Genomic DNA, 226961 nt, shown 5'->3' on the forward strand with positions numbered 1-226961 from the left:
GTGGCGCTCAACTGGTCGAGCGAGGAGGCCTTGTCGAGGAAGTCGTCCGGGTTGGAGGAGAGGAAGAGCGCGAGCGAGGGGTCGATACCGCCGGAACGGTACTGCGCCGAGGCCAGCGAACCGAGGCCCTGGCGCAGGGTGTTGAGCTCCTGCTGGCCGCGGGCGACCTGGTCCTGGATCTGGGCGACCTGCTTTTCGAGCCGGCCCTGCTTCTCCTTGGCGCCGTTGGCCGCCTCGGTCGCCTGCTCGGCCTCGTCGTAGAGCTTGTCGACCTTGCTCTTGACCTCGTCCTTGGTGGGCTTCGGGTCCGCCTGGGCGGCCTGCGAGGTGAGGGCCACGACCGCGGCGGCGGTGGCGCTGAGCACGGTCACACGAGTGCGGCTCGCGGGCTTCGGACGACGATGGGACCCCACGAAGGCGAGCTCCTTCTTCCTCAACCGCCGAACACTGCACACTCGACGGGACCTTCACGGACACCCCGAACGAGTGATCAACCGCATGAAGGTACGAGGCCCGACCCTAGTGACCCTTCTGTGATCAGTTCAAATCCTGATGGCAAAAAAGTCGGTCACCGAGAGGATTCTTTACTGTCATCCCACGCGCAGTAGTGGACACTTGACGGAGTGCTCGTCCACGATCACCCGAATTCGGGCATTGAACACAGGAGTTGCAGAACGGACGCAATGCCTCAGACGCGTGAAAGCCGCTTGAGCAGCAGCAGCGAGGCGACCGGGCGGGCACCCGCCTTCGCGACGCCGTCCGCGACTTCCTTGTCCGTGGAGGCGACGACCACCGGACGCCCCGACGGCTCGGCCCGCACCAACTGGCGGATCAGCTCGTCCGCGGTGACGCCCGGCTTGGAGAACAGCACCCGTACGCCCCGGGGCGGGGCGAGCAGCACCGGGGCCGCCAGCTCCGCGCCGTCGAAGACACAGGTGACCTCGGCTCCGGTCTGCGCGGCCAGCACCGAGAGGCCGCCGAGCAGCCGGAGGCGCTGCTTCTCCAACGGCATCGTCGGATAGCCGGTCTTGGTGACGTTGTAGCCGTCCACGACCAGGTGCACCTGGGGCAGCGCGAGGAGTTGGTCGAGCAGCGCCGGGTCGGTCTCCGAGAGCGCGCGGGCCGCGATGTCCTTGGGCGTCATGTTGCCGGGCGCGACCGCGTCCACGGTGTCGGCCGGCCGCACCGAGGCGGGCGGCAGGGCGAGTTCGCGCCGCAGGCCCTGGGCGCCCTCCAGGACGGTGTCGAGCAGCAGCCGCAGCCGCATGTCCTCGACGGAGCGGCCCTCGCGCACCGCGCGCCGGCTCGCCTCCAGGCCGGCCTCCGCCTCGCCGAGCCGGGTCTTCAGGCGCCGCGCCTCGCTCTCGGCGGCGGCCACCTGGGCGGCCGCCTCGGACTTGATGCCGTCGATCTCGGAGGTGACCCGGCGCAGCGCCGCCTCGCCGCGCTTCACATCGCTCTGGGCGCTGCGCAGTTTGCGCTGGAGCGACTCGGTCTCCTTGCGGGCCGCGAGCAGTTCGGTACGGAGCGAGTCGTTCTCGGTCCTGATGCGGTCGCGCGCCTCGGCGAGTTCCTCGCGCAGCCGCTCCAGCTCGCGCCGGCCCTCCTCCTCCGCGCGCTCGGCGAAGGCCCGCTGGGCCTCCTCGCCGGCCGCGGCGACCAGCTTGACCCAGCCGGCGGGGCGCAGCACATAGGCGGCGGCCGCCACGTCCACGGGATCGGCCGCGCCGGGCGGCGATCCCGCCTCCACGGCCGCCGCGAGCTCGGGCTGCGCCTCCTTGAGGCGCTCGCCGACGCGCTGGCGGAACACGGGGTCGCTCTCCAGGGCCGCGGCCATCGCGTTGCCGGCGAACTTGGCGCGGCGGGTCGGGGTGAACCGGGCGTACTGTCTCAGCTGGCCGGGCAGTTCGCCGACGGTCAGACCGCCGAACGCCTCCGACACGAAGGCGACGACCCGGCGCCGGACCCCTTCGGGCAGCGGGCGGTCGAGCACCTCGGCGGGGCCGTCGCCGGCCGCAGCGGCCGGTTCAGCGCCGCTTGCATGCTCCACAATCCGTCACCCCAACTGTCATCCGTACCGCGTGGGCGGCAGCCTCTCAGGAGGCGGCCGCGGAATCGGTACCCGGCCGGTCCACTAGCTCGATCTGGTCCACCGCGTTGCACCACCGGCAGCGGACCGACTCGATGGTCTCACTGACCACCTCGCGTTCCTCCACCTTGGGCTCTCCCGCCAGGTCCAGATGGACGTACTCGACCACTTTGGACGAGCGGGTGACGTCGAAACGCGTGAGGTTACCGCAGAGCGTGCAGCGCCACCGGGTCTCGGCGGTCATCTGGGGAACGGTGGTCATGTGGTGCCGCCCTCTTTTCCACTTCCATGGTCCAGGATCTCGCGGTGCGCCGTCGAACTGCGGATGCCGGCCTGCGGGAGTACTGCCCGCAACCCTACGGCCTACCCGTCGGCCCCCGGCACGGCGAGGCGGTCTGTACCGAAAGCTCCCTTTGGGCCATTCTCTCCCCATGATCAAGTGGCGGGGAGCGGAGCTCCTCAGGGGCGCGGTACGGGGCCCGACCGTGACGTACGGGCTGATCGCCGCCTGCTGCCTGCTGTTCATGGTCAGCCCGGTGTCCGGCCTGAATCCGGTGTACGGCACCGGCGACGCGATCCTGAGCGCGCAGAGCGACTACTTCGCGCGCTGGGGGGTGATCCCGGCGGAGCTGATGACGGGCCGCCCGCACGCCCTGCTCACCCCGCTCACCGCGCTGTTCGTACACGGCGGCTGGCTGCATCTGCTCGGCAACATGCTGTTCCTGTACGTCTTCGGCGCGATGGCCGAGGAACGGCTCGGGCGCCTCGAATTCGCCCTGTTCTACCTGGTGGCCGGCTATGTGGCCCTGCTCGGCTACGCGGTCGCGCACGCGGGCTCCGACCAGACGCTCGTGGGGGCGTCCGGGGCGATCTCGGCGGTCCTGGGGGCTTTCCTCTACCTCTTCCCCCGGGCCCGGGTCACCAGCGTCTTCCCGTTCCTGCTCTTTTTGCCGCTGCGGTTCCCCGCCTGGATCGTGCTCGTCTTCTGGTTCGCCCTCCAGTGGCTGGCGATCCGGAGCGCGTCGAACGGGCCCGGGGTCGCCTACCTGGCCCATCTGGTCGGCTTCGGCGTCGGCTTCCTCTACGCGTGGGCCCGTTTCCGCGGGCCGGATAGAGTGAAACGCCGAAAGCCCGTGAAGACCGCGGGTCCGGCCGCCACCGAGGGAGAAAGCCAGCCGTGATCACCGCGATCGTGCTCATCAAGACCAGCGTGGACCGGATTCCCGAGATCGCGGAGTCCATCGCGGCGCTGGACAGCGTCAGCGAGGTGTACTCGGTGACCGGTACGTACGATCTGATCGCGCTGGTCAGGGTGGCCCGCCACGACGACCTGGCGGACATCATCCCCGGGAGCATCAGCAAGATTCCCGGGGTGGAGGGTACGGATACGCACGTGGCGTTCCGCACGTACTCCCAGCACGACCTCGAAGCGGCCTTCGCCATCGGCCTGGACTCGTAGCCCCCCTCACGCTCGGGGCTGCGCCCCGCACCCCTGCAACCCACTTCAGCCTGCGGGCCGCGGGGCGGAGCCCCGGGACCTCGCGTGCGGATGCGGGCCGCGATCGCTTCTCGCGCAGTTCCCCGCGCCCCCAAAAAGCCCCGATACGGGCAACCCCAGCCCGTCCGGCGCTTGAGGACAAGCGCCGTTCAGGCGCGAACGGGGTCCGGGGCGGAGCCCCGGGGGCCTCGGCGTAGCCATGCGGAAGACCTCCGGTACAGGCAACCCCAGCCCGTCCGGCGCTTGAGGACGAGCGCCCTCAAGGCGCGACACGGGGTCCGGGGCGGAGCCCCGGGAAGGCGGGGCACGGCGGCGCTAGACCGCCGGGACGCAGCGGCCGGCCTCCGTGCGGTACTGCCACTTCGCGCCGTCCGACACCAACTCCCGCACCGCCCGCACGAAGCGGTCGACGTGCTCGTCCGGCGTCCCCGCCCCGAAGCTGACCCGGATCGCGTTGAGCGAGCGCTCGCCCGGCTCCGCCTCGGGCGCCCCGCACTCGCCCGGGTCCTGCGGGTCCGTGCCGAGCAGGGTGCGCACCAGCGGGTGGGCGCAGAAGAGGCCGTCGCGCACCCCGATGCCGTACTCCGCCGACAGCGCCGCCGCGAAGTGCGAGCTGTTCCAGCCGTCGACGACGAAGGAGATGACGCCCACCCGGGGCGCGTCGTCGCCGAAGAGCGAGAGGACCCGCACCGCGGGAACCTCCGCCAGGCCCTCCCGGACCTTCGCGATCAGATGCCGCTCGCGCTCGACCAGCGCGTCGAAGCCCGCCTCGGTCAGTGCCTTGCAGGCGGAGGCGATGGAGTAGACGCCGATGACGTTGGGCGACCCGGCCTCGTGCCGCGCGGCCGTGGTGTGCCACTCGACGTCGACACCCCCGTCGGAGCGCCGGGCGACCTTCTTGGAGGCCCCGCCACCCGCGAGGTACGGCTCGGACTCCTGGAGCCAGTCCGCGCGGCCGGCCAGCACGCCCGAGCCGAACGGCGCGTACAGCTTGTGCCCGGAGAAGGCGATCCAGTCGACGTCCAACTCCCTTACGGAGACGGGGTGATGGGGCGCGAGCTGGGCGGCGTCCAGGACGATCCGGGCGCCGTGGGCGTGCGCGGCGGCGGCGAGTTCCCTGACCGGCCACAGCTCGCCGGTGACGTTGGACGCGCCGGTGACGCACACGAGGGCGGGCCCGTAGGGGTCGCGGTCGGCGAGCGCGCGCTCCAGCGTCTCGACGGCCTGCTGCGGGGTGCGCGGTGCGTTCAGGTAGGTCACGCGGGCGTCGCGCCACGGCAGCAGCGAGGCGTGGTGCTCGGTCTCGAAGACGAAGACCTGGCAGTCGGCCGGCAGCACCTGGGCGAGCAGGTTGAGCGAGTCCGTGGTGGAGCGGGTGAAGACGATCTGGTCGCCGGGGCGGCAGTCCAGGAACTCCGCCACCGTCGCCCGGCTGTTCTCGAACAGGTCGGTGGAGAGCTGCGAGAGGTAACCCGCCCCGCGGTGCACGCTGCCGTAGTAGGGCGCGTACGCGGCGACGTCGTCCCAGACCCGCTGGAGGGCGGGCGCGCTCGCCGCGTAGTCGAGGGCGGCATACGTCACCTCGCCGCCCGTGACCAGCGGCACGGTGACATCACGGCCGAGCACCGGAAGCGGCGCCGCACAGCAGGGGTCGGCGGACTCGGCGGCGGCGGATCCGACCACGGCGGACTCCACGGCGGCGGACTCGGCACCAGGGGACGGAACGGCACCAGGGGACGGAACGGCGGCAGTGGCGGTGGCGGCGGGGCGTGCGGACATGGCGGTATCTCCCGGCAGGACAAGGCGAGTTGACTTCGGACCCCGGGTACGGCGGCACGACCCTGCATCGAGCGAGAGGGTTCGACTGCCGTGCCGTATACGGGTGTTGACCTCGAACACGCAACCCGGAGAAGGGGGCGCGGAGGTGTGAAGAAGGGGCGCTACGCCCTATCGCATTCGCTTGCTCACGAGACTGCTCCCTTGAGGACCAGGACCCCAGGGCTGTGACATCCAACGATGTCCAGGGGTCCGCGCTTGCCGCAGGCCTTGCTGCCTACGACCTGGTCTTCACCCGGGGCACCCCGCCACGGACGGAGGGTTGCCGGACAGCGAGCCGGGGCCTAAATCGCTGTCACTCATGACCTTGAAGAGCATCCTGCCATACGTATCGACGTGCGCAAGGCGCGGTCCGCGATCTGGACTGCGCCCTGCGTCACACCGCCGTACCGGACGCCGCCGTACCGGACGTCCCCGTACGGACGGACGCCCCCGTACAAGCCGGGTCAGGCGTTGCTCGCCGCGACCCACCGGTCGAGCGCGGCCCGGGCCGCGCCGGAGTCGACCGACTCGGCCGTCCGTGCCATCGCGGCGCCGATCTGCTCGGCGAGCGGCCCCTGCCCCGGTTCGAGGGCCACCAGGGCGGCCGCCGAGTTCAGCAGCACCGCGTCCCGCACCGGCCCCCGCTCCCCCGCGAGCAGACGGCGGGCCACATCGGCGTTGTACGAGGCGTCCGCGCCGCGCAGCGCCTCGATGGGCACGATCTCGATGCCGACGTCCCTCGGGTCGAAGGCCTCCTCGCGGACCTGGCCGTCGCGCACCACCCACACCCGTGAGGTTCCGGTGGTGGTGAGCTCGTCGAGGCCGTCGTCGCCGCGGAAGACCAGCGCGGAGGAGCCCCGCTCGGCGAACACACCGGCCACGATCGGGGCCATCCGGGCGTCGGCGACCCCGGCGGCGGTGGCCCGCACCTTGGCCGGGTTGGTCAGCGGGCCCAGGACGTTGAAGGTGGTGCGGATGCCGAGTTCCCTGCGCGCGGCGGCCACGTACCGCAGCGCGGGGTGGAACTTCACGGCGAAGCAGAAGGTGATGCCGGCCTCCTCGACCACCTCCGCGACCCGCTTCGGCGTCAGTTCCAGGTTGACGCCGAGCTTCTCCAGGACGTCGGAGGAGCCGCTCGCCGAGGAGGCGGCCCGGTTGCCGTGCTTGACGACCTTGGTGCCGGTGCCGGCCACCACGATCGCGGCCATGGTGGAGATGTTGACGGTCTTGGCGCCGTCGCCGCCGGTGCCGACGATGTCGACGCTGGGCCCCGGCACCTCGATGAGGTTGGCGTGCGCGTACATGGCGCGTACCAGACCGGTGATCTCCTGGACGGTTTCGCCCTTGGCCCGCAGGGCCACCATGAAGCCGGCGATCTGGGCGTCGGTGGCCTCGCCACGCATGATCCGGTCCATCGCCCAGGCGGTCACGTCCGCGCTCTGGTCGGTGCCGCCGAGCAGCGCGTCCAGGACGCCCGGCCAGGAGTGGGCCGCCACGGTGTCGCCTCCGGTGGGGGTAACAGCGCTCATGCTCGCTCCTGGTGGTCAGGGTGGATATACCGCCCGTCAGCCTATCGACAGCGGGGGGCTCATCCGTACGCGTGCCCGTAGTACGGACGGGTCCGGACACCGCCGGGTACCCAAAAGGCTCCGGCCCGGCCCCCGTGGAGGGGCCGGGCCGGAGCCTCGGTTGTGGCGACCGACAGGTCAGGCGGGATCAGTGGTGGCCGTGGCCACTCGTGATCTCCTCGTACTCCTCGGCCGTCGGCTTGGGAATCTGGTTCCCCTCGCCGTAGTAGCCCTTGCTGAGCTTGGCGCGCAGCTTCTGGGTCCGCGAGACCTTGCGGGCGACACCGTTCTCGTCGACCTCAGGCCCGATCTCGGCCGGCTTGTACTGCTCGTGCGCGGTGAGCTTGTAGCGCGCACCGGCGTCGAGCGGCTCGTGGACCTCGATGAACTCGCCGTGCGGCAGCCGCTTGATGATGCCGGACTCGCGTCCGTGCAGCACCTTCTCGGCGTCGCGGCGTTGCAGACCCAGGCAGATCCGCTTGGTGGCGATGAACGCGAGGACCGGAGCGACGAAGAACGCGATCCGCACGAACCAGGTGATGACGTTGATCGAGAGGTGGAAGTGGGTCGCCCAGAGGTCGTTTCCACCACCGATGAGCAGCACCATGTACCAGGTGATCCACGCGACACCGAACGCGGTACGGGTCGGCGCGTTGCGCGGCCGGTCCGCGATGTGGTGCTCGCGCTTGTCCCCGGTGACCCAGGACTCGATGAACGGGTACACCGCGATCGTCGCGAGGACCAGCGGGAAGATCACCAGCGGGATGAACACGCCCAGGACGAGCGTGTGGCCCCACAGGTTGATCTCCCAGCCCGGCATCACACGGATGAGGCCTTCGGAGAAGCCCATGTACCAGTCGGGCTGCGCGCCGGTGGACACCTGGTCCGGCCGGTACGGGCCGATCGCCCAGATCGGGTTGATCGAGGCGATCGCCGCGATCACCGCGATGACACCGAAGACCAGGAAGAAGAAGCCGCCCGCCTTCGCCATGTACACCGGGAGCAGCGGCATGCCGACGACGTTCTTGTTCGTACGTCCCGGACCCGCGAACTGGGTGTGCTTGTGGTAGAAGACCAGGATCAGGTGGGCCACCATCAGGCCGAGCATGATGCCGGGCAGCAGCAGGATGTGGACCGAGTAGAACCGGGCCACGAAGTCGCCGCCGGGGAACTCGCCGCCGAACAGGAAGAACGAGAGGTACGTGCCGACGACCGGCACGGACAGGATCGCGCCCTCCATGAAGCGGACACCGGTGCCGGAGAGCAGGTCGTCCGGGAGCGAGTAACCGGTGAAGCCGGTGAACATGCCCAGGACGAACAGCAGGAAGCCGAACAGCCAGTTGACCTCGCGCGGCTTGCGGAAGGCACCCGTGAAGAACACGCGCATCATGTGCACGAACATGCCGGCGAGGAAGACCAGCGCCGCCCAGTGGTGGATCTGCCGGATCAGCAGACCACCGCGCACATCGAAGCTGATGTGCATGGTCGAGTTGAACGCCTCGGACATGTGCATGCCCTGGAGCGGCACGTACGAGCCGTCGTAGACGACCTCGTTCATGCTCGGGTGGAAGAACAGCGTCAGATACACACCCGTGAGGATGATGATGATGAAGCTGTACATGCAGATCTCGCCGAGCATGAAGGACCAGTGGTCCGGGAAGATCTTGCGCATGTTGGCCTTGGCCAGGGAGTAGATCCCGAGCCGGCCGTCCGCCCAGTCCGCGATCCGCTCACCGGCGGGCGCTTCGCGCCGTGCGTCTGTCGTAGTGCTCATCCGCGCTCCCAGAAGGCAGGACCGACGGGCTCGTCGAAGTCGCCGAGCGCTTCGAGGTAGCCCTCGTCATTCACGCCGATCCGCAGCTGCGGAAGGGCGTGACCGGCCGGGCCGAAGATGACGCGGGCGCCGTCGGAGAGGTCGAAGGTGGACTGGTGGCACGGGCAGAGCACGTGGTGCGTCTGCTGCTCGTACAGGGAGATCGGGCAACCGACGTGGGTGCAGATCTTCGAGTAGGCGACGATGCCCTGGTGCGACCATTCGAGCTCGCGCTTGTCCTTGATGTCCTCCGGCTTGATCCGGACGAGCATCAGGGCGGCCTTGGCGATCTGCGTCTGGAAGTCCTCCGCGTCCTCCTCCAGGCCCTCGGGCTTGGCGAAGGTGAGCGAACCGACCAGCAGGTCCTCGGGACGCAGCGGCTCGTTGGTGTTCATGTTGATCAGGGCCTTGCCCTTGGACCACATGGTGTGCCGCAGCTTCTTCTCGGGCAGCGTGCCCAGGTCGCGCAGCAGCACCACACCGGAGAGCGGCACCATGGCCAGCGCGCCGAACATGGTGTTGCGGATCAGCTTGCGCCGGCCGAAGCCGGACTCGGCCGCGCCCTGCTTGAAGTCGGCCAGGACCTGCGCCTTGACCTCCGGCGGGGCCGCGATCTCGTGCCGCTCGGCCGGCATCTCGACGTCCGACATCAGGGTGCGGGCCCAGTGGACCGCGCCCGCGCCGATGCAGAACAGCGCCACGCCCAGGGTCAGACCCAGAGCGAAGTTGAGGACGCTGACGTGCCCGAACGGGAAGATGAAGACGATCTTGTCGACCGGGAAGATCACGTACGAGGCGATGAAGCCGACCGTCGCGACCATGGACAGGAAGAACAGGAACGCGACCGCGCGCTCCGAGCGCTTGGCCGCCCGCTCGTCGATGTCCTGGATGCGCGGCTTGTGGGCCGGCAGTCCCGGGTCCGCGAACGGGTCGCCCGCGTGCTCTACCGCGCCGTGCGCGGGGGCCTGCGCTTCGGGCAGGCTCTCGGAATTCTCTTGGCTACTCATGACTTCTTGGCCTTAGCGGTGTGGGCCGCGACCCAGATGGCTACTGCGATGAGGGCACCCAGACCGAAGATCCAGCCGAACAGGCCCTCGCTGACCGGACCGAGCCCGCCGAGCTTGAGGCCACCGGGGCTGGCGGACTGGTCGCTGTTGACGGCGTGCAGGTACGCGATGATGTCCTGCTTCTGCTTCTGCGGCATCGTCGTGTCCGGGAAGGACGGCATGTTCTGCGGGCCGGTCTGCATGGCCTCGTAGATGTGCTTGGGGTCCACGTCCTCCAGGCTGGGGGCGAACTTGCCGTTCGTCAGGGCACCGCCCTCACCCGTGAAGTTGTGGCACTGGGCGCAGTTGGTGCGGAACAGCTCGCCGCCCTTGGCGATGTCGGCACCGCTCGGGTTGTACTGCGAGTCGGTCGGCACGCTCGGACCGGCGCCCAGCGACGCCACATAGGCCGCCAGCTGGTCGATCTGGGCCTGGGAGTAGATGGCCTTCTTCTTCGGGATCTGCGCGCCGGGCTGCTGCGCCGGCATGCGGCCGGTGCCGACCTGGAAGTCGACGGCGGCGGCGCCCACGCCGACCAGGGAGGGGCCGTCAGAGGTTCCCTGACCGCCGGTTCCGTGGCAGCTGGCGCAGCCGACGGAGTAGAGCTTCTTGCCCTCGTCGATGGCGAGGGACTGGGCGGTTTCGTCAGCCTGAGCCTTGCCCGCGGGCGCGAACGCGGCGTACAGCCCCCCGGTGGCCGCCAGCGCGAGGAGTAGGACGACGACCGCCGCCAGCGGATGGCGTCGTCGTGCGGAGAGCTTTTTCACGGATTACCCCGGTGTCAGGATCTTCTGCGTCGATGGCGGATGTGGTGCGGACCTACGGGCCCGGTTACTGGATCAGGTAGATCGTGGCGAAGAGGCCGATCCACACGACATCGACGAAGTGCCAGTAATAGGACACGACGATCGCCGCGGTCGCCTGCTCGTGGGTGAACCTCTTGGCCGCGTACGTCCTGCCCAGAACCAGCAGGAAGGCGATCAGGCCGCCCGTCACATGCAGTCCGTGGAAGCCCGTGGTCAGGTAGAACACCGAGCCGTACGGATCGGAGGACAGCGAGAGGCCGTCCTTCTTCACCAGCTCGGTGTACTCGAAGACCTGGCCGCCGATGAAGATCGCACCCATCACGAACGTGATGATGAACCAGGTGCGGAGCTTCTTCACATCGCCGCGCTCCGCGGCGAAGACGCCGAGCTGGCAGGTGAGGGAGGAAAGCACCAGGATCGTGGTGTTGGTCGCCGAGAACGGAAGGTTCAGGGACGAGGCCATTTCGGACCAGTGCGCGGCACCCGTTACCGATCGCAGAGTGAAGTACATCGCGAAGAGGGCCGCGAAGAACATCAGCTCGGAACTCAACCAGATGATGGTTCCGACGCTGGTGAGGTTCGGCCGATTGACCGACGGGTGCGCGTGCCCGGTTTCTACTGTCGTTGCTGTCGCCACGACCGACATTATGTCGGTCGCTTATCCCGCCCTCACTCCGGGGGGTGCCGTTCGGTGTGTCAGCGGCGTATGCAGGGCCCGAACGGCCCATCGAAGGGCTGGCCGAACCGGTGTTGACGGGCAGTCGGACGGAGTAGCATCCGCGCATCGGTTCATGAGCCAACGTCGGCGAAAGCGCCGGACCTTCGGAGGATCCATGCAGTCGAGCGCCACGGTTCTGGTCTACAGCGACGACGCGAACACCCGTGCCCAGGTGCGGCTCGCGGCCGGGCGCAGGCCCGCGTCCGACGTGCCCCCCGTGGAGTTCCTGGAGTGCGCGACGCTGCCCGCGGTCCTCAAGGAGCTGGACCGCGGCGGCATCGACGTCTGTGTGCTGGACGGGGAGGCCGTCCCGGCCGGCGGCATGGGGGTGTGCCGCCAGCTCAAGGACGAGGTCTTCCAGTGCCCGCCGGTGCTGCTCCTGATCGGCCGCCCGCAGGACGCCTGGCTGGCCACGTGGAGCCGGGCGGACGCCGCGGTGACCCTGCCGGTGGAACCGGTGGAGTTCGCGGACGCCCTGGCCTCCCTGCTGCGCAAGCGGCTTGCCGTGGGTGCCTGACCTCACACTCCCGGCCGCAGCCGGGCGGAGTTGACCTTGCTCTGCCCGGCCTTGAGGTCGGCTTGCAGGACGCTGCCCTCGCGCCACTCGTCCCACGACACGTTCCAGTCGCCGAACCCATTGTCGAAGGGCGTCATGTCCTCGCCGATGCTGTTGACGACCTTGACGATGTCGCCCTCGTTGATGTTCTCGAAGAACCAGGCGGCGTTGCCGGTGCTCATGCCCGTGCAGCCGTGGCTGACGTTCTCGGAGCCCTGCGAGCCCACCGACCAGGGCGCGGCGTGCACGTATTCACCACTCCAGGTGACACGCGTGGCATAGTAGACGGGCAGGTCGTAGCCGTCGGAGCTGCTGGACGAGATGCCGACGGTCTCGCCGCGCATACGTACGAAGTACTGCTTGCCCAGGACCACCTTGACGCCGTTGCGGGTGGAGAAGCCCGGCTTTCCGGTGGTGACCGGAATGGTGTTGATCACTTCTCCGTTGCGCTTGAACGTCATGTAGTGCCCGGCGGCGTCCGTGATGGCCTCGACGCGGTCGCCCGTGGTGATCTTCAGGGGCTTGCCGGGGCCGCCGTACAGCTTGTCGGCGATCTTCACGCCCTCCAGGTTGGACTGCGCCTCGATGGTGGCGTGGGCGGGCCAGTACTCCTTGGGGCGGTAGTGCAGGACCTTGTCGTTCACCCAGTACCAGGCGCCCTCCACCGAGGGCGTGGACCGGACCTTCAGGGCCCGCTCGACGACGGACCGGGCCGCCTTGTCCTTGACGGGCTTGCTGAGCTGGGCCGTGATGGGCTGTCCGACGCCGTACTTGCCCGCGTCCGGGCCGAATTCGACCTCCACGGCATCCTTGGCCGCCGCCGTGTCGAACGTCAGCGTGCGCAGGCCCGGAGAGCCGTCCTCGTTCTCGGTGGAGACCTTGACGGTGTAGTGCGCTCCGGCCACCAGAGGGGCCGTGGAGTGCCAGCGGCTGCCGTCGGCGGCCAGTTCGCCCGCCAGGTAGCGCCCGTTGCCGTCGACGGCCGTGACGTCCGTGAGACGGCCGTCCTTGCTCTTGGCGGTGATCTCCAGGGGCTTGTCGGGGTCGGCCTTCTGACTGCCCGCCGGGCCGTTGTACGCGACCTGCCCGGCCGCGTCATAGGGCTTCGCCGAAAGGGGGTTGCCGTCGGTCCCGCCGCACCCCGTGGCCCCCACACCGAGGGACAGGACAAGGAGGGTGCAGCTCACTACGGTGCGGATGCGCGGTGCGTGGCTCATGGTCACACGGTATGAAGACTCGTCAGATTCGGCGCGCGATGTGACTGCAAACGAGGGGCCCCCCGTCCCGGATCGAGACGAAGGGCCCCTCTTGGAGCAATGCGGCGGGCGGAACTACTGGTTCTGGTTCTCGCCGCGGTAGTACTCGAAGACCCAGCCGTAGAGACCGACCAGGATCAGCGGCGCCGAGAAGTACAGCAGCCACCAGCCCATCGCGATCGCGAGGAAGGCCAGCGCGCCACCGATGCCGAGCGCGAGCGGCTGCCAGGAGTGCGGCGAGAAGAAGCCGACCTCACCGGCGTCGTCCGCGACATCGGCCTCCTTGTTGTCCTGGGCGCCCACGTCGACCCGCCGGGCCGTGAAGGCCAGGTAGAAGCCGATCATGACGCTCAGGCCGAAGGCCATGAAGAGCGCGGTGGTGCCTGCCGCTTCCTTCGACCACACGCCGTAGACGACGGCCATCACGAGGATGAAGGCGGACAGCCACAGGAACATCTTGCCCTGGATCTTCACTTCCCGGCCTCCTTGCCACCGGCCAGCATGTGGTCACCGTGGACGTCGCCGTGGTTCTCCAGCTGGTCGAGAGCCGCGATCTCCGGGTGGTGGAGGTCGAAGGCCGGCGATTCGGAGCGGATGCGCGGCATGGTGACGAAGTTGTGCCGGGGCGGCGGGCAGGAAGTCGCCCACTCCAGCGAACGGCCGTAGCCCCACGGGTCGTCGACCTCGATCTTCTTGCCGTACTTGGCGGTCTTCCAGACGTTGTAGAAGAACGGCAGGATCGACAGACCGAGCAGGAACGAGGAGATCGTCGAGATCGTGTTGAGGGCGGTGAAGCCGTCGGCCGCCAGGTAGTCGGCGTAACGACGCGGCATGCCCTCGACACCCAGCCAGTGCTGCACCAGGAACGTGCCGTGGAAGCCCACGAACAGCGTCCAGAAGGTGATCTTGCCGAGCCGCTCGTCCAGCATCTTTCCGGTGAACTTCGGCCACCAGAAGTGGAATCCGGAGAACATCGCGAAGACCACGGTGCCGAAGATGACGTAGTGGAAGTGCGCGACGACGAAGTACGAGTCGGAGACGTGGAAGTCCATCGGCGGCGAGGCCAGGATGACGCCGGTCAGACCACCGAAGGTGAAGGTGATCAGGAAGCCGATGGCCCACAGCATGGGTGTCTCGAAGGACAGTGAGCCCTTCCACATGGTGCCGATCCAGTTGAAGAACTTCACGCCCGTCGGCACGGCGATGAGGAACGTCATGAAGGAGAAGAACGGCAGGAGCACGCCACCGGTGACGTACATGTGGTGCGCCCACACGGTCACGGACAGGCCCGCGATCGCGATGGTGGCGCCGATCAGTCCGCTGTAGCCGAACATCGGCTTGCGGCTGAACACCGGGATCACTTCGGAAATGATTCCGAAGAATGGCAACGCGATGATGTACACCTCTGGATGGCCGAAGAACCAGAAGAGGTGTTGCCAGAGCAATGCGCCGCCATTACTGGCGTCGAATACATGGGCACCGAACTTGCGGTCCGCCTCCAGGGCGAACAGCGCGGCCGCGAGGACCGGGAAGGCCAGCAGGACCAGCACACCGGTCAGCAGGACGTTCCAGACGAAGATCGGCATACGGAACATCGTCATGCCGGGCGCGCGCATGCAGATGATCGTGGTGATGAAGTTGACCGAGCCGAGGATCGTGCCGAAGCCGGAGAAGGCCAGACCCATGATCCACATGTCGGCGCCGACGCCCGGCGAGCGGACCGCGTCCGACAGCGGGGAGTAGGCGAACCAGCCGAAGTCGGCCGCACCCTGCGGGGTGAGGAAGCCACCGACCGCGATCGTCGAGCCGAAAAGGTAGAGCCAGTAGGCGAACATGTTCAGCCGCGGGAACGCCACGTCGGGCGCGCCGATCTGGAGCGGCATGATCCAGTTCGCGAATCCGGCGAACAGCGGCGTCGCGAACATCAGCAGCATGATCGTGCCGTGCATCGTGAACGCCTGGTTGAACTGCTCGTTCGACATGATCTGCGTGCCGGGACGGGCGAGTTCGGCGCGCATGAAGAGCGCCATGATGCCGCCGATGCAGAAGAACGCGAACGACGTGACCAGGTACATCGTGCCGATCGTCTTGTGATCAGTGGTGGTCAGCCACTTGATGACGACGTTTCCCGGCTGCTTGCGCCGGACCGGCAGCTCGTTCTCGTACGAGTCGTCTGCTGCCGCGGCACCCTGAGATTCATTGAGGATGCTCACAGTTTGTTCGTCTCCGCGTTCTTGGCGGGGTCGGTCTGGGCGATGCCCGCCGGCACGTAGCCGGACTGGCCGTTCGCCGCCAGCTCCTTGAGGTGCTGCTGATAGCGCTCCGGGGAGACGACCTTCACGTTGAAGAGCATGCGCGAGTGGTCGACGCCGCAGAGCTCGGCGCACTTGCCCAGGAAGGTGCCTTCCTGGTTCGGCGTGACCTCGAACGAGTTGGTGTGTCCCGGGACGACGTCCTGCTTCATCAGGAACGGCACGATCCAGAACGAGTGGATGACGTCGCGCGAGGTCAGCACGAAGCGGACCTTCTCGCCCTTCGGCAGCCACAGCGTCGGGCCCGGGTTTCCGGTCTGCGGGTTACGGGTGCCGGGGATGCCGACGTCGTAGACACCGCCCGCGTTCGCGGGGAAGTCCTTCTTGAACCGGTCCGGAATCGCTTCCAGGTTCTTGTCCGTCTTGGCGTCGCCCTTCACACCGGGCACGTCCTCGACGTAGTTGAAGCCCCAGCTCCACTGATAGCCGACCACGTTGACCGTGTGAGCGGGCTTCGGGGACAGAGCCAGGAGCTTCGATTCGTCGCGTGCCGTGAAGTAGAAGAGCACGGAGACGATGATCAGCGGGACCACGGTGTACAGCGCCTCAATGGGCATGTTGTACCGGGTCTGCGGGGGTACCTCGACCTTGGTGCGGCTGCGCCGGTGGAAGATGACGCTCCACAGGATCAGGCCCCAGACCAGCACGCCCGTGGCGAGCGCAGCCGCCCACGAGCCCTGCCAGAGGGACAGGATCCTGGGAGCCTCTTCCGTCACCGGAGTGGGCATACCAAGTCGAGGGAAGTCTTTCCAGTTGTACGAGCAACCGGATGCTGTCGCCAGGACCAGGCCCGCAGTCAGCACCTGCGGCAGCTTCCGCCGCATCGGGCGCCGCGACGAGCGGTCGGAGCCGTTGGGACTCACGTAGCGCCTTCCCGAGAGTCTCGCCCGCGGTGGTCGGCTACGGCCGTCTCGCTGGTCGGTCGCCGCCCTGGCACACGGGCAGGGGTTTGGATGTTTATGCGGACCAAACCCTACTGGACGCTATTTGGGGTCGCGCGGGGAGGGTGCCCAACGCGCCGTCCGAGTCCCCGAAGGGGTGGAGTCGCGGTGGAATCCCGGCCTCCGCGCGCCATCTGACGGCCCCTCGCCCCGTCCCTCGCCGCTCGCGCGCCCGACCGGGGTTAGCGTGGCCGCGTGCCCTACTTCGACGCCGCCTCCTCGGCCCCCCTGCACCCCGTCGCCCGCCAGGCGTTGCAAGCCTCCTTGGACGAGGGATGGGCCGATCCGGCCCGTCTCTACCGGGAGGGAAGGCGGGCCCGGCTGCTGCTCGACGCGGCGCGCGAGGCTGCCGCGGAGGCGGTCGGCTGCCGTCCGGACGAGCTCAGCTTCACCGGTTCGGGGACCCAGTCGGTGCACTCCGGAATTTACGGATCCTTGTCCGGGCGTCGGCGTGTCGGCCGGCACCTGGTGGTGTCCGCGGTCGAACACTCCTCGGTCCTCCATTCGGCCGCCTCGCACGAGGCGGCCGGCGGTTCGCTGACCGAGGTCGCGGTGGACCGTACGGGGCGGGTCTCCCCCGAGGCGTACGCGGCGGCCCTGCGGCCCGACACCGCCCTCGCCTGCCTCCAGTCCGCCAACCACGAGGTGGGCACGCTCCAGCCGGTGGCCGAGGTCGCCGAGGCGTGCCGGGCGGCGGAGGTGCCCCTGTTCGTGGACGCGGCCCAGTCGCTGGCGTGGGGGCCGGTCGAGGGGGCCTGGTCGGTCCTGGCGGCGAGTGCCCACAAATGGGGCGGTCCGGCAGGAGTCGGACTGCTCGCGGTGCGCAAGGGCGTCCGGTTCGCACCCCAAGGGCCACCGGACGAGCGGGAGTCGGGGCGGGCGCCCGGCTTCGAGAACATCCCGGCGATCGTGGCGGCGGCCGCCTCGCTGCGTGCGGTACGGGCCGAGGCGGAGGCGGAGGCCGCGCGGCTGCGGGATCTGGTGGACCTCATCCGGGCCCGGGTCGTGGAAGTCGTGCCGGACGTGGAGGTGGTCGGCGATCCGGTGCGGCGGCTGCCGCACCTGGTCACCTTCTCCTGTCTCTATGTCGACGGAGAGACCCTGCTGCACGAACTCGACCGGGCGGAATTCTCCGTTTCCTCCGGTTCGTCCTGCACGAGCAGCACCCTGACGCCCAGCCATGTGCTGCGCGCCATGGGGGTGCTGAGCGAGGGGAACGTCCGGGTGTCGCTGCCCTTCGGCACCCCGGCGGAGGATGTCGACCGGTTCCTCGACGTGCTGACGTGGCTCGTCACGGCCGTACGGACGAAGCTGGGCGCGCCGGTGGTGGCGCCCGGGCCGACCGGGGGCGGGACCGGGGCAGGGGCGGAGGCCGGGACGGAGGCCGAGGCAGGGGCGGAGGCCGGGGAGTTCACGGTCGACTCGCTCGGCCGGCTCTGCCCGGTCCCGGTCATCGAACTCGCCAAGGCGATGGGGGACGTGCCCGTCGGCGGGGTCGTGACGGTGCTCGCCGACGACGAGGCCGCCCGTCTCGACATTCCCGCGTGGTGCGAGATGCGGGACCAGGAGTACCTGGGCGAGCACCCGGTGGACGGCGGTACCGCCTACCGGGTGCGCCGCAGGAGCTGAGCGCCCCTTCCGGCGAGCAGCGCCTCAGGTGGGCGCTGCTCCCGCGGGCGCTCCTTCACGGGGCCCTACTTCAGGTGGGCCTGAACCTCGGCCGCCGCCTCGTCGCCGTACGCCTTGGTGAAGCGGTCCATGAAGTTGGCCCGCCGCAGGGTGTACTCCTGGGTACCCAGGGTCTCGATGACCAGGGTGGCCAGCATGCAGCCGAGCTGGGCCGCGCGCTCGTGGCCCACGCCCCAGGACAGGCCGGTCAGGAAGCCGGCCCGGAAGGCGTCGCCCACGCCCGTCGGGTCGACCTTGGCGTCCTCCTCGGGGCAGCCCACGACGATCGGCTCGGCGCCGACCTTGTCGATGCGCACGCCGCGCGAGCCGAGCGTGGTGACCCGGTAGTCGACCTTGGAGAGGATCTCCTCGTCGCTCCAGCCGGTCTTGCTCTCGATGAGCCCCTTCTCGTACTCGTTGGAGAAGAGGTAGGTCGCGCCGTCGAGCAGCGTGCGGATGTCGTCGCCGGACATCCGGGCGATCTGCTGCGAGAAGTCGGCGGCGAAGGGGATGCTCCGCGCCTTGCACTCCTCGGTGTGGCGCAGCATCGCCTCGGGGTCGTCGGCGCCGATCAGCACGAGATCGAGGCCGCCCACCCGGTCGGCCACCGACTTCAGCTCGATCTGGCGGGCCTCGCTCATCGCGCCCGTGTAGAAGGAGCCGATCTGGTTGTGGTCGGAGTCGGTGGTGCACACGAAACGGGCCGTGTGCAGGACCTCGGAGATCCGCACCGAGCCGGTGTCGACGCCGTGCCGGTCGAGCCAGGCGCGGTACTCGTCGAAGTCCGAGCCGGCCGCGCCGACCAGGATCGGGCGGCCGCCGAGCTGGCCCATCCCGAAGCAGATGTTGGGACCGACACCCCCGCGGCGTACGTCGAGGTTGTCGACCAGGAAGGAGAGGGAGACCGTGTGCAGCTGGTCCGCGACCAGCTGGTCGGCGAAGCGGCCGGGGAAGGTCATGAGGTGGTCGGTCGCGATGGAGCCGGTGACTGCGATACGCACGGCGAGGGCGCTCCTGGTGAGGGACGGCGTGGACAGTTCACGCTACCGGGTCGGTCCGGCCGGGCCGACCGGCGGAAACTACCCAATAGTAGGTCTTTCTGCGCACGCATCCCGATGCGTACGGTGCGAAGCATGGAAACCAAGCTGAACAGCGGGCACGGGGTGGCGGGTCAGGGCCTGGAGGAGCTGCGCGGTGACTGCGCGCGGATGGCACCGCACTGGGTCGCCCCCGCGACGAGCGCCCCGGCCCCGGTGCCGCCCTCCCGGATCCACGGTGTGACGATTCCGCCCGCATCGGTACGCCTGATCGCGGACATGTCCGATTACGGAGACTGAAACGGCCTGATCACGCGGGTGCGGCGCACGGGATGGAACCGTGCGCTCCCCCACTCCGTCCAACCGGCGTCCCTCGTCAAGGGGATGCGGGATACGACTGGACAGGAGCGATCTGGTGAGCAGCGAGCACACGCAGGACGAGCCCCGGCAGCGGCGTTCGCGTCGGACTCCCTTGATCCTCGCCGCGGCGACCCTGGCCGTACTGGCCGTGGGGGGCGGTGGGGCGTACTGGGCCACGACGGCGTCCTCGGGCGGTGACAACAAGCCCGGCGCGGACGGTGCGCCTCCGCCGCTCGCCCTCGACCGCGCACCCAGTACGCCCGGCGCCCCGAGCGGCGGCAGTGGCGGTGGCGGCAACGGGATCGCGCCGGGTGAGCCCGACCCCAACGGGGTGGTCTACCGGGCGTCGGTCAAGCTGCCCGAGGGCCCTGGCAAGGCGGCCGTCCATCAGCCGCGCGGCACGGTGGACGAGGCCGAGGTGAACCGGCTCGCGCGGGCGCTCGGCATCGACGGGGCGGCGCGCCTGGAGGGCGACAGCTGGAAGGTGGGTGCCGCCAAGGACGGCTCCGGTCCGACCCTGACGGTCACTCAGAAAGCGCCGGGCACCTGGACGTTCGCCCGCTACGGCAGCGGCGGCACGGACAACTGCCCCAAGGGCAAGATGTGTCCGATGCACACCACCGGAGCGGACACGGGCGCCGGCACCGGCTCGGGCGGCCCGATCGGCGAGCAGGCGGCGAAGGCGGCCGCGGCTCCGGTCCTCAAGGCGCTCGGCCAGGACGACGCCAAGCTGGACGCCTCGGAGATCCTCGCCTCGGCCCGGGTGGTGAACGCCGATCCGGTGATCGACGGACTTCCCACGTACGGCTGGACGACCGGCATCCAGGTCGGCTCGGACGGTCAAGTGGTGGGCGGCAGCGGCCAGTTGAAGACGCCGGACAAGGGTGACACCTATCCGGTGCTCAGCGCGGACAAGACGCTGGCCCAGCTCAACAGCCACCGCGAGCAGCCGAAGACCAAGGACTGCACCGGTCCGGTGCCGCTCGACGGGCAGCCCACCAAGGGGCGGCTGCCGAGCGATCCGCAGGGCAACATCCAGCCCTGCAAGCAGCCCACGCCCTCGACCGTGACGATCAGCGGGGCCACCTTCGGGCTCGCCGCGCAGTTCGTGGCGGGCACGCCGGCCCTGGTGCCGTCATGGCTGTTCCAGGTGAAGCCGGACGCGGGGCAGCCGTTCACCATCACCGCCCCGGCGCTGGCCCCCGAGTACATCGCCGGGCCGCCGAGCGGCGCCCCCGTGCCGGCCCCGTCGGGCTCGGCCACCGCGCCGGGCGCGCACGGCCAGTCGCTGGAGTCGTACGCCCTGGCGCCGGACGGGCGGACCCTGAACGTGACGTTCTGGGGCGGGGTGTGCAGCACGTACACGGCGACCGCCGACGAGAGCGGTGACGGCGTGCGGGTGCGGGTGACCGGTCAGGTCACCGACCCGAAGAAGATGTGCGTCGCGCTGGCCAAGCAGCAGACGGTCTCCGTGGAGCTGCACCAGGCGCTCGCGGCCCGCAAGGTGCTCGACGCGGACACCGGCAAGGAGCTGCCGAAGAAGTAGCGGTGCGGGCCCCTCGGGCGCCGGACACGACGAAGGCGGGCGCCCCCGGTCATCCGGGGGCGCCCGCCTTTCGGCTGCCGCGAGGCCCACCGGGCCGCTGCGACTAGCTGAACGAGTCGCCGCAGGCGCAGGAGCCCGTCGCGTTCGGGTTGTCGATCGTGAAGCCCTGCTTCTCGATGGTGTCGACGAAGTCGATCGAGGCGCCGCCCAGGTACGGGGCGCTCATGCGGTCGGTCACGACCTTGACACCGTCGAAGTCCTTGACGACATCGCCGTCGAGCGAGCGCTCGTCGAAGAACAGCTGGTAGCGCAGGCCGGAGCAGCCGCCGGGCTGAACGGCGACACGCAGCGCCAGGTCGTCCCGGCCTTCCTGCTCAAGGAGGCCCTTGACCTTGGCCGCGGCGGCGTCGGACAGGAGGATGCCGTCGCTCACGGTGGTGGTCTCGTCCGATACGGACATCTGCTTCTCTCCCGGGTTGTACGGAGACTGCTTGCCGACGGTTGCAACCGGCGGGGCCCCGGATTCATTCCGGGTCGGGTTCTTCTTCTTTCATGCTCGCACACACGGCGGCGGGCGGGAAAAGGCCTGGGGACAACTCGGCGCGGGACCGGGTGCGTCACATCGACGCTATCGCCATCGTCAAAGTGACGTGAAGCGGTTATGATAGATAACGTCATTTAGACGAAAACCCCCGCGTGCAAGCACCTGGGGCCACTGGAGCGGCTCCGCCGCACTGCTCAGGAAACAGAAAGGGTGCGTGACGTGACCACCGCCCAGCCCCGTCAGGACCTCGCCGGACGCGTCGAGCTCGACGTACAGCCGACGCCGCTCGCGCTGCTCCTGCTCGGCCGCGAGGCCGACCCCAGGAGCGAGCGCGGCGTGGAGTGCCCCGGCGACCTTCCTTCGCCCTCCGACCCGGACCTGGTGGCGCGGGCCCGTGCGGCCAAGGAGAAGCTCGGGGACAAGGTCTTCATCCTCGGGCACCACTACCAGCGCGACGAGGTCATCGAGTTCGCCGATGTGACGGGCGACTCGTTCAAGCTGGCCAAGGACGCGGCCGCCAAGCCCGAGGCCGAGTACATCGTGTTCTGCGGTGTGCACTTCATGGCCGAGTCCGCGGACATCCTGACCGGCGACGACCAGAAGGTCGTCCTTCCGGACCTCGCCGCGGGCTGCTCGATGGCCGACATGGCCACCGCCGAGCAGGTCGCCGAGTGCTGGGACGTGCTGACCGAGGCCGGGGTGGCCGAGCAGGTCGTCCCCGTCTCGTACATGAACTCCTCGGCCGACATCAAGGCGTTCACCGGCAAGCACGGCGGCACCATCTGCACCTCCTCCAATGCCGAGCGCGCCCTGAACTGGGCCTTCGAGCAGGGCGAGAAGGTCCTGTTCCTGCCGGACCAGCACCTGGGCCGCAACACCGCCGTGCGCGACCTCGGCATGTCCCTCGACGACTGCGTGCTCTACAACCCGCACAAGCCGAACGGCGGCCTCACCGTCGAGCAGCTGCGGAACGCGAAGATGATCCTGTGGCGCGGGCACTGCTCGGTGCACGGCCGCTTCTCGCTCGACTCGGTGAACGACGTGCGCGAGCGCATCCCGGGCGTGAACGTCCTGGTGCACCCCGAGTGCAAGCACGAGGTCGTGGCCGCGGCGGACTACGTCGGCTCGACGGAGTACATCATCAAGGCCCTGGAGGCGGCCCCGCGCGGCTCGAAGTGGGCGATCGGCACCGAGCTGAACCTGGTGCGCCGCCTGGCCAACCGGTTCGCCGCCGAGGACAAGGAGATCGTCTTCCTCGACAAGACGGTCTGCTTCTGCTCGACCATGAACCGCATCGACCTGCCGCACCTGGTGTGGACCCTGGAGTCGCTCGCCGAGGGCAAGCTGATCAACCAGATCCAGGTCGACCGCGAGACCGAGAGCTTCGCGAAGCTCGCCCTGGAGCGGATGCTGGCCCTGCCGTAACCCGGCCCCCGTAACCCGGACCCCGGGCCCCGGGCCCCGGGCCCCGGACACAGCGGACGCCCCCGCACACGACGGAAGGCCGCCCCTTTGCGAGGGGGCGGCCTTCGGCGCACCTGCGGGCCGGATCGGGCCCGTACGGCGAGGGTCAGGCGTTGGCCCGCTCCCGCTCGTCGGAGGCGTCCGACGCAGTGGGCTCGTCCACCGGCTCGCCGCGCTTGGCCGCCTTCTTCTCGGCCCTGCGCTCCTTGCGGAGCTCGACCATCGCGTAGAGGGTCGGGACCAGGAGCAGGGTGAGCAGCGTCGACGTCACCAGACCGCCGATCACCACGACCGCGAGCGGCTGGGCGATGAAGCCTCCCTCGCCCGTGACGCCGAGCGCCATCGGGAGCAGCGCGAAGATCGTCGCGAGGGCGGTCATCAGGATCGGGCGCAGACGGTGGCGGCCACCCTCGACGACCGCCTCGATCACTCCGAGGCCCTGCTTGCGGTACTGGTTGATCAGGTCGATCAGGACGATCGCGTTGGTCACCACGATGCCGATCAGCATCAGCATGCCGATCATCGCCGGGACGCCCATCGGGGTGTCCGTCGCCGCGAGCAGGCCGATCGCGCCGGTGGCGGCGAACGGGATGGAGACCAGCAGGATCAGCGGCTGGATGAGGGACTTGAAGGTCGCGACCAGGAGCATGAAGACGATCGCGATCGCGGCCAGCATCGCCAGGGCCAGGTTCTTGAACGCGTCCGACTGGTCCGAGGAGACGCCGCCGATGGTGGCGGTGGCGCCGGACGGCAGCTTCAGGGCGTCGATCCTGCTCTGGAGGTCGGTGCTGACCTTGCCGGTGTTGTCGCCGACCGGCTTGGCGGTGATGGTCGCCGAGCGGGCGCCGTCGATCCGGGTCATCGAGACCGGGCCGGGCACCAGCTTCACATCGGCGATGTCACCGAGCTTGACCGGGCCGAGCGGCAGGTTCCTGAGCTGGTCCAGGGTCGTGGCCGGGTCGGGCGAGGTGATGTACACGTCCCGCTCCGAGTCGCCCATGATCGCCTTGGTGACCTGGGTGCCGTGCACCTGCTGGGCGACGGCCATGCCGAGCGTGGCCTGGTTGAAGCCCGCCTCGGCCGCCTTGTCGTTGGGCTGCACCGAGACCCGGGGCACGCTCTGCGCCAGGTCGCTCTGGACGTCGCTGACGTCCTTGAGGCTCGCGACGGCCTGGCGCACCTGCTCGGAGGCCCGCTTCAGGACGTCACCGTCGGACGCCTTGACGACCACGCTGAGGTCCTGGCTGCCGAAGCCGCCGCCGGCCGTGATGGCCGGGTTGCCCGGCTGGCCCTTGAGGGCCTTCTCCAGGCGGTCGTGCGCCTTGTCGTAGTCGCTCGCGTTCTTCAGCGTCACCGTGTACGAGGCCTGGTTGGCACCGGTGCCGCCGCCGAAGGCCGCCATGAAGCCGGAGGAGCCGACGGTGACCTGGTAGCTCTTGACCGCCGGGTCGGCGGCCAGGATCGCCTCGATCCTCTTGGACGCGGCGTCCGCCGCGTCCAGGCTGGTGCCGGGCGCCAGCTCCTGCTTGATCGACAGGCTGTCCTGCTCGCCCTGGTCGAAGAAGTTGGTCTTCAGGAGGCCGGCCATGCCGAAGGTGCCGATCAGGACGACGACCGCGATCAGCACGCTGGTGAGGCGGCGACGGGTCGCGAAGCGCAGCACCGGGACGTAGAGGCGCTGGAGCCGGGACTTGTTCTCCTTCTCCTCGGCCCTGCGGCGCGCCTCGTCGGGGTCGATGCCCGCGATCGCCTTGGGCGCGCGCAGGAACCAGTACGACAGGACCGGCACGACGGTCAGGGAGACGAGCAGCGAGGCGAGCAGGGCCGCGGTGACGGTGAGGCTGAACGAGCCGAACAGCTCGCCCACCATGCCGTTCACGAAGGCGATCGGCAGGAACACCGCGACGGTGGTGAGCGTCGAGGCGGTGACCGCGCCGGCCACCTCCTTGACGGCCGCCAGGATCGCCGCCTGGCGCTCCTCGCCGTAGCCGAGGTGGCGCTTGATGTTCTCCAGGACCACGATCGAGTCGTCCACGACCCGGCCGATCGCGATCGTCAGCGCGCCCAGCGTGAGCATGTTGAGGGAGAGGTCCTGCGTCCACAGCACGATCAGCGCGAGGACCACGGACAGCGGGATGGAGACCGCGGTCACCAGCGTCGAGCGGATCGAGGCCAGGAAGAGCAGGATCACGATCACGGCGAAGAGCAGGCCGAGCGCGCCCTCCGTGGTCAGACCCGAGATGGCCTTGGAGACCTGCGGGCCCTGGTCCATGGCGACGGTGATCTCCGCGCCGGAACCGAGGTCCTTCTTCAGATCCGGCAGCTTGTCCTTGACGGCCTTCGAGATCGCGACGGCGCTGCCGTCGTGGTCCATGGTGGCCGTCACGGCGAGGCTGGGCTTGCCGTCGGTGCGGGTGATGGAGACGCGCTGCGCGGGCTGCTGCTTGACGGTGGCGATGTCACCGAGGCGGACCGGGGCACCCTGCTGCGGCTTGATCCGCAGGTCCTCGATCTGCTTCAGGGAGGTGTAGGGCGCGCCGACCTGGACCGTACGGCTCTTGCCGTCCTCGGAGAAGGAGCCGCCGGGGACCGTCGCGCCGCCCGCCTTGAGGGCGTCGCCGAGGGTCATCGTGGTGAGGCCGGCCGCGGCCAGCTTCTTCGCGTCGGGCGTCACGTTGACCTGGAGGTCCTGGACGCCGTCGACGCTGACGCGGCCGACGCCCTTGATGTCCTCCAGGGCCGGGACGACCGTGCGGTCCAGCTGGTCGGCGAGCGCCTGCTGGTCCTTGTCGGAGGTCACCGCGAGCACCACGGTCGGCATGTCGTCGGTGGAGCCGGCGACGACCTGCGGGTCGACCTCGGTGGGGATCTGGGTGCGGGACCGGTTGACGGCCTGCTGGATGTCGGCGACGAGCTGCTTCGTACCGGTGCCGAAGTCGAAGGTCGCCATGATCACGGCGTTGCCCTCGGAGGCCGTGGACGTGATGCCCTTGACCCCGCTGACGGCCTTGATGTTCTTTTCGAGCGGCTCGACGACCTGCTTCTCGACCACATCGGGGGACGCGCCCTGGTAGGGGGCGAGCACCGACACCATCGGCAGTTCGATGGTGGGCAGCAGTTGCTGCTTGAGCTGCGGAATGGCGATCGCCCCGAAGACGATCGCGACGATCGACATCAGGCCTATCAGGGCCCGTTGTGCGAGGCTGAATCTGGACAGCCAGGACATGGGTGGGGTCTCTCTTCTGTGGCGTGCGAGCGGCTGTACCCAGCAGGAGGGCAGGCGGACCGGCCCGTGACCACGCGGCGCATCATCCGGGAAGACCCGGCCCCCGCCCACAACCCTCCGCCATGGGGCGGGTTCGATTCCTCGCTCCCAGGTCCCTTTCCTTATCCCGCGCGTACCGCAGCCGCAGTACGCCGCACTCCACCCTTCAGTCCACCCGTGGACGGACAAGCCCCGATTCGTAGGCGATTACCACCAATTGGGCCCGGTCGCGGGCGCTCAGCTTGGCCATGGCCCGGTTGACATGGGTCTTGACCGTGAGCGGGCTGACGGCGAGGCGCTCGGCGATCTCGTCGTTGGAGTGGCCGCCCGCGACCTGGACCAGGACCTCGCGCTCGCGGACGGTCAGCGTGGCGAGCCGCTCGCCGTGCCGCCGCGGGTCCTCGCCGCCGCCGTCCCAACTACCGCCCTGCGCAAGGAAAGTGGTGATCAGGCCCTTGGTCGCGGCCGGTGAGAGAAGCGCCTCGCCGGCCGCGGCGAGGCGGATCGCGCCGAGCAGTTCCTCGGGTTCGGCGCCCTTGCCGAGGAAACCCGAGGCGCCCGCGCGCAGCGACTGCACCACGTACTCGTCGACCTCGAACGTCGTCAGCATCACCACGTGGACGGCGGCCAGGGCCGGATCGGCGGTGATGGCACGGGTGGCGGCGAGGCCGTCGGTGCCGGGCATCCGGATGTCCATCAGGACCACGTCCGGCCGGGTCGCGCGGACCACGTCGACGACCGCGGCCCCGTCGGCCGCCTCCCCGACGACCTCCATGTCCGGCTCGGAGTCCACCAGGACCCGGAAGGCCGAGCGCAGCAGCGCCTGGTCGTCGGCGAGTACCACCGTGATGGTCATGGCGTGCCTTCCCCCGGGGCCCCGGTCTCCGCGGCCTTGACCGGCAGTATCGCCTGTACGCGGAAGCCGCCGCCGTAGCGGGGTCCGGCGGTGCAGCTGCCGCCGAGCGCGGTGACCCGCTCGCGCATGCCGAGCAGGCCGTGGCCGCCGCCGTCACCGGCCGTGCTGCCGGTGCCCGCGCCGTTGTCGATGACGGTGATCTCGGTGTGGGGCCCGACCCGTACGACGCTCACCTCGGCCTTGGCGCCCGGCCCCGCGTGCTTGCGCACATTGGTGAGCGCCTCCTGGATGACCCGGTACGCGGCGAGGTCGACGGCGGCCGGCAGCGGGGTGTCGTCGGTGCGGGCGAGTTCCACGGGCAGGCCCGCGCGCCGGAAGCCGCCGAGCAGATCGTCCAGGACGGCGAGCCCGGGGGCGGGCTCGGTGGGGGCGGCCGGGTCGCCGGACTGGCGCAACAGGCCGACGGTGGAACGGAGTTCGTTCAAGGCCGAGCGGCTGGCCTCGCGCACATGGGCGAGCGCCTCCTTGGCCTGGTCGGGCCGCTTGTCCATGACGTGGGCCGCGACGCCGGCCTGCACATTGACCAGGGCGATGTGGTGGGCCACCACATCGTGCAGGTCGCGGGCGATGCGCAGCCGCTCCTCGGCGACCCGGCGCCTGGCCTCCTCCTCGCGGCCGTGCTCGGCCCGCTCGGCGCGCTCGCGGATCGCGTCGATGAAGGCGCGCCGGCTGCGCACGGCGTCCCCCGCGGCCGCGGCCATGCCGGTCCAGGCGAAGATTCCGAGGTGCTCCTGGGAGTACCAGGGCGGGGTGCCGAAGAGCATGGCCGTGCCGGTGAGCACGACGATGCTGAGCACGCCGACCCGGTAGGTGGTGGGGCGGTCGGTGTGGGCGGCGACGGTGTAGAGCGCGACGACGGCGCTCATCGCGACGGGCGCGGGCGGGTCGCCCAGGCTCAGCTCGACCATGGCAAGCAGGCCGGTGCAGCCGAGCACCTCCATGGGCCGACGCCGTCGCAGCACCAGCGCCCCGGCTCCGAGAACCATCAGGACGAGCGAACGCAGCCCCGGCGTCCGGGTGCCGAAGGTCGGCCCGTTCGGCCCGTGCGGGTCGGCGAAGGAGCCGAGGACCATGCAGATCAGGACGCCGAGCGCGAGGGCGGCGTCCAGGGCCAGCGGATGCGCCCTGAGCCAGGGGCGGGCACGGTCGACGGGGGTCACGGTCACCTACCGTAAGGGGGCCGGGACCCCGCCCCGTCAGCCCGGGATGAGGCCGTCGTCGCCGAGCATCTCCCTGACCTCGTCCAGACTGGCGTCCGGGCTCGGCAGGATCAGCTCGGACGGCTCCAGGGCGTCGTCGGGAAGCGGCTCGCCCAGGCGGCGCACCGCTTCCAGGAGCTCGCCCAGGGTGCGGCGGAAGCCGCCCTCGTCGCCCTCCTCCATCTGAGCGAGGAGCTCGTCGTCGAGCTTGTTGAGCTCGGTGAAGTGGCTGTCCGCCAGCTTCACCTGCCCCTCCCCCATGATCCGGACGATCATGAACGTCTCCTGCCGCTCGTCACTGCTTGTCGAAGCGCGGGCTCTGCTGCGGGGCCTTGTCCTGAGGAGCGGCGGCGCCGCCCTCGATGGCCTGCTTCCCGCCGGACTCGCCGCCCATCAGCTCGGCCTTCATCCGTTGCAGTTCCAGCTCCACATCCGTACCACCGGACAGCCGGTCCAGCTCGGTCTGGATGTCGTCCTTGGCGAGCCCCGACTGGTCGTCGAGGGCGCCCGAGGCGAGGAGTTCGTCGATCGCACCGGCCCGCGCCTGGAGCTGCGCGGTCTTGTCCTCGGCGCGCTGGATGGCCATGCCGACGTCGCTCATCTCCTCGGAGATGCCCGAGAAGGACTCGGCGATCCGGGTCTGCGCCTGGGCCGCCGTGTACGTCGCCTTGATCGTTTCCTTCTTGGTGCGGAAGGCGTCGACCTTGGCCTGGAGGCGCTGGGCCGCAAGGGTGAGCTTCTCCTCCTCGCCCTGCAACGTCTGGTGCTGCGTCTCCAGGTCGGTGACCTGCTGCTGCAACGAGGCGCGCCGGGACAGGGCCTCGCGGGCCAGGTCCTCACGGCCCAGCGAGAGGGCCTTGCGCCCCTGCTCCTCCAGCTTGGTGGACTGGATCTGCAGCTGGTTGAGCTGTAGCTCCAGACGCTTGCGGGAGGTCGCCACGTCGGCGACTCCCCTGCGCACCTTCTGAAGCAGCTCAAGCTGCTTCTGGTACGAGTAATCGAGGGTCTCGCGAGGGTCCTCGGCCCGGTCAAGGGCCTTGTTCGCCTTCGCGCGGAAGATCATCCCCATACGCTTCATGACACCGCTCATGGGCTTCGCGCGCCCCCTTCTGACGGACTCCAGCTCCAGCTGCTGCAACAGAACCCACAGTACGGGCCCTGCATCCATTACCGCACTGTTCGGGCGCCGATGCGCTCATCCCCAAGGACGACTGTGTCCGGCGTCGATCCGGCGCAGGGAGTAGGTGAACCTCGGGGAACGGTGCATCGGCCACCAGTGAGGACGCAAGGCGTTGTGGGATCGTTCCCCACCGGCCTGGGGTCCATGCCGGGCACCCCGTACCCTTGGGGATTGTGTTCCGTAGCCGTTCCAACGCAGAGAAGGCCCCCACCGACAAGGTGACGGCGGACCTCTCCAAAGCGCCCCGCGACCCCGAGGCCCCCAAGGGGCGCCCCACTCCCAAGCGGAGTGAGGCGCAGACCCAGCGGCGCCGTGCCTCGACCGTGCCGACCGACCGCAAGGAGGCCGCCAAGCGCCAGCGCGAGGCCCGCCGGGTCGACATGGCCAAGCAGCGCGAGGCCCTCGCCAATGGTGACCAGCGCTATCTGCCGGCCCGTGACAAGGGCCCGGTGCGCAAGTTCACCCGTGACTTCGTCGACTCCCGGTTCTCGGTCGCCGAGATGTTCCTGCCGCTCGCGGTGATCATCCTGGTGCTCTCGATGATCCGGATCGGCAGCCTGCAGAACCTTTCTCTGCTGCTGTGGCTCGTGGTGATCGTGCTCATCGTGCTCGACTCCATCGGCCTCGCCTTCCGGCTGAAGAGGGCGCTCGCCGCCCGCTTCCCGGACGAGCCGAAGAAGGGCGCCGTCGCGTACGGCCTCATGCGCACGCTCCAGATGCGCCGGCTGCGGCTGCCCAAGCCGCAGGTCAAGCGCGGAGAGCGGCCCTGAGCGGGAAGCCGTCCGGGTTCACCGGCGCCTCCGGCGCCTGGCTGAAGGGCCTCGGCGGGCTGCGCAATGTGGTCCGCCAGGAGCTCGTGGCCCGTCATCTCGACGAGCAGATAGCCGGGCGTTTCCCGGTGGGCCAGCGCCTGCGCGTCCTGGACGTCGGCATGGGCCAGGGCACCCAGGCCCTGCGCCTGGCCCGCGCCGGGCATTCGGTGACCGGGCTCGAATCCGACGCCGCGATGCTGAAGGTGGCCCGCGAGGCGCTGGCCACCGAGCCGGAGGGCATCCGTGAGCGGGTCCGCCTGATCGAGGGCGACGGCCGCGAGACCGGGGTGCACTTCCTGCCCGGCTCCTTCGACGTGGTGCTCTGCCACGGCGTCCTGATGTACGTCGAGGAGCCCGACGCCATGCTCGCGGGTCTGGCCCGGATGCTGGCCCCCGGCGGCCTCCTCTCGCTCCTGGTGCGGAACGCGGACGCGCTCGCCATGCGGCCCGGGCTGGCCGGTGACTGGGCGGGCGCCCTCACCGCCTTCGACTCCGACTCGTACACCAACCGGCTCGGCCTGCCGGTGCGCGCCGACCGGCTCGCCGCGCTGACCCGCACGCTCGACGGGATCGCGGCGCCACTGCACACCTGGTACGGGGTGCGGGTGTTCACCGACAACGTCTCCAACGCCACGGACCTTCCGGCCGCCGACGAACTGGATCGGCTGCTCGCCGCCGAGGACCGGGCCGGCCGCACCGACCCCTACCGCCACACCGCGGCGCTGCTGCACCTCTTCGGCGTACGGGGCTGAGGCCTCGGCCCCGCGGGGCCGAGGTCACCGGCTAACGGTCTTCGGCCGGGGTATCCGCCGAACGGGCCCCGGCCCCGGGACCCCGGTACCTGATCGGGCCCACCGACAGGCCGTCATTTCGGACCAAAGGGATACTCCTGCCATGGATGCATCTCTTCGCCCCGGCCGGGTGCGCCGCGTGGTGCTGCCGTTGACCGCCGCCGTCGCCGGCGTCGCCCTCCTGGGCGGCTGTTCGGGCGGCAGCACGGCCGCGGCGCCCAAGTCGGCCAGTCCGTCCGCCAGTTCCTCGCCCGCCCAGCGCAACGGCTCCGGCGTCACCGACAGCCTCCAGAGCGACTACCAGCGGGTCATCAAGAACGTGCTGCCGTCCGTCGTGCAGATCGACGCGTCCAACAGCCTCGGGTCCGGGATCGTCTACGACGACCAGGGGCACATCGTCACCAACGCGCACGTGGTCGGCAACGAGCGCACCTTCAAGGTGTCGACGTCCGGCAGCGGTACGGCGATCACCGCGCGGCTCGTGTCGTCGTACCCGGAACAGGACCTCGCCGTCATCAAGCTCGACTCGATGCCCAGCGGCCTCAAGGCGGCGCGGTTCGGCGACTCCGCCAAGGTCGAGATGGGCCAGATCGTGCTGGCGATGGGCTCCCCGCTCGGCCTGTCCTCCAGCGTCACCCAGGGCATCGTCTCGGCGACCGGGCGCACCGTCTCCGAGGGCAGCGCGGGCGGCGGCACGGGCGCCACCATCGCCAACATGGTGCAGACCTCGGCCGCGATCAACCCGGGCAACAGCGGTGGTGCCCTGGTGAACCTGGACAGCGAGGTCATCGGCATTCCGACGCTCGCCGCGACCGACCCGGACATGGGCGGCAGCGCGGCCCCCGGCATCGGCTTCGCCATTCCGGTCTCGATGGTCAAGACGGTCGCCGACCAGATCATCAAGAGCGGCAAGGTCACCGACTCGGGCCGGGCCGCGCTCGGCATCACCGGCCGCACCGTGGTGGACGCCGGCTACCAGCCCGCCGGGGTCGCGGTCGTACAGGCCCCGGCGAACGGGGCGGCCGCCAAGGCCGGTCTGCGGGCGGGCGACATCATCACCAAGCTCAACGACACCGAGATCTCGACCATCACCTCGCTGACGGAGGCGCTGGCCGCGGACAAGCCGGGCCAGAAGGTCACGGTGACGTACACGCGCGACGGCGCGAAGAAGACGGCCGAGGTCACCCTCGGCGAGATCTGAGCGGGCCGGGGGGCGCCGCGTGCGCCCCCGGCCCGCCCGTCAGACCTGCTCGGCGTGCAGGCTCATCGGGCCGTAGACCTTGGTGCCGTCCTCGAAGAGGAACACCTGGTCGGCCCCGCCTTCGAGCAGGTCCTTCCACACCTCACCGATCCAGGACTCCGCATCGCCCTGGGTCGTGAACTCCTCCGGCGCCACCGCCGGCTCGACCTCCGTACCGTCCGACTTCTCGAAACGCCACGTCCACGCCATGTCCGCCTCCTGGGTCACGTTGCTGCCCGCAGCGTAACCGGGCGCGCAAGAGGGCCACCGACGCGGGAGGATCGTGGGTGTGGAACTGACTCTCCTCGGCACCGGGGCCCCCGCCGGCCTGCCGCGCCCCGACTGCCCCTGCGCCGCGTGCGCCCTCGCCCGTGGCGCGGACGCCCGCGCCGCCACCGCCCTGCTCGTCGACGGCGCGCTGCTGCTCGACCTCACCCCGGGCGCGGCGCTCGCCGCGGCCCGCGCCGGGCACTCGCTGGCCGGGGTGCGCCAGGTGCTGCTCACCCATCCGCACGACGGTCCGGCCGTGGAGCTGCCCGCCGGGCTGCCCGCGGCGGGCCGGGTGCCGGACGGCCGCAGGCTGACGCTGATCAGCGGGCACCGGGTCCGCGCCGTGCCGCTGGACTCGCCGGGCACCGGTTACGAGGTGACGTCCCCCGAGGGCGAGCGGCTCCTCTACCTGCCGCCGGGCGGCGCCCCCGCGGGCCCCGCCGAGGTGCGGCCCTACGACATGGTGGCGGCCGATGTGTCCGGACGGCCGGACGCGCTCGCGCGGCTGCGGGCGGCCGGCGGCATCGGCCCCGCCACCGATGTGATCGCGGTGCACATCGACCACGACGTGCCACCCGGGCGGGAGTTGGAGCGCCGGCTCGCCGCGCTCGGCGCCCGCGCGGTGCCGGACGGCACCACCCTGATCGTCGGCGAGTACCACGCGGTGCCCGATCTGCCGCGCCGCACCCTCGTCCTGGGCGGCGCCCGCTCGGGCAAGTCGGTGGAGGCCGAGCGGCGCCTGGCCGGCTTCCCCGGCGTCGTCTACGTGGCGACGGGCGGCGGCCGGGACGGCGACGCAGAGTGGGCGGCGCGGGTCGGCCTGCACCGCGAACGGCGGCCCGCCTCCTGGCGCACCGAGGAGACCTGCGAACTCGCGCCGCTGCTCGACGAGCCGGGGCCGCCGCTCCTGATCGACTGTCTGGCGCTGTGGCTCACCGACGCGATGGACCGGGTCGGCGCCTGGGACGACGAGAAGTGGGCGGCGGGCGGCGAGCGCGCGCTGAGGGAGCGTACGGAGGAACTCGTCGCGATGGTGCGGTCCACCGCGCGGACGGTGGTGGCGGTGAGCAACGAGGTGGGCTCGGGCGTGGTCCCCGCGACGTCGTCGGGGAGGCGGTTCCGGGACGAACTCGGGCGCCTGAACGCGGCGTTCGCGGGCGAGTGCGAGCAGGTGCTGCTCGTCGTCGCGGGGCAGGCGCTCACATTGCGCGGCTGATGTCCATCCGCTGGCGGTACTGTTCGGCAAATGAGCAGGCTGAACCTGGACGACTTCTCCGATCTGATCGAACGCCCCGACAACGGTGTGCGGCGTGACGCCGAGGAACGCCGGGAGCGGCTGACCGTGCCGCCCGGCGCGCTCGGCCGGCTCGACGAGCTGGCCACCTGGCTGTCGGCGGCGCAGAACGCCAGCCCGGTCCGGGCCGTCGAGCGCCCCCGCGTGATCCTCTTCGCCGGGGACCACGGCGTGGCCGGGCTCGGCGTCTCGGGCCGCCCCGCCTCCTCCGCGCACACCCTCGTACGCTCCGTCCTGGACGGCGGGAGCCCCGTCGCGGTGCTCGCCCGCCGCCAGGGCGCCTCGGTCCGCGTCGTCGACGCCGGCCTGGACTGCGACCCCGCCCTGCTGCCCGAGGACGTCGTACGGCACCGGGTGCGGCGCGGCAGCGGCCGGATCGACATCGAGGACGCCCTGACCGTCGAGGAGGCGGAGGCGGCCGTCCGGCTCGGCATGAGGATCGCCGACGAGGAGGCCGACTCCGGCACCGATCTGGTGGTGCTGGGCGACCTCAGCGTGGGCGGCACCACCCCGGCGGCGGTGCTGATCGCGGCGCTGTGCGGCACGGACGCCTCGGTGGTCACCGGGCGCGGCGGCGCGGGGATCGACGACCTGGCGTGGATGCGCAAGTGCGCCGCGATCCGCGACGCGCTGCGCCGGGCCCGGCCGGTTCTCGGCGACCAGCTCGAACTTCTGGCGGCGGTGGGCGGCGCGGACCTTGCCGCCGCGACCGGTTTCCTGTTGCAGTGTGCGGTGCGCAGACTGCCGGTGATCCTGGACGGGGTCGTCTCGTCGGCCTGTGCGCTGGTGGCCCAGCGGGCGGCCTTCCGGGCTCCGGACTGGTGGCTGGCGGGCCAGGCGAGCGGCGAGCCGGGCCAGGCGAAGGCGCTGGACCGGATGGCGCTCAACCCTCTGCTCGATCATGGCGTCACAGTGGGCGAAGGAACCGGGGCATTGCTCGCTCTTCCCCTCGTACAAGCCGCGGCCGCCCTGGCCGCGGAGCTGCCCGAGCGCACTGACCAGCGCGCGGAGAGCGCCGGGGAGAACAGCGACGCGTGAGCCACGGCGGGGCCGGGGGGCTACCCCGGCCCCGCCCGAGGCCGCTGTGAAACGCTTTGCCGCCATATCATCGCGTTTCATGGGAGAAGTCCGCTTGAGCACCACTGAAGGAACGAACCGGAGCACCCCCCGCTCACGCACCGGGGCGGCGTTCGCCGTCTGGTACCTGCGCGTGGTCACGTTCATCAACTTCCTCAGTGCCGTGTGGGTGACCCTCGGCCAGGGGCTGCGGCGGCACAACACCGACGACTACTTCACGCCGTATCTGCTGGAAGCCGGGTTCACCTCCGGTCTCGTCACGCTCTTCCTCGCCGTCACCATGCGGCGCCGCAAGCGGGCCGCCTGGATCCTCAACATGGTGCTCGGCGGCCTCTTCCTGATGCTGTTCGTGTTCGCCATGACGTTCCCGGAGATCCACCGCTACGCCCAGAACTGGATCTCGCTCGCCCTGACCGCCGCGTTCGTGCTCGCCCTCCTGTTGGGCCGCCGCGAGTTCTACGCCAAGGGCGACCGCTCCAACCCGCTGGCCGCGATCGTCACCGCCGTCGGCGGCCTGCTCATCACCTCGCTCATCGCGGCGGTCCTGGTCAGCGCCACCAACACCTACGACGGCACCGACCAGTCGACGTTCCTGCGGCGCTGGCGCTACGGCGTGATGCGCCTGGTGTTCCTCGTCCCCGACGACCGGCACACCCAGGGCGTCACCACCCCCGGCTGGGTCAACGTCACCATCAACGTGCTGGCCACGCTGCTCCTGATCGCGGTCATCTACGCGGCCTTCCGCAACCGCAGGGCCGTCGACCCGCTCACCGTCGAGGACGAGGAGAAGCTGCGCGCGCTGCTGGACAAGCAGGGCGAGCGCGACTCTCTCGGCTACTTCGCGCTGCGCCGCGAGAAGGCCGTCATCTGGTCCCCGACCGGCAAGGCCGCCGTCACCTACCGGGTCATCAACAGCGTCTCGCTGGCCTCCGGCGACCCGATCGGCGACCCCGAGGCCTGGCCCGGCGCGATCGAGCCCTGGCTGGCCGAGGCCCGCGCGCACGGCTGGATCCCGGCCGTCACCGGCGCCAGCGAGGAGGCCGGGCAGATCTATGCCCGGCACGGCCTGGACGCCCTGGAGATGGGCGACGAGGCGATCGTGGAGACCGCCGAGTTCACCCTGGAGGGCCGCGCGATGCGGACCGTCCGCCAGGCGTACAACCGGGTGAAGAGGGCCGGGTACGAGGTGCGGATCCGCCGTCACGCGGACATTCCTGCCCAAGAGATGAACGAACTTCTGCGCAAGGCCGACGACTGGCGCGACGGCGCCACCGAACGCGGCTTCTCCATGGCGCTCGGCCGGCTCGGCGACCCTGCCGACGGCCAGTGCATGATGCTCGAATGCTTCGACGGCGAGGGCGAGTTGAGGGCGCTGCTCAGCTTCGTCCCCTGGGGCCCCCAGGGCCTCTCGCTCGACCTGATGCGGCGTGACCGCGACTCCGAGAACGGCCTGATCGAGTTCATGGTGATCGAACTCCTCCAGCGCGCCAAGGAGATCGAGATCACTCAGGTCTCACTGAACTTCGCGATGTTCCGTTCCGTCTTCGAGCGCGGCTCGAAGCTCGGGGCAGGACCCGTGCTGAGGCTGTGGCGTTCGCTCCTCAGCTTCTTCTCCCGCTGGTGGCAGATCGAGTCCCTCTACCGGTCCAACGCCAAGTACCGGCCGATCTGGGAGCCGCGGTTCACCTTGTTCGAGAAGAGCGCGGATCTGCCGCGCATCGCCATCGCGTCCGCGCGCGCCGAGGGATTCCTGGAGGCACCGGGCCTGCCCAAGTGGCTGCACCGCAGACATCTGGAGTCCCAGAGATGAGCACAGGGGTGCGGAGCACAGTGCTCCGGTTCGCCGAGCGCGAGTGGGGCCCCCTGTACAAGACCGTGAAGTACGCGCTGCGCACCCAGCGCTGGCGGGCCATCTGGCTGACGCTCTCGGCGGTCGTCCTCACCTCGGTCTTCCAGCTCATCCAGAACCAGTCCTGGGGCTTCAGACCGATCCAGATCATCGGGTCGGTCAAGGCCGACTACCCGCTGTGGATCTCGCTCCTGCGCACCCCGTTCTCGCTCTTCGTGCCGGCCCTCGACCTGCCGGTGTGGGGTGCGCTCGCGCAGGTGCTGCTCGTCTTCGGCATCGCGGAGATCTGCATCGGGCGGGGCCGGATGCTGCTCATCGCCTACGTCGCGACGCTGGCCGGCACCCTGTACGCCCGGGTCGGCATCCACATCGGCCCCGACAGCGTCTTCGGGCTGCCGGCCTCGGCCGCCGAGATGGTCGACACCGGCCCCTCGGCGGCCGTCGTCGCCCTCGCGGTGTACGTGTGCTGGCGCTACCGGGCGTACTGGACGGCCGGGGTGGTGGCGGGCTCGATGGTCGTCGAGGTGGTGCTCAAGAACAACCTCGCGGGCAAGGAGCACATCGCGGCCCTGATCGCGGTGGCGGTGATCTGCTGGATCACCTGGGTCCGCAGGAGACGGCGGCGCGACCGCCATGATCAGGGGCGGCGTACCGGGAGCTTGTCGGGTGCGCCGCCGATCCAGTCCTGAAGGCGCCGGCGCGGCATGGACCAGCGCCGGTCGTGGCGGTAGGCCCGAAGCCCCGCCCGCGCCCTGGCCCGCGGCCGTTTGCGGTAGAAGCGCTGGGCCCACGGGGAGCCGGGCCGGGCGAGCCTGATCGCGCCGAACAGCGCCACGAACGGCACGAAGATGCCGAGCACCGCCACCCGCACCTTGCCCTTGAACAGCGCGACCAGCACGAAACAGAAGTTGATCGCGATCGAGGTGATGAACGAGGCGCGGTCCTGGCGCTCCCCGGGGCTCACGTCATTGACGCCGAGCGGTGAGAAACCGGCGAGCACCAGCGTCATGAGGGCGGCGGTGAGCACCACGATCTCCACGCTCTTGCGCCCGTTCTCGCTCCAGTACACGTCGTCCAGGTGCAGGATCAGCGCGAACTCGTCGAGGACCAGGCCCGCGCCCGCCCCGAACAGGACGGCGAAGACGGCCGCCGCGATGCCGTGCCGGCCGCTGCCGACCGCACCGAAGCCGCCGACCACGGTGAGGATGACCCCGGGCACCACGTGGTGGATGTGCAGGCCGCCGGGCCTGATGTTCCGGAAGGGGCCGCGCCCGGCCCTGATCAGCCGGGTGATGGAACGCGTGATCAGGAACGTCAGGACGAACGCGGCCAGCGCGAGCAGCATGGGGAGCTTCCCCGGCTCGGTGATGTTGCGGTAGAACCAGTGACCCATCCCACCCGCTCCTGTTTGCTCCGATATGCGCAATTTACCGTCCGGGGCGCCCGGAGTGCTCGGGATAGCCTGCGCCGGGTGAACGCAAGCAAGGCCCTGCACGGCGTACGTTTCGCCTTCGGCACCCTCACCGTCTTCCCCGCCCGCATCACCCGGTGGGACCGCTCCGCCGCCCGCGCGGGCATGACGCTGGCCCCGCTGGCCGGGCTCGCCGTCGGCCTGTGCGCGGCCGCCGCGGGCGCGGGTCTCTGGGCGCTCGGGGCCGGGGCGCTGCTCGCGGGCGTGGTGAGCACCGCCGCGCCCGCTCTGCTCACCCGGGGCCTGCATCTGGACGGCCTCGCCGACGTCGCCGACGGGCTCGGCAGCGCCAAGCCCGCCGAGGACGCGCTGCGCATCATGAAGCAGAGCGACATCGGGCCCTTCGGCGTGATCACCCTGCTGTTCTGCCTGCTCGCCCAGATCGCGGCCCTGGCCCATCTGTACGAGCGGGACGGGTGGGCCCGGGGGGCCGTGGGCGCCGTCGTCGCGGCCGCGGTCGCCCGCACCGCGCTGACCCTGGCCTCCCGTCGGGGCGTCCCGGCGGCCCGCCCGGACGGGCTCGGCGCGGTCGTGGCGGGCACGGTGCCGGGCCGGCGCGCCCTGGTGACCGCCGCCCTGGTGACGGCGGCCTGCGCGGCGGCGGGGTGGCCGTTCGGACCCTGGTCCGCGCTGCACTTCGCGCTCGCCGCGGCGGCCGGGCTCGCCGCGGCCGAGGGGCTCCTCGGACGCTGCGTACGGCGGTTCGGCGGGGTGACGGGCGATGTGTTCGGGGCGGTCGCCGAGGCCTCGGCGACGGTGACCCTGGTCGCCCTCACGCTCGGCTGAGCCGGGCGCGGAGCCTCAGCAGGGGTCGCGCCACACCTGGAGGTCGTACTTCTTCGCCATCGAGCTGAGCCCCAGCTTCTTGGACTGGGCGCAGAAACGGGCCGGGGGCAGCTCGTACTCCACGTGGAACACGGCCTTGCCCGCCGTCACGAACGGGGTGAGCCGTTCGCACTCGCGGTACTGGGCGCACTGCTCGTTGACCGCGAAGTCGAAGTGGGCCAGGAGCTGCGGGATCTGGTCCAGATCGTTCTTGAGGCCCACGGCGAGACCCCGGTCGTGGGCCAGCCGGGCGATCAGCTCGTTGTAGCGGAGCTGGTCGGCGGCCTTCAGAGGGAAGCCGGTGTCGTTGTCGTAGCCGTCCATGTTGTCCGGCTCGACCGCGTCGAAGCCCTTGGCGCGGCACAGGTCGAAGCGCCGGGCGATCAGCGGTTCCAGGACGTCGGTGCGGCGGATGTCCAGCCACTTCTCCCCGTCCCAGCCGTTGCCCTTGCCGAGCACGCTCTTCGGGAAGCGCCCCGCGTCCGGCCGCCAGTTCTCCCAGGCACCGGTCGAGACGTAACAGATGACCTTGCGGCCCCTGCGGTGCAGATCGGCCACGGCCGCCGCGCTCTGGTCGAAGGCGTCGATGTCGTAGACCTGGGCGTCGACGGCCGGGTCGAGTCTGCCCTTGAGCTGCCACTGCCAGGTCAGGCCCGGCTTCGGCTGCCAGTGCGGGCCGGCGGGCGCCGGGGGCGCGGTGTCCCGGGCGTCCCCGTCCCCGCCGTCGGGGCCGTCCGGGGAGCCGGTGCAGGCCGCGAGCAGCACCAGCGGGAGGAGCGGCCGGAGCGCTCGCCTCATCGGACGGGCTCAAGGCGGTGCGGCAACGTACCCCAGGGGTGCGGGAGTTGGCCCGGAACCAGGCAGTGGACCGGCGCCTGGGCGACCGCGTCCGGCGGGGCCTCGTACACCAGGTGGCAGGTGTCGGGCCCGGCGGGACCGGCCGGGCGGTACGCCGACCAGGGACCCTCGTAGGTGACCTGGAGGTCGGCGATCCGGCCGTACCCGGGGTGCGGGACCGCGCCGTGGTTCAGGACCAGCGTGACGTACGTGTCGTAGGTCGCGGCGAGTGCGGTGCGCAGGTCGGCGTAGTACGGCAGCTGGCGGGCGGAGGTGGCCGCCTGGTCGAGGAAGAGCCCGTGCGCCCCGTACCAGTCGTGGTGGCGGGCCGCCTCGCGCACCACGTCCTGGGGCGGCCGGCCGCCGTAGGCGGTGTCCACGTAGCCGAGTACCCGCACCCCCGCCGAGCGCAGTCGGCCGGCCACCGCCGCGAAGGCCGCGTCGGGTGAACTCCCGGGCCCGTTGGCCGGGTTGAGGACGACCCCGTACAGCGAGGGTGCGGCGGCGATCAGCGCGTCCCAGGCGTCGGGGCGCTCGGCCGGGTGCTCGTAATAGGGCACCAACAGCTTGCTCATGTGCTTCCTCGCAGCATGCTCGGGGTACTCGGGATGCTCCGCGACGGTCTCATGGGCGGTGGGCGGTCGCCCTTCCCAGCAGGACACAGACCAGCGCGGCCAGCAACGCGGCCGCGGTCCCCGACACCACCAGGCCGGTCGTCGGCGGCGCGCCCAGGACGAGCGCCAGGGTCTGGGCGACGGCCGCGGCGCAGCACACCACGGCCGCGCCCGGCGCCGCCCCGAACGACTGGAGCAGCAGCCCGGTCCACAGCACCGCGCCGATCAGGAGCAGGGTGGCAAGGCGCGGCCCGCTCAGCGCCGGGGCGTCCTGCCACAGCCGGGTGCCCGCCTCGGCGAGCGCGGCGAGGAGGGCCAGATAGGCGCCGAGGCAGACGGCCACCGTGGTGACCACCGCGCCGCGGAAGCCCCGTGCGCTCTGGGTGAACCGCAGGCCGGTGGCGCTGCGGGCCCGGAAGCGGTGCAGCAGCCACTCGGCGGGGCCCATGCTGAGCGTGAGGGCGACCGCGGACGGCCCGGCGACCGTGCCCGTGGAGCCGTGCCGGAAGATGTCGCCGAGAGCGGCGTACAGCACGAGGATCCCGGTGCCGAGCCCGAACAGGCCGTAGGGGACGGACGCGGTGAGCCGGGGCGAGACGGCGCCGTGCGGCCCGGGCCCCGCCTCCTCGCGGCGCAGCGTGAGCACGGCGAGCGTGACCGCGGCGATCAGCGAGACGAGCAGCAGCAGCGGTCCCGCGGCGGCCGGGAGCCCCGGCACGGCCCCCAGGGTCAGCGGCAACAGGGCGCAGAACAAAGGGCGTTCGCGCCCGAGCACGAGCAGGGCGGTCGCCGCCGAGAGGTAGCAGCACTGGCCGGCGGCGAAGGCGGCGGCGGACAGTTCGCCGGGGCCGGTCACGGCGATGGCGGACAGGGCGCTGAGGGCGGCACCGAGCGGGGCTCCCAGGCGCAGGGCGCGGACGGCGGCCGGGCGGTCGGCGAGGCTGAGCCAGGAGTGCGCGCGGTGCGAGAGCGACTGGTTCCACACCCAGCCGGTGACCGTGCCCGCGAGCAGCGGAACGGTTCCCGCGGGCAGACCGAACGCGGCGCGGGGCCCGGCGAGCAGGGGTGCCCCCAGGACGTAGGCGAGTCCGGGCAGGGCGAAGACGAGGCCGCGCAGCAGGCACGAGCCGAGGCGGGTGTGCCAGGGCTCGGGGGGCGGGGCGGGGGGCGCCGGGTAGCGGCGCTCCACGCGGTCGTAGAGCTCCTCGGCGAGCGAGAAGGAGTCGGGGTGCCCGTAGCGGGCTCTTATCTGGGCGTCGGTCATGCCGTCGGACTCGATGATCGCGGCTATCTCGTCCGGATGCACGGCCACGGCTATCAACTCGTCCAAGCGCTCGGCGAGTTCGGACATCGGATCGCCGTCGGCGGGCCGGGCCGGGCGCTGGCGCGGGATGAAGGGCAGGGTGTCCCGCCCGCCGTTCCCGCCGGCCCGCGGGGAACCGCTCACCGGGCGGCCCCGCCGAGGGGGGCGGCCTGCACGTCCCGGGACAGCTCGCGGCACCAGGGGCCGACGAGTTGCAGGGTCCAGTCGTCCTCGGGCGCGAAGGCGGCCGGTACGGGCTCGCGTCGGAGGTCGCCGGCCAGTTCGCGGTAGATCCGCCGGAAGCCGTCCACCGAGCGGTGCAGGGTGAACTCGTCGATCACCCGCTGCCGGGCCTCGGCGCCGAGCCGGGCCCGGCGTTCGTGGTCGCGGAGCAGCCCGAGGGCGGCCTCGGCCATGACGGCGGGCTCGCGCGGCGGCACCACGATCCCCGCCTCGCCGGCCGCCTCGCGTACGCCTCCGACGTCCGTGGAGACGGTGGCGCGGCCGCAGGACATCGCCTCGATCAGCGAGAACGGGAAGCCCTCGCTGATGCTGGACAGCATCACCACACTGCCCGAGGCGTACGCGCTCGCCACATCGGTGACGCGGCCCTCGTAGGAGATGCCGTCGGTGACGCCGAGATCGGCGGCCAGCTTCTCCAGGCGGGTCCGGTACGCCTCGCCGCCGGCCGGCACTCCCCCGTACAACCGCAGCCGGGTGTCCGGGAGTTCGGCGCGCACGATGGCGTACGCGCGGATCAGGGTCTCCAGGTCCTTGATCGGGTCGATGCGTCCGCACCAGCTCAGGGTGGGGACGGCCGGGTCGGGTCCGGCGTGCGGGAACAGGTCGGGGTCCACGCCGTTGTAGACGGTGCGGATGCGCTCGGCGGGGGCGCCTCCGCGCTCCTCCCAGCGGCGGTTGTACTGGTTGCACGGCGTGATGAGGTCGGCCCTGCGGTAGCCGAGCGTGTTGAGCTCCCGGTAGAAGCTCAACAGGACCGCCTTGACGGGCCAGTTCTGCCCGCCCGCGCGGTATCCGAGGTAGCGCTCGCGCAGGTAGATGCCGTGTTCGGTGAGCAGGAACGGCACCCCGTCGAAGTACTGCGCGGCGAGTGCGGGCAGCGTGGCGAGGCCGCTGCTGACCGCGTGCGCCACGCTGTCCGCCGGAATGCGGGCGGACAGCGGGCGCAGTGCGTGTTCCAGGAGGTCGGTCACGGTCAGGGCGTCGTGCACGGTGGGTTTCGCCCGGGACAGTGCCAGGTGCGGCATGGTCCAGATCCACATCAGCGACTTGAGGGCCGCCTCGGAGCGGAGCGCCGCCGAGAGCCGCCCGTCCCGGGCCCGTTCCGCCAGGCCGTACAGGGCCGAGGCGAAGTCACAGCCGGACTCCGGGTCGAGCAGCGCGAGCAGGAAGCGCTCGTAGGTGTCGGTGAACCGGCGCCTTTCCTTGCCGAGGAGCGGCCGCCGCCCGCCGGGCCGCGGCCCCCACAGGGGGAAGGCCGTGTGCCGGCGGACATTGGCCGGGAGCTCCCAGGCGACCGGCTCGCGGCCGCTGCCGGTGAGGGCGACGACGGTGAAGTCGACCTCCGGCATGCCGCGTACGAGCTGGTCGCACCAGGTGCTCACACCCCCGTGCACATGCGGATACGTGCCTTCCGTGAGCATGGTGACATGACGGCCACTGCTCGGCATGAATGTCCCCCCAGGACAAGCGGTCGTGCGGTACTGACGATCAGCCGGCTGGTCAGGCCGGCAGCTTCAGCGTGATCGCCGACTGGAGCACCTCGGGAGAGGACCAGTCGGAGCGCTCACCCGCGTACGGCGTCCCGAACGCGGCGGTGCCGATGAACAGCTGCTTGAGCGTGCCCTGCGGCGCCGTGATCGGTGCGGCCACCCCCTTCGGAGCCTGCACGGTCACCGCGGTGCCGATCCGGTAGGCGGTCACCGAACCGGAAGCCAGCGCCTTGTCCCAGGCCGCGCGGCGGCTGAACTCGGTTCCCGCGTCCTTCTCGCGCAGGTTCACGATCGGGGCGTTGTCGGCGTACAGCGCCTTGTAGTCGGCGAGGACCTTGTCGAGGACCGGGTAGAGGATCCGCTCCTCGGCCAGGTTCGACTGGTGGACGTAGTGCGGCCGCGGGTCGTTCCACAGGACGTGGCTGAGCGCGGTCTTGGCCTCGCGGGGCACGATGTACGACTGGTAGCCGGTGGCCGTGTCCAGCGGCGCGGTCATGCAGGTGGAGGCCGGGTTGTTCTCGCAGATGCCGCTTCCGCCGTTGGCCTTCGAGGTGTACAGCCAGTTGTACTCGTCGGTCATCTCGGCGGCCTTGCCGACGTTGTAGTACACGTTCATCGGGTGCCGGGGCACGGTGAGGGCCGCGCCGACCGCGCGCTGGTCCGGCTCGCGCGAGGCATCGCTGCCCGCCCACTTGATCCCGTTGTCGGCGAAGGCGCCCGCCAGGTTCGGGTTGTCGTCGGGCTGCTGCGGCAGCACCTTCATGCCGGAGTGCTCACCGGTGACGATCTCGCTCTTGTCGACCGGGAGGCCCTTCTGGACGGCCCAGTTGTAGTTCTGCGAGATCTGGGACGAGATGTCGGCCCGGCTCATCCACTGGGTGGACCCGTCGGCGTTCTTCTTGCACACCCACGGCACCACGGTGTTGTCCTGCACACAGCCGAGGAACTCGTGCGTGTAGGTGTGGTTCATCCAGCGGAACTTGGCCTTGTCCGCGAGCAGTTGGGTCGCGAGGGCGTCGGTGCCGCCGTTCTCGGACTTCCACTCCTCGCCCGAGCCCGCGTTGAAGACCATGTCGAGCGTGAACCCGCTGGTGGCCTCCCACTGGGCCGCGTACTGGGCGTCGGCCGCGGTCATCCGGATGTCGGTGCTCGCGGTGCCGCCGTCGGGGCAGTCGAAGTCGCCCGGGGTGCAGTTGTTGACGCTGTCCCAGCGGGCGTCCGGCGCGAACACGTCGTCGACGTGCACCGAGAAGTAGTTGCGGCTCTGGCCCAGGTGCACCCCTTGGGTGACCCACTCCACCATGCCCTTGGCCAGCGCCTGGAACTGCTGCTGGTACTGGTTGTAGGCGAAGGTGACGACCAGTTCGCTGCGGCCGTCGTGGGTGTACTGGCCCAGCATGGAGCCGCCGCTCGGGGCGTCGAGGTAGCTGGTGAAGCCGGCCTCGGGGTGGGCCGCGTAGCCGTAGCTCTCGGGCACCGCCGGGTCGTTGTCCTCGAAGGTGAGCGGACCGTCGAGATAGCCGAAGGGCCCCGCCTTGCCGGCCGCGCTGACCTGGGTCTTCACGCCGTCCAGGGGGCCGGAGAAGCCGCCCGGCTGGTCGGTGTAGTCGAGCCCGACCTCGGGGTGGGCCCAGGTGTAGGCGTCGATCTGGCGGATCCCGAAGGTCTTCTCGTACGCGGCGAGCGCGGTCTGCTCGGGGGCCGCGGCGCTGCCGAACGGGATCTCGTTGGGCGCGACGACGCCCTGGAACTTGGCGTGCGGGCGGCCCGCGATGTTGTCGCTGAGGAACGCGGCGTTGATGGTCGGCCGCCCCGCGGCGCCCAACGCGACCGTCTGGTACGGCACTCCGGTGTTCTTCAGCTCGGCGACGATGGCACCGACGGCGCTTCCGCCGTCGTCGAGCACCAGCATCTTCAGATCGATCCGCGGCAGCACCGTGGCCGCGGCGTTGGCGGCCGGTATGGCCGTGGAGAGCAGGCCGGCGGCCATCAGCGCGGTGAGCGCGACCCGCGATCTGCCCATTTTCAAGGCCTTCGCCTTCATATGTCCCCCCTCGTAGGGTCCTCCACAAGCGGAGCGCGCATGGAGAACCTGTGGTGATGATGCAAAGGGGCGCGGCGCCCCCTGTCCTGATTGAGGCGAGTGTGACGGAGCTCTCACCGAGCGTGCGGGCCAAACGTGAAAGAGACACCACGGATGAGTGAATTAAGGCCACCGCGATCGAACGCCGTCACCGCGCGTAGGCTCGTGACCGGTGGTCGACCCGCCCGAAATACGATGTACCGGGTCCCGGCCGGCCCATCCGACGGTCGAACAAGCCACCAGGCTTCTCAAGGAAGAGAGATCTCACCACCGTGACTGCTCTGACTCTCAGCACTGCCGGCGCGGCGACGCTGCGCGCCGACGCCCTCGTCGTCGGCGTCGCCAAGGCCGCGGGCCCCAAGGGTGGGCTGGTCGTCGCGCCCGGCGCCGAGGCCGTGGACAAGGCGTTCGACGGGAAGCTCGCCGCCGTCCTGGAGACCCTCGGCGCCCGGGGTGCCGAGGGTGAGGTGACCAAGGCCGTGTCGCCCTCCGGCCTCAAGGCCCCGTTCGTGCTCGCCGTGGGCCTGGGCACCGTCCCCGCCGCCGACGAGGCGTACGACGCCGAAGTGCTGCGCACCGCCGCGGGCAACGCCGCCCGCGCCCTGCACGGCGTCAAGAAGGCCGCTTTCGCGCTGCCCATCGAGGCCGCCGAGGACATCGAGGCGATCGGCGAGGGTGCCCTGCTCGGCGCCTACGCCTTCACCGCCTACCAGGACCGCGGCCCGGACGCCAAGGAGCCGCTCGCCGAGGTGACGCTGCTCGGCGCCAAGCCCCGCGACAAGGCCCACAAGGCGGCCGTCGAGCGCTCCCTGGCGCTGGCCGAGGAGATGAACCGCGCCCGCGACCTCATCAACACCCCGCCGAACGACCTGACCCCCGAGGCGTTCGCCGCGGTGGTCTCGGCCGCCGGCAAGGAGCACGGCCTCAAGGTCCAGGTGCTGGACGAGAAGGCGCTGGAGAAGGGCGGCTTCGGCGGCATCCTCGGCGTCGGCGTCGGCTCCGAGAACCCGCCGCGCCTGGTGAAGATCACGTACACCCACGCCAAGAACGCCAAGCACCTCGCGCTCGTCGGCAAGGGCATCACCTACGACTCGGGCGGCATCTCGCTCAAGCCGGCCGGCCACAACGAGACGATGAAGTGCGACATGAGCGGCGCCGCCGCCGTGTTCGCCGCCGTCGTCGCGGCCGCGCGCCTGGGCCTTGAGGTCAACGTCACCGGCTGGCTCGCGCTCGCCGAGAACATGCCGTCGGGCTCCGCCACCCGTCCCGGCGACGTGCTGCGCATGTACAGCGGCAAGACCGTCGAGGTCCTCAACACCGACGCCGAGGGCCGGCTGGTCCTGGCCGACGCGCTGTGGAAGGCCTCCGAGGAGAAGCCGGACGCGATCGTCGACGTGGCGACGCTGACCGGCGCGATGGTGCTCGCCCTCGGCGACCACACCTTCGGCATCATGGCCAACGACGACGCCTTCCGCACCGCGATCCACGAGATCGCCGAGGAGTCCGGCGAGCAGTCCTGGCCGATGCCGCTGCCCGCGAACCTGCGCAAGACCATGGACTCCCCCACCGCCGACCTGGCCAACATGGGCGTGCGGATGGGCGGCGGCCTGGTGGCCGGCCTGTTCCTGAAGGAGTTCGTCGGCGAGGGCATCACCTGGGCCCACCTCGACATCGCGGGCCCCGCCTACAACGACGGCGCCCCGCACGGCTACACCCCCAAGGGCGGCACCGGTTCCTCGGTGCGCACCCTGCTCCGTCTGGCGGAGCGCACCGCCGCGGGCGACCTCGGCTGACAGCCCGTCCACAGCCGACGCACAGGGCGGCCCCGGGCACAAGCGCCGGGGCCGCCCGTGTTCACGCTCCGTACCGTCACGCTTCGGCCGGATTTCGCTGTAGATGAAATCCGTACGTCTTCGCGCGGCGGTGGAGTGACGTCTGAGCGGCGCTCAGCCCGACGATCAGCCGTCTCAGACCCCGGCCCCGCGTCCCGCCTTCCGTCAACAAGTGCGAAGATGGGTTCTCGGCAGGACAGGGCCCCCACCACAGGGCCGAAGACAAGCGGCCGAACACCAGCCGCCGCCGGTCATCGACGACCGCGCCCGGCGCACATGCATGGAGGACGTGACGTGGCGAACGACGCCAGCACCGTTTTCGACCTAGTGATCCTCGGCGGTGGCAGTGGCGGCTACGCCGCGGCCCTGCGCGGAGCGCAGCTGGGCCTGGACGTCGCACTGATCGAGAAGAACAAGCTCGGCGGCACCTGCCTGCACAACGGCTGCATCCCCACGAAGGCCCTGCTGCACGCCGGCGAGATCGCCGACCAGGCGCGCGAGGCCGGCCAGTTCGGCGTCAAGGCGACCTTCGAGGGCATCGACATCAACGCGGTCCACGCGTACAAGGACGAGGTCATCTCGGGCCTGTACAAGGGTCTGCAGGGTCTGGTCGCCTCCCGCAAGGTGACCTACATCGAGGGTGAGGGACGCCTGTCCTCCCCGACCTCGGTGGACGTCAACGGCCAGCGCGTCCAGGGCCGCCACGTCCTGCTCGCGACCGGCTCCGTGCCGAAGTCGCTGCCGGGCCTGGAGATCGACGGCAACCGGATCATCTCCTCCGACCACGCGCTGACCCTGGACCGCGTCCCGCAGTCCGCGATCATCCTGGGCGGCGGCGTCATCGGCGTCGAGTTCGCCTCGGCGTGGAAGTCCTTCGGCACCGACGTCACCGTCATCGAGGGCCTCAAGCACCTCGTGCCGGTCGAGGACGAGAACAGCTCCAAGATCCTGGAGCGCGCGTTCCGCAAGCGCGGGATCAAGTTCAACCTGGGCACCTTCTTCCAGAAGGCCGAGTACACCGCCAACGGTGTGAAGGTCACGCTGGCCGACGGCAAGGAGTTCGAGGCCGAGGTCCTCCTCGTCGCCATCGGCCGCGGCCCGGTCTCCCAGGGCCTCGGTTACGAGGAGCAGGGCGTCGCGATGGACCGCGGCTACGTCCTGGTCGACGAGTACATGCGCACCAACGTGCCCACCATCTCCGCCGTCGGCGACCTGGTCCCGACGCTCCAGCTCGCGCACGTCGGCTTCGCCGAGGGCATCCTGGTGGCGGAGCGTCTGGCCGGTCTCAAGACCGTCCCGATCGACTACGACGGCGTGCCCCGGGTGACGTACTGCCACCCCGAGGTCGCCTCCGTGGGCATCACCGAGGCCAAGGCCAAGGAGATCTACGGTGCGGACAAGGTCGTCGCTCTGAAGTACAACCTCGCGGGCAACGGCAAGAGCAAGATCCTCAAGACCGCGGGCGAGATCAAGCTCGTCCAGGTCAAGGACGGCGCCGTGGTCGGCGTCCACATGGTCGGTGACCGTATGGGCGAGCAGGTCGGCGAAGCCCAGCTGATCTACAACTGGGAGGCGCTGCCGGCCGAGGTCGCGCAGCTCATCCACGCGCACCCGACGCAGAACGAGGCGCTCGGCGAGGCCCACCTGGCGCTGGCCGGCAAGCCGCTGCACTCCCACGACTAACAGCCCCTCGGGCGCGACGACCACTTCCTTCCCCAAGCTCTCGACTGCGCTTGAGCAGGGGAGACCCCATTCTCGTAAGGAGCAACCGAAACCATGTCGGTTTCCGTAACCCTTCCGGCGCTCGGCGAGAGCGTCACCGAGGGCACCGTCACCCGCTGGCTGAAGGCCGAGGGCGAGCGCGTCGAGGCCGACGAGCCGCTGCTCGAAGTCTCGACCGACAAGGTCGACACCGAGATCCCCGCCCCCGCCTCCGGCATCCTGGCCTCCATCAAGGTGGCCGAGGACGAGACCGTCGAGGTCGGCGCCGAGCTCGCCGTCATCGACGACGGCACCGGGGCCCCCGCGGCCCAGGCCGCTCCGGCCGCCGAGGCCCCCGCCCAGGAGGCCCCGGCCCAGGAGGCGCCCGCGCCGCAGGCCGCGCCCTCCACCGAGGCCGAGGCCCCCGCCCCGGCCCCCACGGCCGAGGCCGCCTCCGGCGGTGGCTCCGCCGAGGGCACCGACGTCGTCCTCCCCGCGCTCGGCGAGAGCGTGACCGAGGGCACCGTCACCCGCTGGCTCAAGGAGGTCGGCGAGGAGGTGGCCGAGGACGAGCCGCTCCTTGAGGTCTCCACCGACAAGGTCGACACCGAGATCCCGGCTCCGGTCGCGGGCGTGCTGCTCGAAATCGTCGTCGGTGAGGACGAGACCGCCGAGGTCGGCGCCAAGCTCGCCGTCATCGGTGCCCCGGGCGCGGCTCCGGCCGCCGCTCCGGCTCCGGCCGCCCCGGCCCCCGCTGCCGCCCCGGCCCCCGCTGCTGCTCCGGCACCGGCCGCCGCTCCGGCTCCCGCCGCCCCGGCACCCGCCCCGGCCCCGGCCGCCGCTCCGGCACCGGCCCCCGCCGCTCCGGCCCCGGCGCCCGCCGCCCCGGCGCCCGCTCCGGCCGCCACCCCGGCTGCCGCCCCCGCGGCCACCTCCGGTGACGACGGCGCGTACGTCACGCCGCTGGTCCGCAAGCTCGCCTCCGAGTCCGGTGTGGACCTGGGCGCGGTCAAGGGCACCGGCGTCGGCGGTCGCATCCGCAAGCAGGACGTCATCGCCGCCGCCGAGGCCGCCAAGGCGCCGGCTCCGGCCGCTGCCGCCGCCGCTGCCCCCGCCGCGAAGGCCGCCCCCTCCCTGGAGGCGTCCCCGCTGCGCGGCCAGACGGTCAAGATGACGCGCATGCGCAAGGTCATCGGCGACAACATGATGAAGGCGCTGCACTCGCAGGCCCAGCTGACCACGGTCGTCGAGGTCGACATCACGAAGCTGATGAAGCTGCGCAACGCGGCGAAGGACGCCTTCGCCGCGCGTGAGGGCGTCAAGCTCTCCCCGATGCCGTTCTTCGTGAAGGCTGCGGCCCAGGCGCTGAAGGCCCACCCGGTCGTCAACGCCCGGATCAACGAGGACGAGGGCACCATCACGTACTTCGACTCGGAGAACATCGGCATCGCCGTGGACTCCGAGAAGGGTCTGATGACCCCGGTCATCAAGAACGCGGGCGGTCTCAACCTCGCCGGCATCTCGAAGGCGACCGCGGAGCTGGCCGGCAAGGTCCGCGCCAACAAGATCACCCCGGACGAGCTGTCCGGCGCGACCTTCACGATCAGCAACACCGGCTCGCGCGGCGCGCTGTTCGACACGGTCATCGTGCCGCCGAACCAGGTCGCCATCCTGGGCATCGGTGCCACGGTCAAGCGTCCGGCGGTCATCGAGACCGCCGAGGGCACCGTCATCGGCATCCGCGACATGACCTACCTCGCGCTCTCCTACGACCACCGTCTGGTGGACGGCGCCGACGCGGCTCGCTACCTGAGCGCCGTCAAGGCGATCCTGGAGGCCGGCGAGTTCGAGGTCGAGCTCGGCCTGTAAGGCTCTGAGAGGCACCGTGGGACGGCTGTAACACTCGTCTCACCAGCGGCCGCGTCCCCGTCCGGGCACTTCCGGACGGGGACGCGGCCGTATTGTTTGGACGTCGTCGCTCGTTTTAAGGAGCCCCCATGACCGTGCCCGTCGTCCACTCGCTGCGCGAGCAGATCCGCGAGCACATCGTGGAGGGGATCGTCAGCGGGCGCTGGAAGCCCGGTGAGCGGATCGTGGAGCGGCGCATCGCGGTGGAGCTCCAGGTCAGCCAGACGCCGGTGCGCGAGGCGCTGCGCGAACTGGAGAGCCTGCGCCTCATCGAGTCGGCGCCCAACAAGGGCGTACGGGTGCGCAGTCTGAGCGCGGCCGACCTGGAGGAGAGCTATCCCGTGCGGGCCGGTCTGGAGCAGATCGCGGCCGAGCTGGCGGCCGACCGGCTCGCCGAGGACTGCTCGGCCCTGGAGCCGCACGTGGCGGCCCTCTACGCGGCGGACCGGGCGGCCGACGGCACCGCGCAGGTGCGGCACACGGTCGGATTCCACCGGGAACTGGTGCGGGCCGCCGACAACGGTGTGCTGTTGCACACATGGGAAGGCCTCGGCATCGAGGTGTTCACGGCCCTCTCGATCCGCTGGCTCGGCACCGTGCAGAAGTCGTACGCCGAGGAGCACGAGGACCTCGTGGCGGCCTTCCGGCGGCGGGATCCGGCCATCGGCGCCCTGGTGAAGGCCCATGTCCTGGGGTGCGCGCCGCGTAGCGCCTGACCTGCGCGGCGGTCCACCGGGCACCTGGAAATCCAAGGCACCCGGTGCCCATTTTGGCGGCACCCTGTGCCGACTTTCCCGATTCGAAGAAGTTTTTGGCTCAACGCTTTGATCGATCATCGATCGTCGGCTTACAGTCAACGGCGGACTCACCGGTCCAAGGCCCCGTCCTGCCAGACAAAGGCCCCTATTTCTCCACCCCCCTCCTGTCCGGAAGGCGGCGATCGTGATCGACCCCGTAGCCAAGTTTCCGAGCGAGCTCGACCAGCTCCCGGACCGTGACACCGAGGAGACCGCCGAATGGGCGGCCTCCCTCGATGCCGTCGCCAAGGCCGCCGGCCCGCATAGGGCCGCGTATCTGATGCGCCGCACGCTCCAGCATGCCGAAGGCGCGGGCCTCGCCCTGCCGAAGCTGCTGGAGACGGACTACGTCAACACCATTCCCTCCTCCTCCGAGCCCGCCATCGACGGCGACGAGGAGATGGAGCGCCGGATCACCGCGTGGAACCGCTGGAACGCGGCGGCCATGGTGACCCGCGGCTCGAAGTACGGCGTCGGCGGCCACATCGCGACCTTCGCGTCCGCGGCCTGGCTGTACGAGACCGGCTTCAACCACTTCTTCCGCGGGAAGGAGGGCGACGGATCCGGCGACCAGCTCTACATCCAGGGCCACGCCTCGCCCGGCATCTACGCCCGCGCCTTCCTCGACGGCCGCCTCACCGAGGCGCACCTGGACAAGTTCCGCCAGGAGTCCGGCGGCGACGGCCTGCCGTCCTACCCGCACCCGCGCCGCCTGCCCTGGCTGTGGGAGTTCCCGACCGTGTCCATGGGACTCGGCCCGCTCTCCGCGATCTACCAGGCGCGCTTCAACCGGTACCTCACCAACCGGAACATCAAGGACGTCTCCCACTCCCACGTGTGGGCGTTCCTCGGTGACGGCGAGATGGACGAGCCCGAGTCGACGGCGGCCCTCGCGCTCGCCGCCCGCGAGGGCCTGGACAACCTGACCTTCGTCATCAACTGCAACCTCCAGCGCCTCGACGGCCCGGTCCGCGCCAACTTCAAGATCGTGCAGGAGCTGGAGGCCCAGTTCCGCGGCGCCGGCTGGAACGTCGTGAAGTCGCTGTGGGGCGGCGCCTGGGACGAGCTCTTCCAGCTCGACACCACCGGCGCGCTCGTCCGCCGCCTGCGCGAGGTCCCCGACGCCCAGGTGCAGACGTACCAGACGCGGGACGCGGCCTACATCCGCGAGGACTTCTTCGGCAAGGACCCGGCGCTCGTCGAGATGGCGAAGCTGCTCTCGGACGACAAGATCCTGGAGTGCTTCCACCTCTCGCGCGGTGGCCACGAGCCGCGCAAGGTGTACGCCGCCTACAAGGCCGCCCTGTCCCACAAGGGCGCGCCGACCGTCATCCTGGCGCAGACCGTCAAGGGCTTCACCCTCGGTGAGGGCTTCGCGTCCAAGAACGCGAACCACCAGATGAAGAAGCTCACCAACGACGAGTTCAAGAACATGCGTGACCTTCTTGAACTGCCCATCTCGGACGCCCAGTTCGTCGACGGCCAGGTCCCCTACGGCCACCCCGGCGCCGACTCCCCCGAGGTCCGCTACCTCCAGGAGCGCCGCGCGGCGCTCGGCGGCCCGGCCCCGGCCCGCCGCAGCCACGCGCTCGCCCCGCTGCCGGCCCCGGCCGACAAGTCGTTCGCGGCCTTCGACAAGGGCTCCGGCAGCCAGTCCATGGCCACCACCATGGCGTTCGTCCGGCTGATGAAGGACCTGATCCGCGACAAGACGACCGGCAAGCGCTGGGTCCCGATCGTCCCGGACGAGGCCCGCACCTTCGGCATGGAGTCGCTGTTCCCCTCGCTCGGCATCTACTCGCCGAAGGGCCAGACGTACGAGCCGGTCGACCGCGACCAGCTGATGTACTACCGCGAGGCCAAGGACGGCCAGATCCTCAACGAGGGCATCACCGAGGCCGGCTCGATGGCCGACTTCATCGCCGCGGCGTCCGCGTACGCCACGCACGGCGAGCCGATGATCCCGTTCTACATCTTCTACTCGATGTTCGGCTGGCAGCGCACGGCCGACCAGATGTGGCAGCTCGGCGACCAGCTCGGCCGCGGCTTCCTGGTGGGCGCCACCGCCGGCCGGACGACCCTGACCGGTGAGGGCCTCCAGCACGCGGACGGCCACTCCCCGGTGATCGCGGCGACCAACCCGGCGGCCCTGTCCTACGACCCGGCCTTCGCCTACGAGGTCGCGGCCATCGTCAAGGACGGTCTGCGCCGGATGTACGGCGAGGCCGCCCCGGACGAGGACCGGGACGTCTTCTACTACCTCACGGTCTACAACGAGCCGATGCCGCAGCCGGCGAAGCCCGCGGGCATCGACGAGGGCATCGTCAAGGGCCTGTACCGCTTCAACACGGCGGAATCCGCAGGCGTCACCGTCCCGGTCAACGCCTCGCGCATCCAGCTCCTGGGCTCCGGCACGGCGATCCACTGGACGCTCGAAGCGCAGAAGCTGCTCGCCGAGGAGTGGGGGGTGGCCGCCGACGTGTGGTCCGCCACCTCCTGGACCGAGCTGCGCCGCGACGCGCTTGAGGCGGACGCCGCCCTGCTGCGCGGCGAGGAGCGAATTCCCTTCATCCGCAAGGCACTTGAGGGCGTGGACTCCCCCGTCCTCGCGGTGTCCGACTACATGCGTCAGGTCCCGGACCAGATCGCGCAGTGGGTCGAGCAGGACTACTCCTCGCTGGGCGCGGACGGCTTCGGCCTCTCCGACACCCGCGAGGCCGCCCGCCGCCACTTCGGCGTCGACGCCCAGTCGATCGTCGTCGCGGCCCTGGCCCAGCTCGCCAAGCGCGGCGAGGTCCCGGTCACGGCCGTGAAGGAAGCGCGCGAGCGCTACGGCCTGTAGGCCGCGCGGTCCTGGGCCCCTCGGGGTTCCAGGCCCGGAGGCCACGCACGCGTGCCCCGTCCCGATTGCCGGGGCGGGGCACGCGTGCGTGAATGTCGACCGGGGGCGGCACGACTCCGGGAGCAGCGCATGAAGATCTCCAACCGCCCGTCCGCACCCGCCTGGGCCGACCTCTCCACCACCGACGTACCCGCCGCCAAGGCCTTCTACGGAGACCTCTTCGGCTGGCAGGGCGCGGACGTGCCGATGGAGGAGGCCGGCGGTTACGGGATGTTCCTGCTCGGCGACCGGTACGTCGGCGGGTACGGGCCCTGCACGGAGCAGCCCGTCGCGTGGCTCACCTACATCCAGGTCGAGTCGGCCGACGCGACGGCCGCGGCGGTGACCGGCAACGGCGGCTCGATCGTCGCGGGCCCCATGGACGTCTTCGACTCCGGCCGGCTCGCGGTCTTCAGCGATCCCGAGGGGGCGGTGTTCGGCGTCTGGCAGCCCAAGCGGCACGCGGGCTTCGGAGTGGTGGACGAGCCGGGCAGCATGTGCTGGTTCGAACTGCTCACCCGCGACAGCGATCGGGCGAAGACGTTCTACGCGACGGTCTTCGGCTGGACCACGGACGCGGCCGACCCGTACGGGTCGTCCTCCGAGTACACGGAGTGGAAGCTGGACGGGGAGAGCTTCAGCGGCATGATGCGGATGGGCTCGGACTTCCCGCCCGAGGTGCCGGCGCACTGGATGGTGTACGTCCAGGTCGAGGACTGCGACGCGGTCGCCGCGCGGGCGCGGGAGCTGGGCGGTGAGGTCCACGTACCCCCCACCACGATCCCGCCCGGCCGCTTCGCCCTGCTGCGGGACCCGCAGGGCGGGGTGTTCTCGGTCATCGCCCTCACCGAGGTCTAGCCCTCCGGACGCGGCCGGGGGCCGGGGCCTTTGGGGCCGCGGGCCCGGGGGGCCGATGGTCCAGGGCCGATGGTCCAGGCGCGGGCCGGGCCCGGGGTGTTGGGGGCACGGGGAACTGCGCGACCGGCCACGCACGACCCGCACCCGGAAGACGACCGCCTTCGGCCGCGGGCCGCGCGTGGACGGCCGCCCGGACACCGACACACAGGCCCGCCCCGCCGCCGGCAGCCGCGCAGACGCCGCGAACCCGCCCCGCCGGGGCAACCCCACAGACGGCCACAGCCGCGCGGCGAGCCCGCAGAATGGCCTCATGCGCGCTGCCCGCCTCATCAAGATGGTGCTGCTCCTCCAGGCGAGACCCGCCATGACCGCCGCCGAGCTCGCGCGAGAACTGGAGGTGTCCGAGCGCACCGTCACCCGGGACGCGCAGGCGCTCGCCGAGGCCGGGGTCCCGGTGTACGCGGACCGGGGGCGGGCCGGGGGCTACCGCCTCGTCGGCGGGTACCGCACCCGTCTCACGGGCCTGGCCCGCTCCGAGGCCGAGGTGCTCTTCCTGTCCGGCGTGCCGGGCGCGCTGCGGGAGATGGGCCTGGAGGACGCCGCCTCGGCCGCCCGCCTGAAGGTGTCCGCGGCCCTGCTCCCGTCCCTCAAGGACGCCCCCGCCACCGCCGCCCAGCGCTTCCACCTGGACGCCCCCGGCTGGTGGCAGGAGCCCGGGACTCCCGAGCTGCTGCCCGCCGTGGCCGAGGCGGTGTGGGACGACCGATGCGTACGGGTGGGCTACCGGCGCCCGGTCCGCCGCGGGGCCAGGCGTGACGTCGAGCACGAGGTGGAGCGCGAGATGGAGCACGAGGTCGAGCGCGAGGTCGGGCGCGAGGTCGAGCACGAGGTCGAGCGCGAGGTCGGGCGCGAGGTCGAGCGCGACCTGGAACCGTACGGCCTCGTCCTGAAGGCGGGCGTCTGGTACCTGTGCGCACGGGCCGCCGAGGAGGGCGGCGACTTCCGGGTGTACCGGCTCGACCGGTTCACGGCGGTCGCGGTCGGCGAGGACCGCTTCGTGCGCGACGAGGACTTCGACCTGCCGGGGTTCTGGGAGGCCCGGGCCGAGGAGTTCGCCCGTACGGTACTCAGGGAGACGGTGGTCGTACGGGTCTCATCGGCCGGAGCCGCCCTGCTGCCGTACACCACCGGCGACCGGCGTCTCGTGCGCGAGGCCCTGGAGCGGGCCGGGGAGCCGGACGAGGACGGCCGGCTGACCCTCACCCTGCCGGTCGAGTCGCAGGATGTGGCGTACAGCCAACTCATGGCAGTGGGACCGGAGTTGGAGGTACTGGAACCCACCGAACTCCGTACGCGGTTCACGGAGGCGGCGCGCCGACTGCGCCAACTCTACGAATAGCGCGGACCATTGGCGGATACGGGCAGTTTCCGGCAGACAACTCGCCGTCATTGGCAGGCCGTTGTAGGCTTGACGCGTGCCTGGAATCAGCGCTTCTACCGATGGACAGCGTCGTCCGCGGGATGTGGTCGCCGACGGTCTGCGCGCCCTCATCTCCTGCGGGGAGCTGCGGGTCGGTGAGCACCTCCCGACGCAGGCGCAGCTCAGCGAGCGTTTCTCGGTGCCGCGAGGCGCGGTCCGCGGCGCCGTGGAACTCCTGGAGCGCGAAGGCCTGATCAGGCGGGCCCAGCAGGGCACCCCGCCGACGGTGGCCCGGCCGAGTCCGGGCCGATCCGCCGAGGACCGACGCGAGGTGCCGGGGCCGCGCCGCCATTCACCCCGGCCCGCGGGCGTCTTCCTGGGCGAGCGGGTGGCGCAGTGCTTCCGCCAGGACGAGGTGACCATCGACGCGTACTGCCTCAATGGCGAGACGCTGGCGGCGGCGCTGGCGGGCCCGCTCGTCACCGTGCAGGCCGAGGGCGCGGGGCCGCGCCGCGTCGCGGTGCGCATCCTGCTGCCCGACGCCGAGGCACCCCTGGCGCTGCCCCAGGTGATCGGCGACCTGGGGAACACCCGGCCGCGCGAGCGGCTGCGGATCACCAGCGACCACATCTACGGCTCGCTGCGGCACTCGCTGCGCATGCTGAAGGTCCGGGACCTGGTCCCGGACGTGACGGTCGAGGCCCGCAAGGTGTCGATCACTCCGACGCAGAAGGTGTACATCCTCAACGGCCGCGAGGTCCTCGCCGGGCACTACCAGGTGACCGAACGCACGGTGGATCTCGACCGGAACCCGATCGAGATCTACGACATGCTCGGCGTGGAGGGCATGCTCTTCCGGCACACCGTGGTCGACGACGACCAGGTCACCCGCAGCTATGTGGAACAGACCCAGCAGTGGTTCGACTCCCTGTGGAACACCATCGCCCGCCCCATGGACCCGAACTGAGCCGGATCCGGAGCGGGCGCCGCTCGCCGTGAAGTCCCGTTCAGCGGGCGGCGATCAGCACGATCACCAGGAGCACGGCCGCCACGCACACCAGGTTGGTGCGCGGCCCGGCCGGCACCGCCGCCGGCCGTTCGCGGTCCGCGCCGCCGCCCTTCGCGAGCAGCACGCCCAGGGCGAGCACCAGCAGGCCCGAGGGGCCGAGCAGGGACACCGCACCCACGTTCGACAGCAGTTCGAGGACGATTCGCACGCGTGTCTCCAGTCCCATGGAACACCTCCTCCGGTTGTCGCCGCCGCGGACCGCGTGGAGTGACGCTCGGTACCCTCATTGGCAGGCGATTGTGTGCCCTCCTCCTACCCGGACTGAATGGCTGCCATCTATGGTCAACCGAATGCATATTGGGCAACACGACTATGCCATTGGGAAGTTGCCCGTCGATCTGTCCCAACCAAGCGGTCAACAGCGGCAGTTGACCGGTGCCCGCAGCCATCTGTCCTGTCCTGACCGCGAGTTGTAGCCTCTGTGGGTGACGACCCACATCAACGGGGCCGACCGGGACGAGGCCGGGGAGATCCCCCGCTACCGATTGGTCGCCGACGCGCTGCGCCAGGACATCCAGAACGGGGTGCCGGCGCCCGGCGAGGGGCTGCCCAAGCAGGAGCAGCTGATGCGCCGCTTCCGTTGCGGACGCGGCACCGTACAGAAGGCGCTCCAGCTGCTGCGCGACGAGCAGCTCCTGGAGGAGGGCGTGTCCGGGCGGGGCGCCCGGGTGGCCCGCCAGGCTGCCATCGGGCGGCCATTGGTCCACTACGTCTCCCGGGCGTTCGAGGCCCCGCACGTCTCCCTGGACGTCTGGTCGCTGCACACCGAGGAGCTGTCCCGCGCCGTCCAGCAGCAGGCCGAGCTGATCCGGCTCGGTGACCGCGCGGCCCCCCGTTCGGTCCGGGTACGGGTCCTGGTGCCGGACCTGGACACCCACCATCCCTACCCGCGCCACCTCGACGATCCGGACGACATGCGCCCGCTGCGGCGGCTGCGCCGGGTCATCCGGATGTACGCGGAGGCGCTGCACCACTCGCTCACCCAGCTGGCCGAGGAGGGCACGGTGGGCTCGGTGTCCGTGGAGATCCGGGGCCTTCCGACGGTGCCCGGCGAGAAGCGCTACCTCATCAACGGCACCCAGATGCTGACCGGCTACTACTTCCTGCGCAAGACCCGCATCCTGGTGGACGCCGCGTCCATAGAGGTACTGGAGCTGCACAGCGACACCCTGTTCCCGGCCACCCTGGAGGGCAACGGGGCGCGCCCCCTGGAGCGTGCGGAGTTCCAGCAGGTCCAGGCGTGGTTCGACTCGCGCTGGGAGACGGTGGCGACCCCGCTGCGCCCGCTCGACGAGTAGCCGGGCCGGGCGGAGGAGAGCCGTCGGTCAGCGGCAACCGGACGAATAACGCCGCTCCGCGTGCGCCGCCCTGCCCTACCCATGATGCTGGTTCCGTGATGGACGAGACGGAGTTCTGGGAGATCGTCGACCGTTCCCGCGAGGCCGCCGACGGCGACCCCGAGGAACAGGCCGACCTGCTCGTGGACCGGCTGCTCCAGTACGACCCCGACTCCGTGCTCGACTTCGCCCGGCACTTCGAGGCGCGCTACAACCGCGCCTACCGCTGGGACCTGTGGGGAGCCGCGGCCGTGCTGCTCGACGGCGCGAGCGACGACGCCTTCGACTACTTCCGCTGCTGGCTCATCGGCCAGGGCCGCGAGGTCTTCGAGGGCGCGCTGCACGACCCGGACGCGCTCGCCGACCTCCTCGGCGAGTTCGACGAGGAGGTCGACGGCGACGGCGAGGAGCTCGGCTACGCCGCGGACGAGGCGTACGAGCAGCTCACCGGCGTCGAGGCGCCGGACCTCGGCATTCCGTCCCAGGCCGAGGAGCCCGAGGGGACCCCGCTGGACTTCGAGGACGACTCGGCGCTCGCGGCCCGCTTCCCGCGCCTGTGGGAGCGCTTCGGCACCGGCTGAGCCCGCGGGGCGGGCCGCCGCGCCCCCGGCCGCGGTGGCCCACCGGCGGTCGGGAATCGGGCCGTCGGCCAGAGGTGCGCACCGACGGTCAGAAGTGCGTGCCGCCGTCGACGCGGACCTCGGTGCCGGTGATGAAGCGGCCGTCGTCGCTCGCCAGCATCGCGACCACCGAGGCCACCGTCTCCGGACCCGCGAAGCCCTGGCCGATGGCCGGGGCGAGCTTCACGAAGAGCGACATGTCGGCGTCGGCGGGCAGGCCGGGACCCACGCTGGAACGGGAGGCACCGGATCCGTCCGTCATGCCGGAGGAGATCGAACCGGGCTGCACGGCGGTGAAGCGGATGCCCTGCTTGGCGTACTCGGCGGCGAGCGCGTGCGTCATCGACTGGATGCCGCCCTTGCTGGCCGCGTACGCCGCCATGTAGGGGTGGGCGAACACCGCCGAGGTCGAGCTGAAGTTGACGACGGCCGCGCCGTTGCCTTCGAGCAGCGCCGGAATGGCCTCGCGGATCATCAGGAAGGTGCCGGTCAGGTTGACCGCGACGACCCGGTTGAAGTCGGCCAGGCTCGTCTCGTGGGTGTGCGAGGAGCGCAGGATGCCGGCCGCGTTGACCAGCACGTCCAGGCCCCCGAGCGCGGAGACCGCGGCGGCGACTCCCTCGGTGACCGACGCTTCGTCGGCTATGTCCACGACGAGGGTGGTCAGCCGGCCGATGCCCGCGCCCGCCTTGTCCGCGGTGTCCTTGAGGCCGGCCTCGCTGACGTCCGCGGCGACCACGTGGCCGCCCTCCGCGAGCATGCGCAGCACGGTGGCCTGCCCGATGCCGGAGCCACCCCCGGTGACCAGGGCGCGGCGGCCTTCGTAGCGGTCGGTGACGGTGTTCACGCTCATCGCGGGTCCAGCTTTCTCGATGTCTCCGGTGGCTGCCGGGGGCGGCAGCATCCTGGTCCGACCACCGGGGGGTGGCAGCTTCCGGCGTCCACCGTACGCCTGGATGGCACGTTTTGCCACGACGTCAATCCATGCACACCCACAGGTCGCGGGCGTACGCTGACGAAGTGACCCACCCCGTTCCGCAGCCCCCGTCCGCGCCCACCCCCGCGGCCGCCCCCTCGCTCACCGAGCGCCGCAAGGCCGCGACCCAGCTCGACATCGCCCGGGCCGCGGCCGCGCTCTTCGCCGAGCACGGGCCGGACGGCACCACGGCCGAGGCCATCGCCCGGCACGCCGGGGTCGCGCTGCGCACCTTCTACCGCTATTTCCGCTCCAAGCAGGACGCGGTCGGCCCACTGCTCTCGGGCGGCGCCGAACGCTGGCGGGCCCTGCTGGAGGCCGCCGAGCCCGGACCCCTCGCCGGGACCCTGGAGGCCGCCGTGCGGGGCGCCCTCTCGGCCCCCGACGCGGCCGCCGTGGAGCAGCTGCGATGGACCCGGGGCCTGCTGCGCGCGGCCGAGCACGACGCGGCACTGCGGGCGGTCTGGTACCGGGTGAACCAGGACTCCGAGGAGCGCCTGCTGCCCGTGCTGACCCGGCTCGCCGGGCCGCGGGCCGACGCCCTGGAGGTGCGCCTCGTGGCGGCGGCGGCCACCGGCGCGATCCGGGTGGCCCTGGAGGCCTGGGCGGCCACCGATGCCCCGGCCTCGGGCGCCGGCTCCCCCGCCGAGCTCGCGGTCCGCTGTCTGCGCGAACTCACCGGCGGCATGCGCCTGTTGGGCCGCTGAGCGGCCCGGCTACCGCGCGTCGAGCCAGGCGAGCGCGGCCGTGGTCAGGGCCGTGACACCGGTGGTCAAAGTGGGCTCGACGACCGGGGCGAAGAAGGGCGAGTGGTTGGACGGGATGTCCTGGTCGACGGTTCCCGCGGCGAACGCCGCCCCGTACACCTCGGGGTCCGCACCCCCGAACAGCCAGTAGCAGAGCGGGACTTGGGCCTCCGTGGCGAACAGGCCGACGTCCTCGCTGCCGGTCACGGGCCCCGGGTCGAGCACCTGGCCGTCGCCGATGACCGCGCCGACGGCGGCCATCGTGCGGGCCACCGCTTCGGCGTCGTTGACGAGCACCGGGAACGAGTCGATCCCGGTGATGTCGGGCTCGCGCTCGGCCCCCGCCACGGCGGCCTCGCCGCGCACGATCCGCTCGACCGCGGCGAGCACCCGCGTGCGCACCTCCTCCTTGTACGTACGGATGTTGAGCTTGAGCTCGGCCTCGTCCGGGATGATGTTGTCCTTGGTCCCGGCGTTGAGCGAGCCCACGGTGACGACGGCCGTCTCGCCGCCCGGGATCTCGCGCGAGACGATCGTCTGGAGCCGCATCACGGTCGACGCGGCCATCACCACCGGGTCGACGGAGGCCTCGGGCCGCGAACCGTGCGCCCCCTTGCCGTACATGACGACCTTGAGCGCGTCGGTGGCGGCGAAGGCGGGGCCCGCGTGCGCGCCGATCAGCCCGGCCGGGAACGGCCCCACGTGCTGGCCGAGCACCACGTCCGGAGTGCCGAACCGTTCGTAGAGACCGTCGTCGAGCATGGCCCGCGCGCCCTGCCCGACCTCCTCGGCGGGCTGGAAGACGGCGAGGACGGTGCCGCTCCACAGCGAACGGGCGTCCGCGAGCAGTCCGAGCGCGCCGAGCAGACAGCTGGCGTGCATGTCGTGGCCGCAGGCGTGCATGACTCCCTCGGCGGTCGAGGCGTAGCCGAGCCCGGTCCGCTCGGCGACCGGCAGGGCGTCGAAGTCGGCCCGCAGCAGCACGGTGGGCCCGGGCCCGTTGGCCAGCACGGCGACGACACCGGTGCGCCCGACCCCGGTGGTCACCTCGTACCCGAACTCCCTTGCCCTGCGCGCGACTTCGGCCGCGGTGCGGTGCTCGGCGAAGGACAGCTCGGGGTGGGCGTGCAGATCGCGGTAGAGGGCCGCGAGATCGTCCCGGATCGCGTCGAGCCCCCGCAGCGCGACGCGGGCGGTGTCGGCGACGGCTTTGGCAGAGGGGATCGAGGGAGTGGACGGGGAGGAGTCTGACACGGAGCTGCCCTGCTTTCGGGGGTCGGGGAATTCGGTGTCGATGGTCAGCGGTCGAGCAGCGTCCGGCCCATCAGGACGTCGTCCACACAGGCGCCGTCGAGCAGGAACTCCCCGGGCAGGACGCCCTCGACGGCGAAGCCCTCCGCCGCGTACAGGGCGCGGGCCGGTGCGTTGTGGCCGAGGACGCGCAGGGTGATGCGCGTGGCACCCTGCCCGCGCGACACGTCGTACGCGGCGTGCAGCAGGGCCCGCGCGACGCCCCGGCCGCGTGCGGCCTCGGCGACTTCGAGCCCCTGGATCTGGCGGACGTGGCTGTTGCACGGGAGCGAGGTGGCCGGCACCAGGCGGAGGAACCCCACGACCTCCCCGTCCGCCTCGGCGACGAGGTAGTCCGCGGGCTGGTGCCGCTCGTCGAAGAAGGGCTCGTACGGCGGGACCGGGCGGGGCTGCACGGAGTGCAGCGGGGACCAGGCGTCCCGGGTGAGCAGGCCCAGCGCCTCGCCGTCCGAGCGCCGGGCGGGCCGTATGCGCAAAGGAGCGGGACGACCGGGCTCGGTGGACGACTCAGGCATGCGGCCACTGTGCCATGCGGGCCGGGGCGCGCGAGGATGGACCTCATGAAGATCGCGGTGACGGGTTCGACAGGACTGATCGGTGCGGAGCTGGTGCGCTCGCTGCGGGCGGACGGACACCAGGTGCTGCGCCTGGTACGGCGTCGGCCGGACGCGCCCGACGAGGTGGAATGGGATCCGGTACGCCAGTACGTGGACGCGGCGGGCCTGGCCGGCTGCGAGGCGGCGGTGCATCTGGCCGGGGCGGGCGTGGCCGACCACCGGTGGACGGCCGCGTACAAGAAGGAGATCCGGGACAGCCGGGTGCTCGGCACGGCCGCGCTCACCGAGGCCTTGGCCTCCCTGGACACACCGCCGAAGGTGCTGGTCAGCGGGTCGGCGATCGGCTACTACGGCGACACGGGCGGGCGGCCGGTGGACGAGTCGGCGCCGCCGGGCGAGGGGTTCCTCTCGCGGGTGTGCGTGGAGTGGGAGGAGGCGGCGGCCCCCGCCGAGGAGGCGGGCATCCGCACGGTGTTCGCCCGCACGGGCCTGGTGGTGGCCCGCGAGGGCGGCGCGTGGGCGAAGCTCATCCCGCTGTTCCGGGCGGGGCTCGGCGGCCGGCTCGGCGGCGGTGGCCAGTACTGGTCGTTCATCTCGCTGCACGACGAGGTGGCGGCGCTGCGGTTCCTGCTGGACGCGGAGGATCTCTCCGGCCCGGTGAACCTGACGGCGCCCGAGCCGGTCACGAACGCCGAGGTGACGGCGGCGATGTCCCGGCTCCTGCACCGCCCCGCCCTCTTCCCGGTCCCGGCCCCCGCGATGCGCCTGGCCCTGGGCGAAGCGGCCGAGGACATCCTGTCCAGCCAACGCGTCCTGCCGTCCCGGCTGCTGTCGTCGGGCTTCGCGTTCGCGTTCCCGAGCGTGGACGACGCGATCGGCGCGGCGCTGGCCTGACCCCGGGGGCGGCGCCCCGGGGCTCCGCCCCGGCCCCGGTCCGGGTGGACACCGCCCACGCATGCGCCCGCGGACCGCGCCTGCCCGATCGCGCCTGCCCGATCGCAGGGTTCCCCGCGCCCGTGAGGGCCTCGGCGCCGGCCGGTGGAGGGATTTCAGCCCGTCCGGCGGTGGAGGACGAGCGCCCTTGAGGCGCGAACGGGGTTCTGGGGGCAGAGCCCCCGTGGCCCGGAACCGACCAACCCCGGGCCACGGGCGGGAGAGCGGCAAAGGCGCCCGGGGGCTGGGCGGAGCCCCCGGGAGGGGGGCCGTGCGCCCGCCGTGCGCCCACGCCCACCCGCACGCGCGCAGCGCGAAGCCGGAGAACCTACCTACTCTCTCCCCGAACTCCGGCATTCCGTGGGCCAGTTGGGGGCATGAGGCCTCCACCGACCGCGCCTACCTCGGGGAGGGCCACGTGCTCAGTACCGCACACCATGCGGACGTACTCATCGTGGGGGCCGGGCTCGCGGGCCTGTCAGCGGCTCATCAGCTGACCGGCGCGGGAGTCACGGTCAGCGTCCTGGAGGCGGCCCCCGATGTGGGCGGCCGCATGTCGACCGCCCACGTCGACGGCTTCCGCCTCGACCGCATCGGCCAGCTGCTGTCGACCTCGTACCCGGAACTGACCCGCACCCCGGGCCTGGAGGACCTGCCGCTGCGCCCCTTCGCACCCGGCGTCCTCGTGCACAGCGAGGGCCGCCACTACCGGGCGGGCACGACGGGGAGCGCACGGGGCGCACTGGCCGCCGCGCGCGCCCGGGCGAGCGCCCCGCGCGGCACGCCCACCCCGCTCGGCGGCGCGCTCGACCAGGCGCGGCTCGGCAAGGCACTGGCCAAGCTCGCCGCGACCCCGGTCGAGCGGCTCATCGCCCGTCCTGAACTCCCCACAGGACAGGCCCTGTTGAGCCGGGGCCTGCCCGCCCGCACGCTGGACGGATTCGTCCGCCCGCTGCTCTCCGCCCTGCTGTGCGACCCGGAGCTGACCACGTCGAGCCGCTGCGCCGACCTCGCGCTGCGCGGCTTCGCCCGGGGCCGGCTGTGCGTCCCGGCGGGCGGCGCGGCCACCCTGCCGGAGCTGCTCGCGGCCGGGCTGCCGCCCGGCACGGTGCGCACCGGTGTGAAGGTGACCTCCGTCGCCACCACCTCGGTCACCACCGCCGATCACGGCGTGCTCGGCTGCCGTTCGCTGCTCCTGGCCACCGACGCCCCCGCCGCCGCCGAACTGCTGCCCGGCCTGCGGGTCCCCGGCTTCCATCCGCTCACCGTGCTGCACCACACCGCGCCCCGCCCGCCGCTCGCCGACCCCGCGCTGCTCCTGGACGCGGACCGCAGCGGCCCGGTGGCGTACACCTCGGTGATGAGCGAGGTCGACCCGAGCCGCGCGCCGCACGGCCGGGCGCTGATCACCTCGACCGTGCTCGGCACCCCGCCGGCCGACCTGGAGGACGCCGTACGCCGCCAACTGGCGCGTCTGTACGCCACGTCCACGGACGACTGGGAGCTGCTCGCGGTGCACCACACCCCGCAGGCCGTGCCCTCGATGCCGGCCCCGCACGATCTGCGCCGCCAGGTCCGGCTGCTCGCCGGCCTGTACGTCTGCGGAGACCACCGCGACACCAGCACCGTCCAGGGCGCCCTGTACTCGGGCCGCCGGGCCGCCCGGGCGATCCTCGCCGACCTGGGCGTCCCGTCCTGGCGGGCGACGGCGGAGGTGATCCACAAGGCGGCCTGAGGCCGGGCGCGCCCGGCCGGAGACATCCCCTGGCCCAAGGAGCCCGGTCGTGGACGTCTCCGGCCGGAGACGTCCACGGCCAGGGGCGGTTCAGCCGAGGGCGGCCACCCGGTCCCGGTAGGTACGGACCGCCGCCGCGTCCCGGTACGGCTCCAGACGGCGCTCGAAGTCGCGCACGTACTCGACCGCGCGCGCCGACCGCATCTCGCTGGCCTGCTGCGCCGCCTCCGCGCCCAGGGCGCAGGCCTGATCGAGTTCGCCGAGCCCGAGCCGGGCGGTGGCGAGGACGACCCGGCAGAACAGCCGGGAGCGGGCATAGCCCGGCGCGCGCAGTTGCAGCGAGCGCTCCGCGTGCTGGGCGGCCGCGCGGTACTGCTGGAGATCGCGGTGGCAGTGGCCGAACTCGTCGGCCAGCTGCCCCTCGTCGAAGTGCCGGCCCCAGTGCGGCACGTCGTCGCCGGGCCGGGCGCTCTCCAGCGCCCGTTCGGCCCGCGCGAGCGAGGCCGTGCACGCACGGACCTCGCCCAGCACCCCGTGCCCCCGCGCCTCGACGGCGTTGAGCAGTGACTGCACGACCGGTGGCGCCGCCGACCCCACACCCTGCTGAGCGACCCGGGCCAGCTGCACCGCCTCGCGGCCGTGTCCCAGATAGACGGCCTGCCGGCTCATGGTGACCAGGACGTAGCTGCCGTACGCCCGGTCCCCCGCCGCCTGCGAGAGCCGCAGCGCCTGCACGAAGTAACGCTGCGCGAGCCCGTGCGCCGCGATGTCGTACGAGGTCCAGCCGGCCAGTCTCGTCAGGTCCGCGGCGGCCGCGAAGAGCCGGCGGCCCACGTTCTCGCCGTAGCTGCCGCGCAGCATCGGCTCGGCCTCGTGCTCCAGATAGCGCACCAGGGCCTGGCGCGCGTGGCCGCCGCCGTAGGCGTGGTCGAGCGTGCGGAACAGTTCGCCGACCGAACGGAGCGCCGCGATGTCCCCGCCGGTCACCCGCTGTCCGGGCCCCCGGTCGGTGGTGCGCTGGCGGGGCACCGTGGGCCGGCCCTGCACCGGGATGCGGGTCACGTTGCCCGGCGGGGCCGGCTCACCGCGCCCCACCCGGTCGTCGGCCCGCCCGATCAGCCAGTCCCGGCTCGGGACCACCAGGCCCGCCGGGGTGAACGCGATCTTGCGGAGCTCGGCGTGGCTGCCCGAGTCCTTGCGCCACAGGCCGCTGACGATGTCCACGGCCTCCTCGGGCGTCGCCGCGAACTCCAGGCCCGCGTACACCGGCGCACAGGCGTCAAGACCGAGGTCCTGTGCGGAGAGCCGGCGGCCGAGCCGCCGGGTGAACACCTCGGCGATCAGCGCGGGTGTGGTGCCGCGCGGCTGCTGGCCGCGCAGCCACCGGGTGACCGAGGTCTTGTCGTAGCGCAGGTCCAGTCCGTGCTCCAGACCGAGCTGGTCAACGCGACGGGCGAGCCCCGCGTTGGAGAACCCGGCTTCCGCGATGAGTGTGGCGAGCTGGCGGTTGGGGGTGCGCTGCGAGGGTCGTTCCGTCATCAGCTCTGCGTTCTCCTGCCTTCCGGGCCAACCTTGCAGCCCTCATGGAACGGCGAGAATTTAGCGGTCAATACGGCCGGTGCCGCCACCTTCGCCCCGCATTCATCCGATCGTGTGGTGACGTGCCGTTTCTGCCGGGCTCCGGGGGGCGTGCGGGGGTTGTCGAACACGGTCGTACAGTGATTGAGGGCGCGCATCGATGGCATCCGAGAAGTTCGACAGGGGAGCTGGAGTGAACGAGCTGCGATTTGTCCGGCTGGGTTTCGGCGAGGACGCGGTCGAGTACCAGGAGGCCTGGGACGAGCAGCGCCGGGTGCACGCGGCCCGTTTCGCGGACGAGGTCCCCGACACCTGCCTCCTGCTGGAGCACCCCCCGGTCTACACGGCGGGCCGGCGCACCGAGGACAGCGAGCGCCCCCTGGACGGCACCCCGGTGATCGATGTCGACCGCGGCGGCAAGATCACCTGGCACGGCCCGGGCCAGCTGGTCGGCTACCCGATCCAGAAGCTCCCGCGCCCCGTGGACGTCGTCGCGCACGTACGCCGTCTCGAAGAGGCCCTGATCCGCACCGCCGCCGACTTCGGTCTCGCGACCACCCGGGTCGAGGGCCGCAGCGGGGTGTGGGTGCTCGGCGACCCGGTCGAGCAGCGCCCGAAGCCCGGCGGCCTCTCCCTCGACTTCGACCCGCGTCTGAACGACGACGAGTTCGACCCCCGGCTCAACGGCCCCGAGTACGCGCCGTCCAACGCCGGCCAGCGCCGCGAGGACCGCAAGCTGGCGGCGATCGGCATCCGCGTCGCCAAGGGCGTCACCATGCACGGCTTCTCGTTCAACGTGAACCCGGACAACACCTGGTTCGACCGGATCGTGCCGTGCGGGATCCGCGACGCGGGTGTGACGTCGCTCTCGTACGAACTGGGCCGCGAGGTCACGATCGAGGAGGTGCTGCCCGTGGTGGAGCGCCACCTCAAGGACATCCTGGAGCACGCGGAACTGGCCCCCCGCGAGGTCGAGCGGGCCTCGGCCTGACCGGCCCGCGGCCGAGCCCCGGCCGGCCCGCGGCCGGTCCTCGGCCCGGCCGGCCCGCGGCGGGGGAATGCCCCAGCCCCTCCGGGGGTTGCCCCCACGGCAGTGGGCCGCACCCCGGCCGTTCAATCAACGGGCGTACCCTAGGGTTCGCCGAAGAATCGAAGTCACAGGGAGCCGGACGTGTCCGCAGTCGCACCCGACGGACGCAAGATGCTGCGCCTGGAGGTCCGGAACAGCCAGACCCCCATCGAGCGCAAGCCCGAGTGGATCAAGACCCGGGCGAAGATGGGCCCCGAGTACAACCAGCTCCAGAAGCTGGTGAAGAGCGAGGGTCTGCACACGGTCTGCCAGGAGGCGGGCTGTCCCAACATCTTCGAGTGCTGGGAGGACCGCGAGGCGACCTTCCTCATCGGCGGCGACCAGTGCACCCGGCGCTGCGACTTCTGCCAGATCGACACGGGCAAGCCCGAGGCGCTCGACCGTGACGAGCCCCGCCGCGTCGGCGAGTCGGTCGTCACGATGGACCTGAACTACGCCACCATCACCGGCGTCGCCCGCGACGACCTGGCGGACGGCGGCGCCTGGCTGTACGCGGAGACCGTGCGCCAGATCCACGCGCAGACCGAGGGGCGCGCCGAGGGCCGCACCAAGGTCGAGCTGCTCGCCCCCGACTTCAACGCGGTCCCCGAGCAGCTGGAAGAGGTCTTCTCCTCCCGCCCCGAGGTCTTCGCGCACAACGTCGAGACCGTGCCGCGGATCTTCAAGCGGATCCGCCCCGGATTCCGTTACGAGCGCTCGCTCGACGTGATCACCAAGGCCCGCGACTACGGTCTGATCACCAAGTCGAACCTGATCCTGGGCATGGGCGAGACCCGCGAGGAGATCAGCGAGGCGCTCCAGCACCTGCACGACGCGGGTTGCGAACTCATCACGATCACGCAGTACCTGCGCCCCTCCGTGCGCCACCACCCCGTCGAGCGCTGGGTGAAGCCGCAGGAGTTCGTGGAGCTGAAGGAGGAGGCCGACGAGATCGGCTTCTCCGGTGTGATGTCGGGCCCGCTGGTCCGCTCCTCCTACCGGGCCGGCCGCCTCTACCAGCAGGCGATGGAAGCCCGCAGCGCCGCCACCACCGCCTGATCGGGGCGCGGATCCGGACGTACCCGCGCGTGAATCCGCCCACAGGCGACCACTGACCGGTCACGGCCGCGCCGACGCGGCTCGTACCGTCCCCCGCAGGTCGGGGCGCGCGTACGGGCCGCGTCAACGTTTTCCGGGGCCGCGTCAATGTTTCATTGGCGTTTGACCGGTCGGACACGCCCTGGTAACACCAATCAGTGACTCTGGCTTTACGCACCGCGCATGCCCCCACACCACCGTCCGTTCCTGACTTCCCGTCCCGAGGGGGGACCTCGACGATGCAGGCCGCTACCGCTCCGCAGACCGTGCGGGCCACCACGCTTCCGTCCGTCACCGGCGCGCTGCGCGCCATGGAGTCGTTGATCATGAGCTCCGGCCAGCGGACCGCCCGGCGCAACGCCTGGACCGCGGTCCTGGAGGACCGTCGCCGGGCCAAGGACCGGGTCGAGGCCCAGCACGTACTGGAGGCCGTGGCCACCCGCCCCTCCTAGGCCACGTAAACTTCCTGGTATGGCGAGGAAGGCAACCGCAGAGAGCGCTGCGAACGATGCGAATGCGGGGCGACTGAAGCAGATCGCCCTGACCTACAAGATGACCCGCAAGGCCGACTCCAAAATCGGGCTTGTCATCGCTGGCGTGGGAATCGTCGTCCTCGGCGTCTTCCTCGCGATCGGGTTCCTGCTCGGGCACCCGGTCTATCTCGGCATCCTGGGTCTCCTGGTGGCCGTGCTCGCGATGGCGATCGTCTTCGGGCGGCGTGCCGAGCGGGCGGCGTTCGGTCAGATGGAGGGCCAGCCCGGCGCGGCGGCCGCCGTGCTCCAGAACATCGGGCGCGGCTGGACCACCACCCCGGCCGTGGCGATGAACCGCAGCCAGGACGTCGTCCACCGGGCCGTGGGCAGGGCCGGCGTCGTGCTCGTGGCCGAGGGCAACCCGAACCGGGTCAAGTCCCTGCTGGCCGCCGAGAAGAAGAAGATGGCCCGCATCGTGGTGGACGTCCCGGTGCACGACGTGATCGTCGGTGACGGCGAGGGCCAGGTGCCGCTGAAGAAGGTGCGCACGACGCTCCTGAAGTTCCCGCGCGTGCTCTCGGGCCCGCAGGTGACCGCGGCCAACGACCGGCTGCGCGCCATGGGCGACCTGATGAGCAACATGCCGCTGCCGAAGGGCCCGATGCCCAAGGGCACGCGGATGCCGCGCGGCGGAAAGATGCGCTGACCCCCACCGCGTAGGCACGACGAGGCCTCGAACGCATACGAAGGCGGCCCGGACCGACATGGTCCGGGCCGCCTTCCGACGTTGCCCGACACGGGTCGCCAAGTCCGCCGGCACGGGTCGTCGGGCCCCCAGGCCCACACGTGTACGGGCCCGCAGATGTACGGGCCGACAGGTCAGCGGGGCTAGATCCTGACCTGGACCGCGCGGGCGAGGCGGTCGTGCAGGCCGCGGCCGTCGCGGTCCCAGATCAGCGCCGGGATCGCCAGGCACAGCAGCAGGGTGCGGACGACGACCCGTACGATGCCGAGCCGGCCGCCCTCCTCGGCGACCACGCGCAGACCGAGCAGCCGCTTGCCGGGCGTGAACCCGACGGTCCCCACCGTGAGCACGCCGAGCACGAAGAACACCAGAAGTGCCCAGTTGCCCGCGCTGTGCTGGTCGCCGCGGGCGATCAGCTGGTACGCGATCAGGGCGCACAGGGCCCAGTCGATGAAGATGGCGGCGAACCGCCGCCCGAGCGGGGCCACCGAGCCGGGCCCGTCCTTGGGCAGACCGAGCCGCTGGCCCCGGTAGCCGAAGTCGACGCCCATGTCCTCGGCGGCCGCGCGGGGCCCCGAGAGCCACGATCCGATTGCTTGCCTGTTGTCCACGGATCCCACGGTACTGCGCCCGTTTTCGATCACTTCGGCCCGGGTCAGTCTTGGCACGCTTGTCACCAGGCCGGTTAACTTGGGTGAAACAAACGGGTCACGCTTGAGAAATCCCGCCTGCCTATGGTCGGGTCCAGCGTGTGCCACCGCACTGGCCGCACGACCGAGCTGCAACCCCGCCCCTCCCGGGTGGGAGTAGGAGGAGTTGGATGTTCCAGAACGGCGACGACGCGAAGAAGTTCATCGCGGACAACGACGTGAAGTTCGTCGACGTCCGGTTCTGCGACCTGCCGGGCGTGATGCAGCACTTCACGATTCCCGCGAAGGCGTTCGACGCGACGGAGGAACTGGCCTTCGACGGCTCGTCGATCCGCGGCTTCCAGGCCATCCACGAGTCCGACATGGCGCTGCGCCCGGACCTCTCGACGGCCCGCCTGGACCCCTTCCGCCGCGACAAGACGCTGAACATCAACTTCTTCATCCACGACCCGATCACGGGCGAGCAGTACAGCCGCGACCCGCGCAACATCGCCAAGAAGGCCGAGGCCTACCTCGCCTCCACCGGCTTCGCGGACACCGCCTACTTCGGCCCCGAGGCCGAGTTCTACGTCTTCGACTCGGTACGTTTCGAGACCTCCGCGAACCAGTCCTTCTACCACATCGACTCCGAGGCCGGCGCCTGGAACACCGGCTCCGAGGAGAACAACCGCGGCTACAAGGTCCGTTACAAGGGCGGCTACTTCCCGGCCCCGCCGGTCGACCACTTCGCCGACCTGCGTGCCGAGATCTCCCTGGAGCTGGAGAACTCCGGCCTCCAGGTCGAGCGCCAGCACCACGAGGTCGGCACGGCCGGCCAGGCCGAGATCAACTACAAGTTCAACACGCTGCTCGCCGCGGCCGACGACCTGATGCTCTTCAAGTACATCGTGAAGAACGTCGCCTGGCGCAACGGCAAGACCGCGACCTTCATGCCGAAGCCGATCTTCGGCGACAACGGCTCGGGCATGCACGTCCACCAGTCCCTGTGGTCCGGCGGCGACCCGCTGTTCTACGACGAGCAGGGCTACGCGGGCCTCTCGGACATGGCCCGCTACTACATCGGCGGCATCCTCAAGCACGCCCCGTCGCTGCTCGCCTTCACCAACCCGACGGTGAACTCCTACCACCGCCTGGTCCCGGGCTTCGAGGCGCCGGTCAACATGGTGTACTCGCAGCGCAACCGCTCCGCCGCGATGCGCATCCCGATCACGGGCTCCAACCCGAAGGCCAAGCGCGTCGAGTTCCGCGCCCCGGACCCGTCGTCCAACCCGTACCTGGCGTTCTCCGCGCTGCTGCTCGCGGGCCTCGACGGCATCAAGAACAAGATCGAGCCGGCCGAGCCGATCGACAAGGACCTCTACGAGCTGGCTCCCGAGGAGCACGCCAACGTCCAGCAGGTCCCGACCTCCCTCCCGGCCGTCCTGGACGCCCTGGAGGCGGACAACGAGTACCTCCAGGCCGGCGGTGTCTTCACCTCCGACCTGATCGAGACCTGGATCGACTACAAGCGCACGGCCGAAATCGCCCCGATCCAGCTGCGGCCGCACCCGCACGAGTTCGAGCTGTACTTCGACATCTAAAGATCAGGTCCGGGCGACCTGGGCGGACATCCTGAAAGCATGCGTCGGCCTGCGAACCCACTGCTCAGCAGTGACCGCTGTTCCCGCTTGCCCTCCGCCCCCGTGCACCATGTGTGCGCCGGCCGGCTGATCCTCTGACGTAGCGCCAGTAACAGTGAGGCCGCCACTCCCCACCGGGGTGGCGGCCTCACTCGTCTACGACATGCCTTCACCCGAGACCTACGCGTTACGAGGACGACCTGCAAGATCATGCCGGGTAGCGCCGTGCCAGCACGACGGGTCCTGCAGCCCAGGTCAGGAGCATGGCGCTGCTCAGGCCCGTACCGCGCAATCCAACGTGTGCCCCGTCCCCTCACACATCGCGTGGGCCGGGCCCGTGCTGCGGGCATCGCGTCCTAGACCGAATGTTGGCTTCTACGAGATCTGTCTCGTCAGCTTTTGGGATGACGGCGTTCCGTTCCGCTGGCCGACGATGGCAGGCGACGCCAACAAGACCTCACTCATCGCGCCCAGCGTAATTACCAGGACTTCGGCGCCTGCGACCGGCACGGCCGAGAAGGCCCGCACGGCGATCGGCCGACGATATCGAGCCGCAGCATAGATCCTTCTGCGTCTCGTTCTGTCACTTCGCAGAGCGGTTGACCGAAGACAACAACTCCACGCTCGGCCATGCCCGAACATGGTTGGGACCGCCAAGTCCGAGGTGCAGCCGTGGGGGATCACATGCGCGTTGAAATTCGTGTCGAGCCGGCGGATGACGAACTCCGCTCCCTGCTGACTTGGCTCCGTCGCGACCCTGACATCCGACGTACTGCCAGCGTGGAGATGTGCGAGCAAGCGCCGCGCGAGGGCGAAATGGGGGCAGTCTCTGACATCTTGCAGTTGGTCACGGAGAATGGGTGGAGTGCAGCGAACTTCGCCCTGGCGCTTGCTGCTTGGAAGCAGACACGGCCGCGTACCTCGCGGGTGACAGTCCGGCACCAAGACCTCGTTGAAGCCTTGACTGACTGCAGCGACCAGGAGATCGAGCGCATCACACGGCTACTCCAAGAGAGCCGGCGGAGCGACGAGGGGGGCACGGCAAGTTGAGCACGTTCCCGGATCCCGGCGCTTCGAGAGCGGTGCTGATCGGAACGAGTACCTACGACTATCTCGAAGATCTTCCAGCCGTTTCCAACAACCTCGGCTCCCTGGCAGAGATGCTCACCGGGCCCATGTCGTGGAGCCTCGGCAAGGACCACTGCGTTGTACTCTCCAACCCGCCCAGTGCGACAGCAGCGATGAACTCCCTGCGCGAAGCCAGCGCCGCAGCCAGGGACACGTTGCTCGTGTACTACGCGGGGCATGGCCTGGTCACGCCAGACGGCGAGCTCTACCTGGGATTGCCTCAATCCCAACAGCAGCGAGTCGAAACAGGGATTCCATACGGCTGGCTCCGTGGCGCTCTGCTGGAAGGGCGGGCGGAGCGGACAGTCGTCATTCTCGACTGCTGTTACGGCGGCCTGGCTCTGGGAACCATGGGGCCCTCTGAGTTGGCTGCCCAAGCTGATGTCGAAGGGACGTACCTACTCGCCGCGGCCTCAGAGACCCGCCAGGCACTCGCCCCAGCCGGGGAGCCCCACACTGCTTTCACCGGTGAACTGCTCGCCGTCCTCACCACCGGTATCCCGGGAGGGCCCGAGCGGCTGGATCTCGACAGCATCCTTCGCGAACTGCGGAGGTCACTCTCGGCAAAGGGCCGACCGGTCCCCCAAGGACGAGAGCGCAACAGCAATGGTCGGCTAGCGTTGGGCTGGAATCCGGCCTTCAGCCGATCCCCGATGTCTAGCAGACCTAGCGACAGACACGTCGATGACCGTGCGTGGCCGGCACCTACCTCCATCCGCACTGTCGAGGGGTTCTTCGATGCGTTGAGGCAAGTGCGGGTCACTAGCGCCCTCACGCACACAGCCATCAGTCACCGCTCAGGCAGACAAATCGCTCCAGGAACAGTCGGCAGCCTCCTCAACCGCAAGGAACTGCCCAGGACATGGCGGACGACAGGCGTCTACCTGATCGCCTGTGGAGTGCCGGACGAGCAGCTCAATGACTGGCAGTTGTGCTGGGAGCGGCTGCGCTCTGCGCCTTCGCCCAGAGACGCGCCTGAGCACGAGAGGCCCAGGAAACAGAGCCAAAGCACCCGGGTTTCGTCCTCCTGGAGACAGACCTTCCGGAAACTAGCGGGACGGCGATTCCGTGACTGACTGGGCTGTCCGCTGAGGTTCCGGAGTCGCCTTGCCCCCGTCGCTGCCAAAGAGGCTGTTCCAGGCAGCGATCAGCAGAAGTACGCCAACCACTACGACCCAGAGCGCCGGCTTCTTAACCTTGCTGGATACCGTCGTCGGCCTCACGTAGTGCGCCGCTCGGTAGTACCCCTTCCGCGCCTTTGCCATCGCGCCTATACCCCCGACTCTGTACCTTGCCACGTCAGTTGTGGAGTGTGTCAAAGCAGTTGCCCTGCCGACCGGCGGTTGGAGTACAGAGGCCAGATCTGGTCTGTACGTGGCGCTCCATCGCCCCTTGCCACCGTAGCGACGCCATGATCGTGCGGTTCCCCGACCCGACAGTCAGCAGAGGTGGTGGCAGCCGGGGAGGCGAAGGATCTTCCATTATCCGGCGTCGTATCGAGCAACGGTGATGGAATGAGCTATGTCTTCGCCTCCAGCTCAATGGCCGCCAACCGCTCAGCAGTTATGGCACGCGATACGCGCGGGCCGGGCTTTGGACCTCTCCTCCCCTTCGTCCGAGAGCACAACCAGACAGGGCCAAACAGTAGCTGCGGGAGTCATTGCCCAACTCCTGCTGCAGCCCCCACTTCCGGAGCCCGGCGCCGTGCCGCGACTGCATCTGATCGGCGCCACCATCACGGGAAACCTTCAGCTGTCGCACGCGACAGTCGAAATTCCCATGGCCTTCGTCGACTGTCATTTCGACAGCTCGGTCGACCTGAGCGACTCCTCGCTGCGCTCTGTTGACCTTACTGGCTCTTCCCTTCCAGCCTTGAATGCGGACAGGATAAGAGTGGAGGGCGACCTGAAGCTTGCCCGCATAGTCGGCGGAGCTGTATCCCTTTTCAGGTCTAATATCAGTGGTGACGTGTGGCTCAATCACGCCGAGTTGGTCAGCGAGGATCCCGGATACGCCTTGCGCGCACCCCAGCTGCACGTTGGCGGCGGGCTGTACGCACGGGCCATCCGCGCCTCGGGCGGGATCAACCTGTGGGGCGCTCAAGCTTTCACGCTTGAGCTTGTTAAAGGTCGCCTGAGCAGGGAAAGTTACGCAGCTCTCCGCTGCGACGGCCTCCGCGTCGTACAGGACCTTCACTGCACGGAGCTGTCCGTTGACGGGGGCGGAATCTCTCTATTCGGGGCGTCAATCGGCGGCCAGTTTTGGCTCAACCAGGCTGTGGTACATAGCTACACCGGCTGGGCTGTCAGTGCCCCTTCGCTCAGGGTCGGCGGAGGAATCTACGGCAACGCCGTGAGGGTACGAGGGGGCGTCAACCTCTTCGCTGCCAGCATCGGCGAATCAATTGAATTTTCAGGGTGCAGTCTCACAGCTCATAAAAATCACGCGCTGCACGCCCCAGGAGCGCACATTGAGGCCAATCTCAATTTGAGCAGCGGAACATCCGTCACGGGCGACGTCACCCTGCAACGCGCTGAGATCAAGGGCACGCTGCACCTGCCTACCTCCGCATCCGCCGATACATCTTCCGTCGATCTGCAGCACGCGACCGTGGGCGTTCTGGACATGAGGTCGACCAACACCCAGCCCTCCACATGCGACCTTCGCGGTGCAACCATCGAGCGTATCGACGATTCCCCTGACTCCTGGCCACCGCAGATCGAGCTGGACGGACTGACGTATCAAGAACTCCGCCCCTTGCTGCCGGCTCCCCAGCGACTGGCATGGCTCAATCGCAGCAGCGAATACAGCCCTCACGCGTACGAGCGCCTGGCCACCTACTACCGACAGCTCGGCCATGACGACGATGCACACACCGTGCAATTGGCCCGCCATCGAAGACGACGCGGCTCCGCACAGCTGCCTGCCCGACTCTGGGGGTACTTCGAAGACCTCACCGTCGGCTACGGCTACCGCCCAGGGCGTGCTCTCGGATGGCTCATCGCCCTCACGACACTTGTCGCCATCGTCTTCACAGCGGTACCGCCACAGCCCGTCCGCGCTAACGGTCCGGCCTTCCAGCCAGTCGCGTTCGCCCTCGACGTCATTCTGCCCATCCTGGACCTCGGCCAGGAGAAGGCGTTCACGCCCTCCGGCAACACTGCGTGGGTCGGCTGGGCAAGTGCGATAGCCGGTTGGCTCCTGGCTACCACCGTCATTGCTGGCCTCACCCGGCGCCTATCCCGCTCCGGGCGCTGAACCCCACATGTTGTGCACGGAGCCCAGCCGCTACGGCCAACCACAGTAGGTCAGGGGCTCCTTCGAGCTCTACTTCGACCTCTAAGCCCAGCGGCCCCCGCACCCCCGAGCCCCGCCACCCCTCACCGGGCGGCGGGGCTCGCCGCGTCGCGGCTCGCTCCCCCGTTGTGCTCCCTCCCAACGGGTGGAGGGTCGGGCGGAACGAGGCCCGGGGTGGGGATCTTGCGGGAAAGTGGGCGGATTCCTAGTTCAGGGGGCGGCATGGCCGAGGTGGTGGGGGAAGAGCGGGTTGATGAGCAACTGCGGTACCGGTCAAGCTCGTTGGAGGCGAGCCGGCGGCGGCCGGTGAGTACGCGGACCATGGCTCGGCGACTGCCGCAGCTGGTGCGCAAGGCGCTCGCGCTGGCCTGGCGGGTGGACCGGCGGGCGGTGGTCGTGCTGCTGTGCTGTCAGGCGCTCTCCGGGTTCTTCGAGGCGTTCGGGCTGCTCGCCACGACCCGTACGATCACCGCGCTGATCGCGAGCGGGGACATCGCGCACCGGCTGCGCGACGCACTGCCCTCCATCGCGGTGCTCGCCGGGGCGGCCGGGCTGCGCGCGCTGCTCGGGATCGTGGTGGTGAACATCTCCGGCCGGCTCTCGCCGCGGATCTCCCGCGAGGCCGAGATGCAGATGCTGGCGGCCGCCGTACAGGCCGAGCTCTCGGCGTACGACCAGCCGGGGTTCAACGACAAGCGGGAGGCGGCCGACCGGGGCGCCGAGGTCGCCCAGCAGCTCCTGACCGACTCCCAGGACCTGATGGCGTGCGTGGCCTCGCTCGTCGCGGCGGCCGGGGTGGTGACCGTGCTGCATCCGGCGCTGCTCCCGCTGCTGTTGCTCGCCGCGCTGCCGCAGGGCATCGCCGGGGTCCGGGCGGCGCGGGTGCACTACGAGGCGTCGCGGGCGATGAGCGCGGAGCGGCGCACCCTGAACCTGCTGCGCTGGTTCGTGATCGACAAGGACACCGCCGACCAGCTGCGGTCCTGCACGATGGACCGGTTCCTGCTCGACCGCTACCGGGCGATCGGGCAGCGGGTGGACGCGGCGACCGACAAGGCCGTGCACCAGGGCGCCCGTTACTCGGTGCTCGGCGCCCTGGCGGGCGGTCTCGCAGCCGGGACGGTGTGGGGCGCCCTCGCCTGGCTGCTCGGCTCGGGCCGGATGTCGGTGGCCTCGGCCGGCACCGCGGTGTTCGCGCTGCGTACGGTCTCCTCGTCGCTGCACGGGGTCGTCGGGTACGGGACGCGGCTCTTCCGTACCGGGCTCTATCTCGACGACTGGGCCGAGTTCATCGACGAGGCCGGCGGGCACCGGATGGCCCGGGGCACCCTGGTGCCGCCCGCGCCGGACGTCGTACGGGCCGAGTCGCTGACGTACCGCTATCCCGGCACCGAGCGGGCCGCCCTGGAGAAGGTGACCCTGGAGGTGCGCAGGGGCGAGGTCCTCGCGCTCGTCGGCGAGAACGGGTCCGGCAAGACCACCCTCAGCAAACTGCTCACCGGTCTGTACCTGCCCAGCGAAGGGGCGGTGACCTGGGACGGGGTGGAAGTGGAGCGGTGCGATCCATCGGCCCTGTGGCGCCAGACCGCCGTCGTGCCGCAGGACTTCGCGCACTGGCCGATGTCCGCGCGCGACAACATCACGCTGGGGCAGCCGCACGGCGGCGACGAGTCCGTGCACCGTGCCGCCGCCCACTCCGGCGCCGCGGAGGTCGTCGCCGGGCTGCGCAGTGGGCTCGACACGCTGCTCGCGCGGGAGTGGTTCGGCGGGGTGGAGCTGTCCGGCGGCCAGTGGCAGCGGATCGCGATCGCCCGGGCCTTCCACCGCCCGGCCGGGCTGCTCGTGATGGACGAGCCGACGAGCGCGCTCGACGCCCGTGCCGAGCACCGCATCTTCACCGGCCTGCGGACGGTCGCCCGCGACCGCGCGGTGGTCCTGGTGACCCACCGGCTCGCGAACGTGGCGGTCGCCGACCGCATCGTCGTGCTCGACCGGGGCCGGATCATCCAGGAGGGCACCTTCGCCGAACTCGTCGCGGTGGACGGCCTGTTCAGGGAGTTGTGGCTGCTACAGAACGACCGGTCCGGCGTGCCGCGCCCCGTCTAGGATCCCCGTGATCATTAGCAATGAAGGCAGTTCGTTAGCAGTGGATTAGCAAATCCGCGATCTCGTTGACAATGACTGCGTTCAGTAGCGATCTCCGCGCGGCCTGTTTCGATCTTCCCCGGGTGTGGTGCTCCTTGCTCCGTACCGTTTTCATCATAACGGTACGGAGCTCGGGCGGTGCCCGGCGTAGGCGCAAGATTCCTACGGTGTCGATCCGGTACGAGGACGCGGCTGTGCGTGAAGTACCGGTCAAGCAGCTGCGGTTGGCGGACTTCACGGAGTCGAAGCCGTGGCGTGAGGTCCGGTCGGTACACGGAATGCTCCACTACTCGGGGAAGTACTCGTCGGCGACGACGGGTGGGCACGTGGTCTACGAGAGCCGGCTGGAGCTGGCCCGGCTGCTGCTCGCGGACTTTGATCCAGCGGTGCGGGGAATCTTCGCTCAGCCGTGCCGATTGGCGGCTCGTGTCGGTGACCGGGTTCGACACCATGTCCCGGACTTCCTGCTGGCCATGGGCTCGGGGACGGTGCGGGTGGTCAACGTCAAACCAGCGGACCGGCTGCAGGACTCGCCCGCTCGCCTGCACGGACCGGGGCCAACTGTTCCTCGCAGAGGCCGAGGCGTTGCTGGCCCTGCTCGACAGCGGCTCACATGGCCAACGAGCATGACGACCTACGCGCGCCCGACGGCGGGAAACAGTGCGCTGAGGTTCGGGAACCGACGTGCTGCTTCATCAGCGCGGTTCACGTCCCACCGGTCACCAACAGGATGTCGCGGCTCCGGATCCTCTACGTCCTGGGCATCAAGAGCGTCATGAAAATCCTCGTGGGGCTTACCAGTCACGGCCTCGAATGCCGCCCCAGCGACATAATCCAGTTCCTCCCATTCCGGCCACTCATGATCTCCCCATGCACTCGGAGACCGGCCCACGAGGGCTCGGACCTGCGGAGTGCCCGCCAACAAGTCCGGGGCGAGGGCGACCTTCTCGAACTCCTCCCGCCCCAGCCCGACAAGCCAGAGCCGAAAGTAGAAGAAGCTGTCATCGGAGCACCACCCCAGGATCATGTCGGCAGCAGCCCACATGTCCCAGGTGAAGGTCGGAGTCAGCACTCGGTCCAGGCATATCTGGAACTGCGCGATCTCCGACTCCGGCATCTGCGAAAGCCGACCACGCAGCCAGGCCAAACGCTCGTCCGGATCCGGCGTCTCCCGCCGACAGTCCTCGATCAGGTTCCAGAAGGTCTCGTCGTCCACGAGCGGCACTATGACAGGAAGGACTGACACCCACCTACCGACAGTGAGCGATGCAACCGCAGACAGAGCCGGGATTGCTCACGATCAGCCCACGCGAAGAGTGCTAATCACGCTTGGATTCTGATGTCTCAGCAGGACCCAATGCTAGTGATCATGAGGACCCTAGACCCCGACGGCCCCGGGGTGCCGGGACCGCGCGAGGGTGCGTAGGCCCCGGGGGCATGTCCCTACTCGCTCCCCCGCACCACGCGGCCCAGCCTCAGAGACCCCGCGCCCTCATCCCTCGCTTCCCGCCCACCTCTGCTCGACCTTCCCGAGCCGCCAGTACGCGAGCGCCGCCGCCCACACCACCACGAACAGGCCGACGATCACGAAGCCGACGTTGTCCATGTTCAGCTCGGCGATCCAGCCGCTGACCGGGTCGGTGAGGTCGAGCTTCTCGTGCAGGACGCCGACGAGTTCGATGGTGCCGATGAAGAAGGCCACCGCGATGGACAGGCCCGTGATGGTGAGGTTGTAGTAGACCTTGCGGACCGGGTTCGAGAACGCCCACTGGTAGGCGAAGTTCATGAACGTGCCGTCCAGCGTGTCGAACAGGCTCATCCCCGCCGCGAACAGCAGCGGCAGGCACAGGATGGCGTACCAGGGCAGTCCGGCGGCGGCGCCGGTGCCGGCCATCACCATCAGGGTGACCTCGGTCGCGGTGTCGAAGCCGAGGCCGAAGAGGAAGCCCAGCGGGTACATCTGGCCGGGCCGGGATATGGACTTGGTGAAGCGGCCCAGAACCCGGTTCATGAAGCCCCGCGAGTCCAGGTGCGCTTCGAGTTCCTTCTCGTCGTACGCGCCCGCCCGCATCGCCCGGAACACCTTCAGGATGCCGAACAGGGCCACCAGGTTGAGGGCGGCGATGAGGTAGAGGAAGGAGCCGGAGGCGGTGGTTCCGACCACCCCGAGCACCTGGTGGGCGCGGGAGTCCTCGTTCATCAGGGTGCCCGCGAGCTGGGCGCCGCCCGCCACCAGGGCCGCCATGATCACGACCACGCTGGAGTGGCCGAGCGCGAACCAGAAGCCCACGGACACCGGCCGCTTGCCGTCGGCCATCAGCTTGCGGGTGGTGTTGTCGATGGCCGCGATGTGGTCGGCGTCGAAGGCGTGCCGCATGCCGAGGGTGTACGCGGTGATGCCGAGCCCGATGCCGTACGTCTTGGTGCCGACGGCGTAGTGCGCGGGGGCCACGAGCAGGAACAGGACGCCGAAGGCGAGGATGTGCAGGGCGGCTATCACCGTGAGGAGGACGGCGGTTCGGACGGTGTCCTCGCGCCGCCAGTGGAAGGAGGGCACCGCGCTGGTGCCCCTCTCGGGGGACGTGCGAACAGGCAGGGTCATGCGGGTCACGCTCCAGCACCTCGTGGATCACTTCGTGAGATGCCGCGGCCGGTCTCCTGGCTGACGGGCTGATGCCTTGGTCCCGGCCTTCCCGGTCAGGTGGGTCCTGGCCAGTGGCGTCACGAGGGGACGGCGGCTCCCCGGAACCCGGGGAAACCCGATCACAGTGGCGAGGGCCGCTCCGGTTTCGCACCGGTCTTCCCGAACACCACGGCCGGGCCACCCTAGATCATCGGCCGGCTCGGGCCGTCATCCGTGTCCCGGAACCGGGCCGCGCCCCGGCTTCCCGGAGGCGTGACCCGGCCCCTCAGCCCCTCAACCCCTCAGTCACGCAGTCACGCAGTCACGCAGTCACGCGCGGATGCGTCCGCACACCCTTCCTGCGTCAGCACCCGCCGTGGACCAGCGCCAGTCCTGGATCAGCGCGCGTACCGGCTCAGCGCCCGTCCTGGATCAGCGCGCGCACCATCCGGCAGGTCGTCTCCGACGGCTGGTGGACGCCGATGAGCGCGGCCACGGTGCGTATCGCGCGGTCGGGTGCCTGCTCGGGCCGGTAGACCCCCGTGTCGAGCAGGGCGATCGCCAGGCGCATGGCCTTCAGGCGGCGGTTGTGGGACTCGTACCAGACGCGCGGACGCCCGGCGGGCAGCGGGACCTTGTGCAGGGGCTGGAGGGACAGCTGTTTCGGGGCGTGCGAGGTGAGTGCGGCAGCGGTCATGGGCATCCTCCTGGGCGGTCGGGAACCCTTACTTACTCCTTCGATTTTACTGGGCACCACTGACAATCGCCCCTGACCAGCCGGGCTTTGACGGTGCATCGCGGGTAGCCTGGCGGCATGGAGATCTGGATCAACCCGGCCTGTTCGAAGTGCCGTAGCGCGGTGGACCTGCTGGACGCGGAGGGCGCCGACTACACGGTGCGCCGCTACCTCGAAGACGTGCCGTCGCCCGACGAGATCCGGGCGGTGATCGACCGGCTCGGCCTGGAGCCGTGGGACATCACGCGCACGCAGGAGGCCGTCGCCAAGGAGCTCGGCCTGAAGGACTGGCCGCGCGACGCGGCCGCCCGCGAGCGCTGGGTGACCGCGCTCGCCGAGCACCCCGAACTGATCCAGCGCCCCCTCATCACGGCGGACGACGGCACGGCCGTGGTGGGCCGCACCGACGAGGCCGTACGCGACGCCCTCTCGCGCAAGTAGCCCTTCGGCGGGCAGCCCCTCGCCGGGCGGTGCTGCGCCGGGCAGCCCCCCGGCAGGCGGCCGGCCGTTCGTCAGGACCGGCCCGGGGCCCGCCCCAACTGGGCCTCGGCGTTCGCGAGGAGCTCGGTGATCCGCGCCCCGAACCGGGCGTCGCAGGGATGCGGCACCCCGGTGCGGGCCGCGTCGAGCAGGGCGTCGATCGCGGCGCCGAACGCGTCGAGCGCGCCGCCCCAGCCCGGCATCACCGCGGCGCCGGCCTCGCCGAGCAGCGACACCTCGACGCCCGCGGCGGCCGGCGGCGCGGTGAAACTCAGGTCGGCCGTGCTGGAGGCGCCCGAGGCGTGCCGCAGGACCAGGTGCGCGGTGTCGCCGGGACCCGCCGCCGCGGTCAGGCCGGTCACCTCGCCGAGCACCCCGGCGAGCACGGCAAGCGCGTGCGGGCCGACGTCCCAGAGCGCGCCCTTCTCGCCCCGCCAGGGTGAGGCCGCGTACGGGCTGCGCTCGGCGCCCGGCGTGAACAGCGAGCCGTACCAGCGTGCGTGGCCGGTGAACCACCCTTGCGCGGCTGCCTGTTGGGCCACCCAGGCCGCCGTCTCCGGTGCGAAGCGCAGCGTGAAGAACACGACGGAGGCGACCCGGGCACGCTCGGCCGCCTCGGCCAGTTCGCGGGCGGCGGCCACGTCCGTGGCGACCGGCTTGTCCAGGAGCAGATGGCAGCCCGCCGCCGCGGCCCGCACGGCGAGCGGCGCCTGTACGTCCGGCGGCAGCGCGAAGGCTACGGCGTCGCAGTCAGCGAACAGCGCGTCGGCGTCCTCGTACACCGCGACGCCGTGCTCCCGCGCCGGCTCCCGCGCCGCCTCGGGCCGCCTCCCCCACACCCCGACGAAGTCGACGCCGGGATGCGCGGCCAGCGCGGGCGCGTGGGTGGCGACGGCCCAGGGGCCGGTGCCGAGGAGTCCGATGCGGGGAGTGCGGGCGGTGTCGTTCATGGGACCAGTCTGCCCGGCGCCGAATTCCGGTGGCGGGGCGAGGGGGGTGGAATGTTACGTTTCCGGGGCCGGCCGCGGGACTCCGGCGCGACTTCCGGGACTTGCCTCTACCGCAAAAATTTCGCTGTTCGCGCCCCCACTCCCCGGTCGGCCTCCACTTCACGCACGGGGGACCTCCATGGCTCAGGAGAGCTACGCCGACCTCATGGCGGCGGAGGACGTGCTGCTCTTCGTCAACGCCGCCGTCACCGCTACCGGACAGCGCGAGTTCCGCTCGGTCGCGGGCGAGCAGCGCCTCTCGCTCGCCTTCCTCCACGAGTACGTACGGGTCAACTACCGCCGGGTCTACGCCGCCGTGCTCGCCCTGGACATCAACGACCACAACGCCGCGCTCGTCATCCGGCACCTGCTGGTGAGCGCGGGTGAGGCGGGGGCCGAGGAGAAGCGCGCCGAGGGACGGCTGATCGCGGCCCGGCTCGCGGTGATGGCGCCGCAGCGCGTGTACCGGCTGCTGCGCGCACTGCGGGCGGCGAAGGTCAACAACCGGCGCACCCGTGCGATCTTCCGCGACTGGCTGGCCGCCCGCCCGGACCCGGCGTTCGACGCGGTGAAGTACCGCGCCGGCCTCAAGTCGGCCACCCGGCACGCCCATCTCCCGCCCGCCGAGGCCGAGTTGGGGGACTTCCTGTTCCGGCCCGGACGTCGCGCCCGGTACGCGCACCCGCTGCTCGACGCCCACCGCCGGGCCCACTACGAGCAGGCCGCGGTCTTCGAGCTGCCGTTCACCGTCGCCGAGGGATTCGCGGCCCGGCACGGGATACCGCGCGCGGTGTTCCTGGAGAGGATCACTGCGCGCACCACCCGTCTGGAGCGGCTGCGCACCCAGTCGCGGGCCGGGGCCGCGCCGGCCGACCTGGCCACGATGCCGCTGACCCGGCTCGCCCTGTACGTCCTGTCGCTGGACCTGGACGAGCGGGCGCGACGCCGGGGCGAGCTGACCGGAGCGCTGCGCTCCGCCGCCCTGCGCGCCGCCGGGCCGCACGCGGGGACGTGGGGCCGGGTCTCGGCGGTGCTCGACGACAGCTACTCCTCGTCCGGCTCCGGCCAGAAACGGCGCCGCCCGCTCGCGGTGGCGCTGGCCTGCCACTTCCTCCTGGAGGCGCTGGCCTGCGGCGGCGCCTACCGCGGCCGGTGGACCTCGGGCGGCGGCGACCCGCTGCTCGCCCGGCCGGTCGGCGCGACCCCGCTCGGCATGCGCGTCCTGGACGCGCTGGACGACCGCCCCGAGCGGCTCGTGATCGTCTCCGACGGCTGGGACAACGCACCACCGGGGCTCGCGGGCGAGGTGCTGCGCGTGTGGCGCGGCCGGCTCGATCCGGAGCGTCGCACCCGCGTCGTCCATCTGAACCCCGTATACGACGCGGAGGGCTTCGACGTGCGCCGCCTCGCCCCCTCGGTGCCCACGGCCGGCATCCGCGACGCGGAGGACCTGCCCGCCCTGGTGGAGATCGCCCAGTTCGCCGAAGGCCGCACGAGTCTCGCCGAGCTGTACACGTATCTCGACCGCCGCGTCGCCGACTTCACGGGAAGCAGCCGATGACCTCGCTCGACCTGACCGGCCTGGCGGCCGGCCCCGCCCAGGTGTGGGGCGGCATCCGCCTCGTACCGCTGCTGCGAACGGAACCGGTGGCGGGGCTGCGCCTGACGCGCGAGGCGTACGGCTGCCCGGAGGGCGCCGAGGTGCGCCTGGCCGGCCGCGCCCGTTACACCTCGTACATCCCGCACGGCTTCGTGGCCGACTGGTCGGGCGAGGGTCCCGGCGCGGCGTACGGCACGGCGCTGGGCGACGGGGTGCCGAACCGGATGCCGCTGCACCGGATGGCCAAGCGCCGGCCCGGCGACCGGCTGCGGTTCCTGCCGCTGCACCTGGCCCTGGAGGGCTATCTGGCGCTGCACTTCGGCGGCCCGTCCGTGGCGTGGGAGGAGTGGTCCCGCACGGCGCTGCGCGACGGCCTCTCACCCCGGGCCGAGAGCGCCTACCTCGGCGCCGCCGTCCCCCAACTCGCCGACGCGCTGCGGGTGTTCGAGATCCTCCCGGGCCAGTGCGGTGTGCTCGTGTACGCGGCGGACGCGCTCGGCGCCGCCTTCGCGGTACCGCACCCGGACGACTACCGGGCCCTGCACACCACCCTGCTCCAGGACCTGTTCGGCGAGCTGATCCACCAGTACGCGCTGTACGGGCGCCCCGTCCCGGAGTTCACCGCCCGTCTCGACGACCGGCACATCCGCACCCTCGGCGATCTGCGGGCGGCGGCGCGGGGCCAGGAGCGGGCCTGGCGCGAGGCGCACGACGCGGTGCTGGCCGCGGAGCTCCACGCGACCCCGTACACCTTCAGCCGGGTGCACCGGATGGGCGGCTTCGTGCTGTGGCGCTTCCTGCCGCCGTTCCAGCGGGGCGGCGCGGGCCAGCACATCGGGGAGACCATCACCGACCACAAGGGCAGGGTGGCGTATCTGAAGACGTTCCGGCTCTCCGAGAACCAGGTGCGGCGCGGCCATCTGCTGCGGAACCTGGCCGCCCACGACTGGCACTTGGGACGATGCGCCGAAGCCCTCGGCACCACGCCGGAGGAACTGACGAGGCGGATCCACCACGCGGGCTTCTCGGGGCTCCTGAGGAACTCCAGGTAACACCGGGTTCACAAACGGGCAACGGGCGGGAAATTTCGGGGTGTGAGGCTGCGGGGCATACAGCAGCGCCGCAGCGTGGCAGCGCGCAGGCACCCCGCAGCTCCCACAGAGGATGGCTTCCGTGACGTACAAGGCCGAGTACATCTGGATCGACGGCACCGAGCCGACCGCCAAGCTCCGCTCGAAGACCAAGATCATGGCCGGTACGCCCGGGGCCGTCGCCGAGCTGCCCGTCTGGGGCTTCGACGGGTCCAGCACCAACCAGGCCGAGGGCCACGCGTCGGACCGCGTCCTGAAGCCGGTGTTCTCCTGCCCGGACCCGATCCGCGGCGGCGACAACGTCCTGGTCCTGTGCGAGGTCTTCGACATCGACGGGACGCCGCACGCCTCCAACACCCGTGCCCAGCTGCGCCCGCTCGCCGAGCGGTTCGCGGCGCAGGAGCCGGTCTTCGGCATCGAGCAGGAGTACACCTTCTTCGACGGCGACCGTCCGCTCGGCTTCCCCGTGGGCGGTTTCCCGGCCGCGCAGGGCGGCTACTACTGCGGCGTCGGCGCGGACGAGATCTTCGGCCGCGAGATCGTCGAGAAGCACCTGGACCACTGCCTCGCCGCGGGCCTGAGCATCTCCGGCATCAACGCCGAGGTCATGCCCGGCCAGTGGGAGTTCCAGGTCGGCCCGGTCGGCCCCCTGGAGGTCTCCGACCAGCTGTGGATCGCGCGCTGGCTGCTCTACCGCACCGCCGAGGACTTCAACGTGTCGGCCACCCTCGACCCCAAGCCGGTCAAGGGCGACTGGAACGGCGCGGGCGCGCACACCAACTTCTCCACCCGGGCCATGCGCGAGGGCTACGAGGCGATCATCACCGCGTGCGAGGCGCTCGGCGAGGGCTCCAAGCCCATGGACCACGTCAAGAACTACGGCGCCGGCATCGACGACCGGCTCACCGGTCTGCACGAGACGGCCCCGTGGGACCAGTACAAGTACGGCGTCTCGGACCGCGGCGCCTCGGTCCGCATCCCGTGGCAGGTCGAGGTGGACCAGAAGGGCTACATCGAGGACCGCCGCCCGAACGCCAACGTCGACCCGTACGTGGTGACCCGCCTCATCGTGGACACCTGCTGCGCCGGCCTGGAGAAGGCCGGGCAGGTCTGAGCCGGACCCCCGGGTTCCGCAGGCCGGACACCCCAGTTCCGCGGGGGCGCCCACCGCTGGTGCGGTGGGCGCCCCCGCGCGTTCGGGCCGGCCCGCGCGGCGGCCGGTCACGGTCACGCTGTGCCAAGGATCCGTATCAGTCTGTGGGAGGGGGCTGCTGCACCGGGCGGATCGTCTGGTTGAATGGGGACATGACCAGCATCCAGAGCGCCTCGACAGGTCGCACCGACCTCGAACCGTTCTGGCCGTCCCGTCAGGACCACGACTTCGACCGGGTGTGTTGCCGCGCGATGAACGCGCCGGCCCTCTAACGCCTCGATCCACTCCAGGCCTTCGGCCCGCGCGCAACGACGTACGTCTCCCGCTGACGACTTCCTCGCGCGAAAAGAGCTGACCCCTCATGGCGAACACCCGTACCCTCCCGTCCTCCGAGGCCCACACCCCCCTCCCCCTGGGCCGGCACCGACTGCGAGCCGTGGACCGTGACGAGGTGGCCCGGCCGGCCGCCGGCCAAGTCGCCGACTTCCTCCCGCCGGGCGCCACTTGGCTGCCCGCCCCGCAGCACACGCTGCCCGCGCTGCCGGGCCGCCCGGCGATGGTCGGCTACCTGGTCCTCGTCCCCGCCGACCAGCAGCCCCCGCTGCTCGCCGCGGCACCCGAGCCCCTGACGCCGGTGCCGGTCGAGCCCGGCGCGACCACCGGCGACGCCCTCGTACGGATCGACACCGTGCGCCGCACCGCCGAGGTCGACGGGGTCCAACTCGACCTCACCTACCTGGAGTTCGAGCTGCTCGCCCATCTGGTGGCGCACCCGCACCGGGTGCACACCCGCGATCAGCTGGTCACCACGGTGTGGGGCTACGGCCACGTCGGCGACGGCCGCACCGTGGACGTCCATGTGGCCCGGCTGCGCCGCAAGCTCGGCACCCAGCACCGCGCCGCGATCCAGACCGTGCGCCGGGTGGGCTACAAGTACGCTCCCTGACGGGCGAGTTGAGGAGGGCGGGGCGCCGGGGGGCGCCCCGCCCTTCCGCATGTGTGCACGGCCCTCGACGGCCCGGCCGACATGCGAGGTCAGGGAGGTGTTGCCAGCAACACCCCCGGGCCGGGGGCGGGGCCCAGTGACCGCGCGTGCGGTGCCCGGCGACACTGGAGACCGGTCCACCGGCGGCGAGGAAACGGGGAAAGATGAAGGCGACCAAGGCGCGCGAAGCGCTCCTGGCGGGGGTGCGGGGATTCGCCCTGGCGCTGGTGTCGATGACCGGCTCGATCCTGCTGTTCACGCTGACCGTCGTCGCGATCGCCCTCATACCCGTCGGCGTCGGCGTCTTCGCCGCCCCGCCGCTCATCGAGCGGGTGCGCGCCCACGCCGACTTCCGGCGGGCGCTGGCCCTGCGCTGGAGCGGGGTGCGGATCCCGTCGGCGTACCGGCCGGTGCCCCGGCGCCCGGGGGTGGCCGGCTGGGGCGAGCGGTTCCTCACGCTCCTGCGCGACCCCGCGACCTGGCACGACCTGCGCTGGATGCTCGTGGACATGACGGCCGGGTTCCTCATCGCGATCCTGCCTCCCGTCCTGCTCGCGTACGTGGCGTACGGCTGGGTCATCGCGCTCGGCGTGTGGCGGCCGATCGCGGACGCGGGCGGCGACTGGTTCCTGTTCATCCACGTCACCAGCCAGCAGAGCGGCTACGCGGCGGCCGCGCTCGGCACCGCCCTGTTCGTGCTCGGTCTGTTCGTCAACCCGGCCCTGCTGCGCGGCCACTTCCAGCTCGCCCGGGCACTGCTCGCCCCCTCCCGCGAGGCCGAACTGGCGCAGCGCGTCGACCGCCTCACCGAGACCCGGCACGACGCCGTGGACACCTCGGCGGCCGAACTGCGGCGCATCGAGCGGGACTTGCACGACGGGGCGCAGGCCCGCCTGGTCGCCATGGGCATGAACCTGGGCACCATCGAGGCCCTCGTCGAGAAGGACCCGGCACAGGCCAAGCGGCTGCTCGCGGCGGCCCGCGCCTCCTCCGCCGAGGCCCTGACCGAGCTGCGCGACCTGGTGCGCGGCATCCACCCGCCGGTCCTCGCCGAGCGCGGACTCGCCGACGCGGTGCGGGCGTTGGCGCTGCGCCTGCCGGTGGCGACCGAGGTGTCGGTGGACCTGCCGGACCGGGCGCGCGCCGAGGCGCCGGTCGAGTCGGCGGCGTACTTCGCGGTCAGTGAGCTGCTCACCAACGCGGTCAAGCACGCGGCGGCGGACAGCGTCTGGGTCGACCTGTCGTACCAGGCGGGCGCGCTGCGGGTCTCCGTCGGCGACAACGGCAGGGGCGGCGCGAAGGCCGGGGCGGGCGGTGGCCTGAGCGGGGTCGAACGGCGCCTGGGTACATTCGACGGCGTCCTGGCCGTCAGCAGCCCGGTGGGCGGCCCCACCCTGGTCACCCTGGAGATCCCTTGCGCGTTGTCCTAGCCGAAGACCTGTTCCTGCTCCGCGACGGCCTGGTCAGGATGCTGGAGGCGTTCGACTTCGAGATCCTCGCGGCCGTCGAGACCGGTCCCGAGCTGACCCGGGCCCTCGCCGAGCTGGAGCCGGACGTCGCGATCGTCGACGTCCGGCTTCCGCCGTCGCACACCGACGAAGGCCTCCAGTGCGCGCTCGCCGCCCGCCGCGCCCGGCCCGGCCTGCCGGTCCTGGTCCTGTCCCAGCACGTGGAGCAGCTGTACGCGCGTGAGCTCCTGGCGGACGGCGACGGCGGGGTCGGCTACCTCCTCAAGGACCGGGTGTTCGACGCGGCCCAGTTCATCGACGCGGTACGCCGGGTCGCGGGCGGCGGCACCGCGATGGACCCCCAGGTCATCCAGCAGCTCCTCTCCCGCAAGGCGCGGGACGAGCCGCTCGGCGGGCTCACCCCGCGCGAGCTGGAGGTGATGGAGCTGATGGCGCAGGGCCGCTCCAACGCCGCGATAGCCGAGCGCCTGGTCGTGACCGAGCGGGCCATCGCCAAGCACACCTCCAACATCTTCGCGAAGCTCGGCCTGCCGGTCTCCGACGACGACAACCGCCGGGTCCTCGCGGTCCTCGCCTACCTCGACCGGGGCTGAGCCCGGGCGGACGCGGGCCCCGGCCGCCGCGGGCCCGGAGCCGAGCCCGGGCGGATCCCGGCCCCGGCCGCCGCGGCGGGGCACGACCGCCGTTTCGGGTTAGCCTGGCAAGCAATGAACCGCATGATCACGCCCTGGGGCGAGCACGACCTGACCCGATTCCCCGAAGACCCCCGCGACCCGCTGCGGGCCTGGGACGCCGCCGACGACTATCTGCTGCGGCACCTCGCCGAGATCGGGAACCTGGACCTCTCGGGGACCGTCGTCGTGACCGGCGACCGCTGGGGTGCGCTCGCGACGGCGCTCGCCGAGCACCACCCCGTACAGATCAGCGACTCGTTCCTGGCCCAGGAGGCGACCCGGGCCAATCTGGCGCGGGCCGGCTCCGCGCCCGATGCCGTACGTCTCCTGTCGACCCGGGACGAGGTGCCCGAGCGCGTGGACGTGCTGCTCGTACGGGTGCCCAAGAGCCTCGGGCTCCTGGAGGACCAGCTCCAGCGGATCGCGCCTTCGCTGCACGCGGGCACGGTCGTGGTCGGCGCCGGCATGGTCAAGGAGATCCACACCTCGACGCTGAACCTGTTCGAGCGGATCGTCGGCCCGACGAAGACCTCGCTGGCCGAGAAGAAGGCCCGGCTGATCTTCACCACCCCGGACCCCGGGCTCAGGCGGCCCCGCAACCCGTGGCCGCTGACGTACTCCCTGGAGCTGGGCATCGGTCCCGCCTCCGGCCTCGCGGTCACCAACCACGCCGGGGTGTTCTGCGCCGACCGCCTCGACATCGGCACCCGCTTCCTGCTCCAGCACCTGCCCGAGCGCACCGGACCCGACCTCGTGGTGGACCTGGGCTGCGGCAACGGCATCGTGGGCACGGCCGCGGCGCTCGCCAACCCGGAGGCGCGGATCACCTTCGCCGACGAGTCGCACCCGGCGATGGCCTCGGCCGAGGCCACCTTCCGGATGTGTGCCGGGCCCGCGCGCGAGGCCGAGTTCCGGCTCGGGGACGGTCTGGCGGACTTTCCGCCCGGGACCGCGGACCTGGTCCTCAACAACCCGCCGTTCCACACCCACCAGGCGACGACGGACCGCACCTCCTCGCGCATGTTCGCAGACGCCCGGGCCGCCCTGCGCGAGGGCGGCGAACTGTGGGTGGTCGGCAACCGGCACCTCGGCTACCACGACAAGCTGCGCCGGATGTTCGGCAACTGCGAACTCATGGCCTCGGACCCGAAGTTCGTGGTGCTGCGCGCGGTGAAGCAGGCCCGCTGACCGAGCGGGATTCTCCCAACTCCCCCGAATCTCCTGAGCCGTTGAACGCCCCACCGTTCCCATCCGTATGGAACTGCGCGCTTCAAGCGAAGGAGTTCCATGGGACGCATCGCACGCTCACCCCGAAAACGGCCGACCCTCCCCCGTCGGATGACGCTGGCCGCGGCCGCGCTCATCCTGGGCGGAGGCGGGCTCGCCGCGGTCAATTTCTACGCCTCCGCCAGTGAGGGCGGTGCGGGCGGCCACGGGTCGCCCGGGCAGGACATGGCGCAGATGCGCACGTTGTCGACCATCGACTGTCCGGACGTAGGCAATTCCCTTTCCACCGTGCCCGATGCGGCGAAGCCGCGCGTCGACCGGCAGCTCGCCGATCTCGATACGCAAATCACCGACGCGTACAGCAAGTTCGCCGACAACAAGGACCGGATCGAGCGCGACCCCGCCCTCGCGGACAGCATGGTGCTCGCCCCGCTGAAGGCGAAGCGGACCGATTCGATCGGGCGGATCGCGGACGCCACCGGGCAGCCGGACCTCAACAGCAGCAATCTGGCCGCCTGTTCGATGCGGGCCGCCGACGCCCCGGCACCGGGCGACCAGGCCGGTGATCCGGGCAGCGGCCGGAGCGGCGACCGGGCCGGCCAGAACGCCGGCCGGGGCAACGCTCCCGGCAACGGCCGGGGCGACGGCCAGGCCCTCACGGCCACGGCCGCTTCCGCCTCCGGGCTGTCCCGCCGCGACTTCGTCGACATCCGCTCCGTACGGCCGAACGCCGCCGCCCCCGCCCCCCGGCGCGGCGCCTCCACCGGCAGCTTCACCAGCGACTGCGGCCGCAACCAGAACGGCAAGCGCAACCCCGACAACGTCATCGTGGCGCCGGGCGTGAGCAATGGCGCCCACCACATGCACGACTACGTCGGCAACCAGGCGACGGACGCCTTCTCCAGCGACGACGATCTCGCCAGGGGCGGCACCAGCTGCCGGAACCAGGGCGACAAGTCCACCTATTACTGGCCCGTCGTCCGGGTTCTCGACCAGGGCGACGACGTGGACGCGAACGCCGACGGCGGTGGCAGGGACAAGAACCTCGGAAAGATCCAGACTCCGGTGCAGGCGACGATCCGATTCGTCGGCAGCCCGGTGAGCAAGGTGACCGCGATGCCCGCATTCCTGCGGATCATCACCGGCGACGCGAAGGCGTTCACCAACGGCAACGCGAATGCCAATGCCTCCTGGAGCTGCACCGGATTCGAGAACCGCCAGCTCAAGGACAAATACCCGCTCTGCCCCCAGGGCAGCAACGTGGTCCGTACCTTCAAGTTCCAGAGCTGCTGGGACGGGAAGAACACCGACAGCGCCAATCACCGCACCCATGTCGCCTTCGCCGACAAAAGGGGTGCCTGCCCGGCCGGATTCAAGGCGATTCCCCAATTGGTGCAGCGCATCGTCTACGACGTGCCCGCCAAGGCCGGCGCCTTCGCGGTGGACTCGTTCCCCGAGCAGCTCCACAAGCCGGTCACCGATCACGGTGACTTCATCGACGTCTTCAGCGATCAGCTGATGGGGAAGGCGGTGAACTGCATCAATTCGGGGCGCTCCTGCGCCTGACCCCCCCGCGCCCTGGCGCGAGGAGGCATCTGCCGCTGCGCGGCCGACCCGGTCAGTGTCCGGAATGCATGGTCCCGGTCTCGACACTGCCACCGAGCCGGCCGTGCAGTGCCGTGACCACGGGCTGTTCGCCGACCGCCACCCACTTGCGGCCGACCAGGTAGACACCGCCGTAGTCCTTCGCCTCGTTGATCCACTCGCGCTGGCCCCGGTCGGTGGCGAAGGTGGCGAGCACGTAACGGCCGTCCTTCGTCGTGCAGTTGGCCTGCCGCAGCTCGGCCGAGTCCGTCGAGACGACCGGGGTGCAGTCGGCCCGCGCGGCCAGCTGTTCCAGGGTGCCGCTCGCGGTGGGGGCCGGGTGCGGGGACGAGGAGCCGCAGCCGGTCACGACGGCAGCCGCCACCAGCACCCCGAGAACCACTCGCGCATCGTTTCGCATCACCCCATCGTGCCCTCAACTCCCTTGTAAATAAAGCGACTTGGCGATACCCGACGAGCCGACGGGCGGTCCCCTCGCACGATGGCGGATCATGGACGCATGCGTGTACCCACCCTCGCTCCCGCCTACGTCGGCGGCGTCCAGCTCATCGCGTACGCGAGCGGGCGCCTGCTCGGCGCCACGGCCCGCCGGGACCTGCTGCGCTCGTGCTCCACCAACGTCGACAACCTGACCGCCGGCCGCCGCTCCACGCTCGTCACCAGCGCGCTGCTCGTCGAGGAGCCCATGGAGCTGCCCTACGCGCTGCTCCTGCTCGCCGTCCTCGGCTACGCGGAGTACGCGCACGGCGCCTGGTGGACGGCCGGGGTGTTCCTGTTCGGACACACGGGGGCGACGCTCCTGGTGTACGGGGGCCTGCGGGCGGGGCACCCCTCACCCGCCACCCGCGCCGCCCTGGACGTGGGCACCAGCTACGGCTTCTACGCGGTCCTCGGCGCCCTCACCTCGGCCCTGCCGCGCGGCGCGCTGCGCGGCGGCGCCCGCGTCGCCCTGCTCGCGCTCGCCGCGAAGCCCCTCCTGAACCGGGGGCGCACCTTCACGGACGCGGGACACCTCGCGGCGCTGGGGCTCGGTCTCGGGGTGGCGGGAGTCGTGGACCACCGTGCGGAGGCCGTGGACTACCGTTCGGTTCTGAACCGGTAGATTTCGCCCGCTCAGGAGCCGCCCACCCATGATCGCGATCCCCGCCACCACCGTCGCCAACCTCCGCGACCTCGGCTCCACCCCGCTGTCCGGCGGCCGTACGGTCCGCCCGGGCCTGGTCTTCCGGGCCGGCCAGCTCGACCGCATGGACCCGGCCCGCGACCCGGCGGTGGCCGGGCTCGGGCTGCGGACGATCCTGGACCTCCGCACCGACGCCGAGCGCGCCGACCACCCCGACCGGGTGCCGGACGGGGCCCGGCTCCTGATCGCCGACGCGCTCGCCGACACGATGTCGGCGGTCGACGCACCCGCCGCCGCCCAGCTCAAGCACATCCTGGCCGACCCGGCCGTGGCGGAGGAGCACCTCGGCGGCGGCAAGGTGCAGGCCCTGTTCGCGGACACCTACCGCTCCCTCGTCTCCTCCGGTTCGGCCCGCGCCGCCTACCGCACCCTGCTGACCGAACTCGCCGCCGAGGACGCGGGCCCGCTGCTCTTCCACTGCACGGCGGGCAAGGACCGCACCGGCTGGGGCGCGACGGTGATCCTGGCGCTGCTCGGCGCCGACGGGGCGACCGTCGAGCGCGAGTACCTGTCGGTCAACCCTGCGGTGCGCCAGGCCTTCGCCCCGCTCATCGAGGGCTTCGTCGCCCAGGGCGGCGACCCGGAGATCGCGCTCGCCGTCATCGGCGTGGTGCCCGAGTACCTGGCGGCGGCGCTCGACGAGGTCGACTCGACGTACGGCTCGATGGAGAAGTACGCCCGCGAAGGCCTCGGGGTGCCGGACGACGCGGTGGCCCGGCTGCGCGAACGGCTCATCGCGTGATCACTTCGCGGCGCCGTCAACTCGCCTGAGGACCGGGCCGGTTGGGTGCGGGGTGACCATCTCCACATTCGCTCGTTTTGCTGAACGTGGCCCCAGAGCAGGACATCCTCAACCCACCCGCCCCCACCGTCGGCGTCGAGCAGGCCGAAGCCGCGCTAGTCGAGCACTATCCGCGACTGGTGCGGCTCGCCTACCTCGTACTGCCGCCCTCCCTCGGACGCAACCGCCGGGTGCTCACCGCCCACGCGATCGTGCAGCGCTCGCTGCCGCGCGGCCGCGGCGGCGCCGGCGACAGCGCCGACGAGGGCCTGATCCCCGGGGCCCGGCGGCCCGGGTCCGGTGTCGACCCGGGGTATGTGTACGTGCGGCGCCAGGTGGTGCGCCAGGCACTCGAAGCGGGGCTTCCGCTGCGCCGCCGGGCGTGGCCCAAGCGCGCCCAGTTCCCGCCGCTGCTGCCCCAGGTCTGGGGCCTGCGCCTGTTCCCGCGCTCGGGCGGCGCCGACGAACTCGCCCTGGACCAGCGCCTTTCCGCGCTGTCCGGGCCCGCGCGGGCGGCCTACGTCCTGCGCGGTCTTGAGCGGCTCGGCGACGACGCGGTGTGCGCCGAGCTGACCGCGGCGGGGGTCACCGAGGCGCGCCAGGCGCTCGTGGCGGCGGGCGGCCCGGAGTCCCGCGCGGACCTGCTGGAGTCCGCCGAGTTCGACCCCTGCTCGCTCCAGGCCCGGCCCACCGATCTGATGCGGCGGCGCCAGCACGGCCGGGCCGCGCTCGCCGCCGTCGCCGCCCTCGTGGTGTGCGGGGCCCTGATCGGGCTGCCGGGCGACGGCTGGGGTCCCGACGGCGCGGCCGCGCCCTCCTACGCGCAGAACCCGGCGGCCCAGGCCGCGCTCGACCCCGGCCATCTGCTGCGGGTCGAGCCCACGGCGTGGACGACCGCGACGCGCAGCGACTTCTCGGTCTGGCCGGCCCGGGGCAATCTGCTCGGGGACTCGGGCCTGCTGCGGCGCGCGCTGGCCGTGTGGGCACGGCCGGGCCCCTCGGTGCAGGTCTCGGCGACGCCGGGCACGCCGGCGGGTCCGCCGATGGGCGCGCCCCAACTCCTGTTCGCGGGCGATGTGGACCGGGCCAGGGTGGTCCTGCTCTACGACGGTCTGCGGGTCGCCCGCTATGCCGAGCCGCACGAGGGCACGGCCGGTGCCGCGCTCGACTTCGCGCGGGTGGACGCCGCCGACCTCGCGTCCGCGGGCGCCCTCGTGGTGGGCCGCACCGACGGCAACGTGCGCTATCTGACGGCGCCCTGGGTGCGCGAGGCCTCCGTACGCGATCTGCTGACGCCGGGCGCGGCGGCGCGGCCGCTGCACCGGGACACCTACGGGGTGACCGACCCGGTCGTGTCGCCCACCTCGGCCCGCCAGTGCACCTCCTGGGAGGCGCTCGAATTCCACGACGACAGCGGGGTGCGGCTCGTCACCGACCTCGGCGAGCTGGCTCCGGCCCGGCTCACCTGGGGGCCGCCGTCGGACCCCCGCGACGTAGGGGACCGTGCCGCGCGCGAGGGCTGGGCGCGCACCGCGTGCCTGCTGCCCACCGTCCGCTCGCACGGGGTGCGCTCGGTCAACGACTGGCAGTTCGCGCAGCAGGCGCTGCCCGAGAGCAACGGCACCGCCGACTGGATCTGCACCCGGGCCGAGACCTGGCGGGGCGCGGGCAGCCGGGTGTTCGCCCAGTTCCAGGCGCCCTCCGAGCGGCTCGCGCCGGGTGCGATCGCGGCCCGCGCCGAGAACTCCGCGTCCTGCGGGGCGCGCGAGGCACGGGTGCTCGCCGGGGTGCTGTGGAAGTCGCGGGGCGGCAACTGGTTCGTGCTCGCGGCGGGCAGCCCGCAGGTGTCCTCGGTGACCCTGTCCGGCGGCATGTCCGGCACCGAGAAGGGCAACCTGCTCGCCGTACGGGCCAAGGAGGGGGCGCGCGCGGAGCTCAACGGGCGGCTCGCGGACGGGAGTCCGGTCAGCACCCTGCGCTGAGGCCCGGCCCCCGGTTCAGGGGGCCGGCCCCGAACAATCCGGCGCGGACCCCTGTCGCTGCGGCGTACCCGTCAGTACATTGACGCCATGTCTAATACGCCGCAGCCCGCTCCGGTCGCGGAGGAGCGCATCGAGCTCAAGGCCCGGAACGTCTCGTTCGCGTGGGAGAACACCCCGCTGCACTGGATACCCGGCGACCCGTTCACCGGTCACACCATCAATGTGCTGCATCTGTTGCTGCCGGCCGGTGAGCGCTGGTTCGTGCACGTGTACAAGCAGGTCCTGCCGTACATCACGGACGACCGGCTGCGCGAGGACGTCATCGGCTTCATCGGCCAGGAGGCGATGCACTCCGCCGCGCACGACGACGTACTCCCCCATCTGAAGAAGCTCGGCCTCGACCCGACGCCGTACACCGCGCAGGTGGACTGGCTGTTCGAGAAGCTGCTCGGGGACCGTACGCTGCCGCCGGGCCGGGCCCGTGAGTGGTGGCTGATGGAGCGGGTCGCCACGATCGCGGCGATCGAGCACTACACCGCGTTCCTCGGCAACTGGATCCTCAACGCCGAGACCCTGGACCGGCGGGGCGCCGATCCGACGATGCTGGACCTGCTGCGCTGGCACGGCGCCGAGGAGGTCGAGCACCGCTCGGTGGCCTTCGAACTGTTCATGCACGTCGACGGCGGCTACCGGCGCCGGGTGCGCACCTGGGCGACCGCGTTCACCGCGCTCGCCTTCCTGTGGCAGCGCGGGGCCCGCTTCTTCATGGACAACGACCCCTCTCCGGCGGTCGGCAGGGCGAGCCTCGGCGCGTTCTACCGCGCGGGCCGGAAGGGGATGCTGCCCTCCACCCCGTCCATGCTCAAGTCGATCCCGCGCTATCTGAGCCGCACCTACCACCCCTCGCAGGAGGGCAGCACGGCCCAGGCCGTGGCCTATCTCGCCTCCTCGCCCGGCGCCAACGGGGGCCACTGACATGCGCCGCGCCACCACCGCCGCCCTGGCCGCCGGCGCCGCGCTGCTGGCCCGCCGGGCCCTGCGCCGCCGCATCGGGGCGTCCCCGCTGTGGCCGCTGCCCGCCCTGGAGGAACCCGTCTCGGGGCACGGCACCCGGCGTTCGACCGTGCTGCACAGGCTGACCGTCACCGAGCGCGCCGAGGCCGCCGACGGCGTCGTACGCCTGCGACTCGAAGCCCTCGACGGGGCCGAGCTGCCCGCGTGGCAGCCCGGTGCGCACCTCGATCTGGTGCTGCCCTCCGGTCTCGTGCGGCAGTACTCGCTCTGCGGCGACCCGGCCGACCGCGCCGCGTACACGGTGGCCACCCGGCTCATCGAGGACGGCCGGGGCGGTTCGCGCGAGGTGCACGAGCAGCTCCACGAGGCGGTGGAGCTGTCGGTGCGCGGGCCGCGCAACCGCTTCCCGCTGGTGCCGAGCGCGTCGTACGTGTTCATCGCGGGCGGCATCGGGATCACACCGATTCTGCCCATGCTCCGGGCAGTTGAGGCCTCGGGCGCCTCCTGGCGGCTGCTGTACGGCGGACGTTCGCGGGCCACCATGCCCTTCCTCGACGAGATCGAGGAGCTCGGCGGGAGCGTCACCGTCGTTCCCGAGGACGAGTCGGGGATGGCGGACCTCGGGGCGTTCCTCGCCGAAGCCCCCGCGGACGCGGCCGTGTACTGCTGCGGGCCCGAGCCGCTGATGGACGCGGTCGCCGCCGCGCTCGGCCCGGACCGCACTCCGCACTTGGAGCGCTTCGCTCCCGGCGCGGCCACGCGTGGTTCCGGGTTCGAGGTCGAGCTGCGGCGCTCGGGCCGGACGCTGGCCGTTCCGGCGGACCGTTCGCTGCTCTCGGTGCTGCGCGCGGAGGTTCCCGGCGTCTCCTACTCGTGCGAGCAGGGCTTCTGCGGAACGTGCCAACAGCGCGTCCTGGAAGGGGAGGCAGACCACCGCGACGAGCTCCTCACGGACGCGGAGCGCGACGGCTCGATGCTGGTCTGTGTATCGAGGTGCCTCGGAAAGAGGCTGGTGCTCGACCTGTAGGGGGTGATCGTCCACCCCCTAGGTAGTCTGTTCGCATGACGACCGGGGTACGGCGACGGATGGGCGTCGACGAGCGCAGGCAGCAGCTGATCGGGGTCGCCCTCGAACTGTTCAGCCACCGTTCGCCCGACGATGTGTCCATCGACGAGATAGCGGCGGCCGCGGGGATCTCACGGCCGCTCGTGTACCACTACTTCCCCGGCAAGCAGAGCCTGTACGAGGCCGCGCTGCGCCGGGCCGCGGACGAGCTGGCCGGGCGTTTCCTGGAGCCGCACGAGGGCCCGTTGGGGGCCCGGCTGCTGCGGGTCATGGGCCGCTTCTTCGACTTCGTCGACGAGCACGGGCCCGGCTTCTCGGCGCTGATGCGGGGCGGCCCGGCGGTCGGCTCGTCCACCGCCAACGCCATGATCGACGAGGTGCGCAACGCCGCCCACCTCCAGATCCTCTCGCACCTGGACGTCCAACAGCCGCCCGCACGGCTTGAGTTGGTCGTCCGGTCCTGGGTGTCGCTCGCCGAGTCGACCGCCCTGCTCTGGCTGGACGGACGGCGGATCCCGCGCGGCGAGCTGGAGTTGCAGCTGGTGCACGACTTCGCCGCGCTCGCCGCGGTGAGCGCGGCCTACGACGAGGAGATGGCGGCGATCGTGCTGCGCATGCTCGCGGACGAGCCGGCCGACGGTCCGTTCGGCGAGCTGGTGGACCGCCTCGCCGCGCTGCTCCCCCTGGTGCCCGCGCCGCGCGTGGGCTGAGTACGGCCCGGCGGCCCGGCGCCCCGGGCACCTGCACCCCGGTCATATCGACACGGCGGCGCTCCGGTCGTCCGCGCCGAGGCGCAGGGCGAGCAGGGCCACGTCGTCCTCCGGGTCGTCGCCGAACCGTTCGAGCAGCGTGTCGCAGAGCGCCTCGGTGGCGGAAGGTGCCTCGGCCGCCGCGCGCCTGAGGTGTTCCAGGGAGACCTCCAGATCGGTGCCACGGCGTTCGATGAGCCCGTCCGTCACCATCAACAGGCCGTCCGACGGCTGGAGTTGGATCCGGGTCGAGGGCGGATGGCGCAGGCCGAGGCCGAGCAGCGGGCCCCGGGTCTCGATGTACGAGGCCCCGCCGCTCCCCGGGAGGAGCAGCGGCGGCAGGTGCCCGGCGTTGGCGATGCGGGCCGCGCCCGTCGCCGGGTCGATCAGGGCCAGGCAGAGCGTCGCGGTGGCCTCGGGGTGGTACAGCTGAAGCATCCGGTCCAGGAGGCGGACCAGGGCCGCCGGTTCGTGCTGGTCGGTGGCGTACGCCCGTAAGGCGTGGCGGAGTTCGACCATGACGGTGGCCGCGTCCAGGGAGTGCCCGACCACATCGCCGACGCCGACCAGGAGGCCGGCGGGGGTGCTCAGCGCGGTGTAGAAGTCGCCGCCGATCTCGGCGCGGCTGGAGGCCGGGACATAGCGCAGGGCGATGTCGGCGCCGGGGAGCCGGGGCGCGCGCTGCGGCAGGAAGCTGTGTTGCAGGGTCAGCGCGATGTGCCGCTCCTCCGCGTGTGTTCGCAGGGACTCGGCGGCGACGGCGAGAGACTGGGCGAGCCGCGAGAGCAGGGCCTCGGTCTCCTGCCCGTACGGCAGCCGGGCGGGGACGGCCAGGCATACGGGCGGCTGGTCGGCGTGGCTGCGGGCGAGCACCAGGCGGGCCCCCTCCGGACCGAAGAGCTGCGGCGGCCACAGCGGGGCCGGGGCGAGGACCGAGCGGACCCCGCCGCGGCCGGCCATGGCGCGGCGCAGCAGCACGGCGAGCGCCGGGGTCTCGGCGGTCTGCTCGGGGCGGGCCGCGCCGCCCGCGTGGAGGAAGGCGTCGGCGCCGAACACGAAGCCGGTGACGGGACCGGAGGTGAGCAGCATGGCCGCGGCCGCGGCCGAGTCCGCGAGTTCCTGCGGGCAGCGCGCCTCGTACAGGGAGGCGGTGGCCTCCGCGAGGCGGCTGAGCCGGCCGGCGCGGGCCGCGTACTCGTGGCGCAGCCGGGCGCCGCGCAGCGCGGCCCGGACGACGGCCTGGATCTCCTCGGGCTCGACCGGCACGGTGAGATAGGCCTCGGCGCCCGCGTCCAGGCCCCGGCTGCGGTCGTGCGGGGTGATGGCGGCGGCCGAGAAGTGCACGACGGGCATGGGCGCGATGCCGGGGTGGGCCTTGAGGCGGCGGCACAGCTCGAAGCCGTCCATGTCGGGCAGGCCCACGTCGACGACCGCGGCGTCGGGCAGGGCGCCCGCGCGCAGCCGGGCGTCGAGTTCGATGAGCGCGGCCGAGGCGCTGGCCACCGGGACGACCCGGTGTCCGGCCCGGCTCAGGACGGCGCCCATCGCACAGCGGTTGGCGTCCACATCGTCGACCACCAGGACGGTCGTGTCCCAGGACCTGAACATCCGCCAGCTCACCGCCCTTCGGCTCGGGAAGCCCGTCAAGAGGGAGGTGACTCCCCGCTGTTGACCCGTCGCCCACCGTAGCGTCGTCGGACCGCCCGAAACGGGTACATCCCGGATTCGTCAACCACCGTCCGCGAAACCACCCTTGAGGGCCAGCGCGAGCCCCTCGTCCAGGCCGGTGGCCACGCCCCGGCCGAAGGCCGAGTCGTACGCGCCGTCGCCGAGCGCCGCACGCGCCCGGTGCTCGCACCGCTCGCGCACGGCGGTCAGCGCGGGCGCGCCCATCTGGGCCTTGCCGACCGTGCGCCAGCACTCCTGGCCGACACCGAGGAGCAGCGCGCCGTCCTCGCCGTCCCCCTGGAAGGCGACCGCGCAGGCCAGCAGGTCGAGGCCGATGGCGATGCCGAAGCTGTCGTGCAGCAGGCGCTTGCCGCTGAGCATGGCGCGCGCGTGCGCGGCGGCCTCGGCGGGCCGGCCGAGGGCGAGCGCACTGACGGCCAGCATGTAGTCGGCGTACGCCCGCATCCAGCGTTCGCCGAGCGCCGCGCACGCGTCGCGCAGCAGGACCGCCTCGGCGGACGCCTCGTGGTGGCGGCCCCGGTTGTTCAGCGCGTAGACCCGGGCGAGCGCGCACAGGGCGCGGCCCGGGGTGAAGCCGGTGTCCTGGGCGAGCGCCGGGTCGAGGATGTCGAGCGCACCTTGCGGGTCGCCCGGCATGAGCACGCTGCCGCCGTGGAGATAGGCCGCGCGCAGCCGCTGCTCGGGGTCGGTGGCGGCACGGGCGCACTCCTCGCCGAGCCGGTGCGCGATGACGAAGTCGCCCTGGAGGAAGGCGCACATGCCGAGCGCCCACACGGCGGCGGCCCGGTGGGGCCCGGGGCCCGGGCAGCCGTCCAGGGCGCGCTGGAGGTAGCCGCGGCCCTCGCGCAGCCGGCCGCAGCAGAACCAGACGAACCAGAGCGAGCCCGCCATGTCCAGGGCGGCCTCCGGGTCGGTGGCCAGGAGGTGTTCGAGGGCGGTGCGCAGATCGGCGTGCTCGGCCTCAAGGCGTACGTACCAGTCGAGTTGAGCGGGGCCGAGCCAGGCGGCGTCGGCCTCGTGGGCGATGCGCCGGAGGCGGCGGGCGTGCCGGTCGGCCACCTCGGGGCCCTCGCCGAGTTCGTCGAGCCAGCGCAGCCCGTACTCGCGGATGGTGTCCAGCATGCGGTGGCCGAGCCGGCCGGAGGGGGCGAGCCGGGTGCGTACCACCGACTTGTCGACGAGGCCCGCCAGGACCTGTTCCACCGCGCAGGCGGGCAGCGGGCCGCCCGCGCCGATGTCCTGCGCGGCGGCCAGGTCGAAGTCGCCCGCGAACACCGAGAGGCGGGCCCAGAGCAGCCGCTCCAGGGGTTCGCACAGCTCGTGGCTCCAGCCGATCGCGGTGCGCATGGTCCGGTGGCGCGGCAGGGCCGCGACGCGGGTGTCGGCGAGCACCTCGAAGCGGGAGCCGAGCCGGCTGGCGAGCTGCTCGACCGACCACAACTTGAGCCGTGCGCCGGCGAGTTCGAGTGCCAGCGGAATGCCGTCGAGCCGCCGGCAGACGTCGGCGGCGGCCGCCGCCCGGCCGGGGTCGTCGAAGTCGAGGTGGGGCACGGCCTCGATGGCGCGCTCCTTGAACAGGGTGAGCGCCTCGTGGGCGACGGGCAGCGGCTCCAGGGGGAAGACGTGTTCCCGCGGTCGCCCCAGGGGTTGGCGACTGGTGGCGAGGACCGTGAGGCCCGGCGAGGTCGTGAGCAGTTCGCCGATCAGATGGCCGCAGGCGCTGATCAGGTGTTCACAGGTGTCGAGCACCAGGAGCAGCCGTTTGTCGGAGAGCCAGGCGCAGAGTGCCTCGCAGGCGGTGCGCAGGCTCTGGTCGGTGACGTCGAAGGCGTCGGCGACGGTCGCCGCGAGTAAGTTCCGGTCCCGCAGCGGGGACAGCTCCACCCACCAGACGCCGTCGGGACAGCGGTCCTGGAACTGCCGGGCGGCGCGCAGCGCGAGCCGGGACTTTCCGACGCCGCCGGGTCCGGTGACCGTGACGAGCCGATGCTGTTCGAGGAGCCCGTCCAGGGCGGTCAGTTCGACGGACCGGCCGATGAAACTCGTGCTCTCCGCAGGAAGATTCCCCACCACGGGCACAGTCTGGACCACGGAGCGGTCCGTGACGGAACCCGGGGCGGGGAACATCCGAAATCACTCGCCGAGCGACCTGGAATGATCGCTTCAGCGTCGCTTGAAGACCGCAACGGTACGGGCCGGGACTGTGAAGTTCCCCGAACTCTGATCGTATGTGGCCGTCTTGACCACGGGATCGGCTCCGGCCGCCTGCCGCGGATGCAGGGCGTATGCGGTTCCCGCGAGGTCACCGACGCGCTGGGTCCGCGTCGTCGGGGTCGCGTTGAACACCACGACCAGCTCGCCGAGGCGCATGGTGATCACGCCCGGGGTCTCCGCGCTCCCCGACAGCGGGAACGAGAGCGCCGACTGGACCTGTCCCGCGGTGGCGAGCTTGAACGCGCCCTCCTGACCGCGGATCGCGAGCAGGTCCTGGTAGGCGGCCGAGGTTCCGTTGATCTGCGCGCAGGTCGGGGTGAGTGCCGGGTTGGTCAACAGAGGCTTCGCGTAGGGCCACTTGGGCCGGTTGTCGGCGGCCGGCGGAAGACCGCGCCCGAAGCCGTTGCCCGCCGCGCAGTTCCAGTGCAGGGCGTTGAACCAGTCACCGCTGTCGAAGGAGTTGCGGTCCAGCGACTTGGAGCGCAGCAGGTCGCTCCCGGCCTGGGACAGCGCCGGGCCCTGCGAGAGGGCGGCGGTGGCGAGCGCCAGCACCTGCATGCGGGAGCGGTCGGCGGCCGAGGTGCCCGCGGGCAGCTTGTAGGCGAGCGCGTCGTAGAGCGACTCGTTGTCGTGGGCGTCCGCGTAGGCGAGCGCGTCGCCCGGGGCCGCCGCGTAGCCCGCCGGGGCGCCGTTGTAGTCGACGTCGGAGCCCTTGACCGTGCGGCCCGCGCTGTCGGTGAAGGTGTACGCGGCGAGGTTGCCGCTCAGGCCCACCTTGAGCAGGTCCTGGTAGTGCAGGAGCCGGGCCTTCTGCTCGGCCGGAGTGCCGTTCTCGGTCGAGGAGTTGGGGTCGGTGTAGAGGCCGGAGGCAAAGCCCTGGACGCCCGGGTCGGCGTCGAAGGGGCCCCCGCCGCGCACCGCGTCGCGGGCCCGGTCGGAGAACGTGGCGATGCCGGTGCCCGCCATGTTCTTCTGGGTGGCCTGAACGAACCGTGCGTCGTCGGCGACCTCGCCGAAGTTCCAGCCCTCCCCGTACAGAATGATCTTCTTGCCGTCGACGCCGTCCCTGGCCGGGGTCAGCGCGTCGAGGGCGGCCCGCACGGCGAGGATGTTGGCCTTGGGGTGGTGGCCCATGAGGTCGAAGCGGAATCCGTCGACCTTGTACTGCCTGGCCCAGGTCACCACCGAGTCCACGACGAGTTTGCCCATCATCGTGTTCTCGGGCGCGGTGTTGGCGCAGCAGGTGGAGTCGGCGACGCTGCCGTCCGCGAGGAGGCGCTGGTAGTAGCCGGGCACGATCTTGTCGAGGACCGAGTTGTCGGCCTGGCCGCTCGCCGCGGTGTGGTTGTAGACGACGTCCATGACCGTGCGCAGGCCCGCGTCGTTCAGCCCCCGCACCATCTGCCGGAACTCGACCGTGCGCCGCGTCCCCTCGGGGTCACTGGCGTAGGAACCCTCGGGCACGGTGTAGTGCAGCGGGTCGTAGCCCCAGTTGTACGCGTCCTTCGCGGCCGACCGGGCGATACAGGCCTGCTGCTCCTCGGAGTCCGGGGCGTACACCTTCAAGTCGCAGGCGGGGACGGCCTGTTCGGACTTCCTCTCGGGGATGCCCGCGATGTCGAAGGCGGGCAGCAGATGGACGTAGGAGGTGCCGGACTTCGCCAGCCGGGCCAGGTGCCTCATCCCGTCGGAGGCGGAGTCGGTGAACGCCAGGTACTGGCCGGGGTGGTGCGAGGTGGGGTCCGCGATCGAGAAGTCGCGGATGTGCAGCTCCTGGATCCGGGCCTCGCGCAGCGGCACGGCGGGCGGCTTCCTCAGCGTGGCCCAGCCCTTGGGGGCCAGCTTCGGATCGGCGAGGTCCACCACGAGGCTGCGCGTGGAGTCGGTGGTCAGGGCGGTCGAGTACGGGTCGGTGACCAAGTTGGTGACCACCCGCTGGACGCTCGGCGCCCATACCGTCACGGCATACCGGTAGGGCTTTCCCGACCACGACGCCGGCCCGGTCACCGACCAGACGCCGGTGGCGTCGTCGCGCCGCATCGCGACCGTGCGCCCGTCGAGTTCGAGGGAGACCGCCCGGGCGGTGGGCGCCCACAGGGAGAGGGTCGGCCGGCCATGGGCGAAGACCGGGCCCAGTGCGGTCTTGGCGGCGTTGGCTCCGTACAGGTCGTCGAGGACGCCCTGGGTCTGGACGCCGGTCGCGGCGAGCAGCGCCCCGTTCGCGGCCCGCTGGGTGGCGATGAGCTGCCCGCGCAGGGACGCACGGACGCGGGAGCGGTCGCGGGCGTCCACGGTGAACGCCGGGTAGTCCTTGAGCTGGGGGAACCTGGCCTTCTGGGCGTCGCTCAGGGCGACGGGCGCGAGCCGCAGCCACTGGCCCTCGTCGGACAGGGCGCCGTCCTTGACGGTGATGCCGCCGCCGGGCGCGTACACCAGCTGTTCGCTGGTCGCGTCGGTCGCCTTGACCTTCCACACCACGGTGCCGGCGTCGATCCACTGCGCCTCGGACGTGCCGAGGTCGAGCGAGACGCCTGAACTACCTTGCGGCAGGAGGTACTTGGCCGTTCCGGAGAGCAGCCACGCCTCGTGGCCGTAGGTGGCGAGGTCGAGGGACTGGTCGTCGGGCAGGTCCTTCTGGTCGCCCTTGTGCAGGATGTAGCCGAGTGAGGTCGCGCCGGGGGCGAGCGGCACCTCGAAGGTCACCCCGAACGCGTCGCGGCCGGTCGGCGCGAGCGGCTTGGACCAGTCGGTGGGCGCGGCGGCCCCGGTCCAGGTGTGCAGGCCCCAGCCGTCGTAGTCGCCGTCGGGCCGCGCGTAGTGCAGGACCACCTTGGAGGTGTCCTGCGGCGGGTACGCGCCGGGCGGCGCCTGCTCCGACTGCCCGTCCTTGCCCTGCTCCACCCACACCTCACCGGTGCGGCCGAGGTCGATGGTCCGCCCGGGCCCGTCGGCGCCGCCGCCCTGGGTGACGGTGTACGTGAGCGAGGCTGCGCCCTGCGGGACCTTGACCCAGGCGAAGGCGCCGTAGGCGTCACGGCCGGTGAAGGCCGCACTCCGGTCGCCGGACGTCAGCTGCCAGCCGTCGTAGTCACCGGCCGGGCGCCGGTAGTGCACGACGGCGTAGTCCCGCTCGACGGCCGTGGGTTTTCCGGGCGCGGGCGTCTGCCCCGCCGTGGTGGCGGCGAGGGCGCTCGCGGTCCGGCCCCGGCTGTCGACCACAACGGCCTTGTACCGCACGGGAGTTCCGCCGCGAAGGTCCAGGTACTGGGTGACCTTGTAGGGGGCGTGATCGGCGGAGCCGAGCGTCTGCCACGGCCCGTTGCCGCTCTGCGCGGCGAAGACGACCCGGTCCAGCTGTCCCCCGCTGACGCCGGCGGACACCTCGACCGTGCCGGTGGCCCCGGCGGCCGGGGCCTTCAGGGTGATCGACGGCCCGGCGGCGGGGCCGGGCAGCGGGGCCGCCGCCTTCAGGACGAGGGAGGACAGGGCGGGCACGGTCACCTGGACGGCGGCGTCCGAGCCGCTGCGCACCGAGCCCGAACCGCCGTACAGGACACCGAACGTGCGGTTCTCCGCACCGGTGGGCAGGGACACCGTCGTCGGCTCGGTGGCGTTGTTCACGGCCACGACGTACTCGGTGCGCGTCTTGGTGTCGGTGCGCGAGAAGGCGTAGACGGAGTCCTTGGCGTAGCGCTCGGTCTGGACGCCGTCGCGCAGCGCGGGGTTGGCCTTGGTGAGGCGGGAGAGGTCGGCGATGGTGCGGTAGAGCGGGTGGGCGGGGTCGTAGGCGTCGGAGGCGTGGGTGCGGTCGGTGCCGAGCTCGTCGTCGTCCAGGTAGTCGGGGACCTTCGAGGCGAACATGGTCTGGCGGGCGTCCTTGTCGCCGCCCGCGCCGGTGAAGCCCTGCTCGTCGCCGTAGTAGACCACCGGGTTGCCCCGGCTGAAGAACATCAACTCGTTGGCCAGGCGGTCGCGTTGGAGCAGTTCGGCGTCGCTCGCCCGCGGATGGTCCTGCTGGAGGAAGGTCCCGATGCGGCCCATGTCGTGGTTGCCGAGGAAGGTGACCTGCTCGTAGGCGTTGGCCTTGTCCGTGGTGTAGCGGTAGTCGTCGGCGAACAGGGCGGCGAGCTTGGCCGCCGGGGCGCCCTGCGAGGCGTACTGGCGGGCCGCGTCCTGGAAGGGGAAGTCGAGGGTGGCGTCGAGGCGGCCCCGGGTGACATACGGGGAGGTGACGGCGGGGTCGGCGGAGTAGGTCTCGCCGAACATGAAGAAGTCCGGCCGGCCCCGCGTCTTCGCGTATGCGTCGAGGGCGGTCGCCCACTGGGTCCAGAAGCCCAGGTCCACGTTCTTGACCGTGTCGATGCGGAAGCCGTCCACGTCGAAGTCGCGGACCCACTTCTCATAGATCCGCTCCATCCCGGAGACGACCTCGGGCCGCTCGGTCCACAGGTCGTCGAGTCCGGAGAAGTCGCCGTACTCGCCGCTCTCGCCCGCGAACGTCGAATCGCCCCGGTTGTGGTACATCGCGGGGTCGTTGAGCCAGGCCGGGACCTTGCGCTGCTGCCCGACGGGCACAACGGGCGTGTAGGGGAAGGAGTTCGCGTCGGCTTTCTTCATCCCGGCGCGGTCGTCGAAGGGGCGTCCGGTGGTGTCGAGGTAGGGGTAGGCGCCCTTGGGCCGGTAGCTGTACTGCTTCTCGGCGTAGTCGACGGTGTCGGCGGTGTGGTTGGTGATGACGTCGAAGAAGACCTTCATGCCCTTGGCGTGGGCTCCCGCTATCAGCCGGGTGAGGTCGGCGTTGGTGCCGAAGTGCGGGTCGACCTGGGTGAAGTCGGTGATCCAGTACCCGTGGTAACCGGCCGACGCGTCCTTGCCGGTGCCCTGCACTGGCTTGTTCTTGAAGATCGGCGCGAGCCAGATCGCGGTGGTGCCGAGGCCCTTGATGTAGTCGAGCCGCTGTGTGAGGCCCTTGAGGTCGCCGCCCTGGTAGAAGCCCTTGTCCGTCGGGTCGTAGCCGGTCTCCACACGCGAACCGGTCAGCCCGCCACGGTCGTTGGCCCGGTCGCCGTTGGCGAACCGGTCCGGGAGCACGAAGTAGAACTGCTCCCGCGTCGCCTCGTGCCGGGCGGGCTCGGCGGCGAGCCGGGCGTCGCTGGGCGGCGCCGGCGGCTTGGCGGCGGTGGCCGTGGCGGGCGGCGCGGGGACGAATGCGGCGCACAGGGCGGCCGCGAGTGCGACCGCCGTTCTTCGCAGGGGGATCACCGGGTGCTCCTCGGTCATACGTACCGGCGCGGCTGAATGTTCTTGCTGCAAGATTGCAAGTACTTCTGAGCAGGTGACCGTAGGAGGAGGGACGGCCCGGGTCAACGGTTCGGGCAGAATCCGCGGCACGGATGCGTCCATCCGCAAGGAATTGCGCGGGCGTTGGGCCGGGTCAGGACACCGGTCGAGCCGGTGCGTAGCCGCGGGCGCGGACGAGGTCCTGGGTGAGCCGGGTGAACTCCCGGGCGGCGGCGCTGCGGTACGCACTCTCGCGCCGCAGCAGCGCGACCGTACGGGCGGGCAGGGGCGGATCGAGGGCGACGGGCGCGAGGTCCGGGTGCTCATGGGTGACGGCGTCGGGCAGCACCGTGGCCAGCGGGGTGCGGCGGACGATCTCGGTCAGCGCCTGGAGCGAGTTCGCCTCCACGGCGATGCGCGGGGTGACGCGGTGCTGCCCGAGGTAGGCGTCGATATGCCCCCGGGTCGCGAAGTCGCCGCTCAGCAGGGCGAGTTGCCGCTCCCCGAGGTCTCGCACGCCAAGCGCCCCGGTCCGTGCGGCCGGGGCGCCGACGACGAGGCCGAGGGTCTCGGTGTACAGGGCCGTAGCCAGGATTCCGGGCAGATGCGGGCCGGCGAAGGCGATGCCGAGGTCCAGCTCGTCGGCGAGCAGCCCCGCCTCGATGCGGTCCTGCGCAAACTCCCGCACGTCCAGCGCGATATGGGGATGGCGGGTGTGCAACTCGCCGACGAGGGGGCCGACGAGGTACGCGGTGAAGGTCGGGGTCACCGCCAGGCGCAGGCTGCCGCGCGAGAGGTCGGCGACATCCAGGACGGCGCGCTCGGCCGCGGCCAGGTCACGCAGGGCACGCCGGGCGTAGTGGGCGTACGTCTCCCCCGCGTCGGTGAGCCGCACCGCGCGGCCACTCCGGTCCAGGAGCTGGACGCCCACGGCCCGCTCCAGCTGCTTGACCTGCTGGGACAGCGTGGGCTGGGAGATGCGCAGCTCCTCCGCGGCGCGGGTGAAGTTGCCGTGCTCGGCGACGGCGAGCAGATAGCGCAGATGACGCAGTTCCGGAGCCATGAGAACAACTATAGATGAGCGCTATAGGAGATATGGAAAACAGGTCTTGGACGCTATAGGGCCAGCTCATGCAGGGTGGATCCCGTCGGGCCCCACGGGCCCGGCAGCCACCGAAGGGAGTGCCCATGCAAGACCTCGCCGAGGGCGTCGCGCGTTTTCAGCGCGGTGTCTTCCCCGCCAAGGCGGAGCTCTTCGCCCACCTCGCCGCCACCCATCGCCCCGGCACGCTGTTCATCGGCTGCTCGGACGCGCGGGTGGTGCCCGAGCTGCTCACCCAGAGCGAACCGGGCGAGCTGTTCGTCATCCGCACCGCCGGAAACCTGGTGCCCGCGTACGCCCCGGGAGCGGACGGCATCGCGGCGAGCGTCGAGTACGCGGTCGGCGTGCTCGGCGTGCGTGACATCGTGGTCTGCGGCCACTCCGCCTGTGGGGCGATGACCGCGCTCGCCGAGGGCCACGACCTCGCCGCGCTGCCCGCGGTCGCCGACTGGCTGCGGCACGCGGACGCGGCCCCGGCCCACGCGCACTCCACGGACCTCGCGGCCCTGATACGCGGCAACGTACGCGCCCAGCTCGCGAACCTGGCGACGCACCCCTCGGTGGCCCGCGCCCTGTCCGGGCACCGGCTCACGCTGCATGGCTGGGTCTACGACATCCCCACGGGCACGGTCGAGGAACTCGACACCACTACCGCCGCCAACTGAACCATTTCCAAAAGGAGTTACCCATGATCCAGTCCCAGTTCGACACCACCGCCCGCCAGGACCTGGCCACCGCCGCCGTCGAGGCGAAGCTGCGCAAGGACCTGTCGTGGCAGCAGATCGCGGACGCGGCCGGCTTCTCCGTCGCATTCGTCACGGCCGCCGTGCTCGGCCAGCACGCACTGCCCGCCGAGTCCGCGCGGGCCGTCGCCGAGCTGCTCGGCCTCGACGACGACGCGGCCCTGCTCCTGACCACCGTCCCGAGCCGCGGCTCGATCACGGGCGGCATCCCCACCGACCCGACGATCTACCGCTTCTACGAGATGCTCCAGGTGTACGGAACCACGCTGAAGGCCCTGGTGCACGAGGAGTTCGGGGACGGCATCATCAGCGCGATCAACTTCAAGCTGGACGTGAGGAAGGTCGCCGACCCCGAGGGCGGCGAGCGTGCCGTGATCACCCTGGACGGCAAGTACCTGCCGACCAGGCCGTTCTGACGGTCAGTCTTCTTTGCCGCCTGCCGGGCGGCGCTGGGACTCCCGAGCGGCACCTGTCCGCCCTCGGGTCTCGGCGTCGCCCGTCCGCGCGGTGGCCGCCGCGTCGAGCAGCGGCCAGCCGTCCACCTCCACCGGGCGCCGCTCCCCGGGCCGCCAGCCACGGGCCAGCGCTGCATCGAGCAGGGCCCGGACGGCACCCGGCTCGTGCAGATTCAGGCCCGGCCCCCGTACGAAGCCGACGTCCCCGGAACCCAGGAAGGCCCCGCCCGGGACGTACCGGCCGGGCCCGGCGGTGAAGACCATCCGCAGGGCACCGCCGGCGCCTCTCGGCTGCGGGAACAGGGTGAGGCTCTGGCGGCAGTCGACAGCCCGGCCGTCGGAGTCCTTGCGGTGGCTGTGGTGCGTCGACCACAGGTACACGCGCCCGTCGGCCACCAGCCGACGGGCCTTCGTCGCACGGCGAGGCATGCGACGAAGATACGTGACCCGGCACCGGCCGAAAGCCCGCGGGTGCGCCGGAGGCCACGCCGGGCGCCCCCGGACTCATCCCCGCGCCCGCGCCGTGGATCCCCGTACCACCAGCTCCGGCTGGAAGACGAACTCCGTTCGCTGGACGGGGGTTCCGGCGATCTCCTCCAGGAGGGCGGACACCGCGGCCGCCGCCATCGCCCGCACGGGCTGGCGGACCGTGGTCAGGGGCGGGTCGGTGAAGGCGATGAGCCGGGAGTCGTCGAAGCCCACCACCGAGACGTCCGCCGGCACGTCGAGCCCGCGTTCGCGGGCGGCGCGCACCACGCCGAGCGCCATCATGTCGCTGCCGCAGACGATCCCCGTACAGCCCCGGTCGAGCAGCGCGCCCGCGGCGACCTGGCCGCCCTCCACGCTGTACAGGGTGGGCATGACGAGGGCCGCCGCCTCGTGTTCGGGCAGGCCGAGCCGCTCCCCCAGCGCCGCCGTGAACCCCTCGGTCTTGCGGCGCGAGGGGACGTACCGCAGGGGTCCGACCGCGAGGCCGATCCGGGTGTGTCCGAGGTCGGCCAGGTGGCCCACCGCCATCCGCATCGCCGCGTGGTCGTCGGGCGAGACGAACGGCCCCCGCAGCGCCTCGTTGTAGCCGTTCACCAGGACGTACGGGACGCCCCGTTCGGCGAGCGCGAGGTAGCGGGCCGGGTCGGTGGAGGTGTCCGCGTGCAGCCCGGACAGGAACACGATGCCGTTGACGCCGCGCTCCTCCAACTGCTCGACCAGCTCGTCCTCCGTTGCCCCGCCCGGCAGTTGGGTGCACAGGACGGGCGTGTAGCCGTGGCCCGCGAGCATCTGCTCCACCGCCTGGGCGAAGGCGGGGAAGATCGGGTTGGTCAGCTCCGGGGTGACCAGGCCGATCAGCCCCTCGCTGCGGCGGCGCAGCCGGGCCGGGCGCTCCCAGCCGAGCACGTCCAGGGCCGCGAGCACCCGCTGCCGGGTGGGGTCGGCGACGCCGGGCCTGCCGTTGAGCACCCTGCTGACGGTGGCCTCGCTGACCGCGGCCTGCGCCGCTATGTCCGCGAGGCGCGGCCCGGCCGGCTGCGCGGCCTGGCTCACACCGTCCACCACACCGTGGTGTCGCCCGGCAGCTCGAAGCGGTCGCCGTCCACCGCGAAGGGTGCGCTGGACAGGACCGCGCGCCCGGGCAGCGGCAGCGACACCAGGCGGCCGGTGAGGTTCACCGTGCACACGAAGCCCTCGCGGGCGAAGACGAGCACGCCCTCGGGGGCCTCCAGCCAGCGCAGGTCGTCCCCGGCGCCAAGGCCCGGGTGGGCGCGGCGGGCCGCGATGGCCCTGCGGTACAGCTCCAGGGTGGAGTCCGCGTCACCGGTCTGCGCCTCGACGCTGAGCCCGGCCCACGAGGCGGGCTGCGGAAGCCAGCTGCCGCCGCTGCCGAACCCGTACGAGCTGCCCTCGACGGTCCACGGGATCGGGACGCGGCAGCCGTCACGGAAGCCGTCCTGGCCCGCGGCGCGGAAGAACGAGGGGTCCTGGCGCACTTCGTCGGGCAGGTCGGTGACGTCGGGCAGGCCGAGCTCCTCGCCTTGGTAGACGTAGGCCGAGCCGGGCAGGGCCAGCATCAGGAGGGTGGCCGCGCGGGCCCGGCGCAGGCCGAGTTCGCGGTCGCCCGGGGTGCGCAGCTGGGTGCCGAGGCCGGGCGGGTTGGCGAAGCGGGTGGCGTGCCGGGTGACGTCGTGGTTGGACAGGACCCAGGTGGCGGGGGCGCCGACCGGGCGCATCGCGGCGAGCGAGGTGTCGATGACCTCGCGCAGCGCCGCGGCCTCCCAAGGGGCGCCCAGATACTGGAAGTTGAAGGCCTGGTGCAGTTCGTCGGGGCGTACGTACAGGGCGGTCCGCTCGACCGTGGGGGTCCACGCCTCGGCGACGGCGATGCGCTCGCCGTCGTACTCGTCGAGGATGGTCCGCCAGGAGCGGTAGATCTCGTGCACGCCGTCCTGGTCGAAGAACGGCATGACGTCGTTGCCGAGCAGCTTGAGCTGGTCGTGGCCGCCGATGTCGGGCAGGCCCGGCGCCTTGACGAGGCCGTGGGCGACGTCGACGCGGAAGCCGTCGACGCCCATGTCGAGCCAGAAGCGCAGGATGGAGCGGAACTCGTCGGCGACGGCCGGGTGGTCCCAGTTCAGGTCGGGCTGCTCGGGTGCGAACAGGTGCAGGTACCAGTCGCCGTCCTCGGTACGGGTCCAGGCGGGGCCGCCGAAGATGGACTCCCAGTCGTTGGGCGGGAGTTCACCGTGCTCGCCCTTGCCGGGGCGGAAGTGGTAGCGGGCCCGCAGCGGTGAGCCGGGGCCCTCCGCGAGGGCGCGCTTGAACCACTCGTGCTGGTCCGAGGAGTGGTTGGGCACCAGGTCGGTGATGATGCGCAGGCCCAGCTCGTGGGCGTCGCGGATCAGTGCGTCGGCGTCGAGCAGGGTGCCGAACATCGGGTCGATGGCCCGGTAGTCGGCGACGTCGTAGCCGGCGTCGGCCTGCGGGGACGCGTAGAAGGGCGAGAGCCAGACGGCGTCGACGCCGAGGTCGCGCAGATAGGGCAGCCGGGCGCGTACGCCTTCGAGGTCGCCCATGCCGTCACCGTTCCCGTCGGCGAAGCTGCGCGGATAGACCTGGTAGATCACGGCGTCCCGCCACCACTGCGTACCGGTCTTCCCGGTGAGGCGGTCGGGGGCGGTGAAGTGCTGGGTCATGTCGTCCTTAGAAGGGGGGCCCGGGGGTGGTCGACCCCCGGGAACCGGTGGGATGGGCGGCCGGGGCGGAGCCCGCGTCAGCCCTTGGTCGCGCCCGCGGTCATGCCGGTGACCAGGTGCTTCTGCACCAGGTAGAAGATGGCGGAGACCGGGATGGCGATGAGCACGGCGGTGGCGGCCATGTAGTTCCACTGGGAGTCGTGCTCGCTGACGAAGCTGGAAAGGCCCACGGCGAGCGTGTACTTGCCGTCGTCGAGCATGAAGGTGGAGGCGAACGCCACCTCGCCCCAGGCGGTGAGGCAGGTGTAGAACGCGGCGACCGCGAGGCCGGGCCGGGCGAGCGGCAGGATGAGGCGGAAGAAGGTGCCGAACGGGCTGAGCCCGTCGACCCGGCCCGCCTCGTCGATCTCGACCGGGATGGTGTCGAAGTAGCCCTTGAGCATCCACGCGCAGTACGGCACCGCGGTGGAGCAGTACACCAGGATCAGGCCGCCGTAGGTGTCGATGAGGCCGAGGTCGCCGAGGATCTGGTACATCGGCACGATCAGCACGGCGATCGGGAACATCTGGGTGACGAGCAGCACCCACATCAGCTTCTTGTAGCCGGGGAAGCGCATCCGGGAGACCGCGTAGCCGGTGGTCGCCGCGAACATCACGCCGATGACGCAGGTCATGACGGCGATCAACGCGGTGTTGCCGAGCCAGGTGAAGAACTTGGTGTGCTCGGTGACGAACGCGTAGTTGGAGAGGGACAGCTTGGACCAGATGCGGCCCGGGTGCAGGTAGTCGTCCTTGTCGGGGCCGAGCGAGACGAAGAGCAGCCACACGATCGGGAAGAGCGCGACGAGACTGGCGAGGCTCAGCGCGAGGTGCGACAGGACCGCGGTGCGGCGCCGGGTGTGGTCCCGGGAGACGGCCTTGGTGGTCATGGGGGCATCAGACCTGTTCATTGCGGGCCAGCCAGCGTCGGTAGAAGGAGGAGAAGACGATCAGGATGGAGAGCAGCAGCACGCCGTAGGTGGCGGACTGCGCGAAGTCGCGGGGCTGCTGTCCGAAGCCGAGCCGGTAGGCCCAGGTGACGAGGATCTGGGCGTCGGGGGCACCGCCGTTGCCGAACAGCAGGAAGATGATCACGAACTGGTTGAACGTCCAGATGATGCCGAGCAGCACGACGGTGGCGCTGACCGGGCGCAGGCCGGGCAGGGTGACGTGGCGGAAGCGCTGCCAGGGGCTCGCGCCGTCCATCTCGGCTGCCTCGTACAGCTCCGCGGGGATGGTCTGGAGCCCGCCGAGCAGCGAGACCATCATGAACGGGACGCCGACCCAGGTGTTGACGAGGATCGCGGCGAGCTGCTGGAAGTGCGGCTGCTCAAGCCACTCGGGCTGCGGCAGGTGGAGGGTGCCGAGCACGGTGTTGACGATGCCGGAGTCGCTGAGCATCAGGCGCCAGGAGAAGACGGTGACGAAGGTGGGCACCGCCCAGGGCAGGATCAGCATCATCCGGTAGAAGGTGCGGCCGCGCAGCTTCTGGTTGAGCAGCAGGGCGAGCGAGAGCCCGATGACGTAGTGCAGGGTCACACAGGCGACGGTCCACACCACGGTCCACAGGAAGTGCGACCAGAACCGGTCCCAGGCGGTCGGGCCCCACAGGATGTCCGCGTAGTTGTGCAGTCCGACGAACTCGTAGGTCGCGGCGATGTGGTTGGCACCGATGGTGCGTGCCGAGTTGAGGCTGTTGGCGTCGGTGAGCGTGTAGTAGACGCCCTGGACGAGCGGATAGAGCACCAGGACGCCGAGCACGACGACGATCGGCGCGACCATCGCGTACGCGTACCAGTGCTTCTGCCAGGAGCGCCGGACGCGCTCCAGCGGCCCCCGGCGCGCCGGGGACGCGCTCTTGGGGGCCGCGCCATCGACGGCAACGGTCATCTCGACACCTTTTCCGGGGGAGGTCGACAAACGTGCGGGCCGCCGGGCCGCTCCCTCGCGGGAACGGCCCGGCGGCGGGGCTCACTTGGTGAAGTCGGGAACCAGCTTGGCCATGTCCTGCTGAAGGCTCTTGGTGGCGTCGGCGACGGATTCCTTGCCGTCCGCGACCTTCGGCAGTTCGGTGTCCATCGGGGTCCACAGCGAGCTGTACTCGGGCAGCTCCGGGCGCGGCTGGGCGGCGGCGAGCACGCCCTGGAAGCCGGCGATGCCCGGGTCGGCCTTGACCTGCGCGGTGTAGGCGTCCTCGCGGGTCGGCAGTGTGGAGTTCTTCAGCGCGATGCTCTCCTGGCTCTTGGCCGAGGTCATGAAGGTGACGAACTTCATCGCGGCGGCCGCGTGCGCCTTGTCGGAGCCCGCGTACACGGACAGGTTGTGACCGCCGGTCGGGGCGCCCGCCTTGCCGGCGGATCCGGCCGGGACGGTGGCGATGCCGAGGTTGGCCTTGTCCTTGAAGGCGGCGCCCTTGTAGAAGTTGGTGATCTCCCACGGGCCCTGGACGATCGCCGCGACCTTGCCGTTCACGAAGGCGTCCTGGATGTGGGCGTACGCGTCGGCGGTGACGTCCGCCTTGTGCAGGCCGGGCCCGTCGAACAGGCCCTTCCAGGTCTCAAGTCCCTTGACGGCGGGGGCACTTGCGATGGTCACCTTCTTGCCGACGGCGTCGACCGTGTCGGTGCCCTCGCCGTACAGGAACGGCTGGGCGTAGTACCCGGCGGTGGAGCCCCAGTAGCCGTCGACGCCTGCCTTCTCCTTGACGAGGGCGGCGTCCGCCTTCAGCTCGTCCCAGGTGGCGGGGGCCTTGGTGATGCCGGCCTGGGCGAACAGGGCCTTGTTGTAGACGAGGGCGAGGGTGTCGGTGACCAGCGGGACGCCGTAGGTCTTGCCCTGGAACTGCGCCTGCTTGATCAGGTTGGGCCGGAACTCGGCCTGGTCGGTGAGGGCCTCGGTGCCGTCGAGCGGCAGGAAGTAGCCCTTCTTGGCGAACGCGGGCGTCCAGCCGACCTCGGCGCGCAGCACGTCCGGGGCGCCCTTGGCGCCGGCGGCGGTGTCGAACTTGTTCTGCGCCTGGTCGAAGGGGACGTTGACGTACTTCACCTTGATCGTGGGGTTCGCCTTCTCGAACTCCGTGACCAGCGCCTGGTACGTGGGTGCCTCGTTCGTGGCGTTCGAGGTGTCCCACCAGGTGATGGTGACCGGTCCGTCCGCCTTGCCGCCGCTGTCGCTGCCACCGCAGGCCGTCGCCGCGAGCGCCAGGGTCGCCGCGATCGCGGTGGCCGCTATGCCACGTCGCATGAGAACTCCTTCACTGGGTGCCGCTCCATCACGGCGCCGGATCGCCAGGAACGTAACAAGGATGAAAGGCGACCGAAAGACCTTGCGAAGAATTTCTGCAAGAGCGGTCGATCGTTACGTCAGCGTGTCCGCACGGTTGCCACTGTGCGCCTTGTCAAAGCCGGTATCACTGGTCCAGCCGCGCCCGCGGAGGACCTGCAAGGGTTCCGCAAGACCTTGCAAGGCTGTTACTTTCGAGGCCCATCGGCGTTGATCCCGTGAACGCAGGATTTTCGAGAGGGCACCCCATGACGCAGGAGCTGACGACGGCCACCGTCGCCCAGGAGCCCACCGGGCCCCGGACCGGCTGGTGGCGCGACGCGGTGATCTACCAGGTGTATGTGCGCTCCTTCGGGGACAGCGACGGCGACGGCATCGGCGATCTGCCCGGCGTCACCGCCCGGCTCCCCCATGTGAAGGAGCTCGGCGCGGACGCGGTCTGGCTCACCCCCTTCTACGCCTCCCCCCAGGCCGACGGCGGCTACGACGTCGCGGACTACCGCACGGTCGACCCGCTCTTCGGCTCCCTGTCCGACGCCGACGCCCTGGTGCGCGAGGCCCACCGCCTCGGCCTGCGCGTCATCGTCGACATCGTCCCGAACCACACCTCGGACCAGCACGCCTGGTTCCGGGCGGCACTGGCCGGCGGCCCCGAGCGCGAGCGTTACCACTTCCGCCCCGGCAAGGGCGAGCGCGGTCAACTCCCGCCCAACGACTGGGAGTCGGTCTTCGGCGGCCCGGCCTGGACCCGTACCACCGACGGCGACTGGTACCTGCACCTGTTCGCCCCCGAGCAGCCCGACCTGAACTGGGACCACCCGGCGGTGCGCGCCGAGTTCGACTCCGTGCTCCGCTTCTGGCTGGACCTCGGCGTGGACGGTTTCCGCATCGACGTGGCCCACGGCATGGTCAAGGCGCCGGGCCTGCCGGACATCGGCGCGCGCGAGCAGGCCAAGCTCATCGGCAGCCAGGTGCTCCCCTTCTTCGACCAGGACGGTGTCCACGAGATCCACCGCGCCTGGCGGACCCTGCTCGACTCCTACCCGGGCGAGCGCATCGCGGTCGCCGAGGCCTGGGCCCCCTCCTCCGAACGCCTGGCCCTGTACGTACGCCCCGACGAGCTGCACCAGGCGTTCAACTTCCAGTTCCTGACGTGTGGTTGGGACGCGGAGCGGATGCGCGCGACCGTCGACGCCTCGCTGGCCGCGACCGGCGCGGTCGGCGCCCCCACCACCTGGGTGCTCTCCAACCACGACGTCGTACGCCATGTCACCCGCTACGGCGGCGGGGAGCAGGGGCTTCGCCGGGCCCGCGCCGCGACCCTGTTCACGCTGGCGCTGCCCGGCTCCGCCTATCTCTACCAGGGCGAGGAGCTCGGCCTGCCCGAGGTCACCGAACTGCCCGACGAGCTGCGGCAGGACCCGGCCTTCCTCCGCGCGGCGGGCCAGGACGGCTTCCGCGACGGCTGCCGCGTCCCGATCCCGTGGACGGCCGAGGGCCCGAGCTTCGGCTTCGGGGACGCGGCGCCCTGGCTGCCGCAGCCCGACGCCTGGCGCGGGCTCGGCGTCGCCTCCCAGTCGGGCGACCCGCACTCCACCCTGGAGCTCTACCGCGCGGCCCTCGCCCTGCGCCGCGAACTGCCGGGGCTCGGGGACGGCACGATGAGCTGGCTGCCCGCGCCCCAGGGGGTGCTCGCCTTCGCCCGGCCGGGCTTCGTGTGCACCCTGAACACCCTGGACCGCGAGGTCCAACTCCCGCTCCCCGGGCGGCCGGTGCTCACCAGCGCGGCGGTCGGGTTCGACCCGGAAAACGCCCTGCTCCCGGCCGAATCCGCCGTCTGGTGGGCAATCTGACGTGCGACCGGTACAGTCCCATCCCGTGACCGCACGGCTCGCCGACATCGCAGCCCAGGCGGGGGTCAGCGAAGCCACAGTCAGCCGCGTGCTCAACGGCAAGCCCGGTGTGGCCGCGGGCACCCGCGAATCCGTCCTGGCCGCACTCGACGTGCTGGGTTACGAGCGTCCCGTACGACTGCGCCGGCGCAGCGCGGGGCTCGTCGGCCTGATAACGCCGGAGCTGGAGAACCCGATCTTCCCCGCCCTCGCCCAGGTCATCGGCCAGTCGCTGACCCGGCAGGGATACACGCCGGTGCTCGCGACGCAGACTCCGGGCGGTTCCACCGAGGACGAGCTCACCGAGATGCTGGTGGACCGGGGCGTCTCCGGGATCATCTTCGTCTCCGGGCTGCACGCGGACACCACCGCGGACATGGAGCGCTACGAGCAGCTGCGCGCCCAGGGCGTCCCGTACGTCCTGGTGGACGGCTTCTCGCCGAAGGTGCAGGCGCCCTTCATCTCGCCCGACGACCGGGCCGCGATGCGGCTCGCGGTCACCCACCTCGCGGCGCTCGGCCACACCAGGATCGGCCTCGCGGTGGGCCCGAAGCGCTTCGTGCCGGTGCTGCGCAAGATCGAGGGCTTCACGGCCGGGATGCAGGACCGGCTCGGCCTGACGACGGCCGAGGCGGAGTCACTGATCCAGCACTCCCTGTACACGCTCGAAGGCGGGCAGGCCGCGGCCAACGCGCTCATCGCGCAGGGCTGCACCGCGATCGTGTGCGCCAGCGACATGATGGCGCTCGGCGCGATCAGGGCCGCGCGCCAGGCGGGCCTGGACGTGCCCCGTGATGTCTCTGTGGTGGGCTTCGACGACTCTCCGCTGATAGCGTTCACCGACCCACCGCTGACCACCATCCGCAAGCCGGTGACGGCGATGGGGCAGGCCGCGGTCCGCGCCCTGCTCGAAGAGGTCGGGGGCACCCCGGCGCCGCACAGCGAGTTCGTGTTCATGCCCGAGCTGGTCGTACGCGGTTCGACCTCGGGTGCGCGACCCCGAAGCCGACCCTGACGTACGCCGGGAAACCTCGTCCTTTGGGAGTAGCAGGTGCGCAGCGAACCCGACCGGAGGATGATCGGCGGGGGGTATGTGCATCTGGCAGACTCTCTTCCTATGGGTGAAATGACCGTGAAGACTCTGGAAGGCCGGACGGCCGCTCCACCACATGAGCCGTCGGCCACACCCTCGAACAACGAACCGGGCCGCAGCGGACTTTCCGCCCGGCTGCGGAGCGTGCGCCGGCCGCGCCGCCCGCGGATCTGGTTCGAAGTGCTTCTGATCGCGGTGAGTTACTGGGTGTACTCGCTGATCCGCAACGCGGTCCCCGAGCAGAAGGCGAAGGCGCTCAGGAACGCGGACTGGATCTGGAGTGCGGAGCACGACCTCGGCATCGCGGTGGAACAGTCGGTCAACCATGCCGTGAATTCGGTGACATGGCTCATCGTCGGCATGAACTACTACTACGCGACACTGCACTTCATCATCACCATCGGTGTCCTCGTGTGGCTGTTCCGTTACCACCCCGGCCGCTACGCGGCGTCACGCCTCGTGCTCTTCGCGACCACCGGCGTGGCCCTGCTCGGCTACTACTTCTTCCCGCTCGCCCCGCCCCGCCTGATGAACGGCGGGCACTTCGTCGACACGGTCCTGGTGCACCACACCTGGGGCTCGATGGCGTCGGGCGACCTGAAGAACATGTCGAACCAGTACGCGGCGATGCCGTCCATGCACATCGGGTGGTCGACCTGGTGCGGCCTGACGATCTTCGCGCTCGCCTCCGCGCCCTGGGCGAAGATCCTGGGCCTGCTCTACCCCACGGCCACCCTGATCGTGATCGTCTCCACGGCGAACCACTTCTGGCTGGACGCGGTGGGCGGCCTGCTCTGCCTGGCCTTCGGCTTCCTGGCCTCCCGCGCCTGGTACGGCAGCTTCCCCCACCAGCTCCCGAAGCTGGTCCCCGCCTCCACCGCGAGGCCCCGGCGAGCCCGTTCGGCCCGTCCGGCGCTTGAGGACGAACGCGCCTGAGGCAGCGAACGCGAGGGGAGCTCGACGAGGACGAGCGCCCTTCAGGCGCGACCCGGGGTATGGGGGCAGAGCCCCAGAAGGGCCCCGGAAGGGCCCCAGAAGGGCCCCGGGGGCACAGCCCCCGGCATGACAACCCCGCCGCACGCTAGAGGTGCGCCCCGTAGAACAGCTCCTCCACGATCCCCCGCGCCCTGCGCGTAAGCCGCCGGTAGTCCTCCAGCATGTCGCCGACATGCCCCGGCTCGTACCCCAGGTAACGCCCCACCGCCGCAAGCTCCCGCCCGTCGGACGGAAACGTGTCCCCGGCTCGGCCCCGCACCAGCATGACCCCGTTGCGCACCCGCGTGGCCAGCACCCACGCCTCGTCCAGTATCGAGGCCTCCTCCGTGCCCACGAGCCCCGCCGCGTGCGCGGCGGCCAGCGCCTGACGGGTCCGCGTGGTGCGCAGGCCCGGCAGCTCCCAGCCGTGCCGCATCTGCATCAGCTGGACCGTCCACTCGACGTCGGAGAGCCCGCCCCGGCCCAGCTTGGCGTGCAGGGTGGGGTCGGCGCCGCGCGGCATCCGCTCGGACTCCATCCGCGCCTTGAGACGACGGATCTCACGGACCGCCTCGTCTCCGAGGCCCTCCACCGGGTAGCGCAGCGGGTCGATCAGCTCGATGAAGCGCGCCCCGAGGTCGCGGTCGCCCGCCATCACCTCGGCGCGCAGCAGCGCCTGGCTCTCCCAGACGAGCGACCAGCGCCGGTAGTACGCCTCGTAGGACTTCAGGGTGCGCACCATCGGACCCGACTTGCCCTCCGGCCGCAGATCCGCGTCGATGAGCAACGGCGGGTCCGCGGTGGGCAGTTGGAGCAGCCGGCGCATCTCGGCGACGACCCGGTTGGCGGCCCGCGCGGCCTCCTGCTCGTCCACGCCCTCGCGGGGTTCGTGCACGAACAGGACGTCCGCGTCCGAGCCGTAGCCCAGCTCGTGGCCGCCGAAGCGGCCCATGCCGATGACCGCGAAACGGGTGGGCAGGGTCTCGCCCCACTCGGCCCGTACGGCGGCGCGCAGGGCGCCCGCGATGGTGGCCGCATTGAGGTCGGTGACCGCGTTGCCGACCCGGTCGACGAGCGCGCCCGGGTCCTCCTCGGCGGGGCTGTCCTCGGTGCCGTAGGAGCCGATGAGGTCGCCCGCGGTGGTCCGGAACAGTTCGCGCCTGCGCACCCCGCGGGCCGCGGCGACCGCGCCCTCGGCGGTCTCGGCACGGCCGACCGCGGCGAGCACCTCCTGCTCCAGGTGGTCCTGGCCGCGCGGCACGAGCCCGTCCGGGTCGCCGAGGATGGCGACCGCCTCGGGGGCGCGGAGCAGCAGGTCGGGGGCGAGCCGGCCGGCCGAGAGGACCCGGGCCAGGTTCTCGGCGGCGGCGCCCTCGTCGCGCAGCAGCCGCAGGTACCAGGGGGTCTTGCCGAGCGCGTCGGACACCTTGCGGAAGCCCAGCAGGCCCGCGTCCGGGTCGGCGGAGTCCGCGAACCAGCCGAGCAGGACGGGCAGCAGGGTGCGCTGGATGGCGGCCTTGCGGCTCACCCCCGAGGACAGTGCCTCCAGGTGGCGCAGGGCGGCCGCCGGGTCGGCGTAGCCGAGCGCTTCCAGGCGGTGGGCGGCGGCGCGGGCGCTGAGCCGGGTCTCGCCGGGCGCGAGCTGGGCGACCGCGTCCAGGAGCGGCCGGTAGAAGAGCTTCTCGTGCAGCCTGCGGACGACCGAGGCGTGCCGCTTCCACTCCTTGTTGAGGCTGACGACGGGCTCGGTACGAAGACCGAGCGAGCGGCCGAGCCGGCGCAGATCGGCCTCGTCCTCCGGCACGAGGTGGGTGCGGCGCAGCCGGTAGAGCTGTATGCGGTGTTCCATCGCCCGCAGGAAGCGGTACGCCTCGTCCATCTGGGCCGCGTCCGCCCGGCCGACGTACCCTCCGGCGGCGAGCGCCGCGAGTGCGTCCAGGGTGGAGCCGCTGTGCAGGGTGGCGTCGCTGCGCCCGTGCACCAACTGGAGGAGCTGGACGGCGAATTCGACGTCCCGCAGGCCGCCGGGACCCAGCTTCAGCTCGCGCTCGACCTGGGCGGCGGGGATGTTGTCGACGACCCTGCGCCGCATCTTCTGCACGTCGGCGACGAAGTTGTCCCGCTCGGCGGCCTGCCACACCAGGGGTGAGACGGCCTCGACGTAGTCCCGGCCGAGCTGGGGGTCGCCCGCCACCGGGCGGGCCTTGAGCAGCGCCTGGAACTCCCAGGTCTTGGCCCAGCGCTGGTAGTAGGCGAGGTGGCTGGAGAGGGTGCGGACGAGCGGGCCGTTGCGGCCCTCGGGGCGCAGATTGGCGTCGACGGGCCAGATCACGCCCTCGACGGTGGTCTCCGAGCAGATCCGCATCAGATGGGCGGCGAGCCGGCCCGCGGCCTGCATGGCCTTGCCCTCGTCGAAGCCGTCGGCGGGCTCGGCCACGAAGATCACGTCGACGTCGGACACGTAGTTGAGCTCGTGGCCGCCGCACTTGCCCATCGCGATCACCGCGAGCCGGCACTGCGCGGCGTCGGCCGGGGCCGCGGTGCTCGCGATGGCGAGGGCGGCGCGCAGGGTGGCGGTCGCCAGGTCGGCGAGCTCGGCGGCGGTCTCGGCCACGTCGGTCGTGCCGCACACGTCGCGGGCCGCTATGGCGAGGAGGCAGCGCCGGTAGGCGACCCGCAGGGACACCGGGTCGGTGGCCCCGGCCAGGCCCCGCTCGAACTCGGCGACCCCGGGGTGCAGGTCGGCCGCCTCGTAGGTGACCAGGGCGTGCCAGTCGTGCGGATGGCGGGCGAGGTGGTCGCCGAGCGCCTCGGAGGCGCCGAGCACCCCGAGCAGCCGGTCGCGCAGCGGCTTGGCGCTGACCAGGGTGTCCAGGAGGGCACGGCGCTCGTCGTCCTCCTGCGCCTCCACGAGGCGGACGAGCCCGAGCAGCGCGAGATCGGGGTCGGCGGTGGCGCCGAGCGCGTCCAGGAGCACCGGGTCGGACCGTACGGGCGCGAGCTCGGGGCTCTCCAGGAGCCGCTCGGCGGCCGAGGGGTCGGTGAAGCCATGCCGCAGCAGCCGTGTGAAGGTACTGCTCCTGCGCCCCGGCACCGTCATCTGGCCGCCTCCCACGTGTACGTCCACCCGCGTGCCCGGCCGGGGGTACCCGGAACCGGCCCACCCGATCAAGACCCGGATTCCGAGCCTAGCGGCAGTGGCGCCGCCGAGCCCCGGCGAGGGCCGCGGAGCGGGCCCGGCCGCGGCGCCGGGCGGGGGTCACCGCGTTCCGGGCCGAGGGCCCCCGGGGCGGGGCCGGAGGACACCCGGGGCGGGGCCAAGGGCCACCCGGGACGGAGCTGGAGGGCACCCGCGTCCGGGCCGGACGGCCCGGACGTTTGACCCGAAAGACACCCCGCACCGGCTCCCTCAGCGTGACGCCTCCCTCACCCGAGGCGGCTTCGGGGACATTTCACCCTGAACTCCCGCTCCCCCGTGCGCAGTTAATTACCCATTCGCCGGACTTGTGCCGATATAAGGCCAATTCGAGGTGATCAAGGACACATCACTTTCGGAGTCGTCCAAATGAACCCGATTCTTGGACCTTTCGTCTTCCTGGTCGATCAGGTTCTGACCAACTCTGATCGAGCACTCATGACCGGGCTCGGCGAGGAAGTGCTCACGCACTGACCGGCCGCCCAGGCCGCCCGTACCGAAAGACCACACCCATGATGCCCAGGCTGCCGCTGCGCTCCGCGCTGCTCTCCCGCCGCGGCGCCGTCGCCGGCTCCGCGCTCGCCGCCGTCCTCGTAGCGGGCGGCGCCTTCGCCGAACTCGCCATGTCCGACACCGAGGGCACCACGCCTCCCGGCGGCCACGCCGCGGCCGTCCCCGCGTCCGTGTCCTCGGGCCCGGTGCGGCCCGCGAGCGGCTCGGTGATGCAGATCATGGCGCACCCGGACGACGACCTGTTCTTCATGAACCCGGACACCGGCCAGTCGCTGCGCTCCGGCCGCCCCATCACCAGCGTGTACGTCACGGCGGGCGAATCGGACGGCGTGAACTCGCCGTCGACCAGGAAGGGCGCCCCCAGGCCCCCGTCCGACCGGGCCAAGTACTCCGAGGCCCGCCAGAACGGCATCCGCGGGGCCTACGCCCAGATGGCGACCGGCGACCGCGGCGCCAAGTGGACCCGCGCCGCCCTGCCCACCGCCGGGGGCGGCACCGCCGAGCTGGACACCCTCGACGGCCACCCCGAGATCCACCTGGTGTGGGTGCAGCTGCGGGAGGCCGAGACGATATCCGGCAACCAGCCGCACAGCCTGCGCGGCCTGTGGAACGGCCAGGTCGGCACGCTGACCTCGCAGCTGGCCTCGGGGACCCCGGTGCGCCCCTTCGCCTACACCAAGGAGCAGGTCGTCGAGACGCTGGCCGGGCTGATGGAGAAGTTCCGTCCGACGCATGTGCGCACCCTCGACCCGACCCCGGCCAGGGAAGGCAAGTTCCACAAGATCATCGACCACCAGGACCACACCTACAGCGCCCGCTTCGCGCAGGCCGCGCTGGCGCTGTACGCGAAGTCCGCGAACCACCCGCACTTCAGCGTGCAGAACTACGTCGGCTACAACACCGGCTTCCTGCCCCACACCTTCGCCAAGCCGGCCATCGATGCCAAGGCCGACATCGTCAAGACTTACGCCTGGATGAACCCGAAGGACAACTACTGCGCCAGCGCGGCCGGTTGTGGCGACCGCAAGGTGTCGAGCAACCCGCACGGCACCAACTGGGCCGAGTCGATCCGCTACAGCCGCACCAACTCCACCTCCTGGTTGCAGCAGGGCAAGGACGACAGCCTGTGGGCGTTCGGGGTGCTCGACCAGCGTCTCGCGGTGTGGCACAAGGCGCCCGGCGCGGACGCCGCGTGGAGCGGGCCCGAGCTGCTGCCCGGCGACGGCATGGACTCCGGGGTGAGCGCCACGCGTCTGCCGGACGGCCGGCTCGCGGTGTTCGGCACCCGCACCCTGTTCGGTGCGCAGCTCACCGACTACCGCCGCGAGGTGGTCGCGGCGGTGCAGACGACTCCCGGCGGCCCCTTCGGCGCCTGGCGCTCGCTCGGCTCACCCGACCGCAGCGGCGTCGACGGCGTCTTCGACCTGTCCACTCCGACCGCGGCGGTGGACGGATCCGGAACGCTCTCCGTCTTCCTGCGCGGCGGTGACCTCCAGTTGCACGCCGCGACCCTCGGCACGAAGGGCGACTGGACGCCGTGGACCGCCCTCGGCGGCTCGAACCTGGTCGGGGACCCGGTCGCCACCACCGATGCCACGGGCCGCGTCCACCTCTTCTCCAGCACCCCCAGGACGATGCTGACCTGGGCCCAGCCGGCACCGGGCGCCCCGCTGCCCGCGCGCGCCTCCGACACCGGGCTGCCGCCCAACACCACGGGCCTCTCCGCCCGCCCGGACGGCGACGGCGTGCGGGTGTACTACCGCCAGGCGAACTCGGGCAACGTCCAGAGCGTGCTGTTCTCCGGCACCGCGCCCTCGGCGGCCACCGACCTCGGCGACACCTCCGGCTACGGCATGGTGGGCGCGGCGGGCCCGCTCGTCACCGGCCGCACCGCCTCCGGCGCGCTGGCCACGCTGGAGCCGGGCGCCCCCGCCCCGGCCTGGAAGTCGGACGGCGGCATCCTGTTCACCGGGGCTCCCGCCGCGGTGCAGGACGGCAACGACGCCGTGGCGACCGCGATCGGCCTGGACGGGCGGCTGTACTGGACGCGGACCGCGGGCGGCCCGGCCGCCCCCTGGCGGGCCGCCGCGCGCTGACCCGTCACGGCCGGCCCCGTGCCCGTTCACCCCGCGAGCGTCTTCTCCCGTTCGGCGCCGGCCGTCGGCGCCGGCGAGGGCGTGGGCAGCGCCTCGGTCCGGGGCACGAGCCACTGCGGCAGGCGCGGCTCCACCAGGGGCCGCATCACCGCGCGCACCGGCGGCGTCGAGAGCAGCACGACCACGCCCACCGCGGTGGCGCTGAGCACCAGCACACCCGGAACCCCCGCCTCGCGCACCACCCGGAAGGCGCCGTAGTACTCGGCGACGCGGAGCAGGATGCCGTGCAGCAGATAGGGGTAGAGGGTGACGGCGCCGAGCCCGGTCAGCCACATCCGGCGGCCCGGCACGAGCGCCAGGAACGACGCCACGAGCAGCGCGGTCACCGCGAACAGGGCCAGCCTGATGAGCAGGTACTGCGTGAGCGACACGTTCAGGACCGTGTTGTCGGCGTCGCTGGAGAGCCAGTCGTCGCTCGGATACGGGGACAGCCAGTAGGCGAGCGCGAAGACCCCGGCGAAGACCGGCACGGCGATCAGACGGGCCGTGCGGGTGCGCAGCCTGGCGAAGTGCTCGGGGCGCAGGCGCAGCCCGAGAACGAACCACGGCAGGAACATCAGGACCCGCGGGAGCGCCAGGTCACCGCTGATCAGGGTCGTGCCCGCGACGAGCGAGACGACGATCGAGATGGGCAGCGGGTAGCGCACCGCCTTCCAGATCGGCGTGGTCAGCCGCCACAGGAACAGCGCGATGAGGAACCAGCACAGATACGTGGGCGAGGTCGGCGTGATCGCGAGCTCGGTGCCGCGCAGCCAGTGGTACACGAAGCTGTAGATGGTCTCGAAGATCAGGTAGGGCAGCAACACCCCGGTGAGCAGCCGCCGGATCTGGTCGGGGCGTCCGGTGAAGCTGCGGGAGAAATAGCCGCAGAGCAGAATGAAAGCCGGCATGTGAAAGCCGTAGACCAGGTTGTGCACGGCTCTGAGGACCGGCGTGTGCGGGGTGATGACCTGTTCCCAGCTGTGGCCGAGCGCGACCAGTGCGATCAGCAGGAACTTGGCGTTGTCGAAGAACGGACTGCGATCGAGGTTTCGGGGGCTTCCGGGACCGGAGTGGAGGGTGGCGCTGGTCATTCGCCCCAACCTAGGGGATGGTCACCCTTTCCCACAGGCACCACCGCTTCGGGCACGGTACGTTCCCCGGGTCTTCACCCACTTTCACCTTCCCGGTTGACATGGACACCCCTACTCTCTGGGTGCACCGCCGCCCGTGGGTGCACCCCCATCGGCGGGTCCCCCGGCCCGCCCTCCCCCTCATTCCGGAGGTAGCCGTGTCCGGCGAGCCCAAACCGCGCCGCACCCGCACCGCCCTCTTGTCCGCCCTGGGCCTCGCGGCCGCGTCCGCCGGCCTGTGGGCCGGCCTCGGCGGTACGTCCTCGGCGCAGGCCGCGGCGAGCGTCCCCACGCCCGATCACGTGGTGGTCGTGGTCTTCGAGAACCACGCCTACGACCAGGTCATTGGCAGCTCCGGCGCCCCGTACATCAACTCGCTCAAGTCCGGTGGCGCCAGCCTGCCCGCCTCGTACGCCGAGACACACCCGAGCCAGCCGAACTACTACGCCATGTTCTCCGGCTCGACGCAGGGCGTCACCGACGACAGCTGTGTGACCCCCGGCTTCTCCTCCGCGCCCAACCTCGCCTCCGAGCTGATCGCGGCCGGCAAGACCTGGGCGAGCTACAACGAGACGCTCCCGAGCCAGGGCTCCACCAAGTGCACCAGCGGCAAGTACGCACAGAAGCACAACCCGTGGTTCGGCTTCTCCAACGTGCCCACCTCCTCGGCGTACACCTTCGCCCAGTTCCCCACCGACTACACGAAGCTGCCCCAGGTCTCGTACGTGGTGCCGAACCTGTGCAGCGACATGCACGACTGCTCGGTCTCCACGGGTGACACCTGGCTGAAGAACAACCTGGGCGCGTACGCGACCTGGGCCAAGACCCACAACAGCCTGCTCGTCATCACCTTCGACGAGGACAACCGGCTCGCCGGCAACCGGATCCCGACGGTCCTGTACGGCCAGCAGGTGACCCCGGGCTCCTCGTCCTCGGCCACCTACAACCACTACAACCTGCTGCGCACCATCGAGGACATGTACGGCACCGGCCACGCCGGACAGGCCGCCAACTCCGCCGACATCACGGGGATCTGGGCCAACTGACGTGTACGTAGCGGACAGCCGCGGCGCCCCAGCCGCCGCTGCCGACGCCGCCCGGGCCGGTTCCGGGCGGCGTTCGGCGATCGCCCCCACCGTGTTCGCGCTCGGCACGGTCAGCCTCATCACGGACGTCTCGTCGGAGATGGTCACCGCCGTCCTGCCGCTGTACCTGGTGACCGGACTCGGTCTGTCCCCGCTCGGCTTCGGGCTGCTCGACGGCGTCTACAACGGCTTCAGCGCCCTGGTCCGGCTCGTCGGCGGCCATCTGGCCGACCGGGGCGGCCGGCACAAGGCCGTCGCGGTGTTCGGCTACGGCCTGTCCGCCCTGTGCAAACCCCTTCTCCTGGTGGCGGGTTCCCTGCCGCTGATCGGAGCGGTGCTCGCCGCGGACCGCACCGGCAAGGGCCTGCGCACCGCCCCGCGCGACGCTCTGATCTCCCTCGCCTCCGCTCCGGAGTCACGCGGCCGGGCCTTCGGGGTGCACCGGGCGATGGACACGGCGGGCGCCATGCTCGGCCCGCTGACCGCCTTCCTGATCCTGCGCCAGGCGGCCGACGGCTACGACGCGGTGTTCACGGTGAGCTTCTGCGTGGCCGCCCTCGGCGTGCTCGTGCTGCTCCTCTTCGTCCCCTCGCGCACCCCTCAGGCCACCCGCACGGCCACTTCCACGGGCACTCCCACGGGCACTCCGACGACCACTACGGCGGCCATTTCGGTGGAGGGAGCGCCGCGCGTCTCCCTGAGGGCGGCCCTGGCCCTGCTGCGCATCCGCCCGGTCCGTCAACTCACCCTGGTGGCCTTGCTGTTGGGGCTTGCGACGGTCAGTGACTCCTTCGTCTACCTCCTGCTCCAGCACCGGCTCGGCGTGCCCGACCGCTGGTTCGCACTGCTCCCCCTCGGCACCGCCGCCGCGTTCCTGCTCCTGGCGGTACCCCTGGGGCGGCTCGCCGACAAGGTGGGCCGCCGGCAGGTGTTCCTCGGCGGCCACGTGGCCCTGCTCCTCGTGTACGTCCTGCTCCTGACCGGCTGGCAGAGCCCCGCGCTTCCGTTCCTCACGCTGGCCCTGCACGGCGGGTTCTACGCGGCGACCGACGGTGTCCTGATGGCCGCGGCGGCGGGCTCGGTCCCGGCCGAACTGCGGTCCTCGGGACTCGCGTTGATCCAGACCGGCCAGGCACTGGCCCGCTTCGCCTGCTCGATCGCCTTCGGCGCGGCCTGGACGGCGTGGGGCGACCGGACGGCACTCGGCACGGCGGCGGCCGTACTGAGCGCGTGCGCGGTGGGCGCGTTCCTGCTGCGGCCCTCCAACTCCCCCGAGGAAGAACGGCCTTGACCCTCCGCAACAAGATCCTGATCCTCGTGGCGGTCCTGGCCGTCCTGGCGGGCGTCGCCGCCGCGTCCCTGCTGCACGCGGCGGACCGCGCGGACAAGAAGAACCAGGTCCAGGCCGACGGGCCCCAAGTGAGCGCGGGAAAGGTGTCGTTGGCGGCTCAGTCCGACCAGCGGATCGTCTTCCGCAACATGGCGTGGGGCCCGCACCGCGACGAGCTGGCCACGGTCGCGGCCACCGACCCGGCGGGCCCGCGCACCGCCTCCGGCGTGAAGTGCCTGCGCTTCTACGCGGCGGCCGGCACCGGCATCTGCCTCCAGGCCGAGCACGGGACGGTGACGGACTCCTACCGCGCGGTGGTCCTGGACGCCGGGCTCAAGGAGCGGGCCCACTACGGACTGCCCGGCATCCCGACCCGGGCACGGGTCTCGCCCAGCGGGCGCTGGGTGGCCTGGACGGTGTTCGTGGGCGGCGACTCCTACGCGGGCACCGACTTCTCCACCCGCACGGCGGTCCTGGACACCCGGACCGGCCACCTCACGCCCTCCCTTGAGGACTTCACGGCCATGCTGGACGGCAAGGAGCACCATGCGGCCGACACCAACTTCTGGGGCGTGACCTTCGCCGCCGACGACCGGCACTTCTACGCCACGATGGCGACGGGCGGCCACACCTACCTCGTCCGGGGCGATCTGGCGGCGCGTACGGTGACCTCCTTGCACACCAACGTCGAGTGCCCCTCGCTCTCCCCCGACGGCACCCGGATCGTCTACAAGAAGCGGGTGCCGGGCCTGCCGGCCGACGCCCCGTGGCGCCTGTACGCCCTGGACCTGTCGACGATGCGCGAGACCGCGCTCGCCGAGCCGCGCAGCGTCGACGACCAGGTGGTCTGGCAGGACGCCGGCACGGTCGCGTACGCCCTGGCCGGGGACTACGGCACCGACCTGTACACCGTCCCCGCCGACGGCACGGGAAAGCCCCGCCGCCTCCTGACGGCGGGGCTCGCCCCGGCCTACCTGAACTGACCGACGGGGGCGCCTCCCGCTCGCCCGGGGCGAGCGGCGGGGGTCACTCCTTGAGTGCCCGGTAGAAGTCCCGCTCCATCTCGCGGGTCTCGACCATGACGTGCAGACGTCGCCCGGCGACCCCGCTCACATGCTTGCGGGCGATCTCCAGGACCGTCTCGCTCAGCACCTCGATCGCCTTCGGGGTGCGCCCGGAGAGGATGGCGACCTGGATGAAGACGGCGTCGATGTCGTCCTCGTCCGCGCCGAAGTACGACTCCTCGATCACCCGGAACCGGGTCTTGAAGGCCTCGGTGGAGGCGTTGATCCCCGTGGGCGCGACCTCGTGGACCTCACGGGCGAAGGCCCGCCGGTCGAAGGTGTCGGCGAGCCGCTCGGAGTATTCGACGGTGACGAATGGCATGAGCAATTCCCTTGCGTAGTGCGCTGGTTGGCTAGTCGGAGGCCTTGCGGGAGGCGTAGTGGCGGGCGGCCCGCACCCGGTTGCCGCACTTGGTGGTGCACCAGCGGCGGGCCGCGTGGGAGCGCAGGAACCAGCGGGTGCAGCCCTGGGCGCCGCAGGGCGCGAGCCGGCCGGCGGCGGCCCCGGTGAGCAGGTCGGCCCCGTCCTCGGCGAGCGAGCCGAGGGCGGCGCCCACCGGGTTCGCGGTGTCGGGTTCGTCGGCGCGGTGCGGCTCGCGGCCGGTCCAGACGAGGCGGGGCGTGGGGGGCGCGGCGGCGAGTGCGGCGTTGAGCGCGTCCAGACTCGGCGCGGGCGGCACGACCCCCTGCGTCCGTGCGGCACACAGCTCCCGCAGCGCCTCGCGCAGTGCCCGCAGGCGTCCGGCCTGACGCCCCGTCAACACCACTCGGTCCGGCAGCAGTTCATGGCGTACCAGCCAGAGCCGCGCGGCATCGGTGTCCTCCAGGAGGTCCACCGGCCCGTGACTGAGCACGAACCGGGTGTTCACCAGGGCCAGGGAGAGGAAGCGCTCCTCGCCGGGGACCGGTGGCTGATGGAGGTAGTGGGGCGCGTCATGATCCACGATCCTCATGTTAATGCTTGCCGTTCTCCGTGAGAAGCCCTACCGTCGCCTAACGGTGAATGAACGTGCCAGGCGTGAGACAGGGGACACTGGAGCATGAGCACGACGACGGACGGCCGTACGGCGGGCATCGATGTGGAACGGGTCAGGGAGGACTTCCCGATCCTGGCCCGGACGCTGGACAGCGGGGCGCGCCTCGTCTACCTGGACTCGGGCGCCACCACCCAGAAGCCGCTCCAAGTCCTGGACGCGGAACGGGACTTCTCCCTGCACCACAACGCGGCCGTGCACCGCGGCGCCCATCAGCTCTCGATCGAGGCGACCGACGCGTACGAGGGCGCGCGCCGCACGATCGCCGCCTTCGTCGGCGCGGCCGAGGACGAGATCGTCTTCACCAAGAACACCACCGAGGGCATCAACCTGGTGGCGTACGCCCTGGGCAACGCGGGCCGGATCGGGCCCGGCGACAAGATCGTGGTGACCGAGATGGAGCACCACGCCAACCTGGTGCCCTGGCAGCAGCTCGCCGAGCGGACCGGGGCCACGCTCGCGTGGTTCGCCCTGACCGACGACGGCCGGCTCGACCTGGACGGCCTCGACGATCTGGTCGACCACTCGACGAAGATCGTCGCCCTCACCCACCAGTCGAATGTGCTCGGCACCCTGAACCCGGTCCGCGCAATCGCCGACCGGGCGCACGCGGTGGGTGCGTGGGTGGTGGTGGACGGCGCCCAGTCGGTGCCCCACCGACCGGTCGACGTAAGGGAGTTGGGCGCGGACTTCCTGGCCTTCTCGGGCCACAAGATGCTCGGCCCGAGCGGGGTCGGCGTCCTGTGGGGCCGCGCCGCCCTGCTTGACTCGCTGCCCCCGTTCCTGACGGGCGGCTCGATGATCGAGATCGTGGAGATGGAACGCTCGACGTTCCTGCCGCCGCCCCAGCGCTTCGAGGCGGGCGTCCCGATGACGGCCCAGGCGGTGGGCCTGGCGGCGGCGGTGGCTATCTGGAGGCGCTCGGCATGCGGGAGGTGGCGGCCCACGAGGAGGAGCTGACGGCCCTGGCCCTGGACCTCCTGGGCGAGATCCCAGGAGTCCGCGTCATCGGCCCCGAGGGCCTCACCGACCGGGGCGCGACGGTGTCCTTCGTCGTCGACGGCATCCACCCCCACGACGTGGGCCAGATCCTGGACGACCGAGGAATAGCCGTCCGCACCGGCCACCACTGCGCCCGCCCCCTGTCCCGCCGCTACGGCCTGGCGGCGACGACGAGGGCGAGCTTCTACGTCTACAACACCCCGGCGGAGGTGAGGGCGTTGGCGGAGGGGGTGCGGGCGGCCCGGAAATACTTCGCTTGAGCGCGATGGCCTGCGGATATGATGCGCCGACGCGTAACGGGGATCAGCGGGGGGACGAATGTACGGGAACAGGGACGATCAGCCGGCGGCGGTTACGGCGCCGGAGCTGCATCTCTCCTACCAATTGACGGTCCAGGACTTCAAAGAGGCCCTCCGCGCCCGCATGAAGGGCTCGGCCTCGGCCCGTCGTCAGCGCGCCGTCGCGCTCGTGTGCGGCGTGGTGGCCCTGGCGCTCCTCTCCCTGGTCGTGGCGACCGGAGGCGGCCTCCCCGTTCCGGAGCTGGTGAGCCTGGCCACCTTCGCCTTCCTCATGTTCGGACTGCCCCAGCTCCAGGCCCGGCAGTTCCACAAGCTCAGCGAGCGCAACGGGGAGACCCGGTCGACGGTCTCGGCCGCAGGCGTCACCGTCGCCCATCGGCAGGCGGCCACCACACTGACCTGGCTCGCGAAGACCCGGTACGTCGAGACCTCCCACCTCTTCGTCCTGCTCGGCCCGGACAAGAACGCCTCCAGCGTCACGATCCTGCCCAAGCGGGGCGCCACGGACGTCGACGCCCTGCGCGCCGCGCTCGACCGGTACACGACCCGGCTCTGACGGGGCCCTGCCACCCACCAAGGGGCCGACGGTCAACGACCGTCGGCCCCTTGGTTTGCGATGTCGCGACAGCCGCCCCGCACCTACAGCACCGGCAGGTTCTTCCGCAGCTCGAAGGCAGTGACCTCGCTGCGGTACTCCTCCCACTCCTGCTTCTTGTTGCGCAGGAAGAAGTCGAAGACGTGCTCGCCCAGCGTCTCCGCCACCAGTTCGCTGCGTTCCATCAGGGTGATCGCCTCGCCCAGGTTCTGCGGGAGGGGTTCGATGCCCATCGCTCGGCGTTCGGCGTCGGTGAGGGCCCAGACGTCGTCGTCGGCGCCCGGCGGGAGTTCGTAGCCCTCCTCGATGCCCTTGAGGCCGGCGGCCAGCAGGAGGGCGTAGGCGAGGTAGGGGTTGCAGCCCGAGTCCAGGGAGCGGACCTCGATGCGGGACGAACCGGTCTTGCCGGGCTTGTACATGGGGACGCGGATGAGGGCCGAGCGGTTGTTGTGGCCCCAGCAGATGTACGAGGGGGCCTCGCCGCCCGCGCCCGCCGTGCGCTCCGAGCCGCCCCAGATGCGCTTGTAGGAGTTGACCCACTGGTTGGTGACCGCGGCGATCTCGGCGGCGTGCGTGAGCAGGCCCGCGATGAAGGAGCGGCCCACCTTGGAGAGCTGGTACTCGGCGCCGGACTCGTAGAACGCGTTGCGGTCGCCCTCGAAGAGGGAGAGGTGGGTGTGCATGCCGGAGCCCGGGTACTCCGAGAACGGCTTCGGCATGAACGTGGCCTGTACGCCCTGCTCCAGGGCGACCTGCTTCATGACCAGACGGAACGTCATGATGTTGTCGGCGGTGGACAGCGCGTCCGCGTACCGCAGGTCGATCTCCTGCTGGCCCGGCGCGCCCTCGTGGTGGCTGAACTCGACCGAGATGCCCATGGATTCGAGCATCGTGATCGCCTGGCGGCGGAAGTCCATGCCCACGTTCTGCGGGGTGTGGTCGAAGTAGCCCGAGTTGTCGGCCGGGACCGGGCGAGTGCCGTCCAGCGGCTTGTCCTTGAGGAGGAAGAACTCGATCTCGGGGTGGGTGTAGAAGGTGAACCCGAGGTCGGAGGTCTTGGCCAGGATGCGCTTGAGGACGAAGCGGGGGTCCGCGAAGGACGGGGAGCCGTCGGGCATCCGGATGTCGCAGAACATCCGCGCGGTGCCGGGGGCCTCCGCACGCCAGGGCAGGATCTGGAAGGTGGACGGGTCCGGACGGGCGATCATGTCGGACTCGTAGACCCGGGCGAAGCCCTCGATGGCCGAGCCGTCGAAGCCGATGCCCTCGTCGAAGGCCTGTTCCAGCTCGGCGGGGGCGACCGCCACCGACTTCAGGAAGCCCAGCACGTCGGTGAACCACAGGCGCACGAACCGGATGTCGCGCTCCTCCAGAGTCCTGAGCACGAACTCCTGCTGCTTGTCCATAGCCACATCCTTGCAGTTCAGACGGCCTGTGCACCGCTCCCCCGGCGGAGCCGGGGACGGCGGGGGAATCCTCAGTATCGAGGCGCGGGATTACCTCCACATTACGCACCCGGTATGACCTGCGGCACGTCCCCTCCTGATGGGTGCCCCTGGGGGCTCCCGGCATGACGATGTGATGGATACTCGCTCCTCGTTGCCCGCCGAACGGCCGATCGGCCCGCTCGGCGCACCCTCGGCAGAACACTCAGGAGAACGTCGCATGACCGGCACCCAGGTGGATCCCCCGGATACCGCCGTCGTACCGCAGGCCCGGCGCCGCTGGCGCGGCTGGCTGCTGGACGGGCTGAGCGAGCGCTCGGCCCGTCACCCCGGACCGCACGGCACCCCGCCGGCCGAGCACAAGGGCCATCGCTGGTGGCGGGTGATGTGCCTGACCGGCGTGGACTACTTCTCCACCCTCGGCTATCAGCCCGGCATCGCCGCGCTCGCCGCCGGGCTGCTCTCACCGCTGGCGACCCTGGTGCTCATCGCCCTGACGCTCGGCGGGGCGCTGCCGGTGTACCGCCGGGTCGCCAAGGAGTCGCCGAACGGCGAGGGCTCGATCGCGATGCTGGAGCGGCTGCTGCCCTGGTGGGCGGGGAAGATCTTCGTCCTCGTGCTGCTGGGCTTCGCCGCCACCGACTTCATGATCACGATCACCCTTTCGGCGGCGGACGCCTCCGCGCACGTCGTGGAGAACCCGTTCGCGCCCTCCTTCCTGCACGGCTCCAACCTCTGGATCACGCTCGCGCTCGTCGCCCTGCTCGGCGCGGTGTTCCTCAAGGGGTTCAAGGAGGCGATCGGGATCGCGGTGGCCCTCGTCGGCGTCTATCTCGCGCTGAACCTCGTGGTGCTCGCGACGGCCGTCTGGAAGATAGCCACCGAGCCGGTCGTCATCGGCAACTGGTGGGACGCGATGACCGCCGCGCACTCCTCGCCGCTCGCGATGATCGGCGTCTCGCTCCTCGTCTTCCCCAAGCTCGCGCTCGGCATGTCCGGGTTCGAGACGGGCGTGGCGGTCATGCCGCAGATCCAGGGCGACGCCTCGGACACGTACGACAAGCCGGCCGGCCGCATCCGTGACACCCGCAAGCTGCTGACCACGGCCGCGCTCATCATGAGCGGGTTCCTGCTGGTCTCCAGCCTGGCGACGACGATCCTGATCCCGGAGTCCGAGTTCAAGCCCGGCGGCGGCGCCAACGGCCGTGCCCTCGCCTACCTCGCCCACCAGCATCTGGGCGAGGGCTTCGGGACGGTGTACGACATCTCGACCATCGCCATCCTCTGGTTCGCCGGGGCCTCGGCGACCGCGGGCCTGCTCAACCTCGTGCCGCGCTATCTGCCGCGTTACGGCATGGCACCCGAGTGGACGCGTGCGGTGCGGCCGCTGGTGCTGATCTTCATGGCGATCGCCTTCTTCATCACCTGGTGGTTCGACGCGAACGTGGACGCCCAGAGCGGTGCCTACGCCACCGGTGTGCTGGTCCTGATGCTGTCGGCGTCGTTCGCCTCGACGGTCGCGGTGCACCGGCGCGGGCGGCGGGCCGCCGCGGCCGGCTTCGGGGTGGTCACCGCCGTCTTCGCGTACACGCTGGTCACCAATGTGATCGAGCGGCCGGACGGCATCAAGATCGCGCTGCTCTTCATCGTGGGCATCGTGGTGTCGTCGTTCGCCTCGCGGGTGCACCGCGCCTTCGAACTGCGGGCGACGGCCGTCACGTTCGACGCCTGCGCCGCCCGATTCGTGGACGAGGCCGCGCGCAGCGGGCCCTTGCGGATCATCGCCAACGAGCCGCAGGAGCACTCGCGGCGGGAGTACCGCGCCAAGGAGTACAGCCAGCGCGAGGAGACCCACATCCCGGACGGGCGGCCGGTGCTGTTCCTGGAGGTCTTCATCCAGAACTCCTCGGACTTCACCACCGAACTCACCGTCCACGGCGACGAGAAGCACGGGGTGCGCAGGCTGCGCGTCGAGGGCGCGGTCGTGCCCAACACCATCGCGGCCGTGATGATGGAGCTGCGCGACCGGACGGGCGAGGTGCCGCACGCCTACTTCAACTGGACCGAGGGCCACCCGCTGAGCCATCTGCTGCGCTTCCTGGTGTTCGGCGACGGCGAGGTCGCGCCCGTCACCCGCGAGGTGCTGCGCCGCGCAGAGCCCGACCTCGCCCGCCGGCCCCGGGTGCACGTGGGCTGAGCCCGCCGGCCCCGGGTGCACGTGGGCCGGGCCGCCGGCCCGGGGGCCACGCGGGCTGAGCCCGGCCACCCCCGGGCCCACCCGGGCCGCGCCCGCTGTTTTCGGCCGGTACCCGACCCGGCCTGCCGCGAGCCGCACTCCCTCGCTTACCATCTGCGCCCATGGGGGGAGTGCGGCTCACGCGCATCACGCGTCCCGTGGCGCTGCTCGGCGCCATGGCGACGCTGCTCGCCGCGCTCTTCATCTGCCTGGCGACCGGCGGCGAGCACCGGGCCCGCCACCACAACCCGCCCGCGAGCGGCGCCGCCGCGTACGTCTGCCCCTACGAGCAGGGCGACTGCGGCCTGTTCCCGCGCGATGTCCCCGCCGTGCTCACGGCGCCCCCGCTGGACGCCCCGGCCCCGGCGGCGGTCCAGGACGTACACGCCGCCGCGCACCACGCCGGAACCGCGGCCTCATGGCCCGGGGCCCGGCCGCGCGCGCCGGATCTGCACGTCCTTCAGGTGCTGCGGACCTAGGGGGACCCGCGGCCGAAGCCCGGCCGCCGCCTCCCCCAACTCCCCCTCAGCAGAAGGACGTTACGTACCCATGACTGTCAACGACGACCCCAGCACCGCCCGCAGGGCCCGCATGGAGGAGCTGCGCCGCGCCGAGCAGGCCCGGCAGCGGCGCGGCCGGCTCGTGGTGATCTCCTCGGTCACGGCCGGCGTGCTCGCGGTCGCGGGCCTGGTCGGCTTCGGCGTGTACGAGTTCGGCAAGAAGGACGGCGGCGGTTCGTCCGACGCCAAGGCGCAGGGCAGCAGCGACCCCAACGCGTCGATCGCGGGCGAGAAGGACTGGGACGCCAAGAAGCTGACCCGCAACCACGTGACGACGAAGGTGAACTACCCGATGAAGCCGCCGGTGGGCGGCGACCACGACCAGGTGTGGATGAACTGCGGCGGCGACGTCTATCCGAAGCAGGTCCCGGACATGAACGCCGTGCACTCCCTTGAGCACGGCGCGGTGTGGGTGACGTACACCGACAAGGCGTCCGCCGCCGATGTGAAGAAGCTCGCCGACAAGGTGTCGAAGACGCCGTACTCCCTGATGAGCCCGTACAAGGACCAGGCCGGGGCCATCATGCTGAGCGCCTGGGGCAAGCAGGTCACGGTGGACGGCGCGGACGACCCCCGGGTGAACCAGTTCTTCACCAAGTACGTCCAGGGCCCGCAGACGCCCGAGCCGGGTGCCGCGTGCACCGGCGGGCTGGACGAACGGTGATCCGCAGGTACTGGGGGGTGGCCGCCGCCCTCGCGCTCCTGATGGTGTTCGCCGCGGCCGCGGTGCTCGTCTCCTCGGGCGGCGACGGATCCGCGGCCGAGGCCGAGTCCCGTACGCCGTCCGCCACTTCGGCGGACGCCGGGTTCGCGCGCGACATGTCGACGCACCACCAGCAGGCGGTGGAGATGTCGTTCATCGTGCGCGACCGCACCTCGGACGACGAGGTGCGCCGCCTCGCGTACGACATCGCCAACACCCAGGCCAACCAGCGGGGCATGATGCTCGGCTGGCTCGATCTGTGGGGGCTGCCGAAGAACGAGGCGTCCCAGCTGCCGATGGCCTGGATGGGCATGGGCATGCAGCCGGGCGCCGACGGCGCGCTGATGCCGGGCATGGCCACCAACACCGAGCTGGACCGGCTGCGGGGGCTCAGCGGCAGGGCCGCGGAGGTGCTCTACCTCCAGCTGATGACCGAGCACCACAAGGGCGGCATCCACATGGCCGAAGGCTGTGTGCAGCGTTGCACGGTGGGCCCGGAGAAGCAGTTGGCGCAGGGCATGGTCGACTCCCAGCAGTCCGAAATCGACCTGATGGCGCAAATGCTGAGGAAAAGGGGCGCCGCACCCCGGTCCAACTGAGCGCGGATAAACGCTCTTTGGCGTTTCTTGGTGATCACATGCCCCCCGCATGAACCGTTCCTGACAAGAGTGACGCATTACATGCACGCATCAGACAGTGCATGTAGAGCAGGCGAAGACCTCACGCAGGGGGTTACATGAGAACCAGCCGCGCCAGGCGGCGCGCCGGTGTGAGCATGGCAGCGACACTGCCACTGCTCGCCGGCGCGCTCGCCCTCGGCATACCGTCCGCCCAGGCGGCCGACCCGGTCCCGAGCGGACGGGCGGCCCTCGCGGGCACCCAGCCCGTCTGGGCCACCGGCTCCGCCGACCAGGGCGCCACGGCCGCATCCACCAAGGTCAACGCCCGGGTGTACCTCGCCGGGCGGGACGCGAAGGGCCTCGACGCCTACGCCGCGGCCGTGTCCGACCCGCAGTCGGCCTCGTACGGCAAGTACCTCAGCGCCGCTCAGGCGCAGCAGCGCTTCGGCGCGACCCAGGAGCAGATCGACGCGGTCACCCAGTGGCTGAAGTCGTCCGGACTGACCATCACGGGCTCCAACCAGCACTACATCGCGGTTTCGGGTGACGCGGCGGCGGCGCAGAAGGCTTTCGCCACGCAGCTGCACAACTACCGCAAGTCGGGGCGGACTTACCACGCCCCGTCCAAGAACGCCTCCGCTCCGAACGCGCTCCAGGGCGCCGTTCTGACGGTGACGGGCCTGGACAACGCCCCGCACCAGTCGACGCACCAGGACACCCTTCCGGGTCCGGGCGCCGGCTTCCGCAACGCGGGTCCGTTCTCCACGTACTACGGCTCGAACATCGCCAAGACGCTGCCGGACGCGTACGGCACGAAGATCCCGTACGCCGTGCACGGTTACACCGGCCAGCAGCTGCGGGCGGCGTACGGCGCGGGCAAGTACACCGGCAAGGGCGTCACGGTGGCGATCACCGACGCGTACGCCTCGCCGACCATGGCGTCGGACGCCGCGAAGTACGCCAAGCGCAACGGTGACAAGCCCTACAAGACGGGCCAGTACACCGAGGTGCTGCCGGCGGACTACAACAGCACGGAGGCGTGTGGCGCGTCCGGCTGGTACGGCGAGGAGTCCCTCGACGTCGAGGCCGTGCACGCGGTCGCTCCGGACGCGAACATCGTGTACGTGGGCGGCGCGTCCTGCAACGACCCGGATCTGCTCGACGCCCTCAACAAGGTCGTCGACCGGCACCTGGCCGACATCGTCTCCAACTCGTGGGGCGACATCGAGGCCAACGAGACCCCGGACGCCGCGGCCGCGTACGACCAGACGTTCAAGCTGGGCGCGATCGAGGGCATCGGCTTCTACTTCTCCTCGGGCGACGACGGCGACCAGGCCGCCGCCTCCGGCAAGAAGCAGGTCGACACCCCGGCCAACTCGGCGTGGGTGACGGCGGTCGGCGGTACCTCGCTGGCGGTCGGCAAGCACGACAAGTACCAGTTCGAGACCGGCTGGGGCACCGAGAAGGCGTCCCTGTCCGCCGACGGCAAGAGCTGGGTGAACTTCCCGGGCGCCTTCACCAGCGGCGCGGGCGGCGGCACCAGCTCCACCGTGAAGCAGCCGTTCTACCAGCGCGGCGTCGTGCCGGACTCGCTGGCGAAGGCGAACGGCGCGACCCGGATGCGTACGGTTCCGGACATCGCGGCCGTGGCCGACCCCAACACCGGGTTCCTGGTGGGCCAGACGCAGACCTGGCCCGACAAGTCGGTGAGCTACGACGAGTACCGCATCGGCGGCACCTCGCTGGCAGCCCCGGTCACCGCGGGCATCCAGGCGCTGGCCCAGCAGGCCAAGCGCTCCCCGATCGGCTTCGCGAACCCGTCGATCTACGAGCGCTTCGACTCGAAGCTCTACCACGACGTGACGGACCACCCGCTGGGTGCCTCCCGTGACCTCGCGGTCGCCCGGGTCGACTTCGCGAACAGCGTGGACGCGTCCGGGGGGCTTCTCACCTCGGTGCGGACGCTCGGCAAGGACAGCTCGCTCGCCGCGACGCGCGGCTACGACGACGTGACGGGCGTGGGTTCGCCCGCCCCCGGCTACGTCGCCTCGTACGCCAACCCGTTCCGCCGCTAGTCCCTTCCGGGGATTCGCCCCGCCCTTCGGCCACGCGCTGGCCGGGGGGCGGGGCTTCACTCTTTCCCACCCCTGGCGCTGAAGAAGCCGACGGCGGCCCGCATGGAGTCCTTTGGGGGCGCGGGGAGCTGCGCGAAGGGCCGCTGCGGTCCGCAGACGCAGAGCTCCCCCCGGAGGGTCTAGGGAAGGGGCGGGGTGGGGGAGATCGCCCCCGCCACCGCCCCCGGCGCATCCAGCATCACCAAGTGCCCCGCACCATCGGCCAGTTGGAACGTCGCGCCGAGCGCGGACGCCAGGGCCCGCTGACGCGACACCCAGACGGGGCCGCCCGCCCCACCCGCCAGCACCGTCGCCGGGACGCCAGGAAGCCCCAACCCGCGCCGCAGGCCGAGGAGTTCGGCAGCGACCGAGCCGTACGCGGCGTTCTCCAGCACCGTCCCCCGAAGCACCCGGGACGTGCGGTAGCACGACCGCACCAGATCCCGCGGAGCCGGATCCCCGCCCCCCGTGCGGGACGCGCGGACGGTCGCCCGGCGCAGCGCGGGGCCGAGCGCGGCCGGTACGCCCGCGCGGCAGAGCAGGCCCGCGGCCGCCCGCGCGAGGGCGAGCCGAAGGGCCGGGGCGGCCGGGGGCCGGGCGCGCTCCTCGACGCTGGAGTCGACCAGGACGAGCCCCGCCGTGCGGGCGGGGTACAGCCGCGCGAAGGCCTCCGCGTGGAACCCCGCGATGGAGTGGCCGACCACCGTGGCCGGGCCGGCCAGGCCCAGCGCGTCGAGGAGCCCCGCGATCCGGCCGGCCTCCCCCGCGGCGCTCGGCGGCACCGGAGCGGGCCCGGACCGGCCGTGCCCGGGCCGGTCGAAGCGTACGACCGTGCGGTGCGCGGACAGGAGCGGTACCACCGGGTCCCAGTCGAACCAGCTCATGCCCAGGCCCGCGCTGAGCACCACCACCGGGCCCGCCCCCTCCACCACCACGTGGTGCGCCACCCCGCCCAGCTTCACGAACTTCCCCGTCACACCCGCTCCTCCCGTGCCACGCTCCACGCGAGCACCCCGAGCCAGACCGCCACGAGCAGCACCTGGAGGCGCTGGCCCGCGCCCAGGGCCCAGGTGCCCCGGCCCGCCTGGAAGGCGGCGACCGATGTCAACGTCCATACCGTGGCGGCCAGTTCGAGGGCCAGGAGGGCCGGTCCGAGCCGGGCCGCGAGCAGCGGCCACCAGCCGTAGCGGCGGGCCGCGACGGTCAGGGCGACGACGCCGACGAGTGCCCCCACCATCGCGAGGCTGCTGCTCACCGCGTGCGCGGTGTGGGTCGCCGGGACCAGGCCCGCCGTCTCGCGGGCCGCGCACGCCGGGTCGGCGGTGGGGGCGCAGCTCAGCGGGAGCCGGGAGTCGAGGGCGGTGGCGGCGCCGAACAGCGCGAGCCCGGACCAGCCGGCGAGCGACCAGCGCCGGCGGTCACAGCGCACCAGCGCGCGGACCGCGGCCGCGAGGACGAGGAGTCCCGCCGTCAGGTCGGTCGCGCGGAAGAGGCCGCCGAGCGGCTGGTCGGCGGCGGCGAGTTCGCTCACGTACGCCTGGATCGGGTCGAGCCCGGTCTTCAGGAGGACCTCCAGGACCCATGCCGTGTAGGCCAGCGCGCCGAGCGCGAGCAGGGCTGCCACCGGCCGGGTTCGCACACCACTGTGGGACATAGTGGGACCAATGCTACGGGGGTGGCAGGGGTCGCTCGTGGTCCGGATGCACCCAGCCGGGCTTGCGGAACTTCAGGAAGGCGAGCGGGGCGAGCAGTCCGAGCACGAGCAGTCCGCCGCCCACGACGAGCAGATACCGCCAGAGCGGCTGGTTGCCGAACTGGTCCGGCGGCACGAACCCGATGCACAGCGCGGCCACCGACGCCACGAACCCGATGCCCGCGACCCAGGCGACGGCGGGCACCCGGAAACCGCGCTCCACCTCCGGCCGGGTCCTGCGCAGCCGGACCACCGCGACGAACATCAGCAGATACGCGATCAGATAGATCTGCACGGTGATGACGGAGAACATCCAGTACGCGCTCGACACATCGCCGCTGAACGCGTAGAGGACGCCGATCAGCGTGGTGATGACGCCCTGCGCGACCATGATGTTCTGCGGGGTGCCGTACTTGTTCAGCCGCTGGAGGAACGGCGGCAGATAGCCTTCCTGGCGCGACAGCAGCACCAGGCCCTTGGCCGGTCCGGCGAGCCAGGTCAGCATGCCGCCGAGCGCCGCCGCCACCAGCATCACGCCGACCACCTTGGTCATCCAGCCGATGTGGAAGTGGTCGAAGAACGCCTGGAAGGCCTGCATCAGACCGGCCGTGAGGCTCAGTTCCCTGGACGGCATCACCCAGGAGATGGCCAGGGCCGGAAGGATGAAGATCAGCAGGACCAGTCCGGTCGCCAGGAACATCGACCGGGGGTACTCGCGCTTGGGGTGGCGCAGCGAGGACACGTGGACGCCGTTCATCTCCATGCCGGCGTACGACAGGAAGTTGTTGACGATCAGGACCAGGCTGGCGAGTCCGGTCCACGGCGGCAGCCAGTGCGAGGCGCTCATGGGCGCGGCCGAGGGGTTGCCCTGGCCGAGGAAGACGAAGCCGAGGACGACCAGGACCACGCCGGGGACGAGCGTGCCGATGACGAGCCCGAGGGAGCTGAGCCCGGCGACCGTCTTCGTGCCGCGGGATGAGATCCACACGCCGGTCCAGTAGATGACGACGATGACGATGGCGACGTAGAGCCCGTTCTCGGCCAGGCTCGGGTTGATGACGTACGCGAAGGTCGAGGCGACGTAGGCGAGCAGGCTCGGGTAGTACGCGATCGTCATGGCGAACTGGCACCACACGGCGAGGAAGCCGAGCGGCTTGCCGAGCGCCTCGCTCACCCAGCGGTAGATGCCGCCGGTCCAGCCGGAGGCGAGCTCCGCGCCGACCAGGGCGGTCGGGAGCAGGAAGACGACGGCCGGCAGGAGGTAGAGGAAGACCGCGGCCAGGCCGTAGATGGCCATGGAGGGCGAGGGCCGCAGGCTCGCGACGGATGCGGTCGTCATCAGGCCGAGGGTCACCCAGGAGACGAACTGGCGGCTGCTCCCCCCTTCGTCGGCGACGAGCTCTTCATCGGAGGCGTCCGTGGTCGTCATGCGCCCATGATCGGTTCGACGGCCGGCTCCCGCATGTCGGGCGGCCCCGCGAACGCAAGGAACGCGCCACCTCGTGACCCGGTGCGAAGCGGGCGGCGGCCGAGTCGGCCGGAGCCCCGCCGCGCCCCCACCACCGCGCGCCGCGCCTCCCGTTCCACCCCCCATCGCGTCGCATTGACGATTAAAGTGGCCGCGTGCCTCAACTACGTCTCGCCCTGAATCAGATCGACTCGACCGTCGGGGACATTCCCGGCAACACCGAGGCGATCGTGCACTGGACACGGCACTGCGCCGAGCAGGGGGCGCACCTCGTCGCGTTCCCCGAGATGATGCTGACCGGCTACCCCGTGGAGGACCTCGCCCTCAGATCGTCCTTCGTCGAGGCGTCCCGCCGGGCGCTCACCGCCCTCGCCGGGCGTCTGGCGGCGGAGGGGTTCGGGGAGATCCCCGTGGTCGTCGGGTATCTGGACCGCTCCCCCGTCGCGGTCCCCCGGCTCGGCCAGCCGGCGGGCGCCCCGCAGAACGCGGCGGCGGTGCTGCACGGCGGCGAGGTCGTGCTGGCCTTCGCCAAGCACCACCTCCCCAACTACGGCGTCTTCGACGAGTTCCGCTACTTCGTGCCCGGCGACACCCTGCCGGTACTGCGGGTGCACGGCATCGACGTGGCCCTCGCCATCTGCGAGGACCTGTGGCAGGACGGCGGCCGGGTGCCGGCCACCCGGTCGGCCGGGGCCGGACTGCTCATCTCGGTCAACGCCTCGCCGTACGAGCAGAACAAGGACGACTCCCGGCTCGACCTGGTCCGCAGGCGGGCCCGGGAGGCGGGCTGCACGCTGGCCTACGTCGCGACCATCGGCGGCCAGGACGAGCTGGTCTTCGACGGCGACTCGATCGTCGTGGACGCGGACGGTGAAGTCGTGGCGCGGGCACCGCAGTTCAGCGAGGGCAGCGTGATCCTCGACCTCGAACTCCCGGCCGCGGGGCCGGTCCCCTCCGGCGTGGTGGACGACGGCCTGCGCATCGACCACGTCGTCGTCTCCGGGGAGCCGCTCGCGGCGTACGAGCCGGAGCTGGCCGGCGGTTACGCCGAGCGCCTCGACGACGACGAGGAGGTCTACTCGGCCCTCGTCGTGGGCCTGCGCGCGTACGTCGCGAAGAACGGCTTCCGTTCGGTCCTGGTCGGCCTGTCCGGCGGCATCGACTCGGCGCTGGTCGCCGCGATCGCCTGCGACGCACTGGGCGCGGCCGACGTCCACTGCGTGTCCATGCCGTCGAAGTACTCCTCGGACCACTCCCGCAGCGACGCGGCCGAGCTCGCCCGGCGCACCGGGCTGAACTTCCGCACCGTGTCCATCGAGCCGATGTTCGACGCGTACCTGGGCTCGCTGGCCCTGACCGGGCTCGCCGAGGAGAACCTCCAGTCGCGGCTGCGCGGCACCCTGCTGATGGCGCTGTCCAACCAGGAGGGCCACCTCGTGCTCGCCCCGGGCAACAAGTCCGAGCTGGCGGTGGGCTATTCGACCCTGTACGGCGACTCGGTGGGCGCGTACGGGCCGATCAAGGACGTGTACAAGACGGCGGTGTTCCGGCTCGCCAAGTGGCGCAACCGTGCCGCGGCCGAGCGCGGCCAGACCCCGCCGATCCCGGAGAACTCCATCTCCAAGCCCCCGAGCGCCGAACTCAGCCCCGGCCAGGTCGACACGGACTCGCTGCCCGACTACCCGGTCCTGGACGCGATCCTGTCGATGTACGTCGACCGCGACCAGGGCGCCGACGCGATCGTGGCCGCGGGCTACGACCCGGAGTTGGTGGCGAAGACGCTACGGATGGTGGACACCGCCGAGTACAAGCGGCGCCAGTACCCGCCGGGCACGAAGATCTCCGCGAAGGGGTTCGGCAAGGACCGCCGGCTGCCGATCACCAACCACTGGCGCGAGTCGCTCTGACGCCGGGCGCGGGGCGTCCCGGGCGGGCGCCCCGGCTCACACCTGGAGCCGCGCCGCGATCGGCAGGTGGTCGCTCTCGGTCTTCGGCAGCGTCCACGACGACTTGGGCTCGATGCCCTTGACCATGATCTGGTCGATGCGGGCCATCGGGAACGAGGCCGGCCAGCTGAAGCCGAAGCCGCTGCCCGCCGCGCCCTGCGTCGAGCGCATCTGGGCGGTGATGTTGTTCAGGGAGCGGTCGTTCATCGTGCCGTTGAGGTCGCCGAGCAGCACCACCTTCCTGTTCGGCTCGGCGGAGATCGCCTCACCCAGCAAGTAGGCGCTGTTGTCCCGCTGGTTGGCGGTGAACCCGGCGTTCAGCTTGACCCGCACCGAGGGCATGTGGGCGACGTACACCGCGATGTCGCCGGTCGGCGTCTTCACCGTGGAGCGCATCGCGCGGGTCCAGCCCATGTTGATGTCGACGGGCCGGCTGTCGCTGAGCGGGTACTTGGACCACAGGCCCACCGTGCCCTGCACCGAGTGGTACGGGTAGATGTCGGCGAGCGCCCGCTTGTACGTGTCGACCTCGTCGCTCGGGATCTCCTCCAGGGCGAGCACCTGCGCCCCGGAGGAGGCGACCTGGCGGGCGGTGCCGTTCGGGTCGGGGTTCTGGGCGTTGACGTTGTGGGTGGCCACCACCAGGTTGCCGCCCGAGCCCTGCTTGTCGGTGAGCAGCCCGCCGAACACGTTGAGCCAGACGATCACCGGCAGCAGCAGCGCGATCAGCGCGCTCGCCGAGCGGCGCCACAGCGCGAGGCCGAGCAGCACCGGCAGGAACACACCGAGCCACGGCAGGAAGGTCTCGGAGAGCGAGCCGAGGTTGCCGACCGAGTTGGGGATCCGGGCGTGCACCAGCATCACCAGGGCGATCAGTACGGAGAGCCCCGCGAGCACCAGGCCGCGGCGCCAGATGCCGCGGTCGCTCCGCCAGCGGTCGAGCCGGCGCCGGAACCGGGACCCGGTGCGCTCGCCCTCCGCGCTGCCGTCGCCCGTCTCCGTCATGTACGCCCGCGCCATACCGCTGTCCTCACTGCTGTTTCCGCACATCGTGTCCGCCTGTTCGACCCTAGGCGAAAACGAGTGCGTTTCCCTGCCGCCGTACCTCTCGTACGACATTCCCTACGGCCAGCAGGACGACCGGGCGCGGTGACGGGTTCCAGCGCGGGGGTCTTGTGGGGGGCCTGTAACGAAATGCGCATATTCAGCGGGCCGGGCGCAGCCCTTCGAGGACGGCGTCCACGATGCGTTCGGCGAACTCGGGGCCGGGCAGTTCGGTGTCGGGCCGCATCATCGTGCGCACCAGCATGGGGGCGACGAAGAGGTCGCCCGCCATGTCGAGGTCGAGCCCGGCGCGGAGTTCACCGGTGGCGATCCCCCGCCGCAGCACCTCGTCGAAGAGCTCGCGGCGGGGGTCGATGACCGTGCTGTGGTACTTGCACCAGAGCTTGGGATAACTCTGCATCTGCGCGAAGACGTTGTGCAGCAGCGCGGAGGACCGCTTGGCGGCGCCGCGCTGGCGCACGTTCTCCACCATGGCGATCAGATCGCCCCGCAGGGAGTGGCCGGGCAGCGGCGGGGTGGGCGACTCCATGGACTGGACGACCTCGACGAAGAGCTCCTCCTTGCCGGCCCAGCGCCGGTAGATGGTGGCCTTGCCGACGCCGGCGGTGCGGGCGACGCGTTCGATGGAGAGGTCGGCGAGCGATACGCCTTCCTCCAGCAGCTTGATCACGGCTTCCAGGATCTGCCGCTCCACGGCCTCGGAGCGGGGCCGCCCGCGCCGTGGTTCACCGTTGGTCTGCCGTTGGTCCATCAAGGTCACGCCCGCTCCGTTTCTGTCGACCGACCCGCTGATTGTCCCGAAGGGCCGCGGCCTACTTGCGGGCGGCCTCCGTGGGCCGGCCCTGGGCCGTGGGGGCCTGGTCCCCGGGCGGCTTCCCGGGCAGGAACAGGGCGACGACGAGCGCGCCGAGCAGCGCCACGCCGGACGAGGCGAGCGCGGTGACGTGCATGGCGTGGATGAAGGCGTCGTCGGCCGGGCCGATCAGGGCCTTGCCCGCCGGGCCCATCCGCTCGGCGATGCCCAGGGTCGCCTCGATGGATTCGCCGGCCGCCTTGCGCGCCCCTTCGGGGACCGCGCCGAGGTGACCCTCGATGTCGCCGCGGTAGACGGTGGAGAGCAGCGAGCCGAGCACGGCGACGCCGAGCGCGCCGCCGACCTGCCGGAAGGTGTTGTTGACCGCCGAGCCCGAACCGGCCTTCTCACGCGGCAGGGACTGCATGATCGAGACGGTGACGGGCGGCATGATGTGGGCCATTCCGGTGCCCTGGACGAAGAAGACGACCTCCATGACCCAGATCGGGGTGTTCGCGTCGAACAGGCCGAAGGCGGCGAGGCCGACGGCCACCAGGATCAGGCCCGCGGTGCAGACGGCCCGCGCGCCGAACCGTTCGACGACGAGCCGGGCCCGCGGCGCGAAGATCATCTGGGCGGCGGCGAGCGGCAGGATGAGCAGCCCGGACTGGAGGGCGCTGTAGCCGCGCACGCTCTGCATGTAGAAGACGGAGAAGAAGGTCACGCCCATCAGCGCGAAGAAGGTGAGCGCGATGGCGACGACGGCCGCCGAGAACGCGGGCTTCCTGAAGTAGCCGATGTCGATGGCGGGGTGGTCGCAGCGCTTCTCGTACACGACGAAGAGCACCAGGACCGCGACGCCGCCGAGGATGGTCACGAGCACGGTGGTGTCCGTGAAGTCCGCCAGCTCGCCGCCGTGGATGATGCCGTACACGAGCAGCACCAGACCCACCACGGAGAGCAGCACGCCGACCGGGTCGAGCTTGCCGGGGTTGGGGTCCTTGGAGTCCGGTACGAGGACGACCATGGCGATCAGGGCGATGATCACCACCGGCACGTTGACCAGGAAGACCGAGCCCCACCAGAAGTGCTGGAGCAGGACGCCGCCGGTGATCGGGCCGATCGCGATGGCGAGGCCCACGCCGCCGGCCCAGATGCCGATCGCCTTGGGCTGCTCGTCGCGCTCGAAGACGTTCATGAGGACGGCGAGGGTGGCCGGCATCACGAACGCGCCGCCCAGGCCCATCAGGGCGCGGAAGGCGATGAGCTGGTCCGGGGAGTTGGAGAAGGCGGCGAGCACCGAGCCGAGGCCGAAGACGGTGATGCCGAAGAGCAGGATCCTCTTGCGGCCGAGCCGGTCGCCGAGCAGGCCTGAGGTGAAGAGGAGCCCGGCGAAGACGAGCGTGTAGGCGTTGATCGCCCACTCCAGCTCGCTCTGGGTGGCGCCGAGTCCGGTGGGGGCGGGGCTCGCGATCGTCTTGACGGCGACGTTCAGGATCGAGTTGTCCAGGACGACGATCAGGAGGCTGAGCATCAGGACGGCGAGGATCGCCCAGCGCCGACGGTGGACGGCTTCGGGTATCCGAGGCGCGGCCGGGGCACCGGACGCGACAGGCGTGGTTGACATGGGGACCAGCCTAGACGCATTTCGATACGAGACCGTCTCGTATAGATGGCTCTTTGCTTTTCGGACACCGGTTCGTTTCGTGGCCGATTTGCCTTCCCGGCACACCCACTTCCCCGGGGAGGGCACGGGATGCCACCATGGATGTGGTCCGGAGACGCCGTGAGGGCGCTTCGAGATGACGAACAGGAGCCGTTGCGATGACGCAACAACTTCCGGCTGCCCAGAAGCAGAAGACCCCCGACAGCAGCGATCCCAAGGCGCTGTACGGAGGCAAGGGCACCCGCCGCATCACCGTCCACGACATCGCCCGCGCCAAGGAGCGCGGCGAGAAGTGGCCCATGCTCACCGCCTATGACGCGATGACCGCCTCCGTCTTCGACGAGGCCGGGATCCCGGTCCTGCTCGTGGGCGACTCGATGGGGAACTGCCACCTCGGTTACGAGACCACCGTCCCGGTCACCCTGGACGAGATCACCATGCTGTCCGCGGCCGTCGTCCGGGGCACCTCGCGCGCCCTGATCGTCGGCGACCTGCCGTTCGGCTCCTACCAGGAGGGTCCGGTGCAGGCCCTGCGCACCGCGATGCGCCTGGTCAAGGACGCGGGCGTGGGGGCGGTGAAGCTGGAGGGCGGCGAGCGCAGCCACGAGCAGATCCGGCTGCTCGTCGACTCCGGCATCCCGGTCATGGGACACATCGGCCTCACCCCGCAGTCCGTGAACACCCTGGGGTACCGGGTGCAGGGCCGCGGCGACGAGGCGGCGCACCAGTTGCTGCGCGACGCCAAGGCGGTGCAGGACGCGGGCGCCTTCGCCATCGTCCTGGAGCTGGTCCCGGCCGAGCTCGCGGCCGAGGTCACGCGCAGCCTGCACATCCCGACGGTCGGCATCGGCGCGGGCGTCGAGTGCGACGCCCAGGTGCTGGTCTACACCGACATGGTGGGCCTGACACCCGGGAAGACCCCCCGTTTCACCAAGCAGTACATGAACCTGCGCGAGTCCCTCGGGGACGCGGCGAAGGCGTTCGCGGGCGAGGTCGTCGGCGGGTCCTTCCCCGCCGAGGAGCACACCTTCCACTGATTCCTCCGCCGCATCGTCGATCACCGTTGCCCCCATAAAGCCACTGCGGTCACGACGACAGTCCGCCGACTTCCCCCATCGGCGGGCTGTCCGTCGTTGGGGCGGGCGCCGCCCCGGCACCCGGACGCGGGGCGCGCGTGAGCGGCCGCCGGTGGCTGTGCACCGGCTGTCGGCGTCCTGTCGGTGGCTTGTCGGTGGGGGCTGACACCTTGGGGGCATGACGCGAATCGACAAGAAGCCCATGAACAGCGGGGAAGGCGCGGCCGGCGTCGCCGTCTCCGTGCGGGGGCTGGTGAAGCACTTCGGCGACACCAAGGCGCTGGACGGCGTCGACCTGGACGTCCGCGAGGGCACCGTGCTCGGTGTCCTCGGACCGAACGGCGCCGGCAAGACCACGCTCGTACGCTGCCTGTCCACCCTGCTCGTGCCGGACGCCGGCACCGCCGTCGTCGCCGGGTACGACGTGGTGCGCCAGCCCCGCCAGCTGCGCCGCACCATCGGCCTGACCGGGCAGTACGCCTCGGTCGACGAGAAGCTGTCCGGCCGCGAGAACCTGTACATGATCGGCCGGCTGCTCGACCTGTCCCGCAAGGACGCCCGCTCCCGCGCCGACGAGCTCCTGGAGCGCTTCTCGCTCACGGACGCCGGCAAGCGGCTCGCGGCGACCTACTCCGGCGGCATGCGGCGCCGGCTCGACCTGGCGGCCTCCATGATCGGCCACCCGGCCGTGCTGTACCTGGACGAGCCGACCACGGGCCTGGACCCGCGCACCCGCAGCGAGGTGTGGGACGAGGTGCGCCGGATGGTCGCCGAGGGCGCCACGGTGCTCCTGACCACGCAGTACATGGAAGAGGCCGAGCAGCTGGCGAGCGAGCTCACGGTCATCGACCGCGGCAAGGTCATCGCGAACGGCGAGGTCGACGAGCTGAAGGCACGCGTCGGCGGCCGCACCCTGCAGATCCGGCCCACCGACCCGGAGCAGCTGGGCGCGATGGCGCGGGCCGTCACCGAGGCGGGCCTGGACGGCGTCGCGGGCACCCAGGTCGTGCCGGACGAGGGCGTGCTCAACGTGCCGATCCTCAGCGACGAGCAACTGACCGCCGTGGTGGGCCTGTTGGGGTCGCACGGCTTCGGCATCGCCCACATAGGCACCCACCTTCCCAGCCTGGACGAGGTGTTCCTGGCCATCACCGGCCAGAAGACCGCCGACTCCCAGGACGCCACCCGTGAGACCGAGGAGGTCGCGGCATGAGCGCCACCACCACCGTCAACGCGCCTGCCCAGCAGGCCCCTTCGCCCCCGCGGTCGGCCGTCGGATCCGACGACGCCCGGATCGGGCTGCGCGCGAACCTGCGCCACATCGGCGCCCTGGCGCGCCGCAACATGCTCCAGATCAAGGCCGATCCGGAGTCGATGTTCGACGCCGTGCTCATGCCGATCATCTTCGTGCTGCTCTTCGTGTACGTCTTCGGCGGTGCGATGTTCGGCGCCGGCAACCGCGGTGAGTACGTCAACTACCTGGTGCCCGGCCTGATGGCGACGATGGGCCTCAACATCGCCATGGCGGTCGGCACCGGCGTCAACGACGACTTCAAGAAGGGGGTGATGGACCGCTTCCGGACGATGCCCATCGCCCGGTCGTCCGTCCTCATCGCCAAGATGGTCGTCGAGGTCGGCCGCATGCTGGTGGCCACCATGATCCTGCTGATCATGGGCTTCATCCTGGGACTGAGCGTCAGCACCTCGGTGTTCGGCCTGCTCGGCGCCATCGGCCTGTCCCTGGTGTTCGGCGCGTCCCTCATGTGGATCTTCATCCTGCTCGGACTCACCATGAAGACGGTCCAGGCCGTCCAGGGAGTGGCCATGCTCGTGCTCATGCCCCTCCAGTTCGGCTCGTCCATCTTCGCCAAGCCGACGACCATGCCGGGCTGGTTGCAGTCCTTCACCGACTACAACCCGCTGTCCAACCTGGCCGACGCGGGCCGCGGTCTGATCACCGGCGGCCCGGTCGCCCACTCCGCGCTGATGACCCTGGCCTGGTCGGCGGGCATCACGCTGGTGACGGCCCCGCTGGCGGTCGCCAAGTTCCGCAAGCGCACCTGAGACTGACGGTACGTCAGCCCCGTCCGTCCGGGTGGGCGCGCCGCACCAGGGCGGTGGCCTCCTCCGCGGGAAGCCCACCGCCCTCGGCGTACGCGGCCTCGTAGGCGGCGTCGTCGAGCAGGGCGCGCGCGGTGCGCTCGGCCACGGCCCGCTGCTCCACTTCCACGGGCGAGGAGAAGTGGCCGACCGGGAGCAGGGCGTCGCCGGCACCGATCAGGCGTGCCGCGTCCAGGCCGTTGTCCGTACCCCCGAGCCCGGCGACGGCCCAGGCCGCGGTGATCAGGTGCACCGGGATCATCTCCGGCGCCACCATCCGCGAGAGCGGCTCCTGCGCCCTGTCCAGCGCGACGCGCGCCCCGGACAGGGCTTCGGCGTACCGCCCCTCCTCGTTGTCCAGCCACGCCCGCACGCCGAGCACGAAGCCCTCGAACAGCATCAGGTTGGCGGAGCGGAACTCCCGCAGCATGATGTCGATCTGCTCGCGCGCCTCGTCGAACCGGCGGGTGCGGCCCAGCCACATGGTGAGGAAGAGCCGGGCCGCGGGCCGCGCCTCGACGCCCGCGCGGTGCCCCTCGGCCAGGATCTCGCGCAGCAGCGTCTCGCCGCGCTCCGCCTCCCCCGTCTCCAGGAGCGCGGCGGCGAGCCGCGCCTTGAGCAGGGACGTCTGGGCCTCGGCCCCGAGCCACTCGGCGTGGTCGAGCGCGGCCGCGAAGTCCTCGGCGGCCAGACCGTACTGGCCCCGCTTCTCCCGCGCCTCGCCGCGGGCCCCGAGCGCCTCGGCCGCGCCCCAGGCGTCCCCCAGGCGCTGGAACATCAGGAGGCTGCGGTCGGCGTCGGCGGCCGCGTCGCCCGGCCATTCGGCCCGGTTGGCCCGGACGTTGGCGCGCATCTGGAGGGCCGCGGCCAGCTCCCACTCGTAGCCGTACTCCTCGCAGGCCGCCACGGTCGCGTCCAGCACCTCCCGCAGGAGCTCCTGGTCGCCGGTGAGCACGACCGGGAAGAACCAGAGCGAGGCCGGCATACGGCAGGTCTGCGGAAGCCCCGGCCGGTAGGCGGACACGATCGCGCGCAGCCGCTCCAGGGCTTCGGGTGTGGTCCACACGTCCAGGTCGTGGTCCATGGCGGCGAGCTGGAGCAGATGCACCCCGCGCCGCGCCTCCTGGAGCACCTCGTCGCCGAACGGGGGCGGGACGTCCGTGCAGCGGGTGTGGACGGGCGGCGCGGGCGTCACGGGCGGCTCGAAGGGGTCGGGGCCGAGCGCGGCGACCTCCCGCCCCCAGTGCCGTGAATCGCCCCTGAGATCGCGCATCTGCCAGTACCAGAGCAGGGCGTGCACCAGGCACAGCGCCTCGTGCTCGTCGCGCAGCGCGACCGAGCGGCGCAGCGCGGTCCGCAGGTTCTCGTACTCGCGCTCGAAGGTGCGGATCGCGGCCCGCTGCCCCGGGCCGCGCAGCTCGGCGTCGGCGCGGCGGGCGAGCTCGCGGTAGTGCGTGAGGTGGCGCCGCTCGGCGGCTGCCCGGTCGCCGGCTTCCGCGAGCCGCTCGGCGGCGTACTCGGCGACGGTTTCGAGCAGCCGGTAGCGCATCCCGCCGGACCCGTCGGGGGCGGCCACGACGAGGGACTTGTCGACGAGCGAGCCGAGCACGGAGGCCACGTCGGGGCCCGCGGACGCGCCGCCCCCGGCACAGACCGCCTCCGCCGCCGCCAGGTCGCAGCCGCCCGCGAAGACGGCGAGCCGGCCGAGCACCGCGCGCTCGGCGGACTCCAGGAGGTCCCAGGACCAGTCGACGACCGCCCGCAGGGTCTGCTGCCGGGGCAGCACGGTGCGGCTGCCGCTGGTGAGCAGCCGGAAGCGGTCGTCGAGCCGGTCCGCGATCTGACGGGGTGTCAGCATACGGAGGCGGGCCGCGGCCAGTTCGATGGCGAGCGGGAGCCCGTCCAGGCGGCGACAGATCTCGGCGGCGGCCTCCGGGTCGTCCTCGACGCGGAAGCCGGGCCGGGCCGCGGCCCCCCGCTCGGCGAACAGGCGCAGCGCGAAGGGCGCGGGCAGCGGTTCCACCGGCCGCACCAACTCGCCCGGTACGCCCAGGGGTTCACGGCTGGTCGCGAGGACGACCAGCTGCGGGCAGCGGGCCAGGAGGTACTCGGCGAGCTCGGCGGCGGCGCCGATCACATGCTCGCAGTTGTCCAGGAGCAGCAGCATCCGGCGCGGCCCGCAGTGCTCGGCGAGCCGGACCACGGGGTCGTCCGCGTGCGGGTCGGCGGCCCTGAACTCATCGGCGCCGACCGAGTGCAGCACCGTTTTGCGGGCGCCGACGGCCGTGAGCACGGCGGCCGGCACCCCGGACGGGTCGTCCACGGGGGCGAGTTCGGCCAGCCACACCCCGTCCGGCCAGCAGGCCGCGAGGCCGTCGGCGGCCTCCTGCGAGAGCCGGGTCTTGCCGGCCCCGCCGGGCCCGAGCAGGGTGACGAGCCGGGCGCTCTCCAGGTCGCCCCGGATGTCCGCGAGGTCGGCCTCCCGCCCGACGAAGGACGTGAGGCGGGCCCGCAGATTGCCGTGCGCCGACGCGACCGGGGGTGAAGGCTCGACGGCCGGGTTGAGCAACTCGGCGTGAATGGACCGCAGTTCGGGCCCGGGGTCGGCGCCCAGCTCCTCGGCCAGGGTGGCGCGCACGTTCTCGTACGCGGCGAGCGCCTCGGCCGGGCGGCCCGCGGCACGCAGTGCCTTGATGTGCAGCGCGTGCAGCGGCTCGTCCAGCGGATGGCCTTCGCACAGCCCGGCGAGTTCGGCGAGCGTCTCGTCGGCGCGGCCGAGCGCGAGGGTGGCGGCGAGCCGCAGCCGCCGGACGTCCAGCCTGCGCGCCTCGGCGCGGGCGGCGAGCGGGCCGGGGTCGGGCAGGTCGGCGAGCGCGGGCCCGGCCCACAGGGCGAGCGCGTCGTCGAGCAGGGTCGTCGCCTTCGCCGCGTCGCCCTCCTCCAAGGCGCGGGCACCGTCGGCGGCGAGCCGCTCGAAGCGGTGCAGGTCGATGTCGTCGGCCTCGGCGGCGAGCCCGTATCCGCCGCTCTCGGCGGAGAACACCGCCTCGTGGCCGAGCGCCCGGCGCAGCCGCCCGACCAGCGCCTGGAGCGCGGCCGGAGCATCGGCGGGCGGGCGGTCCCCCCACACCTCGTCGACGAGGAGGCCCACCGGGGCGGCCCGGCCCGGCCGCAGCGCGAGGACCGTCAGGAGGGCGCGCAGCCGCGCACCACCGAGGGCGACGGGGCTGCCGTCGGGGTGATGGACCTGGGTGTTGCCGAGAATCCGGTAGCGCACGCCCCCATTGTCTGCGACGCCGCCGCGCCCCGGTTCCCCAAGGCGGAACTACCGACGGTACCCGGGACGTTCGAGGTTCGGGTCCGGTGCCCGGACCGGCCCGGTCCGGGCGGGGGCAGGACACGGGCGCGTACCCCCTGTACGGTCGGGCGCGTTCTTCCCGACCGTCCCACCAGCACAGGAGCCGACCGCATGGCCACCGCAACCTCCCGCCACCACGACCGGCGGATCAGCCCGGTCTTCCTCGGGATCGTCGCCGTCATGGCGGTCTCCGGGTGGGCGGTGTGGACGAGTTACGCCGCCTCGCGCGGCCTCGCCGTGTTCCTGTTCGTGACGTCGGCGTGGGTGGTGTCGCTGTGCCTGCACGAGTACGCGCACGCCCGCACCGCGCTGCACGGCGGTGACATCACGGTCGGCGCCAAGGGCTACCTCACCCTCAACCCGCTGAAGTACACGCACGCGCTCCTGTCGATCGTGCTGCCGGTCGTCTTCGTGATCATGGGCGGCATCGGCCTGCCCGGCGGCGCGGTCTTCATCGAGCGCGGCCGCATCCGGGGCCGCTGGCGGCACAGCCTGATCTCGGCGGCCGGCCCGCTCACCAACGTGCTGTTCGCCGTGGTGTGCACGGCCCCGTTCTGGCTGCACGCGCTCGACGGGGTGCCCGACGACTTCCGCTACGCGCTGGCGTTCCTGGCGCTGCTCCAGGTGTCGGCGGCGGTGCTCAACTTCCTGCCGGTGCCGGGTCTCGACGGGTACGGGATCATCGAGCCGTGGCTCTCGCACGCGGCGCGGCGCCAGGTCGAGCCGTTCGCCCCGTTCGGGCTGCTCGCGGTGTTCGGGCTGCTGTGGATCCCCGAGGTCAACCAGGAGTTCTTCCGGCTGATCTACGCGATCCTGAGCGGGCTCGGGGTGCCGGACTGGGCCGCGGCGACCGGCCGCGGCCTCTACCAGTTCTGGCCGGACCTCGGCAGCCTCTCGCTCACTCCGCAGGGCTAGCGGGTCGTCCTCACTCCGCGGGGCTGGGGCTCGTCCGCCCGGCGCGGGCCCGGCGCAGGTAGTACCAGCACATGTTGGACGAGAGCCCGACGAGGAGCACCCAGACGATTCCGAGCCAGCTGCCCTGGACGAAGGAGACCACGGCCGCGACGACGGCGAGGACACAGACGGCGAGGGCGTACAGAGCGAGGCGGGGCATGGAGGTCGGCTCCTGTCGGGTACGGCTGCTTTGCGGCACTGCGGTCGAGCGGGACGAAAGGGACGGGCGGGTGCGCTCGGCACCCGCCCGTCCAGTGTCCCCCATGCCCGTCGGCGCCCCGCACCTCGGGCACGGGTGCCCGTGCCCCGGCACGGGTGCACGCACCTGCGGCACGCGGCCGGCGGGCGGGCTCAGACGTCGGTGACGCGCAGCCCCGCGTGCGCCTTGTAGCGGCGGTTGACCGAGATCAGATTGGCGACGAGCGACTCCACCTGGTGGGCGTTGCGAAGCCGCCCGGCGAAGACGCCGCGCATGCCGGGGATGCGTCCGGCGAGCGCCTGCACGAGGTCGGTGTCGGCCCGGGCCTCGCCGAGCACCATGACGTCGGTGTCGATCTCCTCGACCGAGGCGTCCTGGAGCAGCACCGCCGACAAGTGGTGGAAGGCCGCCGTCACCCGGGAGTCGGGCAGCAGGGCGGCGGCCTGCTGGGCGGCGCTGCCCTCCTCGGGCTTGAGCGCGTACGCGCCCTGCTTGTCGAAGCCGAGCGGGTTGACGCAGTCGACGACGAGCTTGCCCGCCAGCTCCTCCCGCAGCGATGCGAGCGTCTTGGCGTGGCCGTCCCACGGCACCGCCACGATCACGATGTCGCTGCGCCGGGCGCACTCGGCGTTGTCGGCGCCCTCGACACCGAGCCCGAGCTCCTCGGCCGCGGTCCGGGCGCGCTCGGCGGCCCGGGAGCCGATGATCACCTTCTGGCCGGCCCGGGCGAACCGGTAGGCGAGACCGCGGCCCTGGTCGCCGGTGCCGCCGAGCACGCCGACGACGAGACCGGAGACGTCCGGAAGCTCCCAGGGGTCCTTCGCGGCGGGCTTCGCGGCGTTCGCGGCGTTGTCAGTGGAAGTCATGAGGGCGACCTTACTCGTCCGTAGCCGAGGGCTTCGTTCGGATGAGGAAGACGCGTTCCGGCCCGCGGGCGGCCCGGATGCGGCAGTCTTCCGGCATGGATGCCGTACGGGTCGCGCTGCTGCGGGAAGTGCTCGCCGGGACGGAGTGGCTGCGGGCCACCCGCCGCTTCGCGGGCGTCCTGCGCTCCTCGGTCGTACCGCACGGCGGCGGGCTCCTCCTGGTCGGCACCGAGTCCTACGAGCCCTGGCACCTGGCGGCCCATCTCAGCGACGAGGCCGCCTGGTCGGGGCTTCCCGAGCTGAGCCCCACCCTGGTGCGCCACCGCACCGAGCCGGGCGGCCCGCCGCACCTGTCGGTCGGGCTCGGCCGCCTGGAGGCGGCACGGCGCGGTGAGACGCTGCTCGTGGTGGCGCCCGAGCGGCCCGCCGAGGGGCTCCTCGAACGCGTCCACGACGCGCGCCGGGCGGGCGCCACCGTGCTCGCCCTGGACGGCGGCGACCGTGAAGTGCGGGGCCTCGTCCACGAGTCGCTGACCGTGACCCCGGACGCGGAGCTCGACTTCGACACCGTGCAGCACCTGGTCAGCGCGGCCGCGGGCGAGAACGTCCTGCCTCCGCAGCGCGGCCCCCGCCGCTTCCGCGACCGTCTCGGCCGCCTGGCCGACCAGCTGACGGCCCCGCCGCCGGGACGCTGGTGACGGGTCATCGGCGCGCTGCCCGGGGTCCGCGCCACGGGACGGGAGCCCTCCAGCGGGTCACGCACCGTACGTAATTCGCTTGCGCCCGGCGCCCCGGGCCCGGAGCATGGCCGCTCGTGCCCGAAGAACCCCCCGCGTCCCGACTCCGCTCGATCCTGCCCGACCTCGCCCCCTGGCGGGCCTCGGCCGACTTCCGGCTGCTGTGGGTGCAGGGCCTGATCACCAACTTCGGCAGCTTCATGGCGATGGTCGCGCTGCCGTTGCAGATCAAGGAACTGACCGACTCGCCGCTCGCGGTGGGCGCGATGGGCGCGGTGGAACTGGTCCCGCTGGTCGTGTTCGGCCTGTACGGCGGCGCCCTCGCGGACGCGGTGGACCGCCGCAAGGTCATCCTCGCCACCGAGGCGGGACTCGGCCTCCTCGCACTGGTCCTGCTGGTCAACGCGCTACTCCCGAACCCCCTGCTCTGGCCGCTGTACGTCGTGGCCGCCGGCGTCTCGGCGCTCGCCGGGCTCCAGCGCCCGGCGCTGGACTCCCTGATGGCCCGGATCGTCCCGCACGACCAGCTGACCGCGGCCGCCGCGCTCAACGCCCTGCGCTGGCAGCTCGGCGCGATCGCGGGACCGTCGCTGGCCGGCCTGGTCGTGGCGTACGCGGGTACGGCCACGGCGTACGCCACGACCATCGGCACGTTCACGGTGTCGGTGGTGATGTGCGCCCGGCTGACCCCGGCCCCGCCCGCCCATGACGCCCGGAGGCCCTCGCTGCGCGGCATCGCGGAGGGCGCGCGGTACGCCTGGTCGCGGCCGGTGCTGCTCGGGACCTACGCCGTCGACCTGGCCGCGATGTTCTTCGCCTTCCCGAACGCGATCTTCCCGTTCCTGGCCGAGAGCCTGCACGCCGACTGGTCGCTCGGCCTGATGTACGCGGCGGGCTCGGCCGGTTCGGTGCTGCTCAGCCTGACCAGCGGCTGGACCTCGCGGGTGCGGCGGCACGGCCTGTTCGTGGTGGTCGGCGCGATCGTGTGGGGCGCGGCCATGGCCGGGGCGGGACTGCTCGGCAACGTGTGGCTGGTGCTCGGCTGCCTCGCGGTGGCGGGCGCGGGCGACATGCTGAGCGGGCTCGGCCGTTCGACGATCTGGAACCAGACGATCCCGGAGGAGCTGCGCGGCCGCCTGGCCGGCATAGAGGTGCTCTCGTACAGCGTCGGCCCGCAGCTCGGGCAGGTCCGGGCCGGCGCGATGGCCGGCTGGACCGGGACGAGGGCGGCGGTGTGGTCGGGCGGGGTGGCCTGCGTGGCCGCGGTGGGGCTGCTCGCCGCGGCGCTGCCCAAGCTGATCACCTACGACTCGGCGACCGACGAGGACGCGGCCCGCCGCAGGGCGGCCAAGCAGCCCACCACCACGGGGGCGTAGCCGGCGCCGTCCGCGCGCTCCGGCCGTCCGTCCTGCTGCCCCGGCTGGTGCCGGCCTGGTCCGCAGTGCCCCGGTCGGTGCCGCCCTGATCCGTAGTGCCCCGGTCGGTACCGCCCTAGTCGGTGCCGTCCGTGGGAGCGGACTTGTCGTGCCACTTCGGGTCGTTCTCCCACTCCAGGTTCCGCTCCTGCGCGTTCTGCATCGCGTGTTCGGCCTCCTCGCGCGAGGTGTAGGGGCCGAAGCGGTCCTTGGCCGGGCAGTCGGGGCCCTCCTCGACCTTGTGGTGGACCAGGCAGTAGTACCACTCGCCGGGCTTGCCGACGGTGCGCTTCTTGAACAGAGCCATGGGTGCCTCTTCCCTGGGACGGTGGTCTGGGGCCTCAAGCCCATGCTGCCCCACACCCGCTCGATAGACTCGCCGGCATGTCTGGCCAGCCGAAGTCGCAGTCCCTGCTCGTGCCCGGGGAGATCTCTCCGGCCCGTCCCGTCCCGGGCCGCATCCGGCGTCCCGAGTACGTCGGGAAGCCCCTGCCCACGCCGTACACCGGCCCCGAAGTGCAGACCCCCGAAACCATCGAGCTGATGCGGACCGCCGGGCGGATCGCGGCGCGGGCGATGGAGGAGGCGGCCAAGCACATCGCGCCGGGGGTGACGACGGACGAGCTCGACCGGGTCGCGCACGAGTACATGTGCGACCACGGCGCCTACCCGTCGACGCTCGGCTACCGCGGCTTCCCCAAGTCGCTGTGCTCCTCGGTCAACGAGGTCATCTGCCACGGCATCCCGGACTCGACCGTCCTGAAGGACGGCGACATCGTGAACCTGGACGTCACCGCGTACATCGGCGGGGTGCACGGCGACAACAACGCCACGTACTTCTGCGGGGACGTGGACGACGAGTCGAAGCTGCTCGTCGAGCGGACCCGAGAGTCCCTCGACCGCGCGATCAAGGCGGTCCGCCCGGGCCGCCAGATCAACATCATCGGCCGTGTGATCGAGTCGTACGCCAAGCGCTTCGGCTACGGCGTCGTACGGGACTTCACGGGCCACGGCATCAGCACGGCCTTCCACTCCGGACTGATCGTGCCGCACTACGACGCCCCGCACGCCACGACGGTGATCAAGCCGGGCATGACGTTCACGATCGAGCCGATGCTGACTCTGGGCACCCACGAGTACGACATGTGGGAGGACGGCTGGACGGTCGTCACCAAGGACCGCAGGCGGACGGCCCAGTTCGAGCACACCCTGGTGGTCACGGAGACCGGCGCGGAGATCCTCACCCTGCCGTAGCGGGGCCGCCGGACATTTTTCGATCGGGTGTCCCGTCCCACGACAGCGGGTACATTTTTACCGACAGGACGTCGGTAACTCATTGACTTAGGTAAGCCTAACCTGAGATGATCCGACCGGTTCCCGCACCCCTCGGTCCCCGGAGGCCCGCCTTGACCACCAGCGCGACGACGCCGTTCTCCACGCTGATCCGCACCGCCTCGCACGAGCAGCACACGGAGGCCGAGACCTCGACGTTCATGGGGGACCTGCTCGGCGGCCGGCTCGGCGTCGACGCCTACGCCCGCTACACCGAGCAGCTCTGGTTCGTGTACCGGGCCCTGGAGGAGGGCGCCGCGGCACTCGCCGCCGACCCGGTCGCGGGACCGTTCATCCAGCCGGAGCTGATGCGCACGGCCGAGCTGGAGCGGGACCTCGCGCATCTGCGCGGCGACGACTGGCGGCGCACCGCTTCGCCGCTGCCCTCGACGGCCGCCTACGCGGAGCGCGTCGCGCAGTGCGCCCGGACCTGGCCCGCGGGCTATGTGGCCCACCACTACACGCGCTACCTCGGCGACCTGTCGGGCGGCCAGATCATCCGCGACAAGGCGGAACGCACGTGGGGCTTCGCGCGCAAGGGCGACGGGGTCCGGTTCTACGTCTTCGACGGGATCGGCAACCCGGCGGCGTTCAAAAGGAGTTATCGCGAGCGGCTGGACGGGCTGGGTGTCGACGACCTGGAGAAGCAGCGGGTCGTCGACGAGTGCAAGCGCGCTTTTGCCTTGAACACGGCTGTGTTCAAGGAGCTGGGCTCGGAGTTCCCGCTGAGCGCCTAGCGCCCACTGGGTGGCCGGCTTCTGGTGCGGGTCCGCCGCGGTTTTGCGCAGTTCCCCGCGCCCCTGAATCCGCTCGCGGCTGCGGACCGCGGTCGCCTCTCGCGCAGTTCCCCGCGCCCCGGTAGGTGGACCGGAGCCCGTAGCTCGCGCCGCCGCCTCAGCGGGATCGAGGGGCGGCCGGTTCCAGCGACACCCGGCCGCCCAGTTCGATCTCGCCGTCGGGGCCCGGGGCCGTCAGGAGTTGGGAGCCGGCGCCCTGGGTGATGTTCAGGGCTCGGCCGAGGCGGTGGGTGAGGAGCAGGGCCGCCGCGCCCGTCGCCTCGTCCTCCTCGATGCCGTCGCCACGGCCGGGGAACGCCCGCGCGCGGACGCGGCCGGCCGCCTCGTCCTCCCACGCCCAGGCGTACACCCACTCCCCCGGCTCCGGCACGGCGAGCGCGTCGACCTCCGCGGCCGAGGCGTACTGGCGCAGGGTGCGCGGCGGCACCCACGCGGAGCGGGCCGCGATCCAGGTGAACTCGCCGTCCTGGCGGGCCAGTACGTCGCCCACCGGCAGTTCGAGCACCTCCAGGTCGAGCAGCCAGGCCGTACCGACCAGGGGGTGCCCGGCGAACGGGAGGCGTACCCCCGGGGTGTAGATCTCGACGGTGCCGCGCTCCGGATCGTCGACGAACACCGTCTCGCTGAAGCCGAGTTGACGCGCCAGCTCCTGCCGGGCCGCCTCGCACGGCACCTGCGCGCCCTCGCGCACCACCCCGAGCGCGTTGCCGTGCCTGCCGTCGGGGCCGCAGAAGACCCTGAGCACGTCGATCAGTACGTTCTGCTCCCTCACGTACACGTTCACGTACGCATTGAAGCAGCAGCGAGGGCCGCACCCCCGGTTCGGGGGTGCGGCCCGGTGGCGTACGGGGTCAGGCCCTGCGGCGGCGGACGGCGAACAGCATCGCGGCGCCCGCGGCCGCGACCGCGCCCGCCGCGGCGAGCAGCGCCCCGGCCGGAGTGGCGGAGCCGGTGGCGGCCAGCGCTGCGGCGCCGCCCACGGACGAGCCGACCGTGCCGGACGGGGCGGTGTCGGACACCGGGACGCCTCCCGTGCCGGTACCGGAACCCTGGGGCAGCGCGACGCCGTCCCGCACCGTGAAGGCGAGGTCGAGCGGGTCGATCGCCTCGCCCGCCTTGTACATCGAGCCCGTGGTGTCGTTGGCGAACGCGGCCGCGCCCTCGGCCGTGAAGGCGGCCGGCACGGCGGCGAGCCGCACCACGCCGTCCTTCGCCGTGTAGTCGGCCCTTGAGAGGTCGAGCGTCGCGAAGGCGATGTCGTCCTTCTTCCCCTTGGGGGTGGTCACGTCGAGCACGAGCGTGCCCTTGCCCCCGGTGGCCTTGACCTTGAGGTCGCTGAACGTCATGTCCAACTGGTGTGCCGGGTAACCGAAGTTGACGCTGCCCTTGAAGGCCGCGTCCAGCGTCCGGGCCTTGGCGTCGAGGTCGGCCCTGCCGAGGGAGAAGTCGAAGAGGTCGCCGTTCTTCTTCGCCCCGTCGGCCGCCTTGATGCCTCCACCCCTGTTGATGTAGCGACGGAAGGACTCCTTCAGGCCCCAGGTGAGCCGCCCGTCGGAGACCTTGGCCTGTCCGGCGGGCGCGGGGGCGGGCGTGCTCGGCGACACCCGCCTGCCGGACGGCTTGGGGGCGTCGGACGGCCTGGTGTCACCGGACGGCTCGGGCTTGCCCGACGGCTTCGGGGGGTCCGACGGCTTCGGCTTCTCGGAGGGCTTGGGCCTGTCCGGCGCGGTTGCGGGGGTGACCGTCAGGGTCGCCGGGTCCAGCGGGTCGCCCTCCTTGTACTGGCCGTTGAAGGCCGCGGCCCCGGCCTTGGTGAGGGCGGCCGGTATGTCCTTGAAGACCATCGCGCCGCCCGCGCCGGAGCCCGGCCGCACCTTTGAGAGATCGAGGTCGGCGAGCGCCACGTCGTCCTCGACCTGGTCCTTGCCCGCCCGGTCCTTGGTGGTGATGTCGGCGGTGATCGCCCCCTTGGCGCCGGTGGTGGCCACCTTCAGGTCGGACAGCTTGATGTCCAGGACACCGCCGTGCGCCTCGAAACGGACGCTGCCCTTGAAGGCGTTGCCGGTCGCGTGCGTCGCCGTGTCGTAGGTGCCCGTGCCGCCGGTGAAGGTGAACGCACCGCCTGCGGCCGCCTGCTTCGCCCCGTCCGCGACCGTGATGCGGCCGGCCGCCGCGATGTACTTGCGGAAGCTCTCCCGGAAGCCCCAGTCGAGGGTGCCGTCCTTCAACTCCAGCTGGGGCGGGGCGCCTTCGGGCGCGGGCGCCGCGGCAGCCGGAACGGCCGCGCCCAGCGCGGCGGCCGTGGCGACAGCCGCCGCGAGCGCCAAGGAACGCCGCCGGCGGAGGGCAGGGCGGGAAGTGAGGAGAGGTGCGGGCATGGGCCGGGCTCCTTGGGGGTCTTCGGGAGGGGAGGGGTGGAGAGGGGAGGGGAAAAGGGGGCGGTCGGACTTCAGTGGGGGGCTTGCTCACGAGCCTTCCGCGGGGCGCTCACCGGGTTCCGCGAGAGGCGTCGCCGACGCCGTCCGGCGCCTGCGCAGCAGGGCGAACGTGGTGCCCGCGGCGACCACCACAACCGCGCCGATCGCCGCGTACACGAGCACACCCGGACCCGGGCCGTCCGTGGCCCTGGCCGTCGGCTCGGTGGCGGGCCGCGCCGAGGAGCCGGGCGCGGCCGCCGCCGACGGCGCGGTGTTCGCGCCGGTACCGAGGTCGGGCAGCGCGGGCAGGTGCACCTCCGGGCCGACGGCGACGGCGAGCGACACCGGGTCCATGGAGGTGCCCGCCGGGTAGATCCCGCCGAACAGCGCGGCGCCCTCGGCAGTCAGCTTGGCGGGTGACTCGGCGATGCTCACCAGGCCGTTCTTCACGGCCAGTTGGGCCGGGAAGGTGACGACGGGGCGGTCTCCGACCGAGAGCGTGCCGGTGTTGCCGGCCACCTTCACCGCGATCCGGTCGAGGGTGAGGTCGAGCCCCTTTCCGGTGAACCGGACGGCCCCGGCGAACGTCGCGTCCAGGGTGGCCGCGCGCTCGTCGTACGTGCCCCTGCCGCCCGGGAAGCGGAACAGCGCCCCACCGTCCCGGGCTCCGGCCGACACCGTCCACCTGCCCTGCGCGACGGGCCCGCCGACGTACTCGCGGAAGGTGCGGCGCACCCCCCAGTCGACGGCCGCGTCGGCGAAACCGGCGGACGGGCCGTTCGACGGCTCGACCGATGGGGCCGAACCGCCGCTCGGGGAGGCCGAGTTCGCGGAGCGCAGTGCCTCCGTGTCCACCGAGAGGCTCACGGGGTCGAGCGGCGTGCCCGCCGCGTAGTACCCGGCGAAGGCCTCGGCGCCCTGGGAGGTCAGCGTCGCCGGGACGTTCTGGAGGGCGATGGGGGTGGAACCGCCCTTCAGAACGATCCCGGCGAGCGCCAGCGAGGCGAGCGGCACCTGGGACCTGGTGGTGACCTGCCCGCTGCCCTTCGCCTTGCTGGTCATGTCGGCATAGAGGGTGCCCCGGCCGTTCTCGATCCGGACCGAGGGGCGCGCCACGGTGAGGTCGAGTTCATGGGTGCCGTCCGGTTTCGGATGGCCCGTGAAGTGGACGCCGCCGGAGAACGCCGCCCGGAAGTCACCGCTGTCCGGGGCGTACGAACCGGTCGCCGAGTGGAAGCGGAACTGGCTGCCGCCCACGGTGGCCGCGCCCCCCGTCAGGCTCCAACTGCCGTGCGCCACCGGCCCGGTGACGTAGCTCTGGAAGGACGACTTGATGCCCCAGTCGAGCCGGCCGCCCCGCACCGCGCGGTCCGCGGAGTCCGTGGCGTACGCGGACGAAACCGGCAGCAGCGCCCCCAACACCACCCCCAGCGCCACCGCGAGCGGCGCGAGGAAGGGCGTCCGGGCGGGTCTGGACGACGGCATGGGGATTCCTCCGGTAGCGGGCGCGACACCGGGCCCTGAACGAGCCCGGGGCAGACGGACGGCAGCCCCGAGGCGGGCCGTACGGACGGCTCAAGGCCTCACCCTGGCTGCTTAGGTAAGGCTAACCTAAGCTATGACCTGGCCGTGCCGGAAGCCCCGCGCACCGCCTCCCCCTACCGAGCGAAGGACGGTGCACCCGGTGCGCAGACCAGGACTTCTCGCGGGTGCGCTGCTCTGCGCGCTCACCCTCACCCTCACCGGCTGCGGGACGAGCACGGACAAGGCCACCGTGCACAGCGGTACGGCCCCCGCCGCGGACCGGATCGAGCCGATCACCCCAACTCCCGCACCCCACCTGCCCGTCACTGTCCGGTCCGCGGACGGCAAGCAGGTCGAGGTGCGGTCCGGCGCCCGGGTCGTGCCGCTCACCGGCTCCCTCAGCGAGATCGTGTTCACGCTCGGACTCGGCCGGCAGGTGGTGGCCCGTGACATCACGGCCACCTTCGAGCAGGCCGCGAAGCTCCCGGTGGTGACCCGGGCCCATGACGTCTCCGCCGAGAGCGTGCTCTCGCTGAAGCCGACGCTCGTGCTCGCCGACACCACGACGGGGCCGGCCGAGGCGGTCGACCAGATCCGGGCCGCCGGGATACCCCTGGTCGTGGTCGAGCCGGCGAAGAGCCTCGCCGACGTGGACCGCAGGATCGAGACGGTGGCCGCCGCCCTGGGTGTGCCCGATGCCGGTGCCGAGCTCAAGTCCCGTACGGATCAGCGCATTTCGGCAGCGCGCGCCACACCGAGGAAGAGCGGCGCCAAGCCCCGGGTCGCCTTCCTCTACCTGCGCGGCTCGGCCTCCGTCTATCTGCTCGGCGGGGCCGGCTCCGGCGCCTCCTCCCTCATCGAGGCGGCGGGTGGCGTGGACGCGGGCAAGGAGTCGGGCCTGACCAAGGACTTCACCGCCATCACCAGCGAGGCCCTCGCGAAGGCCGCCCCGGACGCCATCCTGGTGATGAGCAAGGGGCTCGCGTCCGTGGGCGGCATCGAGGGCCTGTTGAAGGTGCCGGGCGTCGCCGAGACCCCGGCCGGCCTGGACCGCAGGGTCGTGTCCATCGACGACGGCGTACTGCTCAACTACGGCCCGCGCACCGACGAGGTCCTCACGTCCCTCGTGGACCAGCTGTACGCAAAGGCGAAGAAGTGACCACGACGACCGAGGCCCCCGAGCTGTCGGCCCCGCCCGAGCCGGCGCAGCCGGCGAGGCGGTACTCGACCCCCTTCCTCCTCACGGCCGTTCTGCTCGCCGCCCTCCTTCTCCTGGCCCTGCTGTCCGCGGGGCTCGGTGCCTACCACATTCCGCTCGGCGATGTGGTCGGCTCGGTGCGCCATCGCGCGGGACTCGGCGGCCGGGCGCTCGACCGGGTCGGCGAGAGCGTGCTGTGGAACGTACGGCTCCCCCGGGTCGTGCTCGCGCTGCTCGTCGGCGCGTCCCTCGGCTGCGCGGGCGCGCTCATGCAGGGCGTGTTCGGCAATCCGCTCGCCGAGCCCGGCGTGATCGGGATCTCGGCGGGCGCCGCGGCCGGCGCGGTCGGCTCCATCGCCCTCGGGCTGAGCTTCTTCGGCAACTGGACCATCACGTTCTGCGCGTTCACCGCGGGCCTGGTCACCGTCCTGCTCGTGTACGCCATGTCCCGGTCGGGCGGCCGCACCGAGGTCGTCACCCTCATCCTCACCGGCATCGCGGTGAACGCCTTCGCGGGCGCCCTGATCGGCCTGTTCATCTTCTTCGCGGACAACGCGCAGATCTCCCAGATCACCTTCTGGCAGCTGGGCTCGCTCGCCCAGGCCACCTGGCCCAAGGTGCTCGCCGTACTGCCGTGCGCCGTGGCGGGTCTGATCGTCGCCCCGCTGTACGCGCGCCGGCTCGACCTCCTCGCGCTCGGCGAACGGCCCGCCCGGCACCTGGGCGTCGACGTCGAGCGGCTGCGCGTCGTGCTCGTGCTCGTCGTCGCCCTGCTCACCGCGGCCGCCGTGGCGGTGGCCGGGATCATCACCTTCGTCGGGCTCCTGGTGCCGCATCTGCTGCGCATGGCGGCCGGCCCCGGACACCGCTTCCTCGTCCCGGGCAGCGCGCTCGGCGGCGCCGTCGTCCTGATGGCGGGCGATCTCGCGGCCCGTACCGTGGCCGCCCCGGCCGAACTGCCGCTGGGCGTCCTGACCGCCCTGTTCGGCAGCCCGTTCTTCTTCTGGCTCCTGCGCAGGACCCGGCGCAAGCAAGGCGGTTGGGTATGAACGCCCTCAAGTCCCTCTTCTCCGTACGCGGCCCCCTTGAGCTCCCCGTACCGCTCAGGGCTGGTGAAGTGGCCCTGGAATCACGCGAGTTGGTGGTGGAACTCGGCGGCCGTGCCGTTCTCGACGGGGTCGGGCTCCGGGTACGTGCCGGTGAGGTCGTGGCGCTCGTCGGGCCCAACGGGGCGGGCAAGTCCACGCTGCTCGCCGCGCTCGCGGGCGATGCGGCCGCCGCCTCGGGGACGGTACGGATCGACGGGCGGGCGCTCGCCGACTGGCCCGCGCCCGCACTCGCGCTGCGCCGTGCCGTTCTGCCGCAGCAGGCCGCGCTCTCCTTCCCCTTCCCGGTCGAGGAGGTCGTACGGATGGGCCGGGCTCCGTGGGCCGGGACCGTGCGCGAGGACGAGGACGACGCGGTGGTCGCGGAGGCGATGGCGGCGGCCGAGGTGACCGGCTTCGCCGGGCGGCCCTTCGACGCGCTGTCCGGCGGCGAGCGGGCCCGGGTCGCCCTGGCCCGGGTGCTCGCCCAGCGCGCCCCGGTGCTGCTGCTCGACGAGCCGACGGCCGCGCTCGATCTGCGCCACCAGGAACTGGTCCTGCGGATCTGCCGCGAGCGCGCCCGCGCCGGGGACGCCGTCGTGGTGGTCCTGCACGACCTGGGCCTCGCGGCCGCGTACGCGGACCGGGTCGCCGTGCTGCACGAGGGGCGGCTCGCGGCCGAAGGGCCGCCCCGCGAGGTGCTCACCGAGGAGCTGATCGGCCGGGTCTACCGGCAGCCCGTGGACGTCCTCGCGCACCCCCGGACGGGCGCGCCGCTGGTGGTGCCGCGGCGCGATCCTTGACCCGGCCTTGACCACGGGACGTGATCCTTGACCCGGCTGTGACCGGCGCGGCGCGATCCGTGATCCCGCCGTGACCGGTGAGAGCTGAATCACGCGCCCAGTGGGTATCGGTCAGGTAAGGCTCGGTTAAGTTAGGTCCGCCTCAGTCGACCTGTCGACCCTGACCCAGCGTGGAGCCCGCATGCGACCCGTCCGTACTTCCGTCGTCACCGCCGCCGCGGCCGTCGCGGCCCTGGCCGCCGTCACGGGCTGCGCCAACAAGAGCGATGCCAAGGCCGGCGGCGCCGACGGTTCGGTCCAGGTGACGGCCACCGACGACTCCTGCAAGCTGTCGAAGACCGACTTCCCGGCCGGACACGTCAAGTTCGACATCGAGAACAAGGGCTCCAAGGTCACCGAGGTCTACCTGCTCTTCCCGGACGACCGCATCGTCGCCGAGCGCGAGAACATAGGCCCCGGCCTCAAGCAGCAGCTCACCGCCGAGGTCAAGGCCGGCTCGTACGAGGTCGCCTGCAAGCCCGGCATGAAGGGCGACGGCATCCGCCAGAAGGTCACCGTCACCGGCGGCACCGCCGCCAAGCGCAACCCGCAGCTGGACACGGCCGTGGCCGAGTACCGCAAGTACGCGCAGGAGCAGGCCGACGAGACGCTGCCCAAGGTGAAGGTCTTCACCGACGCGGTGCGGGCCGGCGACGTGGAGGCCGCCAAGAAGGCGTTCGCGCCCTCGCGCCTCGGCTGGGAGCGCACCGAGCCGGTCGCGGAGTCCTTCGGCGACATCGACCCGAAGACCGACACCCGCGAGGACGGTCTGGAGAAGGGCCAGAAGTGGACCGGCTGGCACCGTCTGGAGAAGTCCCTCTGGGTCGACGGCAAGATCGGTGACGACGAGAAGAACCTCGCCACCGAGCTGGACAAGGACCTGACCGACTGGCAGAAGCGGGTCGGCACCGCCGAGATCACCCCGACCTCGATGGCCAACGGCGCCAAGGAGCTCCTCGACGAGGTCGCCACCGGGAAGATCACCGGCGAGGAGGACCGTTACAGCCACACCGACCTGTCCGACTTCAAGGGCAACGTCGAGGGCGCGCAGAAGGCGTACGAGCTGCTCAAGCCGGTCGCCGCGAAGAACGACGCGGCGCTCACCACCGAACTGGACAAGCAGTTCGCCGCCCTGAACACGCTGCTCGACAAGTACCGCACGGACAAGACCTCCTACGACTTCACCTCGTACGACAAGGTCGGCGAGGGTGACCGCAAGCAGCTCTCCGACACCGTGAACGCGCTCGCCGAGCCGCTGTCGAAGCTCGCCGCAGCCGTCGCGAAGTAACACCAGGAGCAGGAGGAGATCCGCCATGACTGACGAGACGACCGAGGCCACCGGCACCGGCAGGTCCCCCTCCCGCCGGGCGCTGCTCGGCTGGGGCGGGGCGGGCCTCGCGCTCGGCGCCGCCGCGGCCGGCGGCACGGTCGCCGTCGTCAAGGGCGGCGGGAGCGACGCGGTGCCGGCCGCCGACACGGGGGCCGCGGTGCCGTTCCACGGCGCCCACCAGGCCGGCATAGCCACGGCGGTCCAGGACCGCCTCCACTTCGCCTCGTTCGACGTGACGACGAAGGACCGCGCCGAACTCGTCCAGCTGCTCAAGGACTGGACGGCGGCCGCGGCCGCGATGACCGAGGGCAAGACGGTCGGCGAGGGCGCCTACGGCGGGCTCGCCGAGGCGCCGCCGGACGACACCGGCGAGGCGCTCGGCCTCAAGCCGTGCCGGCTGACCCTGACCTTCGGCGTCGGCCCCTCGCTCTTCGCCAAGGACCGCTTCGGCCTGGAGGGCAAGCGCCCCGAGGCGCTGGTCGACATCGAGCAGTTCCCCGGCGACAACCTCGAACCGGCGCGCAGCGGCGGCGACTTGTGCGTCCAGGCCTGCGCGGACGACCCGCAGGTGGCGGTGCACGCGATCCGCAACCTGGCCCGCATCGGCATGGGCAAGGTCGCCATCCGCTGGTCGCAGCTCGGCTTCGGCAAGACGTCCTCGACGACGCCGGACGCGCAGACCCCGCGCAACATGATGGGCTTCAAGGACGGCACCCGGAACGTCTCGGGCACCGACACCAAGGCGCTCGACGACCATGTGTGGGTCGGCGCCAAGGACGGCTCCGACTGGATGACCGGCGGCTCCTACCTAGTGGCCCGCCGCATCCGGATGCACATCGAGACCTGGGACCGCACCTCGCTCCAGGAGCAGGAGGACGTCTTCGGCCGCGACAAGGGCGAGGGCGCCCCGGTCGGCAAGGCCAAGGAGCGCGACGAGCCGTTCCTGAAGGCGATGAAGCCGACCGCGCACGTCCGCCTCGCGCACCCCGACTCCAACGACGGCGCCCGGATCCTGCGCCGCGGCTACTCCTTCACGGACGGCACGGACGGCCTCGGGCGCCTGGACGCGGGCCTGTTCTTCCTGGCGTACCAGCGTGACGTACGCAAGGGCTTCCTGCCCGTCCAGCGGGCCCTGGCCCGCCATGACGCGCTCAACGAATACATCCAGCACGTGGGTTCGGCGATTTTCGCGGTCCCGCCGGGCGTCCGCGACAAGGACGACTGGTGGGGCCGGGGACTCTTCGGCTGAGAGGGAGACATGTTCGCCAACTATCTGATCGGCCTGCGCGAGGGTCTCGAAGCGAGCCTGGTCGTGTGCATCCTGGTCGCCTACCTGGTGAAGACCGGGCGGCGCGACGCGCTCAAGCCGGTGTGGATCGGCGTCGGGGTGGCCGTGTTCGTCGCGTTCGCGTTCGGCGCGGGCCTCGAATTCGGCTCGCAGGAGATGACCTTCAAGGCACAGGAGGCGCTCGGCGGTTCGCTGTCGATCGTCGCCGTCGGCCTGGTCACCTGGATGGTGTTCTGGATGCGGCGCACCGCGCGGCACCTGAAGACCGAACTCCAGGGCAAGCTCGACTCGGCCCTGCTGATGGGCACCGGCGCGCTGGTGGCGACCGCCTTCCTCGCGGTCGGCCGCGAGGGCCTGGAGACCGCCCTGTTCGTGTGGACGTCGGTGCACGCGGCCGGCTCCGACAACGGCACCTTCCAGCCGATGATCGGCGCCCTGCTGGGCCTCGCCACCGCGGTGTTCCTCGGCTGGCTGTTCTACCGCGGCGCCCTGAAGATCAACCTGGCGAAGTTCTTCACCTGGACCGGCGGCATGCTGGTGGTCGTCGCCGCGGGCGTCCTCGCGTACGGCGTGCACGACCTCCAGGAGGCCGACTTCCTGCCGGGCATCAACTCCCTTGCCTTCGACATCAGTTCGACGATCGCGCCGGACAGCTGGTACGGCACCCTCCTCAAGGGCGTCTTCAACTTCCAGCCCGACCCGACCGTCGTCCAGGTCGTCGTCTGGGCCCTGTACCTGATCCCCACGCTCGCGTTGTTCTTCGCCCCGGTAGGGTTCCGGAAGTCCGAGGGGACGACGAGGGTCGAGGGGCAGAAGGCGGTCCATGAGCAGGGTGAGTCGGCTGACGGCGGGGCTCGCGACGGTGACCGTACTGACGGTGACCGCGAGCGGCTGCGTGACGGTGCACGGGGAGCGGGAAGTCGTACCGTCGGCGACGAAGGCTGAGGCCGCGAAGGCGCTCACCGACTTCCTCGACGCCTACAACAGGGCCGACAAGGCCTACGACCCGGCCCTCGACGCGGGCCGGGTCACCGGTTCCTTCGGCGCCACGACCCAGGCGGGCTTCACCGTCCGCCACACGACGAGCCCGGGCGGCAACCCGCAGCACTCGCCGCTGGCCCTGAGCGACACCACGTACACGATTCCCCGACAGTCCGGCTGGCCGCGCTGGTTCGTCGCCGACGCGGACTCCAACCGCGACCAGGACGACAAGGGCCCGAACGACACCCGCTGGCTGCTGCTCTTCCTGCGCACCGGCCCCGAACAGGTGTGGAAACTGGCCTACTTGTCGATCCTGGGCGCCAAGGACGTACCCGCCTTCAAGACCGACAACGACGGGTGGGCGGAGCCCGTACGCCCCGACGACCCCTCGCTCGCGGTCGCCCCGAAGGACCTGAGCGCGGACTACGCCTCGTACCTCCAGAACGGCAAGCCACCGGTCTTCGCACCCGGGGACCACACCAGCGCCTGGCGCGAGGCGCGCCAGAAGAACGCGGTGCGCTCGGGGCGCGTCAGCCAGTTCATCGACCAGCCCCTGAACGACGGCGACTTCGCCCCGCAGGGCCTGCGCACCGCCGACGGCCGCGCCCTGGTCTTCTTCTCCGCCCGCCACTTCGAGCGCCAGACCGCCGCGAAGGGCGTCCGCCTGGACATCTCCCCCGACGAGAAGGCCCTGCTGACCGGCCGGATCAACACCTCCCTGACCCGGGAGTGGATATCCAACGAACTGGCCCTGGTGCCGGCCAAGGGCCCGGTCGTGGTGACCAACCGGATCCAGGGCCTGGTGGGAACGAAGGGCGAGTAGGGCCCCCTGACCCCTGGCCCTCAGGGCCTTGCGGGCCTTGCGGGCCTTGCGGGCCTTGCGGGCCTTGCGGGCCTTGCGGGCCTTGCGGGCCTTGCGGGCCGAGGACGAACGAGTGCCCCGGAAGGCGCGAACGGGGTCTGGGGCGCAGCCCCGCCGCGAACGGGTCCGGGGCACAGCCCCGAGCAGGGGCGCAGGGGACGCAGTCCCCGCGGGGGTCCGAGGGGCGCAGCCCCTCAGGGGGTCTGGGGCGCAGCCCCAGGAACAACCCTTACCCACCCCCACACCCCCGGAGGGTCTCGGGAAGGGGCGGGGTGGGGAAACCTACCGGCCGAGAGGCCAGGCAACCGCCGACGCCCCCGCCTCCCCCGCATACCGCGCACACGCATCGGTCAACGCCTCAAGCAACGTCAGTGGATCCGGAAGCGCAAGCTCCGGCCCCCGCACCCACCCCACCGCAAGCTCCCCCGGCAACCGCGCGGGCGGCACCAGCACATAGCTCCCCCGGCAGTGCCACCGCAGCCCCGGATGCTCGTCCATCGTCTCGGGATGGCAGTCCAACTCGCAGGGCCACCACTCGTCCTCGTCCTCGGGCGTTCCCCGCGTCGCGGTGAAGAACAGCATCCGCCCGTGATCACCGTCACCGGCCGCCTCGGCGACCGGCCCGACGTCGATCCCCTCGGAGAGCAGCCGGGCCAGTGCCTCGCGCCCCGCTTCGAGCGGTACGTCGAGGACGTCGTGGACCATCCCGGTCGCGGTGATGAAGTTGGCCTCCGGCTGCCCGAGCGCCCAGCGCTCGATCTGCGCGGGGTCGGTGGTCGACTGGGTCTGCCAGGCGAAGGAGACGGGGTGACGGGCGGGCGTGGGACAGCCCACGCGCTCACAGGAACATCGGTAGCCGACGGGGTACGCGGCGGGAGCCATGGGCAGACCGGCGGCGGCCACGGCCAGAAGCAGCGAGAGCCGGCCCTGGTCCGCACCCGGAGCGTCCTTGGGCCGCCTGCGCAGCCAGCGGGACAGTTTGCTCTCCTCGCCGCGGGAACGACCGAACTCAGCGCCCATATATCCCCTCACCTCACCGTCGACCCCAGGGACTCACATCCGGGAGAACCCTGGAGAACATCGTCCCACCATCCTGCTCCTCGGGTGACCGCACCGGACATCCGGGGTGTGTGACATGACCCGCCCGTGACCATTGGCCGACGCCCACGCGATCAGCGCGGGACGATTCCGCGCAGCGCGTAGTCGACGAGGCTGTCCGCGTAGGCGTGCGTGAGCGGGAGCGTGCGCAGCAGCCAGCGGTGGGTGAGCGGGCCGACGAGGAGTTCGACCGCGATGCGCGGGTCGACGCCGGGCGCGACCTGCCCCGCGTCCCGCGCCGCACCGAGGCGGTCGACGTAGAGCTGGAGCCCGGGTTCGAGCAGCCGCGTCACGAACCGGGCGCCGAGCTCGGCGTCGATGACGCCCTCGGCCGCGAGCGCGCGGTAGGGCGCCTCGAAACCGGGGTCGGTGAGTTCGTCGACGGTGGCGCGCAGCACCTGCTTGAGGTCGGCTTCGAGGTCGCCGGTGTCGGGCAGGACGGCCTCCCCCGCGGCGGCCCGCTCCCCGCGGTCGAGGAAGGCCTCAAGGAGAACCTCGGCCTTGGACGGCCACCAGCGGTAGATCGTCTGCTTGCCGACCCCGGCCCGCGCCGCGATGCCCTCGATGGTCGTCCTGCCGTACCCCGCCTCGCCCACGAGCGTGAGGGCGGCTTCGTAGATCGCCCGGCGCGACCGCTCGCTGCGGCGGGAGGCATCGGGTGCCTTGGCTCCCGGCTTCGCCCCCGCCCTGCCCGCCGCATCACCCACGGCGGCGCTGCCACTCGCCGCCCCGCTCACTGCCTTGCCTTCCGTCTTGCCTTCCGCCTTGCTTGCCGCCTTGCTCGCTGTCCTTCTCTCTGCCATGGACCGATCCTAGCCCCATTACGAGGCGAGACGTATCGTCTCTTGACAAGACGCAGCGTCTCGTTCAGACTCGAATCACGAAGCGAGACGGACCGTCTCGTTGATGGGTGATCCCGTTGAGGAGAGAAGGAGCTGTGCCATGACCCGAGGTGGAGCAGGAAACATGCTGGGCGTCGGCGGCACCCGGATCCGCCTGTCGCGCAAGGCGATGCGGGGAGCAGCCGGCGGCGCCCATGGGCCGGGCGGCGGGGTGGACCCGCTGGCCCAGAAGCGCGAACTGCTGCGGAAGTTGAAGGAGGGACGCACCGCACCGGAAGAGCCGTGAACGCGCGGACGAACCGGGTGGGCCAGATGAAAAACACCCGGACGGTGCACTGCGCGGACGCCCCGCACGGCGGACCATGGGCTGCACGCGGCTGCGCGCCCGTGCAGCCCAAGTCACCCGTGAGGAGCCCTCATTGCCTCGTGACGCCCGTGACCTCCGCACCCAGAGAACCGCCCGACCCCGGCGCTATCTGATGTGCCCACCGGCACACTTCAAGGTCACGTATTCCATCAACCCCTGGATGGACCCCGAGAAGCCGGTCGACCTGCCCCTGGCCCTGGCCCAGTGGGAGGACCTGCGCGACCGGTACCGCTCGCTCGGCCACACCGTCGAGTTGCTCGACCCCCGCCCCGACCTGCCCGACATGGTCTTCGCCGCCAACGGAGCCACCGTGATCGACAGCCGGGTGCTCGGCGCCCGCTTCGCGTATCCGGAACGCGCGGCGGAAGCCGAGGTCCACCTGGACTGGTTCCGTGCGCACGGCTTCACCCCCGTCCACGAGCCGGCCCACATCAACGAGGGCGAGGGCGACTTCGCCGTCACGGCCTCCTATCTGCTCGCCGGGCGCGGCTTCCGTTCCAGCCCGCTCTCGCACGACGAGGCCCAGGAGTTCTTCGGCCGCCCGGTCATCGGCCTCGACCTGGTCGACCCGCGCTATTACCACCTGGACACGGCCCTGTGCGTCCTGGACGACGACGCCGACGACGTCATGTACTACCCGCCGGCGTTCTCACCCGGCAGCCGGGCCGTGCTGTCCAGGCTGTTCCCCGACGCCCTGATCGCCGAGGAGCCGGACGCGGCCGCCCTCGGGCTCAACGCGGTGAGCGACGGCCGTCACGTGCTGCTCCCCCAGGGTGCCGTCGGCCTCTTCGACCCGCTGCGCGCGCGGGGCTACGAGCCGATCGGCATGGACCTGGGCGAGCTGCTCAAGGGAGGCGGCAGCGTGAAGTGCTGCACGCAGGAACTGCGTTCCTGACCGGACGCGGGAACCGGTGCGGGCCCCGGTGCGGGAACCGGTGCGGGCCCCGGTGCGGAAAGCCGTGCGGGAACCGGTGCGGGAGCAGGCACTCCGGCCGGCCCTAGGAGGCCGGCTCTGCGGGGTGGGACGGCCAGGGGTCGCCCCACTCGGCGTTCCGGGCGGCACGGTACAGCGCGCCGTGCCGCTTGCTGACCGTCTCACGGCGCAACTGCTCCTGCGCCGTGCAGAGTTCGAGCAGCACCTGGCCCTTGCGGATCTGGGGCCGCCGGGTGACCCGCGCCGGGGCGGGGTCGGGGGCGAACCGGGTGGCGGCGAGATAGCTGAACTTCTCGTCCTCGTAGGCCAGCGAGCCGCCCTTGACCTGGCGGTGCAGCGAGGAGCGGCTGACCCGGGCCGAGAAGTGGCACCAGTCGGTGCCGGGCTCGATGGGGCAGGCGGCGCTGTGCGGGCAGGGCGCGGCGATGTGCAGGCCGGCCGCGATGAGCCGGTCCCGCGCCTCGATGACGCGGGCATAGCCGTCGGGAGTACCGGGCTCCACGATCACGACGGCACCGGTCGCGGCGGCGGCCACCGCGTCCACCAGGGAACCGCGGTCGAGGGGGGTGAGTTCGTTCAGGACGTACGAGACGGTGACCAGGTCGGCGCTCTCCAGGGCGAGGGCCGAGCCGATGCGGGCGCGCTCCCAGCGGGCGGTGCGCAGACCCGGCAGACCGGAGGCCTCGGCGAGTTCGCGGCCGACGGCGAGCGCGGGCTCCGCCCAGTCCAGGACGGTCGTGGCCACCGGGGTCCGCGCGTCCTCCCAGGCTTCGGCGACCGCCCAGCTCGCCGCTCCGGTGCCGCCGCCGATGTCGGTGTGCGTGGCCGGGGTCCAGGGCCCGGCCGCGTCCCGGAGCGCGCCGAGCGCTGAGCGCACCGCCTCGAAAGTGGCGGGCATCCGGTACGCGGCGTAGGCGGCGACATCGGAGCGGTCCCGCAGCACCGGGGCGTTGGTCGGGACGACACCGCGGTAGTGACTGATCAGCCGGTCGACGGCTCCTGCGGCCTGGGAGGGCGGCAGCCCGTCGAGCAGTCCGGCCAGGGCCGAGCGCAGGACGTCCGGGGCGGGGAGGGAGTGGTTCACCGGCAGAAGTCTACTTTTGCGGCGCCGCGTCCCGGGCCGTCGCGGTGAGCGCCTGCTGCCCGCGCTGCCAGGGACGGCAGAGCAGCAGGAAGCAGAGCAGGGCGGCGACGGCCGACGCGAGCTGGACGACCGCCATCGGCACGGCGGTCGCCTCCCCCGCGATGCCGACCAGCGGGGAGGCGACCGCGCCGACCAGGAAGGAGGAGGTGCCGAGCAGAGCGGAGGCGGAGCCGGCGGCGTTCGGGGTGCGCATCAGGGCCTGGGCGTTGGTGTTCGGCATGGCGAGGCCCATCGCCGACATCAGCACGAAGAGCCCGGCGGCGATCGGCGCCAGGCCCACCTCGCCGAACACTCCGGAGGTCATGAGGAGCAGGGCCGTCGCCGCCAGGGTGATCACGGCCAGGCCGAAGCCGAGCACCTTGTCCAGGCTGACCCGTCCGATGAGGAGCTTGCCGTTGATCTGGCCGACGACGACCAGGCCCACGGAGTTGAGACCGAACAGCAGGGAGAAGGTCTGCGGGGAGGCGCCGTAGATCTCCTGCACCACGAAGGGGGAGGCCGATATGTAGGCGAACAGCGCGGCGAAGGCGAGGCCGCCGGCGAGCATGTAGCCGGTGAAGACCCGGTCCTTGAGGAGGCCGCCCATGGTGCGCAGGGCCTCTCCGACGCCGCCGGAGTGCCGCCGTTCCACCGGAAGCGTCTCGTGCAGCCACTTGAACACCACGGCGGTGAGCAGCACGCCGATCACGGTCAGCACGACGAAGACGCCGCGCCAGTCGGTCAGCCGCAGCACCTGGCCGCCGATCAGCGGGGCGACCACGGGGGCGACACCGGAGATCAGCATCAGCGTGGAGAAGAAGCGGGCCATCTCCACTCCGTCGTAGAGATCGCGCACCACGGCCCGGGCGATCACGATGCCCGCGGCACCGGCCAGACCCTGCAACAGGCGGAAGGAGATGAGGAGTTCGACGTTGGGCGCGAAGGCGCAGACGGCCGTGGCCAGGACGTAGACGACCATGCCGATGAGGAGGGGGCGGCGCCGTCCCCACTTGTCGCTCATCGGCCCGACGACGAGCTGCCCGAGCGCCATGCCGGCGAGGCACGCGGTGAGGGTGAGCTGGACGGTCGCGGCCGGCGAGCGCAACGCGTCGGTGACCTCGGGCAGCGCCGGCAGATACATGTCCATGGAGAGCGGCGGGAGCGCGGTGAGGCCGCCGAGGACGAGCGTGACCAGAAGGCTGGTGCGGCGCAGGGCGGCGGTGGCGGTGACCGCCTTCGGGGGCTCGGAAGCCTCGACGGGCTCGGCGTCGGCCGTGGTCGGTATGGGGCCCTGGGTGTCCTGGCCGCCGCGCTCCGGCATCGGTTTCTCTCCTGAAGGTTGAATCGAATAACCATGCTCTCAGCCGGTTCCGGCGCGAGGCACCACTCGGGACGCACGGGAAAGGAGGAACGGGTCACATCGGGGCCCATCCGCTCCCCCATCCCCCTCCCGGGGAGCCCGGGTCGCACCGGCGCGGGGCTCTCACATGGCGGACACGGGGTCTCACCAGGCGGCCACTCACGTACGCTCCGGGCTCATGGAGATCACCTCGCAGAAGTCTGCCGTCGTGACCGGAGCCGGGTCCGGCATCGGCCGTTCCGTGGCGCTGGCGCTGGCCGGCGCGGGCTGGTCGGTGGCGCTCGCCGGGCGCCGCCCCGAGGCCCTGGCGGAGACCGCGGCGCTCGCCGGGCCGGAGGCCGAGGTGCTGTGCGTCCCCACGGACGTGACCTCCCCGGACGAGGTGGCCGCGCTGTTCGCCGCGGCGCAGGGCGCGTACGGCACGGTGGACCTGCTGTTCAACAATGCGGGGACGTTCGGGCCGGGCGGTGTGCCGGTGGAGGACCTGTCGTACGAGGCGTGGCGGTCGGTGGTCGAGGTCAATCTGAACGGCGCGTTCCTCTGTGCCCAGGCCGCGTTCCGGGTGATGAAGGGGCAGACGCCCCAGGGTGGCCGGATCATCAACAACGGGTCGATCTCGGCGCACGCCCCGCGGCCGAATTCCGTGGCGTACACGGCGACGAAGCACGCGATGACCGGGCTCACCAAGTCGCTGTCCCTGGACGGGCGGCCGTACCGGATCGCGGTCGGGCAGATCGACATCGGCAACGCGGCCACCGAGATGACCCAGCGCATGCAGACCGGCATCCCGCAGGCCAACGGGGAGCTGGCGGTAGAGCCGGTGATGGACGCGCAGGACGTGGCGCGCACGGTGCTGCACATGGCGGAGCTGCCGCTGGAGGCGAACATCCAGTTCGTCACGGTGCTCGCGACCGCCATGCCCTACATCGGCCGGGGCTGAGCCCGCCCGGGGCGGGGTCCGCGTCCGCCGGGCCAGGGACCGCGTCGGCCGGGGGCGGGGGTCCAGGCATCCGCCCGGGCCAAGGTCCGCACCGGCGGGGCCGGGGTCCACATCCGCCCGGGCCGGGGCCCACGCATCCGCCGGTCCCCCTCCTTCACCGGCGGCCACGCATCCGCCGCCCTCCCTCCTTCACCGGGGGCCCCGCATCCGCCGCCCTCCCTCCTCCACCGGGGGCCCCGCATGCACCCAGGCCCCGGCATCCATCGGGCTCCGGGCATCCGCCGGCGCGCGGTGGTGGCGGGTGGCCGGGACCGGAATAGGGCCGCTGGTGCGGGAGTTGGGGTGATCATGACGAGCGAAGACCGGCCCGAGATCCTCCGCTACACCGCCTTCTCCAGTGACCCCGCCGGGGGCAATCCCGCCGGAGTCGTCCTGGACGCCTCAGCGCTCGACGACGCGGCGATGCTGGCCGTCGCCGCCGAGCTGGGCTACAGCGAGTCGGCGTTCCTGACCGCCCCGCCGGAGGGGCTCGGCGAGCCGGGGCGCGCGTTCACGCTGCGGTACTTCAGCCCGAAGGCCGAGGTGCCGTTCTGCGGGCACGCCACCGTGGCGACCGCGATCGCGCTGGGCGAGCGGCTCGGCACCGGGGACCTGACGTTCGCGACGGCGGCCGGTACGGTCCCGGTGACCGTCGCCACGGACCCGACGAGCGGCGGCCTGCGCGCGACGCTGACCAGCGTGGAGCCGCACTCCGAGCCCGTCGGGGAGAAGGACCTCGCCGAGGCACTGGCCGCTCTGAACTGGCCGGCCGAGGACCTGGACGGCGCGATCCCGCCCCGGATCGCCTACGCCGGCGCCCGCCACCTCGTGCTGGGCGCGGCCACCCGGGAACGCCTCGGTGAGCTCGCCTACGACTTCGACCGGCTCACCGCGCTGATGCACCGGCTCGACCTCACCACCGTCCAACTGGTGTGGCGCGCCTCGGAGTCGGTGTTCCATGTGCGCGATCCGTTCCCGGTCGGCGGGGTCGTCGAGGACCCGGCGACGGGTGCGGCGGCCGCCGCGTTCGGGGCGTACGCCCGCGAACTGGGCCTGGTGGCGGCGGAATCGGAGCTGACGCTCCATCAGGGCGAGGACCTCGGCCGCCCCGGAGTGCTCACCGTGACACTGCACGCGGGTGACGCACGGGTGCGGGTGAGCGGCGCCGGCGCCCGTATCCCGATCCCGGCGTGACGTCCCGCACCGCACCGCCGTGTGATGCCCCTCGGGGCTACGGGCAGCACACTGAAATACGGGGGGAGGTCGGCCGGGATCAGGGCACGGGGGTCAGGCCTGGCCGGTTTCGAAGCGGCTGACCTTGCCGCCGTCGACCGTGAAGCGCCAGGCGGTGCGCATCTCGCCCCAGGTGTCGTTGCGGTAGTTGGCGACCAGGCCGAGCCCGTCGCGCGACTGGCTCTCGATGTCCATGTGGCCGCCGGAGGAGAAGATCTCGCGCTCGGTCCAGTCGGCGACATCGCGGTCCGAGCCGTCGTCGGACATCGTGGCGTCGGAGGTCAGGGCGGCGGCGAAGGCCGTCCGGTCACCGGAGTTGAGGGCGCCGACGAAGGCGCGGACGGCCGGATCGGCCAGCTTGTCGAGGGCGATGGTCACGGTCTCTCCCGGTCGGTGCGGAACGATTCCCCCGCAGAACACCTCCCAGAACACCTCACGTCGCCCCGCACCGCCACCGGTGCGCTGCCGGATGGCACCGTGGGCCGTATGGACGACACCCGCGGCACTCCCTGGATCTCCCCCTCGAACTCGGCCTGGAACTCCTCCGGGAGCTCGCCCTGGCCCACGGTCACCGCCTTGCACGCGTGGCTCACCGAACGGAGCCCCGTACCGCCCGAACAGCAGAAGCTGCTGCGGATGCTCAAACTGTCGGAGGAGGTCGGCGAGGTCGCCCAGGCCGTCATCGGGGCGACCGGCCAGAACCCCCGCAAGGGCGTCTCGCACAGCTGGCAGGACGTCCAGTCCGAGCTGTGCGACGTGATCGTCACCGCGATGGTCGCCCTGACCACCCTCACCCCGGACGCGGCCGACGTCTTCGACACCCATCTCGCCAAGGTGGCCGAGCGCTCGCTGGGCTCCGCCCGGCCCCAGCCGGGCGAGGGCTAGGCGCTCGGCAGGCGCAGGGTCGTGACGGCACCTCCGGCCGGCGCGTTGGCGAAGCGCAGGCCGATGCCGAGGACCTCGGCCTGGCCCGCGGCGATCGTGAGGCCGAGGCCGTGGCCCTTGCCACGGCCCGGGTCACCGGTGCGGAAGCGCTGGGGGCCGCGGTCGACGAGCTCGGCGGGGTAGCCCGGCCCCTGGTCGCGGATCTCGACGACGGGCCCGTCCACGGTGAGGGTCACCGGCGGAGCGCCGTGCCGGTGGGCGTTGACGACGAGGTTGGCGATGATCCGGTCCAGGCGGCGCCGGTCGGTGCGCACGGCCGCGTCCCGTACGACGCGTACCTCGCAGGCGAGGCCGGTGGCCCGCACCGCGCGTTCGGCCAGCGGCCCCAACTCGTACTCGGCGAAGTCCGGTTGCTCGGCGCCGGCGTCGAGACGGGAGATCTCCAGGAGGTCTTCGGTGAGGGTGTGCAGCGCCTTGAGCCGGTCGTTGATCATCTCCTTGGGGCGTCCCTCGGGCAGCAGCCCGGCCGCCGCCAGCATCCCGGTGAGCGGCGTGCGCAGCTCATGGGCGACGTCGGCGGTGAACCGCTTCTCGGACTCCAGACGGCGTTGCAGGGAGGCCGCCATCGAGTCCAGGGCGACGGCGACCGCCGTCACCGCGTCGTGTTCGGCGGCCTTGCCGTCCGGCGGAATCCCGGTGCGTACGTCGAGGTCGCCGTCGGTGATCCGGCGCGCGACGGTCGCCGTCCGGTAGAGCCTTCGGCTGATCCGCCCGGCGAAATAGCTGCCGGCCAGGGTCACACTGCCCGCCGCGAGCAGGGCCGAGCCGAGGATGGCGGTGTCCATCTGGCGCAGATGGTCCCGGGTGCTCGCGTACGGGACGGACACCGCGAGCACATGGCCGCCGGCCGGGGCCGCCGCCCATATGACGGCCGTGCCGCCCTGCTGCCCGACCATCAGCCCGCGCCCACCGCCGAGCGCCAACTTCCTGAGCGGGGGCGGGAGTTCGACGGGGTCCACGATCGCCCCGTGCCCGTCGGTGGTCTCGGTGCCGTACGCGTACTCCTTGAGCGCGACGTCCAGGCTCTGCCGCGCCTCCTTGCGGACCTCGTCCACGCGCTGCCGGGTCAGCACGTTGTGCACGAGCACGCCGAGGATGGCGGCCACCGCGCAGGCCACCCCGGCGATGGTGAGCATGATCTTCCAGCGCAGACCGTACGTCCAGCCCGGCCGCACCCGCTCGAACCAAGCCTTCACGGGACACTCCCGGGTGACGGGAGCGACGGGAGCGACGGGAGCGACGGGAGCGACGGCGACGGGGAGGCGCAGGGGATGTCGGAGGTCTGCTTGACGGCGCGGCAGGTGTCGAGCTTGAGCTCGATGAGGGCCATCATCGTGCCGTCCCAGCCGTAGTGCGAGACGTACACGAACCGGTCGTTGGAGGTGGGTTCGCGGATCGCGAGGTGTCCGGCGGCGAGTTCGACGCCTTCGAGGACGGCACGCCGCGAGAACACCCGCGTCACCCGGCCGTCCACCACGTGATAGACCCGCATCTCGCTGGCCCGCCCGTCGATGTCGACGGCGGTGATCAGTTCGGCGTGCCTGTCGCCGGTCAGGTCCCGCAGGACCGGTTCGCGCACCCCGCAGTCCGCGGCCCGCGCACAGTGCGCCACGCGTTCGGCGGCACGGCGGTCCACCAGGCGGCCGGTGCCCTGGTCCTCGCGCTCGGTGGCGGCGAGGTCGGCCTTGACCACGGCGAGCGGGTCGGCGTCGCGCAGATCACCGGAGGCGACGGGTGCGATGCCGGGCACGGCGAAGGGCCGGCCGCGCTGCTGCTCGGGGCCGGGCGGGGCGGGAACGGAGTGCGGCCACAGCGGTTCCGGCGGGGCGACGCTCGCCGCCGCTCCGTCGCGGTGCAGCCCCTCCATGTCCGCGCAGCCCGCCAGTACGGCGATGAGCGCGGCGCCCGGAAGGACCCACCGGGCGGAGCGGCGACGGACGCCCGCGCGCTCAGCCAAGCTGTCCGAGCATGCCGGTGACGGAGTTGAGCGCGGTGTGCAGCGAGGGGGCCACCGCGGTATCGGCGAGATAGAAGCCGAACCCGGCGCAGATGAGCGCGTGGGACAGCTTGGTGCCGCCTTTGCGGAGCAGGAAGAAGGCGCCGGCTGCGAGCGCCAGCATCACGGGAAAGTGCAGGGAAGGCACGGCGTTTCACCTCGTGTCCCCGAGTCGGCGTGTGCGGCACCCCCGTCCCCCTCGTCGGAGTGCGGGCTTCCGGTACCGGTGATCACGCTACGGCGACGCCACGGGTTGCGCCACACGGAGGATGAGCGAGTGATTACGGGGAGCTATCCGTACTGGTGAGAGCCGCGTGCAGTGGCGCCCGGCGCGTACCCCGGCCGCCACTCCCTCAGCAGGACGGGAACGCCTCCTTCGCACGCCGAGGAGGCCTGCCTCAGCACCATGGCCCCGGCCGGGGATTCCCCGGGCGGGGCCATGCGGGACGAAGGGCAGACGAGTCGGGCTGTACGCCGGGTTCTGTACCCCGGGACCTCGCGGTCGTCGGGGCGACGGCCATCCATCTAGGGCCGGCGTTGCCACCGGCCTCGTGCGGTCTACCCGCGGACTCGGGCAGGCTGCCCTCGAACGTCCGCGCAGAAGCACCGAAGCGCTCCCTCTTGACCTTGCTCCGGGTGGGGTTTACCTAGCCGCCTGAGTCACCTCAGGCGCTGGTGGTCTCTTACACCACCGTTTCACCCTTACCCGGGACCGAAGTCCCGGGCGGTCTGTTTTCTGTGGCACTGTCCCGCGGGTCACCCCGGGTGGCCGTTAGCCACCACCCTGCCTTGTGGAGCCCGGACGTTCCTCGGGAAGATCGAAGATCTTCACGCGGCCGCCCGCCCGGCTCGTCTGCCGTGCCGACCATGCTACCCGGCGCGGGGTGCCACGAAGGCCGCGGCCCGGCGCGGCCGAGCGCGCCTGACCGGTACAGCCCGGCGCGGCCGAGCACGCCCGACCGGTACAGCCCGGCGCGGCCGAGCACGCCTGACCTCACGGCTCGGCGCGAAACCGGCGGCCTTGACCCTGCCGCAGCGTCAACGTTTCTAATGAGGGCATGCGGATCTCGGAGATCGCCGCGCTGGTGGGGGTGACCACGCGGGCCGTACGCCATTACCACCACCTCGGCCTGCTGCCCGAGCCGGCCCGGCTCGCCAACGGCTACCGGCAGTACTCGGTGCGGGACGCCGTCGCGCTCGCCCGCATCCGGCGGCTGACGGAGCTGGGCCTCGGCCTGGACGAGGTGCGGGACGTCATCGCCGACGACGCGGGGCACGAACTGGCCGAGGTTCTGGGCGAGTTGGACGCCGACCTGGCCCGCCAGGAGGCGGAGATCCGCACTCGGCGAGCGCGCCTTGCCGCGCTGCTCACCCGGGCAGCCGACGGGCGCCTGACCGCCGACGACGAGCTCTCCCCCGAACTGGCGGACTTCTTCGCGGAGTTGGGACCGCAGGACGACAACTCGGCCATGGCCGCGAAGGACCGTGAACTGCTCGCTCTCCTGGAGACCGCCGCACCCCCCGAGGAGCGGGGCCGCCTCGTGGCCGCGATGCGCTCCATGGCCGCCGCACCCGGAGCCGCCGAGCGGGCACGCCGGGTCTACGCGCTGCTCGACGATCTCGCGGACGCCGATCCGGCGGACTCCCGGGTGGAGACGGCGGCGCGGGCACTCGCCGACTGCCTGCCGCCCGATCTCGCGGCGCAGATCCCGGCGGGCGCGGAGGCCGCCGCCGACCAGGGTGTGCTCAAGGCGTTCTTCGCCGACTTCGCGCGCGCCCAGGCGGAGGCGGTCCGACGGGCGATGCAGAAGATCGGGACCACGGAGAGCACGGAGACCACGGAGAGCACGGAGACCCCGGAGAGGCCGGGCACGATGACGGACACGACGGAGGGGAAGAGGGAATGAGACGCCAGAGGCATCCCGGCGCGCTGCGACGGCTGGCCGCGCACGAGGGGCGTGTGCTCCACAGCTTCGCTCTGTGGATCGGCCGCCGGGGCCACCAAGTGGGCCCGGAAGAGCGGGCGTTCGGGTATGCGCGGCCACAGGCGGCGACGGTGTACGGGATCGCCTTCGTCTGCGCCATCGAGACCGTGGGGGTTTCCTTCCTGGTGCGGCAGTGGCCGGCGGTGCACGCGGTGCTGCTCGTACTGGACCTCTACACGGTCGTCCTGGTGCTCGGCATGCAGGCCGCGGCCGTGACCCGGCCGCACGTCCTCAGCCGCGACGCGCTGCGGATCCGCGTCGGCGCCCGGGTCGACCTGGTGATCCCGCTGGCCCACATAGCCGCCGTCCGCAAGGAGTTGAAGTTCCAAGGGGCGGTCAGTGCGGTGCCGGACGACGTGCTGGAACTCTCCGTCGGCGCCCAGACCTCCCTCGCCGTGGAACTGTCCGAGCCCGTCACCTATGTGCAACTCCTGGGAAAGCGGCGCGAGGTGACGTCCGTGCGCTTCCACGCGGACGAGTCCGGGGAGCTGGCGAAGGCGCTGACCGCGGCCGTCGCATCCGCGTAGCCGCCCGGGCTCTCACGCCGGGGCGAACAGGACCTTCGCCGTGCCCGGGTCGGCCTGGGTGAGGCGGACGCGCAGGCGCTCGCCGAGCGGGAGGCTCCCACCGCCCTCGATGCGGGCGACCACCGCCGGATCGGCCAAGTGGACGGTCCCGACGGTCGGTTGCTGGTCCTTCACGTCGACGACCGTCGCCTCGAACACCTCACCCACCCGGTCCTTGAGCAGCGCCGCCTCCACGATGTCCACGCTCTCGCGCTCCACGGTGTTGGCGCGGGCGGTGCCCTGCGCCATCTCCTTGGGCAGCTCGTCGAGCGCCGCCGCGACCCAGTCCGGCGGGTCCTGCCCGGCCACCGCGGCCAGGCAGAGTTCACCGGAGTACCGGTCCACCAGGCGGCGCAGCGGGGCGGTGCAGTGCGTGTACGGCGCGGCCACCGCCGCGTGCACGGCGAGCGCGGGCGCGGTGCCGCCGGTGAACACGGTGTACCCCGCGCCGCGCAGCAGCGAGGTGCACTCCTGGAGGAACGCGGCGTGGTTCGGCTCGCGCGGGTCGAGGGAGCGGACGACCGCCGCGTACGGGACGTGGTGGGGCCAGTCGATGCCCAGCGCCTGGGCCGAGCGGCGCAGCCGGGCGACCGCTCCGTCCGGGGCGGTGGGCAGCGTGCGCAGGATGCCGGTGCCGTACGCCAGCATCAGCTGGGCGCCCGCGATGCCGGTGAGCAGGGAGATCTGGGCGTTCCAGCCGTCGGCGGGCAGCGGGGCACGGTAGCTGAGGTCGTAGTGGTGGTCGTGCTCGACGATCTCCTGCTCGGGAACGTTCAGCGAGATGCCGCCGCGGGCCACTTCCTGCTGTTCGCGCAGGGTGCCGATGTCGCGCAGCAGGGCGAGGGAGTCGGGCGCGGTGCCGGTGTCGATCTGCTTCTGCACGCCCTCGTAGTCGAGCTTGGCGCGGCTGCGGACCAGGGCGCGCCGCACATCGGTGCCGGTGGTCGCGCCGTCCGCGTCCAGGTCGACGCACCACAGCAGTGCGGGCCGGTCCCCGTCGGGGAGCAGGCTGGCCGCGCCCTCGGAGAGCACGGTGGGGTGCAGCGGGGTCTTCTCGTCCGGGAAGTAGAGCGTGGTCACCCGGCGGTGTGCCTCGGCGTCCAGGGGGCCGCCCGGGGTGACGAAGGCCGCGACGTCGGCGATCGCGTAGTACACCCGGTAGCCGCCGCCCGCCCGGCGCTCCAGGCACATCGCCTGGTCGAGGTCGGTGGAGGTGGGCGGGTCGATGGTGAACAGCTCGATGCCGGTCGCGTCGTAGGACGGCAGCCGTGGCGCGGCGGCGGCCCGCTCCGCCTCGGCCAGGACATCCGCCGGAAAGTCCGCGGGCACGTCGAGCGAGGCACGCAGCGCACTGAGTGCGGCGCACAGCGGGGCCGCGGGGGCGCCCTGTACGCGGAGGTGACGGCTGGGCATGTCTTCGAGCGTAGGGCGGGGCGGGGGGTGCGGCATGTCGTGCCCCCCGCTGCCTACCCCGGCCCGGGCCGGGGTAGGCCAGCCCCTCCGGCGCTTCAGGAACCGGGACCGGGGCCCAGAGCCCCCCGAGGACTCTCCGATACCGGGGAAACCAAAACCAGCCCTCCGGCACCTGGGAGCCGGGACCGGGGCGAAGCCCCCGCGCCCCCAAGAGTTCTCCGGTACCGGGGAGGGCCAAACCAGCCCCTCCGGCGCTTGAGGAGCGGGGTCCGGGGCAGAGCCCCGTGTGGGCCCGGGGACTCTCCGATACCGGGGAAACCAAAACCAGCCCCTCCGGCACCTGGGAGCCGGGACCGGGGCGAAGCCCCCGCGCCCCCAAGAGCTCTCCGGTACCGGGGAGGGCCAAACCAGCCCCTCCGGCGCTTGAGGAGCGGGGTCCGGGGCAGAGCCCCGTGCAACCCCGAGGGCTCTTCGGTGCTGGGCACACCGAGGCTGGTCAAGCACAGCGCAGCGTCCCCGTACCCTGGCGCGAGGGGCCGCACCCCCTCCCCCGTACGTACATGAAGGAGAATCGCCGTGCTGGTGCTGTTGCCGCCCTCCGAAGGCAAGGCCGCTTCGGGGCGCGGGGTGCCCCTGAAGGCGGAGTCGCTGTCCCTGCCGGGGCTCGCCGAGGCCCGCGCGGCTGTCCTGGACGAGCTCGTCGAGCTGTGCGCCGGCGACGAGGAGAAGGCCCGCGAGGTGCTCGGCCTCAGCGAGGGGCTGCGCGGCGAGGTCGCCAAGAACGTCGAGCTGCGCACCGCGGGCACCCGGCCGGCCGGAGAGATCTACACCGGTGTCCTGTACGACGCCCTCGACCTCGCGTCGCTCGACGCGGCCGCCAAGCGCCGGGCCGCGAAGTCGCTGCTGGTCTTCTCGGGCCTCTGGGGCGCGGTGCACACCGGTGACCGCATCCCCTCCTACCGCTGCTCGATGGGCGTCAAGCTGCCCGGCCTGGGCGCGCTCGGGGCGTACTGGCGAGGTGTGATGGACCCGGTGCTGACTGAGGCCGCGGGCACGGGCCTCGTCCTTGATCTCCGCTCCTCCGCGTACGCCGCCGCCTGGAAGCCGAAGGGCGACGTCGCGAGCCGCACGGCCACGGTGCGGGTGCTGCACTCGCAGATCGTCGACGGCGTCGAGAAGCGCTCGGTCGTCAGCCACTTCAACAAGGCGACCAAGGGCCGGATCGTGCGCGACCTGCTCACCTCGGGAGCCGGCCCCGCCGGTCCGGCCGAACTCGTCGAGACCCTGCGCGGACTCGGATACGTCGTGGAGGCCGAGGCTCCCGCCAAGACGGGCCGCGCCTGGTCCCTGGACGTGGTCATGACCCAGATCCACTAGACCACCGACGGCATGTTGCGACGGCATGTTGCAACATGTGCAACGCTCGTTGCACAGACCGCAGGGCACCGGCAGGATGGGCGCATGACGTCCTCCGCCGTGCCCGCAGCCTCCCCCGTCTCCGTCCTGGACCTCGCGCCCGTCGTCCCCGTCGTGGTCATCGACGACGCCGCCGACGCCGTGCCGCTCGCGCGGGCGCTGGTGGCGGGCGGGCTCCCGGCGATCGAGGTCACCCTGCGCACCCCGGCCGCGCTGGACGCCATCCGCGCCATCGCCGCCGAGGTGCCGGACGCGGTGGTGGGTGCGGGCACGGTGATATCGCGGGCCGGGGTCGCCAAGGCGGTCGGCGCCGGGGCCCGCTTCCTGGTGAGCCCGGGCTGGACGCCCGCGCTGCTCGACGCGATGCAGGGCTCGGGGGTGCCGTTCCTGCCCGGGGTCTCCACGACGTCCGAGGTCGTGGCGCTGCTCGAACAGGGCGTACGCGAGATGAAGTTCTTCCCGGCGGAGGCGGCGGGCGGCACGGCCTATCTGAAGTCCCTCGCGGGCCCGCTCCCCCAGGCCCGCTTCTGCCCGACCGGCGGCATCTCGCCCACCTCGGCCCCCGCATACCTGGCCCTGCCCAACGTGGGCTGCGTGGGCGGCACTTGGATGCTCCCGCCCGACGCGATCGCCGAACGCGACTGGGCCCGCGTCGAATCCCTGACCCGCGAGGCGGCGGCACTACAGCGCCCTTGAGGGCCGCATGCCTGTTACGTCGGGCGACCCCGCCGCGGGCGCGACCAGCCACAGCCGGCCCGCACCGAAGCACGCTCCGAGGGGCGCGGGGCCTGGACAGCCCCAGCCGTCCCGCACCCCCGAACCGGCCCGCCCCAGCGGAGCGCTACCGCAGGTGCCCCGTATCGTTCAGCACCCGCACCGAGGCGTTGCCGTCCGCGTAGTAGGCGACCGCCGAGATGGAGGCCGCCGAGAGTTCCATCCGGAACAGGGACTCCGGGGGCGCCCCCAGGGCCAGCCTGACCAGGGTCTTGATCGGGGTCACATGGGTCACCGCGAGGACCGTGCGTCGCGGGTACGCGGCGATCAGGCGGTCCCGGGCCGCCGCCACCCGCCGGGCCACCGTGGCGAAGCTCTCGCCACCGCCCGTCGGGGCGGCCTTGGCGGAGCCGAGCCAGGCGTCGAGGTCGTCCGGGTAGCGCTCGCGGACCTCTGAGAACGTGAGCCCCTCCCACGCCCCGAAGTCCGTTTCGCGCAGGCCTTCCTCGATGTGCACGTCGAGCCCCAGGCGCGCCGCCACCGCGGCCGCCGTCTCGCGGCAGCGGCGCAGCGGCGAGGACACGATCGCCTCGATCGTGCCGCGCTCGGCGAAGGCCGCCGCGGCCCGCTCGGCCTGGCCGCGCCCGACCGCCGAGAGCTCGGGGTCGCTCCCGCCACTGCCGGAGAACCGCTTCGAGGGCGTGAGCGCCGTCTCACCGTGCCGCAGCAGGACGAACGTGGCGGGCGCCCCCAGATCGGCGGAGGTCCCCCAGCCGACGCTCGGCGCGGACCCAACAGCCGTACCCTGCGCGGAAGTTGAGGCAGCGCCCCCGACGCCCACCGGAACGCCGGCCGAGACCAGCGCAGCGGCACCGGCACCGGCACCGGTCCCAACACCGGCATCACCACCAGCGCCAGAGCCAGCATCCCCGCCAGCGCCCGCGTGCGCACCCGCACCCGCACCCGCGAGCGCAGCCCGCGCCCGGGCCGCGCCGGCCGCCGCGTCCCCGACGACCCGGGCCGCGCTCGCGTCGGCCCCGGACGAGAGGTCGGCCGTGGACCGCGAGGGCGACCAGCGCTCGCCCCGCTTGCCCGCGTCCATCGCCTCGTTGGCGAGCCGGTCGGCGTGCTTGTTCCGCTCGCGCGGGATCCACTCGTAGGACACCTGCGAGGGCGGCAGGATCCGCGCCGCCTCGGCGGCCAGCGGCCGCATGTCCGGGTGCTTGATCTTCCAGCGGCCCGACATCTGCTCGACGACCAGCTTGGAGTCCATGCGGACCCGTACGCTCGCCGCCGGGTCGAGTTCCCGCGCGGCACGCAGCCCCGCGATCAGGCCCTTGTACTCGGCGACGTTGTTCGTGGCGACGCCGATGAACTCGGCGGCCTCCGCGAGCGTCTCGCCGGTCGCCGGGTCGAGGACGACCGCGCCGTACCCGGCGGGCCCCGGGTTGCCCCGGGAGCCGCCGTCGGCCTCGACGACGAACTGCCGTACCGCGGAAGGCACTTACAGACCCGATTCCGAGGTGCGCACCAGGATGCGGCGGCAGTTCTCGCAGCGGAGCACCGTGTCGGGGGCGGCGGCCTTGACCTCGTTGACCTCGGTGATGTTGAGCTCCAGACGGCAGCCCTCGCAGCGGCGCTGGTAGAGGCGGGCAGCGCCGACGCCGCCCTGCTGCTCGCGGAGCTTGTCGTACAGCTTGAGGAGGTCGGCCGGCACGGAACCGGCGACGATCTCGCGCTCCTTGGTCACCGAGGCGGCCTCGGAGTCCAGCTCGGCGAGCGCGGCGTCCCGGCGGGCGGTCGCGTCGTCGGCCTTGGCCTGGACGGAGGAGACCCGCTCGGTGAGCTCGGCGTTGCGCTCCTGGGCGGCCTCGCGGCGCTCCATCACTTCGAGGACGACGTCCTCCAGGTCACCCTGGCGCTTGGCGAGCGAGGCGATCTCGCGCTGGAGGCTCTCCAGGTCCTTGGGCGAGGAGACCGCGCCGGAGTCCAGGCGCTGCTGGTCGCGGGTGGCGCGCTGGCGCACCTGGTCCACGTCCTGCTCGGCCTTGGTCTGCTCGCGGGCGGTGTCGCTCTCCTCGGTCTGCGAGGCGACGAGCAGGTCACGCAGCTGCGTGAGGTCCTTGGTCAGGGATTCGATCTCGGCGTGCTCGGGCAGCGACTTCCGCTTGTGGGCGAGCTGCGACAGGCGTACGTCCAGCGCCTGTACGTCGAGGAGGCGGATCTGGTCGGCGGGCGCGGCGTTCAGTTGGGGGCTCCATCAATAGAAGGGGAGGTGTGGTGGGCGGACCACGGGTCGGTGACCGTCTTCGAGACGTGGACCCTGAGGTCCCAGCCGTGACGGTCGGAGATCTCGTCGAGCTGGGCGGCGGCCTGCTCGCACCAGGGCCACTCGGTGGCCCAGTGCGCGGCGTCGACCAGACCGAGCGGTCCGTGCTGTACGACCTCGGACACCGGGTGGTGGCGCAGGTCGGCGGTGAGGAAGGCGTCGGCGCCCGAGGCGCGTACGGCGTCGAAGAGGCTGTCGCCGGAGCCGCCGCTGACCGCGACCGTGCGCACCGGCGCCTCCGGGTCGCCCGCCACGCGGATGCCCTGCGCGGTGGCGGGCAGGGCCGCGGCGGCGCGGGCGGCGAACTCCCGGAGCGTGGTCGGGTGGTCCAGCTCGCAGACCCGGCCCAGGCCCCGGCGCCCCGAGGGGTCGCTGGCGTCGGGCACCAGGGGCCGCACGACCCGGAGGTCGAGCGCGCCGGCGAGGGCGTCGCTCACGCCCGGGTCGGCGGTGTCGGCGTTGGTGTGCGCGACGTGCAGGGCGATGTCGTGCTTGATCAGGGTGTGCACCACGCGGCCCTTGAAGTGGCCGGCGGCGACCGTGGTGGTGCCGCGCAGATAGAGCGGGTGGTGGGTGACGATCAGGTCGGCGCCCAGCTTCAGCGCCTCGTCGGCGATCTCCTGGACGGGGTCGACCGCGAACAGGACCCGGTGCACCTCGGCCTCGGGGTCGCCGCAGACGGTGCCGACGGCGTCCCACCCCTCGGCCCGCTCGGGCGGCCAGAGGGCGTCGAGCGCGGCGATGACTTCAGACAGACGGGGCACGGGAACAGGTTACCTGCGCTCCGCGCCCCGCCGTCCGGCCGCCGGGGTGCGAGGGGCCGGAGCCCTCGCGGCGGCTCCGCGACGGGGGACCCGGTTACTTCTGGACGAGGAAGCCGCGCAGGTCGTCCAGGACGGAATCGGCGGCGGTGACGCCCAGCCCGAGGTACCAGGTCTCGTCCTTGACGTCCTTGGCGTGCCCGGCCTTGACGGCCTTCAGGTTCTTCCACAACGGGTTCGACTCGGCGCTGTCCCGCTTGGACTTCTTGGGGTCGCCGTAGACGCCGGTGAAGATCCAGTCGGCGTCCGCCCGGTCGATGGTCTCCGGGCCGACCTCGGTCGCCAGATCGACGGCCTGCTGGTTCTTGGGGCGCGGAATGCCGGCGTCGTCGAGGATCGTGCCGATGAAGGAGGCCTTCGCGTAGAGGCGGACCTTGCCCGGCATGTAGCGCAGCATCGTGACGGTCGGCCTGTCGGCGCCGAGGTCGGTCCCGAGCTGCTTGGCCTTGGTCTCGTACGCGGCGAGCTTCGCCTTCGCGTCCGCGGTCTTGTCCAGGGCGGCGGCGTTCAGGAGGTAGTTCTGCTTCCAGGGGAAGCCGGGGCGGATCGAGAAGACCGTCGGCGCGATCTTGGAGAGTTCCTTGTACTTGTCGGCGGCGCGCAGCTGGCTGCCGAGGATGAGGTCCGGCTTGAGCGCGGCGATGGCCTCCAGGTTGAGGCTGTTGATCGTGCCGACGTTCTTCGGGTCGCCCGCGCCCTTCCTCAGATAGCTGGGGATGCCCTCGTCGCCCTCGGTCGGCGCGTAGCCGACGGGCTGGACGCCCAGCGACACGACGTTGTCGAACTCGCCGACGTCCAGGACGACGACCCGCTTGGGCCGCGCCTTGATCTCGGTGCTCCCCATCGCGTGGTCGACCGTGCGCGGGAACGCGCCGGGCGCCGCGTCGGTGCCCATCTTCGCCGTCTTCTCGGCCGCCGCGGCGAAGTCCTTGCCGCCCTGCGCGACGGACTTCTTGCCACCGGAGTCCGCCTTGCCCGCGTCCGCCTTGCCCGGGGCCGAGGAGGAGCCCTTGTCCCCGCCGTCGCCGCTTCCGCAGGCCGCGAGCGAGAGGCCGGCGGCCACGGCGAGGGCGACGGCGGCGGTGCCGCGGCGGCGTAGGGACATCTCAGGCTCCTGTACGGCGGGGAAAGGACGAACGGGACAGCGCGACGGGAGAGGCGGGCACCAGGGCACCTGCCTCGGCGGCCGAAGGATTCCGGCCAACGTGGCTTAGGTTCGCCTAACCTTACATAAATCGTTCCTGCACATCTCCCGCCCCCCACACAGCCGAATCGTCCGGCCGCCACCCTTTGGTGTGAAGCGAGTGGTCTCGTGTTGTCCGCCCGGAAGTGCGAAAACTAGCTTCGGTGGCCGGAGGTGAGCCATCAGATGACGGCTTTGGCCATCGAGACCGCGGCCGACGGCGGCGCGGTCGGAGGTACGGGATTCACGATCACCGCGAACGGCGCCTACGCCGCGCGGCTGGTGCGTGACGAGGGCGGCGGTTCGGCCTGGTTCCCCGAGCGCTGGACGCTCGACGGCCCCGAGCCGTACGCGGTGCCGCTCCCCGGCAACCAGCCGGAGGAGCCCGACGCCGGGGTGCTGCCCATGGCCGACGGCCGGGTGCTCATCCATCGCCGGGTCGCCGACCGGCACTCCTTCGCCCTGCTCTACCCGACCGGACCGGCCACCGGCGAACTGCCGCTCGGGGCGGTCGACGCCGGGCCGGACGAGCTGACGCTGCTCCCGCCGTCGCCGGACGGCAGCTGCGCCTACGCACTCGCGGTGGGCGCCGACTCCACCGCGCTGTGGCTGGTGGCGGGCGGCGCGTTCGGCCCCGAGCTGGTGGCCCGGCTCAAGGGACGCTGCTCGGGCGGGGTGTGGCTGGACCGCACCGGCCGGATGCTGGCCCTGGACCGGGAGCTCGACGGGCGCACCAAGACGGTCGCCGTCGACCTGGAGCGCGGCGGCGAGGTCACCGAGCTGCTCCAGATCACCGACGACAGCAACGACCGGCTGCTGCTCGCGGACGCCGACAGCGGGCTGCTCCTGATCCGCTCGGACGCCCCGGGTCACGACCGGCTCGGCTGGGGCGTGCTCGGCTCCGCGCTCCCGGTGCGCTTCCCCGAGTGCCTGCGCCTGGCCGACGCGGCCGTGACGCCGTTCGCCATACAGCCCGGCCAGGTCCTGATGCCCGAGTCCTGCGCGGTGGCGCTGCGCATCGACGCGGCGGGCGGCAGCTGGGTCGGCATCTGGCGCCCGGCGGGCCGCCATCTGCACCAACTGGCCGCGCCACAGGGGTGGTTGACGGGAGCCGGGCTGTGGACGCCGGAGGGGGTGCTGAGGCTTCCGTACGTCACCGGGGCGAGCCCCTGCGCGCTGCTCGACGTACCCGCGCCGCCGGACCCTGCGCCGGCCCCGCCCGCACCGCCGCCGGAGCCCGCGCCGCCCGTCGCGGCCAAGCCCGTACCGCTCGGGCAGGCGCCCCTGACCGGCCGTCGGGAGCCGTCGGGGGATCGTTAGAATCGCCCGCTGTACGACGCACAGGCGCAGACGACTACGGGGTGACCACAGCTCATGTCCAACCAGACCGACACCCGTCCGCAGGAGACGGGGTCCGACAGCGCGGGTAAGCACCGGGGCGGGGCGGCCGCCACGGAGGACTCGGCGACGCCGGCCCACGGGCGCCACCGCCGCGAGGAGAGCTCGGGCGCGAACGGCTGAACGGCTGAACGGCCGGACAGGAGAAGGCCCCGGGGTGGACCACCCCGGGGCCTTCTCCTTCCCCTCCGCCGGTCAGTCCCGCTTGAGCCCGAGCACCTCCGCCGCGGCGAAGGTCTCGTTCGCGGGCCTGTCCGCGTAATACGGGGAGATCAGCTCGTCCAGCTCCTGGTACGAGAAGACCTCCTTCGCGGAGTCGAACTTGGCCGCCACCTTGGGCCGTTCGACGATGGCGACCATGCCGCCGTGCACCACGAGCAGCTGCCCGTTGACCTTGGCCGCGGCGGGCGAGGCCAGATAGCCCACGAGCGGCGAGACGTGTTCGGGCGCCAGCGGGTCGAGCTGCCCCTCCCCCGGCTCCTGGAAGCCCGCGAACACGTCCTCCGTCATCCGCGTACGGGCGCGCGGGCAGATCGCGTTGGCCGTGACCCCGTACTTGCCGAGCGCGAGCGCGGTCGAGGTGGTGAGCCCGACGATGCCGCCCTTGGCCGCCGCGTAGTTGGGCTGGCCCGCGGACCCGGCGAGGAAGGCCTCCGAGGAGGTGTTCACTATGCGGCCGTAGACCGGGGCGCCCGCCGCCTTGGAGCGCTCCCGCCAGTGGGCGGCGGCGAAGTGGGTGGTGTTGAAGTGCCCCTTGAGGTGCACATGGATCACCGAGTCCCACTCGGACTCGCTCATCGAGAAGATCATCCGGTCCCGCAGGATGCCCGCGTTGTTGACCAGGATGTCGAGCTTGCCGTACGTGTCGATGGCCAACTGGACCAGTTCCCTGGCCTGTTGGTGGTCGGCCACGTCCCCGGTGTGGGCGGTGGCCCGCCCGCCCGCGGCCCGGATCTCGGCGGCGACCTCCTCGGCGGGGCCCTTCGAGGCCTGGCCCGAACCGTCGCGGCCCGGCTGCCCGAAGTCGTTGACGACGACGGCCGCGCCGAGCCGGGCGAGTTCCAGCGCCTCGGCCCGGCCGAGCCCGCGCCCGGCCCCGGTCACGATCGCGGACAGGCCTTCAAGTGGCTGTGCTGCCATGCCGGTTGGATCCTCTCGCAGTCGGATGGATCGATGAGGTGGAGCCGAAGGGGGTCAGATCGCGATGCAGGTGCGCAGCGCCTCGCCGCTGCGCATCTGGTCGAGCGCGTCGTTGATCCCGGCGAGCTGCACCCGGTGGGTGATGAGGCCCTCCAGGTCGATGCGGCCCGCCCGCCACAGCGCGATGGCCCGCTCGTAGGAGCGCAGCACGTCGCCGCCGCCGTACATGGACGGCAGGATCCGCTTCTCGTCGAAGAACAGCTCGAACATGTTGACCTGGAAGAAGTCGTCCATGGCGCCCGCGCCGACCACGCACAGGGTGCCGCCGCGCCGGGTGTTCTCGTACGCGGTGCGGGCGGTCGCGGAGCGGCCGACCACCTCGAAGACGTAGTCGAAGCCCTCGCCCGCGGTGATCCGCTGCTTGGCGTCGGCGAACTCCTCGGGCGGGACCGCCTCGGTGGCCCCGAACCTGAGCGCCGCCTCGCGCCGGGAGGCGACCGGGTCGACGGCGACGATCTGGGCGGCGCCCTGCACCCGGGCGCCCTGGATGGTGGAGATGCCGACGCCGCCGCAGCCGATGACCGCGACCGACGAACCGGCCTCCACCTTCGCGGTGTTGATGGCCGCGCCGAGTCCGGTGGTCACCCCGCAGCCGATCAGGGCCGCGATCTCGTACGGCACGTCGTCGGGGATCGGGACCGCGCAGCCGGCCGCCACGACGACCTCCTCGGCGAAGGTGCCGGTGCCCGCGAAGCCGAACACATCACCGCCGGAGCGCCGGAAGTTGGGGGTGCCGGCGTTCATGAACCCGGCCAGACAGAGCTGGGTCTGGCCGCGCTTGCAGGACGGACACGCCCCGCACGCGGGCAGCCAGCACATCAGGACCCGGTCGCCCTGCTGGAGGCTCGTCACGCCGTCGCCGACGTCGACGACCTCGCCCGCCCCCTCGTGTCCCGGCACGAACGGCGCGGGCTGGGGCAGCACCCCGCTCATCGCCGAGAGGTCGGAGTGGCACAGGCCGGTGGCGCGGACGCGGAGCTTGACCTTCCCCGGGCCGAAGCCGGTCGCCTCCATGTCGTCCACCACGTCGAGCTTGTCCTGGCCTATCTCGTGCAGTACGGCTGCGCGCATGGTGCGGCTCCCCTCGATCCCCTCAAGTACCGAAACAGGTGGTGCGTCAAGTACCGGAAAACACAGCTCAGTTGTGTTCCACGACCGTGTCGGACAGGACCGGCGCGTCGTCCCGCTCGACGGCCGTCACCGACACCTGGACGCGGCCGGGGCCCGACCACATCCGGATGCGCAGGGTCTCGCCCGGGAAGACGACCCCGGTGAAGCGGGTGGCGTACGAGCGGACACGGGCCACATCGCCGCCGAGGAGCGTGTCCACGACGGCCTTCAGCGTCATCCCGTAGGTGCAGAGCCCGTGCAGGATCGGCCGGTCGAAGCCGGCCAGCTTGGCGAAGTCGGGGTCGGCGTGCAGCGGGTTCCAGTCGCCCGACAGGCGGTAGAGCAGGGCCTGTTCCTCGCGGACCGGGCGCTCTACGACCTGGTCCGGGTCCCGGTCGGGCTGCTCGACCCGGACCGAGGGCCCCCGGTCGCCGCCGAAGCCGCCCTCGCCGCGTACGAAGATCTGCGCGTCGCTGGTCCACAGCGGGCCGTCCGCGTCGGCGGCCTCGGTGCGCAGGACCAGGATGGCCGCCTTGCCCTTGTCGTGGACGGCGGCGACCCTGGAGGTCGAGGTGGCCCTGCCGCCCACCGGGATGGGCCGGTGCACGGTGATGGCCTGGCCCCCGTGCAGCACCGCGGCGAGGTCCACGTCGATGCCCGGCGCGGACAGGCCGCCGACCACGCCCATGCCGGCGCCCGCGACGGTCGCGAAGGAGGGCAGCACATGCAGCCGGGACTCCAGGGTGTAGCGCAACTCGTCGGGGTCGGTCGCGGGCGTACCGGCGCCCAGACCCAGGTGGTAGAGCTGCACGTCCTTGTGGTCCCAGGTGATCTCGGTGGACCGGGGCTCGGCGGCGATCGCCTTCGCGGCATCAATGGGCATGTGGACGCTGCTCCTTGAGCGTTGTGCGGGCACGGGGAAAAGACCTCGGTGCGGCCGTCCGCACCGTCGGCCGCACCGAGGTCGTACTGGACCGGACCGAGGACCCGTCCGTCGTTCTAGAACGCGTTCTAGGCCGATGGCCCCTAGGTATAGCGCACGCCCCGGCACTTGTGAAGGCTACTGACGCACCGTCAGATCCCTTGGGGTGAACCGCCGGCCGCCACTTTCGGCGGGGGCGCCCCAGGACATTTGTCCTGCCCGGGTCCGTACAAGCGCATCTGGGGCGGGACCCGCGCGCGCCGTAACGTCGTGGACATGACGCAGATGACGACACAGAGCGCCACCGCGGTCCACTTCGGCGGGGTGGTCAAGTCCTACGGGGCGGTCCGGGCCGTGGACGGCGCCGAGCTGACCATCGGGCGCGGCGAGACCGTGGCCCTGCTCGGCCGCAACGGGGCCGGCAAGTCCACCACCATCAGCCTGCTGCTCGGCCTGAACGAGCCGGACGCGGGCGAGGTGCGGATCTTCGGGCGCACCCCGGAGCGGGCGGTACGGGAGGGGCTGATCGGGGCCATGCTCCAGGAGGGGCAGCCGATTCCCCGGGTGACCGTGCGTGAGCTGGTGTTCTTCATCGGCAGCATGTACCCGAAGCCGATGCCGGTCGCCGAGGCGCTCGCCCTGGCCGGGCTCACCGAGTTCGCCGACCGGCGGGTCGACAAGCTCTCCGGCGGCCAGACCCAGCGGGTGCGGTTCGCGATGGCGCTGGCCGGCAACCCCGAACTGCTGCTGCTCGACGAGCCCACCGCGGCGCTCGACGTGGAGGCGCGCCGCGCGTTCTGGGAGTCGATGCGCACCTATGCCGGCCGGGGCAACACCGTGCTGTTCTCCACCCACTACCTCGAAGAGGCCGACGACAACGCGGACCGCATCGTCGTCATCGACCGGGGCCAAATCGTCGCCGACGGTCCCGGCGAGACCATCAAGCGCGCGGCCGGCGGCAACCTGGTCTCCTTCGACCTCGCGGGCACGGCGACCGAGGGGCTCTCGCTGCTTCCGGGCGTCGTCGCCGTCGAGGTCCGCGGCGACCGGGCGCGGCTGCGCACGGACGACTCGGACGCCACCGTCGTCGCGCTCGCCGCGATGGGTGCGGTGCGCCGCCTGGAAGTCGCCCCCGCCAGCCTGGAGGACGCCTTCCTCTCCCTCACCTCGCACGAACCCGGCCCCGCGGCCGGACCGGGCCCCGCACACGGGACCGGCACGGCCCACGGCGCCGGCACCGCGCACCCGCCCCGCACCGTAAGCCAGCCCCGCACCGCCGCATCCGAGAGCGAGACCGTCTGATGTTCGAGTACATCAAGCTGGAGATGCGGCGCACGCTCCGCGACGCCTCGTTCGTGGTCTTCGGCATCGGGATGCCGGTGCTGATGTACCTGCTCTTCACCAACATCGGCGGAGGCGGCGACGGCGACGCCTGGAAGGTCCAGTCGATGATCGGCATGGCCGCCTACGGGGCGCTCGGCGCCGCCATGAACGCCGGGACCGGGGTCGCCGCCGACAAGGCGATCGGCTGGCTGCGGCAGCTGCGGATCGCGCCGCTGGCGCCGACCCGGGTGGTGACCGGGCGCGCGATCAGCGGCTCGGTGACCGTACTGCCCGGCATCCTCGCGGTGCTGCTCTCCGGGGCGCTGATCAACGGCGTCCGCCTGGACGCCTGGCAGTGGGTCGTGCTCACGCTCCTGCTGTGGATCGGGGCGCTGCCCTTCACGATGCTCGGGCTCGGCAACGGCTACCGGCTGTCCGCGCAGGCCACGGGGGTGGTCAACGTGGCCTGCCTGATGGGGCTCGCGATCCTGGGCGGCCTGTGGTTCCCGGTCTCCGCCTTCCCCGGCTGGCTGCGGAGGATCGCCGAGTACACTCCGACCCACCGCTTCGCCGACCTCGGCTGGGCCACCTCGCAGGGCCACGCCCCGGGACTGGCCACCGTCGCGCTGATGGGAGCCTGGCTGGTGGCCTTCGGCGCCTATGCCGTGGTCTCCTACCGTCGGTCCGCGCGGACCGCGTGAACGCCGGGCGCGCACACCGCGTGGACCGCGGGCACGCGGACCGCGTGAGCACCGGGCGCCGGGGGCCGGGCGAGCCCATGAGCCTTCAGTACGGGGAGAACCAGATGCCACCACTGCTGCCGAAGCTGCCCTCGCGGGGCGAGGAGGCCACCGATCTCCCCGGCCCGCCCGCCAACGGCTACACCTTCCTGCCGTGGCTCCTCATGGGCACCGGACCGGTCGTCGAGGTGGCCAAGGGCAGGGTGGCCCACCCCGTGCTCGGCGGCCTCGGCATCCTCGCCTTCGCCGTCCTGTACGCCCTGGTCGCCTTCCGCGCCCTGGACAAACGCCGGCGCACGCAGCGGTCGACCCTGGCCATGCTCGGCGCCCTCACCGCCGTCACCTACGCCCTCGGGCTCGGCTACGGCGGGGTGTGGCTGCTGTTCTTCCCGCTGCTCTCGCTGACCTGCGGCGCGGCCCTGCGGGACAAGCGGCTCGGCTACGTGATCATCGTCCTCGCGGTCTCGGTGGGCGTGATCTCGGGCATCAAGACGGGCGACCCCTGGGACAACATGACCATCGCGTACGGGACGTTCCTGTCCGGCATGGTCATCGCGGCGCTGCTCTCGCTGTCCGAGACGGTCCGTGAACTGCGGGACACCCGGCAGGAGTTGGCCCGTACCGCGGTGGAGAAGGAGCGCCTGCGCTTCTCCCGCGACCTGCACGACCTGCTCGGCCACACGCTGTCCGTGATCGTGGTGAAGTCGGAGGCGGCCCGCCGGATCGCGCCGCGCGACCTGGACGCGGCGCTCGGCCAGGTCGCCGACATCGAGTCGGTCGGCCGCCAGGCCCTCACCGAGATCCGCGAGGCGGTCACCGGCTACCGCGAGGGCAGCCTCTCCACCGAGCTCGACCGGGCCCGCTCGGCCCTGAGCGCCGCCGAAGTCGAGCCGGTGGTGCGCCAGTCGGGTCCGCCGCTGCCCGCGCAGGCCGAGGCGCTGCTGGGCTGGGTGGTTCGCGAGGCGGTCACCAACGTGGTGCGGCACAGTGCCGCGAGCCGCTGCGAGATCGTGGTCGACGGCACCCCGGAACGGGTCACCCTCACCGTCACCGACAACGGCAGGGGCGCGCCCGCCGCGCCCGCGCCGACCCCCCGGATCGGCGGCAACGGCCTGAAGGGCCTGACCGAACGCCTCGCCGCGGCGGGCGGCTCCCTGAGCGCGGGCCCCGCGCCCCGCACCGGCTTCCAGGTGAGCGCCGAACTCCCCGTCGATCCCGAGGACACCGCCCTCGACGCCGAACTCACCAGCGCCCCGGGCACCCACTGACCCCCGGGCCCGCATACCCTTTGCCCGTGGACGAGATGCCCCAGGACCAGCGACCCGCCAAATCCGTACGAGTCCTCCTCGCCGAGGACCAGGGCATGATGCGCGGCGCGCTCGCGCTGCTGCTCGGCCTTGAGGAGGACATGGAGGTCGTCGCGCAGGTGTCGGCGGGCGACAGGATCGTCCCCGAGGCGCTCGTCTCGCGGCCCGACGTGGCCCTGCTCGACATCGAACTCCCGGGCCGCAGCGGTCTGGACGCGGCGGCGGATCTGCGGACGGAGGTCCCGGACTGCCGGGTCCTGATCCTCACCACCTTCGGCCGCCCCGGCTATCTGCGCCGCGCCATGGAGGCGGGGGCCGCCGGGTTCCTCGTCAAGGACGGTCCGGTGGAGGACCTGGCGGAGGCGATCCGGCGGGTGCTGCGCGGCGAGACGGTCATCGACCCGGCGCTCGCGGCGGCCGCCCTCAGCGCGGGGCCGAGCCCCCTGACCGCCCGCGAGCGCGATGTGCTGAACGCCTCGGTGGACGGCGCGACGGTCGCCGACATCGCGGGCAAGCTCCACCTGTCGGAGTCGACGGTCCGCAACTACCTGTCGTCCGCGATCGGCAAGACCGGCACCCGCAACCGCATGGAGGCCGTCCGCTCGGCCCGTCAGCAGGGCTGGCTGTAGAGCGGGGCGAAACGGTCAGGCCCGCCGGGCGGCGCCCGTCGCCCGGGGCAGCCACACCAGGGCGAGGGCCACGCTGCCGAGCAGGACGAAGCCGCCGACGCGGAAGGCGAGCGCGTATCCGGCGGTGAGGTTCTCGGCAGTCTGGACCGCTCCGGTCCGTGCGGCGGCGACGGTGGACAGGACGGCGAGACCCAGCGCCCCGCCCATCGTGCGGGACGTGTTGATCAGCCCCGACACCAGGCCGGCCTCGCTCGGCGCGGCTCCCGAAGTGGCCAGTGCCGCAAGGGGAGTCGTGGCCAGCCCCGCGCCGGTCATCATGAGGATGCCGGGCACCAGGATCGACATCCAGTACGGGTCGTCCGCCCGCATCGTGGACTGCCAGCCGAACCCGGCCGCGGTCATCAGGACACCGAGCACGGTCAGGTTCCGCGCCCCGGTCCTCGGCATCAGGCGCGGCGCCAGCTTCGAGCCGACGACGACGCTGAGCGAGCTCGGAATGAGGGCGAGCCCGGCGCCGAGCGGTGTGTAACCGAGCACGTTCTGCGCGTACAGGGTCATGAAGAACCAGGTGCAGAACATCGCCGAGCCGCACACGAACATCACCGCGTTCGCGGCGGAGACGGCCCGCAGCCGGAACAGCCGCAGCGGCATGAGCGGCGCGGCGGTACGGCTCTCCACGGCGAGGAATCCGAGCAGCAGCACGATGCCGCCGATGAGCGGGACCAGCGTCCCGGCCGCGCCCCAGCCGCCCTGCTCCGTCTGGACGATGCCGTACGAGAGGATCGCGAGCCCCGCCGTGACGAGGACGGCGCCCGGCAGGTCGAGGCGGTGGCGCAGCCCGGCACGGGACTCGGTGATCCAGAGCGCCGCGCCGACCAGCACGAGCGCGCCCACGGGCACGTTGATCAGCAGCACCCAGCGCCACGACAGGACGTCGGTGAGCACCCCGCCCACCAGGCCGCCCGCGGCCCCGCCGCCCGCGCCGACCGCGGCCCAGGTGCCGATCGCCCGGGTACGGGCGGCGCCCTCCGGGACGGCGGCGGTCAGGATGGTGAGGGTGGCCGGGGCGAGAACCGCGGCCCCGAGTCCCTGTGCGGCACGCGCGAGCAGCAGCTGCCAGCCCTCCTGGGCCAGGCCACCGCCGAGGCTGGCCGCGGTGAACAGGCCGAGCCCGACGAGGAACATCCGCTTGCGCCCGTAGAGGTCGCCGGCGCGGCCGCCGAGCAGCATGAACCCGGCGAAGGCGATGGCGTACGCGTTGACCACCCACTGGAGCCCGCCGGCACTCATGCCGAGGCCGGAGCGCATGGAGGGAAGGGCCACGTTGACGACGGACACGTCCAGGACGACGAGGAACTGCCCCGCGCAGGCCGCGAGGACGACGGGCCAGGTTCGAGGGGTTCGGGTGGGGGTGGATATGTGCGTGTCTGCGGACGCATGAGCCATGCGGGTCATGGTCGCATGCGCCGGGCGCCCGTTACAGCCCCTTTCCGCGAGGGCCCCCCGGGAGCTCGGAAAGGGGCGGGTGGGGAGACTCAGCGGCGCAGCACGGTGACGACAGCCGCTCCCCCCAGCCCGATGTTGTGGGCCAGCCCCACCCGCGCACCCGGTACCTGCCGCGCCCCCGCAGCCCCGCGCAACTGCCACACCAGCTCGGCCGCCTGCGCGAGCCCGGTCGCGCCCAGCGGATGCCCCTTCGAGATCAGGCCCCCGGAGGGATTGACCACCCACCGTCCGCCGTACGTCGTCGCGCCGGACTCGATCAGCTTTCCCGACTCCCCCGCCCCGCACATCCCCAACGCCTCGTACGTGAGCAGCTCGTTGATCGAGAAGCAGTCGTGCAGCTCGATCACGTCGACGTCCTCGATGCCGAGGCCCGACCGCTCGAAGGCCTGCCGCCCGGCCTCCCGCGACATCGGCGCCCCGACCGCGTCGATGCAGCTCCCCGACGCGAAGGACTCCTCCGTGTCCGTCGTCATCGCCTGCCCGGCGATCTCCACCGCCCGGTCGCCCAGGCCGTGCCGTTCCACGAACCGCTCCGAGACAACGACCGCGGCCGCCGCCCCGTCCGAGGTCGGCGAGCACTGGAGCTTGGTCAGCGGCCGGTGGATGGTCTTCGCCGCGAGGACCTCCTCCACCGCATAGGCGTCCTGGAACTGGGCGTTGGGGTTGTTCACCGAGTGCCGGTGGTTCTTGGCGCCCACCGCGGCGAGCTGCGCCGCGGTCGTCCCGTACCGCTCCATGTGCTCGCGCGCCGCGTTGCCGAAGATCTGCGCGGTGGGCGGTGTCATCTCGAAGCCGTGCCGGGCCGCCATGATCCCGTAGTGGCGGGCCACGGGGGAGGTCGCGAAGTCGCCCCCGTCCGAGCCGCCGCCGAGCGCGCCCCGCTTCATCTTCTCGAAGCCGAGCGCGAGCACGCAGTCGCTGACGCCGCCCTCCACGAACTGCCGCGCCAGCATCAGCGCGCTCGCCCCCGTCGCGCAGTTGTTGTTGACGTTGTAGACGGGCACACCCGTCAACCCCAGCTCGTACACGGCCCGTTGACCGGCGGTCGAGGCCTGGAAGCAGTAGCCGACGGGGACCTGTTCCACCACGTCGTAGTCGACCCCGGCGTCCGCGAGCGCCGCGCTCCCCGCCTCCTTCGCCATGTCCCAGTACTGCCAGTCCCGGGACTCCGGCTTCTCGAACTTCGTCATGCCGACACCGACGACGTAACTCTTCATCGCACTCTTCACGACAGGGACCCTTCAGTCTCGGGGCAGGCCGAGGATGCGCTCGGCGACGACATTGAGCTGGACCTGGGTGGTGCCGCCCGCGATGGTCAGGCAGCGCGACATGAGGAAGCCGTGCACGGCCCGCTCCCCCGGGCCCTCGGCCACCGCGCCCTCGGGGCCGAGGAGTTCGAGCGTGAGCTCCGCCACCTTCTGCTGGTGCGGGGTCTGGACGAGCTTGCGCACGCTGGCCCCCGCGCCCGGTTCCAGGCCGGACACCTGCTGCATGGTGGTGCGCAGGCCGATGCAGGCCAGCGCGTGCGCCTCGGCGGCGAGCGCTCCGATCCGCGCCCGGTACGCCCCGTCGAGCCGGCCGGAGCGGTCGATCAGCGCCTCCAGACCGGTGTCGAAGGCGACCTGGTCGGCCATGTGGACGCGTTCGTTGCCCAAGGTGGTGCGGGCGACCTGCCAGCCGCCGTTCACCTCGCCCACCACGGCGTCGGCCGGCAGCAACGCCCCGTCGAAATAGACCTCGTTGAAGAGGGCGTCCCCGGTGATCTCCTTCAGGGGGCGGATGTCGATGCCCTCGGTCCGTTTCATGTCGACGAGGAAATAGGTGAGCCCCCGATGCTTGGGGGCCGCCGGATCGGTGCGGGCCAGCAGGATGCCGTAGTCCGCCCACTGCGCGGCGCTCGTCCACACCTTCTGCCCGGTGACCCGCCAGCCGTCCTCGGTGCGTTCGGCCCGGGTGCGCAGCGAGGCGAGGTCGGAGCCGGCGCCGGGTTCGGAGAACAGCTGGCACCACAGGAGCTCGCCGCGCAGCGTGGGCGCGAGGAAGCGGTCCTGCTGGGGCCCGCTGCCGTGGGCGAGCAGCGAGGGCACCACCCAGGTGGCGATCCCGAGGCCGCTCACCTTGACCCCGGCCTTCCTCAACTCCTCCTGGACGACGAGCTGTTGGACCGGCCCCGCACCCAGGCCATGAGGGGCCGGCAGGTGCGGGGCCGCGTAGCCGGTCGGGGCCAGGGCCCGGCGCGCCGCGCCCGGGTCGAGGCCCCGTGCGGTGTCGATCACCGCCCGGGCGGGCTCACGGAAGTTCTCGGCCTCGGGCGGCAGCTCCATGCGCAGCTCGCGCCGGGCACCCCCGCCGGCGAGGCGCACCGCCCGCAGCCGGTGGCCGTCCCCGGCACCCAGGAGCTGGCGGGCGACCAGGGCCCGGCGCAGATACAGGTGGGCGTCGTGTTCCCAGGTGAAGCCGATGCCGCCGAGGATCTGGACGCAGTCCTTGGCGCAGGAGCAGGCCGCGTCCACGGCCGTGGCGGCGGCGAGCGAGGCGGCCAGGCCGCGCACCTGGGCCGGCTCGTCCGTGGCGCGGGCCGCGTCCCACACCAGCGCGCGAGCCTGTTCCAGGCGTACGAGCATGTCCGCGCACAGGTGCTTGACGGCCTGGAACTGGCCGATGGGGCGCCCGAACTGCTCGCGCACCTTGGCGTGTTCGGCCGCGATCTCCAGCGTGCGGGCCGCCGTGCCGCAGGACTCGGCGGCGAAGAGGACGGCGGCCAGGTCGCGCACCAGGGCCGAGTCCACGTCCAGGATCCGGTCCGCCGGGACCACGACGCCCTCGGCCCGGACCTCGGCGGTGGGCCGGGTCGGGTCGGTGCTGTGCTGGGTGCGCACGCACAGCGCCTCGGCGTCCACCGCGAGCCACAGCGTGCGGTGGTGGGCCTTGGCCGCGAGGATCACCAACTCGGCCTGCCCGGCTGCCAGTACGGGTGGTGCGGTGCCGTCCAGGACCCAGCCGCCCGGGCCCTCGACGGCACAGAGCGTGCCCGCGCCGAGCGCTACGGCCGCGGCCGTGCGGCCCTCGGCGATGTCCGCGACCAGGGCGTGCTGCCGTCCGGCGCGGCGCAGCAGCTCGGCCGCGAGCACCGAGGAGAGGTAGGGGCCGGGCAGCAGTCCGCGCCCCGCCTCCTCCAGGACGACCGCGAGCTCCACGAGGCCGCCCCCGCCGAACTCCTCGCCGAGGTGGATGCCGAGCAGCCCCTGTCCGGCGAGCCCGTCCCAGAACTGCGGGCGGCTCCCCGCGGTCTCCGGAGCGTCCAGGATCCCGCGCACCTTCTCCACCGGCACGGCCCGGGCGAGCCAGCCGCGCACCGCCTCGGCCAGCTCCCGCTGCTCTTGCGTGATCGCGATGCCCATGGACGCCCCCATCCGTCGCCGGTCCGGCAGAACGGCGCAAGAGTAGAACACGTTTCAATCTGACGGAAGGTCAGACAGCTGTGAGCCTGTCGCCCCGGCTCCGCCCGTCCCCGTCGGACCCCGCCCGCCCGGGGCGCCCCCGACCGCGTACGGCACCATGGACCGCCCACACACCTACGACCCCGAGGAGCCGGGCCGTGGCCACTCCCCAGCCTCAGATCCTGGCCGCCTTCGAGGCGGCCAAGGGCTTCATGCCGGTACGCGAGGGGCTCGCCCTGTACGAGGCGGCCGCCGCGGCCGGTGCGCTCGGGCTTCCGCTGCTTGAGGTCGGCACGTACTGCGGGCGCTCCACCATCCTGCTCGCCGAGGCCGCCCGCGAGAGCGGCACGGTCGCGGTCACCGTCGACCACCACCGCGGCAGCGAGGAGCAGCAGCCGGGCTGGGACTTCCACGACCCGACGGTGGTCGACCCGGAGGTGGGCCGGATGGACACACTGCCCACCTTCCGGCGGACCCTGCACGCGGCGGGCCTTGAGGACCACGTGATCGCGGTGGTCGGACGCTCCCCGCAGGTGGCGCGGGTGTGGGGCGGCCGGCTCGGCTTCGTCTTCATCGACGGCGGCCACACCGACGAGCACGCGAGCGCCGACTACGAGGGCTGGGCGCCGAAGCTCGCCGAGGGCGGCACCCTCGTCATCCACGACGTCTTCCCCGACCCGGTGGACGAGTTCACCGGCCAGGCCCCGTACCGCGTCTATCTGCGGGCCCTGGAGTCCGGCGCGTTCACCGAGGTCTCGGCCACCGACTCGCTGCGCGTCCTGCGCCGCACGTCCGCCGCGTGGTGACACGGCGCGGAGCCGAGAGCCGGGGCGCGGGAGGAGGGCGCGGCTAGCATCGGCTCGTGTCGTACGACAGCGAGTCATCGAATCAGGACAGCCGGTCGCGCCGCGTGCGCGGCCGGGCCCTCGTCGCCCTCGCCGCGCTGGCGCCGACCGCCCTCGCGGGCTGGCTCGTGTGGCAGGCGATGGAGGGGACCGGCGGCCATGACGACAAGCCGCCGCAGGTCCTGCCCCTGCCCAGCCACACCGTGCAGTCCTCGCGCCCCGGGACCGGCACCCCGACCCCACAGGGCAGCCCCGCGTCCTCCCCCTCCCCCTCGGCGCCTGCCGGTGGCGGCACCGGCACCGGGACGCTCGCCGGAAAGACCGTCGTCATCGATCCGGGTCACAATCCGAATAATTTCCGGCATACAAAAGAGATCAATGAGCCGGTGGACATCGGAACGAACGAGAAGGAATGCGACACCACCGGCACGGAGACCAACGATGGTTATACGGAAGCCGAGTTCACCCTCGATGTGTCGCACCGGATCAGGGCGATCCTGGAAAAGCAGGGCGCCAAGGTCGTCTTCACCCACGACGGCGACCGGGCATTCGGGCCGTGTGTGGACGAGCGGGCCCGGATCGGGAATCGGGCGAAGGCGGACGCCGTCGTATCGGTGCACGCGGACGGCGCGGCCCAGGGCCAGCGGGGCTTCCACGTCATCCTGCCCGCCCAGGTGAAGGGCGGCGGCGCCGACACCGCCCCGATCGTGGGGCCCTCGCGTGAACTCGGTGTGCGGATCGCGGGGAAGTTCGTCCAGGACACCGGCATGAACGCCTCCAACTACGTGGGCGGCGGCACCGCCTTGGACACCCGGAGCGACCTCGGCGGTCTCAACCTGTCGACCGTTCCCAAGGTGTTCATCGAGTGTGGCAACATGCGCGATTCCCGGGATTCGGGCCTTCTCAAGAGTGCGGACTGGCACCAGAAGGCGGCGCAGGGGATCGCCGACGGCATTACGGCGTTCCTGGGCGGGTAGGCTCCCGACCCGCCGTACGGCCCACAGTTCCAGACGATAGATTCATCCGCACAGGGGGAACCACCTAGAGCTTCACGCCGTGTGCACGTACACCGGCGGCAGCGATGACCGCCCCGACGAGACGACACAAAAGAGGACTTTTACGTGAACATCCGCTCCCTCACACGAGGCGACGGCGTGGTGATCGGTGCAGCGGTGGTGCTGTTCATCGCCTCGTTCCTGAATCTCACATCCGCTCCGAGCTGCTCCGGCCAGTTCTGCCCGAGCATCGAAGCGCCGAACGCCTGGGACTCGCTCTCGCTCCTGATGAGCATGTTCCTCGCGGGCATCATCGGTGCGGTCCTGGTCGTCGTCGGTCGTTCGCTGCCGCAGCCCAAGCAGATCGCGGGCCTGGACCTCACGCAGTTCGGCGTCGCGTTCACGGTCTTCGCCGCGTGGACCGCGTTCTGGACGGTCATCGACGCCCACGGCTCCGGCGCCGGCCTGATCCTCGGCCTGATCGCCGCGCTCGTGCTGGCCGCGGCAGCCGTCGCCACTCCGCTGGTGGCCGCGCTCAAGGCGCCGCTGATGGGTGCCCCGAAGCCCGCCGCCCCGCAGCCCTACGGCTACCCGGGCGCCGCCCAGCCGGCCGGTGGCTACGGCTACCCCGGCGCGGCCCAGCAGCCCTACGGCGCACAGCCCGGCGACCCGAGCCTCGGCGGGCACCCGCACGCCCAGGCCCAGGCCCAGCCGTTCGGCGCGCAGGCGCCGGCCGTCGCCGAGCCGAACAAGGACAGCCAGGCGCAGCCCGCCGCGGCCGCCCCGGCCGGTGACTTCGCCCCGTTCTGGTTCGCGGTCCCCGTCGCCCGCCCGCTGTACGCGGAGGACGGCTCGCCCACCCCGATCGCCGAACTGGCCCCCGGCACCTGGTACTTGGCCGTGGACCAGCGCGGTCCCGGTCTGGTCGCCCAGACGCAGGACGGCCGCCGCGGCGTCCTCCAGGACACCACCGGCATCCAGCGCGGCTGATCACCCCGCGGCGTTCCGACGGCCCCCCGCCCCTTCCGGGCGGGGGGCCGTTGGCCTACAGTCCCCTGACGGATCGTCAGGTTCACTGGGAGGGGACGCCACATGCGCCTGGGACTCGCACTCGGCTACTGGGGGCGCGGCCCCCACCCCGATCACCTCGAACTCGCCCGCTCGGCCGAGGAGTTGGGCTACCACTCGGTGTGGACCGCGGAGGCCTGGGGCTCGGACGCCTTCACTCCGCTGACCTGGATCGCCGCGCACACCTCCCGCATCCGGCTCGGCACCGCGGTCGCGCAGATGGCCGCGCGCACCCCCACCGCCACCGCCATGCACGCCCTCACCCTGGACCACCTGTCGGGCGGCCGGATGATGCTGGGCCTCGGGCTCTCGGGGCCGCAGGTGGTGGAGGGCTGGTACGGCCGGCCGTTCCCGTCCAGCCCGCTCACCGCGACCCGCGAGTACGTGGACGTGATCCGCCAAGTGCTGCGCCGCGAGGGCCCGGTGGAGCTCGACGGCCGTTTCCACGCGCATCCCTACGCGGGCCCGGGCGGTACGGGTCTGGGCAAGCCCCTCAAGGCCATCACCCATCCCCTGCGCCCGGACATCCCCGTACTCCTGGGCGCCGAGGGCCCCAAGAACATCGCCCAGACCACCCGCATCGCGGACGGCTGGCTCCCCCTGTACTGGTCGCCGACCCGCACGGGCGTCTACGAGGCCTCGCTGACGGAGCTGCGCGAGGGATTCCTGGTGGCCCCCATGGTGCGCGCCCATGTCTGCGACGACATCGCCGAGGGACTGCTCCCGGTCAAGGCGATGCTGGGCTTCTACATCGGCGGCATGGGCCACGCGGCCCGCAACTTCCACGCCGACCTGATGGCGCGCATGGGGTACGAGGACGCCGCCCGCCGCATCCAGGAGCTGTTCCTCGCGGACCGCCGCGAGGAGGCGGTGCTCGCCGTGCCGGACGCCTTCGCCGACGAGATCTCCCTGGTGGGCCCGCGCCAACGCATCGCGGAACGCCTGGAGTTGTGGCGCAAGGGCCCGGTGACGGACCTGTTGGTCACCTCACCGGACCCCTTGACGCTGCGCACGCTGGCGGAGCTGAACTCCTAGCCGCGCGGCGTCAGCCGCCGGCGAGCTGGCCCGCGGAGGGCACCTGGTCCTTGACCGGCGCACCCGCCTTCTGGCCCGCGTCCTTGACGCCGTTGATCATGTTCTCGAACATGCCGACGTCACTGTCGTTCGCGTCGCCCTTGCGCAGCTTGCCGCCCAGGTTCTTGAGCGAGTCGATGCCCGAGGTGAGGGGCGCCACGGCCTTCGAGAGCAGCGGGTCGCCCTTGGCGTTCTCGGTCGCCGCCTTCAGCCGGTTGTACGTGAAGGCACCGGCGAGACCGGCCTTGACGAGGGCGAACGTACGGCCCTTCGCGCCCTTCTTGAACTTGCCCGCCTTGTACGGCTTGATGATCCACTGATAGGCGGCGCCCGCGGCGAGTCCGGCGTTGGCGACGAAGCGGGTCTTGGCGAGCTTCTGCCGCTCGGCCGACGCGGTCGGCGAGGGGGTGCTCTCGGCCGCGGTGAGCGCGGCGCGCTGGGTGGACCTGGTCTCTCCTCCGCAGGCGGTCGTCGACACCAGGACGGCGCAGGACAGGACGACCGCCACGATTATGCGGCGGATGGGGAACGTAGTGGGCACGATGACCTCCGGGGGATGTGTCGGCCTCCCCGGCAGCCTCACCCGGCCCACCGCACTGCGCCACTCGGGCGACTCCGTACGGGTCCCGTCCCAGTGGCGGCAAGGCGTTCCCGTACGGGTCTCCCCCAGCCGCGGCGACAGTTCCCCGCTGCCGTACGGGCCCGTCCTACCCGCAGCAGTAGGGCGCGAGCCCCCTGGGGAGCCGCTCGCCGCCGAAGACCGCCCCGGTCGCCTCGTCGCCGCCGAGGGCCGCCACCGCGAGCAGCAGCGAGCCCGCCGTCCACGTCGTGAGCTCCTCGGGCCACACCGCGCGGTTGCCCTCGAAGACGTACCCCGTCCAGTACAGGCCCGTCGCGGGGTCGCGCAGGTGCTGGATGGACTGGAGGACCTCAAGGGCCCGGTCGGACTCGCCGGTCGCCCACAGCGCGAGCGCCAGCTCACAGCTCTCGCCGCCGGTGACCCACGGGTTGGGCAGCACACAGCGCACCCCGAGGCCGGGCACCACGAAGTCGTCCCACATCGCGTCGATACGGGCCTTGGCCTCGACGCCGGTGAGGGCGCCGCCGAGGACCGGGTAGTACCAGTCCATCGAGTAGCGGGACTTGTCGAGGAAGCGCTCGGGGTGGTGCTGGATGGCGTGCGCGAGCGCGCCGGCCGCCAACTCCCAGTCGGGCTGCGGCTCTTCGCGCTGTTCGGCGATGGCGAGCGCGCAGCGCAGGGCGTGGTGGACCGAGGAGCTGCCGGTGAGCAGCGCGTCGGTGACGGCGGTGCCGTCCGCCTCGCGCTTCCAGCCGATCTGCCCGCCGCCCTGCTGGAGCGCCAGGACCCACTCGACGGCCGCGAAGACCTTGGGCCACATCCGGTCGAGGAAGGTGTCGTCGCCGGTGGCGAGGTAGTGGTGCCAGACCCCGACCGCGATGTAGGCGACGAAGTTGGACTCGCGGCAGCGGTCGGTGACCCGGTCGTGCTCGCCGTCCTGGTAGGCGGCGTACCAGGACCCGTCGTCGTTCTGGTGCCGGGCGAGCCAGTCGTAGGCGCGCTCGGCGGCGGCGTGTTCGCCCGCCGCGTCCAGCGCCATCGCGGCCTCGGTGTGGTCCCAGGGGTCCAGGTGGTGGCCGCGGAACCAGGGGATGGCGCCGTCGGGGCGCTGCGCGGCGAGCAGCGCCGCCACCGTCTGCCCGGCCTGATGCACCGTCAGAACCCCGGGCAGGACGAGGTGTTCGGTGCGCTCCGGAGAGGTCACTTGGCGGCGCCCACGGGCAGGTGCGGCTTGGTCGCGTACGCCACGAAGCTCTTGCCGACGACCGGGTTGAGGGCCCGCTCGGCGAGCCGGGTGACGGTGCTGATGCCGGGCGTCCTCATGATGTCCCAGACCAGGAGCTGGTGGTACGCCTTCACCGGCAGCGCCTTGTCGTTGTCCACGCCGAAGGCGCACTTGAGCCACCAGTACGGCGAGTGCAGCGCGTGCGCGTGGTGGGAGCCGTACGGCTTGAGTCCCGCCTGCTTCATCTTGCCGATGAGCTCGTCCGCCTTGTAGATGCGGATGTGGCCGCCCTCGACCTCGTGGTACGCGTCGGACAGCGCCCAGCAGACCTTCTCGGGCCCGTAGCGCGGCACGGTCACCGCGATGCGGCCGCCGGGCCGCAGGACGCGGACCATCTCGGCGAGCACGCCCTTGTCGTCCGGGATGTGCTCCATGACCTCGGAGATGATCACGACGTCGAAGGACTCGTCGGGGAAGGGCAGGTTGAGCGCGTCGCCCTCCATCGCCGTGGCGGTGGCCCCCTCGGGTGCCTCGCCCGCCTCCTTCATCGCGGCGAACCACTTGGCGACCTCGCGGATCTCCTCGCCGTTCTGGTCCAGCGCCACGACCTGGGCGCCGCGCCGGTAGCACTCGAAGGCGTGCCGGCCCGCGCCGCAGCCCAGGTCGAGCACGCGGTCGCCCGGGGCGAGCGGGAAGCGGGAGAAGTCGACGGTCAGCACGGGGTCTGCCCTTTCCGATGGAGAACACCTGTGGCCACGGAGCGGCCGGTAGTCGTGGGCGCGGGGCGCCCGGTCACCTGGCGGGCTTCCGGGCCGTACGGCCCTGCGCCTCGATGGCCTCGCGGTAGAGCTCGGCGGTGCCCCGGGCGGCGCGGGCCCAGGTGAAGCGTTCCAGGACCCGCTCGCGGCCGGCCGCGCCGAGGCTGGCCCGCAGGTCGGGGTCCCCGAGCAGGCGCGCGAGCCCGGCGGCCAGTGCCCCCGCGTCGCCGGGCGGCACCGCGAGGCAGGTCTCGCCGTCGGTGCCGGCGACCTCGGGGATGGCCCCGCCGGTCGTGGCGAGCAGCGGGGTGCCGGTCGCCATGGCCTCGGCGGCGGGCAGCGAGAAGCCCTCGTACAGCGAGGGCACACAGCTGATCTGCGCCGAGCGTACGAGGTCGACGAGCTCGGCGTCGGTGATGCCCTTGACGAACTGGACGGCGTCACCGAGCCCGTACTTCTCGATGGCGTGGGCGACCGGCCCGTCCTCGGCCCGCTTGCCGACGACCACGAGGTGGGCCGCCGGGTGCTCGGTGCGCAGCTTGGCGAGGGCCTCGACGAGGAAGACCAGGCCCTTGAGGGGCACGTCCGCGCTGGAGGTGGTCACGATCCGGCCGGGCACCTCGGCGACGGCCGGGTCCGGCGACCACAGGGTGGTGTCGGCGCCGATGTGCACGACCTCGATGCGGTCCTCGCGCACGCCGAGGTGGTCGACGATCTCGCCCTTGGAGGTGCCGGAGACGGTGAGCACCGACGGAAGCCGGCGGGCGACCCGCTTCTGCATCCGGGTGAAGCCGTACCAGCGGCGCACCGAGGCGCGGCGCTTCCAGTCGGGCGCCGCGTCCAGTTCGAGCCGGCGGTCGACGGTGATGGGGTGGTGGATCGTGGTCACCAGGGGCGCGCCGACGTCACCGAGCAGGCCGTAGCCGAGCGTCTGGTTGTCGTGGACGACGTCGAACTCGCCACGGCGGGCGGCCAGATGGCGCCGCGCGCGCAGCGAGAAGGTGAGCGGCTCCGGGAACCCGCCGGTGCGCATGGCGGCGACCTCAAGGCGGTCGATCCAGTCCCGGTACTCGTCCTTGGCGGGCGTGCGGAACGGATCGGGCGAGCGGTACAGGTCGAGGCTGGGCAGCTCGGTGAGCGGGACCCCCTCGTCGAGCACGGGGTAGGGCTGCGCTCCGATGACCTCCACGGAGTGCCCGAGCCGGGCGAGTTCGCGCGAGAGGTGGCGGACGTAGACGCCCTGGCCGCCGCAGAACGGGTTCCCCTTGTAGGTGAGCAGCGCGATCCGCAGCGGGCGCTCGCCCGCACGGTCGGCGCCCCCGGCGCGGGGGCTTGCCTCGATGGCCTCAGCGGTCACACGCGGCCCCCTTCATCACTGCGTTTCGCCGGAGCGTAACCGCTCGCGCTAATCTAGAACAAGTTCCAGACTTGGTCCTTCTTGAGCGTACTTCGATCACTCAAGGAGCATCGAATCTACCGGCAGGTAGCGCGACTGTAAGAGCCGGATCAGGTGATTCGCGCCACGACGGGGCCCCTGCCATGCTGGGCCGCCGAACACCGTGGCAGAGAACCGGACAAACGGAACGGGACACATGACAGCGGAAGCCAAGGCGGCCACCCCGGCCACCCCTCCCCTGACGGAACGCCAGGAGGCCCGGCGCCGTCGCATCCTGCACGCGAGCGCCCAGCTGGCCAGCCGCGGCGGCTTCGACGCGGTGCAGATGCGTGAGGTGGCCGAGGCCGCGGGGGTCGCGCTCGGCACGCTGTACCGCTACTTCCCTTCCAAGATCCATCTCCTGGTCGCCACGATGCAGGACCAGCTCCAGCATCTGCACGGCACCCTGCGCAAGCATCCGCCGTCCGGCGCCGGCTCGGCCGAGCGGGTGGCCGAGACCCTCATGCGGGCCTTCCGCGCGCTCCAGCGCGAGCCGCACCTGGCGGACGCGATGGTGCGCGCCCTCACCTTCGCGGACCGCTCGGTGAGCCCCGAGGTAGACACGGTCTCGCGGCAGACCACGGCGATCATCCTGGACGCGATGGGACTTGAGCACCCCACCCCTGAGCAGCTTTCGGCGGTCCGGGTCATCGAGCACACCTGGCACTCGGCCCTGATCACCTGGCTCTCCGGCCGGGCGTCCATCGCCCAGGTCAAGATCGACATCGAAACGGTCTGCAAACTGATCGACCTCACGGCCCCGGGTGCCGTTCCGCCCAAGGGGTAGCGCCCCCGTCCCCGCGCGGGGGTCTCCCCCGGGGGAGACACGGTCCCCTGTGCCCTCCGAGGGGGGCTGATCCCCCGGAGGGGGTTAGTCCTCCGGAGGGAACACCGGTTCCCGGGAGTCGAGCAGGGTGATCAGGATGGCCTCCACCGGGCAGCCCTCGGCGGCGGCCAGGATCTGTTCGTTGGCGTCGGTGTCGGGGGTGCGGGGGTGGGACTGACGTGCGGAGTCGAGCTCGAACCCGGCCGGGGCGTGGCCCACGCACATGCCGGATCCGATGCACACGCTCCGGTCGACCTCGACGTGCCAGCGGTCGCCCATCACTCGCCCCCGTGTCCGGCGGGCAGGTGGATCATCTTGTGCTCCAGGTACTCGCCGAAGCCCTCGGGCCCGAACTCCCGCCCCAGACCGGAGGACTTGTAGCCGCCGAACGGGCCCAGCATGTCGAGGCTGAAGGTGTTGACGTTGAAGGTGCCGGTGCGCACCGAGCGCGCGAAGTCAATGCCGTGCTCGACGTCCCCGGTCCACACGCTGCCGCTGAGCCCGTACTCGGAGTCGTTGGCGATCCTGAGCGCCTCGGCCTCGTCCCCGTACGGCAGCAGACAGATGACCGGCCCGAAGATCTCCTCGCGGGCGATGCGCATCGTGTTGTCGACGTCTCCGAAGAGGGTCGGCTCGACGTACCAGCCCCGGTCGAGACCGGCCGGACGCCCGCCCCCGGTGAGGATCTTGGCGCCTTCCTCCTGCCCGATCCTGATGTAGTCCAGCGAGCGCTGCCGCTGCCGCTCGGCGACCAGCGGGCCGACCTGGGTGGCCGCGTTCAGCGGGTCCCCCACCACGAGCGCGCCCGCGGCGGCGGCGAACGCCTCGGCGATCTCCTCGTAGCGGCTGCGCGGAGCCAGGATGCGGGTCTGGGCCACGCAGGCCTGCCCGTTGTTCATCCAGGCGGCCGGGACGACGCCCGCGACGGTCGCTTCGAGGTCGGCGTCCGGCAGGATCACCGCGGCCGACTTGCCGCCGAGCTCCAGGGTGACGCGGGTGAGGTGGCGCGCGGCGACCTCCATCACGCGTTTGCCGGCCGCGACGGAACCCGTGAAGGACACCTTGTCGACGCCGGGGTGCCCGACGAGGTACTCGCTGACCTCGCGGTCCGCGGGCAGGATGGACAGCACCCCTTCCGGCAGGCCCGCCTCGGCCGCGATCTCGCCGAGGATGTAGGAGTCGAGGGGTGACTCGGGGGACGGCTTGAGGATCACCGAGCAGCCGGTGAGCAGCGCGGGCCCGAGTTTGGCCGCCGCCACGAACTGCGGGACGTTCCACGGCACCACGGCCGCGACCACGCCGACCGGCTCGCGCCGCACGAGGAGCGGGCCGAGGGCGCCCGACCGCCTTTCCTCGTAACGGAATTGGCGGGCCACGGTGATCGCCGAGTCCCAGACCATCATCGCGCCGAGCGCCTGGGCGAGCACGCTCCAGGAGTACGGGGAGCCGTTCTGGGAGCTGATGGACCGGGCGATCTCCTCGTGCCGCACGAGGATGGCGTCCTTGATCCGGGACACCACCTCGATGCGCTCCTCGGGCGTGGCCCGCGCCCAGGGTCCGGTGTCGAAGGCCCGGCGCGCGGCGGCCACGGCCCGGTCCACGTCGGCCCGGGAGGCGTGCGGCACGCGGCCGATGACCTGCTCGGTATGGGGTGAGATCACCTCGATGACGTCGGAGCCGAGCGGGTCGGTCAACTCCCCGCCGATGAAAAGCTGTCCGTGTTCCACGAGCTCGGTCATGCCTGGTGCCTCCTGCGGCGCGGGCTTCGCTGTGGCCTGACGTTGTTTCAGAACTGATACCAGTTCTAGTTGGAGGAGTCCACGGCCGGGACGAGGTGGGGAATGCGCGCCCGGGCCGACTTGATCACCGGAGAGTCGGCCGAGCCGGGCACCCACTGTAACCAGTTCTAGTTATAGTGACCGGGGGCGTGCCACTCGACCGGGTGTGCGCCGGCCGGCCGCACAGGGACCCGGAGTCACGGATCCGGAGAGACGAGGACCCCATGCCGCAGGAGCCAGCACGGGAACGGGCACAGGAGCCGACGCGGGAACGGGCACAGGAGCCGGCGCGGGAGCCGGCCGCGCCCGAGGCGGCCTCGCCCGAGCCGACCGCTCCTGAGGCGGCCGCCCCTCAGGTGACCGACCACGGGGGCGGGGTCCACTCCATCAAGGTGCCGATCCCGGACAACCCGCTCGGCCACACCCTGGTCCACCTCGTCGACACCGACCGGGGCCCGGTGCTCGTCGACACCGGCTGGGACGACCCGGACTCCTGGGACACCCTGGCCGCCGGCCTGCGGGCCCTCGGCACGGACGTCTCCGCCGTGCACGGGGTCGTGATCACCCACCACCACCCCGACCACCACGGCCTCTCCGGCCAGGTCCGGGACGCCTCCGGCGCGTGGATCGCGATGCACGCGGCGGACGCCGCCGTGGTGCGCCGCACCCGGGAGGCCCGACCGGGCGTCTGGCTGGACTACCTGTGCGCCAAGCTCACGGCGGTCGGCGCCCCGGAGGAGCATCTCGCCCCGCTCCGCGAGGCCCGTACGTCCGGACGCATGCGGACCCTGCCGGGGCTGCGGGCCGCGCTGCCCGACCGCGAGATCGTGCCGGGCGACCTGCTGCCGCTGGCCGGGCGCCGGCTCCGCGCGATCTGGACTCCGGGTCACACGCCGGGCCACGTCTGCCTGCACCTGGAGGAGGAGCACCCCTCGGGGCTGCCCGGCAACGGGCGCCTGTTCAGCGGCGACCACCTGCTGCCCGGGATCACTCCGCACATCGGCCTGTACGAGGACCCCGACGACGCCGTCGAGACCGACCCGCTCGGCGACTACCTCGACTCCCTCGAACGCGTCGGCCGACTCTCGGTCGCCGAGGTCCTGCCCGCGCACCAGCACGCGTTCACCACGGCGGGGGCGCGGGTCCGCGAGCTCCTGACCCACCACGAGGACCGGCTGACGGGTCTGCTGTCCCTCCTCGCCGTCCCCCTCACACCGTGGGAGCTGGCGGAACGGATGGAGTGGAACCGGCCCTGGTCGGAGATTCCGTACGGGTCGCGCACGATCGCGGTCTCGGAGGCGGAGGCGCATGTGCGGCGCCTGGAGAAGCTCGGGCGGGTCGAGCGGGTGCCGGGGGGCGGGGTGGTCCGGTTCCGCTCGGTCTAGCGGTCCGGCTCCGGCTGGTCCGGCTGGTCTGGGGCGCCGCCCCCGACCCCGGTTCTGTCCCCGCCCAGCCCCTTCGCGCGGCTCCCCGCGCCCCTGCGGGTGGCCCGGTACCGGGGCACCCGCAGCCCGTCATGGCGGTCCCCCCTGGCCGTTGAGGCCTTGGCGGAGTCTGAGGGCGAGCGCTCTTGAGGGGCGAACGGGGTCTGGGGCGGAGCCCGGGGGTCGTTCACCCTCCGGGTAGGGTGGGCGGGTCGTCGTCATGCCCCGTACGGGGGAAAGCCGGTGCAAACCCGGCGCTGACCCGCAGCCGTGAAGCCACCCCGGGTGGCAAGCCGGAACGCCCCGTCACCGCATGACCGGCTCACACGTCACCCGCACACCGCAGGTGACCCGCACCGTCGAGGTATACGGGGCCCGAGCCGGGTGCCAGCGCGCGCCCGTGCCCGCGCCCCCCGCAGGAGAGGCACCGCCCGCCATGACCGTACGCCGCTGCGCCGCAGCGCTCGCCGCCGCCACCGCCGTCCTGGGCGGCGTCGCCCCGGCCGCATTCGCCGACGGCACGCCGTCCCCCGCGGCGGTCCCGCCGGGCCTGTACGGAACCAAGGACCCCCAGTACGACGGCGTCTTCCGGCAGTCCCTCGCCTTCCTCGCCCAGGAGAAGACGGGCGTCAGGCCCGCCGGCCAGGCCGTCACCTGGCTCACCGGCCAGCAGTGCGAGAGCGGCGCCTTCACCGCGTTCCGTGCGGACCCGGCCAAGCCGTGCGACCCCAAGGCGATGCTCGACACCAACGCCACCTCGGCCGCCGTCCAGGCACTGGTCGCGCTCGGCGGGCACGACGACGCGGTGAAGAAGGGCACCGGCTGGCTGAAGTCGGTCCAGAACGACGACGGCGGCTGGGCCTACAACCCCGGCTCGAAGAGCGACGCCAACTCCACCGCGATCGTCATCGGCGCACTCGCCGCCGCGGGCGAGAAGCCGGCCGAGGTCAAGTCGGCCAAGGGCGGCAAGTCCCCGTTCGACGGCCTGCTCGCCTTCGCGCTGCCCTGCGACGACCCCTCCGGCGGCGGCGCCTTCGCCTACCAGGGCGACCTGAAGACCGGGAAGCTGTACGCCAACGCGGACGCGACGGCCGCCGCGGTGACCGGCTCGCTCGGCAAGGGCCTGACCGCGACCGCCGGCCCCGCCGATGCCAAGGGCACCGCCTGCGAGAAGGCCACCACGCCCGAGCAGGCCGCGCACAACGGTGCCGCCTACCTCGCCAGGACGCTGGCCCCGACCGGGTTCCTGAAGTCCGCGATGCCGGGCGCCGAAAGTCAGCCCGACTTCGGCAACACCGCGGACGCGGTCGTCGCCCTCGCCGCCGACGGGCTGTCCCAGCAGGCGAAGGCGTCCGCCGACTGGCTCGCCAAGAACGCCACCGCCTGGGCCAAGGAGAGCGGCCCCGCCGCCTACGCCCAGCTCATCTTCGCCGCGGACGCGACCGGTGCCGACCCGACGAACTTCGGCGGAGTGAACCTGGTCGACTCCCTGAACGCGACGGGCCCCCGGGCCACGGCCACGTCGTCCGCCCCGGCCGACGCGTCCAAGCCGAAGTCGTCGTCCGAGAAGAACGACGGCATCTCGGTCTGGTGGATCGTCGGCGTCGGCCTGGTCGCCGGCATCGGCGTCGGCTTCCTGATCAGCGGCCGCAAGAAGAACCAGCAGCTGTGATGCGGACGCGACTCGCCTCGTTCGCCGCGCTGCTCCTCGCCGTGGTGCTCCTCGCCACCGCCGCGGGTCCCGCGCAGGCGGCGGGCTACCGGTACTGGTCGTTCTGGGACCTGACGGGCGTCGCCTGGACGTACGCCACCCAGGGCCCGGCGTCCGCGCACCCCGGCGACGGCTCGGTGGAGGGCTTCCGCTTCGCGGTGAGCGCGGACTCCAAGGACGCCACCCAGCCGCGTACGGCACCGTCCTTCGAGGCGGTCTGCGGTACGACGCCGACCAGGGACGACACGAAGCGAGTCGCGCTCGTCATCGACTTCGGCACGCCCCAGGACGCGGCCCCGGGCGAGACCCCGCCCGCCCCGCGCACCGCCTGCGCCCAGGTCTCCCCGGACGCCACCACCGCCGACGCCCTGGCCGCCGTGGCGAAGCCGCTGCGCTACAACAGCGCGGCCCTGCTGTGCGCGATCGGGGGCTACCCGCGCACAGGGTGCGGCGAGCAGGTGGACGGCCCGGCGGCGAGCGCGCCGCCCGCCAAGCAGGACACCCCGGGCTCGGGCCCCTCGGTAGGACTCCTGGCCGGAGCGGCCGCGGTCCTCGCCCTGGGCGGGGCGGCGGTCTGGCAGGCCCGCCGCCGTCGCCGGGGAGACTGACCCGGCGATGCCACCCCGGAACGAGGAGGCCGAGCACGGGCCGGAAGCGGGTACGGGT

The 226961-nt window shown here is 71.8% G+C and carries 198 protein-coding genes, 1 other RNA gene, 2 pseudogenes and 3 riboswitches (1 of these 204 running past the window's edge); of the genes and pseudogenes, 109 read left to right on the forward strand and 92 right to left on the reverse strand.

The genetic code is table 11. The features are described from left to right. The 3 genes from ACFYNP_RS06800 to ACFYNP_RS06810 all read right to left on the reverse strand — a co-directional run. Positions 1 to 413: coiled-coil domain-containing protein (locus ACFYNP_RS06800; protein ID WP_388784255.1), on the reverse strand; the 413-nt coding region annotated here is incomplete at its 3' end. Between the two features lie 275 nt (positions 414 to 688). Then, the gene (locus ACFYNP_RS06805) at positions 689 to 2050 is read right to left on the reverse strand and encodes an NYN domain-containing protein (protein ID WP_388408431.1); all 1362 of its coding nucleotides are present in this window, start codon (positions 2048 to 2050) and stop codon (positions 689 to 691) included. A 46-nt stretch (positions 2051 to 2096) separates the two neighbouring features. Then, a complete protein-coding gene (locus tag ACFYNP_RS06810) occupies positions 2097 to 2351 on the reverse strand; it encodes a hypothetical protein (protein WP_100574641.1) in 255 nt (84 codons plus the stop codon). A gap of 169 nt (positions 2352 to 2520) precedes the next feature. Here ACFYNP_RS06810 and ACFYNP_RS06815 point away from each other — a divergent pair, with 169 nt between their 5' ends. Then, a complete protein-coding gene (locus tag ACFYNP_RS06815; protein ID WP_388408428.1) occupies positions 2521 to 3270 on the forward strand; it encodes a rhomboid family intramembrane serine protease in 750 nt (249 codons plus the stop codon). Next, positions 3267 to 3548 (forward strand): Lrp/AsnC family transcriptional regulator, encoded by a 282-nt coding sequence (locus ACFYNP_RS06820; protein WP_053727718.1) that lies wholly within the window; start codon positions 3267 to 3269, stop codon positions 3546 to 3548. Before ACFYNP_RS06815 ends, ACFYNP_RS06820 begins: the two co-directional genes overlap by 4 nt. Before the next feature lie 354 nt (positions 3549 to 3902). Here the strand turns inward: ACFYNP_RS06820 and ACFYNP_RS06825 are convergent, their stop codons facing one another. The 6 genes from ACFYNP_RS06825 to ACFYNP_RS06850 form a co-directional block, all read right to left on the reverse strand. Then, positions 3903 to 5366, reverse strand: a complete 1464-nt coding sequence (locus ACFYNP_RS06825) for an aminotransferase class V-fold PLP-dependent enzyme (RefSeq protein ID WP_388783334.1) — start codon at positions 5364 to 5366, stop codon at positions 3903 to 3905. 246 nt (positions 5367 to 5612) lie between these two features. Then, a riboswitch (SAM riboswitch) is annotated at positions 5613 to 5730 on the reverse strand. A 139-nt stretch (positions 5731 to 5869) separates the two neighbouring features. Further along, positions 5870 to 6934: an anthranilate phosphoribosyltransferase gene (gene trpD, locus ACFYNP_RS06830; RefSeq protein ID WP_388408421.1), complete on the reverse strand. Its 1065-nt coding sequence runs from the start codon at positions 6932 to 6934 to the stop codon at positions 5870 to 5872. Between the two features lie 187 nt (positions 6935 to 7121). Continuing rightward, on the reverse strand, positions 7122 to 8747 hold the full coding sequence (locus tag ACFYNP_RS06835; RefSeq protein WP_388408418.1) for a cytochrome bc complex cytochrome b subunit: 1626 nt from the start codon (positions 8745 to 8747) through the stop codon (positions 7122 to 7124). Then, positions 8744 to 9793 carry a Rieske 2Fe-2S domain-containing protein gene (locus ACFYNP_RS06840; protein WP_388408416.1) on the reverse strand — a complete coding sequence of 350 codons (1050 nt, stop codon included), beginning with the start codon at positions 9791 to 9793 and terminating at the stop codon, positions 8744 to 8746. The genes ACFYNP_RS06835 and ACFYNP_RS06840 overlap by 4 nt, the downstream gene beginning before the upstream one ends. Next, positions 9790 to 10599: a c-type cytochrome gene (locus ACFYNP_RS06845; protein ID WP_388408413.1), complete on the reverse strand. Its 810-nt coding sequence runs from the start codon at positions 10597 to 10599 to the stop codon at positions 9790 to 9792. Before ACFYNP_RS06845 ends, ACFYNP_RS06840 begins: the two co-directional genes overlap by 4 nt. A gap of 64 nt (positions 10600 to 10663) precedes the next feature. Then, the gene (locus ACFYNP_RS06850; RefSeq protein WP_053727713.1) at positions 10664 to 11284 is read right to left on the reverse strand and encodes a heme-copper oxidase subunit III; all 621 of its coding nucleotides are present in this window, start codon (positions 11282 to 11284) and stop codon (positions 10664 to 10666) included. A gap of 187 nt (positions 11285 to 11471) precedes the next feature. Between ACFYNP_RS06850 and ACFYNP_RS06855 the strand changes: the two genes are divergently transcribed. Next, the gene (locus ACFYNP_RS06855; RefSeq protein ID WP_100574648.1) at positions 11472 to 11873 is read left to right on the forward strand and encodes a hypothetical protein; all 402 of its coding nucleotides are present in this window, start codon (positions 11472 to 11474) and stop codon (positions 11871 to 11873) included. Positions 11874 to 11875: 2 nt separating this feature from the next. On the opposite strand, the gene ACFYNP_RS06860 is transcribed toward ACFYNP_RS06855, so the two are convergent. From ACFYNP_RS06860 to coxB, 4 genes are all read right to left on the reverse strand, one after another. Then, entirely contained in the window at positions 11876 to 13129 is a 1254-nt protein-coding gene (locus tag ACFYNP_RS06860; protein ID WP_388408410.1) for an Ig-like domain-containing protein, read from the reverse strand. A 114-nt stretch (positions 13130 to 13243) separates the two neighbouring features. Beyond that, entirely contained in the window at positions 13244 to 13642 is a 399-nt protein-coding gene (locus ACFYNP_RS06865) for a cytochrome c oxidase subunit 4 (RefSeq protein WP_388408407.1), read from the reverse strand. Next, positions 13639 to 15381, reverse strand: a complete 1743-nt coding sequence (gene ctaD / locus ACFYNP_RS06870) for a cytochrome c oxidase subunit I (RefSeq protein WP_388408404.1) — start codon at positions 15379 to 15381, stop codon at positions 13639 to 13641. Before ctaD ends, ACFYNP_RS06865 begins: the two co-directional genes overlap by 4 nt. Next, positions 15378 to 16343: a cytochrome c oxidase subunit II gene (gene coxB / locus ACFYNP_RS06875; protein WP_100574651.1), complete on the reverse strand. Its 966-nt coding sequence runs from the start codon at positions 16341 to 16343 to the stop codon at positions 15378 to 15380. Before coxB ends, ctaD begins: the two co-directional genes overlap by 4 nt. Before the next feature lie 273 nt (positions 16344 to 16616). Between coxB and ACFYNP_RS06880 the strand changes: the two genes are divergently transcribed. Continuing rightward, positions 16617 to 18050 carry a cysteine desulfurase/sulfurtransferase TusA family protein gene (locus ACFYNP_RS06880; RefSeq protein WP_388783336.1) on the forward strand — a complete coding sequence of 478 codons (1434 nt, stop codon included), beginning with the start codon at positions 16617 to 16619 and terminating at the stop codon, positions 18048 to 18050. A gap of 65 nt (positions 18051 to 18115) precedes the next feature. Here ACFYNP_RS06880 and ACFYNP_RS06885 read toward each other — a convergent pair whose 3' ends face one another. Then, positions 18116 to 19090 carry a carbohydrate kinase family protein gene (locus ACFYNP_RS06885; protein WP_388408397.1) on the reverse strand — a complete coding sequence of 325 codons (975 nt, stop codon included), beginning with the start codon at positions 19088 to 19090 and terminating at the stop codon, positions 18116 to 18118. 132 nt (positions 19091 to 19222) lie between these two features. Here ACFYNP_RS06885 and ACFYNP_RS06890 point away from each other — a divergent pair, with 132 nt between their 5' ends. Both ACFYNP_RS06890 and ACFYNP_RS06895 read left to right on the forward strand, forming a co-directional pair. Next, complete coding sequence (locus tag ACFYNP_RS06890; RefSeq protein WP_388408395.1) at positions 19223 to 19426, forward strand: hypothetical protein; 204 nt, start codon at positions 19223 to 19225, stop codon at positions 19424 to 19426. 115 nt (positions 19427 to 19541) lie between these two features. After that, positions 19542 to 21032 carry a hypothetical protein gene (locus ACFYNP_RS06895; RefSeq protein ID WP_388783339.1) on the forward strand — a complete coding sequence of 497 codons (1491 nt, stop codon included), beginning with the start codon at positions 19542 to 19544 and terminating at the stop codon, positions 21030 to 21032. Positions 21033 to 21135: 103 nt separating this feature from the next. On the opposite strand, the gene ACFYNP_RS06900 is transcribed toward ACFYNP_RS06895, so the two are convergent. Beyond that, on the reverse strand, positions 21136 to 21492 hold the full coding sequence (locus tag ACFYNP_RS06900) for an iron-sulfur cluster assembly accessory protein (protein ID WP_030933606.1): 357 nt from the start codon (positions 21490 to 21492) through the stop codon (positions 21136 to 21138). A gap of 294 nt (positions 21493 to 21786) precedes the next feature. Here ACFYNP_RS06900 and nadA point away from each other — a divergent pair, with 294 nt between their 5' ends. Next, the gene (gene nadA / locus ACFYNP_RS06905) at positions 21787 to 23001 is read left to right on the forward strand and encodes a quinolinate synthase NadA (RefSeq protein WP_388408390.1); all 1215 of its coding nucleotides are present in this window, start codon (positions 21787 to 21789) and stop codon (positions 22999 to 23001) included. 145 nt (positions 23002 to 23146) lie between these two features. On the opposite strand, the gene ACFYNP_RS06910 is transcribed toward nadA, so the two are convergent. The 5 genes from ACFYNP_RS06910 to ACFYNP_RS06930 all read right to left on the reverse strand — a co-directional run bounded on the left by ACFYNP_RS06910 (position 23147) and on the right by ACFYNP_RS06930 (position 29510). Beyond that, complete coding sequence (locus ACFYNP_RS06910) at positions 23147 to 26266, reverse strand: efflux RND transporter permease subunit (RefSeq protein WP_388783342.1); 3120 nt, start codon at positions 26264 to 26266, stop codon at positions 23147 to 23149. Positions 26267 to 26471: 205 nt separating this feature from the next. Beyond that, positions 26472 to 27161 (reverse strand): response regulator, encoded by a 690-nt coding sequence (locus ACFYNP_RS06915; RefSeq protein WP_388408385.1) that lies wholly within the window; start codon positions 27159 to 27161, stop codon positions 26472 to 26474. Continuing rightward, positions 27158 to 28381, reverse strand: coding sequence for a sensor histidine kinase (locus ACFYNP_RS06920; protein WP_388783344.1), 1224 nt, complete (start codon positions 28379 to 28381; stop codon positions 27158 to 27160). The genes ACFYNP_RS06915 and ACFYNP_RS06920 overlap by 4 nt, the downstream gene beginning before the upstream one ends. A gap of 36 nt (positions 28382 to 28417) precedes the next feature. Next, positions 28418 to 28696, reverse strand: a complete 279-nt coding sequence (locus ACFYNP_RS06925; protein ID WP_388408380.1) for a hypothetical protein — start codon at positions 28694 to 28696, stop codon at positions 28418 to 28420. Positions 28697 to 28715: 19 nt separating this feature from the next. Then, on the reverse strand, positions 28716 to 29510 hold the full coding sequence (locus ACFYNP_RS06930; protein ID WP_388408377.1) for a PspA/IM30 family protein: 795 nt from the start codon (positions 29508 to 29510) through the stop codon (positions 28716 to 28718). Between the two features lie 263 nt (positions 29511 to 29773). Between ACFYNP_RS06930 and ACFYNP_RS06935 the strand changes: the two genes are divergently transcribed. The 3 genes from ACFYNP_RS06935 (at position 29774) to ACFYNP_RS06945 (ending at position 32404) form a co-directional block, all read left to right on the forward strand. After that, positions 29774 to 30370, forward strand: a complete 597-nt coding sequence (locus ACFYNP_RS06935; RefSeq protein ID WP_100574661.1) for a DUF3043 domain-containing protein — start codon at positions 29774 to 29776, stop codon at positions 30368 to 30370. Between the two features lie 59 nt (positions 30371 to 30429). Beyond that, entirely contained in the window at positions 30430 to 31164 is a 735-nt protein-coding gene (locus ACFYNP_RS06940) for a class I SAM-dependent methyltransferase (RefSeq protein ID WP_388408533.1), read from the forward strand. A gap of 142 nt (positions 31165 to 31306) precedes the next feature. After that, positions 31307 to 32404 (forward strand): S1C family serine protease, encoded by a 1098-nt coding sequence (locus ACFYNP_RS06945; protein ID WP_388783346.1) that lies wholly within the window; start codon positions 31307 to 31309, stop codon positions 32402 to 32404. A gap of 39 nt (positions 32405 to 32443) precedes the next feature. Here ACFYNP_RS06945 and ACFYNP_RS06950 read toward each other — a convergent pair whose 3' ends face one another. Continuing rightward, entirely contained in the window at positions 32444 to 32653 is a 210-nt protein-coding gene (locus ACFYNP_RS06950; protein ID WP_388408370.1) for a hypothetical protein, read from the reverse strand. A 79-nt stretch (positions 32654 to 32732) separates the two neighbouring features. On the opposite strand from ACFYNP_RS06950, the gene ACFYNP_RS06955 reads away from it, so the two are divergent. The 4 genes from ACFYNP_RS06955 to ACFYNP_RS06970 all read left to right on the forward strand — a co-directional run bounded on the left by ACFYNP_RS06955 (position 32733) and on the right by ACFYNP_RS06970 (position 37622). Further along, positions 32733 to 33929, forward strand: coding sequence for a bifunctional adenosylcobinamide kinase/adenosylcobinamide-phosphate guanylyltransferase (locus tag ACFYNP_RS06955; RefSeq protein ID WP_388783348.1), 1197 nt, complete (start codon positions 32733 to 32735; stop codon positions 33927 to 33929). Between the two features lie 30 nt (positions 33930 to 33959). Further along, a complete protein-coding gene (gene cobT / locus ACFYNP_RS06960) occupies positions 33960 to 35045 on the forward strand; it encodes a nicotinate-nucleotide--dimethylbenzimidazole phosphoribosyltransferase (RefSeq protein ID WP_388783351.1) in 1086 nt (361 codons plus the stop codon). Between the two features lie 79 nt (positions 35046 to 35124). Next, a complete protein-coding gene (locus tag ACFYNP_RS06965) occupies positions 35125 to 36894 on the forward strand; it encodes a phosphatidylglycerol lysyltransferase domain-containing protein (RefSeq protein ID WP_388783353.1) in 1770 nt (589 codons plus the stop codon). Next, the gene (locus tag ACFYNP_RS06970) at positions 36891 to 37622 is read left to right on the forward strand and encodes a hypothetical protein (RefSeq protein WP_388408361.1); all 732 of its coding nucleotides are present in this window, start codon (positions 36891 to 36893) and stop codon (positions 37620 to 37622) included. The genes ACFYNP_RS06965 and ACFYNP_RS06970 overlap by 4 nt, the downstream gene beginning before the upstream one ends. Here the strand turns inward: ACFYNP_RS06970 and ACFYNP_RS06975 are convergent. Next, positions 37571 to 38326: a hypothetical protein gene (locus ACFYNP_RS06975; protein WP_388408359.1), complete on the reverse strand. Its 756-nt coding sequence runs from the start codon at positions 38324 to 38326 to the stop codon at positions 37571 to 37573. The two genes, ACFYNP_RS06970 and ACFYNP_RS06975, sit on opposite strands and share 52 nt — an antisense overlap. A 78-nt stretch (positions 38327 to 38404) precedes the next feature. Here ACFYNP_RS06975 and ACFYNP_RS06980 point away from each other — a divergent pair, with 78 nt between their 5' ends. After that, complete coding sequence (locus tag ACFYNP_RS06980) at positions 38405 to 39190, forward strand: adenosylcobinamide-GDP ribazoletransferase (RefSeq protein WP_388783356.1); 786 nt, start codon at positions 38405 to 38407, stop codon at positions 39188 to 39190. A gap of 15 nt (positions 39191 to 39205) precedes the next feature. Here ACFYNP_RS06980 and ACFYNP_RS06985 read toward each other — a convergent pair whose 3' ends face one another. From ACFYNP_RS06985 to ACFYNP_RS07005, 5 genes are read right to left on the reverse strand one after another with little or no spacing between them, the layout of a single operon-like run. Beyond that, entirely contained in the window at positions 39206 to 40027 is an 822-nt protein-coding gene (locus ACFYNP_RS06985; RefSeq protein ID WP_388783359.1) for an endo alpha-1,4 polygalactosaminidase, read from the reverse strand. Then, entirely contained in the window at positions 40024 to 40641 is a 618-nt protein-coding gene (locus ACFYNP_RS06990; RefSeq protein ID WP_388408352.1) for a spherulation-specific family 4 protein, read from the reverse strand. Before ACFYNP_RS06990 ends, ACFYNP_RS06985 begins: the two co-directional genes overlap by 4 nt. Positions 40642 to 40690: 49 nt before the next feature. Then, a complete protein-coding gene (locus ACFYNP_RS06995) occupies positions 40691 to 42127 on the reverse strand; it encodes a hypothetical protein (RefSeq protein ID WP_388783362.1) in 1437 nt (478 codons plus the stop codon). Beyond that, positions 42124 to 43674 (reverse strand): GT4 family glycosyltransferase PelF, encoded by a 1551-nt coding sequence (gene pelF, locus ACFYNP_RS07000; RefSeq protein ID WP_388783365.1) that lies wholly within the window; start codon positions 43672 to 43674, stop codon positions 42124 to 42126. Before pelF ends, ACFYNP_RS06995 begins: the two co-directional genes overlap by 4 nt. Before the next feature lie 52 nt (positions 43675 to 43726). Continuing rightward, positions 43727 to 45739, reverse strand: a complete 2013-nt coding sequence (locus ACFYNP_RS07005; protein ID WP_388408528.1) for a hypothetical protein — start codon at positions 45737 to 45739, stop codon at positions 43727 to 43729. A gap of 332 nt (positions 45740 to 46071) precedes the next feature. Here ACFYNP_RS07005 and ACFYNP_RS07010 point away from each other — a divergent pair, with 332 nt between their 5' ends. The 8 genes from ACFYNP_RS07010 to ACFYNP_RS07045 all read left to right on the forward strand — a co-directional run bounded on the left by ACFYNP_RS07010 (position 46072) and on the right by ACFYNP_RS07045 (position 58163). Next, on the forward strand, positions 46072 to 47592 hold the full coding sequence (locus ACFYNP_RS07010) for a leucyl aminopeptidase (protein ID WP_388408344.1): 1521 nt from the start codon (positions 46072 to 46074) through the stop codon (positions 47590 to 47592). A 333-nt stretch (positions 47593 to 47925) separates the two neighbouring features. Beyond that, the gene (lpdA, locus tag ACFYNP_RS07015) at positions 47926 to 49314 is read left to right on the forward strand and encodes a dihydrolipoyl dehydrogenase (RefSeq protein ID WP_388408341.1); all 1389 of its coding nucleotides are present in this window, start codon (positions 47926 to 47928) and stop codon (positions 49312 to 49314) included. Positions 49315 to 49407: 93 nt separating this feature from the next. Beyond that, a complete protein-coding gene (gene sucB / locus ACFYNP_RS07020; protein WP_388783367.1) occupies positions 49408 to 51201 on the forward strand; it encodes a 2-oxoglutarate dehydrogenase, E2 component, dihydrolipoamide succinyltransferase in 1794 nt (597 codons plus the stop codon). A gap of 128 nt (positions 51202 to 51329) precedes the next feature. After that, positions 51330 to 51956, forward strand: a complete 627-nt coding sequence (locus tag ACFYNP_RS07025; protein ID WP_388408337.1) for a GntR family transcriptional regulator — start codon at positions 51330 to 51332, stop codon at positions 51954 to 51956. Positions 51957 to 52182: 226 nt separating this feature from the next. Continuing rightward, positions 52183 to 54879 carry a pyruvate dehydrogenase (acetyl-transferring), homodimeric type gene (aceE, locus tag ACFYNP_RS07030; protein WP_388408335.1) on the forward strand — a complete coding sequence of 899 codons (2697 nt, stop codon included), beginning with the start codon at positions 52183 to 52185 and terminating at the stop codon, positions 54877 to 54879. A 129-nt stretch (positions 54880 to 55008) separates the two neighbouring features. Further along, positions 55009 to 55776, forward strand: coding sequence for a VOC family protein (locus ACFYNP_RS07035; RefSeq protein ID WP_388783369.1), 768 nt, complete (start codon positions 55009 to 55011; stop codon positions 55774 to 55776). Positions 55777 to 56086: 310 nt separating this feature from the next. Beyond that, entirely contained in the window at positions 56087 to 57175 is a 1089-nt protein-coding gene (locus ACFYNP_RS07040) for a helix-turn-helix transcriptional regulator (RefSeq protein WP_388783371.1), read from the forward strand. Between the two features lie 76 nt (positions 57176 to 57251). Next, the gene (locus tag ACFYNP_RS07045; RefSeq protein WP_388408327.1) at positions 57252 to 58163 is read left to right on the forward strand and encodes a FadR/GntR family transcriptional regulator; all 912 of its coding nucleotides are present in this window, start codon (positions 57252 to 57254) and stop codon (positions 58161 to 58163) included. 40 nt (positions 58164 to 58203) lie between these two features. Here ACFYNP_RS07045 and ACFYNP_RS07050 read toward each other — a convergent pair whose 3' ends face one another. Then, the gene (locus ACFYNP_RS07050; protein WP_388408325.1) at positions 58204 to 58431 is read right to left on the reverse strand and encodes a hypothetical protein; all 228 of its coding nucleotides are present in this window, start codon (positions 58429 to 58431) and stop codon (positions 58204 to 58206) included. Positions 58432 to 58690: 259 nt separating this feature from the next. Between ACFYNP_RS07050 and ACFYNP_RS07055 the strand changes: the two genes are divergently transcribed. Continuing rightward, positions 58691 to 59563 carry a winged helix-turn-helix domain-containing protein gene (locus ACFYNP_RS07055; RefSeq protein ID WP_388408322.1) on the forward strand — a complete coding sequence of 291 codons (873 nt, stop codon included), beginning with the start codon at positions 58691 to 58693 and terminating at the stop codon, positions 59561 to 59563. A 98-nt stretch (positions 59564 to 59661) separates the two neighbouring features. After that, the gene (locus ACFYNP_RS07060) at positions 59662 to 60183 is read left to right on the forward strand and encodes a DUF4240 domain-containing protein (protein ID WP_388784257.1); all 522 of its coding nucleotides are present in this window, start codon (positions 59662 to 59664) and stop codon (positions 60181 to 60183) included. 88 nt (positions 60184 to 60271) lie between these two features. Here the strand turns inward: ACFYNP_RS07060 and ACFYNP_RS07065 are convergent, their stop codons facing one another. Continuing rightward, the gene (locus ACFYNP_RS07065) at positions 60272 to 61075 is read right to left on the reverse strand and encodes an SDR family NAD(P)-dependent oxidoreductase (protein WP_388408319.1); all 804 of its coding nucleotides are present in this window, start codon (positions 61073 to 61075) and stop codon (positions 60272 to 60274) included. A gap of 167 nt (positions 61076 to 61242) precedes the next feature. Between ACFYNP_RS07065 and ACFYNP_RS07070 the strand changes: the two genes are divergently transcribed. Beyond that, positions 61243 to 61905, forward strand: coding sequence for a TetR family transcriptional regulator (locus tag ACFYNP_RS07070; RefSeq protein ID WP_388783374.1), 663 nt, complete (start codon positions 61243 to 61245; stop codon positions 61903 to 61905). A gap of 9 nt (positions 61906 to 61914) precedes the next feature. On the opposite strand, the gene ACFYNP_RS07075 is transcribed toward ACFYNP_RS07070, so the two are convergent. Together ACFYNP_RS07075 and ACFYNP_RS07080 are read right to left on the reverse strand one after the other, a co-directional pair. Continuing rightward, a complete protein-coding gene (locus ACFYNP_RS07075) occupies positions 61915 to 63198 on the reverse strand; it encodes an amidohydrolase (RefSeq protein ID WP_388783377.1) in 1284 nt (427 codons plus the stop codon). Positions 63199 to 63242: 44 nt separating this feature from the next. Further along, complete coding sequence (locus ACFYNP_RS07080) at positions 63243 to 63770, reverse strand: GNAT family N-acetyltransferase (protein ID WP_388408311.1); 528 nt, start codon at positions 63768 to 63770, stop codon at positions 63243 to 63245. A 36-nt stretch (positions 63771 to 63806) separates the two neighbouring features. Between ACFYNP_RS07080 and ACFYNP_RS07085 the strand changes: the two genes are divergently transcribed. Together ACFYNP_RS07085 and ACFYNP_RS07090 are read left to right on the forward strand one after the other, a co-directional pair. Beyond that, a complete protein-coding gene (locus ACFYNP_RS07085) occupies positions 63807 to 64706 on the forward strand; it encodes a TIGR01777 family oxidoreductase (protein ID WP_388783379.1) in 900 nt (299 codons plus the stop codon). Between the two features lie 457 nt (positions 64707 to 65163). Further along, entirely contained in the window at positions 65164 to 66480 is a 1317-nt protein-coding gene (locus tag ACFYNP_RS07090; protein ID WP_388783382.1) for an NAD(P)/FAD-dependent oxidoreductase, read from the forward strand. Positions 66481 to 66570: 90 nt separating this feature from the next. Here the strand turns inward: ACFYNP_RS07090 and ACFYNP_RS07095 are convergent, their stop codons facing one another. Then, positions 66571 to 68019 (reverse strand): regulator, encoded by a 1449-nt coding sequence (locus ACFYNP_RS07095; RefSeq protein WP_100576877.1) that lies wholly within the window; start codon positions 68017 to 68019, stop codon positions 66571 to 66573. A gap of 232 nt (positions 68020 to 68251) precedes the next feature. Between ACFYNP_RS07095 and lipB the strand changes: the two genes are divergently transcribed. The 4 genes from lipB (at position 68252) to ACFYNP_RS07115 (ending at position 71404) form a co-directional block, all read left to right on the forward strand. After that, complete coding sequence (gene lipB / locus ACFYNP_RS07100; RefSeq protein WP_388783384.1) at positions 68252 to 69049, forward strand: lipoyl(octanoyl) transferase LipB; 798 nt, start codon at positions 68252 to 68254, stop codon at positions 69047 to 69049. A gap of 180 nt (positions 69050 to 69229) precedes the next feature. Beyond that, the gene (lipA, locus tag ACFYNP_RS07105) at positions 69230 to 70186 is read left to right on the forward strand and encodes a lipoyl synthase (RefSeq protein WP_345255543.1); all 957 of its coding nucleotides are present in this window, start codon (positions 69230 to 69232) and stop codon (positions 70184 to 70186) included. 278 nt (positions 70187 to 70464) lie between these two features. Next, the gene (locus tag ACFYNP_RS07110) at positions 70465 to 70677 is read left to right on the forward strand and encodes a hypothetical protein (protein ID WP_388408302.1); all 213 of its coding nucleotides are present in this window, start codon (positions 70465 to 70467) and stop codon (positions 70675 to 70677) included. 19 nt (positions 70678 to 70696) lie between these two features. Continuing rightward, positions 70697 to 71404: a DUF4191 domain-containing protein gene (locus tag ACFYNP_RS07115; RefSeq protein ID WP_100576873.1), complete on the forward strand. Its 708-nt coding sequence runs from the start codon at positions 70697 to 70699 to the stop codon at positions 71402 to 71404. Between the two features lie 182 nt (positions 71405 to 71586). Here the strand turns inward: ACFYNP_RS07115 and ACFYNP_RS07120 are convergent, their stop codons facing one another. Then, on the reverse strand, positions 71587 to 72054 hold the full coding sequence (locus ACFYNP_RS07120; RefSeq protein WP_388408299.1) for an RDD family protein: 468 nt from the start codon (positions 72052 to 72054) through the stop codon (positions 71587 to 71589). Between the two features lie 209 nt (positions 72055 to 72263). On the opposite strand from ACFYNP_RS07120, the gene glnA reads away from it, so the two are divergent. The 6 genes and pseudogenes from glnA to ACFYNP_RS07150 form a co-directional block, all read left to right on the forward strand. Next, a complete protein-coding gene (gene glnA, locus ACFYNP_RS07125; RefSeq protein ID WP_388408296.1) occupies positions 72264 to 73673 on the forward strand; it encodes a type I glutamate--ammonia ligase in 1410 nt (469 codons plus the stop codon). Between the two features lie 723 nt (positions 73674 to 74396). Next, positions 74397 to 74762 carry a hypothetical protein gene (locus tag ACFYNP_RS07130; RefSeq protein ID WP_388783386.1) on the forward strand — a complete coding sequence of 122 codons (366 nt, stop codon included), beginning with the start codon at positions 74397 to 74399 and terminating at the stop codon, positions 74760 to 74762. Between the two features lie 32 nt (positions 74763 to 74794). Then, positions 74795 to 75916 (forward strand): caspase domain-containing protein, encoded by a 1122-nt coding sequence (locus ACFYNP_RS07135; protein WP_388784260.1) that lies wholly within the window; start codon positions 74795 to 74797, stop codon positions 75914 to 75916. A gap of 628 nt (positions 75917 to 76544) precedes the next feature. Beyond that, positions 76545 to 78098, forward strand: a complete 1554-nt coding sequence (locus ACFYNP_RS07140) for a hypothetical protein (protein WP_388783389.1) — start codon at positions 76545 to 76547, stop codon at positions 78096 to 78098. A 360-nt stretch (positions 78099 to 78458) separates the two neighbouring features. Further along, complete coding sequence (locus ACFYNP_RS07145) at positions 78459 to 80243, forward strand: ABC transporter ATP-binding protein (RefSeq protein WP_388783391.1); 1785 nt, start codon at positions 78459 to 78461, stop codon at positions 80241 to 80243. Between the two features lie 317 nt (positions 80244 to 80560). Beyond that, positions 80561 to 80755, forward strand: a pseudogene (locus tag ACFYNP_RS07150) (hypothetical protein); the annotation flags it as partial. A gap of 161 nt (positions 80756 to 80916) precedes the next feature. On the opposite strand, the gene ACFYNP_RS07155 reads toward ACFYNP_RS07150, so the two are convergent. The 3 genes from ACFYNP_RS07155 to ACFYNP_RS07165 all read right to left on the reverse strand — a co-directional run bounded on the left by ACFYNP_RS07155 (position 80917) and on the right by ACFYNP_RS07165 (position 83602). After that, on the reverse strand, positions 80917 to 81498 hold the full coding sequence (locus ACFYNP_RS07155) for a DUF4240 domain-containing protein (protein WP_388783395.1): 582 nt from the start codon (positions 81496 to 81498) through the stop codon (positions 80917 to 80919). 276 nt (positions 81499 to 81774) lie between these two features. Further along, positions 81775 to 82884 carry a HoxN/HupN/NixA family nickel/cobalt transporter gene (locus tag ACFYNP_RS07160; protein WP_388783398.1) on the reverse strand — a complete coding sequence of 370 codons (1110 nt, stop codon included), beginning with the start codon at positions 82882 to 82884 and terminating at the stop codon, positions 81775 to 81777. Positions 82885 to 82912: 28 nt separating this feature from the next. After that, a riboswitch (cobalamin riboswitch) is annotated at positions 82913 to 83118 on the reverse strand. A gap of 202 nt (positions 83119 to 83320) precedes the next feature. Continuing rightward, positions 83321 to 83602 (reverse strand): hypothetical protein, encoded by a 282-nt coding sequence (locus ACFYNP_RS07165; RefSeq protein WP_388783400.1) that lies wholly within the window; start codon positions 83600 to 83602, stop codon positions 83321 to 83323. 117 nt (positions 83603 to 83719) lie between these two features. Between ACFYNP_RS07165 and ACFYNP_RS07170 the strand changes: the two genes are divergently transcribed. Beyond that, positions 83720 to 84082 (forward strand): arsenate reductase family protein, encoded by a 363-nt coding sequence (locus ACFYNP_RS07170; RefSeq protein ID WP_388783402.1) that lies wholly within the window; start codon positions 83720 to 83722, stop codon positions 84080 to 84082. Between the two features lie 71 nt (positions 84083 to 84153). Here the strand turns inward: ACFYNP_RS07170 and ACFYNP_RS07175 are convergent, their stop codons facing one another. Beyond that, positions 84154 to 85071, reverse strand: coding sequence for a Gfo/Idh/MocA family protein (locus ACFYNP_RS07175; RefSeq protein WP_388783405.1), 918 nt, complete (start codon positions 85069 to 85071; stop codon positions 84154 to 84156). A gap of 178 nt (positions 85072 to 85249) precedes the next feature. On the opposite strand from ACFYNP_RS07175, the gene ACFYNP_RS07180 reads away from it, so the two are divergent. The 8 genes from ACFYNP_RS07180 to ACFYNP_RS07215 all read left to right on the forward strand — a co-directional run bounded on the left by ACFYNP_RS07180 (position 85250) and on the right by ACFYNP_RS07215 (position 94875). Then, entirely contained in the window at positions 85250 to 86671 is a 1422-nt protein-coding gene (locus ACFYNP_RS07180) for a hypothetical protein (protein WP_388783408.1), read from the forward strand. Beyond that, positions 86668 to 87762, forward strand: a complete 1095-nt coding sequence (locus tag ACFYNP_RS07185) for a hypothetical protein (protein ID WP_388783410.1) — start codon at positions 86668 to 86670, stop codon at positions 87760 to 87762. Before ACFYNP_RS07180 ends, ACFYNP_RS07185 begins: the two co-directional genes overlap by 4 nt. Before the next feature lie 121 nt (positions 87763 to 87883). After that, positions 87884 to 88915, forward strand: coding sequence for a glutamine synthetase (gene glnII, locus ACFYNP_RS07190; protein WP_388408277.1), 1032 nt, complete (start codon positions 87884 to 87886; stop codon positions 88913 to 88915). 400 nt (positions 88916 to 89315) lie between these two features. Continuing rightward, on the forward strand, positions 89316 to 89900 hold the full coding sequence (locus ACFYNP_RS07195) for a winged helix-turn-helix domain-containing protein (RefSeq protein WP_388408275.1): 585 nt from the start codon (positions 89316 to 89318) through the stop codon (positions 89898 to 89900). Between the two features lie 203 nt (positions 89901 to 90103). Next, entirely contained in the window at positions 90104 to 91369 is a 1266-nt protein-coding gene (locus ACFYNP_RS07200) for a sensor histidine kinase (RefSeq protein ID WP_388783412.1), read from the forward strand. Further along, the gene (locus tag ACFYNP_RS07205; RefSeq protein WP_388408271.1) at positions 91354 to 92001 is read left to right on the forward strand and encodes a LuxR C-terminal-related transcriptional regulator; all 648 of its coding nucleotides are present in this window, start codon (positions 91354 to 91356) and stop codon (positions 91999 to 92001) included. Before ACFYNP_RS07200 ends, ACFYNP_RS07205 begins: the two co-directional genes overlap by 16 nt. 123 nt (positions 92002 to 92124) lie before the next feature. Next, complete coding sequence (locus ACFYNP_RS07210) at positions 92125 to 93270, forward strand: methyltransferase (RefSeq protein ID WP_388784263.1); 1146 nt, start codon at positions 92125 to 92127, stop codon at positions 93268 to 93270. 99 nt (positions 93271 to 93369) lie between these two features. Next, a complete protein-coding gene (locus tag ACFYNP_RS07215) occupies positions 93370 to 94875 on the forward strand; it encodes a DUF1996 domain-containing protein (RefSeq protein WP_388783414.1) in 1506 nt (501 codons plus the stop codon). A gap of 52 nt (positions 94876 to 94927) precedes the next feature. On the opposite strand, the gene ACFYNP_RS07220 is transcribed toward ACFYNP_RS07215, so the two are convergent. Next, the gene (locus ACFYNP_RS07220; RefSeq protein ID WP_388408265.1) at positions 94928 to 95314 is read right to left on the reverse strand and encodes a hypothetical protein; all 387 of its coding nucleotides are present in this window, start codon (positions 95312 to 95314) and stop codon (positions 94928 to 94930) included. A gap of 99 nt (positions 95315 to 95413) precedes the next feature. On the opposite strand from ACFYNP_RS07220, the gene ACFYNP_RS07225 reads away from it, so the two are divergent. The 6 genes from ACFYNP_RS07225 (at position 95414) to ACFYNP_RS07250 (ending at position 101650) form a co-directional block, all read left to right on the forward strand. Next, positions 95414 to 96016, forward strand: a complete 603-nt coding sequence (locus ACFYNP_RS07225) for a rhomboid-like protein (protein WP_388783416.1) — start codon at positions 95414 to 95416, stop codon at positions 96014 to 96016. Between the two features lie 28 nt (positions 96017 to 96044). Beyond that, positions 96045 to 96839, forward strand: coding sequence for a tyrosine-protein phosphatase (locus tag ACFYNP_RS07230; protein ID WP_388783419.1), 795 nt, complete (start codon positions 96045 to 96047; stop codon positions 96837 to 96839). A gap of 86 nt (positions 96840 to 96925) precedes the next feature. Beyond that, positions 96926 to 98860, forward strand: a complete 1935-nt coding sequence (locus tag ACFYNP_RS07235) for a hypothetical protein (RefSeq protein WP_388783422.1) — start codon at positions 96926 to 96928, stop codon at positions 98858 to 98860. A gap of 87 nt (positions 98861 to 98947) precedes the next feature. Then, on the forward strand, positions 98948 to 99835 hold the full coding sequence (locus tag ACFYNP_RS07240) for a metal-dependent hydrolase (protein ID WP_388408256.1): 888 nt from the start codon (positions 98948 to 98950) through the stop codon (positions 99833 to 99835). Position 99836: 1 nt separating this feature from the next. Further along, the gene (locus ACFYNP_RS07245; protein WP_388783425.1) at positions 99837 to 100901 is read left to right on the forward strand and encodes a PDR/VanB family oxidoreductase; all 1065 of its coding nucleotides are present in this window, start codon (positions 99837 to 99839) and stop codon (positions 100899 to 100901) included. A gap of 35 nt (positions 100902 to 100936) precedes the next feature. Further along, a complete protein-coding gene (locus ACFYNP_RS07250) occupies positions 100937 to 101650 on the forward strand; it encodes a TetR/AcrR family transcriptional regulator (protein ID WP_388408251.1) in 714 nt (237 codons plus the stop codon). 42 nt (positions 101651 to 101692) lie between these two features. Here the strand turns inward: ACFYNP_RS07250 and ACFYNP_RS07255 are convergent, their stop codons facing one another. The 4 genes from ACFYNP_RS07255 to cynR form a co-directional block, all read right to left on the reverse strand. Continuing rightward, positions 101693 to 103297 carry a SpoIIE family protein phosphatase gene (locus ACFYNP_RS07255; RefSeq protein ID WP_388783428.1) on the reverse strand — a complete coding sequence of 535 codons (1605 nt, stop codon included), beginning with the start codon at positions 103295 to 103297 and terminating at the stop codon, positions 101693 to 101695. A gap of 120 nt (positions 103298 to 103417) precedes the next feature. Beyond that, positions 103418 to 105448, reverse strand: coding sequence for an ATP-binding protein (locus ACFYNP_RS07260; protein WP_388783430.1), 2031 nt, complete (start codon positions 105446 to 105448; stop codon positions 103418 to 103420). A 93-nt stretch (positions 105449 to 105541) separates the two neighbouring features. Then, positions 105542 to 110872 carry a pullulanase-type alpha-1,6-glucosidase gene (gene pulA, locus ACFYNP_RS07265; protein WP_388783433.1) on the reverse strand — a complete coding sequence of 1777 codons (5331 nt, stop codon included), beginning with the start codon at positions 110870 to 110872 and terminating at the stop codon, positions 105542 to 105544. A 154-nt stretch (positions 110873 to 111026) separates the two neighbouring features. Continuing rightward, the gene (gene cynR / locus ACFYNP_RS07270; RefSeq protein WP_388783436.1) at positions 111027 to 111935 is read right to left on the reverse strand and encodes a transcriptional regulator CynR; all 909 of its coding nucleotides are present in this window, start codon (positions 111933 to 111935) and stop codon (positions 111027 to 111029) included. A 125-nt stretch (positions 111936 to 112060) separates the two neighbouring features. Here cynR and ACFYNP_RS07275 point away from each other — a divergent pair, with 125 nt between their 5' ends. Both ACFYNP_RS07275 and cynS read left to right on the forward strand, forming a co-directional pair. After that, complete coding sequence (locus tag ACFYNP_RS07275; RefSeq protein ID WP_388408239.1) at positions 112061 to 112639, forward strand: carbonic anhydrase; 579 nt, start codon at positions 112061 to 112063, stop codon at positions 112637 to 112639. Between the two features lie 23 nt (positions 112640 to 112662). Further along, positions 112663 to 113133 carry a cyanase gene (gene cynS / locus ACFYNP_RS07280; RefSeq protein WP_388783439.1) on the forward strand — a complete coding sequence of 157 codons (471 nt, stop codon included), beginning with the start codon at positions 112663 to 112665 and terminating at the stop codon, positions 113131 to 113133. Positions 113134 to 113136: 3 nt separating this feature from the next. Here cynS and ACFYNP_RS07285 read toward each other — a convergent pair whose 3' ends face one another. From ACFYNP_RS07285 to ACFYNP_RS07310, 6 genes are all read right to left on the reverse strand, one after another. Beyond that, positions 113137 to 113601, reverse strand: a complete 465-nt coding sequence (locus ACFYNP_RS07285) for a hypothetical protein (RefSeq protein WP_388783442.1) — start codon at positions 113599 to 113601, stop codon at positions 113137 to 113139. A 75-nt stretch (positions 113602 to 113676) separates the two neighbouring features. After that, complete coding sequence (locus ACFYNP_RS07290; protein ID WP_388408231.1) at positions 113677 to 114726, reverse strand: LacI family DNA-binding transcriptional regulator; 1050 nt, start codon at positions 114724 to 114726, stop codon at positions 113677 to 113679. Continuing rightward, positions 114711 to 116360, reverse strand: coding sequence for a glycoside hydrolase family 13 protein (locus ACFYNP_RS07295; protein ID WP_388783445.1), 1650 nt, complete (start codon positions 116358 to 116360; stop codon positions 114711 to 114713). Before ACFYNP_RS07295 ends, ACFYNP_RS07290 begins: the two co-directional genes overlap by 16 nt. A 77-nt stretch (positions 116361 to 116437) precedes the next feature. Next, positions 116438 to 117289, reverse strand: a complete 852-nt coding sequence (locus tag ACFYNP_RS07300; protein WP_388408225.1) for a sugar ABC transporter permease — start codon at positions 117287 to 117289, stop codon at positions 116438 to 116440. A gap of 7 nt (positions 117290 to 117296) precedes the next feature. Continuing rightward, complete coding sequence (locus ACFYNP_RS07305) at positions 117297 to 118289, reverse strand: carbohydrate ABC transporter permease (protein WP_388408222.1); 993 nt, start codon at positions 118287 to 118289, stop codon at positions 117297 to 117299. Between the two features lie 81 nt (positions 118290 to 118370). Then, positions 118371 to 119642: an extracellular solute-binding protein gene (locus tag ACFYNP_RS07310; protein ID WP_388783448.1), complete on the reverse strand. Its 1272-nt coding sequence runs from the start codon at positions 119640 to 119642 to the stop codon at positions 118371 to 118373. A gap of 287 nt (positions 119643 to 119929) precedes the next feature. Between ACFYNP_RS07310 and ACFYNP_RS07315 the strand changes: the two genes are divergently transcribed. From ACFYNP_RS07315 to ACFYNP_RS07325, 3 genes are all read left to right on the forward strand, one after another. Then, a complete protein-coding gene (locus tag ACFYNP_RS07315; protein ID WP_388783451.1) occupies positions 119930 to 121534 on the forward strand; it encodes a glycoside hydrolase family 13 protein in 1605 nt (534 codons plus the stop codon). Positions 121535 to 121559: 25 nt separating this feature from the next. Next, positions 121560 to 122588, forward strand: coding sequence for a LacI family DNA-binding transcriptional regulator (locus ACFYNP_RS07320; RefSeq protein WP_388408214.1), 1029 nt, complete (start codon positions 121560 to 121562; stop codon positions 122586 to 122588). A gap of 102 nt (positions 122589 to 122690) precedes the next feature. Then, positions 122691 to 123602, forward strand: a complete 912-nt coding sequence (locus tag ACFYNP_RS07325; RefSeq protein ID WP_388408211.1) for a phosphatase PAP2 family protein — start codon at positions 122691 to 122693, stop codon at positions 123600 to 123602. Positions 123603 to 123747: 145 nt separating this feature from the next. On the opposite strand, the gene ACFYNP_RS07330 is transcribed toward ACFYNP_RS07325, so the two are convergent. Next, complete coding sequence (locus ACFYNP_RS07330) at positions 123748 to 126741, reverse strand: bifunctional [glutamine synthetase] adenylyltransferase/[glutamine synthetase]-adenylyl-L-tyrosine phosphorylase (RefSeq protein WP_388408209.1); 2994 nt, start codon at positions 126739 to 126741, stop codon at positions 123748 to 123750. Positions 126742 to 127349: 608 nt separating this feature from the next. Here ACFYNP_RS07330 and ACFYNP_RS07335 point away from each other — a divergent pair. Then, the gene (locus tag ACFYNP_RS07335; protein WP_388783454.1) at positions 127350 to 129446 is read left to right on the forward strand and encodes a PIG-L family deacetylase; all 2097 of its coding nucleotides are present in this window, start codon (positions 127350 to 127352) and stop codon (positions 129444 to 129446) included. A 26-nt stretch (positions 129447 to 129472) separates the two neighbouring features. Here the strand turns inward: ACFYNP_RS07335 and ACFYNP_RS07340 are convergent, their stop codons facing one another. Further along, on the reverse strand, positions 129473 to 130579 hold the full coding sequence (locus ACFYNP_RS07340; protein ID WP_388783457.1) for an acyltransferase family protein: 1107 nt from the start codon (positions 130577 to 130579) through the stop codon (positions 129473 to 129475). Positions 130580 to 130776: 197 nt separating this feature from the next. Here ACFYNP_RS07340 and ACFYNP_RS07345 point away from each other — a divergent pair, with 197 nt between their 5' ends. Genes ACFYNP_RS07345 through ACFYNP_RS07355 form a run of 3 tightly spaced genes read left to right on the forward strand, consistent with a single transcriptional unit; the run spans position 130777 to position 134016 of the window. Then, a complete protein-coding gene (locus ACFYNP_RS07345) occupies positions 130777 to 131664 on the forward strand; it encodes an alkaline phosphatase family protein (RefSeq protein ID WP_388408200.1) in 888 nt (295 codons plus the stop codon). A gap of 1 nt (position 131665) precedes the next feature. Further along, positions 131666 to 132994 carry an MFS transporter gene (locus tag ACFYNP_RS07350; RefSeq protein ID WP_388783459.1) on the forward strand — a complete coding sequence of 443 codons (1329 nt, stop codon included), beginning with the start codon at positions 131666 to 131668 and terminating at the stop codon, positions 132992 to 132994. Continuing rightward, positions 132991 to 134016 (forward strand): TolB family protein, encoded by a 1026-nt coding sequence (locus ACFYNP_RS07355; RefSeq protein ID WP_388408195.1) that lies wholly within the window; start codon positions 132991 to 132993, stop codon positions 134014 to 134016. The genes ACFYNP_RS07350 and ACFYNP_RS07355 overlap by 4 nt, the downstream gene beginning before the upstream one ends. 43 nt (positions 134017 to 134059) lie before the next feature. Here the strand turns inward: ACFYNP_RS07355 and ACFYNP_RS07360 are convergent, their stop codons facing one another. Together ACFYNP_RS07360 and ACFYNP_RS07365 are read right to left on the reverse strand one after the other, a co-directional pair. Further along, positions 134060 to 134419, reverse strand: a complete 360-nt coding sequence (locus ACFYNP_RS07360) for a 5-carboxymethyl-2-hydroxymuconate Delta-isomerase (protein WP_388408192.1) — start codon at positions 134417 to 134419, stop codon at positions 134060 to 134062. Between the two features lie 31 nt (positions 134420 to 134450). Next, entirely contained in the window at positions 134451 to 135050 is a 600-nt protein-coding gene (locus ACFYNP_RS07365) for a CGNR zinc finger domain-containing protein (protein WP_388783462.1), read from the reverse strand. Positions 135051 to 135137: 87 nt separating this feature from the next. Here ACFYNP_RS07365 and ACFYNP_RS07370 point away from each other — a divergent pair. Together ACFYNP_RS07370 and ACFYNP_RS07375 are read left to right on the forward strand one after the other, a co-directional pair. Next, positions 135138 to 136393 (forward strand): annotated as a pseudogene (locus tag ACFYNP_RS07370) (cysteine desulfurase). A gap of 58 nt (positions 136394 to 136451) precedes the next feature. Beyond that, on the forward strand, positions 136452 to 136988 hold the full coding sequence (locus ACFYNP_RS07375; protein WP_388783463.1) for a hypothetical protein: 537 nt from the start codon (positions 136452 to 136454) through the stop codon (positions 136986 to 136988). Positions 136989 to 137071: 83 nt separating this feature from the next. On the opposite strand, the gene ACFYNP_RS07380 is transcribed toward ACFYNP_RS07375, so the two are convergent. Continuing rightward, a complete protein-coding gene (locus tag ACFYNP_RS07380) occupies positions 137072 to 138433 on the reverse strand; it encodes a glutamine synthetase family protein (RefSeq protein WP_100576826.1) in 1362 nt (453 codons plus the stop codon). A gap of 259 nt (positions 138434 to 138692) precedes the next feature. Here ACFYNP_RS07380 and ACFYNP_RS07385 point away from each other — a divergent pair, with 259 nt between their 5' ends. The 5 genes from ACFYNP_RS07385 to ACFYNP_RS07405 all read left to right on the forward strand — a co-directional run bounded on the left by ACFYNP_RS07385 (position 138693) and on the right by ACFYNP_RS07405 (position 144666). After that, positions 138693 to 140669 carry an amino acid transporter gene (locus ACFYNP_RS07385; RefSeq protein WP_388408180.1) on the forward strand — a complete coding sequence of 659 codons (1977 nt, stop codon included), beginning with the start codon at positions 138693 to 138695 and terminating at the stop codon, positions 140667 to 140669. 161 nt (positions 140670 to 140830) lie between these two features. Continuing rightward, entirely contained in the window at positions 140831 to 141187 is a 357-nt protein-coding gene (locus ACFYNP_RS07390) for a hypothetical protein (RefSeq protein WP_388408178.1), read from the forward strand. A gap of 70 nt (positions 141188 to 141257) precedes the next feature. Continuing rightward, positions 141258 to 141932: a DUF3105 domain-containing protein gene (locus ACFYNP_RS07395; RefSeq protein WP_388408175.1), complete on the forward strand. Its 675-nt coding sequence runs from the start codon at positions 141258 to 141260 to the stop codon at positions 141930 to 141932. 41 nt (positions 141933 to 141973) lie between these two features. Beyond that, a complete protein-coding gene (locus tag ACFYNP_RS07400; RefSeq protein WP_388408521.1) occupies positions 141974 to 142570 on the forward strand; it encodes a DUF305 domain-containing protein in 597 nt (198 codons plus the stop codon). 176 nt (positions 142571 to 142746) lie between these two features. After that, the gene (locus ACFYNP_RS07405) at positions 142747 to 144666 is read left to right on the forward strand and encodes a protease pro-enzyme activation domain-containing protein (RefSeq protein WP_388783466.1); all 1920 of its coding nucleotides are present in this window, start codon (positions 142747 to 142749) and stop codon (positions 144664 to 144666) included. Between the two features lie 179 nt (positions 144667 to 144845). Here the strand turns inward: ACFYNP_RS07405 and ACFYNP_RS07410 are convergent, their stop codons facing one another. From ACFYNP_RS07410 to ACFYNP_RS07420, 3 genes are read right to left on the reverse strand one after another with little or no spacing between them, the layout of a single operon-like run. Beyond that, entirely contained in the window at positions 144846 to 145682 is an 837-nt protein-coding gene (locus tag ACFYNP_RS07410; protein WP_388783469.1) for an alpha/beta fold hydrolase, read from the reverse strand. After that, positions 145679 to 146359, reverse strand: a complete 681-nt coding sequence (locus ACFYNP_RS07415; protein ID WP_388783471.1) for a DUF998 domain-containing protein — start codon at positions 146357 to 146359, stop codon at positions 145679 to 145681. The genes ACFYNP_RS07410 and ACFYNP_RS07415 overlap by 4 nt, the downstream gene beginning before the upstream one ends. A gap of 13 nt (positions 146360 to 146372) precedes the next feature. Then, positions 146373 to 147827: an APC family permease gene (locus tag ACFYNP_RS07420; RefSeq protein WP_388783474.1), complete on the reverse strand. Its 1455-nt coding sequence runs from the start codon at positions 147825 to 147827 to the stop codon at positions 146373 to 146375. A 194-nt stretch (positions 147828 to 148021) separates the two neighbouring features. Here ACFYNP_RS07420 and ACFYNP_RS07425 point away from each other — a divergent pair, with 194 nt between their 5' ends. After that, positions 148022 to 149773, forward strand: a complete 1752-nt coding sequence (locus ACFYNP_RS07425) for an NAD+ synthase (protein WP_388408160.1) — start codon at positions 148022 to 148024, stop codon at positions 149771 to 149773. Between the two features lie 36 nt (positions 149774 to 149809). Here ACFYNP_RS07425 and ACFYNP_RS07430 read toward each other — a convergent pair whose 3' ends face one another. The 3 genes from ACFYNP_RS07430 to ACFYNP_RS07440 form a co-directional block, all read right to left on the reverse strand. Beyond that, complete coding sequence (locus ACFYNP_RS07430) at positions 149810 to 150832, reverse strand: endonuclease/exonuclease/phosphatase family protein (RefSeq protein WP_388408157.1); 1023 nt, start codon at positions 150830 to 150832, stop codon at positions 149810 to 149812. A 184-nt stretch (positions 150833 to 151016) separates the two neighbouring features. Next, entirely contained in the window at positions 151017 to 151628 is a 612-nt protein-coding gene (locus ACFYNP_RS07435) for a TetR/AcrR family transcriptional regulator (RefSeq protein WP_388784267.1), read from the reverse strand. Positions 151629 to 151689: 61 nt separating this feature from the next. Next, positions 151690 to 153297, reverse strand: coding sequence for an MFS transporter (locus ACFYNP_RS07440; protein WP_388783477.1), 1608 nt, complete (start codon positions 153295 to 153297; stop codon positions 151690 to 151692). Between the two features lie 197 nt (positions 153298 to 153494). Between ACFYNP_RS07440 and panB the strand changes: the two genes are divergently transcribed. The 3 genes from panB to ACFYNP_RS07455 all read left to right on the forward strand — a co-directional run bounded on the left by panB (position 153495) and on the right by ACFYNP_RS07455 (position 156476). Next, on the forward strand, positions 153495 to 154373 hold the full coding sequence (gene panB / locus ACFYNP_RS07445) for a 3-methyl-2-oxobutanoate hydroxymethyltransferase (protein ID WP_388408151.1): 879 nt from the start codon (positions 153495 to 153497) through the stop codon (positions 154371 to 154373). A 217-nt stretch (positions 154374 to 154590) separates the two neighbouring features. Next, complete coding sequence (locus tag ACFYNP_RS07450) at positions 154591 to 155625, forward strand: ATP-binding cassette domain-containing protein (protein WP_388783480.1); 1035 nt, start codon at positions 154591 to 154593, stop codon at positions 155623 to 155625. Further along, the gene (locus ACFYNP_RS07455; RefSeq protein ID WP_388783483.1) at positions 155622 to 156476 is read left to right on the forward strand and encodes an ABC transporter permease; all 855 of its coding nucleotides are present in this window, start codon (positions 155622 to 155624) and stop codon (positions 156474 to 156476) included. Before ACFYNP_RS07450 ends, ACFYNP_RS07455 begins: the two co-directional genes overlap by 4 nt. Before the next feature lie 13 nt (positions 156477 to 156489). Here the strand turns inward: ACFYNP_RS07455 and ACFYNP_RS07460 are convergent, their stop codons facing one another. After that, entirely contained in the window at positions 156490 to 159789 is a 3300-nt protein-coding gene (locus ACFYNP_RS07460) for a BTAD domain-containing putative transcriptional regulator (RefSeq protein ID WP_388783486.1), read from the reverse strand. A gap of 192 nt (positions 159790 to 159981) precedes the next feature. On the opposite strand from ACFYNP_RS07460, the gene ACFYNP_RS07465 reads away from it, so the two are divergent. Continuing rightward, positions 159982 to 160785 (forward strand): site-2 protease family protein, encoded by an 804-nt coding sequence (locus tag ACFYNP_RS07465; protein WP_388783489.1) that lies wholly within the window; start codon positions 159982 to 159984, stop codon positions 160783 to 160785. 10 nt (positions 160786 to 160795) lie between these two features. Here ACFYNP_RS07465 and ACFYNP_RS07470 read toward each other — a convergent pair whose 3' ends face one another. Next, positions 160796 to 160984 carry a hypothetical protein gene (locus ACFYNP_RS07470; protein ID WP_388408138.1) on the reverse strand — a complete coding sequence of 63 codons (189 nt, stop codon included), beginning with the start codon at positions 160982 to 160984 and terminating at the stop codon, positions 160796 to 160798. A 191-nt stretch (positions 160985 to 161175) separates the two neighbouring features. Continuing rightward, the gene (npdG, locus tag ACFYNP_RS07475; RefSeq protein WP_388408136.1) at positions 161176 to 161889 is read right to left on the reverse strand and encodes an NADPH-dependent F420 reductase; all 714 of its coding nucleotides are present in this window, start codon (positions 161887 to 161889) and stop codon (positions 161176 to 161178) included. Between the two features lie 95 nt (positions 161890 to 161984). On the opposite strand from npdG, the gene ACFYNP_RS07480 reads away from it, so the two are divergent. Beyond that, positions 161985 to 162587, forward strand: a complete 603-nt coding sequence (locus ACFYNP_RS07480; RefSeq protein WP_388408133.1) for a hypothetical protein — start codon at positions 161985 to 161987, stop codon at positions 162585 to 162587. Between the two features lie 116 nt (positions 162588 to 162703). Next, complete coding sequence (locus tag ACFYNP_RS07485) at positions 162704 to 164002, forward strand: MFS transporter (RefSeq protein WP_388408131.1); 1299 nt, start codon at positions 162704 to 162706, stop codon at positions 164000 to 164002. Positions 164003 to 164117: 115 nt separating this feature from the next. On the opposite strand, the gene ACFYNP_RS07490 is transcribed toward ACFYNP_RS07485, so the two are convergent. Then, positions 164118 to 164348, reverse strand: a complete 231-nt coding sequence (locus ACFYNP_RS07490) for a hypothetical protein (RefSeq protein ID WP_100576810.1) — start codon at positions 164346 to 164348, stop codon at positions 164118 to 164120. 77 nt (positions 164349 to 164425) lie between these two features. On the opposite strand from ACFYNP_RS07490, the gene map reads away from it, so the two are divergent. Both map and ACFYNP_RS07500 read left to right on the forward strand, forming a co-directional pair. Further along, the gene (map, locus tag ACFYNP_RS07495) at positions 164426 to 165295 is read left to right on the forward strand and encodes a type I methionyl aminopeptidase (protein ID WP_388408128.1); all 870 of its coding nucleotides are present in this window, start codon (positions 164426 to 164428) and stop codon (positions 165293 to 165295) included. A 107-nt stretch (positions 165296 to 165402) separates the two neighbouring features. Then, a complete protein-coding gene (locus tag ACFYNP_RS07500) occupies positions 165403 to 166110 on the forward strand; it encodes a heme oxygenase (biliverdin-producing) (protein ID WP_388783492.1) in 708 nt (235 codons plus the stop codon). A 157-nt stretch (positions 166111 to 166267) separates the two neighbouring features. Here ACFYNP_RS07500 and ACFYNP_RS07505 read toward each other — a convergent pair whose 3' ends face one another. From ACFYNP_RS07505 to ACFYNP_RS07515, 3 genes are all read right to left on the reverse strand, one after another. Then, a complete protein-coding gene (locus ACFYNP_RS07505) occupies positions 166268 to 166948 on the reverse strand; it encodes a PhzF family phenazine biosynthesis protein (protein ID WP_388784270.1) in 681 nt (226 codons plus the stop codon). 73 nt (positions 166949 to 167021) lie between these two features. Continuing rightward, positions 167022 to 168548 (reverse strand): HtaA domain-containing protein, encoded by a 1527-nt coding sequence (locus ACFYNP_RS07510; RefSeq protein WP_388783495.1) that lies wholly within the window; start codon positions 168546 to 168548, stop codon positions 167022 to 167024. 87 nt (positions 168549 to 168635) lie between these two features. Continuing rightward, positions 168636 to 170072: an HtaA domain-containing protein gene (locus ACFYNP_RS07515; protein WP_388783498.1), complete on the reverse strand. Its 1437-nt coding sequence runs from the start codon at positions 170070 to 170072 to the stop codon at positions 168636 to 168638. 133 nt (positions 170073 to 170205) lie between these two features. Here ACFYNP_RS07515 and ACFYNP_RS07520 point away from each other — a divergent pair, with 133 nt between their 5' ends. The 7 genes from ACFYNP_RS07520 to ACFYNP_RS07550 all read left to right on the forward strand — a co-directional run bounded on the left by ACFYNP_RS07520 (position 170206) and on the right by ACFYNP_RS07550 (position 177658). Next, on the forward strand, positions 170206 to 171270 hold the full coding sequence (locus ACFYNP_RS07520) for a hemin ABC transporter substrate-binding protein (RefSeq protein WP_388783501.1): 1065 nt from the start codon (positions 170206 to 170208) through the stop codon (positions 171268 to 171270). Further along, the gene (locus tag ACFYNP_RS07525) at positions 171267 to 172358 is read left to right on the forward strand and encodes a FecCD family ABC transporter permease (protein ID WP_388783504.1); all 1092 of its coding nucleotides are present in this window, start codon (positions 171267 to 171269) and stop codon (positions 172356 to 172358) included. Before ACFYNP_RS07520 ends, ACFYNP_RS07525 begins: the two co-directional genes overlap by 4 nt. Further along, positions 172355 to 173197, forward strand: coding sequence for a heme ABC transporter ATP-binding protein (locus ACFYNP_RS07530; protein ID WP_388783507.1), 843 nt, complete (start codon positions 172355 to 172357; stop codon positions 173195 to 173197). Before ACFYNP_RS07525 ends, ACFYNP_RS07530 begins: the two co-directional genes overlap by 4 nt. Positions 173198 to 173378: 181 nt before the next feature. Continuing rightward, complete coding sequence (gene efeO / locus ACFYNP_RS07535) at positions 173379 to 174524, forward strand: iron uptake system protein EfeO (RefSeq protein WP_388408109.1); 1146 nt, start codon at positions 173379 to 173381, stop codon at positions 174522 to 174524. A gap of 25 nt (positions 174525 to 174549) precedes the next feature. Further along, positions 174550 to 175815 carry an iron uptake transporter deferrochelatase/peroxidase subunit gene (efeB, locus tag ACFYNP_RS07540; RefSeq protein ID WP_388408106.1) on the forward strand — a complete coding sequence of 422 codons (1266 nt, stop codon included), beginning with the start codon at positions 174550 to 174552 and terminating at the stop codon, positions 175813 to 175815. Between the two features lie 9 nt (positions 175816 to 175824). Beyond that, a complete protein-coding gene (gene efeU / locus ACFYNP_RS07545) occupies positions 175825 to 176799 on the forward strand; it encodes an iron uptake transporter permease EfeU (RefSeq protein ID WP_388783509.1) in 975 nt (324 codons plus the stop codon). Further along, positions 176687 to 177658 carry a hypothetical protein gene (locus tag ACFYNP_RS07550; protein ID WP_388784273.1) on the forward strand — a complete coding sequence of 324 codons (972 nt, stop codon included), beginning with the start codon at positions 176687 to 176689 and terminating at the stop codon, positions 177656 to 177658. The genes efeU and ACFYNP_RS07550 overlap by 113 nt, the downstream gene beginning before the upstream one ends. Before the next feature lie 321 nt (positions 177659 to 177979). On the opposite strand, the gene ACFYNP_RS07555 is transcribed toward ACFYNP_RS07550, so the two are convergent. Next, positions 177980 to 178717: a bifunctional DNA primase/polymerase gene (locus ACFYNP_RS07555; protein WP_388408101.1), complete on the reverse strand. Its 738-nt coding sequence runs from the start codon at positions 178715 to 178717 to the stop codon at positions 177980 to 177982. Between the two features lie 152 nt (positions 178718 to 178869). Further along, complete coding sequence (locus ACFYNP_RS07560) at positions 178870 to 179598, reverse strand: TetR/AcrR family transcriptional regulator (RefSeq protein ID WP_388783512.1); 729 nt, start codon at positions 179596 to 179598, stop codon at positions 178870 to 178872. A gap of 139 nt (positions 179599 to 179737) precedes the next feature. On the opposite strand from ACFYNP_RS07560, the gene ACFYNP_RS07565 reads away from it, so the two are divergent. Beyond that, a complete protein-coding gene (locus ACFYNP_RS07565) occupies positions 179738 to 179923 on the forward strand; it encodes a DUF6243 family protein (protein ID WP_388783514.1) in 186 nt (61 codons plus the stop codon). Positions 179924 to 179999: 76 nt separating this feature from the next. Then, entirely contained in the window at positions 180000 to 180899 is a 900-nt protein-coding gene (gene ddaH, locus ACFYNP_RS07570) for a dimethylargininase (RefSeq protein ID WP_388783516.1), read from the forward strand. A gap of 103 nt (positions 180900 to 181002) precedes the next feature. On the opposite strand, the gene ACFYNP_RS07575 is transcribed toward ddaH, so the two are convergent. After that, positions 181003 to 182022: a small ribosomal subunit Rsm22 family protein gene (locus tag ACFYNP_RS07575; protein WP_388408089.1), complete on the reverse strand. Its 1020-nt coding sequence runs from the start codon at positions 182020 to 182022 to the stop codon at positions 181003 to 181005. Positions 182023 to 182032: 10 nt separating this feature from the next. Continuing rightward, on the reverse strand, positions 182033 to 183382 hold the full coding sequence (locus ACFYNP_RS07580; protein WP_388408086.1) for a Bcr/CflA family multidrug efflux MFS transporter: 1350 nt from the start codon (positions 183380 to 183382) through the stop codon (positions 182033 to 182035). Positions 183383 to 183599: 217 nt separating this feature from the next. On the opposite strand from ACFYNP_RS07580, the gene ACFYNP_RS07585 reads away from it, so the two are divergent. Together ACFYNP_RS07585 and ACFYNP_RS07590 are read left to right on the forward strand one after the other, a co-directional pair. Next, a complete protein-coding gene (locus ACFYNP_RS07585) occupies positions 183600 to 184361 on the forward strand; it encodes an SDR family oxidoreductase (protein ID WP_388783519.1) in 762 nt (253 codons plus the stop codon). Between the two features lie 348 nt (positions 184362 to 184709). Continuing rightward, on the forward strand, positions 184710 to 185594 hold the full coding sequence (locus ACFYNP_RS07590; RefSeq protein ID WP_388408080.1) for a PhzF family phenazine biosynthesis protein: 885 nt from the start codon (positions 184710 to 184712) through the stop codon (positions 185592 to 185594). 93 nt (positions 185595 to 185687) lie between these two features. Here ACFYNP_RS07590 and ACFYNP_RS07595 read toward each other — a convergent pair whose 3' ends face one another. Further along, complete coding sequence (locus ACFYNP_RS07595) at positions 185688 to 186011, reverse strand: nuclear transport factor 2 family protein (RefSeq protein ID WP_388408077.1); 324 nt, start codon at positions 186009 to 186011, stop codon at positions 185688 to 185690. Between the two features lie 108 nt (positions 186012 to 186119). Between ACFYNP_RS07595 and ACFYNP_RS07600 the strand changes: the two genes are divergently transcribed. Then, positions 186120 to 186518 carry a MazG-like family protein gene (locus ACFYNP_RS07600; protein WP_388783522.1) on the forward strand — a complete coding sequence of 133 codons (399 nt, stop codon included), beginning with the start codon at positions 186120 to 186122 and terminating at the stop codon, positions 186516 to 186518. Here ACFYNP_RS07600 and ACFYNP_RS07605 read toward each other — a convergent pair. From ACFYNP_RS07605 to rnpB, 4 genes are all read right to left on the reverse strand, one after another. Continuing rightward, positions 186515 to 187774 carry a sensor histidine kinase gene (locus ACFYNP_RS07605; protein WP_388783526.1) on the reverse strand — a complete coding sequence of 420 codons (1260 nt, stop codon included), beginning with the start codon at positions 187772 to 187774 and terminating at the stop codon, positions 186515 to 186517. The two genes, ACFYNP_RS07600 and ACFYNP_RS07605, sit on opposite strands and share 4 nt — an antisense overlap. Next, positions 187771 to 188535, reverse strand: a complete 765-nt coding sequence (locus ACFYNP_RS07610) for a hypothetical protein (protein WP_388783529.1) — start codon at positions 188533 to 188535, stop codon at positions 187771 to 187773. Before ACFYNP_RS07610 ends, ACFYNP_RS07605 begins: the two co-directional genes overlap by 4 nt. Then, the gene (locus ACFYNP_RS07615) at positions 188528 to 188722 is read right to left on the reverse strand and encodes a hypothetical protein (protein WP_159030374.1); all 195 of its coding nucleotides are present in this window, start codon (positions 188720 to 188722) and stop codon (positions 188528 to 188530) included. The genes ACFYNP_RS07610 and ACFYNP_RS07615 overlap by 8 nt, the downstream gene beginning before the upstream one ends. 306 nt (positions 188723 to 189028) lie before the next feature. Further along, positions 189029 to 189426, reverse strand: an RNA gene (gene rnpB, locus ACFYNP_RS07620) — RNase P RNA component class A. A gap of 206 nt (positions 189427 to 189632) precedes the next feature. Between rnpB and ACFYNP_RS07625 the strand changes: the two genes are divergently transcribed. Together ACFYNP_RS07625 and ACFYNP_RS07630 are read left to right on the forward strand one after the other, a co-directional pair. After that, entirely contained in the window at positions 189633 to 190481 is an 849-nt protein-coding gene (locus ACFYNP_RS07625) for a MerR family transcriptional regulator (protein ID WP_388783531.1), read from the forward strand. Beyond that, positions 190478 to 191086, forward strand: a complete 609-nt coding sequence (locus tag ACFYNP_RS07630) for a hypothetical protein (protein WP_388783534.1) — start codon at positions 190478 to 190480, stop codon at positions 191084 to 191086. The genes ACFYNP_RS07625 and ACFYNP_RS07630 overlap by 4 nt, the downstream gene beginning before the upstream one ends. 12 nt (positions 191087 to 191098) lie before the next feature. On the opposite strand, the gene ACFYNP_RS07635 is transcribed toward ACFYNP_RS07630, so the two are convergent. Next, positions 191099 to 192538 (reverse strand): RNB domain-containing ribonuclease, encoded by a 1440-nt coding sequence (locus tag ACFYNP_RS07635; RefSeq protein WP_388783537.1) that lies wholly within the window; start codon positions 192536 to 192538, stop codon positions 191099 to 191101. A gap of 576 nt (positions 192539 to 193114) precedes the next feature. Here ACFYNP_RS07635 and yaaA point away from each other — a divergent pair. Beyond that, positions 193115 to 193915 (forward strand): peroxide stress protein YaaA, encoded by an 801-nt coding sequence (yaaA, locus tag ACFYNP_RS07640; RefSeq protein WP_388783539.1) that lies wholly within the window; start codon positions 193115 to 193117, stop codon positions 193913 to 193915. Between the two features lie 84 nt (positions 193916 to 193999). Beyond that, a complete protein-coding gene (eda, locus tag ACFYNP_RS07645) occupies positions 194000 to 194650 on the forward strand; it encodes a bifunctional 4-hydroxy-2-oxoglutarate aldolase/2-dehydro-3-deoxy-phosphogluconate aldolase (protein ID WP_388783542.1) in 651 nt (216 codons plus the stop codon). A gap of 145 nt (positions 194651 to 194795) precedes the next feature. On the opposite strand, the gene ACFYNP_RS07650 is transcribed toward eda, so the two are convergent. The 4 genes from ACFYNP_RS07650 to ACFYNP_RS07665 all read right to left on the reverse strand — a co-directional run bounded on the left by ACFYNP_RS07650 (position 194796) and on the right by ACFYNP_RS07665 (position 198923). Continuing rightward, positions 194796 to 196172 (reverse strand): bifunctional RNase H/acid phosphatase, encoded by a 1377-nt coding sequence (locus tag ACFYNP_RS07650; RefSeq protein WP_388783545.1) that lies wholly within the window; start codon positions 196170 to 196172, stop codon positions 194796 to 194798. Next, positions 196173 to 196916: a zinc ribbon domain-containing protein gene (locus ACFYNP_RS07655; RefSeq protein ID WP_388408510.1), complete on the reverse strand. Its 744-nt coding sequence runs from the start codon at positions 196914 to 196916 to the stop codon at positions 196173 to 196175. Next, on the reverse strand, positions 196913 to 197761 hold the full coding sequence (locus ACFYNP_RS07660; RefSeq protein WP_388408051.1) for a Nif3-like dinuclear metal center hexameric protein: 849 nt from the start codon (positions 197759 to 197761) through the stop codon (positions 196913 to 196915). Before ACFYNP_RS07660 ends, ACFYNP_RS07655 begins: the two co-directional genes overlap by 4 nt. A gap of 94 nt (positions 197762 to 197855) precedes the next feature. Then, on the reverse strand, positions 197856 to 198923 hold the full coding sequence (locus ACFYNP_RS07665) for an ABC transporter substrate-binding protein (protein WP_388783547.1): 1068 nt from the start codon (positions 198921 to 198923) through the stop codon (positions 197856 to 197858). 264 nt (positions 198924 to 199187) lie between these two features. On the opposite strand from ACFYNP_RS07665, the gene ACFYNP_RS07670 reads away from it, so the two are divergent. Then, entirely contained in the window at positions 199188 to 200321 is a 1134-nt protein-coding gene (locus ACFYNP_RS07670; protein ID WP_388783550.1) for a hypothetical protein, read from the forward strand. 54 nt (positions 200322 to 200375) lie between these two features. Continuing rightward, positions 200376 to 200522 (forward strand): hypothetical protein, encoded by a 147-nt coding sequence (locus ACFYNP_RS07675; RefSeq protein ID WP_388408042.1) that lies wholly within the window; start codon positions 200376 to 200378, stop codon positions 200520 to 200522. A 72-nt stretch (positions 200523 to 200594) separates the two neighbouring features. Here the strand turns inward: ACFYNP_RS07675 and ACFYNP_RS07680 are convergent, their stop codons facing one another. The 3 genes from ACFYNP_RS07680 to ACFYNP_RS07690 all read right to left on the reverse strand — a co-directional run bounded on the left by ACFYNP_RS07680 (position 200595) and on the right by ACFYNP_RS07690 (position 203592). Then, positions 200595 to 201539 carry a 3-oxoacyl-ACP reductase gene (locus ACFYNP_RS07680; protein ID WP_388783552.1) on the reverse strand — a complete coding sequence of 315 codons (945 nt, stop codon included), beginning with the start codon at positions 201537 to 201539 and terminating at the stop codon, positions 200595 to 200597. A gap of 54 nt (positions 201540 to 201593) precedes the next feature. Further along, positions 201594 to 202670, reverse strand: a complete 1077-nt coding sequence (locus ACFYNP_RS07685) for a Zn-dependent alcohol dehydrogenase (RefSeq protein WP_388783554.1) — start codon at positions 202668 to 202670, stop codon at positions 201594 to 201596. A 67-nt stretch (positions 202671 to 202737) separates the two neighbouring features. Further along, positions 202738 to 203592: a MaoC/PaaZ C-terminal domain-containing protein gene (locus tag ACFYNP_RS07690; protein WP_388408035.1), complete on the reverse strand. Its 855-nt coding sequence runs from the start codon at positions 203590 to 203592 to the stop codon at positions 202738 to 202740. Between the two features lie 315 nt (positions 203593 to 203907). Here ACFYNP_RS07690 and ACFYNP_RS07695 point away from each other — a divergent pair, with 315 nt between their 5' ends. The 4 genes from ACFYNP_RS07695 (at position 203908) to ACFYNP_RS07710 (ending at position 207630) form a co-directional block, all read left to right on the forward strand. After that, positions 203908 to 204933, forward strand: a complete 1026-nt coding sequence (locus ACFYNP_RS07695; protein ID WP_388408033.1) for an ATP-binding cassette domain-containing protein — start codon at positions 203908 to 203910, stop codon at positions 204931 to 204933. Then, entirely contained in the window at positions 204933 to 205655 is a 723-nt protein-coding gene (locus ACFYNP_RS07700) for an ABC transporter permease (protein WP_388408030.1), read from the forward strand. The genes ACFYNP_RS07695 and ACFYNP_RS07700 overlap by 1 nt, the downstream gene beginning before the upstream one ends. A gap of 104 nt (positions 205656 to 205759) precedes the next feature. After that, positions 205760 to 206962, forward strand: coding sequence for a sensor histidine kinase (locus ACFYNP_RS07705; protein WP_388784276.1), 1203 nt, complete (start codon positions 205760 to 205762; stop codon positions 206960 to 206962). A 35-nt stretch (positions 206963 to 206997) separates the two neighbouring features. Next, positions 206998 to 207630, forward strand: a complete 633-nt coding sequence (locus tag ACFYNP_RS07710) for a response regulator (protein WP_388784279.1) — start codon at positions 206998 to 207000, stop codon at positions 207628 to 207630. Positions 207631 to 207645: 15 nt separating this feature from the next. Here ACFYNP_RS07710 and ACFYNP_RS07715 read toward each other — a convergent pair whose 3' ends face one another. The 3 genes from ACFYNP_RS07715 to ACFYNP_RS07725 form a co-directional block, all read right to left on the reverse strand. Next, on the reverse strand, positions 207646 to 209085 hold the full coding sequence (locus ACFYNP_RS07715; protein ID WP_388783556.1) for an MFS transporter: 1440 nt from the start codon (positions 209083 to 209085) through the stop codon (positions 207646 to 207648). Positions 209086 to 209165: 80 nt separating this feature from the next. Further along, positions 209166 to 210353, reverse strand: a complete 1188-nt coding sequence (locus ACFYNP_RS07720; RefSeq protein ID WP_388784282.1) for a lipid-transfer protein — start codon at positions 210351 to 210353, stop codon at positions 209166 to 209168. A 24-nt stretch (positions 210354 to 210377) separates the two neighbouring features. Then, a complete protein-coding gene (locus ACFYNP_RS07725; protein WP_388783559.1) occupies positions 210378 to 212537 on the reverse strand; it encodes an acyl-CoA dehydrogenase in 2160 nt (719 codons plus the stop codon). Between the two features lie 251 nt (positions 212538 to 212788). Here ACFYNP_RS07725 and ACFYNP_RS07730 point away from each other — a divergent pair, with 251 nt between their 5' ends. The 4 genes from ACFYNP_RS07730 to ACFYNP_RS07745 all read left to right on the forward strand — a co-directional run bounded on the left by ACFYNP_RS07730 (position 212789) and on the right by ACFYNP_RS07745 (position 216519). After that, the gene (locus ACFYNP_RS07730) at positions 212789 to 213382 is read left to right on the forward strand and encodes a class I SAM-dependent methyltransferase (RefSeq protein ID WP_388408500.1); all 594 of its coding nucleotides are present in this window, start codon (positions 212789 to 212791) and stop codon (positions 213380 to 213382) included. A 56-nt stretch (positions 213383 to 213438) separates the two neighbouring features. Beyond that, positions 213439 to 214398 carry an N-acetylmuramoyl-L-alanine amidase gene (locus tag ACFYNP_RS07735; RefSeq protein WP_388408022.1) on the forward strand — a complete coding sequence of 320 codons (960 nt, stop codon included), beginning with the start codon at positions 213439 to 213441 and terminating at the stop codon, positions 214396 to 214398. Positions 214399 to 214542: 144 nt separating this feature from the next. Then, complete coding sequence (locus ACFYNP_RS07740) at positions 214543 to 215406, forward strand: hypothetical protein (RefSeq protein WP_388408020.1); 864 nt, start codon at positions 214543 to 214545, stop codon at positions 215404 to 215406. 102 nt (positions 215407 to 215508) lie between these two features. Continuing rightward, entirely contained in the window at positions 215509 to 216519 is a 1011-nt protein-coding gene (locus ACFYNP_RS07745; RefSeq protein WP_388783561.1) for an LLM class F420-dependent oxidoreductase, read from the forward strand. Between the two features lie 10 nt (positions 216520 to 216529). Here the strand turns inward: ACFYNP_RS07745 and ACFYNP_RS07750 are convergent, their stop codons facing one another. The 4 genes from ACFYNP_RS07750 to ACFYNP_RS07765 all read right to left on the reverse strand — a co-directional run bounded on the left by ACFYNP_RS07750 (position 216530) and on the right by ACFYNP_RS07765 (position 220478). Continuing rightward, a complete protein-coding gene (locus ACFYNP_RS07750) occupies positions 216530 to 217099 on the reverse strand; it encodes a hypothetical protein (RefSeq protein WP_388408016.1) in 570 nt (189 codons plus the stop codon). 166 nt (positions 217100 to 217265) lie between these two features. Next, entirely contained in the window at positions 217266 to 218342 is a 1077-nt protein-coding gene (locus ACFYNP_RS07755) for a prenyltransferase (protein ID WP_388408014.1), read from the reverse strand. Next, on the reverse strand, positions 218339 to 219082 hold the full coding sequence (locus ACFYNP_RS07760; RefSeq protein ID WP_388408011.1) for a class I SAM-dependent methyltransferase: 744 nt from the start codon (positions 219080 to 219082) through the stop codon (positions 218339 to 218341). Before ACFYNP_RS07760 ends, ACFYNP_RS07755 begins: the two co-directional genes overlap by 4 nt. Before the next feature lie 73 nt (positions 219083 to 219155). Continuing rightward, the gene (locus tag ACFYNP_RS07765) at positions 219156 to 220478 is read right to left on the reverse strand and encodes a glycosyltransferase family 4 protein (protein WP_388783564.1); all 1323 of its coding nucleotides are present in this window, start codon (positions 220476 to 220478) and stop codon (positions 219156 to 219158) included. A 235-nt stretch (positions 220479 to 220713) separates the two neighbouring features. Here ACFYNP_RS07765 and ACFYNP_RS07770 point away from each other — a divergent pair, with 235 nt between their 5' ends. Next, complete coding sequence (locus ACFYNP_RS07770) at positions 220714 to 221343, forward strand: TetR family transcriptional regulator (RefSeq protein ID WP_388408006.1); 630 nt, start codon at positions 220714 to 220716, stop codon at positions 221341 to 221343. An 84-nt stretch (positions 221344 to 221427) separates the two neighbouring features. Here ACFYNP_RS07770 and ACFYNP_RS07775 read toward each other — a convergent pair whose 3' ends face one another. Both ACFYNP_RS07775 and ACFYNP_RS07780 read right to left on the reverse strand, forming a co-directional pair. Then, positions 221428 to 221661 carry a ferredoxin gene (locus tag ACFYNP_RS07775; RefSeq protein WP_100576763.1) on the reverse strand — a complete coding sequence of 78 codons (234 nt, stop codon included), beginning with the start codon at positions 221659 to 221661 and terminating at the stop codon, positions 221428 to 221430. Next, positions 221661 to 223121 carry an aldehyde dehydrogenase gene (locus tag ACFYNP_RS07780; RefSeq protein WP_388783567.1) on the reverse strand — a complete coding sequence of 487 codons (1461 nt, stop codon included), beginning with the start codon at positions 223119 to 223121 and terminating at the stop codon, positions 221661 to 221663. The genes ACFYNP_RS07775 and ACFYNP_RS07780 overlap by 1 nt, the downstream gene beginning before the upstream one ends. Positions 223122 to 223384: 263 nt before the next feature. Between ACFYNP_RS07780 and ACFYNP_RS07785 the strand changes: the two genes are divergently transcribed. From ACFYNP_RS07785 to ACFYNP_RS07800, 4 genes are all read left to right on the forward strand, one after another. Beyond that, positions 223385 to 224545 carry an MBL fold metallo-hydrolase gene (locus tag ACFYNP_RS07785; RefSeq protein WP_388783570.1) on the forward strand — a complete coding sequence of 387 codons (1161 nt, stop codon included), beginning with the start codon at positions 223385 to 223387 and terminating at the stop codon, positions 224543 to 224545. 226 nt (positions 224546 to 224771) lie between these two features. Then, a riboswitch (cobalamin riboswitch) is annotated at positions 224772 to 224907 on the forward strand. A 113-nt stretch (positions 224908 to 225020) separates the two neighbouring features. Further along, complete coding sequence (locus tag ACFYNP_RS07790) at positions 225021 to 226256, forward strand: prenyltransferase/squalene oxidase repeat-containing protein (protein ID WP_388783573.1); 1236 nt, start codon at positions 225021 to 225023, stop codon at positions 226254 to 226256. After that, complete coding sequence (locus ACFYNP_RS07795) at positions 226256 to 226903, forward strand: SCO2322 family protein (protein ID WP_388783575.1); 648 nt, start codon at positions 226256 to 226258, stop codon at positions 226901 to 226903. The genes ACFYNP_RS07790 and ACFYNP_RS07795 overlap by 1 nt, the downstream gene beginning before the upstream one ends. Positions 226904 to 226910: 7 nt before the next feature. Then, positions 226911 to 226961: the 5' portion of an energy-coupling factor transporter transmembrane component T gene (locus tag ACFYNP_RS07800; RefSeq protein ID WP_388783578.1), read on the forward strand. It continues 1224 nt past the right edge of the window; only the first 51 of its 1275 coding nucleotides appear in the window; its start codon is at positions 226911 to 226913; its stop codon lies beyond the right edge, outside the window.

It is taken from the genome of Streptomyces sp. NPDC006691, from assembly GCF_042869955.1.
GTDB lineage: Bacteria > Actinomycetota > Actinomycetes > Streptomycetales > Streptomycetaceae > Streptomyces.

Bases quoted from the DNA above. Each gene is read 5' to 3' on its own strand.
- ACFYNP_RS07295 (WP_388783445.1), bottom strand. From the start codon at position 116,360: ATGACCCAGCACTTCACCGCCCCCGACCGCCTCACCGGGAAGACCGGT.
- ACFYNP_RS07705 (WP_388784276.1), top strand. From the start codon at position 205,760: ATGCCACCACTGCTGCCGAAGCTGCCCTCGCGGGGCGAGGAGGCCACC.
- ddaH (WP_388783516.1), top strand. From the start codon at position 180,000: ATGGGCTGCACGCGGCTGCGCGCCCGTGCAGCCCAAGTCACCCGTGAG.
- ACFYNP_RS06910 (WP_388783342.1), bottom strand. From the start codon at position 26,266: ATGTCCTGGCTGTCCAGATTCAGCCTCGCACAACGGGCCCTGATAGGC.
- ACFYNP_RS07390 (WP_388408178.1), top strand. From the start codon at position 140,831: ATGGGGGGAGTGCGGCTCACGCGCATCACGCGTCCCGTGGCGCTGCTC.
- ACFYNP_RS06930 (WP_388408377.1), bottom strand. From the start codon at position 29,510: ATGAGCGGTGTCATGAAGCGTATGGGGATGATCTTCCGCGCGAAGGCG.
- ACFYNP_RS07790 (WP_388783573.1), top strand. From the start codon at position 225,021: ATGACCGTACGCCGCTGCGCCGCAGCGCTCGCCGCCGCCACCGCCGTC.
- ACFYNP_RS07700 (WP_388408030.1), top strand. From the start codon at position 204,933: ATGTTCGAGTACATCAAGCTGGAGATGCGGCGCACGCTCCGCGACGCC.
- ACFYNP_RS06990 (WP_388408352.1), bottom strand. From the start codon at position 40,641: ATGAGCAAGCTGTTGGTGCCCTATTACGAGCACCCGGCCGAGCGCCCC.
- cynR (WP_388783436.1), bottom strand. From the start codon at position 111,935: ATGGCTCCGGAACTGCGTCATCTGCGCTATCTGCTCGCCGTCGCCGAG.
- ACFYNP_RS07470 (WP_388408138.1), bottom strand. From the start codon at position 160,984: ATGCCCCGCCTCGCTCTGTACGCCCTCGCCGTCTGTGTCCTCGCCGTC.
- pulA (WP_388783433.1), bottom strand. From the start codon at position 110,872: ATGACCGAGGAGCACCCGGTGATCCCCCTGCGAAGAACGGCGGTCGCA.
- eda (WP_388783542.1), top strand. From the start codon at position 194,000: ATGACGTCCTCCGCCGTGCCCGCAGCCTCCCCCGTCTCCGTCCTGGAC.
- map (WP_388408128.1), top strand. From the start codon at position 164,426: ATGTCTGGCCAGCCGAAGTCGCAGTCCCTGCTCGTGCCCGGGGAGATC.
- ACFYNP_RS07730 (WP_388408500.1), top strand. From the start codon at position 212,789: ATGCCGGTACGCGAGGGGCTCGCCCTGTACGAGGCGGCCGCCGCGGCC.
- ACFYNP_RS07145 (WP_388783391.1), top strand. From the start codon at position 78,459: ATGGCTCGGCGACTGCCGCAGCTGGTGCGCAAGGCGCTCGCGCTGGCC.
- ACFYNP_RS07500 (WP_388783492.1), top strand. From the start codon at position 165,403: ATGATCCGACCGGTTCCCGCACCCCTCGGTCCCCGGAGGCCCGCCTTG.
- trpD (WP_388408421.1), bottom strand. From the start codon at position 6,934: ATGAGCGCTGTTACCCCCACCGGAGGCGACACCGTGGCGGCCCACTCC.
- ACFYNP_RS06950 (WP_388408370.1), bottom strand. From the start codon at position 32,653: ATGGCGTGGACGTGGCGTTTCGAGAAGTCGGACGGTACGGAGGTCGAG.
- ACFYNP_RS07715 (WP_388783556.1), bottom strand. From the start codon at position 209,085: ATGACCCGCATGGCTCATGCGTCCGCAGACACGCACATATCCACCCCC.
- ACFYNP_RS07600 (WP_388783522.1), top strand. From the start codon at position 186,120: ATGGACGACACCCGCGGCACTCCCTGGATCTCCCCCTCGAACTCGGCC.
- ACFYNP_RS07450 (WP_388783480.1), top strand. From the start codon at position 154,591: ATGACGCGAATCGACAAGAAGCCCATGAACAGCGGGGAAGGCGCGGCC.
- ACFYNP_RS07365 (WP_388783462.1), bottom strand. From the start codon at position 135,050: ATGAGGATCGTGGATCATGACGCGCCCCACTACCTCCATCAGCCACCG.
- ACFYNP_RS06970 (WP_388408361.1), top strand. From the start codon at position 36,891: ATGAGCACAGGGGTGCGGAGCACAGTGCTCCGGTTCGCCGAGCGCGAG.
- ACFYNP_RS07710 (WP_388784279.1), top strand. From the start codon at position 206,998: ATGCCCCAGGACCAGCGACCCGCCAAATCCGTACGAGTCCTCCTCGCC.
- ACFYNP_RS07005 (WP_388408528.1), bottom strand. From the start codon at position 45,739: ATGGGCAGATCGCGGGTCGCGCTCACCGCGCTGATGGCCGCCGGCCTG.
- ACFYNP_RS07625 (WP_388783531.1), top strand. From the start codon at position 189,633: ATGCGGATCTCGGAGATCGCCGCGCTGGTGGGGGTGACCACGCGGGCC.
- ACFYNP_RS07510 (WP_388783495.1), bottom strand. From the start codon at position 168,548: ATGCCCGCACCTCTCCTCACTTCCCGCCCTGCCCTCCGCCGGCGGCGT.
- ACFYNP_RS06815 (WP_388408428.1), top strand. From the start codon at position 2,521: ATGATCAAGTGGCGGGGAGCGGAGCTCCTCAGGGGCGCGGTACGGGGC.
- ACFYNP_RS07725 (WP_388783559.1), bottom strand. From the start codon at position 212,537: ATGGGCATCGCGATCACGCAAGAGCAGCGGGAGCTGGCCGAGGCGGTG.
- ACFYNP_RS06975 (WP_388408359.1), bottom strand. From the start codon at position 38,326: ATGGGTCACTGGTTCTACCGCAACATCACCGAGCCGGGGAAGCTCCCC.
- ACFYNP_RS06850 (WP_053727713.1), bottom strand. From the start codon at position 11,284: ATGTCGGTCGTGGCGACAGCAACGACAGTAGAAACCGGGCACGCGCAC.
- ACFYNP_RS06840 (WP_388408416.1), bottom strand. From the start codon at position 9,793: ATGAGTAGCCAAGAGAATTCCGAGAGCCTGCCCGAAGCGCAGGCCCCC.
- ACFYNP_RS07245 (WP_388783425.1), top strand. From the start codon at position 99,837: ATGCGCCGCGCCACCACCGCCGCCCTGGCCGCCGGCGCCGCGCTGCTG.
- ACFYNP_RS07775 (WP_100576763.1), bottom strand. From the start codon at position 221,661: ATGGGCGACCGCTGGCACGTCGAGGTCGACCGGAGCGTGTGCATCGGA.
- ACFYNP_RS07435 (WP_388784267.1), bottom strand. From the start codon at position 151,628: ATGGACCAACGGCAGACCAACGGTGAACCACGGCGCGGGCGGCCCCGC.
- ACFYNP_RS07745 (WP_388783561.1), top strand. From the start codon at position 215,509: ATGCGCCTGGGACTCGCACTCGGCTACTGGGGGCGCGGCCCCCACCCC.
- ACFYNP_RS07065 (WP_388408319.1), bottom strand. From the start codon at position 61,075: ATGAGCGTGAACACCGTCACCGACCGCTACGAAGGCCGCCGCGCCCTG.
- ACFYNP_RS07580 (WP_388408086.1), bottom strand. From the start codon at position 183,382: ATGCCGGAGCGCGGCGGCCAGGACACCCAGGGCCCCATACCGACCACG.
- ACFYNP_RS07690 (WP_388408035.1), bottom strand. From the start codon at position 203,592: ATGCCCATTGATGCCGCGAAGGCGATCGCCGCCGAGCCCCGGTCCACC.
- ACFYNP_RS07195 (WP_388408275.1), top strand. From the start codon at position 89,316: ATGGCGAACACCCGTACCCTCCCGTCCTCCGAGGCCCACACCCCCCTC.
- ACFYNP_RS07770 (WP_388408006.1), top strand. From the start codon at position 220,714: ATGACAGCGGAAGCCAAGGCGGCCACCCCGGCCACCCCTCCCCTGACG.
- ACFYNP_RS07200 (WP_388783412.1), top strand. From the start codon at position 90,104: ATGAAGGCGACCAAGGCGCGCGAAGCGCTCCTGGCGGGGGTGCGGGGA.
- cynS (WP_388783439.1), top strand. From the start codon at position 112,663: ATGATCCAGTCCCAGTTCGACACCACCGCCCGCCAGGACCTGGCCACC.
- ACFYNP_RS07095 (WP_100576877.1), bottom strand. From the start codon at position 68,019: ATGACGGAACGACCCTCGCAGCGCACCCCCAACCGCCAGCTCGCCACA.
- ACFYNP_RS06985 (WP_388783359.1), bottom strand. From the start codon at position 40,027: ATGAGGCGAGCGCTCCGGCCGCTCCTCCCGCTGGTGCTGCTCGCGGCC.
- efeU (WP_388783509.1), top strand. From the start codon at position 175,825: ATGTTCGCCAACTATCTGATCGGCCTGCGCGAGGGTCTCGAAGCGAGC.
- ACFYNP_RS07440 (WP_388783477.1), bottom strand. From the start codon at position 153,297: ATGTCAACCACGCCTGTCGCGTCCGGTGCCCCGGCCGCGCCTCGGATA.
- ACFYNP_RS06855 (WP_100574648.1), top strand. From the start codon at position 11,472: ATGCAGTCGAGCGCCACGGTTCTGGTCTACAGCGACGACGCGAACACC.
- ACFYNP_RS07115 (WP_100576873.1), top strand. From the start codon at position 70,697: ATGGCGAGGAAGGCAACCGCAGAGAGCGCTGCGAACGATGCGAATGCG.
- ACFYNP_RS07520 (WP_388783501.1), top strand. From the start codon at position 170,206: ATGACCTGGCCGTGCCGGAAGCCCCGCGCACCGCCTCCCCCTACCGAG.
- ACFYNP_RS07240 (WP_388408256.1), top strand. From the start codon at position 98,948: ATGTCTAATACGCCGCAGCCCGCTCCGGTCGCGGAGGAGCGCATCGAG.
- ACFYNP_RS07085 (WP_388783379.1), top strand. From the start codon at position 63,807: ATGGACCTCATGAAGATCGCGGTGACGGGTTCGACAGGACTGATCGGT.
- ACFYNP_RS07175 (WP_388783405.1), bottom strand. From the start codon at position 85,071: ATGAACGACACCGCCCGCACTCCCCGCATCGGACTCCTCGGCACCGGC.
- ACFYNP_RS06810 (WP_100574641.1), bottom strand. From the start codon at position 2,351: ATGACCACCGTTCCCCAGATGACCGCCGAGACCCGGTGGCGCTGCACG.
- ACFYNP_RS07685 (WP_388783554.1), bottom strand. From the start codon at position 202,670: ATGCGCGCAGCCGTACTGCACGAGATAGGCCAGGACAAGCTCGACGTG.
- ACFYNP_RS06890 (WP_388408395.1), top strand. From the start codon at position 19,223: ATGGAAACCAAGCTGAACAGCGGGCACGGGGTGGCGGGTCAGGGCCTG.
- ACFYNP_RS07680 (WP_388783552.1), bottom strand. From the start codon at position 201,539: ATGGCAGCACAGCCACTTGAAGGCCTGTCCGCGATCGTGACCGGGGCC.
- ACFYNP_RS07590 (WP_388408080.1), top strand. From the start codon at position 184,710: ATGACGAGCGAAGACCGGCCCGAGATCCTCCGCTACACCGCCTTCTCC.
- ACFYNP_RS07455 (WP_388783483.1), top strand. From the start codon at position 155,622: ATGAGCGCCACCACCACCGTCAACGCGCCTGCCCAGCAGGCCCCTTCG.
- ACFYNP_RS07310 (WP_388783448.1), bottom strand. From the start codon at position 119,642: ATGCGACGTGGCATAGCGGCCACCGCGATCGCGGCGACCCTGGCGCTC.
- pelF (WP_388783365.1), bottom strand. From the start codon at position 43,674: ATGCCGAGCAGTGGCCGTCATGTCACCATGCTCACGGAAGGCACGTAT.
- ACFYNP_RS07555 (WP_388408101.1), bottom strand. From the start codon at position 178,717: ATGGGCGCTGAGTTCGGTCGTTCCCGCGGCGAGGAGAGCAAACTGTCC.
- ACFYNP_RS07465 (WP_388783489.1), top strand. From the start codon at position 159,982: ATGGCCACCGCAACCTCCCGCCACCACGACCGGCGGATCAGCCCGGTC.
- ACFYNP_RS07780 (WP_388783567.1), bottom strand. From the start codon at position 223,121: ATGACCGAGCTCGTGGAACACGGACAGCTTTTCATCGGCGGGGAGTTG.
- ACFYNP_RS07050 (WP_388408325.1), bottom strand. From the start codon at position 58,431: ATGGGACTGGAGACACGCGTGCGAATCGTCCTCGAACTGCTGTCGAAC.
- ACFYNP_RS07285 (WP_388783442.1), bottom strand. From the start codon at position 113,601: ATGCCTCGCCGTGCGACGAAGGCCCGTCGGCTGGTGGCCGACGGGCGC.
- ACFYNP_RS07315 (WP_388783451.1), top strand. From the start codon at position 119,930: ATGACGCAGGAGCTGACGACGGCCACCGTCGCCCAGGAGCCCACCGGG.
- ACFYNP_RS07300 (WP_388408225.1), bottom strand. From the start codon at position 117,289: ATGACCACCAAGGCCGTCTCCCGGGACCACACCCGGCGCCGCACCGCG.
- ACFYNP_RS07025 (WP_388408337.1), top strand. From the start codon at position 51,330: ATGACCGTGCCCGTCGTCCACTCGCTGCGCGAGCAGATCCGCGAGCAC.
- glnA (WP_388408296.1), top strand. From the start codon at position 72,264: ATGTTCCAGAACGGCGACGACGCGAAGAAGTTCATCGCGGACAACGAC.
- ACFYNP_RS07515 (WP_388783498.1), bottom strand. From the start codon at position 170,072: ATGCCGTCGTCCAGACCCGCCCGGACGCCCTTCCTCGCGCCGCTCGCG.
- ACFYNP_RS07785 (WP_388783570.1), top strand. From the start codon at position 223,385: ATGCCGCAGGAGCCAGCACGGGAACGGGCACAGGAGCCGACGCGGGAA.
- ACFYNP_RS07215 (WP_388783414.1), top strand. From the start codon at position 93,370: ATGGGACGCATCGCACGCTCACCCCGAAAACGGCCGACCCTCCCCCGT.
- ACFYNP_RS07180 (WP_388783408.1), top strand. From the start codon at position 85,250: ATGGCTCAGGAGAGCTACGCCGACCTCATGGCGGCGGAGGACGTGCTG.
- ACFYNP_RS07795 (WP_388783575.1), top strand. From the start codon at position 226,256: ATGCGGACGCGACTCGCCTCGTTCGCCGCGCTGCTCCTCGCCGTGGTG.
- ACFYNP_RS07170 (WP_388783402.1), top strand. From the start codon at position 83,720: ATGGAGATCTGGATCAACCCGGCCTGTTCGAAGTGCCGTAGCGCGGTG.
- ACFYNP_RS07375 (WP_388783463.1), top strand. From the start codon at position 136,452: ATGTACGGGAACAGGGACGATCAGCCGGCGGCGGTTACGGCGCCGGAG.
- ACFYNP_RS07385 (WP_388408180.1), top strand. From the start codon at position 138,693: ATGACCGGCACCCAGGTGGATCCCCCGGATACCGCCGTCGTACCGCAG.
- ACFYNP_RS07380 (WP_100576826.1), bottom strand. From the start codon at position 138,433: ATGGACAAGCAGCAGGAGTTCGTGCTCAGGACTCTGGAGGAGCGCGAC.
- ACFYNP_RS07405 (WP_388783466.1), top strand. From the start codon at position 142,747: ATGGCAGCGACACTGCCACTGCTCGCCGGCGCGCTCGCCCTCGGCATA.
- ACFYNP_RS07530 (WP_388783507.1), top strand. From the start codon at position 172,355: ATGAACGCCCTCAAGTCCCTCTTCTCCGTACGCGGCCCCCTTGAGCTC.
- ACFYNP_RS07395 (WP_388408175.1), top strand. From the start codon at position 141,258: ATGACTGTCAACGACGACCCCAGCACCGCCCGCAGGGCCCGCATGGAG.
- ACFYNP_RS07250 (WP_388408251.1), top strand. From the start codon at position 100,937: ATGACGACCGGGGTACGGCGACGGATGGGCGTCGACGAGCGCAGGCAG.
- ACFYNP_RS07335 (WP_388783454.1), top strand. From the start codon at position 127,350: ATGATGCCCAGGCTGCCGCTGCGCTCCGCGCTGCTCTCCCGCCGCGGC.
- ACFYNP_RS07130 (WP_388783386.1), top strand. From the start codon at position 74,397: ATGCGCGTTGAAATTCGTGTCGAGCCGGCGGATGACGAACTCCGCTCC.
- ACFYNP_RS07040 (WP_388783371.1), top strand. From the start codon at position 56,087: ATGCGCGCTGCCCGCCTCATCAAGATGGTGCTGCTCCTCCAGGCGAGA.
- ACFYNP_RS07220 (WP_388408265.1), bottom strand. From the start codon at position 95,314: ATGCGAAACGATGCGCGAGTGGTTCTCGGGGTGCTGGTGGCGGCTGCC.
- ACFYNP_RS06900 (WP_030933606.1), bottom strand. From the start codon at position 21,492: ATGTCCGTATCGGACGAGACCACCACCGTGAGCGACGGCATCCTCCTG.
- ACFYNP_RS07585 (WP_388783519.1), top strand. From the start codon at position 183,600: ATGGAGATCACCTCGCAGAAGTCTGCCGTCGTGACCGGAGCCGGGTCC.
- ACFYNP_RS07160 (WP_388783398.1), bottom strand. From the start codon at position 82,884: ATGACCCTGCCTGTTCGCACGTCCCCCGAGAGGGGCACCAGCGCGGTG.
- ACFYNP_RS07110 (WP_388408302.1), top strand. From the start codon at position 70,465: ATGCAGGCCGCTACCGCTCCGCAGACCGTGCGGGCCACCACGCTTCCG.
- ACFYNP_RS07670 (WP_388783550.1), top strand. From the start codon at position 199,188: ATGACGGCTTTGGCCATCGAGACCGCGGCCGACGGCGGCGCGGTCGGA.
- npdG (WP_388408136.1), bottom strand. From the start codon at position 161,889: ATGACTTCCACTGACAACGCCGCGAACGCCGCGAAGCCCGCCGCGAAG.
- ACFYNP_RS07675 (WP_388408042.1), top strand. From the start codon at position 200,376: ATGTCCAACCAGACCGACACCCGTCCGCAGGAGACGGGGTCCGACAGC.
- ACFYNP_RS07480 (WP_388408133.1), top strand. From the start codon at position 161,985: ATGGATGCCGTACGGGTCGCGCTGCTGCGGGAAGTGCTCGCCGGGACG.
- ACFYNP_RS07255 (WP_388783428.1), bottom strand. From the start codon at position 103,297: ATGTTCAGGTCCTGGGACACGACCGTCCTGGTGGTCGACGATGTGGAC.
- panB (WP_388408151.1), top strand. From the start codon at position 153,495: ATGACGCAACAACTTCCGGCTGCCCAGAAGCAGAAGACCCCCGACAGC.
- ACFYNP_RS07565 (WP_388783514.1), top strand. From the start codon at position 179,738: ATGACCCGAGGTGGAGCAGGAAACATGCTGGGCGTCGGCGGCACCCGG.
- ACFYNP_RS07665 (WP_388783547.1), bottom strand. From the start codon at position 198,923: ATGTCCCTACGCCGCCGCGGCACCGCCGCCGTCGCCCTCGCCGTGGCC.
- ACFYNP_RS07720 (WP_388784282.1), bottom strand. From the start codon at position 210,353: ATGAAGAGTTACGTCGTCGGTGTCGGCATGACGAAGTTCGAGAAGCCG.
- ACFYNP_RS07305 (WP_388408222.1), bottom strand. From the start codon at position 118,289: ATGACCGTTGCCGTCGATGGCGCGGCCCCCAAGAGCGCGTCCCCGGCG.
- ACFYNP_RS07225 (WP_388783416.1), top strand. From the start codon at position 95,414: ATGCGTGTACCCACCCTCGCTCCCGCCTACGTCGGCGGCGTCCAGCTC.
- ACFYNP_RS07185 (WP_388783410.1), top strand. From the start codon at position 86,668: ATGACCTCGCTCGACCTGACCGGCCTGGCGGCCGGCCCCGCCCAGGTG.
- ACFYNP_RS07210 (WP_388784263.1), top strand. From the start codon at position 92,125: ATGATCACGCCCTGGGGCGAGCACGACCTGACCCGATTCCCCGAAGAC.
- ACFYNP_RS07490 (WP_100576810.1), bottom strand. From the start codon at position 164,348: ATGGCTCTGTTCAAGAAGCGCACCGTCGGCAAGCCCGGCGAGTGGTAC.
- ACFYNP_RS07330 (WP_388408209.1), bottom strand. From the start codon at position 126,741: ATGACGGTGCCGGGGCGCAGGAGCAGTACCTTCACACGGCTGCTGCGG.
- ACFYNP_RS07630 (WP_388783534.1), top strand. From the start codon at position 190,478: ATGAGACGCCAGAGGCATCCCGGCGCGCTGCGACGGCTGGCCGCGCAC.
- ACFYNP_RS07275 (WP_388408239.1), top strand. From the start codon at position 112,061: ATGCAAGACCTCGCCGAGGGCGTCGCGCGTTTTCAGCGCGGTGTCTTC.
- ACFYNP_RS06965 (WP_388783353.1), top strand. From the start codon at position 35,125: ATGGGAGAAGTCCGCTTGAGCACCACTGAAGGAACGAACCGGAGCACC.
- ACFYNP_RS07080 (WP_388408311.1), bottom strand. From the start codon at position 63,770: ATGCCTGAGTCGTCCACCGAGCCCGGTCGTCCCGCTCCTTTGCGCATA.
- ACFYNP_RS07695 (WP_388408033.1), top strand. From the start codon at position 203,908: ATGACGCAGATGACGACACAGAGCGCCACCGCGGTCCACTTCGGCGGG.
- ACFYNP_RS07560 (WP_388783512.1), bottom strand. From the start codon at position 179,598: ATGGCAGAGAGAAGGACAGCGAGCAAGGCGGCAAGCAAGGCGGAAGGC.
- ACFYNP_RS06825 (WP_388783334.1), bottom strand. From the start codon at position 5,366: ATGTCCGCACGCCCCGCCGCCACCGCCACTGCCGCCGTTCCGTCCCCT.
- ACFYNP_RS07420 (WP_388783474.1), bottom strand. From the start codon at position 147,827: ATGACGACCACGGACGCCTCCGATGAAGAGCTCGTCGCCGACGAAGGG.
- sucB (WP_388783367.1), top strand. From the start codon at position 49,408: ATGTCGGTTTCCGTAACCCTTCCGGCGCTCGGCGAGAGCGTCACCGAG.
- ACFYNP_RS07415 (WP_388783471.1), bottom strand. From the start codon at position 146,359: ATGTCCCACAGTGGTGTGCGAACCCGGCCGGTGGCAGCCCTGCTCGCG.
- efeO (WP_388408109.1), top strand. From the start codon at position 173,379: ATGCGACCCGTCCGTACTTCCGTCGTCACCGCCGCCGCGGCCGTCGCG.
- ACFYNP_RS07325 (WP_388408211.1), top strand. From the start codon at position 122,691: ATGGGTGAAATGACCGTGAAGACTCTGGAAGGCCGGACGGCCGCTCCA.
- ACFYNP_RS07360 (WP_388408192.1), bottom strand. From the start codon at position 134,419: ATGCCATTCGTCACCGTCGAATACTCCGAGCGGCTCGCCGACACCTTC.
- ACFYNP_RS06945 (WP_388783346.1), top strand. From the start codon at position 31,307: ATGGATGCATCTCTTCGCCCCGGCCGGGTGCGCCGCGTGGTGCTGCCG.
- efeB (WP_388408106.1), top strand. From the start codon at position 174,550: ATGACTGACGAGACGACCGAGGCCACCGGCACCGGCAGGTCCCCCTCC.
- ACFYNP_RS07230 (WP_388783419.1), top strand. From the start codon at position 96,045: ATGATCGCGATCCCCGCCACCACCGTCGCCAACCTCCGCGACCTCGGC.
- ACFYNP_RS06925 (WP_388408380.1), bottom strand. From the start codon at position 28,696: ATGATCGTCCGGATCATGGGGGAGGGGCAGGTGAAGCTGGCGGACAGC.
- ACFYNP_RS06860 (WP_388408410.1), bottom strand. From the start codon at position 13,129: ATGAGCCACGCACCGCGCATCCGCACCGTAGTGAGCTGCACCCTCCTT.
- cobT (WP_388783351.1), top strand. From the start codon at position 33,960: ATGAGCAGGCTGAACCTGGACGACTTCTCCGATCTGATCGAACGCCCC.
- ACFYNP_RS07060 (WP_388784257.1), top strand. From the start codon at position 59,662: ATGGACGAGACGGAGTTCTGGGAGATCGTCGACCGTTCCCGCGAGGCC.
- ACFYNP_RS06835 (WP_388408418.1), bottom strand. From the start codon at position 8,747: ATGAGCACTACGACAGACGCACGGCGCGAAGCGCCCGCCGGTGAGCGG.
- ACFYNP_RS06915 (WP_388408385.1), bottom strand. From the start codon at position 27,161: ATGACCATCACGGTGGTACTCGCCGACGACCAGGCGCTGCTGCGCTCG.
- ACFYNP_RS07430 (WP_388408157.1), bottom strand. From the start codon at position 150,832: ATGGCGCGGGCGTACATGACGGAGACGGGCGACGGCAGCGCGGAGGGC.
- ACFYNP_RS07635 (WP_388783537.1), bottom strand. From the start codon at position 192,538: ATGCCCAGCCGTCACCTCCGCGTACAGGGCGCCCCCGCGGCCCCGCTG.
- ACFYNP_RS07340 (WP_388783457.1), bottom strand. From the start codon at position 130,579: ATGACCAGCGCCACCCTCCACTCCGGTCCCGGAAGCCCCCGAAACCTC.
- ACFYNP_RS07035 (WP_388783369.1), top strand. From the start codon at position 55,009: ATGAAGATCTCCAACCGCCCGTCCGCACCCGCCTGGGCCGACCTCTCC.
- ACFYNP_RS07400 (WP_388408521.1), top strand. From the start codon at position 141,974: ATGGTGTTCGCCGCGGCCGCGGTGCTCGTCTCCTCGGGCGGCGACGGA.
- ACFYNP_RS07165 (WP_388783400.1), bottom strand. From the start codon at position 83,602: ATGACCGCTGCCGCACTCACCTCGCACGCCCCGAAACAGCTGTCCCTC.